A 178,375-nucleotide genomic window follows, 5' to 3' on the forward strand; every position below is an offset into this window, starting at 1 on the left:
AATTTGCCTTATGGTGATTACACCTTAAAGGTTAAAGCAAAATTTGGCTCAGGAGATGAAACTTTTAAAAAATTAAAAATAAGGGTCCTTCCGCCGTTTTGGAGGACACCTTGGGCATATATTGGTTATCTGGTTGTTTTAGTTGCTGCTATATATTGGTTTATGAAGTATTATACCGAGCGTTTAAAACTTATCAATTCATTATCCATAGAAAAGAAGGAGCGTCAATTAGAGCATAATTTTAATGAAGAACGCATGCGCTTTTTTACAAGTTTTTCGCATGAACTCAAGACGCCTTTAACTTTAATTTTAGCACCGTTGGAAGATTTGATTTCAGAGGTGAAATCTATCAAGCATAAAAACAGTTTAACCTTAATTCAAAAGAATGCGAAGCAGTTACTGCAAACCATTAATAAACTTTTAGAATTTAGAAAAGCTAACTTAGGATTGAGTAAATTAAGAATTGAAGAGCATAATTTGAATGCATGTTTGGAACAGTGGATTCTTAATTATTTTCCGCTGGCAAAAAAACGCAACATTGCTTTAAGTTACGATTTGCAGGAAGAACCTATACTGGCCTGGTTTGATTTGGAAAAAATTCATATTATTTTCAATAATCTGTTATCAAATGCTTTTAAATATACGCCTGAAGAGGGTGAAATTTATGTGTCTTTGGTATATGATGAGGATAGTTTTGAAATCAAGGTTAGAGATACGGGGTATGGCATAAGTAAAGCTGAATTAGAACATGTTTTTGAAAGGTATTATCAGTCAAATTCAGTTAAAAGCAAACAAGGTATAGGTATAGGTTTGGCACTTTCTAAAAGTTTTGCCGAGCTACACATGGGAAGCATTCAAATTGAGAGTGAAGAGAAAAAAGGAAGTACCTTTACGGTAGTTATTCCTCGTGATAAATCTTTATTTGTGAATGCGGTTTTGGATACTACTAATACAACTGATAAGGAGGAATATACCGAGATTGAAGAGTGGGTGCCGTTTACAGATCTAGACAAAACGACCAAAACAAAATCTAATTTAAATGTAAGTGAAAACAAGGAATTGGTGTTACTTATTGATGATAATCCTGATATTTTAAAGTATTTAGATGGATTATTAGAAGGAAAATACGATCTCATTTATGCCAATAACGGGGAAGAAGGTCTGGACAAGGCCAAGCGTTACATTCCGGATTTGATAGTATCTGATATTATGATGCCTAAAATGAATGGCATTGAGTTATGTAACACCCTGAAAGAAACTACAGAAACCACGCATATTCCAATTATATTACTCACAGCTAAAGGCAATACAGATAGTATTCAGGAAGGATATAAATATGGAGCGGACGATTATATTGTGAAACCGTTTAGTGGCCAAATTCTACAGGCCAGAATTCGAAATTTGTTAGATGTTAGAAAGCAATTGCGTCATTATTTTTTAAATAGAAATGAGGATAAACCTGAAGGTTTTGGAGATAAGAATTCCTTATTAGATCAGGAGAAAGGCTTTTTAAATAAATTGACGCAGGTTGTACTTGATAATCTCGACCAGGAAAAAATGGATGTCTGGGATGTTGCTCAACATATGGGTATGAGTCGAACATCATTGTTTAGAAAACTTAAGGCCGTCACAGGGTTAAACATTAATCAGTTTATAAGAAAGGTAAAATTAGATAAAGCAGCAGAATTAATAGAGAGTGGAAATTACACCATTGCACAGGCATCTTATGAAGTTGGTTTTAATAACGTCAAATATTTTAGAAAACTGTTTAAAGAACAGTTTGAAAAGTTGCCTTCAGATTTATCTAAAAATAAATAAACGATGTTTGTTATGCATCCGTTTTTTTTCCATTTCAATTCGAAATAAAATGACCATAGAATTTGTGTCAAATTTCATTTAAGCCTTTGAATAAGTACTTAAATCAGAATGTTCTGTTTTTTTATTGCGTTCTGGACATTTTGTATCCCTGTTTTCGTCATTTATTATCCGCTTTGAAAAGCATTTTTGATGCAATTTTGGATTACCTGTTTTTATAAGCACATGTGATGAGCTTATGGAGCAAAAACCAACGAAACTAAAACAGTCATTTTACAACCAAAATGAGAAAAATTATTTTTCTTAAGTTTAACTTTTTCATTATAGCAACTAGCTATTTTCTGTGTATTGTATCCTGTGCCCAAAGCGTTTCTTATAGTTATATCGGGGAAGGTTGGAGCAAGAATTCAGTAAATACAGTTAAGTTCAGGAAAAATGCAATTACAACACATTCAGGATTTCAATTTGTAGCTTATTACGATCAGGATAGCTTTTTGGTGCTGGGAAAGCGAAACGCAGGAACTTCAGTTTGGAATATTGTAAGAACCCAATATCAAGGTAATACTGAAGATGCACATAACGCCATTAGCCTGGCACTTGATGGCGATGGGTATTTGCACGTAAGCTGGGATCATCACAATACCAAACTAAGATATGCGAAAAGTAAATTCCCATTAAGTTTGGAATTAGGTGAAGAATTGTCAATGACCGGTTTACAGGAGGATCAGGTAACTTACCCTGAATTTTATAATTTACCTGATGGTAATATGTTGTTTTTATATCGTTCAGGAGAATCAGGACGCGGCAATTTGGTGATTAATTCTTATGATGTTATCACAAAAACCTGGACTCAAATACAAAGCAACCTAATTGATGGGGAAAACCGACGCAGTGCTTATTGGCAGGCAGCTATTGATGATAAAGGAGTCATTCATCTATCTTGGGTTTGGCGCGAAACTTGGGATGTTGAAACCAATCACGATTTATGCTATGCACGTTCTTTAGACGGTGGAAAAACCTGGGAGAAATCAACGTCAGAAGTTTATAATTTACCTATTACTTTGGCTTCAGCGGAGTGTGCCTGGAAAATTCCCTCAAACAGTAATCTTATTAATCAGACCGCTATAACAACAGATAAAACAGGTCATCCTTATATCGTGTCTTATTGGAATGTAGAAGAGATTCCACAATATCAAATCGTGTTCTTAAAAGATAATATCTGGGAGAAAGTAAATACCGGATTTAGAACAGCATCTTTTGTTTTAGGAGGAGGAGGTACCAAAAGTATACCTATTTCCCGACCTGATATTCTGATTAAAGATGATTTGGTGGCTGTGATTTTCAGAGAAGCGTCCAGAGGAAATAAAGTATCCTTAGCTTATTCTCAGAATTTACAAAGTAAAACCCCCTGGAAAGTGATTGATTTAATAGAGGCCTCAGTCGGTCAATGGGAACCCAATTACGACATCAACTTATGGAACCGTAAAAAGAGACTACATGTGTTTATTCAAAATGTAACACAAGTAGATGGTGAAGGGCTTGCAGACAGGATTTCATCACCTATAAAAACGTTAGAGATAAATAATTTAAAAAAGTTCATAAAGAGAAAAAATAAATAGGAAAATGGTTAAACAGATTTTAATAATAACGATACTTATCGGTTCGTTTATCTCGTGTAAAAAGACAGATCCATTACTGGATAAAATAGATGAGACTTTAAAAACAGCAGCAACTCAATATGAACATTTACTGGAAGTTTTACCTGAGGGTAGATACCCTAAAACATATCACGCCAATCAAGGTGAATTAGAAACAAGTCGTTCTGGCTGGTGGTGTAGCGGGTTTTATCCAGGTTCGTTATTGTATTTAAATGAAGATACAAGTAATCCGGTTTTTCAAGAGGAAATAAAACGTGTGCTAGAAGATTTGCAACGTGAACAATACAACACGACGACCCACGATTTAGGATTTATGATGTATTGTAGTTTTGGAAATGCAGAGCGTTTACATCCATCAGCAGCATATAAAAACATATTAATGAATAGTGCGAAATCTTTGGCCTCCAGATTTAATGATACTGTTGGTTGTATAAAATCCTGGGATTCTTCAAATGATGACTATTTGGTGATTATCGATAATATGATGAATTTGGAATTATTATTCTGGGCTTCTAAATACAGTAAAGACCCTACATATTATGACATTGCTGTAACGCATGCAAATACCACTATGCAAAATCATTTCAGGAATGATTATAGTTCTTACCATGTGTTAAACTACAGTAAGAATGATGGTTCTGTAAAAAGGAAACGCACGGCGCAAGGGTATTCTGATGCATCGGCTTGGGCTCGTGGGCAGGCTTGGGCATTATATGGTTATACGGTAATGTATCGAGAAACTAAAGATAAAAAATATCTGGCCCAGGCCAATGGTATTGCAGGGTTTATTCTTAATCACCCGAATATGCCAAAGGATATGGTGCCTTACTGGGATTTTGATGCACCTGATATTCCCAATGCTTTAAGAGATTCATCGGCGGGTGCTATTATGGCCTCTGCTTTATTAGAATTGGGATATTATGTTGAAGGCGATTTGGCAGAGAAATATATTACGGCAGCTAAAGTCATGATTAGTACATTAACATCTGAACATTATATAGCGCATGATAATAGTAACGGAGGGTTTCTTTTAAAACATGGCGTAGGGCATATTCCTGAGAAAACAGAAATAGATGTTCCCCTTACTTATGGTGATTACTATCTGATAGAAGCTATGATGAGGTATAAACATCACAGGATTTAGAGGTTTGATGGCAATAAGTTGATTCTGTGTTTTTTGCTGATATTGAGGCATAGGATGTAAATCGTCATTTGGACATTTATTACCCTCTTTTTAGTCAGTTTATCCCCTTCTCCTAAGTTTGAAATTTTTCAAATTTGTGATGTTGTTAAAAGTGTCTTTTAGACATTTTATAAATTATAACTAAATATAAAACAAACAAATTATACAATGCGTAAACTAGTTTTAGTTCCATTATGCTATCTATTAATTAATTTAGGTTTTGCCCAAAACAATAAAAACGAATGGGAAAATCCTTCTATTGTTGATAGAAATAAAGAAGAAGGTAGAGCGTCTTTTGTGCTTTATCAAGATGAAACTTCTGCTGTAAGCGGCTTAGTGGAAACATCTGAATATTATCAGAGCCTGAATGGTACATGGAAATTTAATATTGTTAAAAAGCCATCTGAAAGGCTTTTAGATTTTTACAGAACTGATTTAGACGATTCTAAATGGCGTTCAATTAAAGTGCCTTCAAACTGGGAAATTGAAGGTTATGATACACCTATATATACTAATGTAACGTATCCATTTCCAAAGAATCCACCTTTTATTGATGAAAATTATAATCCAGTTGGAAGTTACAGAACGACTTTTAAAGTGTCAAAAGATTGGGCTGATAAAGAAGTGATATTACATTTCGGCTCTATATCGGGTTATGCCAGAATCTTTTTAAATGGAGAGGAAGTAGGTATGACTAAGGCTTCTAAAACAGCTGCAGAGTTTGTTATTACTAAATATTTAAATGAAGGAAATAATGTTCTTGCAATACAAGTGTTTCGCTGGCATGACGGAAGCTATTTAGAAGATCAGGATTTCTGGCGTTTAAGCGGTATCGAGCGTGATGTGTATTTACAGGCAATGCCAAAAACCACCATTTGGGATTATTTTGCTCAGGCAAATTTAGATGATACTTATACAAACGGACTTTTTAACGCTGATATCGATTTAAGACAATTCGGAAAAAAAGCATCTAAACATCAAGTGGCTTCTATTGTATTACAGGATGCTAACGGCAATACGGTGTATTCTGAATCTAAGAATATTGATGCCTCAACCACTCAGGTTAATTTTTCAACTACAATAAAAAATGTAGAGAAATGGAGTGCCGAATCCCCGTATTTATATCGTTACATCATCAAGTTATCTGATAAGAAAAACACCCAGGTTATTTCTAAGAAAATTGGTTTCAGAAAAGTAGAGATAAAAGATGCTCAACTGATGGTAAACGGACAGTCTTTAATGGTTAATGGGGTAAATCTTCATGAACACGACGGAATTAAAGGGCACACTCCTGACAGGGAAACCATGCTCCTAGATATGAAAGTGATGAAGCAAAATAATATTAACTCTATTCGTATGAGTCATTATCCGCATGATCCTTATTTATATGAACTTGCTGATGAGTACGGCTTTTATATTGTCGATGAAGCTAATATTGAAACTCATGCTATGGGTGCTGAAAAACAGGGCTGGTTTGATAAAGAAAAACATCCGGCTTATCTACCTGAATGGGCACCGGCACATTTAGACCGCATGAAGCGTATGTTAGAGCAGGACAAAAATGCAACCTCTATTATTTTATGGTCTATGGGGAACGAATGTGGTAACGGGCCAGTATTCTACGAAGGTTATAAATGGCTAAAAGAGCGAGATAAAACCCGTTTTGTTCAGTTTGAGCAAGCCGATGAAAATGCCAATACCGATATTGTATGCCCGATGTATCCTGGAATTGATTACATGAAGGATTATGCGAACTCTGATAAGCAAAGACCTTTTATTATGTGTGAGTACTCACATGCTATGGGAAATAGTAATGGGAACTTTCAGGAATACCGAGACATTATGAACACCAGTAAAAAAATGCAAGGTGGCTTCATCTGGGATTGGGTAGACCAAGGATTAAAAACAGAAACCGAAGACGGCAGAATGTTCTGGGCTTACGGCGGTGATTTAGGTGGAGCAAATTTACAGCACGACCAAAATTTTTGTGCTAATGGATTGGTGTCGGCTGACAGAACACCGCATCCAGCACTAGAGGAAGTTAAGAAGGTTTTTCAAAGTATTGCTTTTAAGCTAAACGGAAATAATCTTCAAGTTACTAACGAATATAATTTCACCAATCTAGATCAATATACTTTTAAATGGGTACTGAAAGCTAATGGGGCCAAGATGGACGAAGGTGCTTTTGCGGTATCGGCGCTACCAAACGAATCTAAAGATGTGATTTTAAATCTACCGATGTTAGATGGTAATAAGGAATATTATTTAGATGTTTATGGTTATACTAAACATGAAGCACCATTAGTTCCTGCACATCATGAAGTTGCCAGAGAACAGTTTAAAATTGGAGAGCATTCCTATTTTGAGAATAGCCTAACATTTACTGGTGATTTAAAATATGTAGTTAACGATAAAGTATTGTTGTTCTCAAGTGGATCTGTTGAAGGTGCATTGGATTTAAATGCCGGTAAATTAATTCAGTATTCGTTTGCCGATAGTGATACAAAAACGATAACAAATTTCCCGGAACCCTATTTCTGGAGAGCCCCAACCGATAACGATTATGGTAACAAAATGCCAGAACGTTTGGGCGATTGGAAATCAGCACATCAAGATTTAGAAGTTAAGCATGTAGAAGTTGGTAAACAGAATGCACAAGGGCTTCCTGTAAAAGTAGAATTTACAATCAAGAAATTCAATATACCATATACTGTTGATTATCTTATTCAAAATGATGGTTCCATAAAAATCACGGCCAGTATTAACATGGAGGGTAAAGATTTACCGGAGTTACCAAGATTTGGTATGCGTATGGTAGTAGATGGAAGCTTCGATAATTTATCATATTACGGAAGAGGTCCCTGGGAAAATTACTCCGATAGAAATACATCGTCATTTTTAGGCCTATACAACGACAAGGTTGAGCATCAATACACCTGGGAGTATATCCGTCCACAAGAAGCAGGTTATAAAACCGATGTACGTTGGTTAAGCCTTGAAAATTCAGGAAATCAAGGTTTAAAAATAACAGGAATGCAACCTTTAGGCTTTAGTGCTTTGCATATATCTACAGAAAGTTTAGATGGGGGTAAATACAAAAGTCAAACTCATCCAACAGATATTAAAGTCGAAAACGACAAAGTTTATTTACATATCGATTTAAAACAACGAGGTGTTGGAGGCGATAATAGTTGGGGCGCTTATCCTCATAGACCATATCGATTACACGATAAACAGTATACATATAGTTACCAAATAAAACTATTCAGGGATTAAAGGAAAATTAGAGCTCCTGAAGCTCATTTAAAATAACTAAACTAAATAATTATGACATGAAAACTAAACCAAACCAAACCAAGATTTTTTTTGATATCAAGTTTCTTAATAGAAGCAATGAATATTAAAACCATTTAAACAAAAACTAATTAATATGATAAAACTAATTAAAATGAGAAAAGTCTTTTTTTCTTGTCCTGAATTTGATTTTAAGTTCAAATTGGTCGTACTCTTCTTATGTGTGACTGCTTATCAAGTTCAAGCAAACGAAGGAAAAACGGTAGATTTCAAGAATGAAATCCAGAAACGAACCATAACAGGGGTTGTTAAAGATGCTACCGGAATGGTGTTGCCTGGAGCTAATGTTTTAGTGAAGGGAACTACAAAAGGGGTTATGACAGATTTTGATGGAGAGTTTCAATTGGATATTGAAGATAGCGCCAAAATCTTAGTGGTTTCTTATGTGGGTTTCGAAACACAGGAAATAGTTATAGGAAGCAAATCGGTATTCACTATTGTACTTAATGAAAACAATGAGGCTTTAAAAGAAGTCGTTGTTGTTGGTTTTGGTACGCAAAAGAAAGCCAGTTTAGTAAGTTCAATTACTACAATATCACCTAAAGAGATTAAAGGGCCCACAAGTAACTTAACCACAATGATGGCGGGTCGTGTTTCAGGTATGATTGCGGTTCAAAGAAGTGGTGAACCGGGAGCTGATAACTCTGATTTCTTTATTCGAGGTTTAGGATCTTTCGGGTCAGGTAAGGTTAACCCGTTAATCTTAATTGATGGTATTGAGTCAAGCACGACAGATATGGCACGTTTACAGCCAGATGATATTGAAAGCTTTTCTGTATTAAAAGATGCTGCAGCTGCAGCAGTTTATGGTGCTCGTGGAGCGAACGGGGTCGTATTAATTACAACCAAAATGGGTAAAGCAGGAAAAACACAATTTCAGTTACGTAGTGAAACGAGAGTGTCTTCTAACACCAGAAACTTTAATTTTGCCGATAATATTACCTATATGCAATTGGCTAATGAGGCTGCTTTAACCAGGGATCCTCAGGCATCATTGCCCTATACTCAAAATAAAATATACAGAACATCTATAGGAGATGATCCATATTTATACCCAAGTAATAACTGGGTAGATGAGTTAATTAAAGATTATACCATTAACCAAGGATTAAATTTTAGTGCGCAAGGTGGTGGTGAGAAGGCTAAATATTACATTTCAGGGACTTATAATGTTGATAATGGGGTGTTAGATGTAGATCCTATTAACAATTTCAACAACAATATCAAATTACGAAACTATTCCGTTAGAAGTAACCTAGATGTAAATTTAACACCTACAACCAAAGGTATAGTTCGTGTTTACGGACAGTTTGATGATTATAACGGACCTGTAGGAGGCGGCGCTCGTATTTTTAACTTAACCTTATGGTCTAATCCGGTTAAGTTTCCAAAGGTGTATCCTTCTAGTTATTTACCTTTTATAGATCATCCTTTATTTGGAGGTGCACAGGCTACAAATAATAGTGGTTCTGCCATATTAATAAACCCATATGCTGAAATGGTAAGAGGATACCAAACAAATAAAGCTTCTACTATTCAAGCACAGGTTGAAATTAAACAAGATTTGGCAGGAATCACCGAAGGTTTATCGGCCCGTGCCATGGGGTATGTGCGACGTTATTCATATTATGAAGTTGCAAGACAGTATAATCCGTTCTTTTACCAAGGGTATATAAGTCCGTTTTCCGGAGAATTAGAACTGGATGTTTTAAATGATGGAGGACAAGGAAGTGTAGGGGTACCAGGAACCGAGTATTTGGATTATGCTGAAGGAAGGAAAGATTTAGATTCTCGAATTTATTTAGAAACGGCTATTAACTATAGTCGCGTATTCAATGAGAAGCATGCCGTTTCCGGGATGTTGGTTAACTTATTATCAAGTTACGAAACGGGTAATGCCGGAAATGTACAAAACTCATTACCAAACAGAAACCACAGTTTGTCAGGACGTTTTACTTACGGATATGACGATAGATACTTATTTGAATTTAACTTTGGGTACAATGGATCTGAGCGTTTTGCCAATGGAAGTCGTTACGGATACTTTCCGTCTTTAGGGTTTGCTTATCGCGTGTCTAAAGAAGATTACTGGGATGGATTAAGAGATGTGGTATCTGATTTTAAATTACGTTTTACTTACGGTCTTGTGGGGAACGATGCTATTGGAAATGTTAATGACCGTTTCTTTTACTTATCAAATGTAAATTTAAATGATGGAAATTATGGTGCTGTTTTTGGAGAGCAATATGGATATTACAGACCAGGGGTGTTTACCTCTCGTTATTCAAATCCTAATATTGGCTGGGAAAAGTCAAAGCAAACTAACGTAGGTTTCGATTTAGAATTATTTAATTCCTTAAACCTTATCGTTGATGTATTTAAGCAGAATCGTACTAACATTCTTCAGGAAAGATCCAATATTGGAGCTACCTTAGGTTTAACAGCTACACCTGCTACTAATTTTGGAGAAATGGAAAGTAAGGGTTTGGATGCTTCTTTAACTTACGACAAATCGTTTAATCAAGACTGGTATACACAGTTACGAGGTAATTTTACATTTGCTACCAATGAAATTCTAGTGTATGATGAAGTGTCTTATCCAGATGACCTAGCTTATCGTTCAAGAATAGGAAATAATGCAAATCAAGTTTATGGCTATATTGCCGAGCGTTTGTTTATTGATGATAAAGAGGTAGCAAACTCACCAACACAATTTGGTGAAGTTAGAGGAGGAGACATTAAGTATCGTGATGTTAATGGTGATGGAGTTATAACTTCTAACGATATGGTTCCAATTGGATATCCAACAACTCCAGAAATTGTTTATGGTTTTGGCGGTACATTAGGCTATAAGAATTTTGATTTCAGTATCTTTTTCCAAGGGGTAGCGAGAACATCTTTATTTATTAACCCACAGAATATTTCACCATTCGTTATCAATGGAAGTGCCCAAAACGGCTTGTTAAAGGTAATAGCCGATGATCACTGGTCTGAAGCAAATAGAGATTCCTATGCTTTCTGGCCAAGGTTAAGTGATGAGTTCATTGAAAATAATAACCAAACTTCTACCTGGTGGATGCGTGACGGATCATTTTTAAGATTAAAAACTATTGAAGCAGGATATAATTTCCCGGAGAAATTTGTGTCTAAAATAGGCATGCAATCGGCAAGACTTTACTTCAGTGGTAATAACCTTGCGGTTTGGAGTAAGTTTAGATTATGGGATCCTGAAATGGGGGGTAATGGTTTAGGTTACCCTATCCAATCGGTGTATAACTTAGGTTTAAAAGTAGATTTTTAAAAATAAAGGTATGAGAACTATAAAGAAAAATATAATAAAACAAGGGACACAAAAGCTATACAAGGCTTTAGGGTTGTCTGCCATGGTTTTGTGCCTAATTGGTTTAGAATCATGTGAAGAATCGTTTCTGGATGTAGTTCCAGATAACGTGGTAACAATAGATCAAGCATTTAAGTTGAGAAATGAGGCAGAGAAATATTTATTTACTTGCTATTCATATCTGCCTAAAAACGGGGATGCCATTTATAATATTGGATTTTTAGCAGGAAACGAAACCTGGATAGCACCTAATGATGCGGCTTTAAATAGTTATGCCTTTGATGTGGCTCGAGGCTTACAACGTGTTTCTGCTCCTTATATGGATGCATGGGAGGGGCGTTATCAAGCAGCTGGACCTAGTGATCTATATCCATTATTCGATGGGATCAGACATTGTAATGTGTTTATTGAAAACATGGAAGATAGGAGTAATGTTCCGGATATGGGAGAGGCAGAACGTTTAAGATGGATTGCTGAAGGTAAATTTTTAAAGGCCTACTATCATTATTATTTAATGAGAATGTACGGGCCAATTCCTATTATCCGTAATGTTATTCCTGTGGACGCGCCAGAAAGCGAAATTCAGGTAGCAAGAGAGCCTATTGATGAAAGTGTTGATTATCTGGTAACTTTACTTGACGAAGCTGCTGCAGGTCTTCCTCCTCAAATTGTTGATACACAAAATGAATTAGGTCGTGTTACAAGACAGGTCGCCTTAGGTATAAAAGGAGAACTTTTATTGATGGCTGCAAGTCCATTATTTAATGGAAATACAGATATGGCAGGGTATACAAATAATGATGGTACACCATTATTTAATACAACTTACGACCCTACGAAATGGCAAAGGGCTGCAACTGCGATTAAAGATGCAATTGATGTTGCTGAAGCTAACGGCCATAAAATTTATTATAAAAACGATTTTACTTTTGATATTTCCGAGACGTCAAAAACTAAAGTTCAAATTAGACAAGCTTTATGTGAGCCGTTCAATGAAGAGGTTATCTGGTCTAACACCAATAGCCGTACCTATTGGTTACAGCGTATCTGTATGATGCCGTTATCAAATGTAGTACCTGCAAGGGAGGCGAGAATGATTTTCTCACCAACCATAGGATCTGCCTCTAAATTCTATACTAAAAATGGTGTGCCAATTGAAGAAGATAAAACATTGGATTTTTCTGATATTACAAAATTAAGAGAAGCAGGAGCGGAAGATGCACTTAATATTTATCAAGGTTACAGAACATCAATCTTAAATTTTGACAGGGAGCCACGTTTTTATGCTGATTTAGGATTTGACGGCGCTATTTTCTACAAGCAGGATAGTAATGCCGATGAAACTAAATTTCACATAGAATCTAAATTCCAGGATTATGCAGGTAGTTTTGATGCTTTCGATTTTAATATTTCAGGGTACTTTATCAAGAAAGTAGTTAACTGGGAGTATAACTTTAATAGCGATGGTGGCGGATCATATAAAGAGTATGCCTGGCCTGAAATGAGGTTAGCAGACTTATATTTACAATATGCAGAGGCATTAAACGAGGTATCAGGTCCAACAGCAGAAGTTCTTGAGTATGTTGATGCTATCCGTGCACGTGCCGGATTAGAAGGTGTAGCAACCTCTTGGCAAAATTATTCTGTTAGCCCAAGCAAGTATACAACTAAAGAAGGTATGCGTGAAATTATTCATAGAGAACGTACAATCGAAATGGCTTACGAGGGTAAGAACTTCTGGGATATCAGACGATGGAAAAAGGCAACCAGAGAATATAATGCGCCTGTAAAAGGATGGAACGTTTTTGGAACAAGCGAAAGTTCTTATTACCAAGTGTTGACTTTATACCAACAACGTTTTGTGTCGCCAAGAGATTACTTCTGGCCAATTAATGAAAATACGCTAATTCAAAACCCTAATCTGGTTCAAAGTCCAGGTTGGTAAAAACATAACCATTATGAAACAAAATTTTATAAAATTCTCTTGGATCTTGATGTTGGCTGTAATTGTTGTTTTATCTGCATGTTCAGAGGAGCAAGGCCCATCACCATTAGAAAATAATACAACACCTCCGGGGATTGTGGAGAATGTTGTTGTTGAGAATTTACCGGGAAAGGTAAAATTAGAATATACACTACCAAGCGATAAAGATTTATTGTATGTTGTAGCACGCTATACATTAGAAAATGGAACGCCAATGGAAGTAAAGGCTTCATATTACCAAAATTCAATGGTTTTAGAAGGATTTACAGGGCTTTCTGAAGAAGAAGTTGAGATTTATGCCGTAAACAGAAGTGAAACCGAGTCTGCCCCAGTGACTGTAACTGTTGCTCCGCTAGAAGCTCCAATTTTTGACATTTTCAGATCACTTGAAACTAATGCCGATTTTGGAGGGGTTCGCATTAATGCCTTAAATCCAACAGAAGAAGATATTGCCGTATTGGTGATGCAAAAAAATGTTCAAGGAGACTGGGAACCTTTAGCAACAAGTATTTATACATCGGTTGATACCATTTCAAGAAGCATTAGAGGTTACGATCCAGTACCTCAGGATTTTGCTTTTGTAGTTAGAGACAGATGGTTAAATACAACAGACACCTTATTTACTGAAATTACTCCAATTTTCGAGATGCTAATGCCCAGAGAGGAGATGCTCCCTGTTACCCTACCAAACGATGCTGAGTTAATTGCATCCCATACCGAGGTAAGAGATTTATTTAATGGCGGAACTTTAGAATGGTTTGATAGTTATTTTACAAGTAGAACGATAGATGTAGGGAATCATTTAGTAACTTTTGATATTGGAAAACAAACCAAATTAAGTCGTTTACATATCTGGAATTTCTCCGAACCTATTGGAGGACAGAGATTGTACTACTATTTGGGAGCCATGAGAAAATTCAGAATTTGGGGGGCTAACGAGTTAAATGACGGTAATTTAGAAGATGGTACATGGACTTTAATGGGAGAATATGAAATTACTAAGCCTTCTGGTTTGCCTTATGGTCAAGAGGATAATAATGACCTGATAGCAGCGCAAGACGGTGCTGATTATGAAATAGACATAGAAAAACCTGCAGTACGTTTCCTTCGTATAGAATGTCAGCTAAACTGGGCAGGTGGTCAGTATATGGCAGTTTCAGAAGTTCAGGTATATGGTAACCCAAACCTTTAATTTAATAAGATGAAGACAATGAAAAAATTAAAGCATATCATCATAGCAATATTTGCTATAAGTATCGTTCTGGGTATCTATTCATGCACAGACGATACCGAGTACCTTAAATTTACCCAAGGCGGTGAGATTTCATATACGGGAGCTATAGATTCTTTACAAATTTATCCTGGTCAAAACCGCGTTAAGGTGGAAGGACTAATTATTGGTGACCCTAAAGTAAGCGAAGTGCGAGTATACTGGAATAATAACAGAGATTCAATATCAGTTCCGATAAATAGAACTCAAGGAGTTGATGAAGTTTCTATAATTATTGATGGTCTAGAAGAAAACGTCTATAATTTTGTTGTAAGAACCTTTGATGATGAAGGGAATAGTTCGATAGCTGTTTCTCAAACAGCTGAGGTTTATGGAGACCGTTATATAGCGTCATTATTTAACAGACCTTTAGAAAGAAATGTGCTCGTAGGAAGCGAATTGGTTATAGGATTGGCAGAAATGGATTTAAGTTCTGGAGTATTAGGGTCAGAATTTGAATATACATCCACATCCGGTGAGACAAAAACCATCTATGTAGATATTGCTGAAGAAAGTCTAACCATCTCAGATTTTGAAGGGGGCTCAACTTACCGTTACAGAACGGCTTTTATTCCAGATGACGCATCTATAGATAACTTTTTCACAGCTTACGATGAAGTAACTCCTATACCAACACCCGTTTTAGGGAATGCATCTGTACCATTTATTGCAGAAGCAACAGATGGTGGTCGTTGGGGAACCTTAGCAGGTCCTTGGATAACTAATGCCGCGGCTAAAAATCACGGTAGCTATGGTGGCTGGGATGAATGGAATGGGAATATATTTAACTTGGAGTCAGGATGGGGCTCACCATGGATTACCAATGGTAAAATTCATCAAGTAGTACACGCTGAAGCTGCAAGTTATATGTTAAGAGTACAGGTATTAAGTACTAATCACGATTCTAATCCTGATGGTGCGTATTTTGTTATTGCAAAAGGAAATACAGGATTGCCAAATGTTGAAGATGTAACTACAGCTCCTGAAGTAATAGGTTATAAAAGAATAGGTGCAGCCGGATCTTACACGGTTTCATTTACAGTTGACGAAGCTACAGATATTTCTGTAGGTGAGATTACAACTCAAAATGGGGACTTTTTCTGTAACATCACTTCTTGGGAAATACAGGTAGCTAATTAAATTAATGTTGTTTATATTTTAGTTTAAAGAGAAGAGGGTGATTTTTTTGTCTTCTTCTCTTTTTTATTAAAAACAAAGAATATGTTTTCAGTAAAGTTTCTTTTTATCGTCTTTTCATTGTTGACCATTGTTTCCAATGGGACACAAACATTTTCTATATCACCTATTAAATTCAATCAAACGAACATAAAATTTACAGATACAATCAAACCTATTGTTTTTCTGGATTCAACAAGTTTTAACAACAAAAAGGTATTTGAAAAGCACTGGAATATGTTGTACCCATGGGGGGCAGATCATAATGGTACAGCACGGATGTTTCCCGAAAACATAACACTTAAAAAAGGAGGAATTCTACAGATTAACGCAGTATGGAATCAGGGTAAAGATGAAGGTAAAAGCAAATCTGATCCGCATTTACCAATTGCTTTTCATTCCGGAGCAGTTCATTTAAAAAAGCATATTACTGTTACCGAGAAATTGGCTTATTGGGAAATTAGTGGTGATTTTCAGGCGCCTACCCATTTTGGTGCTTGGCCAGCGTTCTGGATTACCGGAGCTGAAACCTGGCCACCAGAAATCGACATGCTGGAGTTCAAAGGAAGTTCTACTTGCTGGCAAAATACAGTTACCGGAAAAGATTGGAGAAATACCATCTGGACAACGGAAAAAACAGTAATAGATGATGCTCCTAGTACTTGGCATCATTACAAGGTTACTTTAGAGTATTTGGATGAAGTGAATACTCGAGTAAAGATGTATATAGACGGAAGTTTAAAATCCGAAGAAATAAAGGACTATAGCCATAAGCCATTCTGGTTAATAATCAATTTACAAATGGAAGGTGCTAGTGGGCAAACTAAAGAATCAGCAACAGTAAAAAGAAAGTCAACGCGCTTTAGAGCAAAGAATATTTATGTTGCAGCTACACCTGATAAATCTAATTAAAATGAGTTTATATAAATGTAAAAATGAAATAGTAGCGTGTGTTTGGTGTTTATTAACCTTATTCTCTTGTTCTTCAGATGACCATCAAGGACAAAATAATACAAACGAACCTACAAAAGAGATTACACTTCCTGTTTTAGAAACCAGCACAATAGAGGCTGTTGAAGCCTTTAAGGCGACTTTATGGGGCAAAGTTATAAATAATGGAGGAAGTAGTATTTCAGAACGTGGTATTTGTTACAGCATAAATGAGAACCCCTCCTACAGTGATAACTATGAAAAAGCAGGTTTTGTAAAAGGTAGTGGTGAATTTCAGGTTAGTTTACAAAATTTGCAATCAGGAACTACCTATTATGCTAAAGCTTATGCTGTAAATGAAAAGGGCATAGGCTATGGTAATGAAGTAAGTTTTTCATCTCTCGATATTATTGCACCGACTTTAAAAGTGGGAGAAATCAAAGTTGCCGGGGCCCATGATATATGGCTTGATGTTAGTGTCCCTAATCAAGGAGATTTACAGATAGAAGAAATAGGATTGGTTTACGGAACTACAAATAACCCAACTATAGAAGATAATATAGTTACTAGAGAAGATGTTGTATTAGATTTTAAGGCGAGAATACCAAATTTAGAGCCTGAAACTTCATATTATATTAAAGCATATGCCAAGACTTTAAATGGCATTACCTATGGTGATGAAGTAACCATGGCTACAATAAAAAAAGGTAATTTTACCTGGGCTTTTTGGTGGGAAGATAAGAATGAACCAGCTTTCGGTAGACTTAGGGAGGCTTTTGACAAAGCCGCGTGGTATTATAATAATTTTACTTCTATAGAAAAGCATGTGAACGTAAATTATAATACCGGTACACCAACTGCTGATGCAAATTTTGATGGCTGGATTAATTTTGGGGCAAATCCAGATTACCAAAGAACAGGTACAGCCATGCATGAAATGGCACATACGGTTGGTGTAGGAACGCATGCGAAATATTGGGAACTTATGAAAGGAACTTGGCAGGGCAACAGAGCTAATGAAATACTACAAATGATGACTAATGACCCTAATGCAGAAATAAAAGGTGATAACACACATTTTTGGCCTTATGGGATAAATGGAGCACATGAAGATGATGGGTCAGAGATGTTATACATAATTCATGCTTTAGTTCTTCAGGGAATGAAAGCTGATGGTTTACCCAATAAATAGAAAAGAGATAAAAAAATATCATTTAATAGATCAATGAATACTTATAGATTACAATTTTTAAAAATCGTATTGATTAGTTTTTTTACGGTTAGTTTTTTTTCATGTAAAACACAGCAGACTTATACGTCATATTTATTCTCTTATTTTACAGGAAATAGCGGAAATGAAGAAGCTATACGCTATGCTTTAAGCAGCGATGGCTACAATTATTATGCACTTAATGGCAATCAACCTGTTATTGATTCGAAAGACATCAGTTCTACGGGAGGTGTGCGCGATCCGCATATTTTAAGAGGAGCAGACGGTAAGACCTTTTATATGGTTGTTACCGATATGGTTTCAGCCAAGGGTTGGAGTTCCAACAGAGCTATGGTGTTAATGAAATCTTCAGATTTAATTAACTGGACGTCTACCGTGGTTAATATTCCTCAAAGCTATCCAGAGGAATTTGGCGATGTCGTTCGTGTTTGGGCACCACAGACCATTTATGATGACAAAACAAATCAGTATATGATTTACTGGTCTATGTTGGGTGAAAAAGGTCCGGATATTATTTATTATGCTTATGCCAACAAAGATTTTACAGGTTTAGCGACAACGCCTAAGCAATTATTTTATAGTCCAACCAACAGTGCCTGTATAGATGGTGATATCATATATAAAGATGGTAAGTATAATTTATTCTTTAAGAATGAAAGCCATGGTGGAGGTATTCGAAAAGCGGTTTCTGATAAACTAACAGAAGGCTATGTGCAGCAGGATGGTTTTTACGATCAAACCGATGCGGCTGTAGAGGGATCCGGGATTTTTAAATTAATAGACTCCGATGAATATATTTTAATGTATGATATGTACACATCAGGAACCTATCAGTTTACCAAGTCGAGCGATTTAGAGCATTTTACTGTGGTTGATGACAATATATCCATGAATTTTCATCCGCGTCACGGAACGGTAATTCGAATCACAGATCATGAGAAAGAAGTATTATTAAACCAATGGGGAACTTTAGATAAAAGTGCTTTTGTAAGTTTTAATGGCGAAGGTATCAGACAAAATAATGTTGATATAAATGATGCAGATGGGACCATTTATATCCCGGTATTTTTAGGAACAGACATCAGTAATTTAGATTTAAAAATTGAAACCATTCCTTGGGTAAAAGTATTAACCACAGGCCCTCAGGATTTTTCAAGCGGCGCAGTACATTATACTATTGAAACTGCAGGAAAACAAAAAACATATAAAGTTTCAGTTCATGAGGATAATAATCCGGTGTTAAATGGTTTTTATGCCGATCCAGAGATTATTTATTCAGAAAAAACGAAGAAGTATTATATCTATCCAACAAGTGACGGATTTAATGGCTGGTCGGGAACGTATTTCAAAACCTTTTCTTCTCCTGATTTAGTTAACTGGACCGATGAAGGTGTTATTTTAGATCTCAAAAAAGATGTGAGTTGGGCTGATCGACATGCCTGGGCGCCATGTGCCATTGAGAAAAAAGTTAATGGGGAATACAAGTATTTCTATTATTTCACGGCTGCTCAAAAAATTGGTGTGGCTGTATCCGACAATCCGGAAGGCCCTTTTGTCGATTCAGGTCAGCCTATTATAGGTGAAAAACCAGAAGGTATTAATAGAGGTCAAGAGATTGACCCCGATATTTTTACCGATCCAGTTTCCGGGAAGAGTTATTTATACTGGGGTAATGGATATATGGGAGTCGTAGAATTAAACGACGATATGGTATCGGTTAAACCAAATAGTTTTAAACGCTTAAATCCAGGAGGAACTTTTAGAGAAGGTACTGAAGTGTTCTACAGAAATGGAACTTATTACTTCTTATGGTCTGAAGACGATACCAGAAGTCCGAATTACCGTGTTCGATATGCTACAGCCGATTCACCACTGGGGCCATTAAATATTCCAGACAACAATTTAATTTTAGAAAAAAGACCTGAAAAAGGGATTTATGGTACAGGCCACAATAGTGTTATTCAAACGCCGGAAACCGATATTTGGCATATTGTTTATCACCGATTTAATCGACCTAAAGGAATTACGATGGGTGATGCGGCTGGATTTAATCGTGAGGTATGTATCGATAAATTAGAGTTTAATGAAGACGGAAGTATTAAACCCGTAGAACCAACCATTTCAGGAATTACATCAATGGATTAAAAAAACAGATACCATGGGTAAACATATTTTCGGTTTAATTATAATCTTAGGTAGTTTTTACAGTTGTAAATTTGTAAACGGTGAAGCTCCAAAGGATAAGGATTTAAGCCCCTATTTGATGGTGTATTTTAAAGATGATGATCATAGTTTACACATGGCTTTAAGTACCGACGGTTATAGTTTTACCGATGTAAATCAAGGAAAAGCTATAGTTGCCGGAGATACCATTGCAAGTCAGAAAGGCATTCGTGATCCTCATATTTCCAGAGGCCCAGATGGTTCGTTTTATGTAGTGATGACTGATTTACATATTTTCGCAAAGGAACAAGGTTATAGAGAAACCCAATGGGAGCGTCCCGGAGAAAAATACGATTGGGGAAATAATCGAGGCTTCGTTCTCATGAAATCTTATGATTTAATTCATTGGACGCATAGCAACTTCCTTTTTGATCAGGCCTTCGAAGGGTATGAAAACATAGGTTGCGCCTGGGCACCTCAATCCATTTACGACTCTAAGGAGAAGAAAATGATGGTCTATTTTACCATGCGCATGTATCATGGGCTAACTAAAATGTATTATGCTTATGCCAATGAAGATTTTACAGCTTTAATTTCTGAACCCAAATTGTTGTTTGAATATCCAGATGAGAATATTCAGTTATTAGATGCCGATATTACGTTAATGCCAGACGGTCGCTTTTGTTTAACCTATGTGGCACAGGAACATCCTATTGGTATAAAAATGGCCTTTTCCGACCATATCAACGCAGGGTATGAATATCAAGACGCATGGATTGATCAGGAACCCGGTTCTTGTGAAGCACCAAATGTGTGGAAACGAAATGGAAGCGATACCTGGGTATTGATGTATGATATATACAGTATCAATCCGCATAATTTTGGTTTTATTGAAACCACTGATTTTAAAATGTTTAAAGATTTAGGGCATTTTAACGAAGGCGTAATGAAAACAACCAATTTCGCTTCACCTAAACACGGGGCTATTATTTCAATAACAAAAGACGAGGCTTTACGACTGGCAAAGCATTGGGGCATGTCTTTATCATTATAACAGGGAGAATGAACATTTTAAAATTAAAAACATTAATTGCCTTAGTTTTTAGTACATCTTTTTTAAATGCTCAAAGCAATACCTTGAAAGCTTATTTGTTTGCTTATTTTGAGGGAGCAGCAGAGCACAGAAAAAGTGAAGAACAGTTGCGTTTTGCAATAAGTGATGATGCTATAACCTGGAAGGCCTTGAATAATAATAAGCCTATTTTAAATTCGGATGTTATTTCGCAATCGGGAGGTATTAGGGATCCACATATTTTAAGAGGAGAAAAAGGAAACACTTATTTTATTGTTGCTACCGATATGTCTACTGCGTCAAACGGTTGGAAAGAAAACCCAGGAATTGTTTTGCTTAAATCTGATAACTTAGTAGATTGGCAACACAGCACCATTAATTTATCAAAAGATTATCCTGAAAAATTCGCTCAGGCTTATTGGGTTTGGGCTCCACAAACTATTTATGATGCAAAGGCTAAGAAGTATTTAATTTATTTCACAGTAAAGTTTAGAGATGATGATAAGCTGGATTTTTATAGTGCTTTTGCCAATAAAGATTTTACCGGATTTGAATCTGATCCAACATTAATGTTTAGTGCGAAAGACGGCGCTATTGATGGGGATATTATTTATAAAGATGGTATTTATCATTTGTTTTATAAAGGAAACACCAAAGATAAAGACGGAAAGGAATTTGAAAATGGTATTAAACAAGCAACCAGTACATCCTTGCAAGGGCCATGGACAGAAAGCTTTGAGTATATTGATTTTTATGCCGATAAAAAAACAACTGTAGAAGGCTCTTCTGTATTTAAATTGAATGATTCTGATGCGTATATTTTAATGTACGACCTGTATTCCAGTGGACGCTATGAGTTTCAACGAAGCAAAGATTTATATCATTTTACTCAAGAACCAGAATCGTTTACCAAAGATTTTCATCCGAGGCATGGAAGTGTGATTGGAATAACCGCTAACGAGTTAGAAAGACTTAAAAATAAATGGGGAGATATTAACGAAAATCCAAAGCAATATATAAATCAAGGAAACCCGATTTTCACCCATAAATATACAGCAGATCCAGCGGCTTTGGTTGTGAAAAACACCTTGTGGTTGTATACCGGTCATGACTTTGAAGGTGGTCAAAAAGGGTACAAGATGAAAGACTGGTGTGTGTTTTCTACCACCGATATGGAAACCTGGATGGAGCACCAAATACCTTTAAAAATAACAGATTTTTCATGGACTACAAGTGGTGATGCTTATGCGGGTCATGTGGCAGAAAGAAACGGGAAATATTATTGGTATATCAGTACCAACTGGACAGGAATTGGTGTAGCTGTTGCAGACAAGCCGGAAGGTCCGTTTAAAGATGCTTTAGGGAAACCTTTATTAACTAACAACGATTGTTTTGCTTCCACGCACTCCTGGGCCTGTATTGATCCTGCTATTTTTATTGATGACGAGAATCACCCCTGGATATTCTGGGGCAATGGTCAATGTTATTATGCCAGGCTGAAAGATAATATGATTGAGATTGAAGGAGACATAAAACAAGTTAATTTTGAAGGATTTGAGTTTACTGAAGCCCCATGGGTTCATAAACGAAAAGGGAAGTACTATTTAACCTATGCCACGGGTTTTCCAGAGAGAATAGCTTATGCCATGTCAGACAGTCTTGAAGGTCCTTATGAATACAAAGGTATTTTAAATGAAATAGCAGGAAACTCTAATACGAATCACCAAGCCATTATTGATTTTAAGGGAGAATCGTATTTTATCTATCATAATGGAGGCATTCAAACTGATGGCGGTAGTTATAGTCGTTCGGTTTGTATCGATAAACTGGAGTATAATGAAGATGGTACAATTAAGCCTATAGTGATGACTACAAAAGGGGTTAGTAACTAAAAGCATAAACTAAACAACCAAAATGAAATTAATTAACCTATTTAAAGTATTTACCATAGTGATGCTCCTAGTCGCATGCGGGAGTGACGAGAAACAGGAGAAAACAAATTTTAAAGACTGGGCAAAAACGCCCCCAATGGGTTGGAACAGCTGGGATTGTTTCGGGCCTTCGGTCGTTGAAGCAGAGGTGAGAGCCAATGCTGATTATATGGCTAAGTATCTTAAAGAGTATGGTTGGGAATATGTAGTTGTCGATATTCGTTGGTACGCAGATAATCAAACATCAGGACACTATAATAAATATGATGAAACCGATTTCATTATTGATGCATATGGACGGTATATGCCGTCTCCAAAGCGCTTCCCTTCTTCTGTAAACGGAGCGGGATTTAAACCTCTTGCCGATTATATTCATAGTTTAGGATTGAAATTTGGAATACACATTATGCGTGGCGTTCCAAAGGAAGCCGTATTCAATAAATTACCTATAAAAGGTACCGATATTACAGCAGATCAAATTTATTCCACAGAATATGAATGTACCTGGCTTCAGGATAACTATACTATAGAAAAGGATAAATCGGGAGGGCAGGAATACTATAATTCTATTTTCGATTTATATGCTTCCTGGGGGCTGGATTTTATTAAAGTAGACGATTTATCACGTCCGTATCATTCTGATGAGATTGAAATGATACGAAAAGCAATTGATCAAACCGGAAGACCTATTGTATTAAGCATGTCTCCGGGAGCAACACCAATTAACGAGCATGCTCATGCAACAGCCCATGCTAACATGTGGCGTACTATTGATGATTTCTGGGATAACTGGTCACAATTAAACTATTCCTTTGAAAAGTGTGCCGAATGGGCTCCTTATATTTCGCAAGGTGCCTGGCCAGATGCTGATATGTTGCCTTTGGGAAAATTTATTCGAGGCGAACGTGCTACCAATCGTTACACCAAGTTTACAAAAGATGAACAATATACCTTAATGACACTTTGGACCATGTTTAAATCGCCTTTAATGTTTGGAGGTAATTTGCCGGATAATGATGCCTTTACCAATATGTTGTTAACCAACAAAGAAGTCCTTGAGGTACACAGTAAATCGATAAATAATAAAGAATGGTTTAATGAGAATGATCTTATAGGCTGGACGGCTGATAATCCTGAAAGTGACGATAAGTTTGTTGCTCTTTTTAACAGTTCAGGAGACGGTTTTGTATCTACAAAGAACTTATTATACCGAAGTGGAACGGTATCTCATTTAACTGATGGTTTTGGTGAATATATTGATGTTGAGTTACCAAAAGGGAGTACAGATTTATATTTAATCGTTAATGATGGTGGCGATGGTTACACATACGATCATGCCAACTGGATTAACCCAATTGTTCATTTAGAACATGGAAATCAAGTTAAATTAACCGACTTATCTTGGGAAGAAGCCTTTGCTGGATGGGGAACAATAGGTCTCGATAAAAGTATATCTGGCGGTGAGCTTAATGTAAAGGGGACCGTTTACGACAACGGTATAGGGACCCATTCGCAGTCTATTATTCATTATAAATTGCCAGAAAACAGTATACGATTTACGGCTTTTGGAGGTTTGGATATTGTAGGAACCAGTACTAAGGCAGGATCGACGGTAGAGTTTATGATTTCAACTGAAGATCCTAAAATTATGCATGAAGAACCAACAGCCATTCCTATTGATTTGGAAGCGCTAGGGTTTTCGGGGGAGTGTAACATCAGAGATCTATGGAATCATAAAGATTTAGGAACTTATTCCGGTTTAGATTTTGTACCTACGATTAATTACCATGGAGCCGGGTTGTATCGTATTTCACCAAAAACCAAGTAAGACATGTTTCAAAAATTGAATTTAAACAAGACTGGTTTTACCTTTATGGTAGCAGGTCTTTTTATAGTTTTAAATAGTTATGCCCAAAGAAAAGTCAGGTATAATATACCTTTAGATTCCATACGATTAAGTGACCCTGCTATTTTAGCTGATAAAGCTTCTAAAACCTACTTTATGACAGGAACAGGGGGGATGTTGTGGAAGAGTAAGGATTTAAAATTTTGGGATGGGCCTTTTCATGTAGCAAAAACGAATCCAAATTCCTGGATGGGACCTAATCCCATGATTTGGGCAGCAGAACTGCATGAGTATAAGAATAAATACTATTATTTCGCCACGTTTACCAATCGCGATGTGAAAATTGATACCGTAGGTGGAAATGTAATTGAACGTCGAGCAAGTCATGTTTTAGTTAGTAATAAACCTGAAGGACCTTATCTGCCCATGGAAGATGAAACCTATTTGCCAGCTGATAAACCGACTTTAGACGGAACGTTTTGGGTAGACAGCGTTGGAAAACCTTATATGGTGTATTGTTACGAATGGTTACAAAATGGTAATGGAACTATGGAGAAAATTGAATTAAAACCAGATTTAAGTGGTTCAATTGGAGAAGGGCAATTATTATTTAAAGCCAGCGATTCGCCTTGGAGTCGCGAAAAAGATGAACACGGTAACGACAAGCCGAATAAAGTTACCGATGGTCCTTATTTATTTAAAACGGGAACAGGTCGTTTGGGAATGATTTGGACGAGCTGGATTTACGATGTCTATACCCAAGGTGTGGCCTATTCTGAAAGCGGAACTCTAGACGGACCATGGCTTCAGGAAACAGATCCCATAACACCATCAAATTTTGGACATGGCATGTTATTCAAAAGTTTCAACGGGAAGACTTTATTGTCTGTACATAGCCATAAAAAAGTTAATGACAGAACGGTACGAATTCCACATTTATTTGAAGTGGATTTAACCGGTAATAAACTCAAGGTAATAAAACCTTATATTCCTTAGAAAAGAATCCGAATGTGGATTTAGATATTTTCACCTTTCATACCTAAAAAAGATTAAGGAAGTATCCATCTTAATAGAGAACTTCTAAATGAGTATGAAGCAAATAGTTCTGTAAAAAAAATAAAGGTCGATATTTAGAATATATCGACCTTTAAAATAACTTGTTGAAGCTTTTATTATTTTATAAACTTAATGACTTGAGTTTTACCTTCTATTGTAGCTCTTAATATATAAGTTCCGCTGTTTAATGAAGATACATCAATAGATTTAGAGTCTCCAAGTGTAATATTAGGAATAACCGTTCTTCCAAGTAAATCGTAAACTGTTACTTTAGATATTTTTAAGTTAGTATTTATATTTAAAATATCAGTAACAGGGTTTGGGGACACTTTAAATGATAAATTATTTTTACCAGGAGTATTGGTGCTTAACGTAGACATATTATATAATTCAAGATTATCTAGATGTACTTCTGTTGCAAAAGTAGTGTTCGTTACAAGATCTGCACTATTAAAAGTAATCGCTAAATTGCCAACATTGGCACCTGTAGTAAATTGGTATGAACCGGTTACCCAAGTATCAGAAGTATTGATTTCTAATAAATTACTACTGTTGTCATCAAAGGTAGCGTCTCCATCAATTAGTTTTAATGCAACGTAACCTCCTACAGTTTTAATTTTGAATTGTATACCATATTGGGTATTAGGTTCATATGTGATGTTGTTGATGTCGAAAGCAGCGCCGCCATCGCCATATTTTCCAGTACTCGTTACTGTCATTAGAGCAGAAGTCGCTCCGCAAGCGCCATCTTGATTAATAGCAACAGCAACATTTCCCCAACCCCCATAATTAGATCTATCCATCATTGTAGGATCTGAAATTAAATTTAGGGTTGCATTTAAAGGGGTGAAACATCCTGAATCTATTGATGCAATTATATTAACTAGTTTTGATGTACTATCTGAGGTAATATTGATATTTTGATTAATGATGTTTGCATTGGTATCCCAAGTTGCAGTTATAGTTGTGGGTGTTGATGCCGTAGCATACGAAATGGTTGTAACGTCTAAAGTAATGCCGGTTGGAGGTGTTAAGGTGATGTTTTGATTTAAATTATTACCTGTAACCTCAAAAGTCAGTTGTGTGTTAGATTCATTAAATGATAATTTAGACTTAGAAACGGTAATGGTTGGCAAACTGGCATCTATATCATATATCTCTAAATTATCTAAGTATATAAAATCAGTTTCTGCGGAATTTACAAAACCGTCACAAGACATAAATAGAAACTGTACATTTCCTGAAGCATTAGAACCGGCCATAATAGTTTGGTCGAATGTAGTCCAGCCTGTAGTTTGTGGGATGCCAACAAGATAAGTCGCAGATGAATGATTGTTGGTGTCAGCTAAATCCCAAATATTAGAGGGTAAGTGAAAATTGAAAGCATTGCTAGCTGCTGTTTCATTTTTAATCGAGGCGATAATACGATATCTGTGTCCAGCTACTATAGGTATACCTGAGTTATACTCTAATACCCCTCCATTAGGGTAACAGTTGCCTTTTAAATATAAACTACCGGTAGTATCATCGATACAAGAGTTTTCGGTAGATTTTGGGTCAAAATTTGTCCAGCCTTTGGTCCATCCTGTTTGAGAAGCAAAATCTCCATCAAACGAAGGGTTTGCAACTTGGTTAGTGCCTCCAGAATATGTAGGAGAGTAGCATTGTGCATTAGCATGGAATGTAATGCCTAGTAATAAAAGCATTACTACTAAAAAAGATCTAGTAATTTTTTTCATTTTGAATTTAGTTTAAAATTAATATTTAGTTTATTGTTGGTAATAAATGTATTCTCGACATTTATTGTCTAAAATTAATCGAGAACTCTCTGATTACTGGGGTATAAATCAGCTAAATAACGGTTATTAAATGTCCAAAATGTTTTTGTCCTTGAATTTTATGGAGTATTTCTCTTTTTTAGTGAATTATGGTTTGATTACAATGTAATACTATTTTTAATGAACTATTAGTCCTTTATTTGTTTGAAAATTTTTCTTGTCTTGACAGTACCATTACTATAGATATCTTTAATAATGTAGAGTCCATTTTTTAAATTTGAAAAATCGTTTCCTAAATATTGTCCTGCAAGATTATAAATTCTTCGTTCAGCAAGTTTAAAATTATTCACATTTTCAACTTTTTCTGTGCTTAAGGCGTTTTTAACATGATCCAAAATTACAGGATCGATGCCCCTACGAGTTGGAGATACTTCATTTATACTACCATCTTCATTAAAATAAAGACGGTCAATACAAATTTCTCTATGAATACCAGGATCTGTATTTAGATAGTCGGCATTAATACGATGATAAACAATATACCATTCGTCTCTATCAGGAATTTGAAGGATTGAATTATGACCTGTACCGTAAATACGGTTTGAGGCATCCTGTCTTATAACAATTGGTTGTTCAGCAACTGTGATTGGACCAAGGGGAGAGGTTGATGTGCCATAAGCCACATGATAGTTAGCAGAGCCGGTATCATCAACAGACCATAAAAAATAATACAAGCCTTCTCTATAAAATACATAGGCGCCTTCACGATATGCATAAGTGGTCAGATTGCCTCCTACAGGAGTTATAACTTGAGAGGAATTTGGCTTGATAGACATCATATCCTCATTAAGTTCGGCAACAGCCATAAAACCATTTCCATAGTAGAAATAATTTTTTCCAGAAACAGGATCTTCAAAAACGTCACCATCTATTAGTTGTCCACTATTTACACCTGAAGGTAATGCAGATATTAATGGTGTTCCGGAATCAATAAAAGGTCCTAATGGGTCTTCTGCGACAGCCACTCCTATTTGTTTTGTACCCGCATTACCACTAAAATAATAGAAGTATTGATAGTTATTATTTATTTTCTTCTCAATAATGGCAGGAGCCCATGCATTTCCTGATGCCCAAGGTACCTGGTTGCTCTTTAAGTCAAGTATTTCTCCTTCATTGGTCCAGTTCACTAAATCTGGAGAAGAAAACACATTAAAAGTATGACTCCCCCAGCCAGGAGCGCCATCGTTGGTTGGATATATGTAAAATCGTCCTGTTTTTTCAGAAAATAATATTTCGGGGTCAGCGTGAAAGCTTGAGATTACCGGATTAACTTCTATGTCTGCTGAAACTGAATAGGTAGTTGTAGTTCCATTTTGGCTGAACAGGTAATTTACAGCACCATTGCTAAAGTCCTGAGGGCCTTCAGGTAAAATTTGGGTACCAGGTGAGGCGTACAGTTCAGGGTTGAAGCCAGAAAGATTTGTACCAAACTTAACGCCTAATTTTAATGTTTTAAGATTGTTATCTAAATAGAAACCATTCTCCTTAATGCTTTTATTTCTGGCACCTTCAGGAGTAGGTGTTAATGCTGAACTGGGCCATTTTTCTACTAACCTAGCAGCCTCCTCATTAGAGATTGAAATGGTTGTACCATGTCTGGCATTTATATTATAATTATCTTGTACAAACCTAAAATCTTTGAGGTTCGATGAGCTGCAGTATTGATAATGTCCACTAGTATAGCAATCGTACATGAGTATCCAGTTATTGGAATCAATTAATCTAAAAACACCTGAACCTTCAACAGCTTTGTTGGTTTGTTGTAATGAGGGAGAAGGTATACTCCATTGCGAACCCGGTTCCTGACCATTTGTTGCAGTAAGTGAAGATGAGGTTACCTGACTTATACCACCTAGGGCTTCATTTTTAAAAAACATATAATACAATTGGTCTTCTTCATTAAAAACAATGTCACCATCAATAGAAGAAGTGCCACGATCGAAAAGTAGCTTAGGTGTTCCAATTAAATCTGTAAAATCATCATTTGCGTAACAGTAGTATATTCTGTCGTAAGGACTTGTTGCGTCATTAGTCCATAATGAAAAGTATACCATATATTTTTCAGCTTCAGGATCATAAATAGTCTGGGGTGCCCAAACACGTAGTACATTGCTCCATTCGTCAGGCCACTTTGTAGGGAAATTAACTGTGGAATGTGTCCAGTTTATTAAATCGTTTGATTTCAGTAAAACAATACCTCTATTACTATTCCAACCTTCACTGGATTTCATGTCGGTAACTACCATATAAAAGGTGTTGCCATCTTCGCCTCTAAGAATGTGTGGATCGCGTACACCTTGTTTAATGGAAATAGTGTCGGAATTTATAATTGGTTTTCCATTATTTAAAGGGGTATAATTATAGCCGTCATTACTAATCGCAAAACGAATTTGTTCCCCATTAGTGTCATTTCCAGTGAAATAGGAAAATAAATAGGCTGAACGATTCTCTTTTTCAGCGATCCAAACTTCAAAAGTTTTGCTGGCTTTTTCTTCTCCCTTTATTAAAGTGGCGGTTAAAATAACACGTTTCTTACCTGAACCATAGGGTGATAATTGTTGTATTTGACCAATATTATTAAGATAATCAGGTGCGTCAGAACTCCAAATTACTAAGGATCCCTGTTTGGTTTTTATTGGAAGGCTTATACGTTCTCTGATGTTGTTTGTATTCCCCATAATTGTTAAAGCTTCTAGATCTTTTTGAACACTTTCAGCATCAGAATATGATGGTAGAACCGTAATAGCGAATTCTTTTATAATAGATGTATTGTTTAGCGTTAAGGTTGCCGTTAACGTTAGTGTTTCTTGATTAGAACCAATTGCTGGACGGGTTACAATACCAGTACTAGAAATGAGATTGGTGTTTGAAGACTGCCAAATTACTGTGATACCATTATTCAATAGTTTAGGTAAAACTAAATTGGATTGCACACTATCTGCTTCAGGAATTAATAAATTATCATAAGCTTCGGTAAGCAGCAAATTATCTAATGTATTGTTTAATGGCTTAATATTCTCAGAAAGACTGGTTACTTCCGTCTGGTTTAAAGCTCCACTATATATGATAAAATTGTCATAGAGAGCTGTTTTTAAAAATTGGTCTCCCACATAGCAAGAACGTCCTAAAAAGTTATAAGCTGTAGAACCAATTGAATCCGGATTGATAGGAATGGAGCCCTGTGCTTCTAAATTTCCATTGATATATATTTTACCAACGCCATCAAGCTGGGTATATGTGAGATTTATCCATCGGCCAGTTGTTAAAGGTTGATCAATAACTAAAGAAGATTCGCCGGTCCAATGGGTTTGTGATATGGTATAGCGAGAATTATTAGCTCCGAAAAATATATTTCCATTTTGAGAAGTAGCCATATTTGTGGAATTGGCAAAGGTCCAAACGAAATTACCTAAACCTGTAAGAGGATATGAACTCGAAATAAACAGATTTGTAGATATACTAAAGTTATCTAGTTGATTAATAATTGTTCCAAAAGAGGATCCAAAGTCAAAATACCCATTATTATCACCTAATGATAAAACGTAATTTGTACCGTATGGAATTAATTCAGCCCCGTTTTGCAGAGAGCCATTAAACACCCCTGATGAATCATGAACTGTGTTAAAATTATATTGTGCCAGAATACTTGTCTGCCCGCCAGAGTTTAGGAAATACAGAAATGGAAAACAAATAATTACCGAATTAAAAAATTTTAAGAATGAGTACTTCACGAGAATGTCTTTTTTATTGATAGTTTGTTGGTTTAGGCAATATAAAGGATAATTGTACACTTATGACACAGCATTTAAAGATTGGACATTTTATACCCTGTTAAATAACATTTTATACCCTGTTTTTTGTTAAGGCTGTAGCGAAATTTGTGTGTACCGTTATAAGTGTGTTTTATTCACTTATATAAACAAAATCCAATTAAAATATAACTAGATGTTAAAAAAATACCTGCTTTTAATAGTTTGCTTTCAATTATTTCCTTCTGTTTTTCTTGCTCAATCACCTTTAAATGTTTTTACAGAGGAAAATTATGGCGGAAATACTCAGTCTTACGAAATTTTTACTATTTACAAGGACTTAGGAACATTTGACAATAACATTAAATCGTTTAAGTTAAGGCAAGGTTATATGGCTACTTTCGCGACAAGTTCTGATGGTACTGGTTATAGTCGTGTGTTTAGAGCAGATGACTCTGATTTGGAAGTAGCGACTATGCCTGCTTATTTGCAGGGAACAGTTTCTTTTATAAGAGTTATGGCATTAAATGATTTTGTAACTAAAAAAGGCTGGGCCGGCTGGGTTGCTGACGAAGTTAGTGCAGTGAACGCAACTTGGCGTTATGATTGGTCTGCAGGAGGTGCAGGAAACGCAACATTAGAGTATGTGCCCATAAAACAAAATTTAAACTGGCCAAGTTTTGGTGAAATTGAAAGTAAGCCGAATGTTACTCATGTATTAGGTTACAATGAACCAGATCGACCAGATCAATCCAATATTTCTCTTGAAACGGTTATAGCTAACTGGAAATATTATATGCAATCTGGATTACGACTAGGAGCGCCTGCGTATTCTGATCCATATAATGGATTATGGGGCTTTATGGGTGAAGCAGAAGCTAATAATCTTCGGGTTGATTTTATTCCAATACATTCTTATTGGTCTAGAGATCAGCAAGATTGGTCATGGCGTTTAGATGATGTATGGAATGCATTTCACCGTCCAATATGGATTACAGAATGGAATAATGGAGCGAACTGGACTAATGAAGCCTGGCCTAGTGGAAATCGTCTAGCTACTGATGCCAATGTTCAAAAACAATTAACTGATATTACGTATATATTAAATATTCTAGAAAGTAAACCTTATGTAGAGCGTTATTCTATCTATAATTGGGTAGAAGATTGTCGTGCTATGATATTGATAATTAATGACTGCTGGAAGTCAAATAACCCTGATTGGCAGAATTATGAATGGTTAAAAACTGCTCCTGTAATTTCTACATGGGTTGATGATTGCGGAGAGAACACGAAAGTGTTAACGCCAGCAGGCGTATATTACCGAGATCATGCCTCAGCTAAAGCTTTTAACCCTAGTTCGGAATACGTACCAACATGGAATCCATTAAAAGAGAATTTAACATTTACTGTTTCTGAGGATTTTCAGAGTGTTACAATTAATTGGGATGGCAACAATGGTGAATTGGTAAATAAATACATTGTTCAGAGAAAATCAGGCTTCTCCTGGGTTACTATTTATGAATCTACCGATTATACAATTCTTAAAACAACTCCTCAGCCTATGCCTGCCCAAACAACAGAGTATCGCATACGGGTAATAGGGAAAGATAATACAGAAACTTCTCAAAATACTTTTTTTACTGTAAAATCAATAGCAGAGGCTCCAGATGATTTGTCAGGTCAGGCCATTTCTGCTAAAAAAATTAGCTTAAACTGGTCTGCTGTAACTAATGCTGATGCATACAATATAAAAAGATCTGCGACCTCAGGAGGAAGTTTTGAAACAGTAGCGGCATATGTTACAGATTTAAGTTATTTAGATACGGGCTTAGAGCCTGAAACAACTTATTACTATAAAATATCTTCTTTTAATACAGGGGGAGAAAGTCCGGATTCATCACCCGAAATAATGATAAAAACTATGACATTAACAGCTCCTGATGAAATCACAAACGTGTTGGTAGGCTCAGGAGACGCTCAGGTTAAAATGAAATGGGATGTAATTGAAGATTCTCAATATGAAATTCTAAGATCAGAATCTCAGGTGGGACCTTTTGAATCTGTTGTAATAACAAATTTTGAAGTACCTGAATATACAGATTTAACAGTAGTAAATGGGACAACGTACTATTATAAAGTAAGGGCTTTTAATGAAGCAGGCCAGACACCCGATTCAGAAGTTATGATATCAACACCAAATTTAGGTCAGCATACTTATTTCAATTTCAATGAAAATTCAGGAACCAATCCTTTTGATCAATGGGGGATTCATTCAGCAAACTTATTAGCAACAGCAGGGTGGAATGATGGAAAAGAAGGAAGTGGTATTTTGTTGAACGGTTCATCATCTTCATACGTAGATATAGAGGATGGAATTATTCAGGATCTAACCGATTTTACTATTTCTGTATGGGTACAACTTGGTGCTGCCTCAAATTGGTCCCGAATATTTGATTTTGGAACAGGTTCAAACGTTAATATGTTTTTAACCCCACAAAATGGGGGAACAGGAACATATCGTTTTGCAATAAAAAATGGAGGAGCAGAAGAACAAATTAATACCTCAGTATCCCCGGTAGTTGGGGCCTGGACTCATGTCGCGATTACAATGGAAGGATCGCTAGGAATCATGTATATAGACGGCGTTGAAGTTGGTAGAAAGGAAGATTTTAGCCTTAATCCTTCTTCCTTAGGACATACAACTCAAAATTACATTGGTAAATCACAATATCCCGATCCTTATTTAAATGCCACAGTTGATGAGTTCAGAATTTATAATAGAGCATTAAATCCTAGTGAAGTGGAAAGTTTGAAAAGCAAAACATTACATGTGGATTATGAGAATTTAAAGTCTCTTGGAGTTTATAAGTTTTATACTTCTAATCAATCCTTATTCGCTTTAAATTCGAGTCGTGTAAATGCAAATTATCAACTGTACTCTATTTCAGGTCAATTACTTTCTCAAGGTAAAATGAATGTAAACGAGACCGTTAATTTAGGTTATTATAGAGTAGGTATATATATTGTAAAGGTAATTGATAGTTTAGGAGAAGTTAGTACTGTTAAGGTTTTAGTCAAATAATTTAAGGTTTTGATTTTATATGTTTATGGACAATACGTACACCATTAAATAACAATTAATAACCTACCTCTTTTTCAAATAATTAAAACATTTGTATTAGCCATTTTAAGTGTCTGAAGGATGCTCAAAAAAACAAACTAAACTTAAATAAAATGAAAAAAGGTAATTTGTTGTTAATCTTTGTGTTACTGTGTGTTTTTAAATCAAAAATTAGTGTCGCTCAGATTGCAAGTACAAGCTATCATTTAAAGGCTCAACCTATTTATGATAGGTCGGTTATTTTTGATGTAAATGGTACGGGTGTATCGAAACCTATAATTTGGGGGCTGGATTTAGCCTGGCTTTCAGAAGGAAATATTCGAAGAGGTATTGCTTTTATGGATAAAGAAAATGTTGGAGTAATTCGTTCTTCATTTATGCCTACAAATCCATTGTTAAATGATCAAGAACTTCAAGGAGATGCTCTAACTAATACTAACTTAAGAATAAACATTATTAAAAAACATATTGGTTCGGGAGCAAATGTTGTACTCAATAGTGATCATCCCAGTGTTGATTCTTATTTTCAAGGTAATGCCTCGAATTGGGCTAAATTAATTGAAGTTACAGCTAAAATGCACGAATCTGAGGGCTTTAATATTGTAACTGTTTCTCCATTTAATGAGCCGGATTTAACAGAAACAGGGCAAGGAACCCTACAGGATTTTTATAACATTTGCGGCATTATTAAAAATAACAGTTATTTCGATAATATTCGTGTTTCAGGGGGTAATACACTCAATCCTGATGTAGCCTTGAACTGGTATGATTATTTGAAATCGAGATTAGATGAAGGTAATACACATCAGTTAGCAGGTAGTTTTGATAACTATGCCAGTTTTTATACAGCGGTAAGGGCTGACGGTAATCATGCAACTAATGATGAGTTACACAATGTCATGGAAGCTATGGTTGGTGTAGAATACGGTTTACAAACAGGTATTTGGTGGTATACGGCAGAGTATGCAAGAGGAGAGTTTTGTAAAGCAAGTAATGGAGTTCGCTTAGGGTATGCCGAGCATCGTCCCAATTGGACTTCAGCATCTGTTTACCGACATCCCAATGGTAAAGTGCAGGCTTTTGGAGGGACTTCAGAGCGACAAGCTATAACGACTAAATATTGTTATGTGTCTAAAAATCAGGCCGTTTTTTTTGATGGGTATGGTCCGCAACATGATTATGTCTTAGAATTACCAGGAGGGACAGGCTATCAACAAGGACAAACTAATGCGGAACGTGTTATCAACATTACATGGGGAGATGACATACAGCCTATTATTAATGGCAGATATAAGCTTATAAACAGAAATCAAACTAGTCAGGTGCTAGATGTTAATGGAGCTGGCAGTACAGACGGAACTAATGTTCAAATCAAGGAATATTTGGGACAGACCAGTCAGCAGTGGGACGTTATTCCTGTGAGTTCTCGAATAGGAGGAGATTTTAGTTATTTTTCTATTTCACCAGTTAATGCTCCAGATAAAACACTAGATGTAAATAACTGGTCTCTTGATAACGCAGGAAATATTCACTTATGGACCAATGCTTCAGGAGGTAATCAGCAGTGGTATTTAGAGTATCAAGATGACGGATGGTTTTTAATAAGAAGCAGGCACAGTGCTTTATGTCTCTCTGTAACTGGAGAAAACAATTTTGATGGAGCTAATGTTATTCAATATGAATATAACGGAAGTTTAGGACAGCAATGGCGTTTTTTACCTGTTGATGCTCCAATAGAATTTGATGCTCCAAGTGCTCCTGCTAACTTAGAAGCCAGTATAAATCCAGAATCTATTCAATTAAATTGGACCGCAAGCCCTGAATCTGATGTTGAAGAATATATTGTTTACAGATCAGAATCTTCAGGAGGACCTTATAATACCATTGCACAGCATATTACAGGAACCTCTTTTGTAGATAATACGGCTACAAGTGGAATTACTTATTATTATGTTGTAAAGTCTAAAGATTATTCTTTAAATCGTTCAGTTAATTATTCTAATGAAATCTCAGCAATGTCTAAAGGGAGCCATACTCTTGTCGCCCAGTATAAGTTTGAAGATAATTTAGAAGACAGCTCAATTAATTTGAACCATAGTGCTAGTTTTGAGACTGTAAACTACGTTGATGGACATAGCGGAGGAAAGGCTCTTTCTTTAAATGGGATGAGCAATTTTTTTCAATTGTCACCAAATGTAGCCAATTATAAGGAGATAACTATTGCAGCTTGGGTGTATTGGAAAGGAGGCAATTCCTGGCAGCGTATTTTTGATTTTGGAAATAGTCAATCAGAGTATATGTTTTTAACCCCAAGTTCAGGTGGAGGTCAATTACATTTTGGTATTCGAGCAGGAAGTGCCGAACAAATTTTAACGGCATCAGCATTACCAACCGGAGAATGGGTTCATGTAGCTGTAGTGCTATCTGATTCTAAATCATCTTTATATGTTAACGGAACAGTTGTGGCAGAATCAGCGAGTATTACCACAAGACCAATTCATTTTAAGCCAGTTTTAAACTACATAGGAAGAAGTCAGTGGCCAGACCCATTGCTTAATGGTAATATAGATGATTTTAGGATATACAATTATGCATTTGAACCAAGTCAAATATCAGCATTACATGATGGAACACTTGCAGTTGATGATGTTAAATTGCAAGACAAGGTCCTTATTTGGCCAATACCAGCAAGAGATGTTCTTTATGTAAAAATTAAATCTTCAGCTATAGCAAGACAAACTACTTTAACTGTTTACGATTTAAATGGCAGACCATTAATCAATGGAAGTATAAAAAATGGTTTGGAGGGAACTCTAGATGTTTCTAATTTAGCTCAGGGGGTGTATATTTTGAAATTGAATAATAATTCAAAATCTTATATAAAGAAATTTATAGTAAAACATTAGAAAAATCTATATGAATTTTAAGAAGGAAATAGTATTTGTAGTATTATTTATAACCATGAACTGGAGTTTGTTTTCACAGAGTAATACTGAAGTTTTTAAAATTAAAAATCCTGATTATGAATTAAGTCCATACACAGGCATGACTAAGCAGCATTGGAAAGATGCTGCTTTATTCTTGCTTGAGGGGGCGTTTAGTTATATAGATAATCTGGATGATTCAATGAAGTTTCCTAAGCAACCAGGTAAAAGCTATCCTCATGAAGAAAGCCGTGTGCCTACTGAAAAACTTGAAGGGCTTTGTAGAACGTTATTTGTTGCGGCACCTTTGTTAAAGGAAAGTCCAGATTTGGTTATTAATGGCATTCACGTTGCTGAGTATTACCGATATCAAATAGAAAAATTAATCGATTCTAGTAGTGAATCTTATATTATACCCAGATCAAAAAATGGAGGACCAAGTCAGAATTTGGTGGAGTTTGGTGCCTTAGCATTATCCATGTTTATTAGTCCTGATGTACTCTGGGAACCTTTACCTCAATCAACTAAGGACGACTTAGCCAATACAATGATAAGTTACGGCGATGGACCAACAGTAGATTCTAATTGGAAGTTTTTCAACATTTTTGTATTGAGTTTTTTTAAGGAACAAGGGTATCCGGTAAATGAAAATTTACTAGTTGAATATTTAGAAAAATCATTAACGCATTACCGTGGTCAAGGCTGGTATAATGACAGTCCGGCTTACGATTATTACAGCATGTGGGCGTTTCAAATGTACGGTATGATTTGGTCTGAATATTTTGGAAAGCAGTATTATCCGGAAATAGCAGATAAATTTATCAGCAATTTTAAAGATTTAAAATATCATTACCCATATCTGTTTAGTGAAGATGGTAAAATGATTATGTATGGTAGAAGTATTAGTTACCGCATAGGGTCTATTATTCCATTTTCATTAATGGGTTTATTAGAGGATAAGCAAGACATCAATTTTGGTTGGATGCGTCGTATTTCTTCAGGAGTGATAAAACAGTTTTTTACACATCCTGATTTTATGAAAGATCGCGTACCCACATTAGGTTTTTATGGAGCTTTCGAGCCTGCAGTACAAAATTACAGCTGTCGAGGTAGTGTGTATTGGATGGGCAAAGCCTTTTTAGGTCTGTTGATACCGGATGATAATCCTTTTTGGACGGAGACTGAAAACAACGGTGCCTGGGAAGAAGCATTTAAGTCAAATGAAGTTTACAATAAGTTTCAGGAAGGCTCAGAAATATTAATTACCGATTATTCAAATATTGGAGCTTCAGAAATACGTGCCTGGTGCCATGAAAAAGTGAAAGACGATTGGCAGAAATTCCGTTCTACAGAAAATTACAACCGACTGTCTTATAACAGCGCATTTCCCTGGCAAGCCGATGGAGCTCATGGTGAAGTGGCCATGAATTATGTGGTTAGAAACAAAAATAATGAATGGGAAGCCTTCCGATTATATAATTTTAAAAAGTTTGAAGATGGTGTGTATTATCGAGATGTAGTTTTAGAAACTGATAAAAATATAAAATTCAGTTTGGCAGATATTCCTTTAACCAATGGTATTTTAAGAGTGGATCGAAATGTAAGCGGTAAGCTAACTTCTTTACGATTGGGGCATTATGCATTACCAGATTTAGGTAAGGGCATAACAACAACGAAACGGCAGATTCAAGGTCGAATGGCAACTGTAATAGACAACGGAATTTATCAACTAGCTATGATTCCGGTAATGGGATGGGATGAAACCGAAGTAGTTTCCACCGAAGGTTTACATCCTGAAAGTAGACATAGTAAGGTTGTTAATGTTTTAAAAACTGAAAGTGTATCAAATACACTTAAGTCGAAAAATTATATTACCTTGATGCTTTGGAAAAGATCTGGAGAGAAATGGACCAAAAGCCAATTAACACCAATTAAGAATATTAAGCTTTTAGAAAATGGAGACATTGACATTAAAATTAAAGGCTCAGGAACAAAAACGATTAACTACTAAATCTATTTTTTATTTAAGTATTTGTTTTGTTTTTTGTTGCTTCTTCCGAATTAATGCCCAAACGTTTGACCGAATAGAGGCCTATGCAGGATTAGGTTCTGTGGAAAATAACAATGGAGCAGCCTTAGCTGATTATGATGCCGATGGCGATTTAGATATCTTCGTGGTTGCGAGAGCACAGGACCTTGCTGGAGATGAATCTACACAGAGTAAACTATTTCGTAATAACAACGATGGTACATTTACAAATGTTACTCTTAATTCTGGATTAGAGAATTTATTTCCTGAAGGAGAAACCGGTGAAACTTCAATAGCATTTACAGGTTTTAAATTTGGAGCCTTCTGGGGTGATTATGATAATGATGGGTATCCCGATTTATTTATGACGCATACCAATAAAATGCAATTATTTCATAATGACACTAACGGTAAATTTAAGGAGGTTACCGTTGAGGCCGGCTTCAAGAAATATAACGATTGTATAAATACAGGAGCCACCTGGTTTGATTATAATAAAGATGGTTTTTTAGATATTTTTATAGCCGACTGGGATAGCGATTGTGAAGGAAATAGACTTTATAAAAATAATGGCGATGGCACTTTTTCAAATGTCAGTAGTATTATCCAAGGCGTCAGTAGCAAGCATTCGTATCAAAGTATACCATTCGATTTTAATGGTGATGGCTGGCTGGATTTATATGTGGCTAACGATTTTAATCCGGGGCCTAACGATCTATTTATAAATAATAACGGCACGGGTTTTACAGAGCAAGCTACAGCTTATGGATTAGATACCTCCCGAGGAGACATGGGAATCACGATTGGAGATTATAATAATGATGGCGAATTCGACATTTACGTTACGACGATTGGGGATAATGCTCTATTTAAAAAAACATCAACAGGAAACTATGAAGATTTAGCAAGAGTATTTCAAATATATAATGGCGGCTGGGCCTGGGATGTTTCTTTTTCTGATTTCGATTTAGATCGCGATGAAGATCTTTTTATAGTAAATGGATTTGATTATCCGAATTCCGGAGATAGGCATAATGTGTATTTTGAAAACACATTGGAAACCGGTATAGAAGGTTTTACAAATAGTTCGGTAAAGACCAAGCTTAACGAAGAGGCTATTAGTGTTACCGAAGCTGTTTTTGATTATGATAACGATGGTGATTTAGACATCTTTGTAACCAATAATGATGGAGCGTCATTTTTATATGAAAATAAGCTAACCGATGTTAATCAACCGGCAGAAAGTTTACATTGGTTTAAAGTGAAACTAGAAGGAACAACCTCAAATCGGGATGCCATTGGAACAACCGTATCTGTAACAACAGCCAGTGGAACATTATATCGTTATTATTCCGGTAAAGGGTTTTTATCACAGCATTTAAAACCGGTGCATTTTGGTTTAGGAACTGATGCCAATATCATAGAACTTAAAATTACCTGGCCATCCGGATTGGTAGAAACTCATACGAATATTCCGGCTGATAATACTATTAAAGCTACTGAGGGTAATGGTTATCAAATTCTCGATATTCAGCCTAGTATAAAGCCTTATGGTTGCACCAATCCTAATTCGTGTAATTATAACCCCAATGCTACAATAAGCACAGGACTTTGCAGTTTTTTAGAAATAGGTAACATTACAGGTGTTATTAAAACACACAAAAATAGTATTGAATCTTATAGTGTTTCTGTAAGTTCAGATGTAACTTTAAATTGGCAAATAACAGGAGGAGAGATTGTAGAATCACCAAGTAAAGGTAATATTATCGTAAAGTGGGGAACGGAAAGTACAGGCACTATCCTTTTAACAGCCTTTAATGCAAAATGTATAAGTGAATCTCTAGAATTATCAGTGACGTTATTAAATGAAAGTGTTAATTTCCAGGAGCATTCGATCGCCCGCTTATGGAATGAGACGTTATTGTCTTTAATACGAAAAGATTATGCGCGTCCTACGGTTCATGCCCGAAACCTGTTTCATACCAGTGTGGTACTGTATGATTCCTGGGCATTATACGACGATAAAGCCTCAACCTATTTAATTGGGAATAATTTACATGGATTTCAAAGTGCATTTGAAGGGTTTAAAACTACCGAAAACCTTATTGAAGCCCGAAAGAAAACTATAAGTTATGCGGCCTACAGGTTGTTAAGTGAACGATTTGCTCATGCACCAAATCCGAGTTTGTCACAACGTATTTTAGATGAATTTATGGCTGGTTTAGGTTATGATATTTCCATTACCGATACAGATTATACCACTGGAAATCCTATAGCTTTAGGGAATTTTATTGCCAGTGAGATGATTGCTTATGGGCTTCAGGATGGCTCTAATGAAATTAATTTGTATGCGAACCAGTATTATCAACCGGTAAATGCGCCTTTAAGTTTAACTTATCCGGAGGGTATTGCAGAGATTAATCCAGACCGTTGGCAACCATTAAGTTTTAATAATTTTATCGATCAGAGCGGGAATGTAATCGGTGGTGTTACCCCAGGATTTTTAAGTCCGGAGTGGGGAAGCGTGCAGCCGTTTTCCATGGAAGAATCATATAAAACCACCTATTCACGAGATGGCCATGAGTATCAGGTGTATTACGACCCTGGTGCACCACCAGTAAGTACTTCCGAAGATTATAAATGGTGTTTTTCGATGGTTTCGAAATGGAGTTCGCATTTAGATCCCTATGATGGTGTGTTGTGGGATATCTCACCAAAATCGATGGGTAATGTCCCGGTAGACCATTTACCGCTTGAGTATGCCGATTACAAAAACTTTTACAAAGAATTTGAAGGTGGCGATATTGGTGTAGGTCGCTCTCGAAATCCAATAACGCAGCAGCCTTACCAAGAACAACTTGTGCCACGAGGCGATTACACACGCGTGCTGGCGGAATTCTGGGCCGATGGGCCAGATTCAGAAACGCCACCAGGACATTGGTTTACCATTTTAAATTATGTCAACGATCATGAGCTGTTTACCAAAAAGTTTGAAGGCGAAGGTAATATCTTAAGCGATTTAGAGTGGGATGTAAAAGCCTATTTTCTCATGGGTGGCGCGATGCACGACGCTGCTGTTGCGGCCTGGGGCGTGAAAGGTTGGTATGATTATATCAGGCCGATTTCAGCCATTCGCTATATGTGTGAAATTGGTCAGTGTACCGATACGAGTCAGCCCAATTACAACCCCGACGGTATCCATTTGCAGGAAGGACTAATTGAGATTGTAAAAGAAGGCGACCCTTTAGTGGGAATAAATAATGAACACCTTGGAAAAATAAAACTCTACGCCTGGAAGGGGCACGATTTTATAGTAGACCCTCAAGTAGACGAAGCAGGCGTGGGGTGGATCCTGGCTGAAACCTGGTGGCCTTATCAGCGTCCAACGTTTGTAACGCCACCGTTTGCAGGTTTTGTATCCGGTCATTCCACGTATTCCAGAGCGGCTGCCGAGGTGATGACCTTACTCACCGGTGATGAGTATTTTCCGGGAGGTATGGGAGAGTTTATAGCTAAAAAGAATGAATTTTTAGTGTTTGAAGAAGGACCTTCGGTAGATGTCACGCTGCAATGGGCCACCTACCGGGATGCCTCCGATCAGTGTAGTTTATCAAGAATCTGGGGCGGTATCCACCCACCAGCCGATGATATTCCAGGACGTTTTATGGGGATTAAAATCGGACAGAAAGCCTTTAGCTATGGTAAACGGTATTTTGAGGGATCGGCAATACCTGTTGAAGATTTATCTGGCGACTTGAAAGTGTATCCAAATCCGATAAGCACATCTGCCAATGCCATTTCGGTATCAAACACCACAGTAACAGATAACTTTCAACTGTTTGATATTAATGGTAGGTTTTTACAAAACTTAAGCCACATTTATAACGAAACGACTAAAACATCAGAAATACATTTTGCATCCACCTTATCTACAGGTGTATATGTTTTAAAAATCAATAATACTTCCAGGAAAATTGTGGTGATTAACAGGTAAAGTCCGTACCAGATACCATCAAAAAACGCCCGACAAATTGCCGGGCGCTTACTTTCATTAATTAACCTCTATTTTATCTCGTGGATAAATTCTTCTTTTTCTTTTCGGTATTTTTTTAGGTTGACGTTCCAATCGTTTTCAGCATCACGATACCCTAAAGCAAGAATCACGGCACTTTTTAACCCTTTTTCTCTTAAACCAAGAATTTCATCTAATTTTTCAGGTTCAAAACCTTCAATAGGCGTTGCGTCTACCTTTTGTTCAGCGGCCGCAGCAATTGCCATAGCAAACGAAATGTAAGCCTGTTTTGCAGCATGTTGCTGGTGCCAGGTTTCCCTTAGAGGCTCGTATAATCCCCAAAGGGTTTGTTTGTAATCATCCATAGTGCTGTGCGGTAGTTCTCTGGCATCCATCATCTCGTTAAATACGGTAGTGATTTTTTCATGAGAATAACCATCCCAAGAAGCAAATACTAAAAGATGAGAACACTCGGTGATTTGAGCCTGATTCCAGGCGATAGGTCTTATTTTTTCCAGTGTTTCCTGATTTGATACGACAAATATTTCATAAGGTTGTAAGCCCGAAGAAGAAGGTGCTAATCTGGCAGCCTCAAGAATATAGTCTAATTTATCCTGAGGAATCGTTTCACCAGTCATTCTCTTAGCAGCATATCTCCAATGTAATCCTTTTAATAATTCCATAATTCAAATTTTTTGTGCAAAGTTATTTTATAATGGTGACAATTAGTAACTTTGTAACATAAAGTAATAGTGACATAATAGTCACCAAGTAACATTCCATGGAAAATAATTTATCAAAAGCCGCTTGTTCTCATAAAATTCGTGCCATACACGACGTTATGTATTTAATAGGAGGGAAGTGGAAAATTTCAATTATAGCTTGTTTGTGCTACGGTAATAAACGCTATTCTGATATTCTTAATGAAGTAGAAGGCATTTCAGGTAAGATGCTGAGTCGGGAATTGAAAGAATTGGAAATGAACAAAATGATTGAGCGTACCATACTAGATACCAAGCCCGTTGGAGTTGAATATTCGCTCACTGATTTAGGGAAATCATTAAAATCGGTGATTGATATTTTAGCAGATTGGGGTATTGCTTATCGAGAAGAACGTAGGCTTATTGAAGAACAGGTATAAAATCAGATAAACCTATCATAAAATCTATTTTTAATAAAAATGAATTGCTTTTTTACAAATTGTATATTGCATCAAATTAAAATTGATAATGAAAAGGATTTGTTTTTTACTCATATTTGTGTTTTTACCGATATGGATTTTTTCTCAAAATAAACTCTTTGAGCATTTTACCACTGTAGAAGGAATTTCTCATAATGAGGTTCGGAAAATAGTAAAGGATACAGATGGATTTTTATGGTTTGGAACTCAAAACGGTTTAAATCGTTTTGATGGTTACCATTTCAAAATATTTAAACATAATTCCAATGATGAAGCGTCGATTGTAGATAATAGAATTTATGATATGACCGCTTCAAAAGATAAATTATGGGTAGGCACTGTTTCAGGAATTAGTGTTATTAATACAAAAACACAGCATGTAATAACTCCTAAGAGTTTAATGAAAGCTGTTGGTTACAAACAAATTTTAGATTTGTTTTACGATGGAGATACTTCAGTATGGTTGTCTACATTATCAGATAATTTTATAGTAAATACTACTACTTTTAAAGTAGAAAAAGTATTAGAAGATTATAATATTCAATGCATTTCTAAAGGAATTAATGGTAAACTTTGGATTGGAACGAATAAGGGGTTACTTTACTATGATAGTCAACAAAAATCAATTTTAAAAGTCTACAACATAGGGCGATTTAATGCCTACAGCTTAGATAACATTTACACGAATACTTTAGGTGAAGTATGGATTACTTTAGACAATGATGTCTACAGGTTTCAATCTGAGCGTAACAGGTTTGTAAAAGTTTATGAATCTAAATCCTTAAATGCAATTACAGAAAATAAAGAAGGAACATTGTTTTTTGGAAGTTATGGTCAAGGTGTGGTTAGTTATAATCGAGAAACAGGTGAGTTTTCTGCAATAAAAGCCAATCCTTTAATATCAACATCTTTAAGTAGTAATGATGTTTATGATGTATTTGTTGATGAGGGAAAAAATCTATGGGTAGGAACTCAGGAAGGACTTGACTATTACGATTTTTCTAAACATAAATTTAATAGTATTGTTCACATACCCGATAAAGACAATAGTTTACGCAGTAGTTTTGTTCAGTCTTTATCTGGAGATAATGAAGGAAATTTGTTAGTAGGTACACGTTCAGGGATAGATAAAATTTCATTTGAAAACGATAACAAAGATTTTAAAATTGAAGGTCACCTTAAAAGTACTTTTGATAACCAGTATATAAATGCTGTTTTTTTAGATTCAAGTAATCGATTATGGATAAGTTCAGGAGGAAAAGGTGTATACCTTTATGAAAACGAAAATAATAGATTACAGCAATTTATAAATATACCAGAAGATGTTAATAGTATTGTGTCCAATAATGTTAATTCAATAACCGAAGATCATTTAGGTAATCTTTGGTTTGGAACCAATTCGGGTGTTTCTGTATTACATTTAGAGCCAAACGGAAAATATAGTTTTGAGAATATTTATCAAGTTGGGAATAACATAAAGTTTGAAGCTGTTTATTCTATTTTGGAAGATCGCCAGCATAGAATATGGATAGGAATGAATAAAAGAGGAGTGGTTTTACTTGATACAATATCTGGAAAGAATCAATATATTAATTTCAAGCACGATCCTAAAAACGCTGAATCTTTAAGTAGTAATGAGGTTTTTGTGATTTACCAAGATTCTAAGGATCGAATTTGGTTTGGAACTTCTTCTGGAGGGGTGAATTTGTTACAGGAAAAACAAGATTCTACAGGAAAACAAACTTATTTTTTTAAGAGTTATACCGAAGCTAATGGACTCGGTGATAATGAAATAAATTCCATTCTAGAAGATGAATCTGGGAATTTATGGATATCTACTAATAAAGGGCTTTCAAAGTTTAATCCAGATTCAGAAACTTTTTTTAATTATTCAACTTATGACGGTGTTTTAAAGGGGAAATTCAGAAAAAATGCAAATTGGAAAGACCAGCAAGGCAATTTGTATTTTGGTGGCGCAGCTGGAATTAATTATTTCAATCCGAAGAATTTTAGGCAAAGTAAAGCGGTTTCTATACCATTTTTTTCTTCGCTTAAAATAGATGAAAAGGAGGTTTTAAAGGGTGATAAATTAGGAGGAGAAGTCGTGCTTTCAGAGGCTTTAGAATCAGGCTCAGAAGTTCGGCTTTCATTAGATTATAATAGATTTAGCTTGTACTTTACAACATTGTCATATACCTCTACTTATCGAAATCAATATATGTACAAAATGGAAGGTGTTGATAAGGAATGGAAGAAAGTGACAGGAGACAATCCACATGCAAACTATTCAAATATTCCTATCGGAAAACATCGATTGTATTTAAAAGCTTGTAATAATGAGGGGGTATGGAATACCAATCCCATTTATTTGGATGTTATAGTAAAGGGGCCTTTATGGGAAGGCAGGTCTTTTAAAATAGCCATAGGATTAGTACTAGTATTACTTTTTGTTTTTGTTTTCTTGATGATGAATAGGTTTAAATATCACCAAGGGAAGAATAATTCAGGAAAGGTAGTAGAAAAGAAGTTCTCAAAACCTATAACAGAAGAGATGGACGCTGAAAATAAGAAGTTAATAGAAGTTTTGCAGCATATAATGCAAACAGAACAATTGTATTTAGATTCTGAATTGAGTTTGAACGGCTTAGCTGAAAAACTAGAGATTAGTTCTAATCATCTTTCCATGTTACTAAATGATTATATAGGTAAAAACTTTTATGATTATGTAAACTGTTTTCGGGTAGAAGAAGTTAAAAAAAGACTTGTAGACAAAGCTTATGAAAAACAAACCATATCGTCGATAGGAGGAGACTGTGGTTTTAATTCAAAATCTACGTTTAATAGAATATTTAAAAATACTACAGGAATAACACCCAGCCAATATCAAAAACAAAACACATAAGTATAGTAGTTGATGTTTAAAATAAAACATTATTGACTATCTAAGTTTTTAAAAAAAATCGAGAACAAAAGTTCACGATTTTTTTTGCTTTTTTAATAATTAAGAACACTTAAACTTTATAAATGGTTGGGTGTTTTCTATATAGATATGTGTCATTTTTCGCACTTTATTAATTGTTTTAATCAAAATTTTAGACGGGTAATATATTAAAGATTTTAATCTTGTTTTTTCTGTTACTTTTTTGAAATTCTGTGTTTTAATTCAGGTGTCAATGCTCATTGATACTTTTTGATCACTTCAATTTTGTCGCAATACATACTTTAGGTCGATTAATTAGCTTTTTAAGACTAATATCGAATTCAACTTTTCAAAAGCAAGAAAATCTAAAACCATAAAATTTAGATTCATTAAAGACCAACTTAATTAAATAAAGACTTATGAAGCAGTGAAGACCATTAATGCAATTATTTTTTATGAGTATAAATTACTCAGAGCAAACAACAAACAACAAACCAATTTAAATTCTAACAAATGACAAAAACTTTTAGAAAGCCTAGAACATCACGGGTAGGACTTGTAGGGATGTTTTCTACGGTATTGTGGCTAAGTGCTATTGTACCACAAGAATCTGTAGCACTTTCTCCAAATATTACAAAAGAAGTACAACAAACAATTTCAGGAACTATAGTTGACGCCGATGGTTTACCTATGGGAGGAGTTAATATTAGTGTCCTGGGATCGCAAAAAGGAACCATGTCCGATTTTGATGGTAACTATACTATAGCAGCTAACGCGGGAGATGTATTGCGTTTTTCTTTCGTTGGTTTTAAAGATCAGGATGTTACGGTTGGTAATACGGCAGTTATAAATATAACAATGGAAACTGACGTAAGTAATCTTAATGAAGTCGTGGTCATGGGATATAACTCTGTAGAGAAACGAAAACTAACAGGTTCTGTAGCAACAGTTAATGCGGAGGAATTAAATGAAATACCTGCGACTTCTCTTGGTAATGCCGTGGCAGGTAGAATTGCCGGAGTCAATATTACGCAAACCGGAGGGCGTCCAGGAAGAACGTCTAATATTAATGTGCGGGGTGCAGTTATAGGAGAATTCGTAGGAAGTAATGCGCCTTTATATGTTATAGATGGAGTCGTTGGGTCAAAACAACTTTTTGATGCTTTAGATGTAAGTGAAGTAGCAACTGTAAGTGTTTTAAAAGATGCGGCGGCTACTGCTGTTTATGGAGCTAGAGCATCTAACGGCGTTATTTTAGTAACTACTAAAAAGGGTAAAGGGGCACCTAAGGTAAATTTCACTTCTACCATAGGTACGACAGAGCCAACTCAAAATCCGGAATTTAACTCAGCTTATGAGCATGCTTTACTTATGAATGCTAGATTGAAATGGCAGGGTGTAGATCCAAGTAATGCTAACTATATTAGTGATTCTGAGCTCGAGTATATTAAAACTTTGCCAAATTCAAGCTTTATCGATGAGTTTGCAAAATCACCAATTTTAAATAGAAATGCAGTAACTGTGAGCGGTAGTTCAGATAGAGTGAATTATTTCCTTGCGGGATCTATTGTAAAAGAGACTGCGGCGTTTGAAAATTTATCATTTAATAAAAATAATTTACGAGCCAAGGTTGGGGTGGATATCACTGATGATTTAAATGTAGGTTTGAATATTAGTACTTCTAAAAATCATGATGATGGTTTTTATTGGAGATACAATAATGGAGATGAAGATTACGGCGATTTTTACAGAACCGCCCTTAGGTCCGGCAAATGGGGGCCTTCAGTTAAAGATGGACTTTATGTAGCGAATTTCAATGGTTGGAATGCTGGTAATATTATTGATAAGGGGGCAGGGGTCACAGAACGCGATAATAATATCACTAATTCATTGATTACCGTGGATTATAAAGTACCATTTATAAAGGGCTTAACAGCTGGTTTGTCCTATAACAGAAATATAGTTAGAAGAGACAGCTATTTGTTTAGAAAACCCTTAGTAGACTATACATTTGCTACCGATCCGAATAACAGGTTTTTACTAACAGATGAGATTATAGGTACGCGAGTGCGTAATGATAGTGGAGCTGATTCAGATAGTGTTTATGAATTCACAGATGAAAATCAGAATTATCAATTAAATGCCAAGTTAAACTATAGTAATACTTTTGGAGTACATAGCGTAGGTGCCTTCGCTGTTTACGAACAAGCCGAATCTGAGTATGAACAGTTTAATGCCACAGGTAGAGAGGTCACTACCGAGTTAGTGCCTACTTTAAATGGTACTAATAGTGATGAAAGACGAGCAAGCGGTTATAAAACAGAAGGAGGTCGTTTATCTGCCATTGGAGGATTCTCATATGATTATGATGGTAAGTATCTTATAAGCTCTAACTTTAGATACGATGGGTCAACAAAGTTTGATGAAGGTAGAAGGTTTGGGTTCTTTCCGTCTCTATCAGTAGGATGGATTGCTTCTAAGGAAGCTTTTTTTCAAGAAACTTTTGATTTTATAGATTTTTTTAAGATTAGATATTCTATAGGACGTACTGGAGATGATAGTGTTTCAAATGGATTTCCTTATGTGCAGAGATATAACTTGTCAACAGGTGCTGTTTTAGGAACGAATAACAATATAACCTCAAGTACCGTTATTGGTACAGAAGCGACACCTTTAATAACATGGAACAACCAAACAACATACAATTTTGGGTTAAACTTTAGTGTTTTAGATAATCGATGGGAAACGTCTTTAGATATTTTTAAAAATAAGAAGCGAGATTTATTTGGTCCTCGTCAATTATTTATTCCAGAGTCATCAGGGTTAACATTGTCTCCAGATAATTATGGAGGAATTGACATCTCCGGGTATGAAATATTAAGTACGTTTAGAGATCGTATAAATAACGATATTTCTTATGAAGTAGGGTTCAATCTAGGGTATTCAAAAAGTAAATATGCTACTTTAGATGAACCAGAGTCTACATTACCTCATTTACTAAAGAACGGTCAAGCTATAGATAGAATTAGAACTTACGTTTCCGATGGTATTATTAGAACGCAAGAACAATTAGATGAAATAGTTGCGTCTGGTTTTACACAATTTGGTAGAGCGCCAAGAATAGGAGAATTGTTAATAAGAGATATTAGAGGTGATAGAAATACAGATCCAGAGCAAAACACTCCAGATGGGAAAGTTGATGCAAACGATTTAGAGTACATTAAAGGTGCACGTTCCACCGCTCCGGTAAATTATGGTATCCGTTTTGCTTTTAATTATAAGAATTTCCATTTACAGGCATTTGCTCAAGGTTTTGCAGGGCATCAACGATTTATGCCTCAGGCAGCAAGGTTTAACCTTGGTAGCGTAGGTAATGCAGATTGGTCTATTTGGAATGATTCGTGGACACCGGAAAATCCAGATGCTTCTTACCCTGTTTATGGAGGCGATGAAGGGTTCCAATATAAGCCTTCTACATTTTTCCTAAGAGATGCCGATTTTTTAAGACTTAAACAATTGAATTTAGCATATGATGTTCCTGAAGGTCTGTTAGAAAAAGTAGGGGCTAAGCGCCTTAGTATTTTTGTAAATAGTGATAATTTATTTATGATTTACAGAAAAATTAAGGAGTTCGACCCGGAAACGAGTGGGCGAGGAATTCCCGTAAATAGAAGCTTTAGTGTCGGACTTAATTTAACCTTTTAAAAAACAACTATGAAAAATAAAATAATAAAATTTAGCTTATCCATTTTATTTATGAGCTTTATTTGTTCGAGTTGCAGTGATGTGCTGGACAAGAAAGACCTTAATGCAATTAATGAAAAAGATGTTTGGAGTGATGAGGGGCTTAGTGAAGGCTTTATAAATGAAATATATGATAGATCATTACCAGGTTGGCCAATTAATGCGTCGGCTAATTCAGATGATGCTGTAGGTCCTACTCCTAGAATGTATGGGGAGTTAACTCCAGGTTCTGTTGGAATATATTCAAATACATACAGAATCATTAAGGATATTAATCTGCTTTTAGGTAAAGTGGAATCAGGAGGGTTGGAAACATCATTTGTAAATGAATTAAAAGGTCAAGCGCTTTTTTTTAGAGCATTGAACTATTTTAATTTAGTGCGCACCTATGGAGGTGTACCGTTAGTTTTAAAACTTAATAGTAAAGATGATGATCTTGAGGTGCCAAGAAATAGTACGTCAGATTGTATGGCGCAAATTTTATTAGATTTAGAAGATGCTATAAATATGTTACCAAGTGTTTATAGTGATGCTTCCTCTAATTACGGGCGTATTACAAAAGGGGCTGCAATGGCATTTAAGGGACGTGTTTTGTTACATTATGCAAGTGAACAGTTCGATCCAAGTCAAAGCCAAACAGGTCGCTGGCAAGATGCTTATGATGCAAATAAAGAAGCCTTAACAGAGTTAGTAGCGCAGGGTAAAGGCTTAAATGCAGATTACGCAAACTTATGGTTTGATGAGTCTGATTCTAATCCAGAGGCTATTATGGTTAGGCGTTATACCACCGATAAAACTACTAATAGAGATGTAGGTGTGCGTCCTTTTGTTGTAGGTACAAATGGAGAATCCTGGGATAAACCTACATTAAGCCTAATTGAAGCATTTCCTATGAAAGATGGTAAAGCGATCGATGATGCGACATCTATATATACATACGATTCAGATGCCTTTTGGGTCGATAGAGATCCGAGGTTTGCTACAACTATTGCTTTTAATGGAACGATTTGGCCTTTAAATGATCCGGAGCCAAATAAAACCAGTGATTTGTTTTGGACGTTTCAAGGTAGCCAGATAGAAGGTCAAGCAGATTCAAGAATTTCACCCTCATCGTTTTATTGTAAGAAAGCAGTTGATGTTAATTTAGCAGGAGGGGCTGGTTTATATCAGGGAACTACTGATTGGATAGAGATTAGATTTGCTGAAGTCTTATTGAATTATGCGGAGGCTGCTAATGAAATAGGTATGATTGACGAAGCTTATACAGAACTTAAAGAAATTAGAAAGCGTGCAGGAATTGATAGTGATGGAGGAATGTATGGTTTGAAATCCGGTATGACCAAGGATGAAATGCGAGAAGCAATACTATTAGAGCGTCGATTAGAATTTGCTTTTGAAGGTAAGCGATCTGATGATTTAAGAAGACGCAGAATGTATGATGATTTATTTGGAGCTTATAGAAAAGGATATGTTATTTCTACAACAGCAGCTTTTGATGCACTAGATCCTTTGTCTGAAGAAATTCTTGATGATAGAAAGGCTTTAGAAGCTATGGTTTTAGCAGGAACTATTGATTTAAGTAATCCAATGACGTATAAAACCTTTTTTGAAACAACAGAAATAAGTCTTGAGAGGGATGGGAATACTGTAGATGATGGTACACCTATTAATTTCTTAGAGGAGTATTACTTTTTTGATTTACCACAAAGTGCATTAGATAAAAATCCTGAGTTAGAACAAACCTTAGGTTGGCCGGGAGGAACATTTGATCCTTTACAATAATATTTTTTGAGTTAGTTTTTTGGAAAATGAGAGGCTTGCATTAGTAAAATGCAGCCTCTTTTTTATAAATTAAGTAGTATTTAAAAAATACATTTGCATTCTAGTAAAGAATATGTTTTTTAGTTTGAATTCGTATGTTTAGTGTGTAGTATATAATAGTTATTTAGAGTATATGTTAAAAGTTAAATTATATAAAGTTTTATTATCCTTTTCATTTTGCTTGTTCTTTGGAGCCTTATCCAAGGCTCAGGAACGCGTTTATGTTGAAGAATTGGATATTAGTTTGGGGCAACAACTGTATGGTGCTCCAGCAAAGAATACATCGGTAACCGGAGAATTGTTACAGGTTAAAGGCCAGGAATTTAATCGAGGTGTCGGGGTACATGCTCATGCTGTTATTAAGATAAATCTTAACGATGGGTATCTATTTCAAGCAAATATTGGAATTAACGATTCTGAAATAGATTATGCTTCAGGAAACATAAAAAGCATCCCTTTAACCGATGGTAAACGTATGTTTTATAAGGTTACACCAGAATCAAAACAATTCGTTGGAGTAGAAGGTGATTCGGGTACCATTGATTCGGGAAGTGTCGTTTTCAAGGTGTTTAATAATGCAGAAGAGGTTTATAACAGTGGCGTTATTAAGCAAGGTGAAGCTGCTAAAGATATATCAGTAAAAGTAAAAAAAGGTATTTTAGAGCTGGTAGTTGAAGATGCAGGTGATGGACCAAGTGGCGATCATGCTGTGTGGTTAAACCCGACTATTGACTATACCGAGATTCCTCCAGTTATCGTAAAACAAGATTTTATAGGTGAAGTTACAGAGCAATCTTCAGAAGTAAGACAAGCTTTAAGAGAAAGCATACAAGAGTTACCAGAAATGTCTATGCCTCTTTCTCAGCCAGATTACGATTGGTTAATTGATAATTCAAAAGTAAAGGCAGAGGTTTATAAAACAAGTTCAGGAAAAGATATCGTTATCAGTAACGGGTTAATTTCTAGAACATTTAGGGTTGTTCCAAACCTTGCGACAATTGATTATTTTAATCAAATGACAGGAGAAACTATGCTTCGAGCCGTTTCTAATGAGGGAATATTAACAATTGATGGCAAAGATTATACAATTGGAGGTTTAAGTAAGCAACCCGAATATGGATATACCTTAAACCATTGGGTAGATGAATTGAATGTGATTCCTGATGCGTTTATTGTAAAAAAGTTTGAAGTGAAACCTTTGTCAAGGCGATTGGAATGGAAACAGGTACGCTGGGCTGCAAACAAAGCCATGCCTACAGGAAAAGAGTTGATATTTACACTTACAAAAGATGCCATTACTTTAAAAGTGCATTTTGCAATGTATGATGGCATACCAACACTAAGCAAATGGATTGAGGTGGTTAATAAAGGAGACTTGTTAGTTCAGCTTAATGCTTTTAAACTGGAGCAATTAGCAATGGTTGAAGGAGAGAATCTTGTGGGAACACCAGACTATTGGGTAAAGCCTAATATTCATATTGAAAGTGATTATGCCTTTGGCGGTATGCAGCAAAAAAATTCTGAGCAAACGACCTATTGGGAAAAGGATCCTCGATATACCTCACAGACCAATTACCCTTTAAATGTTCCTTGTTTGTTAGAAGTAAAACCTCCTTTAGGACCTGATGTTGTAATTAAACCTGGAGATACATTAACGACATTCAGAGTTTGGGAAACACCTTTAGATACCAGAGAAGAAGAGCGTAAAGGGTTGTTTATTAGAAAAATGTACCGTACCATTTCGCCTTGGGTAACCGAGAATCCTATTTTTATGCATTTGGTGAATTCAAATGAAAAAGTAGTTAAAAACGCCATTGACCAATGTGCTGAAGTGGGCTATGAAATGATTATTCTAAGTTTTGGTAGCGGAGTGAATATGGAAGATGAATCTGAAGCCAATTATAGTAAATTTAAAAGATTAGTAGAATATGCTAAATCTAAGGGTATAGAACTGGGAGGATATTCGCTATTATCCAGCCGATGGATTAGTGATGAGGTGGATGTGATTAATCCCAAAACAGGTAAGCGAGGTGGGATGATATTTGGGTCTTCACCATGTTTGTCAAGTGAATGGGGGCATAATTATTTTAGAAAAATTAAAACCTTTTTTGAAAAGACAGGGATGACGGTTTTTGAGAATGACGGATCGTATCCGGGCAATGTATGTGCTTCAACCAATCATGCCCATCACAATGGATTAAACGACTCACAATGGAAACAGTATGCGCAAATTCAAGGGTTATACAAGTGGATGCGTGCTGAGGGCATTTATATGAATATTCCCGATTTTTATATTAATTCGGGAACAAACAAAGTAGGAATAGGATACCGAGAAGTCAACTGGTCTTTACCTCGCGATCGACAACTGGTATTAGGGCGAACCAATATTTATGATGGTTTGTGGGACAGGACACCTAGTATGTGTTGGACATTTACTCCATTAACACAGTATCATGGGGGTGGTGAAGCCGCTACCATCGAGCCTCTTAATGAGCATTTAATGGATTATAAAAATCAAATGATGCAAAATTATGGGGCAGGCGTACAGTCCTGCTATCGTGGACCCAGATTGTATGACACAGAAGAAACCAAGCAAGTGGTTGTCGAGGTAATTGACTGGTACAAAACTTATCGCGATATTCTGAATTCTGATTTAATTCATTTGAGACGTCCTTCAGGAAAAGATTGGGATGGTTTTATGCATGCGAATCCTAATTTAAAGGAAAAAGGATTGGTTATGTTATTTAATCCAACCGATAAAGATATTGGTAGAAAAGTTACCTTGCCATTGTATTACACAGGGTTATCAACTAAGGCTTTAGTTAGAGAAAAGGAAGGCAAAGCTAAAACATATAAATTAACCCGAGACTATAAAATTACAGTAGACGTTACCATACCGGCTAATGGGAATACTTGGTTGGTTATAGAATAATAATTAAAAAAAGATTATGACAAAAAGACTTTCAAATAATTGGAAGTCTTTTTTTTGTGTATAAACTTCTTTACTTCAGTGTGTTATTTTTTCAGCACGTTTTATTGTTTTCAAAAACTTGAAATTATGATAGAATATGCTATTTTTGCATCAATTTAAAATAAGTCTAAATAAATATAATATGAAACATTTACTATTTTGTATGTTTTTTATGAGCTTTTTAGGGCTTTATGCACAAGAAGCTTCAATACATGGTGTCATTACCGATGAAAAAAGTCAACCGGTTCCTTATGCTGCGGTAACCTTAAAAGGATTATCAAAGGGAGCGATGGCTGATGAAAACGGAATTTATAAAGTAATCAATGTAGAAGCAGGAAGTTACACGCTTCAATTTACAGGAGTAGGATATACCAAAGTAACGCGTCAGATTACGTTAGATGCAAATGAAATGTTAGAGGTTAATGTGTCTTTAGAAACCGATTTAGAATCATTAAGTGAGGTGGTTATCACATCAAATCGCGTTAGAGAAACTTTAGATGAAGTACCGTCTTCAGTCTCGGTAGTATCTGCACAACAAATAGAAAGTTTAGGTCAGACAAGTACTAATATAGCCGATGTTTTAATTGAAATCCCGGGAATTGCATTAAGTACCAACCAAACCAGTAATACCGGACAAACCTTGAGAGGTCGAAAAATGCTGGTGTTAATAGATGGTATTCCGCAGTCTACACCTTTACGTAATGGTAACCGCGATATTAATACGATAGATCCAAATAGTATTGAACGTATCGAGGTTATAAAAGGAGCAACCGCTATTTATGGAAATGGCGCCGATGGAGGTATTGTTAATTACATTACTAAAAAAACAAATTCTAATAAAAAGATAGAAAGTACTACTGTTTTAGGAAGTTCAGGGGCTTTAAAAACGATTGATAAAACTGTAGGAGCTAATATTTCTCAAACCTTTTCAGGGAAATTAAATAAACTTGGCTATGTGGTAAACGGAACGTTTAGACAAACCGGAGTAAATCGTGATGCTAATGGAGAAGTAGTGTCACCATATTATGGTATTGGAGAAACCGATCAGTACAGTTTATTCGGGAAATTAAACTATCAAATTGCCGAAAAGCATAAAGTTGAGTTCATGTACAACTACTTTAGTAGCAACCAGAATTCAGATTATGTAGCTCAGGTTGGTGAGTACGGCGTAACGCCTTCCATTGGAGTTTTAGGTGAAGATTTAGCCGTGGATCAAGGAAACCGTTACAATCACAATGCACAGTTAACTTACGATTTCATGAATATTTTCGGTGATACCGATTTCAAATTGAATTTGTATACACAAGATTTTAGAACGGTTTATGGTTATTCGGTAAGTTTTTATGACCCGGATTTAGGTTATGATGGTGGGCAGTCTTCTATCATTTCAACTAAAATGGGAGCACGTTTCAACTTCAATACACCCTATCAATATGGAGAGGTTTCAGGAAATGTTTTATATGGTTTGGATGTACTAAACGATGTAACGGCTCAGGAATTAATTGATGGAAGACCATGGGTGCCTGAAACCGATATGACGAACTTAGCACCTTATGCCCAGTTAAAAACCATGTATAAAGATTTCGTTTTAAAAGCAGGAATCCGTTTTGAAAATATACTGGTTGATATACCTGATTACACCACTTTAACACGTTACAATGCAGGAGCAACATCCCCGAGTAGTGGCGGTGTAGCAGTCGAAGGTGGCGAGTTAGAGTACAATGCAACGACGTTCAACGTCGGGTTGCGTTATAATAAATTTCAGATGTTTAAACCGTTTGTGAGTTTTTCTCAAAGTTTTTCTATTGCCGATTTAGGAAGAACATTACGTTCGGCAACGGAAAATACGGTTAGTCAGATTAACTCTGATGCTGTAATTGCAAATAACTATGAAATTGGATTTAACAGCCGTATTGGACAAACAAATTTTAGCGGAGCTTATTTCATTAGTACCTCTAAATTCGGGGCAACGTATAGTGAATTGCCAAGTGGTGTATTTGCAATCGATCGTCAGCCAGAACGTGTTTACGGATTTGAATTTGCTGCCGATACCAGGTTAACAAATACCCTTAATTTAGGAGGTTCGGTATCGTATACTGAAGGGAAATTAGATACCGAAAACAATGGTGATTATAATACCTACATGAATAGCGATCGTATTCCTCCGTTTAAAGGCGTAGCGTATTTAACTTACAACTGGGCGAATAAACTAAATGCGCGTCTGTCTTATATTTATTCAGGAAACAGAGATCATTTTGAAGCCAATACCAATGGCGATTATTCATACGGGCAAGGGCCTATCAATGCTTTTAGCTTGGTAAACGTTTCAACAAGTTACCAAATGACGCCAACCACGAAAATTGGGTTAGGAATAGAAAATTTGCTTAACGAAGATTATTATAACCTGTTATCGCAATTTGCAGCACGCGATAACGATTATATAAAAGCTAACGGAGCACGTTTCAACTTGTCGCTAACCGTTAAATTGTAAGAACAGCAAACAATTTTTTAACATCCTGTAATATATTTTACGGGATGTTTTTTTGTTAAGATTTATTTATTGCTAAAGTTTGCATTTTATTTAGACCGTGAATAACAGAACACTTTTAAAATATCATTCGTATCTGGGATTAATTGCTGGGCTTTTTCTATTGGTTATAGGATTAACAGGTGCTGTTTTAGCATTTAATGAAGCTATTGATGAGGCTATTTTTAAAGAATATCAAGTTGAAGTAAACCCTGAAAGTTTAGCTTTGGATAAAGCCATTGCCACGGTTCAAAGTAATTTTCCTGAATGGGAAACGCGAATTGTACATTTTAAAAAAGGAGAAAGTATCCTCTTTAATTTACGATTGCCCGATGCCAGACGTTTTGTTTTTATTCATCCTGAAACTGGGCAGATTATTGCTAATATTGATGCCAATGCTACAATTACCAAGTGGATTTTAAAATTGCACTATTCTTTTTTTGCAGGTGCTATAGGGCGTATTTTAGTATTAATTGTTGGTGTTTTATTCTTTTTATCCCTCATTACCGGGATTATTCTTTATCGAAAAGTTATTTTAAAAACGCTGCTTTTTCAAGTAAAAGTTAAACGCGGTCATGTACGTAATTTTTATTCGGCATTACATCGCTATATTGGTGTTTGGGCTTTATTGCTAAATTTAGTTCTGGTTATTACTGGTATTTTTTTAGCCTATAAAGTAGCTAAAGCAGGATTAGAAACGCCTAAAATGCCGGAACCTGAGAGGTTAATTATTTCTGTTGAAGAATGTTTAACGTCGATAAAAACAGCATATCCTGATTTTACGCCAACTTACATACGTTTACCAAAACAGGCAACAAGTACAATAACCGTCAATGGTATTTTTAATACTGATTCGTTTTACTACAGTCAGTATTATAATAAATTTCAATTAGACTTTAAAACAGGAGATATTATTAGCGTGACTAAAGTGGCCGATGCCAATTTAATGACACGCTTAGATAGTATGATATCTCCGCTTCATTTTGGTCAATACGGAGGCTTTTTTATTAAGTTGTTGTACTGTTTTATCGGTTTATCCGGGCCTTTTTTATCGGTTACCGGCTTTGTAATCTGGTACAAGAAAAAATCTAAATCAAGATAGTTAATCCAATGCTCTTTTCGTTACATACCAGCGCCAGCCAATAATCGCTAACTGCAGTTTTGTGGCTTTGCTAATATCTAATTTTCTCTTGGAATAACTTGGGAGTATTAGTTTATTAACCTTTGCTAAAATTTTGAAGACTTGTTTTTTCATTTGGTAAAAATAGTAAAACTTATTCTAGACTAAGTTTTACATTTTTTGGAATTTGCTTATATAATCGATAAAAGAATAACGATAATAAGCTTAACAAGTGTGATCATAATTTCGGTTTTAAAGGTTAGTTTGCTTTAGTTATATCAATGTTTTTTGAAGATATATAAAAGGAGATATATCGTACAAATAGTTTGATTAAAATCTGCAAATTTACATACTAATATGTAACTGAATAAATAATACTTATTTCAATATGAAATATGTTATGCTTGTAAGATGTTTCAATTTGTTGTTTAAAATTGCGTTTTATGTTTTAATTTGAAATAATTATAGGGGGTTTTTGAAGCTGTTTTTAAAAAGCAAGGCGCGTTTTATGTTTTTGAAGTCAGTTTTTGTAAGTTTTGTCTTTTCTTCAGGTTTTACTTTGTAACAATTAAGTTCTTTTAGAACATAAAAAAACCGAGCTGTTTAACTCGGTTTTTGATTTAATTGATGAATTTTAAGTTTATTTTTTTGAGGTGATTTCAACAACACCATTTTTGGCTTTTTCTCCGTATTTGTCTATGGCAGCCTTGTCTTTTAATACGTTAATACTTTCAATGTTTTCAGGAGAGATGTTTGATAATTTATCAGAAGGCATCTCTTTACCATCTAAAATATATATAGGTGGTTGTTGGTTAATAACAATGCTTCTGCTTTCTGATCGCGGGTTCATTTTTTTAGTAAAACGTTCCACAGCGCCATATTTTGCTTTCTCTCCATATTGTTCTATGGCTTCTTCCGGATTTAGACTATTATAAAACGATGTCCTGAATTCATCAGAATTATTAGATTCTGTATAGTTTTCGTATGAAACTATTTTTCCATTTAAAATAAATAGGGCATCTGTGGTCACAAAATTAGAATGATCTCTTTCCAAACTTTCATCAATAGTTAATTCTATAACTCCGTATTTAATGGCTAAACTTTTAAAGGCTTCAACAGGGTATGACAGTTTAGTTTTATTGGTATCGTTTGGTTTACCATTTATAAGAATTAACGATTTGTTATTACTTAAATCAATTGCAGTATGTTTAAAATCATAAGAAATTAATTTTAAATTTTCTATTGTGATTTGCCAGTCCGATCTATATTGGTATTGGGCATAGCTAAACGGTGTAATTGGTGTTTCAGTATCAATTATTAAGGTATTACTATTGCGGTTGTTTTTAAATGAGGCTTCTATGGCAGTAATTTCGTTGTTTTTATTTCGTTTAATGTTTTTAAACTCAAGAGTTGTACCTACAATTTTGGCTTGATTAATAAATTGCTCGAATTCTTTATCTGTGGTATTTTTAGATATCTTAGCCTCAAACGGATCTAAAAATTGATATAAAAGAAAATGGTTGTCATGGTCTTCAAAACTTATCGGACAAATAGGAAAACCGTTGTTACTCCAGATTTGTTTATGGCTATAATCTCCTGCTTTAAATGTTGTAGTTATGGCTGTTAATTCATTTTTATCATTATATGCAACATCAGAATATGACATTGAAAACCCTCGAGCTTTAAAATAGTTACTTATGGCCTCTAAATCTTTTTGCTGAGAGAATTTCGATATAAGTAATAAGGGGTGTACATCACTTTTACGGGAATTTGGGTTAGGAGATGCTAATCTTTCTGTTAAATATTGAATAGCAAATAACTCATTATTTTTACGTTGCCCGAAAAGTATACCAGGCAGCGTGTAAGTACCATTTCCAAAGGTTTCAGTTAGGTTAGATATATTATTCTTTAGATTTACAGTTATTTGTGACAACTGGCTGAAGTTATCGGAAATTAAATTGCTATAATTAATATCTATGCCTAATTTACTTAGTTTTAGCTTTTGATTATAAAAATGTATTGGTGTGCTTGGTATTATTAAGGGGGCAATAAATAATTGCTTATTAAACATAAGTTCATAATTATTTATTGAAGCGTAAGGATAAATACCAGTATGGTCGCGAGCCGTTTTTATTTGCATAGGGAATATAGGGTACCCATGATTGCAAAAAGTTCCCGTACTGTGCGATGTGTCGTTTTTTAAGCTAATGGTTATATTAGTTAATTCGTTTTTAGTATTATATTCCAGATCTTTAAATTGAAAATCAACGCCTTTATTACTCAAAATATTTTTAAAAGCAATTAAATCAGACTCAGTTGTGTTTTTTGTAATTGAGGTTAATATGTCTTCTTGCATGTTGGAGACCAATAGCTTGTTAGAATCGTCTAATCCAACACGTATAGAAGATATTAAGTCCAAGCCATTACCAGCTCTTAAAGAATGTACTTGACCTTTGTAGTTAGCTGTTACATCTATTTGTGTTATTTGCTCATAATCGTTTCTTTCTACGTTGTCAATTTTAAGGGTGACACCGTAATTTTTAAGATCATTTATAATATTGTTTAGATCTTCTTTGGTGTTGTAATCAGAAATATATCGTGTTCTGTAATTACTAAGTTGAGTGACATCGTACGCTTGAGTTTTTGAATTTTCAACGTAAATTGTTTTTGAATTACAACTTATTAAAAACAGTAACAACATGGGAATAATTAAAACATATTTAATGAGGTTAATGTTTTTCGATTTCGATTTTTGTAACATAAGGATTCGTTTTTTGATTAATGAATTGTAAAATGTATTGGTCAAAGCCATTTGATGAGATGGTACACAGGTTTTAAGTAAAGTATATTGATAACTTTTGTTCGATTCGCTTTTATGTTGCGCAACGCTATCGGCAATGTATTCCAGATTTTGTTTTATGGCTTTATTATATAACCAGATAAGTGGATTGAACCAGAAGGCAATAGAAATGATTTCTGATAATAAAATGTCTATGGAATGCATTTGGTTGGCATGAACTTTTTCGTGCGTAATAACTTGTCTAATTTCGGTTTCGTTAAACTGATTGGGGTTATAAATAATCCATTTAAAAAATGAAAAAGGGGCGGCATCATTGGTTAAACGGATAACCTTGTACGGACCGGCTTTTACCGATTTATGAGTTTTTATAACCCTAAAAACAGATGATAATCTAACACTAAATCTAATGGTGAAATATAACCCCCCAAGAACATATACCATAAGAATATAATCCCAAAGGTGTAAAGAAATATTAGATATAAAAGAATCTTGTACTGGTTCTGTTAAATTTGAATTTTGAATAGGTGTTGGATTTTGTTTTGGGATGGGGTGAGTGTTTTCCTTTTGAAAATTTTGTTCTGCTAAAGATGTTTTTATTTTATCATTTGATGAAAATTCAGATGTCGATTCTGTAATTTGGGGAGCGGTATATTCTATATAATTCGGAATAATAATAAACGGACCAACTAAAGCAAAAATTAATCCTAAAAATAAAAACCACCTGTTTACCTGAAAAAAGGTTTCACGTTGTAAAATTAGTTTGTAAAACGTGTAGAAAATGGCAATTATAGCGGTTGATTTAATTAGGTATTCCATGTTTATTTATTATTTTTTTCTATCAAATCAATAATATCCTTTAGCTCGTCTACGCTAATTTTTTCCTCTTTAGCAAAGAACGAAACCAAGTTTTTGTAAGAGTTGTTAAAATAATTATCAAGGGCAGAGCTTAAAAACTTAGCTCGGTAGGCTTCTTTGGTTACAATAGGGAAGTATTGGTGCGTTTTGCCAAAAGCATTATAGCCCACATAGCCTTTTTCTTCCAGATGTCTAATAATAGTAGATAGCGTATTGTAATGTGGTTTGTCTTCTTTTATTTCAGCCAGTACGTCTTTAACGAAGGCTTTTTCCAGTTTCCAAAGGATGTGCATAACTTCTTCTTCTTTGTTTGTTAGTTTTTCCATAATAACAATTATTGTTTCTTTAAAAAGTATGTTATTCAAAACTATAACTATTTTTATAGTTTTACAACTATTAATTTAGTTTTTGTAAGAATTTAACATAAAAAAGAGGCGTAAAGCCTCTGGTTTTAATATTGTATTTTAAGATGGAATTTACTTTGTTGTGGCTATTACGGCTCCGTCTTTGGCTTTGTCGCCATAAATACTCATGGCGGTTTTCGATTTTAAATGATCTACCGCTTTTAGTTTGTTTTCCTTAGCTAATTTATCAAGCGTATCGAAGTCGCTTTCCTTGCCATCAATAATGATGAGTTTATTGGTGTTGGGGTCGTCGATAAATTGAAATTGATTGGATTTTCCGTGTTCAGGATTAAAAAGCGAAGAAAAGGCTTCAGAGTCGAATTGTTCTTCCAGTTGTTTTCTTAGTTTGTCCATGTCGATATTTTGACCATTAAAAAAGAAACTTCCGTTTTCACTGTTAAAAAAGTCATTTAGGTTAAAGCCTCCAAAATTCTTTAGATTCATACCAGGAATGGAATCATTACCGAAACTAAACATGTGCATGTTTGGCCTGTTTGAAAACCCTAAAGTATTTTGGTTTAAACTGCCTTGTGAGATAAATAATGAGCCGTCTTTTCTTCCAAATGTAATTTCACTAATTGGAGAGCTACTGGAAAAGTTGCTGATAGCCGATTCGTTATTGCCTGTTTTTAATTCAATTTTAATACCCGTTATTTCGTTTATTTCATTTCGTTCAATATTTCTAAAATTAGCGGTTATGCCATTATCTTTAAGCATACTTTTAATATCCTCAAAATCCTTTTCGGATGTCGTTTTGTCAAGAGTTACAATAACATCAGATTGCTGATAGATTGATTTAGAAATGAGTTTAGAGGGTGTGGTTTTATGAGCAAAACTTTTTATAGAAACGAAGCATAAAATCACCGCAGCACAAAGGCTAAAAGCCATTTTTAAAGCATTTTTAGATCTCATAATTAGTAATTTTTAAGATTTTCTATTAAAGGTAAAACTTAATGTTTTTTGTTGAAAAAGTTTAACCAAATTTTATAGAGAAGTGTTAAGAAATGTAAATTTAACAGTCCATAGAAATTTGCGAAATACTATCTTCGCATAAAATTTAATTTATGAGTTTAGTATTAGTTCTGTTAGGATTGGCGCTTCTGGTTGTGGGTGGTGAGTTTTTAGTTCGTTCTTCGGTAGCTTTATCGTTTAAATTTAATATCTCTAAAATGGTTATCGGGATGACAGTGGTGTCGTTTGCAACCTCGGCTCCGGAATTATTGGTGAGTTTACAGGCGGCTTTATCCGGATCATCCGCGATTGCTATTAATAATGTAGTAGGTTCTAATATTGCGAATATTGGTTTAGTCCTTGGGTGTACAGCACTCGTGGGGTCTATTGCGGTCGATAAATCGTTTTATAAATTAAATTGGCCGGCCATGATGCTTTTTAGTATAGTTTTATATTATTTTTTAAGTCAGGATGGTTTGTTATCTGCTATTGAAGGCGGTATTCTTTTTGCCGGATTGTGGTTGTTTTTAATTGTATTAATTAAATATGCTGGTAAGGATACCGAAGTAGAAGAAGTAGACGATACTTTGGCTATAGTGTCTAATTTTAAAATAGGTATTTGGTTGCTTATAGGGGCTGTAACTTTATATTATGGAAGCGAGTGGCTGGTTGAAGGCGCTAAGGATATTGCTAAATCTATAGGTGTTAGCGAAGCTGTTATAGGAGTGTCTTTAATAGCTATAGGTACAAGTGTGCCAGAACTTGCAGCATCTATAATTGCGGCAGCAAAACAGGAAAAGGCCATTTCTTTAGGAAATTTAATTGGCTCTAATATTTTTAATATCGCTTCGGTTTTAGGTTTAACTGCTATGATAAAACCGATTGAAGTTACCGAACCTTTGATATTATCACGCGATATTTTCTGGATGTTAGGTTTCGCTTTTGTATTATTGCCATTGGTATTTCTGCCAAAACGTTTTGAAATTAATAAATTAAAAGGCATGCTTTTAGTGTTAGGTTATGGAGTCTTTATGTTCTTATTATTTACTAATGGAAAATAGCCAATAGAAAGAATTTTATAAATGGTTTGTTTTGTTTCATGTCATTTATTCTAAAATAGAAGAAATAAAAAAGGGTTTACAAATTGTAAACCCTTTTTTATTATGAACAAATTATAAACTTTATAATTAAATCTTTGCAGACTTAACCGTTTTGATAATTCTTGCAGCAATTTTGTATGGATCACCATTTGAAGCTGGACGTCTATCTTCTAACCATCCTTTGTATCCTCTTTCTACAGTTGCGATTGGAATACGGATTGAAGCCCCACGGTCTGATACTCCAAAAGAGAAATCGTTGATAGAAGCTGTCTCGTGCTTACCAGTTAAACGTTGATCGTTAAACTCACCGTAAACTTCAATGTGCTCTTTTACTACCGGACGGAAAGCCTCACAAATTTTATCGTAAGTCGCTTTATCTCCACAAGTTCTTAATGTTGTGTTAGAGAAGTTAGCGTGCATACCAGAACCATTCCAGTCCATATCTTTACCTAGTGGTTTTGGGTGGTACTCAATGTAGTATCCGTACTTTTCAGTTAAACGGTCTAATAAGTATCTAGCAACCCAGATTTCGTCACCAGCTTGTTTTGCTCCTTTAGCAAATAATTGGAATTCCCATTGTCCACAAGCAACCTCTTGGTTAATACCTTCGAAGTTTAATCCTGCTTCAATACATAAATCAGCATGCTCTTCTACTAAATCTCTACCGTGAGTGTTTAAACCACCAACAGAACAGTAGTACATACCTTGAGGTTTAGGGTAACCACCTACCGGGAATCCTAAAGGCAATTGAGTTTTAGTATCCATAATGAAATACTCTTGCTCAAAACCAAACCAGAAATCATCATCCTCATCATCAATTGTCGCTCTACCGTTAGATACGTGAGGAGTTCCATCAGGATTTAAAACTTCAGTCATTACTAAGTATCCGTTAATACGATCTGGATCTGGATAAATAGCAACTGGCTTTAAAATACAGTCAGAAGAACCACCTTCAGCTTGCTTCGTTGAAGACCCGTCGAAAGACCAGTTTCCAATTTCTTCAAGAGTTCCTTTAAAGTCCTCATGTTCTTCTACTTTAGTTTTACTTCTCATGTTTTGGGTAGGGAAATATCCATCTAACCAAATGTATTCTAGCTTAATTTTTGCCATAATAAATATTTTATAAAATGATAATATTGATATTTAACGCAAATATATATTTTTATTTTAGACTTTGTATTTTACAGGGGTGTTTTCCGAAAACTTAAACTTATTTTTATTTACACCCCATTTTTTTAAGGTATCCATTAAAAAAACTATATTATTTTATACTAAAACTGAAAAATTCTTAAATGTTAAATAACAGGAAATATTAAGGATATTCTTATTTTTGCGAAAAATAGTTTCAATTTAATTACATACATACAATGCCAACATTACGATTTCATGCTGTAAAAGAATCGCTGTCTAATAAACCGATTGTGGTCGAAGAGAAGGAACGTCGTTCCGTATTATTTGGTCAGAATGTTTTTAATGAAAACACCATGCGTCAATATTTAACTAAAGATGCGTTTAAAGGTGTTATGAATGCTGTAAAATACGGAAAGAAGATAGATCGAAGTATTGCAGATCAAGTATCGTCTTCAATGAAAGACTGGGCATTATCTAAAGGAGTAACACACTATACACACTGGTTTCAGCCCTTAACAGGAACAACAGCCGAAAAACATGATGCGTTTTTTGAAACCGTAGGCGATGGTATTGCTATTGAGAAATTCGGTGGCGACCAATTAGTACAACAAGAGCCAGATGCATCTAGTTTTCCGCACGGCGGCATTCGAAATACATTTGAAGCACGAGGGTATACTGCCTGGGATCCAACATCGCCAGCCTTTATATATGGTACTACTTTATGTATACCCACCATATTCGTGGCGTATACCGGTGAAGCCTTAGATTATAAAACACCGTTATTAAGAGCGTTACAAGCCGTTGATGCAGCGGCAACCGAAGTGTGTAAATACTTCGATAAAAACGTTAAAAAAGTAACATCGTCTTTAGGCTGGGAACAGGAATATTTTTTAATAGACAAGGCTTTAGCGACAAGCAGACCGGATATCACATTAACAGGAAGAACTTTATTGGGGCATTCTTCAGCAAAAGGGCAGCAGTTGGATGATCATTATTTTGGTTCCATTCCAACACGGGCATTTAATTTTATGCGTGAGTTGGAAACCGAATGTATGCTTTTAGGTATTCCGGTAAAAACCAGACATAATGAGGTGGCGCCTAATCAGTTTGAGGTAGCTCCTATATTTGAAGAAGCGAATTTAGCGGTAGATCACAACTCTTTATTAATGGATGTTATGGGGCGTGTGGCATCAAAGCATAATTTAAAAGTGTTGTTTCACGAAAAACCATTTGCGGGAATTAATGGTTCAGGTAAACATAATAACTGGTCTTTATCGACTGATACCGGAGTGAATTTATTAGCGCCAGGTAAGACACCTATGAGTAATCTTCAGTTTTTAACCTTCTTTATCAATACGATTAAGGCGGTACATGAACACGAGGAATTGTTACGCGCCTCTATTGCTTCGGCAAGTAACGATCACAGGTTAGGTGCAAACGAAGCACCGCCGGCTATTATTTCCGTGTTTATCGGTCAGCAGCTAACTAAGGTTTTGGAAGAGCTGGAAGGTGTGACTAAAGGGAAATTATCACCCGAGGAAAAAACCGAACTAAAATTAAATGTAGTTGGTAAAATTCCGGATGTATTATTAGATAATACAGATAGAAACCGAACCTCGCCATTCGCTTTTACTGGAAATAAATTCGAGTTCAGAGCAGTAGGTTCTTTGGCGAACTGTGGCAATCCAATGACAATTTTAAATACTATTGTAGCGAAACAACTTCAGGATTTTAAAATAGAGGTTGACAAGTTGATTGATAAAAAAGATTTAAAGAAAGATGAGGCCATTTTTAATGTCTTACGTGAATATATCAAATCGACTAAAGCTATTTTGTTTGAAGGAAACGGATATGGAAAAGAGTGGGAAACCGAAGCTAAAAAAAGAGGGTTAAGCAATAATAAAACCACTCCTGAAGCTTTAAAAGCTAAGATTTCAGAAAAAACAATTAAGTTGTTTGATGACATGAATGTCATGAGTCCTATTGAAACGAAAGCGCGCTATGAAATTGAAATGGAAGCTTATATTATGCATATTCAAATAGAAGGACGTGTGTTAGGTGATATTGCCCGTAATCATATTGTACCAACAGCTGTGAAATATCAGAATGTTTTAATTGAAAATGTCAAAGGCTTGAAGGAGATTTTTGATAAAAAGTTTGTGGCCGTTTCTAAAGAGCAAATTAATTTAATTGAAGAAATTTCAAGTCATATAGAAGGTATCAACTCTAATGTGACTAAAATGATTAATGAGCGTAAAAAAGCGAATACCATTGATGATATCGAAAAGAAAGCAATGGCGTATTGTAATGATGTAAAGCCGTTGTTTGATGACATTCGTTACCATTGTGATAAATTAGAATTACTTGTTGATGATGAAATATGGCCGTTAACCAAGTATCGCGAATTGTTATTTACGAGGTAGTAATTGCTTTGTGAATCATTATAACTGTAGGTGATACAAATTGATATAAACTTTAAGGTTGACATGGAAATGTTTCAATCTTGAACGTCGAGTAAAAAATCCCGTTTTAATACGGGATTTTTTATTTCAAAGAATTAAATTTGCAGCTCAATACAATACTATGAGTCAAGAAGTTTCTAAACGCTACGCACAACGCGGAGTATCGGCATCAAAAGAAGATGTACACAATGCAATTAAAAACATTGATAAAGGGCTGTTTCCTAAGGCTTTTTGTAAAATCGTTCCCGATTATTTAACAAACGACGAGGATTACTGCTTAATTATGCATGCCGATGGTGCGGGAACAAAATCATCTTTGGCTTATATGTATTGGAAAGAAACCGGAGATATTTCAGTTTGGAAAGGCATTGCCCAAGATGCTTTAATTATGAATATTGATGATTTATTATGTGTTGGAGCGACCGACAATATCATGTTGTCATCAACGATTGGTAGGAATAAAAACCTGATTCCAGGTGAAGTGCTTTCTGCAATTATTAATGGGACAGAGGAATTAATTGAAGAATTAAAGTCTTTTGGGGTAACCATTCATTCAACAGGGGGGGAAACAGCAGATGTTGGTGATTTAGTGCGTACCATTATAGTAGATTCTACAGTTACTGCGCGTATGAAGCGTAGTGATGTTATTGATAATGCAAATATTCAGGCTGGCGATGTTATTGTAGGTTTAGAAAGTTTTGGTCAGGCAACTTATGAGAAATCATATAACGGTGGTATGGGAAGTAACGGATTGACCTCGGCAAGACACGATGTGTTCCATAATTACCTGGCTAAAAAATATCCTGAAAGTTTTGATGCTTCAGTGCCTGAAGATTTAGTGTATTCGGGTAATGTAAAATTAACCGATGCAGTTGAAGATGCTCCAATCGACGCGGGTCAGTTGGTCTTGTCTCCAACACGTACGTATGCGCCAATCATCAAGAAAATTTTATCACAATATAATAGCGATAATGTTCATGGTATGGTGCATTGTTCGGGTGGAGCGCAAACTAAAATTCTTCATTTCGTAAATGAATTCCATATTGTAAAAGATAATATGTTCCCAGTACCTCCATTATTCAAGTTAATACAGGAGCAAAGTAAAACTGACTGGAAAGAAATGTATCAGGTGTTTAACTGTGGGCACAGAATGGAATTATACGTGTCTCCAGAAATTGCGGAGGATATCATTAACATATCGAAATCTTTTAATGTAAATGCACAAATAATTGGTCGAGTAGAGGCGTCCGAAACCAAAAAGCTTACAATAAAAAGTGCTTATGGTGAGTTTAACTACTAAACTTTTTATTCAATAGCATTGAAATGGAACGGTTATTGATATTAAGTGTATTTTTATTAAGTAAACTAACACAGCTAGTAAAATAAACAGCCATTGAGATTTCTTGATGTCAGTGGTATGTTGCTTTTTATGAGTATTATGTAATTGCACATGAAAAACATTGTATTAATAATTTTTTGTTTCTTTTTTCAGATTATTTCAGCGCAACCAGATTCTTTATTCTTAAAAGTAAAATCAGAAAAATACGAAGGTCCGCAATGGGTTCAAAAAAATAAAGCAACTGTCGATTTAAGTGAGGTGGCTTTTGTAAACTGGAATTCCGGGGGAACCAATTCTATTAGTGGCCTTTTAGGGTTTGAAACTTCGGCGAATTATACCGATAAGTATTTTAATTGGAAGAACAATGCCGTGCTTCGTATGGGGATGAATAAGCAGGAGTCTACCGAATTACGAAAGACTGATGATTTGTTCGAGATTAATTCTAATATAGGGTATCAGCCTGACGAAAATTCTAACTGGTTTTATTCTGCGCGACTTAATTTTAAAACGCAATTGTTTAACGGTTACAGATATCCTGATACGGATAATCCGATTTCGCGTTTTATGGCGCCGGGTTATTTGTTTTTTGGTGGAGGTATGGAATACGGAAAGAATATCGATAAAATGTCCTTTTATTTCTCTCCGGTGACTCTAAAAGCAACGTTTGTTTTAGATGAAACCTTAGCTAATGCAGGTAAATTTGGCGTAGAGCCAGCGGTTTATGACAGTGAGGGTAATTTATTGGTTAAAGGAGAACGTGTGCGTCGTGAGGTTGGGATTTTAATAACAAATAGCCGTGAGTTGAAAGTTGCTGAGAATGTAAATTTGAAACATCAGGTGAGTTTGTATTCAGATTATGTTCACAATTTTGGAAATGTAGATGTTGATTGGCAGTTGGATTTTGATTTTAAAGTAAATAATTTCATCAGAGCTACACTTGGCTCGCATATTCGTTACGACGACGATATTAAAACCTTAAAAGAAACCGATGTTGAAGGTGAATTTGATGAAGCTGGGGCTAAAATTCAATGGAAACAGTTCTTAGGTGTTGGTTTTGCTGTTGATTTTTAGGAAATACTTTTTTTAAAGTGAAGTTTCAAAAATTTGTTAACTTTTTTATGTTGATAAATATTTAAATATTTGAAAATCAGTATTTTGTGTTTTTTTATTGTAAACTTTATGATTTTTATCATGTTTTAGTTCAGGTATTTTTCACGTTCTTTGTGGTGTAGAAAACGTTAATTAATTCCAACTTTATGCCTGTAGAAACACAAACTCACCAAAAGCCAACGACTTACACTCAAGAAGAAGCATTTGAAGCTTCAAAAGTCTATTTTAAAGGGGACGACTTAGCGGCCCGTGTATGGATTAACAAATATGCCTTAAAGGATTCTGAAGGTCATTTATACGAGAAAACCCCTAACGATATGCACCGTCGTATCGCCAAGGAAATTGCAAGAATTGAAAGTAACTACGCAAATCCATTATCGGAGGAGGAGATTTTCGATTTAATCAAAGATTTTAAATATATCGTACCACAAGGGAGTCCTATGGCTGGTATCGGTAATCCGTATCAAACGGCATCGTTATCAAATTGTTTTGTAATTGGTAATTCTGGAGAGTCTGATTCTTACGGAGGGATTATGAAGATTGATCAGGAGCAGGTGCAGTTAATGAAGCGGCGTGGTGGTGTTGGTCACGATTTATCACACATCCGACCAAAAGGATCTCCGGTAAAAAATTCAGCGTTAACCTCTACGGGTATTGTGCCTTTTATGGAGCGTTATTCTAATTCTACAAGAGAGGTGGCCCAGGATGGACGTCGAGGTGCTTTAATGCTGTCGGTGTCTATTAATCATCCGGATTCAGAAGATTTTATCGATGCTAAATTGGAACAAGGAAAGGTGACAGGTGCAAACGTATCGGTACGAATTGATGATGCTTTTATGAAGGCGGTTAAGGCTGATGGGGAATATGTTCAGAAGTATCCTATTTTCAGTGAAAACCCAAAGTATACAAAAACCATCCAGGCAACAGATATCTGGAAGAAAATCGTGCATAATGCATGGAAGTCGGCTGAACCGGGAATCTTATTCTGGGATACGGTAATTAACGAATCGGTGCCGGATTGTTATGCCGATTTAGGTTATAAAACGGTGTCTACAAACCCATGTGGGGAAATACCGTTATGTCCTTACGATTCTTGTCGTTTACTAGCTATTAATTTGTTGTCTTATGTGGAAAATCCGTTTACAGCGCATGCTAAATTCAATTTCGATTTATTTAAACACCATGCAGCTGTAGCACAACGCATGATGGATGATATCATTGATTTAGAGTTAGAAAAAATCGATGTGGTTTTAGAGAAAATAGACAAGGATCCGGAATTAGACGAAGTAAAAGCGGTCGAACGTAATTTATGGTTAAATATTAAAAAGAAAGCAGAGGAAGGGCGTCGTACAGGTATTGGTATTACTGCCGAAGGTGATATGTTGGCGGCTTTAGGAATTCAGTATGGAAGTGAAGCAGGAAATGCCTTCTCTTTAGAAGTTCATAAAACTTTATGTTTAGAAGTGTATCGCGCATCAGTTTACACCGCTAAGGAACGTGGTGCTTTTGCGATTTATGATTCAGAACGCGAGAAAAACAATCCGTTAATTCAACGCATCAAGAAAGAAGATGAAAAACTGTATTTCGATATGCTGGAATACGGACGTCGTAATATTGCCTTATTAACTATTGCGCCAACAGGAACAACCAGTTTAATGACGCAAACCTCTTCTGGAATTGAACCTGTATTTATGCCGGTTTACAAACGTAGAAGAAAAGTAAATCCGAACGATAAAAACGTACGTGTCGATTTTGTTGATGAAGTTGGTGATTCCTGGGAAGAATATGTGGTATTCCATCACCGTTTCAAACAATGGATGGAGGTCAATGGTATTGATTCTTCTAAAAATTTCACTCAGGATGAATTAGATGAATTGGTGAAAAAATCACCGTATTACAAAGCTACGTCTAATGATGTGGATTGGTTGAGTAAAGTGAGTATGCAAGGAGCTATTCAAAAATGGGTGGATCACTCGATTAGTGTGACGATTAATTTACCAAATGATGTTTCTGAAGAGTTGGTAGGAGAGTTGTATCTTAAAGCCTGGGAAGTTGGTTGTAAAGGAGTGACGGTTTACCGTGATGGCTCGCGTTCTGGGGTTTTAATTTCTAATGAAGAGAAAAAAGAAACTGAAAATTCAGAGGTGTTAACGACGTTCCCGGTAAAGCGTCCGGAAGTCTTGGATGCCGATGTGGTTCGATTCCAGAATAATAAAGAAAAATGGATTGCTTTTATCGGTTTAATCGACGGAAAACCTTATGAAATTTTTACTGGTTTAGCCGATGATGAAGACGGAATTCTTATTCCGCGTTGGGTGAACGAAGGCTTAATTATTAAAGGTAAAAACGAAGACGGAAGCAAACGTTACGATTTTCAGTATAAAAACAAACGTGGCTACAAAACCACTATTGAAGGCTTGTCGTATAAGTTCAATCCGGAATTCTGGAACTATGCGAAGTTAATTTCAAGTACCTTACGTCATGGTATGCCAATTGAGAAAGTGGTCGATTTAATTAACAGTTTACAGTTGGATAATGCGTCTATTAATACCTGGAAAAACGGTGTGGTACGGGCTGTAAAGCGCTATGTGGAAGACGGAACTGAAGCTAAAGGACACGTTTGCGATAACTGTGAATCAAAGAATTTAATTTATCAGGAAGGTTGTTTAACCTGTAAAGATTGTGGGTCTTCGAAATGTGGATAAAACCATCTTTATATTATAAATTTAAAGGAAGTCGAAAGGCTTCCTTTTTCATGGGTTATGATATTTTGAGAAATTTAAAATTTATTATTTCAATTTTTGAACTCACGATTTTTCAATTGATAAATTATCGTATTTTTGCCACACAATTTAATTAGATGTTAGACAAATTACAAATAGTAAAGCAGCGTTTTGATGAGGTGAGTGATTTAATCATTCAGCCGGATGTGATTTCCGATCAAAAACGCTATATCGCTTTAAATAAAGAATATAAAGATCTTAAGGTTCTTATTGAGAAACGAGAAGAGTATATTGAGGCCACTAATAATTTAGCTGAAGCAGAAGAGATTCTTGCCGATGGTAGCGATGCCGAAATGGTGGAAATGGCTAAAATGCAGTTTGAAGAAGCAAAAGCAGCGATTCCTAAATTGGAAGATGAGATTAAGTTTCTTTTAATTCCGAAAGACCCTGAAGATGCTAAAAATGCCGTGGTAGAGTTACGTGCCGGAACCGGTGGTGACGAGGCGAGTATCTTTGCAGGAGATTTATTCAGAATGTACACCAAATATTGTGAAAGCAAAGGCTGGAAGGTAGATACTGTAGACTTTAGTGAAGGAACTAACGGTGGATTTAAAGAAATTCAGTTTGAAGTTTCTGGAGAAGATGTTTACGGAACTTTGAAGTTTGAAGCCGGGGTGCACCGTGTGCAACGTGTACCACAAACCGAAACTCAAGGTCGTGTGCATACCAGTGCCGCAACGGTTATGGTATTCCCGGAAGCAGAAGAGTTTGATGTAGAAATTAATCCTAAAGATGTACGTATCGATTTCTTCTGTTCGTCAGGTCCTGGAGGTCAATCGGTAAATACAACCTATTCAGCTGTGCGTTTAACACACATTCCTACCGGATTGGTAGCGCAGTGTCAGGATCAGAAATCGCAGCATAAGAATAAAGAGAAAGCGTTTAAAGTATTACGCTCGCGTTTGTACGATATGGAGCTTGCTAAAAAGCAGGAAGAAGATGCGGCGAAACGAGGCAGCATGGTGACTTCAGGAGATAGAAGTGCGAAGATTAGAACCTATAACTATCCGCAAGGCCGTGTAACCGATCACAGAATCGGATTAACACTTTACGATTTAAGTAATATTGTAAACGGCGATATCCAGAAAATTATAGATGAGTTACAATTGGCTGAAAACACCGAAAAGTTAAAAGCTAGCGATAACGTAATTTAAAAAATGAACAGCCTCTTTAAGAGGCTTTTTTATATATGACAACAGCACAACTTGTAGAACAAATTAAGAAGAAACAATCCTTTCTGTGTATTGGATTAGATGTCGATTTAAACAAAATCCCAGAGCACCTTTTAAATGAGGAAGACCCTATTTTTGCGTTCAATAAAGCTATTATCGATGCAACTCATCATTTATGTGTGGCCTACAAACCGAATACGGCTTTTTACGAAGCTTATGGAATAAAAGGCTGGAAAGCTTTAGAGAAGACCATTAATTACTTAAATGAGAATCACCCTGAAATTTTCACGATTGCAGATGCGAAGCGTGGAGATATCGGGAACACGAGTACCATGTATGCGAAAGCTTTTTTTGAGGACTTAGCTTTTGATTCGGTAACCGTGGCGCCTTATATGGGAAAAGATTCCGTGGAGCCGTTTTTAGCATTTCAGGACAAGCACACGATTATGTTGGGCTTAACATCTAATGCTGGTGCTTTCGATTTTCAGACGAAAATAGTCGATGGTAAAGAATTGTATAAACAGGTTTTAGAAACTTCTAAAACTTGGGAAAATGCACAGAATTTAATGTATGTGGTTGGTGCCACAAAGGCGGAGTATTTGGCAGATATTCGTCAAATTATCCCTGACAGTTTCTTGCTAGTGCCAGGAATAGGGGCGCAAGGTGGAAATTTACAAGACGTTTGTAAATACGGAATGAACGATACGGTTGGTCTGTTAATCAATTCTTCAAGAGGTATTATTTATGCGTCAAAAGATGAAGATTATGCAGAGGTAGCTGCCGAAAAAGCTAAAGAACTGCAATTGGAAATGGCTGAGATTCTTTCAGCTTAGTTTCAGTTAGATATTCAAAAATTAAACATAATTCGTTTTGGAGGTTTTAGATCAATTACACAGAACAATTGCTTTGAAAGACATTCCGAAGCGAATTATCTCTTTAGTGCCCAGCCAAACCGAATTGTTGTGCGATTTAGGATTGGAGGATTCTTTAGTTGGGGTGACTAAATTTTGTGTGCATCCGCATCATATCACTACTGATGTGACTGTGGTGGGGGGGACCAAAAATATTCATCTAGATAAAATAAAAGCCTTACAGCCCGATATTATTCTGTGTAATAAGGAGGAGAATACAAAGGAGATTGTTGATGCATGTGAGCGTATTTGTCCGGTTCATGTTTCCGATATTTATACTATGGCCGATAGTATGAAACTGATTGAACAGTATGGCGTGTTATTTAATAGAGTAAAGGAAGCAGAGCTTATGATTTCTCAAATGAAGTGTGAAATAGGGGGTTTTAAAAGCTTTTTAAAAGATAAAAAAGTGCTAACTGTGGCTTATTTTATCTGGAAGACTCCATGGATGGTAGCCGCCAATAATACGTTTATAAATCATCTTTTAGAGTTGAATAAATTTGCAAATGCATTTGAGGATAATACGCGTTATCCCGAGGTGCTTACAGAAGAATCTGTACATTTTGAAAATGTAGATGTAGTATTATTGTCCAGTGAACCGTATCCATTTAAAGAAATACATAAATACGAGGTGCAAGGCTATTTTCCAAAAGCTAAAATCGTTTTAGCCGATGGAGAAATGTTTTCCTGGTATGGTTCTAGACTGCTAAAAGCATTCGAGTATTTTAAAACGCTCCGTTTAAGTCTTGAGAATAATCTAGCTTGCTAGTATCTTCAACAAAATTTTCAATTTTACGTTCTAACTCTTTTAAGCTGATTAACTTATTTAAGTTTGGCTTAATTCTTCCTACTTTACAAAATTGCGTACTCATAACTTGTTTTTTTATAAAGTACGTGATTTTGTGCGATTTAGATGTAAGGTAATCGTTAAATAAATGATAAAAACGTTAAACTAAAGTTTTTTGCTGCTCTCTGGCTAAATATTTTAAACGGTTTAACTTATTAAGAAGTTTAATAGCCATATACTCAGAAATGTCGCTTTGTGCAGAATCCGTCTGGCGTAAATTATACGCCTGTTCAATGAGAAGCTTATATCGATTTTTAAGCTTTTCCTGATCGTTCTTTATGCGGTCAAGTCTGTCCATTGTTATCTGAATTACAGTAAGTTAAATATACATTTTTTATTCATTAAAAAAAAAAATCCGATAATTATTTTATTAACCATCGGATTTATATTGAAATTACTATTATTTTTTAGTCCTGTAAAGCGAAAACCTGTTTTAATAACGTGGTTGTTCTCGATGAAATATCGGTACGAATTTCTTTTTCTTCTACAGCAATCATGGTATAAACACCTTGTAATGCTTCACTTGTTACATAATCGGTTAAATCCGGATTTACATCATTGGTAAAAGGAATGCTGTTATATTTATTGATTAGGTTTGTCCATATTTTATCGGCGCCTACTTTTGCAAACGAACTATTAATTACCGGGTGAAACTTATCATACAGAGGTGTTTGAGTTTTTCCAGTTAGATATTGTGTAGCCGCATCATTGTTACCTAATAAAATATTCTTGGCATCGGTAAACGTGATTTGCTTTACGGCATCTACAAAAATAGGGGTCGCTTCTTTAACGGCATCTTCAGCAGCGCGGTTTAGGGCTTTAATTCCTTCATCTGCCAGACTTCCCAAGCCAATGCTTCTAAGACCTTTATCGACTTGTTGTAATTCTTCTGGTAGTAAAATTTTTACCAAATCATTTTTGTAAAATCCATCGGTTTGAGTAAGTTTCGATACTTGCTTTTCAATTCCAAAATTTAAAGCTTCCCTTAATCCTGAAGCAATCTGATCGTTACCTATAGTTGTTCCTGTCTGCGGAAGCTGATTGATAACTTGTTGTAGGTCGGCACAGGCAGTTAAAGAGAAAACCAGAGCTAGTGCAAAAATCTTTTTTATCATATTTGGGTGTTTTGTTTCTTGAACAAATATAGACTTTACTAACTATATTTTATGGAGAAATTCTTTTTTTGAAGGTTGTTAAGAGAAAATAACGGTTTTATTGTTGTACACCATAACTTTTCTATCGGCATGTAATTTTACAGCATTTGCCAATACAATTTTTTCTAAATCACGTCCTTTAGCGATAAGGTCAGGAATAGAGTGTGCATGGGTTACACGAGTAACATCCTGCTCAATAATTGGACCACCATCGAGTTCTTCGGTAACATAATGACTGGTAGCTCCAATAATCTTAACACCTCGTTTAAAAGCGGAATGGTAAGGTTTTGCACCAATAAATGCCGGTAAAAACGAATGGTGGATATTAATGATTTTATTCGGGTATTTATCAATCATGGTTTTTGGTATGATTTGCATATACCTTGCTAAAACAATAAAGTTGATGCGGTATTCTTCAAGAAGTGCCAATTGCTTTTTAGCGGCTTCTTCCTTATGGTCTTTAGTTACCGGAATGTGATAAAACGGAATTTTAAAACTATCTGCTATCGGTTTTAAATCCTTATGATTACTGATAATGAAAGGAATTTCTAAATTCAGCTCTCCCGAATTATAACGACCTAATAAATCGTAAAGACAGTGATCGTATTTTGAAATGAACAAAGCCATTTTCGGTTTGCTTTCCGAGGAGTAAATACGCCATTTCATTTTAAAAACTTTGGCCATTTCTGTTTTAAATGACGCTTTAAAGTTTTCGGTAGAAAAAGATTCCCTGGTAAATTCACTTTCCAATCGCATAAAAAATTCATTCTGTTCACGATCAACAAACTGGTCGATATAAACAATATTTCCTTCGTTTTTTGCTATGAAATTGGTTACTGAAGCAATGATATTAGGGCGATCTTTACAATGTATAAGGATGGTAATTTTATTCATAATGGTTTATAAGTCTCTCAAAATTAACTTAAAAATCAGATAACTAGAAAGCGGGAATATAAATTTTAGATAATCACCTGTAAATAGTTTCTTTTTTTGAATATTTCGTAAATTTGACCCATATATAATAGTTTTATTTAATTATCTGAAAAAGATGCATACAGCTCCCTATAAACCAAAACATAAAGTAAGAATTGTTACCGCTGCCTCGTTATTCGATGGTCATGATGCTGCGATAAATATTATGCGCCGTATTATTCAGTCGACCGGTGTAGAAGTGATTCATCTTGGGCACGATAGAAGTGTAGAAGAAGTGGTGAATACAGCCATCCAAGAAGATGCGAATGCCATCGCCATGACCTCTTATCAAGGCGGCCATAACGAGTATTTCAAGTACATGTACGATTTGTTAAAGGAAAAGGGGGCGTCGCATATCAAGATTTTTGGAGGCGGTGGTGGTGTTATTCTTCCGGAAGAAATTAAAGAATTAATGGATTATGGGATTACTCGAATTTATTCACCAGATGATGGAAGAGAACTTGGGCTGCAAGGTATGATTAACGATTTGGTAGAGCAATCGGACTTTGCTGTGGGCGATTCATTAAATGGTGAAGTAAAAGAGTTAGAAACAAAAAATCCTAAGTCAATAGCTCGAGTTATTTCTTCGGCAGAAAACTTTCCGGAAGTCGCAAAAGATACCTTAGCCATTATTCATGATAAAAATAAGACTTCTAAAACACCTGTTTTAGGAATTACCGGAACAGGAGGGGCTGGGAAGTCGTCCTTAGTGGATGAATTGGTGCGTCGCTTTTTAATAGATTTCCCTGAAAAAACATTAGGGATTATTTCTGTGGATCCTTCAAAACGTAAAACAGGAGGTGCTCTTTTAGGGGATCGCATTCGTATGAATGCTATTAACAACCCAAGAGTGTATATGCGTAGTTTGGCAACCCGTCAATCGAATCTGGCATTATCGAAACATGTGAATGAAGCCATTGAAGTGTTGAAGGCAGCCAATTACGATTTGATAATTTTAGAAACTTCAGGAATCGGACAATCCGATACCGAAATTGTCGAGCACAGTAATGTGTCTTTATATGTCATGACTCCTGAATTTGGAGCCGCAACCCAATTGGAGAAAATTGATATGTTAGATTTCGCAGATTTGGTAGCGATTAACAAATTTGATAAACGCGGTGCTTTAGATGCTTTACGTGATGTGAAAAAACAATACATGCGTAATCACGAATTATGGGAAGTAAACCAGGATGATTTACCGGTTTTCGGAACGATTGCTTCACAGTTTAACGACCCGGGAATGAACGCGCTGTATAAAGCGGTAATGGATACGATTTTTGAAAAAACAGGAGCTGATTTAAATTCAACTTTTGAAATTTCAAAAGAAATGAGCGAGAAGATTTTTGTGATTCCGCCAAGTAGAACGCGTTATTTATCCGAAATTGCTGAAACCAATCGTACTTATGATAAAATCGCTTTAGATCAGGTTGAGGTAGCTCAGAAATTATACGGTATTTACAAAACGATAGGTTCAGTATCTAATGTCACATCGCGCAAAGTCGAGATGTCATTTATAGGTAAACTTGGGTTGAATGAAGAAGAGATTCTCAAACACGTACAGAACGAAAATGATAAAGAGTTTTTGAAGTTATTATTGAAAGAATTCGATCGTGTAAAAATGAATCTCGATCCCTACAATTGGGAAGTAATTGCTGGTTGGGGTGAGAAAATCGATAAGTATAAAAATCCAATTTATACCTTTAAAGTCCGTGATAAAGAAATCAAGATTGAAACACACACTGAGTCGTTATCGCATACGCAAATTCCAAAAGTAGCTTTACCAAAGTATCAGGCTTGGGGTGATATTCTTCGTTGGACCTTACAAGAAAATGTGCCTGGAGAATTCCCATATACTTCGGGTCTATACCCATTCAAGCGTACAGGTGAAGACCCAACACGAATGTTTGCAGGTGAAGGAGGGCCAGAACGTACCAACCGTCGTTTCCATTACGTGAGTTTAGGAATGCCGGCAAAACGTTTGTCTACCGCTTTCGATAGTGTAACGTTATATGGTAACGACCCGGATTACCGTCCCGATATTTATGGGAAAATAGGGAACGCGGGAGTAAGTATCTGTTGTTTAGACGATGCTAAAAAACTGTATTCAGGATTTAATTTAGCCGATGCCATGACTTCGGTAAGTATGACCATTAACGGGCCGGCGCCTATGTTATTAGGTTTCTTTATGAATGCGGCTATCGATCAGCAATGCGAGTTATATATCAAGGCACAAGGTCTTGAAAAAGAGGTTGAGGCCAAGATACAAGCCATTTATAAAGAAAAAGGTGTCGAACGTCCTGAATATAATGGTGAGTTACCAGACGGAAATGATGGTTTAGGTTTAATGCTGTTAGGTGTTACAGGAGATCAGGTGTTATCAAAAGATGTTTATGATAAGATAAAAACAGAAACCATAGCCCAGGTAAGAGGAACGGTGCAAGCCGATATTTTGAAAGAAGATCAGGCGCAAAATACCTGTATTTTTTCAACGGAATTCGCACTTCGTTTAATGGGAGATGTTCAGGAGTATTTTATAGAAAATAACGTTAGAAACTTTTATTCGGTGTCTATTTCAGGGTACCATATTGCTGAAGCAGGAGCTAATCCTATTACACAGTTGGCACTGACTTTATCAAACGGGTTTACCTATGTGGAATACTACTTATCAAGAGGGATGGATATCAATAAGTTTGGTCCAAACTTATCTTTTTTCTTCTCTAATGGTATCGATCCGGAATATGCTGTAATTGGTCGTGTAGCGCGAAGAATCTGGGCGAAAGCCTTAAAACAAAAGTACGGTGCTAATCCAAGAGCACAAATGTTGAAATATCATATTCAAACTTCTGGACGAAGTTTACATGCTCAGGAAATCGATTTTAATGATATCCGTACCACGCTTCAGGCCTTATATGCGATTTACGATAACTGTAACTCCTTACACACGAATGCTTATGATGAGGCGATTACTACGCCAACCGAAGAATCGGTACGTCGTGCTATGGCTATTCAGTTGATTATTAATAAAGAATTAGGGTTGGCTCGAAATGAAAATCCGATTCAGGGGTCTTTCATTATTGAAGAATTAACCGATTTGGTAGAAGAAGCGGTGTTGGCTGAATTCGATAGAATTACGGAACGTGGTGGCGTATTGGGTGCTATGGAAACCATGTATCAGCGCAGTAAAATCCAGGAAGAAAGTCTGTATTACGAAACCTTGAAGCATAATGGCGAATTCCCAATTATAGGTGTAAATACCTTCTTAAGTAGTAAAGGATCCCCAACCATACAACCAAAAGAAGTGATTCGAGCGACAGAGGAAGAAAAACAATTTCAAATAAAAACCCTTGAAAACCTTCATAAAACCTACGAAGACAGAATTGAAGCTACATTAACCAAAGTTCAAGAAGCAGCTATTCAAAACCAAAATGTATTTGAAGTCTTGATGGAAGCCACCAAGGTATGTTCGTTAGGACAAATTACTGATGCGCTGTTTGAAGTTGGTGGGCAATACCGTAGAAATATGTAACAACTGACTTTATCTATAAATTAAAAATCCCGATCGAAAGGTTGGGATTTTTTTATCTTTAAAATTTTGATTGTGAGGAGTGTGTTTTATCGGTTATTTTTGTAAATCGTTTCAGATCAAAGAATTAAACAAGCAGGTTGCCTAATAATTTATGTTTCGGTGCTTTTCTTGGGTATCTTAAATATTCTCAAAAAAGTAAATAATATGTCTAATTTAAATAACATTATTATGGAAGCAACTTTAAATTACAATTTCAAAAGACAGTCTGAAAACCATATTGACTGGTTATTAAACATTATCAAATCTGAAAAATATTATGAAATTGATAGTTATATCGTAGACTTAGATCAAGCGAGCTAACCCTAAAAATCAAAACGCTTATAAAGCAATTTTACTTTTAATATTTTAAACTAAAAGCATCTGTTTTCCATATTACTATATATGAAAATAGAGCTTGTGCCTGTAACATTAAACCCAAGATAGCAGAATTAATTTCAGTACATTGATACTAGTACTAGAATTAATTCTGCTTTTTTATGCGAGTTTTATATGATGTTATTTTTTAAAAGTTTTCTGGTTGATTAGCTAAAAAGAAAAGATTGTAAAGAGGCTTATGATTTTAAAGTGTTAATAACCAAGTGCGTTGTAGTTGTTTGAATTTTTTTAATTCACTACGTAAGATTGGCAAAAAGTCTTTTCCGTTGCTGTTGGAACGCTCTAAACGGTATGAGTTTTTGTATAACTTATTGGTCAGGCGCTTTAATGTCGCGATGTGCTTGTAGCGTTTATCAGAATAGCGTTCCAGTTCCACACTAGCAATTTCAGGAGCTAAGGAAATAGACTGCTGAACGATGTCTCCAGAGAAGTAAATGTTACTATCTTCAGTACCATCTGGTTTTAATTGAGACAAATCGTGGGTTAAATATGTTGAAATACTTTGAGATAGAGCAAAAATCTCTATCGCCTTTTTATAAATCGGTAAATCCGATAGGTTTGATGGGGTATTGTGAGACATAATCTTTTTTCTTTAGCATTTTTATCAAAATTACAGACAAGATTTCATATTCTTCTTTAACTTTTAAAGTAAAATTGTATATTTACTTTAATATTTAATTTTTTAACCCAATATATCTTTATAATGGTTTTAGATGCGCTTAACTGGAAGATTTTGAAGTGTTTACAGCAAAATGCAAGGCTCTCGAATGCAGAAATCGGGCGTCAGGTTGGCATTAGTTCGCCGGCAGTTTCCGAACGTATTAAGAAGATGGAAGATGCAGGAATCATCTTAGGTTATAAGACCGTAGTTTCGCCTTTAGACATGGGGTATCAGCTTAAAGCGATAATTACTTTACGCGCCTTTATAGGGAAATTAAAGCCCTTTTTAGAAAAGGTGAAAACTTATGATGAGGTTTTAAACTGCTATAGAATTACTGGAAATGAAAATATCGTGATGGAAGTGGTGCTTAAAAATCAAAAGCATTTGGAAGCTTTTATCGATCAATTGATTATTTATGGGGAAACCAAAACGCAGATCGTTTTGTCTCATGTTACCCGATTTAAAGAAATAAAGCCTTTAAAGTAGAGAAAGGAAACCACCGAGGTGGATTCCTAGATTTTAAAATTGTATTTTGAGATTATTGTTCAATATTTTCATGCAAACTTTCTATATGTTCAGCGATACGTTTGGCGTGAATTCTTGAATTTTCAATAAACCACTTATGGGTTTCATTGCCGCCACAAATCACTCCCGCTAAATACAAGCCTTCGATGTTTGATTCCATAGTTTCCGGGTTGTAGCTTGGAATGTTTCTTCCGTCGTCAGATAATTCAATATGACTTTGTTTTAAAAATTTGAAATCAGGAACATAACCTGTAAGCGCTACCACATAGTCGTTTTCTAAAGTAAGAAAACCTTTTGGGGTTTTTATATCGACTGTTTCTTCATTAATTTTTGTAATTTCAGAATTGAAGTATGCTTTTATACTACCTTCATTAATACGGTTAATAATGTCTGGGCGAACCCAGTATTTTACGCGTTCACCAATGGTTTCACCTCTTACTACCATGGTGACGTCACCGCCTTTTCGCCATATTTCGAGTGCCGCATCTACTGAAGAATTACTAGCCCCAACCACAATGATTTTTTGTAACGAATAGTTATGCGCCTCTTTGTAATAGTGCGTCACTTTAGGTAAATCTTCTCCAGGAACATTGATAAGTTTCGGTATATCGTAAAAGCCGGTAGAGATAATCACTTTTCTAGCCAAATATTCAGTTTTTGAAGACGACACTTTGAAAATCGCTTTTTCTTTTTCTACCTGATTTACGGTTTCATATAAATGAATATTCAGTTTATTTGAAGTCACTACACGTCGATAATATTCTAAGGCTTCATCTCGATTTGGTTTTGGATTATTACTTATGAACGGAATCTCGTCGATTTCAAGTTTTTCTGAAGTCGAAAAGAAGGTCATATTTTTTGGGTAGTTGAAGAGGGAGTTGGTTAAAGCTCCCTTTTCAATTACCACATAATTCCAGTTTCGTTTTTTGCACTCTAAGGCGCAATTAATACCAATAGGTCCAGCGCCAATTATTAAAACATCTAGTGTGTTTTTCATTTACTTTTATACTTTTCTAGCGATTTAAATATCTATCTTTTTCAATTGTTCAATCGTCTGTTTAAACTAAATAATATCAAGGCACTAATAAGCGCCAGAGAGGCAATTATATACCAGGTGATTTCAAATCCTAAACCGGCGGTTAGCTGTAACCCGGCATTATGCCCAAAAATATGAGCTACCGAAAACGAGATGGAGTATAACGCCATATATTCACCTTGATTTCCTTTTTTAGCACGTTCTATAGCAAAGGCATTTGAGAACGGAAAGGCAATCATCTCACCAAAAGTTACCAGTAGCATACCAATAACCAATACGCCAGACCAGGAAGTAAGGTTTAAAATTAAAAAACTTATTCCTGTTAAAATAGCTCCGAAAAATACCAACCATAATTTGGTAAATGCTGTATGTTCCAGCCATTTGATTAAGGGCATTTCAAAGATAAAAATAACAAATCCATTTAAGCCTAAAATTAAGCCGATTTCAAATTCACTCAATAAATGAACATCTTTATAGTAAATGGTGATTGATGAGAAATATTGCAGGAACACAATACCAAATAGCACCATTGCTAAGAAAAACACCAGAAAAGCACTGTCTTTGTAGGCCGAAACCGGGTTCTCAATTTTAAAATCGTCGAGTACTTTGGCTTTTTTAGGGTTTAATACTTTGATCATGACCAAAGCAGCCATCAAGCAGGTAATGCCATCGACCCAGAACAAGCCACCGTAACCCAATCCGGAAATAATCATGCCTCCAATGGCCGGTCCTGCTGAAAAACCTAGGTTAATCGCCAAACGAATAAGTGTTAATGAACGGATTTTATTTTCCGGTTTGCTGTAGGCGTTAAGCGCAACAAATATGGCCGGTCTAAAGGCATCGGCAACCATCATAACTATAAAAATTCCGATGCATATTGATACAAATGTATTAAGCATTTGTAACGCAATAAATAAAACCCCAGTAGCCAGTAGGCTTCTTGCCATAACCTTGTAGTACCCAATAATATCGGTTAATTTTCCTCCGATCCATGATCCGACAACCGAGCCCAAACCAAAGGCGCTCATAATCCATCCAACCTGACTAATGGTAAATTGTAAATCTTCCTTGAGGTATAACGATAAAAAGGGAATTACCATAGTGCCGGCGCGATTTATAAAAGTAATAAGCGCCAGCCACCAGATTTCGTCCGATAGGCCTTTAAAAGTATCTATGTAGTTTTTTAAAAGTGCTTTCATAGGTTGGTTAGGTATTAAAAATAAAAAAGTCCGACGGTTAAGTCGGACTTTTAATACATTGAAATATGATTTTATAATGATATCACCACAATATATAGCAAGCCCGACCTCGTTCTCTCACAGAGGTATATTGCTTTTTACAAATTGTGATCATATAGCGCATTGTCTAATTTTTTGAATCACAAACTTATAGAAAATAATTGGAAGTTGTATTTTTGAAATCAAAATTTATTCAAATGAAGTATTTTTTAATGCTATTTGTACTTGTTTTTGGTACGGTAGGGTGTCAGGATAAAAAGCAGTATAACTTAGGGGAAACTGAATTTCAACGCGAGTTGAATGCCGAATATAAAGATGCGACAACATCGCCTTTAAAGGACGAAGATCGTAAGACTTTTGAAGGCTTGGAGTTCTTTAAAAACGATTCCACCTATGTGGTTACTGCGACTTTAGAGTTAACACCCGATTCTGAATTTGTACCGATGAAAACCACTACGAGTCGAATGTCTGAAAAACGCGTTTACGGTGTTTTGCGTTTCGAATTAAAAGGAAAATCATTCAAACTGAATATTTATCAGGATAAGGATTTAATGACTCGTGAAGGCTACGAGAATTATTTGTTTCTTCCTTTTTTCGATGAAACCAGTGGAGAAGATAGCTACGGTGGTGGCCGCTATATTGACGCTCGAATTCCAGAAGGCAATACTATGGTTATTGATTTCAATAAAGCTTATAATCCATATTGTGCGTATAACGATACATACTCATGTCCGATTGTGCCCAGAGAAAATTATTTAAAAACACGTATTGAAGCAGGAGTAAAAGTATTTAAAAAGCATTAAGCTGATTTTCTTTAATCGCGATATAAATTTCGGTAACCCAATTAGCAGGATTAGGAGTATTTTCGGAATCTGTTAAGTAAATTTCAAGCATGGGGCCGCTTTCAGTTAATTCTAAACCTGTATCTGGAATATATTTTAAAGCTGTTTCCCAGGCTTCTTTTAGGTTACTGTAATCTCCTTTAAGGGTGGTTTTTACGGCTCTAAAAGGTTCAATTACACCGATTTGAATGTTAGTGTTTTTAGGTTCGATTTCTTCAATTGTAGGCACACAACAAGAGAATTCGGCTATATTATTTATTTCGTCCCATGTTTTGTAGTTTACAAATGGAGCACCGGACAAGGCGATATTATGATTTTTAATGTACGTTATAATTTGCTTAAACATATCGTGCATTTTTTCTTCAGACTCATTTATTTTGCAAACAGTAGAATTATATAAAAAATGTTCGCCAGCATAACTGGTTATTCCATTAACTTTTATGCTGTATTTTTTCATATTGCTTACAACAATGCTATCTAATTTTTCAAGACTACGTTCGTAATGTGGGCCAATTTGCTCTTCCATGCTTCCGGTAAAGGCAGTATATGCTTTAAATCCAAAAGGAAGATCGTTTCCGGAGATACTCCAAGTTACATCGGTAGAGCCATCTTCATTAGGGGTAAAAGTCCAGTTAATGTTCGAAGACGGAAAGTCTGCAATCTGCATTTGTTGGTATATGGTCGCATTAGGAACTGTTTCTAGTGTAGTCATACTTCCTCTGCCATTTTCGTTTTCCCAAGAGTACGAACTATTAACACCTGAAGTTTGCTCAGGATAAATAAGTTTCATTTTAGGATCGGCTTCAACCCACGACGACCAGTCCTTCCAATTCTTAAAATCAATCACATTATCATAAATCACCGAAACCGGAGCTTGAATGGATCGCGTTCTGCTGACCTCAAAAGTATTGGGTTGTATGGCTACATAAATAGAGGTGCCAATCACGGCAATTAGCAACAGAAATAAGATGTATTTGAATGACTTCATGTCGATCGGATTTTCGAAGCAGTTACTCTATCAAAGATAATGAATTTATAATTCTTGTTAAGAAATTATTACATTTGTGGACTTAAAAATAAAAATTCAATAATGAGAACAAGTGAATTATCTTTAAATGTTAATTTAGATTGTTCTCATACTTAAAAATCCAAACAGATGAATTTAAAACAAATATTAGGTGTTGCTTTTGTTTCGGCTGCATTGTTTTCTTGCGGAAATGATAAAGCTAAAACAGTAACCGAGGAAACTACAGATGTTAAAATTGTAGATGCTGCGTTTAATTATAATGTTGAGCAGTTTGCAGATATTAAGGTTTTGCGATATCAGATTCCAGGTTGGGAAAATTTAACCCTGAAAGAGCAAAAATTAGTTTATTATTTAGCTCAGGCCGGACTTTCAGGTCGTGATATTATCTGGGATCAAAACTATAAGTACAATTTAAAAATCCGTGAAGCTTTAGAGCAGGTATATAGCAATTATGAAGGTGATAAAACGTCTGAAGATTGGAATGCTTTTGTAGTGTATTTAAAACGTGTATGGTTTAGTAATGGTATTCATCATCATTATTCAAATGATAAATTACAACCGGAGTTTTCATCAGAGTATTTAAAAATGCTTTTAGCTGAAACTGATACCGAGTTGGAAGGCGAAGCGTTTGAAGTAATTTTTAACGACAAAGATGCTAAAAAAGTAAACCAAGCCAAAGGGATTGACAATGTTTCGGCATCAGCGGTGAATTTTTACGGAGAAGGTGTAACTAATGCAGATGTGGAACGTTTTTATAAGACTATGAAATCACCAGATCCAGCAAAGCCACTGTCGTTTGGTCTAAATTCGAAGTTAGTTAAAGAAGATGGAATTTTAAAAGAATTAAAGTATAAGTCAGGCGGTTTATATGGTGAGGCTATTGATGAGATCATTAAATGGTTAGAATTAGCAAAAAGCGTTGCTGAAAATGAAGCTCAGGCGAATGCTTTAGGCTTATTGATTCAATATTACACGACTGGTGATTTACAAACCTGGGATGATTATAATGTTGCTTGGACGGCGGCTACCGAAGGTAATATAGATTACATAAACAGTTTTATAGAAGTCTATAATGATCCTTTAGGGTATAGAGGTTCTTATGAAAGTATTGTTCAGATTAAGGACTTCGACATGTCTAAAAAAATGGCTGTACTATCAGACAATGCACAGTGGTTCGAAGATCACTCGCCTTTAATGGAAGAACATAAAAAGAAGAATGTTGTCGGGGTAACTTACAAAGTGGTAAATGTGGCTGGAGAAGCTGGTGATGCCTCGCCAAGTACACCAATCGGGGTGAATTTACCAAATGCCAACTGGATTCGAGCTGCTGTAGGAAGTAAGTCGGTATCTTTAGGGAATATCGTGGCTTCTTATAACAATGCCGGTGGTTCTGAACGTTTAAAAGAGTTTGTTAACGACAAAGAAGAGTTAGAATTACAAGAAAAATACGGTCAGTTGGCTGATAAATTACATACCGCATTGCATGAGGTTGTTGGTCATGCTTCAGGGCAGTTAAATCCTGGTGTTGGTGAAACAAAAGAAACGCTTAAAAATTACGCGTCAACGTTGGAGGAAGGTCGTGCAGATTTAGTGGCACTTTACTATTTATACGATCCGAAGTTACAGGAATTAGGCTTAGTTGAAGATTGGCAAAAGGTTGGAAAAACGGCATACGACGGATACATTAGAAATGGTTTAATGACGCAATTAATTCGTTTGAATTTAGGAGATGATGTTGAGGAAGCACATATGCGTAACCGTCAGTGGGTTTCGGCTTGGGTCTTTGAAAAAGGTCAGGCTGAAAATGTAATAGAAAAAGTAACACGCGATGGCAAAACCTATTTCAATATTACTGATTACGAAAAGCTACATAAATTGTTTGGAGATTTATTACGAGAAACTCAACGTATAAAATCTGAAGGTGATTTTGCTGCTGTAGAAGCTTTAGTTGAAGGTTATGGTGTGAAAGTAGATCAGAAACTTCATGCTGAAGTTTTAGAACGTAATGCTCAGTTTAAATCAGCGCCTTATAGTGGATTTGTAAATCCAGTATTGGTCCCGTTAACCGATGAAACCGGTGAAATCACCGCTATTGAACTAACGCAACCGGCGACGTTTGACGAACAAATGTTGGATTACAGTAACCGTTACAACTTCTTGCCGGAAGATAACTAGAATAAATTCTAGAAGTAAAATTTTAAAAAAACAGAATGCTTTAATTGAAACGAGACCGAAAAAAATAAGTAGGTTAAGTTTAAAGAAAATTTTAGGGTTCTGTTTTTTTATTTACACTAAAAATAAGTAGAAAAGCATTAATTAAAATGAGACAACCAATTATAATTAGTACATCCATAAGTGTTTAGTTTTTGTGTTAGTTACCTATATGATGCGTAAAACGTAAAAAGGTTGCGTATTATTTTAAGAAAAATTTAATAGCCACAATAAAAAGTATAAATCCAATAAACGCGAATAGCATCCAGATGCTGCCTTTATAGAATTTTCGGTGTAGTTTTAAATCTTTTCGGTACATAAAGCCTATAATGATAGAGAAGACGATAAAAAATATAATTCCGAAAATGATTTGACCTTTACTAAACATATAATTAATTTTAGACAAAAATAGTAAAACAGATTTCAGAAATAATAGATATATGAAGAATAAAATTGATGCCGTTAAGGCATTTCACACAGCTTTTAAGATTGGTCATAAAGAAACACCAACAGCCGATTTAGGAGTGGAGAAAAATACCTTACGTTTTAACTTAATGAAGGAAGAAAATGAAGAGTATTTAGAAGCCGCAAATAATAATGATTTAGTTGAGGTTGCTGATGCTTTGGGTGATATGCTGTATATTTTATGTGGAACCATTATAGAGCATGGTATGCAATATAAAATTGAAGAGGTATTCGAGGAAATACAACGTAGTAATATGAGTAAGTTAGGTGAAGACGGTCAGCCTATATATCGTGAAGATGGTAAAGTGTTAAAAGGACCAAATTATTTTAAACCAGATATTGCATCCATTTTAGATAAATAAAAAAAAGAGAAGCTATTTAGCTTCTCTTTTTTTATCAATATTATCAAAAAGTAAATTAGTCTAGTTTGTATCTCCATCCAAAAGGATCTTCAACTTTATTGGTTTGAATATCAGTAATGCGTTTTTTCAAGAAGCTTGCAAATGTTTCTTCTAATTCCGGTAATTCGAAATCTTCATCTTTATATCCAAAACCAGAAATAGGTGAAATAACAGCCGCAGTTCCGGCTCCAAACATTTCTTTTAAAGATCCGTTTTTAGCAGCTTCAACAACTTCATGAACCGAAAGTTTTCTTACTTCTACATCAATACCTTCAGCTTTCGCTAATTCAACAATACTTTTACGCGTAATACCATCTAAAATTCTGTCACTCGTAGGTGCAGTAATTAAAGTATCGTTAATACGAACAAAAATGTTCATAGCACCAGCTTCTTCAATGTATTCATGACTTGTGTCGTCTGTCCAGATAACTTGCTGGTATCCTTTTTCAACCGCTAATTGTGTAGGGTAAAATTGTCCGGCATAGTTACCACCAGCTTTAGCAAAACCAACACCACCATTAGCAGAACGCGAATAGGTTTGTTCGATTAATACTTTTACTTTTCCCGAGAAATAAGAACCAGAAGGCGCTGTACAGATTAAGAATTTATATTCGTTAGCCGGTGATGCGTGGAACCCATTCCCTGAAGCGAAAATAAACGGACGAATATATAAAGAACTACCATCTTGTTTAGGAATCCATTCTTTATCAACTTCTAATAAAGCCTTTAAACCATCCATAAAATAGTTTTCGGGTAATTCAGGAATCGCTAAACGCTTAGCCGAAATATTTAAACGGTTAAAGTTGTCTAAAGGACGGAATAAATACACGTCTTCGTTAGCATCTTTATAAGCTTTCATGCCTTCAAAAACCGATTGTCCGTAGTGGAAAATTTTAGCTGAAGGATCTAAAGAAATGGCTTGATAAGGAACTACCTTTGGAGCTTGCCATTTTCCGTCTTTAAAATTGCATTCAAGCATATGGTCTGAAAAAACACTTCCAAAAGCCAAGTTATCAAAATCTACATCATGTATTTTTGTAGTTTCTGATTTTATAATCTCTATGTCGTTGATTATTGAGTTCATAAATAAGGTTTTTTTATGCTACAAATTTAAGTAAAAACGTTTTTAAAAAAGCAGTATATTTACAACTAATCAATAAAAATTGAATTTTAGCGTATGAAAAATATATTATTTTCATGGATTTGCGTTTTTATGTTGTTTTCTTGCAAAGAAAAGGTGTCTTATGAATCGTTTGGAAAGGAAATTAGTTCAATAAATGCTAACAACATAAATGATATGGCAGATGTCTACGCTAACATGCAGCTTGGAGAGCTTACAGATTATAAGTTAAAGGCTCAGGTTAAGGATGTTTGTAAAGCCAAAGGATGCTGGATGACGTTGCAATTGGAGGATGGAAATGAGGTGATGGTTAAATTTAAAGATTACGCCTTTTTTGTGCCTAAAAATATAGAAGGAAAAGAAGTGATTGTTAAAGGCAAAGCTTTTGTGAATGAAGTTCCGGTTGAGGAATTACAGCACTATGCGCAGGATGCTGGAAAATCAGAAGAAGAAATAGCAGCCATAACTTCTCCTAAAAGAACCTTGTCCTTCGAAGCCGTAGGTGTTTTAATTAAACAATAAATTTGAAAAGAGAAATTGTAATTACCGGAGACGGATCGTCCACCATACATTTACCACTATGGGATGAGCAATACCATTCTAAACATGGTGCTATACAAGAGGCGTATCATGTGTTTATAAAACATGGGTTACGTCATTATTTAGAAGTTTACCCTAAGTCTGAATCCGTTTCCATTTTAGAAATAGGTTTTGGTACTGGTTTAAATGCCTTTATAACGCTGATGGAAGCAGATAAATTAAAACCTTCAATTAATTATTGTGGTGTTGAAGGGTATCCCGTGGTGAAAGAAGAAATTATTCAGCTAAATTATCCAAAGCAATTAAATGTCGAAGCGCAAGAGAATCTTTTTTTGAATTTGCACGAGGTATCATGGGAAGAAAAGCATGTAATTACTCAGCAATTTTCATTAACAAAGCAAAATCGATTCTTTACTGAAATAAAAGATAAGGAAGTATACAATCTGATTTATTTTGATGCTTTTGGTGCTCGTGTACAACCTGAATTGTGGACTGAGGATATCTTTAAGAAAATGTATGATGCGCTTCAGTATAATGGCGTTTTAGTAACCTATGCAGCAAAGGGTAGCGTACGTCGTGCTATGCAAGCCGTGGGATTTAGTGTGGAAAAACTTCCTGGCCCACCAGGAAAACGTGAAATGCTCAGGGCTACAAAAAAGTCCTGAGCATTCGGCGAATACAAATACTAAGGGCAATGAAACATTCGGTGTAAGTTAAATGTAGAAGATTACTAAATCAGGATACATTTAAAATTATTTTTTTGTACTTTTTTAAAAGAACATTCAATATGTTAAACCTAACATAAATCTATAGTTTGTAGTATTTTCATTTCGTAATTTTAAGCAAAGATATTATCGTTCGATTCGAGAAATTTTTTGAGATAGTTCGATTCTGGATATGATATCGAACCATGCCATTACGATAATCAAGGAAATAGAATATGAGGGTTTTAATTACCGGCGCGACAGGATTAATAGGAAGAGAGATTGTGAAAGGCTGCCTTAAAAAGGGTATTCAGGTAAATTATTTAACGACCAGTAAATCTAAAATTAAAACAGACGAAAGTTATCAGGGGTTTTACTGGAATCCGAAATCTGGGGACATCGACACCAATTGTTTTAACGGGGTCGATGCCATTATTCATTTAGCGGGTGCAACTATTTCAAAGCGCTGGACATCGTGTTATAAAAAGGAAATATTATCGAGTAGAAAAGACTCCACACGATTATTAGTCAACAGTCTAAAAGGAGAAATGCATACCATAAAGCAGGTGATTTCGGCTAGTGCGATTGGTATTTATCCAGATTCTCAAACTAATTATTACGATGAGAATTATAAAATTAAAGATGACTCATTTTTAGGTAAAGTCACTTATATCTGGGAATCTGAAGTCGACGCATTTTCGAAGTTAGATATTTTGGTTTCCAAAATACGTATTGGTTTAGTGTTGTCAGAAAAAGGCGGAGCTCTAAAAGAAATGCTAAAGCCGATAAAACTAGGTTTAGGCGCAGCTTTTGGTAGTGGTAATCAATGGCAGTCCTGGATTCATATTAGTGATTTATCGGAGTTGTTTCTTTATGTGTTAAAACATCAGTTACCGGGCATTTACAATGCTGTAGCGCCAAATCCTGTGACGAATACTGAGTTGGTAAAATCGATAGCGCATACAGTTGATGCGCCGTTATTTATGCCTAATATTCCTAAACGTCTTATGAGTATTTTGTTAGGTGAAATGCATACCATTCTGTTCGACAGTCAACGGGTATGCTGTAAAAAAATAGAGGATAAAGGTTTTTATTTTAAACATCATCATTTACAACCCGCTTTAAACGATTTATTGGGGTAATCATTCGCTTTTCTGCAAATTCTTCAGTTTTATAAATTTCTTGTAAAATTATTTCGTGACATTATGACATTTTTACAATAATGGCAGTACTTTTGCCAACTAGTTTTAGTATTTGTATAAAAATTTAGTTACCGCGATGAGTAAAAAAGAACACGATATAGAAAAGGAGCAAGTAGAGGCTGTAGAAAACGAAACCGTTGAGGTTGAAGAGCAAGTAGAAGAAAAAACTGTTGAAGAGAAGCTTCAGGACGAGTTAAAACAAGAAAAAGATAAGTTTTTACGCTTATTTGCCGAGTTTGAAAACTACAAAAAAAGAACTTCTAAAGAGCGTATCGATTTGTTTAAAACAGCAAATCAAGACGTCATGGTGGCTTTGTTACCAGTATTAGACGATTTCGACAGAGCGTATGTTGAAATTTCTAAAACCGAGGAAAAAGAATTATTGAAAGGCGTTGAGCTTATCAGTAACAAACTAAAAACAACACTTCAGCAAAAAGGATTAGAGGTAATCGAAGCGGCACAGGGCGATGCATTTAATGCAGATGACCATGAAGCTATTACACAAATACCTGCACCTTCAGAAGATTTAAAAGGGAAAATTATCGATGTTATCGAAAAAGGATATAAGCTTGGAGATAAGGTAATTCGTTTCCCTAAAGTAGTAATAGGACAATAAAAAAGGAACATGGCTAAAAGAGATTATTACGAAGTATTAGGTGTAAGCAAAGGCGCCAGTGCTGCCGAAATTAAAAAGGCGTACCGAAAGAAGGCGATTGAATTTCACCCTGATAAAAATCCGGATAATAAAGAAGCAGAAGCAAAGTTTAAAGAAGCAGCAGAAGCTTACGAAATATTAAGCGATGCTGATAAAAAAGCACGTTATGACCAATTTGGTCATCAGGCATTTGAAAATGGCGGAGGCTTTGGCGGCGGAGGTATGAATATGGATGATATATTCAGCCAGTTCGGCGATATTTTCGGAGGCGGCTTTGGTGGTGGTTTCGGAGGTTTTGGCGGTGGCGGTGGACCACGCCGCACCAAGGGGAGCAACCTGCGTATCCGCGTTAAATTGACACTTGAAGAAGTTGCTAATGGCGTTGATAAAAAAATAAAAGTAAAACGTAAAGTTCAAGCTCCTGGTACAACCTATAAAACCTGTACAACATGTAACGGTTCTGGTCAAGTAACGCGCATTGCGAATACCATTCTAGGTAGAATGCAAACATCAGCACCTTGTAATGCCTGTGGAGGTTCTGGTCAAACCATTGATCAAAAACCAGCTGATGCCGATGCTCAAGGGTTAAAGGTGGCAGAGGAAACCGTTTCTATCAAAATTCCTGCAGGGGTTGTAGATGGTATGCAGCTTAAAGTTTCCGGCAAAGGGAATGAAGCACCAGGTAATGGTATTCCGGGAGACATCATTGTAGTGATTGAAGAAGAACAACATGAAAAGCTACAACGCGAAGGTGATAACCTGCACTACGATTTGTATGTAAGTTTTCCTGATGCTGTTTTAGGAACTTCTAAGGAAATAGATACAGTAACCGGAAAAGTGCGTATTAAAATTGAACCAGGTGTACAATCGGGTAAAATTTTACGCTTACGCGGAAAAGGAATTCCAAGTATAAACGGTTACGGAAAAGGTGATTTACTGGTACATGTAAATGTATGGACACCTAAAACATTAAATAAACAACAACGTGAATTTTTTGAATCGATGCAGGAAGACGAGCACTTCTCGCCAAAACCGGAAAGTTCAGATAAATCGTTTTTTGAAAAAGTAAAAGATATGTTTTCATAAAAAGTGGTAAGTTTTAGTTTTATAAACTAACCTGCTGTTTTTTAAAAAGTTCTTAATTCATTTTATTTGGAATTAAGAATAAAAAAACTATATTTGATTCATCACTAAAATTATTTTAGTGATAATTTTTCTTTTTCATAGCAATTTTTTCCCATCCTTAATCCTTTTTAAGGGTGGGTTTTGTTTTTACAAAAACAACAAAAAGCTATTTATTTTATAATTAATAAATTAGGCTTTTGGTATTAAATTGTAGAAACCGTTTAGCGGTCTATTAACATTTAATATCTTTACCAAGCATTAGTCAATATAAATTACACCAATGAGCAACTTATTAGAAGTTAATCAGGTTTCTAAACATTTTGGAGACTTCAGGGCGCTAAACAACGTGTCTATTTCTATTCCAAAGGGCAGTATATTTGGACTTTTAGGTCCGAATGGTGCCGGAAAAACTACCTTAATACGTATTATCAATCAAATTACCATGCCAGATTCTGGTACGGTGCATATAGATGGTGTTTTACTTAATGAGAATCACGTTAAAGATATCGGGTATTTGCCTGAAGAGCGTGGCTTGTATAAATCGATGAAAGTGGGCGATCAGGCGTTATACCTAGCTCAATTAAAAGGTCTTAGTAAAGCTGAAGCCAAAGAGCGTTTAAAATACTGGTTCGATCGTTTGGAAATTGGTGACTGGTGGAACAAAAAAATTCAGGAGCTTTCAAAAGGGATGGCACAGAAAATTCAGTTTGTGGTAACGGTGTTGCATCAACCAAAACTGTTAATTTTCGATGAGCCATTTTCAGGATTTGATCCTATTAATGCGAATTTAATTAAAGATGAAATTTTGCGTCTTCGTGAAGAAGGGGCAACAGTTATTTTTTCAACGCACCGTATGGAGTCTGTTGAGGAACTGTGCGACGACATCGCGTTAATCAATAAATCGAATAAACTACTGGACGGAAAGCTGATGGATATCAAACGTCAGTATAAAATAAACACGTTTGAAGTGGGTATTAAAACTGTCGATAATCTTATGTTACAAAATGAATTATCCGATAAGTTTTCGGTATCTCCGGCGAATTTCAAGACCTTGGATAATGAGTTAAAACTAAACATCAAGCTATCAAATGGCGAAAGCCCTAATGAGTTACTAAATTACTTAACATCTAAGGGCGAGGTGTCTCATTTTGTAGAATTAATTCCGAGTGTTAACGATATTTTTATTCAAACTGTAAAGAATAATCAATAGAACAATGAACCATTTACCACTTATCATAAAGCGAGAGTATTTAACAAAAGTTAGAAACAAATCGTTTATAGTCATGACGTTTTTAAGTCCGTTGGTTATGATTATTCTTGTTTCGGTTGTAGCCTACTTAACTCAGTTGAACAATGAAAAAGTTCGTACAATTTCGGTGTTGGATGAATCGGGACTGGTACAGGATGTTTTTAAAAGTGATGAGAAAACGACGTTTAATGTTTTAAACGATATGTCGCTTAATGAAGCCAAGGCTTTCGCCAAACAAACCGAAGCGTATGGCCTGCTTTATATTGGCGACTTTAAAGATGCCAGTGAGGCTTCAAAATACATTCAGTTTTATTCAGAAGAATCACCATCTCTAACGCTTATTTCGGATTTGGAAGGTCAGTTAGAAAAAAAACTGACCAATCTAAAATTATTAGATAACGGCGTAGATGTCGATATGATTAATGCTTCAAAAATTAACATCAATATTGCTCAGGAAAGTTTTGAAGGCGAGAAAACATCTAAAACCGATAGCGTGGTAAAACTTATTTTTGGAGGTGCTGCCGGTTATTTATTATTCATGTTCATCATTATTTATGGTAACATGATTATGCGCAGCGTCATCGAAGAAAAGACCAGTAGAATTATCGAAGTGATTATTTCTTCGGTAAAACCGGTTCAATTGATGTTTGGTAAAATTGTAGGGACCTCGTTAGCGGGAATTACGCAGTTCATCATTTGGTTGATAATAGGGAGTATTTTGTTAACCGTTATTTCTGTAGTGTTCGGAATTAATGTCATGCAAACCCAGCAACAGGAAATCATGAATCAGGCTATGACCAATCCAGAGGTTAATGCTCAAGTTCAAAATTTTGTAGCGTCCTTTTATAATTTACCATTAACGAATTTAATTTTCGCATTCATCTTATTTTTTATAGGAGGCTATTTATTATACAGTTCATTATATGCGGCAATTGGTGCGGCGGTAGATAACGAAACCGATACGCAACAGTTTATGTTGCCAATTATTACACCATTAATGCTGGCAGTTTATATAGGCTTATTTACAGTAATTGAAGATCCGCACGGAACGGTTTCAACCGTATTTTCATTTATCCCTTTAACCTCACCAGTAGTTATGTTAATGCGTATACCTTTTGGGGTACCGCTTTGGCAACAACTGGTTTCTTTTGTACTTTTAATAGCGACTTTTATGTTTACGGTATGGTTTGCTGCTAAAATTTATAGAGTAGGTATTTTAATGTATGGCAAAAAACCGAGTTATAAAGAGCTCATCAAGTGGATTAAATATTAGTATGATTCAGGAATTAGAAAAATTGGGAAAAATAGAAGATGCAGTATCTAAAAGTTCATGGTGGCATAACGTCAAGGATTTTTTAAATCTGCATGTCGAAATATCTGAAAAAATTCATATTTCGGTATTAGATGTTATCGCCGTTACAACGGCTATTTTTATTACCACTTTGGTATTACGAGTTCTTTTAAAACTTATCACCAAGAAGTTGCCAGATGAGGAAAAGGGGAAGTTTAATGTGGTTTTCGGGTATTTCAGATGGCTTGTTTATCTAATCATTCTTTTAATTACTTTGAATGCCGTTGGGGTTAATGTTACTGCGGTCTTTGCAGCTTCGGCAGCTTTAATGATCGGTGTTGGTTTGGCGCTTCAAACCTTATTTCAAGATATTATTTCTGGAATTTTTATATTAGTAGACCAGACGGTTCATGTTGGAGATATTATTGAATTAGAAGGTAAAGTGGGACGTGTAGAAGAAATTAAGCTACGAACCACTCGTGCTGTAACCATTGATAATAAAGTGCTAATCATTCCAAACCACTTGTATTTAGAAAACAGTTTGTATAACTGGACCCAAAACGGGACCACTACACGAGAAAGTGTTGCCGTGGGGGTGGCTTACGGAAGTGATGTACAGTTAGTGAAAAAGCTTTTAATTCAAGCAGCGAATTCCCATCCCGATGTGATGGCAACTTCCGAAACCGTTGTACGATTTGATAATTTCGGAGATAGCTCGTTAGATTTTAGAGTTATTTTTACACTTGAGGATAGTTTTAACGCAAATATGCCAAAGAGTGATATCCGTTTTGAAATCGATCGCTTGTTTAGAGAACATAATATAAGTATTCCGTTCCCGCAACGCGATATTCATATTATTCAGACCCCAAATCAAAGTGTCAACCTGAATTTAAAACCCTCAGGGAATATTCCTGAATTAGGTGACCAAAATGCATAAAACAGAATTTTAAAAGGAAAATATTATGCCCAAAATTTTAATTATAGAAGATGAAGCAGCTATTCGTCGTGTACTTGTTAAAATTCTCTCAGAAGAAAACGATACTTATGTTGTGGAAGAAGCCGAAGATGGTTTAGTTGGTATCGAAAAAATTAAAAATGACGATTACGACTTGATTCTATGCGATATTAAAATGCCAAAAATGGATGGTGTTGAAGTGTTGGAGGCTACTAAAAAAATAAAGCCTGAAATCCCCATTGTCATGATTTCCGGGCACGGCGATTTAGATACCGCCGTTAATACCATGCGTCTTGGTGCTTTCGATTATATATCGAAACCACCCGATTTAAACCGTTTGTTAAATACCGTTCGGAACGCTTTAGATCGAAAAGAACTGGTTGTAGAAAACAAACTACTTAAAAAGAAAGTCGGTAAGAATTTCGAAATGGTAGGTGACAGTGCTGCAATTTCACATATTAAAGATATGATTGAAAAAGTAGCACCAACCGATGCTCGAGTGTTGGTTACAGGGCCTAATGGAACAGGTAAGGAGTTGGTGGCACATTGGTTACATCAAAAGAGTGACCGTAGTAAAGGGCCAATGATTGAAGTGAATTGTGCAGCGATACCAAGTGAATTGATAGAAAGTGAATTGTTTGGTCACGTAAAAGGCGCATTTACCAGTGCTGTGAAAGATCGTGCCGGAAAGTTTGAAGCCGCTAATGGCGGAACCATTTTCTTAGATGAAATCGGGGATATGAGTTTACCGGCACAGGCGAAAGTACTACGAGCGCTACAGGAAAGTCGTATTCAGCGTGTTGGTAGTGATAAAGATATTAAAGTGAATGTTCGCGTTGTAGCGGCGACAAACAAAGATTTGAAAAAGGAAATCGCCGAAGGTAAATTTCGTGAGGATTTATATCACCGATTGGCTGTTATTTTAATTCAGGTACCGCCGTTAAATGACAGACGTGATGATATTCCGTTATTGGTTGATCATTTTGCTGAAAAAATTGCCAGTGAGCATGGTACAGCTAAAAAAGTGTTTTCAGATAAAGCCTTAAGCTTATTAAAAGCTTACGATTGGACGGGGAATATTCGTGAGCTTCGTAATGTTGTAGAACGCCTGATTATTTTGGGTGGTAAACAAGTGAGTGAAGAAGACGTCAAGTTATTTGCAAGTAAATAACCTGACGTTTCAAAATATATTTTACAGTTTACACGAATCTAATTCAGCCAAATATGCTTTAGCCAACGTTTTTAATTGATTGGTGTAATATTCTTTCAATGCTTCAGTAGACATGTCGGATGTGTTTGCTGAATCACTTGATTTAATGATGGTTTGATGACCGCAATTGCAACTTTTTAAAGTTTCGTTGTAGGTTTTTATATTTAAATCTATCACTTTTTCATAAGATACAACGAGCTGTTGCTTTTTTAGTAGCAGCTCTTTTTCTTTTTGTTCAGCCAGTTGTCTTTTAATTTCGGCTTCTTTACGTTTTAAAGCTTCCTGCTGTGCCAGTAAAGCGGCTTGCTCGTTTTTTAAGCTAGCCAAATCGTTACTGTCGGCCGTGTTTTCTTCTTCAACGACCTGCATACTATATGATGATGTAGCACATTTGTCCATTTCAATCACACTTTGCTGACAGAATTCTTTAGCACGTTTTACAAAATATCTGCCGTCTTCGTAAGTAGGTTGGTCATCCACTTTTGCCAAGACTTCCAACGCTTTATTGGCTTGCTCTAAAGCTTTACTACAATTGCAGTCTGCTAAAGTTTTTTTCGCTAGATTAATCGATTCTAACGATCGGTGAGCAGCATATTTTAGGTGACTGACATTGTTAGCCTCGTAAGATGTTTTTACATGAGAATAAGCACTCACCAAATAAGCATTGGCATTATCGCAATTGTTTTGCGCGTACAGATTTATTGTGCTAATTAAAAAGAGTAAGTAGTAAAAATTTTTCATTTGATTTGGGGTTATAACATAAATAGGTATAACGAAAATACCAAAAAACATTATACTTTTAGGGGTTTTCATCGAATTTGTGGAAATCACTATATTTAGAAGATATTATAAAGCTTTCTGAATTTAACGCCTAAATACAATTATATTCATGGAAAAATATAAAGTTACGTCAAACATATCACTTAAAAATTTAGAAACGAAAGTTGTTATTGATGATGCTAAAAAAGAATTGAAACAGGTTAGAAAAAAACTTGGGAAGATTCAGGATACCATGTACGCTCATGGTAAATATGCGGTTTTGGTTTGTTTACAGGGGATGGATACAGCAGGGAAGGACAGTTTAATTCGTGAGGTATTTAAAGATTTTAACACACGAGGTATTATTGTTCACAGTTTTAAAGTACCAACTAATTTAGAATTGAAGCATGATTACTTATGGCGACATTATATTGCATTACCGGCTCGTGGTAAATTCGGTATTTTTAATCGTACACATTATGAAAATGTATTAGTCACACGTGTACATCCGGAATATATTTTGGGGGAACATCTGCCAACGGTGACAGCAGTAGAAGATGTTAATGAAGCGTTTTGGGATAAAAGGTTTCAGCAAATTAATGAATTCGAACAGCACATTGCCGAAAACGGCACCATCATCTTTAAATTCTTTTTAAATCTGTCAAAAAATGAGCAAAAAGATCGATTATTAAGACGTTTAGAAAAGCAGGAAAAAAACTGGAAGTTTTCGCCCGGAGATTTAAAAGAGCGTGAAGAGTGGGATCTCTATCAGGAATGTTATGAAGATGCTATAAACCGAACATCTAAGCCCCATGCTCCCTGGTATACGATTCCGGCTGATGATAAGGAATCAGCACGTTATCTGGTCGCTAAAATTATGTATGATACCTTAAAAGAGTATAAAGATATTCAGGAACCGGAGTTGGATGATGATATTTTGGAAAATCTGCATTTGTACAAGGCGCAGCTGGAAAGTGAATAAAGATAATTTTTTATGATTTTATTTAGATAAGAAAAGTTAAAGAACTTCTATTTTTAACAAAAAAATAAACCATGCGATATATAATAGTTTTTCTTCTAAGTCTTCAGTGTTTTGCCCAAACTGTAAATGATTTACCGTATTACGAAATACCTGAAGCTCCTCAAGTGTATACTCCGGCAACGGCTGCAGCAAGAATGATTGATGGTTTAGGCTTTAGATATTACTGGGCAACCGAAGGGTTAAGAACAGAAGACTTAGCATATAAAATAGGACCGGATTCCAGAACATCGGGTGAAACGGTTGAGCATATTTATGGCTTATCGAAGTTTATTAGAAATAGTGTCCTTTCAGAAAATAAGGATGATAATAAAGGCGAGTTGTCTTTTGAGGCGAAGCGCAAACAAACACTTCTGAACTTGAAATTAGTTTCTGAGGCTTTAAAGAACAATCAAGGAACTTTTGATTTAGCGAGCACCGAAGTGCCTTTCTGGAATATCATTAACGGACCCATTGAAGATGCGGTTTGGCATTGCGGCCAAGTAGTGATGTTACGTCGTGCATCTGGGAATCCGTTTACTTCAAACGTTAGTTTGTTTTCAGGAAAGGTGAAAACAAATAACTAATCTAATGGTTTTTGGTCAGGGTTTAAAGGTTCTTTTAAAAGGATTTTACAGATTTGGTAGTTTCCTTGTCTGAAACCAGAAATAAGTAAGTTTATATCGTTTGGTGACCAGCAAGGTTGCATGTCTTCGACATCATTGTAAGTAATCTGTATTTTGTGGGTTCCGTCATCCCTCATGATAAAAATTTCGGAGTGTTTCATGTCGTCAACTTTCGCAGAATAGACAATGCGGCGACTCCCATTGGTGTTAGACCAGTCGGGATAGGTGCTTTCGTCTTTTAAATAGGTTAAGCGGTTTTTATCTTTGGTAAACAAATGCTGGCTATAAATAATATTACTTTCGCCTTGGGTGTTTTTATTGGAAAAATAGATGAGCACATCGCCTCGAGATGTTAAATTAGGATACACATTTTTAAATTTATTACTCACTACTTTTTTTAAGCGTTTGCCCTTGGTAGAGCAGGCGTAAATATCAAAAATATCTGCTCTTTCGGAATATGAAAACATGAGTTCCATGCCATTAGGGGCAAAATTAGCATAGTATTTATTACCACTCAGATTTATAGGAAACTGGTCTACTTTACCAGAGTCAAAATCATAACTGTAAATTTCACTGGTTCCTGTTCGGTCTGATTCAAACAGAATCATGTTTTTTGAAGGATGCCATTTTGGTCGTCGGTCGTTGTAATTTGTTGTCATCACCCTTTTTTGAGCACTTCCGTCTATATTCATAACATATATTTGCCAGATACCATCGCGATTCGATTCGAAAATAATTTTGGTGCCTTCTTTGTTGTAACTGGCGTATCGACTATCTCCATTGGAAAAGGTGAGCTGTTCTTCTTTGAAACCTTCTTTTGGTTCTTCTTCCTGAGCTATACCACATTTAGAAAAGCCGAATATTAAGAGGAAAACGAAGAATTTTAAAATGAAAGAAAGGCGCATAGTAATGGGTTAGTGTTCAGCTAATTTAAAAAAATATACCGAAGCAGGAAACCTAGTTACGGCTAACTTTCTCTTTAATCGATTAGTGTCTTTTTTTATTCCTGAAAAACTTGATAATCAAAAACACTAAGCTTAAAATAATAATTACGGCTATAGTACCTATAATTTCATTCAATGCCAGATTTGATAGAAAATAGAAAATGATAAGGATAGATAAAGCAGGTACTGTTAAACCACCCGGAATTTTAAATTCATCCGGTTGTGTTTTGCGCATTTGTCTAAGTTTAATAACCGAAATCGCGACACCTAGATAAAGCAAAAGCATAGAACTGGTAGCAATTATTACGGCTTGTTTGAAGCTTCCGAAAATGGTTAACGTGAAGCTGATAAGTACATAAACAATAATAGCTATATATGGGGTTGCATAGGTTTTATGAATTTTAGATAGCATTTTTATTGGGATAACGTTATCTCTTGAAAGGGCATAAACAATCCGCGGACTATTAAGGACGGAGCCGGTCATATTACCGAACATAGAAATTACAGCACCTACAGTTAATAATAAAAATCCGAAAGTACCCAAAACGACTTTCGCCGTTTCGGCTAAAGGAGCAGCTTCGTAGTTGGGAAATTCACTTCCCAAAACACCCTGACCTACAGTTTGTAATAAAATATAGAAGATGAGTACCGTCGTTATGCTTACCAAAACAGCTTTGGGTATGGTGCGTTTAGGGTTTGTAACTTCACCACCAACAATAATGCCGGTTTCGCAACCTTGAAAGGCAAAAAAGAGAATTAAAGAGGCTTGACCTAAAGTATTTAAGTCAGGTAAACTATCAATGGTTAAATTACTGAAAGTAATGTTGGGTAGCCCAAAAATAATGAGGATGGATAAAGGTAAAATTTTTAATAAGGTATTCAGTTTAACTAAACCAATGCCCTGTTTGATGCCGATGACATTAATAAAGCCGAGACCAAAAAATATAGTAAACAAAAAAATCAATCGAAACCAGGAATGATTTAAATTCGGGTAAGCAGAAGTAATGATATCTACTAAAGCATTAGATACAGCTGCATCGGCAAAAAGGTTACTGCTAACGGCAAAACATCCAGCTATAAATCCGGCATAATCGCCAAAGGCTGTTTCTATATACGTATACGGGCCTCCTGTGGTATTTACTTTACTGCCGGCTTCGGCAAAGCACAACATCACTAAAGCCATTAAAAGTCCACAAAATAAATAAGCAATAATACTGGAAGGCCCCATTAAGGCAGCTATGGTTGCAGGTAAAACAAAAATTCCAGAGCCAATTATGATATTTACGATATTAGCCGATAGTCCTATAACTCCGACTTCACGCTTTAAATGTTCGTTGTTTTTAATCATATGGTTTCTGGGTCTATAAATAGCTTAACCACCATTTATCTTTGTTTTTAGATTTGTACACCATGTATGATTTGCAAGGGAAATAGAGTAGCGTAATAACAAAAATCCATACCAGATAAACTGTAAAAAGGGAATAGCCATAATCTTTTAAGGAAGGATTGTTAAAACCGGCCTGAGTGATAATCATATTTTTCCAATCACCACCAAATATCAGAATACCAATGATTGCTAACATATGAATAACAAAAATGTGTAGGAAGTAGTAGAATAGGGGAACGCGACCAAAAACAATCATGAAATCGGTGATTTTATTTTTTACCGATTCAATGGCGTATAAAAACAACAAGGAAGGTCCTAAGGTGATCAAAATATAGGCTAAGGAAGGCGGATACTTAGTGATCTTAAAAAAGGAAAGTATGGTTTTGGTAGTTGTCTCCTGAACAGTCCAATGGACTAAATCGCCATAAATATTTATGCCTCTGATAATAAAAAATAAAATAGTTGCAGCTAATCCTATTTTCAATAACCATTGTTTTCTTTTTTCAGTATCGCAGTCAGGAAGGTAAAGTTGTCCTAAGCAATACCCAAGAATCATAACGCCAAGCCAAGGTAAAATAGGATAGGCAAAAACAACCACTTGTCCTCCAATAGTAGTACCGTTCTGTTGATGTAAAGCATACCAAAGTATAGATTCAACACTATTGCCTTGCATAACGATGTTATCTAAAGCATTATGTCCGGCAATGATAAGACTTCCAATCAGTAATAATAGTTTGGTGTTTAGAAATATTAAGAACGATAATATAACCATTGTTAAACCAATGGCCCAGATAACCTGAAGGATGACAACCGAGTACGTAATATCGAATTTCCAAAGCAGGTTGTTCAAAAATATTTCCAAAAAAATAAGCCAGATACCACGAGAAAACAGGAATTTAAATAATTCCTGTTTTTTTTTCTTACTACCGTATAAAAAGGCAGAAGTTCCTGCTAAAAGGATAAAAACAGGCGCACAATAATGCGTTATGAATCGCGTGAAAAATAATATTGGGGTTGTGGTTTCTAAATCGGTAGGGTCACTAAAAAAAGCTCCGTAATGAAAGTAGTCTCTGGTATGGTCTAAAGCCATAATAACCATAACTAATCCCCTTAAAATATCTATAGTTTCAATTCGATTGGATTTTATCATACGCTATATCTAAATAATAAGGTATTAATTTAGTGATAATATCTGTATGTTGTTGTTTATATATGTTTTATGGCTAACTATTGCTTGCCTAAACCAAGATATTGTTGAAATGCTGTTGTTTTTCCATTTTTTAATGTCCACAAATGCACTACAGTAGTTTTGTAAGATTCGCCGGTTTTCTTCAATTTTCCATCGTAATTAAGTGTCGCTAATACTTGGTTGTTCCCTAAAGGGGATAGTTTTATGTTTTCCAGTTTGAAATACTCGTTGTCTTCGCCAAGTCTTTTGAATACTCCATTTAATACAGCATCAGGGCTGGTATAAGGATTGCCATCTGAGTAAGAACTAGAACTTGATTCGTTCCAAACAATATTTGCGTCCATCATGCCTAAAACAGTTGGGATATCACCTTTCCCAAAAGCTTCATATATACTATTTATAGTAGCTATGTTTTCCTGATTGGGTAAAAGTCCTAATTGTTGCATAAATATCATATTGTCCATAAAGTCTTCTTCTTTGGCAATTTTCCCGTCTTTCATTTTTACTAGTGTAACACCATTAATATCAACTGATTTTCCTGTGGCGGGTATTCCGAAAAAGTCTCCGGTATGGTTTCCTTTAAAATTCCAGTGTTTTACAATATTGTCCTCCTGACCAAAAACCTGAACTACAGTGAATTTTATATCTGAAAATCCGGTTAGAAAATTTTGATAGTAGGCTTTGAAATTATCTATACCTACTATGTTTTCGGGACTTGCAATTAAGGTAATGTCTTCGGTGAAATTAGTGTTATTTATAAGATCTATATTACCGTCATTAATGATTTGATTCCATGTTTCTTCATACATGGTAATATTCTTTTCAAGTTTCGAATCGTTACAGGAAATTAGGCTAAAACTTATGGTTAACAGAAATAATGTGATTGAAGTTTTCATAGATTTAATATTTAATTGGTTGTTTTATTCAGTTAAAGTTTTTATTGTATTTAAATGTTTTTTGATATTAATGGTTTTGTAAATAAAAAATGCGATGAAGGGAATAGCAGCTCCACAAAAAAAGACTTGATTCCATCCTAATTCGTTTTGAATCAAGCCAAATAGCCACGGACCTATTATAATACCTAAATTATTACAGGTCATATATAAGGTAAACTGTGAAGCTGATATTTTATGCCATGAAATTTTCATTGCCATAGCTAAAAGGGACACCGTGAGTAAAGTGTTTAATAAATTAAAAAGAATAATAAAACCATAAACGATAGAAGTGTTTTGCCAACTGTTAGGAATTAATCCAAATGAGAAAATGATAAGTGCCAGTAATGATATAAGAATAAGTGCCATTTTCTTTGTGCCAATAAGATCAATAATAACACCACCGGCAACCATGCTAAAACCGCCACCAACCACGGAAGCTATAGAGTAAACTTGTGAATAATCCGTATTGGTCCAGTTTAATTCCTGAACTGTGAAAATGGGGAATAAGACTTCAATAAATCCAGTAGAAGCGCCCGTTATAATCATTCCGAGACTTAGAATGAGACTGGTTGGTAGTATGAGAACTTTTCTTAAGTTTTTAAATAAGGTCTTCCAGTTTGTAACCTGAGCTTTTTTTGAAGCTTCAGAGGCTTCACCTTTTGTCCAGGGCATTAATTTTTCGCCACGATGTTCCCTGAAAAAAATAGGAACTAGTATTAATAGGATTATTACAAGGGATAATGAACCAATGGCATTGGTAAACCCTACAATGTTAATTAGTGTGGTTCCTAACAGAAGTGAAAGTGACTGTCCAATAATTCTTGAGCCCCACATAATACCATTGGCTCTTGCCTGTTGGTGAATGGGTATAATATCGACTGCCATACCATCGATGGCAATATCCTGTGTAGAACCAAACAAGCTGATTAAAAAACCACAAATCATTAATCCATGAATATTACTTAAAGGTTCGTTTACAAAGCCAAAGGAAAGAAAGCTGACGATTAACCCAATTTGAGCCAGTATAATCCAAGGGCGTTTTCTACCCATTGCTATGGGGGTATACCGGTCGATAATAGGGGCGATAAAGAATTTAAAACTCCATGGGATGGAAATGACTGAAACGTATGCAGCAATAGTGCCTGCAGAAATCTCATTCATGGCTAGCCAGGCGGGAATAGCATAAAAGGTGATACCAATCGGGATACCTTCACAAATATATAATGCTGAAAATACTAAATACCGTAGGGTGGCACTTTCAGATAAATAAGCATTCTGTTTTAAATCAACTAATTCATACAATACGGCTTTTTGATTCATACTACTTGATTCTAAGGTTAAAAACGATGTGCTGTTAATTAGTTGGAATTAAACTATTTAAGGTTTAGGAGAGAGAATTGTAAAAGTGAATTAAGGGGGCTGTGTGTGATATGAATTAAGCATAGAAATTCTTTAAAATTTTGGTTATTTGAATGGGTAAATTAGAAATGAAGAAAAGCACAAGGAAAATTGTGCTTTTCTTATAAATTCATTCTGTTGATTATTTTTTATGAAAGAGATCTAATATGACAAATCTTCAATTAAACTGTACATATAGGACCAATCTTTAGAAACGGCACTTCTGAAATTTTCTTTAATAGCGTCGGCTTTAGATTTTCCTTTCTCGTTTTCATAAACCTTCCAAACACCGTCGCGGTCTTCATCAAGTGCAGCAAAATTTTTAAAGGGTACAACTACAAAGAAATCTGAAACTTCCGGAGCACCACCTATGACACTGTACCAAGTGCCGCGTGCGTCTCCTTCTGCTTTTTTAATGGTAGACTCTACTTCTTTTACGGTTTCCATAAAGCTATCATAATTGTCTACTTTTACATTGTATACCCAAACCAGTTTAGTGTCGCTTGATAGGTTTGAATTGGATTTGCTAACATCAGGCATTCGTTTGGCAATATTGTATTCCACGCTTTCAACATGAGGTAGAATTAAATCGACAACTTTCATTCTACATTTTTTACCAGCTTCATCATTGTTTTCGTCCATTTCAGCCCAATTATCCATACGGCTGGTCATGGTGTAAACTATTCCTTTACCTTGAACGCGTTTCCACATACTCCATTTAAATTCCCCTTCGTTATCTTTATAGCATTTTTTCCAGGACATTACCCCTTCCTTAAATGGCGAATTGTGCCCGGGTTTCACAGTGATTTCAGACATGTTTAACATGTAATTGTTAGTTTCCTGAGATACTCCCAATAGAGGAAGCACGAGTAGTAAATACAATAGTGTTCTCATAATTTTGATTTTGGTTAGAATTAATAATGGTTATATAGTATGGTTGTGTTAAAGGTTACTTTAGCACGATTAGTATTCTAAATAAAATCAATCCGGGACATTAAAATAATAGGTCAATTAAAGAGAGCTCGGGGAGAGATGTTGAATGTTTTTTGTTGTAAAAGCGTCATAAATATAGTGAATTTTAGTGAGTATTTATGTGTGGTGTTTGAATTGTTGATTAATAGTCAGTGTTTTATGTTTATGTTTTATATAAAAAAAGCCCAACCACAGGTTGAGCTTTTATAACTAAGATGTATAATTATTGGAATCGGTTATTTAGCCAATTCTTTTTCTTTTTTCTCTGAAAAATCGATTTCAATTTGATTTTTGATGATATCATCAAAAGTTTCTCTTTTTCTAATTAAGTGGGCTTCGTTGTTATACCATAACACTTCGGCTGGACGGAATCTAGAGTTGTAGTTGCTCGCCATAGAGAAACAGTAAGCTCCAGCATTTTTAAAGCATAATACATCACCTTCAGAGATTTCTTTAATACGTCTGTTGCTGCCAAAAGTATCGGTTTCACAAATATAACCAACAACAGTATAGAAACGCTCATTTCCATTAGGGTTAGAGATATTGATGATGTCATGGTGCGAACCGTAGAACATTGGGCGGATTAAATGGTTAAAACCAGAATCTACCTGAGCAAATACCGTTGAGGTAGTTTGTTTTACCGCATTTACTTTAGTTAAGAAGTAACCAGACTCACTTACTAAAAATTTACCAGGCTCGAAAGCTAGAGTTAAATCTTTACCGTATTCTTTACAGAATGCGTTAAATTTAGTGGTTAATTTTTTACCTAATTCTTCGATATTCGTTTCAATGTCACCTGCTTTGTAAGGAACTTTAAATCCAGAACCAAAATCGATGAAATCTAAGTTTTTGAATTGTTTCGCCGTATCGAATAAAATTTCACTCGCATATAAGAACACTTCAATATCTAAAATATCACTACCCGTATGCATATGAATACCGTTAATAGTCATTTTAGTATTCTCTACAATACGTAAGATGTGAGGAATCTGGTGAATTGAAATTCCGAATTTAGAATCGATGTGCCCTACAGAAATGTTTGCATTACCTCCCGCCATAATGTGCGGATTAATACGAATACAAACCGGAACATTTGGATGTTTTGTACCAAATTGCTCTAAAATAGACAGGTTATCAATATTAATTTCAACACCAAGTTTAGCAGCCTCTTCAATTTCAGCTAAAGAAACACCATTAGGCGTGAAAATAATTTGCTGCGGTTTAAAGCCAGCTTTTAAACCCAGTTCAATTTCTTGTAAAGACACCGTGTCAATACCCGAACCAAGCTTATTGAATAATTTTAGTATCGATATATTTGATAATGCTTTTACTGCATAATTAAGTTTTAACTTTTTTACACCACTAAAAGCATTGGTCAGTCTGTTGTACTGAGCCTCTATTTTTCCGGCATCGTAAACATAAACAGGGCTTCCGAAATCTTCTGCAATTTTAAGCAATTGATTCTCCAACATAATTTTCAAATTTTTGGCAAAGATATTTCTTTAAAGACAATAAAAAATAAATAAATAAAAAATTACACAAGTTGAACAATATGTTAATTATTTAACATAAGGTTATGAGTTTATTATTTATAAAGTTTTCACATTGAAATATTAGGGTAAGTTATCACGATTATTTACATTTGTGCCTCTTAAACTATTTAGCGAAATTATGAATTTACACGAATATCAAGGTAAAGAAATATTAAGCAGTTTTGGTGTACGTATCCAACGTGGTATTGTAGCGCAAAATGCAAAGGAAGCTGTTGCTGCAGCAAAACAATTAACTGAAGAAACAGGAACCGGTTGGCATGTTATTAAAGCACAGGTGCATGCAGGTGGTCGTGGAAAAGGTGGTGGAGTAAAACTTGCTAAAAACTTAGAGCAGGTTGAAGAGATTGCTGGACAAATTATCGGCATGAACTTAGTAACACCTCAAACATCAGCTGAAGGTAAAAAAGTACACCAAGTATTAGTTGCAGAAGATGTTTACTATCCTGGTGATAGTGAAACAGAAGAGTTCTATATGTCTGTTTTATTAAACAGAGGTACTGGTCGTAACATGGTTATGTATTCTACTGAAGGAGGTATGGATATCGAAACGGTAGCTGAAGAAACTCCTCATTTAATTTTTACAGAAGAAATCGATCCAACTGTTGGTTTAACGCCTTTCCAGGCAAGACGTATTGCTTTTAACTTAGGGTTATCTGGTAATGCATTTAAAGAAATGACAAAATTCGTTACTAATCTTTATACTGCATACGTAAAGTCGGATTCTTCTTTATTTGAAATCAACCCTGTATTAAAAACAAGTGATGATAAAATTTTAGCTGTTGATGCTAAAGTAACTATCGATGATAACGCACTTTACAGACATAAAGATTACGTAGATTTGCGCGATTTACGTGAAGAAAATCCAATTGAAGTAGAAGCTAAAGAAGTAGGATTAAACTATGTAGACCTTGATGGTAACGTAGGATGTATGGTAAACGGAGCTGGTTTAGCAATGGCTACTATGGATTTAATTAAGCAAGCAGGTGGTGAGCCAGCTAACTTCTTAGACGTTGGTGGTACTGCTGATGCTGCTCGTGTTGAGGCTGCTTTTAAAATCATCTTAAAAGATCCTAACGTAAAAGCTATTTTGATTAACATCTTTGGAGGGATCGTTCGTTGCGATCGTGTTGCTCAAGGGGTAATCGATGCTTACAAAAACATGGGAACTATTAACGTGCCAATTATTGTACGTTTACAAGGAACCAATGCAGACATCGCTAAAGAATTAATCGACAACTCTGGTTTAGCTGTATTAAGTGCAACTGAATTCCAGGAGGCTGCAGATAAAGTACAGGAAGTATTAGCATAGGCTTAACATAGCCGTAGTATTTGTTAATATTATCGTATAGTTTTAATAAGAGTAGTGTAAATCACTACTCTTTTTTTATGGCTAATTTTGACTTGTAAAACAAAAACAGTCAATAGTAAAAACTGTAAAAACTAAAACTATGAAAACAATTAAAGTATTATTAGTATTAGCCATTTTATTATGTACAAAAAACATTTTCGCCAGCAGTGGTGAGATGAATGACCTTCCAAAAACGGAAACCATTACTGTAGAAATACAAAAGATCTTAAGGGATTCTAATTTAGAGTTTAACGAAGAAGTTTCAGCTAATGTTTATTTTACTATTAATAATAAGAATGAAATTGTTGTGTTGTCGGTAGATTCCGATTCAGATGAATTAGAACAATTTTTAAAGTACAAACTTAATTATTGTAAAATTCAGGCAGAGGGTATGTCGCCGGGTAGGAAGTATTTAATACCTATTAAGTTGGTAGCATCAAGGTAACTTCATTTTTGAACTAATAAAAAAGCTCTTAATTTTAATTAAGAGCTTTTTTTGTTTTCTTGTTTCTTTGGAGGCATGGGGCCACGCATTTGAATTACCAGACCATTTAAAAAGTTTCTTAAAATCTGGTCACCACATTCCATGTATTTCGGATGGTCTTCTTTTCTGAAAAAAGCACCAAGTTCACTTTTAGTAATTCTGAAGTCAACCAAAGCTAAAATATTTACGATATCGTCGTCTCTAAGCTTTAAAGCAACTCTTAATTTTTTTAAAATATCATTATTCGTCATATCAATAATTTGAGTTTCAAAAGTACTATTCCTTTTTGTGAATTAAATAGTATCTCGATGCGTTTTCTCGCGTTTTTATAATTTTTGTAAAGATACCTTAAAAAATTGTGATTAAAATTTCAATTTTAAATTTCTAAAATAATTATTAAATAATTGATATTTAGTGTTTTATAATTTAATTGTTTGCGACTATTTGTTTTTTAATAGTTTACAAAATAAAAAGAAATGAGGCGCTATTGATTTGGATTTGAGATGAAATAATTAAAATAAACGACCAAATACACCACGGTTTTCGATAAGCTACAATATATCTACGATTATAAAATAAAGGTTGTTCGTATCTTTATAAGGTAATTAATTAATCCCTAACTATATGATTAATAGAGTCGAAAAACTAAGTCTCTTATCTGAAATGATTGCATTTGCAAAGCATGATAAAGATATTAAAGATATAGAATATAATTTTTTACTAGGTGTGGCAAAGCAGCTTGAAATTTCTCGAGAGGACTTCGACTATCTAATAGAACATCCTATTAACTATATCCATTTAAAATCCCATAGCGAAAGAATTGTACAATTTCATCGTTTGGTGTTGTTAATGAATATAGATAATGAACAAAGTGATTCTAAAAAAATTGTAAAGCTATATAACTTTGGATTACGCATGGGGTTAAGCCATGAGTCGATATCGAAGGTGCTATATTTAATGGAAAGTTTCCCGAATAAAATAGTACCTCCAGATGTGTTAATTGATATTTTTAAAACGCAGTATAACTAGAAAATAAGCTAGATATTTTGGGATGGGAAAGCTAAAAGCATTACACTTTTAGCTTTTCTAATTTTTCCTGATAACCTTTTATTTCATCACGAAGTTTCGCCGCCACAATAAAATCTAGTGCTTTAGCGGCTTCTTCCATAAGTTTACGCTTGTCTTTAATTTTCTTTTCTAATTCCGGTTTGGATAAATACAGACTTTCCGGTTCGGCAGCTTTAGCAGCTTCTAACTCATAACTATATGTACTAACCGAATTTTTCGCTAGCGCATTATTTAGGTTTTTATTTAATGCTTTTGGCGTAATGTTGAATTTGGTATTGTAGTTGATTTGTTTTTCACGACGATAATTGGTTTCGTCAATGGTCTGCTGCATGCTATTCGTAATTTTATCAGCATACATAATCGCTTTACCATTAAGGTTTCTCGCAGCTCTACCCACGGTTTGTGTAAGTGAACGTGCCGAACGTAAAAAGCCTTCTTTATCGGCGTCTAAAATGGCTACAAGAGATACTTCAGGTAAATCTAAACCTTCACGAAGTAAATTTACTCCAACAAGAACATCGAAAAGGCCTTTGCGTAAATCCTGCATAATTTCCACGCGTTCCAGAGTATCCACATCACTGTGAATATAACGACAGCGAATTTGAATGCGATCGAGATATTTGGTTAACTCTTCGGCCATTCGTTTAGTTAAGGTGGTCACCAGAGTGCGTTCATCTTTTTCAACACGCTGCTGAATTTCTTCAATCAAGTCGTCAATTTGATTTAAACTTGGACGCACTTCAATAATCGGATCTAATAATCCGGTTGGTCTGATGATTTGCTCCACGTAAACCCCGTCTGATTTTTTCAATTCGTAATCTGCAGGTGTAGCACTCACATAAATCACCTGATTTTGAATGGCCTCGAATTCTTCAAATTTTAGAGGACGGTTGTCCATGGCCGCAGGTAGTCTGAAACCGTACTCCACCAAGTTTTCTTTTCTGCTGCGGTCGCCACCATACATGGCGTGTACTTGCGAAATGGTCACGTGACTTTCATCAACAACCATTAAATAGTCATCGGGGAAATAATCCAGTAAACAGAACGGTCGCGTTCCCGGCTGCCTACCATCCAAATAGCGGGAATAATTCTCTATTCCTGAACAATAACCTAACTCTCGAATCATTTCCAAATCGAATTCGGTACGTTCCTTCAAACGTTTGGCTTCTAAATGCTTGCCAATATCTTTAAAATAATCATGCTGTTTTACTAAATCGTCCTGAATGTCCTTAATGGCATTCTGAAGGACATCGGGTGAAGTCACGAACATATTTGCCGGATAAATATTCAATCGGTCATATTTTTCAATCACCTGATTGGTTTGAATATCGAAGGCTTCAATCTCTTCAATTTCATCACCAAAAAAGTGAATTCTAAACGCGTAATCAGCATAGCTCGGGAATACATCCACGGTATCGCCTTTTATTCTGAAATTACCATGATTGAATTCAGCTTCAGTTCTGGAATATAAACTTTGCACTAAACGATGCAGTAATTTAGTTCGCGAAATTTCCTGATCGCGTTCTAATGAAATCACATTCTTTTGAAATTCCACAGGGTTCCCAATACCATATAAACACGAAACAGAAGCGACAACCAACACGTCTCGTCGTCCAGAAAGGAGAGAAGATGTTGCGCTTAAACGCATCTTTTCGATTTCATCGTTAATCGATAAATCCTTTTCGATATATACGCCGGAAACCGGAATGTAGGCTTCGGGTTGGTAATAGTCGTAATAGGATACGAAGTACTCTACCGCATTATTTGGAAAAAACTGTTTGAACTCAGAATACAATTGAGCGGCCAAGGTTTTGTTATGAGCTAATACCAAAGTAGGGCGTTGGACTTCCTGTATAACATTGGCAACGGTAAAGGTTTTACCCGAGCCAGTTACACCAAGCAGGGTTTGATATTTTTCGTCAGTATTAATGCCGGCTACCAATTGTTTAATAGCTTGAGGTTGATCGCCTGTAGGTCCGAATTCAGATTCAATTTTAAATCGCATGTTGCAAAATTACGTAAAATATAACTCTTATCGCTTTAAGGAAAAGTGTCCTGTAAAAGTTCTGCCGTCCGTTAATTGCACTTTAAACCAATAGTCATCTGTAGCGACTACTTCTCCATTAAAGGTGCCATCCCAGCCGTCTCCTAAAGGATTGAGCTGTTTGATTAATTTGCCATAGCGATTGTAGATGTATACCAGACTTGAAGCCTGAGTATTATTGAGACCTTGAATTTTCCAACGGTCGTTTTGTCCGTCACTATTAGGTGTAAAAAACTTGCGGTAACCAATAACAAATACATCAATTTCTGCGGTGCCGCAAATATCATCTTTAACATACAATGTATAATCTCCGGCTCTTACATTGGTAAAAACAGGGCTGTCCTGATATGGGAAATTGATTGAACCATCTTTCGCTTCTAAAGCAAACTGATAGGTTCCTGAACCCAGAGCTGATGGATTTTTAATAGTAACGCTGTTATCTTCTGAAATGTCTAATACGCTAACATCGTCATTTGTAATCGTAGCGAGTTCTGATGCTTTAACTGAAACAGTTTTAGTGGTTGCACAAAGTGTTGTTGGGTTTGTTAAAGTTACCGAGTAGTTTCCCGGAGAGGATACTTCTAAAGTTGTATTGCTTGAAATTTCAGTTCCGTTCTCAAATGTCCAGGAATAGTCGAATATTTCTGAAGGATTGGTTTGCATAGGAGCTAATGTTACTGTAAATGTTGGATCTGAGGTACAAACAATTTCTTCTTCATTAATTGTAAATTCCGGCATAGCATTAACAATTAACTCGATATTGGCTGAAGCTACACAATTCGTGTTCTCTGGATTTATAACTTCAACGGTAATAGTTTGAGAGGTTGAAATCAAAGGGTTTGGCAATGCTGTTGCATTAGCAACTGAAACTCCTTCCTGATTTATGTATGAAAAATAGATGCCCATATTGGTCTGATTTCCAAGAATGATGTTGGAAAAAGTGGAAGTATCAAAACGATGTAGACCATCATTTATATCTGTGCCATCTAAACCATCATCGCAAAATATTTGAGACGAAATGGCATTCGCTATGGGTTGTTCGTTGATAATAAATTTTAGCGTGGTTTCATCAAAACAGGCACCCTCAGGATCTTGTGTTGTGTTATTAGTCACCCGAATGGTGATGGTTTGATTTTCGGTTAAAAATGGATTAGGAAGCGGAACTGGCAAAGCATTACCTTGTTCATCGATATAGGAGATGGAAACATCAGAAGGATTTTGGTTTCCTAAAACAGTGGCTTCAATTTGAGAGGTGTCAAACGGATAGCTTAAAACATTATCAGTCGTATCGTAATCACATTGCGGATTCAAATTTACCGGATTTGCCGTTGGAAGGCTTTCTACAATCAGCAAATTTTGAAACTCTTTTAAACCAAGGCAGTCATTTCCCAAACTACTTTTTATGCGCACCCAAATATTTTGACTATTTGGGGAATTGGTATTTTGATGGGTGTTAATATTTATAATTTCATTTATTTCCAGTTCAGCATCGGTCTGACTTTCATAAAAATGTATTGTGGCAGGAACCGATGAAAATAGTGTATTCAAAATGTAATTTTTAATAGCTGTCATGTCGAAAGTCGAAATACCATCTCTAACATCTAAACCATCATCGCATTGATGGATAGAAGTAGGATTATATGCATCTAAAGCACTACTTGAAGGATTTACCTGTAATTCCAACGGAACAACTCTGTGGCATCCACTAGGATTTTCAACACGAATCCAAATAGTTTCATTTGTGAAAGCAAGTTGGTTTGTGTAGCTCTCAGGTGACGTTATATTTGAACCTTTATTTTCGGCCTCATTTTGATTATTGTAGTACGTGAATGTTAAGCTCCCAGTTATATAATTAGGATTTATTTCTTCTTTAATGTCATTCAGGGTTAAGTTGAAAAGCGCCAAGCCATCATTAGAAGCATCGTCACATTGGGAGTAAATACCCGGCATGTTGACTTCAGGAAGTTTCTGAATTTCAATTTGAAAACTGGTATCTGCATAACAATCCGAAAAATTATTGTTCCTCATTCGAACATAAATGGTTTGTCCGCCAGTAATGGTGTTTTCAAAAGTTTCCGGATTAAAAATTTGATTAGCATAGAGTGCATCTGTAAAATACGTAAGCGTGAAATCCGAATTTGACTGACCATTAAGAATTTCAGTTTCCCTTTGTGTGATATCCATAATTTTAAAACCATCGGTATCTGTTCCTGCGGAAGTATCATCACATTCCTGGATAGGAACGATGTTCACAGAATCTAAAGGAAAAGCAGAATTATAGACTTCTAGATTAAAGCTAGAAATCGCATAACAGTCGGAGTTAAAGTTGTTTTCTACTCTTGCGTAAATGGTTGTATTGCTGCTTTCAAATGCGTTTAGGAAGGTAATGGCTTGGGTACCTGACTCTGCTTCAGTCAAACTTGCATGATAGGTAATGGTAACATCCGATGAAGTATTGATAAGACTATGCTGTAGGGTTAAATCAAAGCGGGTAGAGCCATTATTATCTTCGTCGCATGATTGTAATGAAGGGGCTGTGTTAGCGTCAGTGAAATAATAGGTAACCGGATCGGTAAAGAAGTTACAGTTGGAGTTTAACAGATTATTGGCATTGTGAGCAAACTTTAGTCTGAAGCGATGGAAACTATTTGAATTTGCCGGAATGGTATAATTTAAAGTATTTGAGGTATTATATGGCATATCTGTCCAAACATCGGGAGTCTTAGATTCTTGCCAGATCATAACAAAAGTGTTTGGAATATCAGCAGACAAGTTTATTTGAGTATCAGAGGTTCCGCTGTAGCAAAAGGCCTCATTATTTAAAATCGTGTTTGAAGCATCTTTAATTTCTATTTCTGGACCGCATGGGCGAACTTCAATATCATCAATAGCTAAATCGTTACCCGCTTGCCCAGACACATTATTTTTAAGCATGAAATAGATGTTTTCTGCACCTGATGGTACAGTAAATACTAATGTTTTTCTATGCCAGCGGTTTTCACCTATTCCTGAAATTGGGCCTGTGTTAGCTTCTACTATATTTCCTAAGGGAATATCGTTAGCATCTGTAAAGCCAACAATTAATTTAATATCAGGGTCTATAAAGTAACCAGGTTCGTTTGATTTAGCAAACCAAGCCGAAAGTTCATATTGAATGTCATAACAAAGACCATCTATTTTTTGAGCATAAAACACGTTTAAATCTGTTCCTGCATCGCAATAATAAAGATAACCGTTAGGGTTTCCGGTGTGGTCGGTAAAACTATTGTTCCATCCAGCGCCACCGGGAGCAGCATCGTACGGATTCTTCATTAAACCATATTGGTCGTATCCAACAGTGCCATTTCCGCCAACATAGGTGTATAACTGTGCAGGTCTGAAATCAGGATGCACATCTGCATTTGAATCTTGATTTAGTGAAGGTCCAAGTCGAGCTGATCCTGAACCAAAATTTTCTGTAAAGACCGGATTACCTAATGAACAGGTTTGAGACATTCCGTTTAAAAAGAAGCTTAAAAAGCAAAAGGTAAAAAGGCTTAAATATTTAGTTTTGTTGGTTGAAGTTTTTATCATAACTAACAAATATATAAATATTTAGAATTGATTTTAACGCTTCAATGAAAAGTGTCCGGTATATTTTGTGCCGTCCTTTAAAACTACATGATACCAATAATCGTCATTAGCTAAAGGTTGTCCACGAAGTGTGCCATTCCAACCGGATTGCGACGGATTTATTTGTTTAATGAAATTGCCATAGCGGTTAAATATTTTAATATTAATATCGCTGTGAAATTCAGAAGTTACTCCGTAAGGTTTCCAGAAGTCGTTGATGCCGTCGCCATTCGGGGTGAAATATTTAGGAAAGCCTAAAACCGAAATCTGTTTTTGTATCATGCCACATCCGTTAATATCATTCACATAAACGGTATGAATACCAACCGTTACATTAATAAATGTGTTGCTGTCTTGAAATGAAGAATTATCTAAAGCAAATTGATATTTACCTTCACCAGATGTTGTTATGGTTATGGTATTATTTTCTGAAGCTTGTGTTATTGTGATATTTTCAATGGTAGCTAGGTTTGAAGATTTTACCTCGATTGAGTTGCTCTCAGAGCATCCATTATTAAATGTAACCGTTACCGTGTACCTTCCGGTTTCGTTAATGGCGATTGTTGAGGTGTTTTGTGGAATAACACTGTTGTTTAAATACCATTGATAGGTTGGATTGTTATTTATAGCATTTAAAAGACCGGAATCAATGGTTATGGTTTCTGGATAGCTATTTAAACAATAACCAACATTTTCTAAAGTTGAAAATTGCGGTGACTCTAATACGATCAGATCAACCGAAGAAACCACATAACAGTCAATACCATTTTCTATTTTAACCCAAATGGTTTCAGCATACGCACTTGTATTTTCATAGGCATCGGGAAGCGGATTCATTTCAGAAAATAAATTATCGGTAGTTTTATAAAAATTTATAGTGGCATTTGCAGGAGTATTAGGTTGAATTATCAATCTTAAATCATCGAGGTTAAAGGTTGTTAATCCATCAGGAGTAGTGTCGTCACAGGTTTCAAAGGGAGGAATAGTAATAGTGTCAGTGGAAATATCAAGTGCGATTTCAGCAATCGAAAAACATTGATTTTGATTTTCAATTCTAGCGTAAACAATTTGTTGCGGTATTACATTTTCAAAAGCCGAAGGCGTTTGAATGTCGTTTTGCTGATTTTCTGCATCAAGAAGCGATGTGTAGAAATTAGAAACAACTAATCTATCGTCACCATTAGTAATGGTTTGTTCGGTATCCAATAGGTTATAAATGGTTAGTCCGTCCTGATTGTCGTCACAAGCTATTAATGTTGTATTTGAAACGATTGGATTGGGAATGTATTCAATAGTAATTTCTCCATAAGATATGCAGTTATTTCCTAAGTCGATTTTAACGGTATACGTAGCAGATTCAGATGCGGTATACGAACTATTGGTTTCATTTTGAATTTCGATACCATCTTTAAACCATTTATAAGCACTGCCGTTTGATGCACTGGCATCAAGAAGCAGTGTTTCGTTTTCGCATAGCGGATTATCGGTAGTAAGAAGTCGGTTTTCTCCAATATCGGTATTGAGTTTAAAACTTCCGGCTTCCAAAAAAACGGCCGAGTCATAGCGGTAGTTTTGCGCATCTGCTATAACTAACTTAACGTGAAATGTTTCATTAGGAATGGTGTTAGCCGTTGCTGTTAAAACAGTGGTTTGTCCATTAAAATTGATAGGAGCCGTTGAATCATTCCAACTCCCAAAATAAGCCTCATTTTGCGCTGCACATCCTCCAGGGATTTCCGGATGAACAGTAGTTACTTTAACCGGAGTTTGTGTGTTAGGAATCAGCGCGATATTGGTGTATTGCTGTTCATTTGCATTACGGATTAAAAAGCCAAACAAATCGGAATACCTACAGGTATTCGAATTATTTTCCTGATATTCTTCTGAAGCAAACAAATAGCGAAAACTAATTTGTGATGCAGTAGCTGTAAATTCAAATTCTATAATGGTTGCGTTGGTTGTATTTCCTTCTTTAAGAATGAATTCAAGATCACTATCACCATCCCAGTTTATGGCATCATCATCACTCAACGAGGAGTTTGGCCCGGGAACATTAGATAGTTTTCCGGTACTTAAAACTACCCCACTTTGAAACGGAAAAGTACTGCCAGAAGCATCAAAATAACCGTAGCTTTGATCTGTACCGTTAAAGTTTCCGCCACGAACATTGGTGACTACGACATTAGAAATACAATTGCTACCTATTAAAATGTCTTCAATAAGTTGTTGCGCGGTGTAGGTTTGACTATCGACCTGAACATTTTGGCTAAAGGCAAGACTTGAAATAAATAGAAAGCTTAAAAATACTAGGTGCTTCATTATTAGTGAACTATACCTGTAAATATAAAAACTTAACTATAAATAGAAGCCGTTTTTAACGTTTAAGAGCAAAGTGTCCCATGAAATTTCTTCCGTCTACTAACAGTACTTTAAACCAATAATCATCTGTAGGCAGCGGGGTGCCATTACTTGTTCCGTCCCAACCTTCCTCTAATGGATTTAATTGCTTTAATAATTTTCCGTATCGATTGTAAATATAAATAGTACTTTTTGCTTGGGTGTTGTTAAGTCCTTGTATTTTCCAATAATCATTTTCTCCGTCTCCATTAGGAGTGAAAAATTTACGGTAACCAATAACAAATACGTCAATTTCAGCTGTACCACAAATGTCATCCTTTACAAAAAGGGTGTATTCTCCAGCTCTTACGTTGTTAAAATTAGGGCTATCCTGATATGGAAAAATAACAGTTTTGTCTTTAGATTCTAAGGCAAAAAGATAGGTGCCCGAGCCCAAGCTTTCAGGATTATTTATGGTCACACTATTATGTTCTGAAATGTCAACTACTGTGATATTATCATTAGTAATGTTAGCGAGTTCTGATGCCCTAACAGAAACGGTTTTAGTGGTTGAACATAATGTGGTAGGATTAGTTAATGTTATAGTGTAATTTCCCGGAAAAGATACATTTAAAGTTTTATTGTTTGAAATTTCAGAGCCGCCTTCTAACGACCAGGAGTAATTAAAAATCTCTGAAGCATTCGTTTGAACAGGAACAAGTGTTGTTGTGAATGTTGGATCTGAAGTACAGATGATTTCTTCTTCGTTTATCGCGAAATCAGGAATAGGGTTTACGATAAGTTCAATATTGGTGGAGGCAACACAATTCGTGTTCTCTGGATTTATAACTTCAACGGTAATAGTTTGAGAGGTTGAAATCAAAGGATTTGGCAATGCTGTTGCATTAGCAACTGAAATTCCTTCCTGATTTATGTATGAAAAATAGATGTCCATATTCGTTTGGTTTCCTAAGATGATATTAGAAAATGCAGAAGTATCAAAAGAGTGTAAACCATCATTAATGAAAGTTCCATCTAGACCATCGTCACAAAATATTTGATTGCTTACAGGGTTAGCAAAGGGGTGCTCATCTACAATGAATTCAAGGCTTGTTTCAATGTAACAAGGTCCATCAGGAGCAGAAGTTTTGGCATTCGAAACCTGAATAGTAATAATTTGTGATGAAGTTAAAAATGGATTAGGAAGGGGGCTAGGTAGTTGTTTTCCTGTTTCATCAGAATAAATAATATTGAATTCAATAGGGTTTTGATTACCTAATAAGTCATTTTCTATTTTAGAAGTATCAAACGGGTAATTAATAACATTATCTGTTGATTCATAATCACATTGACGCGGAATAGACACAGCATTTAGTTTGGGAAGTGGTTCAACATTTAAAAGGACATGAGGACCAAGACCTAAACAATCGTTAGAGATATTACTGTCTACCCGAACATAAATATATTGAGAATAAGGATAGCCAATATTTCTATAATTTGAAATATCTGTAATTTCATTTACTTCTGCTAAAGCATCTGACTCATTTCTATAGAATCTAGGAGGCAGCGGGTTTTGTCCGGCAGGAATATTGTTTAAAATATCATTAGCAACAGAGCTAAAGTCGAATGTTGCAATTCCATCAGTATTGTTATTGTTTATGGTGTTGTTGCCATTTATATCCAGAAAATCATCACATTGATTAAATGTGGCCAAAAATGAAGCAGGAATTGCTGTTGTAGATACTTTTAATGAAATTTGAGTGATAGATGAACATCCATTGCTGTTTTCTACACGAGCCCAAACCTGGTCGGTGTTTATTGTCCTATTTGTAAATGCCGTTGGGGTATCGATGTAATCGGTACTATTAATATCCCCTAAAATAGCAGAGGTTTCGGTTAGATAATAGGAGAATGTTTCATTTGAAGCATTATTTGAAATTTTAATGTTAGCTTCTGTTAAGTTAAATGAGCTAAAGCCTAACGTGTTAGGGTCGTCGTCATCACACTGTATCAATTCTACTGTTGAATTAATGATAGGTTGTGCATTAACCGATAATATTATTGAAGAAGAATACAAACCACAACTGTTTCCTGTTCTGTCAAGCTTAACTCTGTATTGATTGTTATTAAAGGTTAGGGGCACCGGCATTATGGTTAGATTAGCGGTTTGTGTGCCACTGTAAATTAAATCGTCATTTAAAGTCACCCAGTTTAAACCATCTGTACTGAGTTCCCACTGGTAGAATTCGGAGTCAGGAGAAGCAATTGAGATAGTGGAAGATGTATTTTCGCAGGCAATCGTATCTATTGGTTGTGTTGTTATATTTATTGGAGCAATAATTAAATAATCAGGGTTAGGAGTTGTATATCCATCAAGAGCATTGTTTACGACACCTTTTGTATCTACAACAGGGATGGTTCCTAGAAGAGCATTATTGTTAGCATCGGTAAACCCAGCTTCAATAACATCAGGGCATGAATCTCCATCACTATCTAAATCAGTGTAATTAAATATAGAATCAGAATCTGTATCATTTAATGTGTAGCCAATTGTATTACTGTCTGCACTTGTTTCTGCATTATTATCCCAACCATTGGTCCCAATGGTATTTAAAACATTATCTATTATACCGTCTAAATTAGAATCAGGAAGTCCACTCCCAGACTCTTCAAGGTCGTAAATACCATCGTTGTCACTATCTAAGTCATAAAAATCAGGTATTCCATCTGCATCAGAATCAGTAGGTCCGGCAGCCGTATTGAAAAGGCCATCATCGATACCATCGTTGTTATTGTCTGTGTTAGAAAGGGGAGGTGTAGTCGCCCGAGCTTCTATGATATCAGGAATACCATCGTTGTCACTATCAAGATCTAAAGCATTGTATATGCCATCTCCATCAGTATCCAGCTTAAAACAGGTTAGGGTAATATTGGCTGTAAATGACGATGCGTTATTTAAATTGGTTAAATTATGAATAAAGTTGAAACCGGTAATTTGATCGGCTACAAACTTGTAAGGAAAATTTCCTGCTGGGTTGGGGTTTATTTTGAAATGAATTTCTGTACTGGATATTTGTGTCACTCCAGTTTCAAAAATACCATCAAAATTGGTGTCAATTAGTAATCGATCATCAGGATCAACTAGAGTTATATTTTTATTAGATGGTAATATTTTTATGATGTAATACTCCCCATTCACTACGGTATGAGGTATAGAAGCGGTTTCTTCTAATTTAAAATTGATAGGTTCAGTAAAAGTTAAAGAGTAATTGTTTTCGTTATCAATGTCAGGTTGTAGCGTACTTGTGAAATTTCCAAAACTCGTTCCTGTTAAAGTATTGTTAGCAAGGCCAGAGCTATTATTTTGAGAAAATGAAGCAGAAACAATAGACGTGCTTGATGTACCATCCTGAAATTTTATTTCAGGTGTATTTATATTGGTAATATCAATTATAGCATCACCTTTTGATTCAATACAATTTAAAATGCCATCATTATCATTGTCTAAATCTAAGTTGTCTATAATGCCATCATTATCAATGTCATCTGGACAAAAACTTACTGGGATTTCTATAGATTCCAGAGTTAGTCCAGAACAGGCAATAATACCTTTTAGTTTATATTTTCCTGGAATAAGAGGTGTGTAGTTGGGTGTACTAATATTGGTGTTAGTAAAGCCAGCTCCAAAGCCATCGTCAAACCACCATTCGAAACTGTCAAAACTTTCAGTATTAGCTGCTGCAAGGGTAATATTTGGGATGCAATTTCCCAGTGTCGCAAATTCTGCATTAAAATTAATTTCTGGAGCAGATGGAAAACCGGAATAAAAACTTCCAGATGTAGCAGCCCCATTGTAATTGAAATAAGCACAATACAGCTCATCAGTACTTTGAACCGAAATGTTTCCGGAAAGGTTTAATACTTTATAAGTTACATAATTTGGGTTTCCTGTAACGGCATAGGGACCTGACGTAGAAAAATTATTTATAGGAGTGTTATTAATAGTAATCGTAGCATCGACTTTGGTTACAATCGAAATACCTCCTGAGTATGCTGTATTTCCTATTTTATTGATATTAGCAATATTATCGAGGTTACCTCTGGCTTCACAGCTAAGTGGAGGCACAAAAAACATACCTTGATTAGCTTCGCTATTGGTAGCTCCAATACCTTGGAAAGCAAAAACATCTTCAGATGTTTTTACATACATATTTCCGTTAGAATTATAATAATCCCCTTCAATTAGATAATATTCTCCGGCGTTTATAGTAGCAGTAGGCGAATTACCATTAATGCTAATACTAGTATTATTAGAATGTGCTACTATTAATATGTTTTCCCAGCCATTACCGCCAGCACCTTTTACAAAAATATATTCGTTACCTACTTTTGAAAGATCTACGATTTGGTCTATACCATAGTCTCTACTATTTCCGTTATGAAAACTCCCGTTAGTAGAACCACAATTCACCACAATGGATTTGCTGGAAGTTACTAATGTTCCTATAAGTCCATCTCTATTAACACTACTATCCGCACTATTTGTTGCTATGGTATAACTTTCTCCTTTGTTTAAGTTGATATTAATAGGAGTTGTGCCAGAGTAATTTTTTATAACTAGACCAGAAGGTAGATTGCTGAAATTTACATTGGTATCATCTTCAGTGGCCATTACAGAAACAAAATTCAAGTAATTGTTTTGCGGATTTTCATTGGTATAAGTGCCTACTCTAAAAGTTGTTCCTAAAGCAGAAAGTCCTTTGCTAACCAATGCTCCGGCTTGAGCTCCACCTCCGGCATTCATTCTAACAGAAACATAAATAACATCATCAGCTTCTATGATATAACCTTTATTATTTGTGATAACACTTGTTTGAGAAGAGGGAATAAAAAGTTGACCATAACCACTCGTTAAATAAATTTCTCTTGGGGTGTTATTTGAAACAACACCTGTTATGTAGTTTGCTACAGATTGACCTACAGGTTTTATGGTATAAGTAACATCTGTATTGTTGGGAGTGGACAGGTATATGTATTGATCTTCTGGATTTGCATTTCCAAATTCAGCATTGGTTAGTGGTGGAATAAAGTGTGTTTTACTCAATTGAGCAAAACTGAAAGAGCTTATAAAAAGTAAGATTATTACAAATAATCTTTTAATTATTAGGTTTAAGTATGTCATTACATTTATTTAAAAAAAATAAATTAAATTTTAGTTATAAATGACCTAAAGTAATCAATATTTTGGATTAAAAGCAGTAAAGTTTTTAAGCAGGTGTTATTGAATAAAAAAATGAATTTAATAGCATAATTAATGCTCTTTTAAGTAGTAGACTTCATTAAAAATGTTAACGTTTAAGTGCAAAATGCCCTTTAACTTCAAAAGGATTTCCATTTTGAATGATTTTAGCAACAAACCAATAATCGTTCGAAGGCATGTTTTCGCCATTAAAAGTGCCATCCCAACCTAGTGAATTATGGGTTAGTGTTTTTAATAGCTTTCCGTAACGATCGTAAATGTAAACTAAAGTTCCTGGTAATTGTTCTATACCGATAACATGCCAGGTATCAAAAGTGCCATCGTTATTCGGGGTAAAGAATTTAGGAATATCGAATACAAAAACTTCGGTAATCACGTCTTCACAACCGTTTAAATCGCGAATGGTGATTTGATGAAGTCCAAAGGAAACATTATTGAAAACGTTGGCGGTTTGAGGCTCGCCATTGTCTAAAATATAAACGTAATTACCAATGCCACTAACATCGACGGTAATACTGTTTGGGTCGGCAAAATCGACTTTAGTCGTGAAGTTGATGTCAGCTTCTTCCGATTCAATCAGGTTAAAATCTTTTCTATATGAACATCCATCAAGAGTGGTAACTTCTACCCAATGCGCACCTATGTCTGCAATACCTAATTCAATTTCAGGTGTGGTATCACCGGTATCCCAAAGATAGGTGTCACCCGCATTTCCGGTTTCGGCACTTACGGTTTGTGGCAAATCGTTAAGACAAAGGGGTTCTACATCTTGAACCGGAATAATAGGTAACGGATTCACATAAATGTTGAATTGTGTAAAGGCGTAACACTCGGTTAGATTGTTTTCAATTCGGGCATATACAATTTCACCATCAACAGCGGCGTGTATATCTCCTAAAGGATTTACGGCATTCATGGCGTTAGTAATGCTGTTGTAATAGGTGATGGTGTATTCTGAAGCGCTTTGTGGACCTAGAATATTAGTGTCGTTATCTCTTAAATTGAATTCTAAAAAGCCATCAAAATCATCGTCACAAGCTTCAAAATCCTGAGGTGTATTGGCAACGGGATTCGGGTTGATTTGTAACTGAAAGGCCTGCGTAACAAAACAGCCCGTGGTACTATTGGCTATTCTGGCGTAAATGGTAGGATTGCTCGTGTTGTAAGTGTAATTGGTGCTGATTGGAGAAGTGCCGTTTTCAGCATCCGTTTGAGAGTTGTGGTAGGTAATTGTAATGTTATTGGTGTTATCAACCAGCATAGTATTAACCTGAGATAAATCGTAAGTATTCGTGTCGTTGTCACAAAATACAATCGGGTCGATAGTGTTTACTGCTGGAGGCAAGTTGACTTGCAAATCCATAGCAATATAATCATAACACGACGTCGCTTCAATTTCAGCTTTTACATAAATGGTTTTGCTTGTGGTTATTTGGTAATCCGTGATGGTTGAGGTTGGTATTTCAACCAATAAATCTTCATCTTCGTAATATGAAATGGTTGTTTCACCAAATCTTACATTTTCAATATTAAAGGCAGTAGTCGATAGATCTATTGTGGTGCTGCCATCGTAATCCGTATCACAAACGGGAGCCACAGTGGCCGAAATAATATGAGGTGTTGGAAAGGTAATATATCTAATAGTTTCAACAAGTGCACAAGAGTTCCCTGCATTTTCAATACGTGCATAAAATTGTCCTTGTCGGTTTAGATCGTTAAAAATATAGGTGAATTGGTCTGGTAGCGGCGTTCCAGTATTGTTAACAGCATCGCTTTCATTTAAGAAAAACTGAATATTTAAATTATCGGTGCTGCCTTGGGCGATTTCCTGACGCTTTTCTTCAAAATTGAAAGTATAATCATTCGCAATACTTTGACAAACAGGAGGGAAGTCGCTGAAATTTGTATTGTAGGTTGGATAATGTGAAACTTCTAAAGAAAAGGAAGCGATACTGTTGCAACTGGCATCTGAAATGTTTTCAACGCGTACGTAAATGGTTTGTGCGCCATTACTTGAATAAGGCGCATATTTATCGATTGGGGTTGTGTAGTTGCTATCTTCAAAATAATATACTTCTTTACCGGTCTGACCATTCAAAATTTCAGCATCTTTATTCGAAAAAATAAAGTCAGCAGAGGTTGTTCCTTGATCCACACAAATTTGATAGGTTGAAATGGTTGGGATTACCGGTAAGGTATTAATAATAATGTTGATGGATTGAATAGAAGGACAGGTTGTTGTGGCTGAAGCATCGGCAACTCGGGCATATACGGTTTGCGAATTGGCATCGTAAGCCGATGAGTTTGTAATTGGAGCAATGTTAGCTTCTGCATTAGCCAGCGACGAGTGAAAACTAATGGTCAGGCCAGTAGGATCTGCAACTAATTCGTCAATAGTTGCATCTAAATTTACGATTGAAAATCCATCCTGATCATCATCACAAATTACAATGTCATTAGGTCGGGTGGTTGCCGGAGCAACTACAACGGCTATGTCAAACGCATTTTCGGTGTGGCATCCCGTGTTTGTATTAGTAATTCTGGCCCAAACCGTCGTCTGTTGATCTACAAGGTAAGGATTAGGAAGCTGAGATAAGTTTTGTGTGGCATCATCTTCAGTAGCGAAATAGCTAACTGTAAAATCGGAATTGCCATTTAGAATCTGTGCGTCGAAATCATGTAAATACACGTCTGCCATGCCATCGCTATCATCATCACAATACGGTAATGGATCAGGAGTTGTAAATAGCAGAATAGGATTAACCCGTAAGATAATGTCTTCTTCTTCGGTACAGCCTGTATCCGTATTAACTATTTTAATAAATAAAGTAGAAGGCTGGCTGGCGCTTACATTGTATAACACATTTTTATCAAGAGCGTTGTCATTGTCTAAATCGTTTTGTGTTTCATAAAACGACACTTCAATAGGGAAATATAAGGTTGGAATTTCTCCAATGACATAATTTTCAACGGCATACAAGTCAAAACCAATAACACCGTTACTTCCGGCTTCATCACATAAAGCGAATTCATTGGTGTCTGTTGCTGTAAGTAATAAATTGGTATGGATTTCTAAAGGAATAATTGCATAGCAACCGGTTGAGCTATCTTCCAGTCGAATATAGATGGTTTGCTCGTTGGCGATTGTATTCTGAAAACTAGTCGGATTTTGAATGGCGTTACTACCAGATTCGGCATCTTCCTGAGTTGTATGGTAGGTAGGGGAATTGAAACCGTTTTCACCATTTAAGATACGACTAATAACTTCAGTCAAATCAAATGTAGCAAAACCATCATGGTCTTGGTCACAGGCATCAAGATACTGACGATCTCTAAGGATTTGCGTGTTGCCGTTAGTAACATTAAGTGTTAGAGTTGCTGAGGTATTTGCGCAGCCTGTTTGAGTATCTTCAACTCTAACATAAAGCGTTTCGTTAGGATTGGTATTGATATAAGGTGAAATGATTGGGCTGAAATCATTATCAGCATCGGATTGAGAATAGTGGTAACTTACTGAAAGGTTTGTTTGACTGTTTGTAATGGTAGCATCCTGTTCTCTTAAATCTATTTCCGTACGATTGTCAGGCACGTTATCATTATCACAAATATCCCAAACATCAGGTTGAGTTACATTAGGAAGAGGATTTACCACTAAGTCGATTGTCCCAAAAAACAAACATCCGGCATCGGTGTCTTCAACACGCACATAAACGGTAGTCGAACCGGTAGTAAGGGAAGTTATATTGTTGTCTGGATTATTTCTAGCATCATTTTCGGTATTGTAATAGGCAATAGTATAGTTTGTTGGCAGTGCAGGGATGGCATAGGCGACATCACTATTTTTAGTCAATAAATTGAAAGTTTCCTGTCCATCTCCATTAGCATCACATAAGGTGTAAGGCGGAATTGGGTTGGTGGTTAACTCTGTGTCTATGGTTACGGTAATTTCATCGGTTATCACGCAGCTCACACCGCTAATCGTAATTTCAACACGGTATAAACCGCTTTCAGTAGTCGTTAAAGTAGGGTTAGTTTCGCCAGCAATAAGCATATTGTCTCGGTACCAGGCATAGGTTGCCAGTGGATTTTGTATTTCCCCATTTAAAGTAACGCTACTAGAACAGGTATTGATATCGTCGCCCAGTTCTAAATCGTTAAAGGTTGCCGATTCTATAAACACAGCAGAATCATAGCCTGGATCGTTGGCCTGATCAGCAACAATCAGTTTTACGTGATATTGCACATTGGGAGTCACATTACTGGCGGCCGTTAAAACAGTTGTGCTTCCATTAAAATTGGTGTTAGCCAGATTATATCCTGCAAAGTATTGTTCGTTTGCAGAATCACAAATACCTAAAATTTCACTGTGGATATTATTCACAGTAACCGGAGTATTGGTTCCTGGAATGACGGCAATATTTTCATAAGGCCCAGTACTGCTGCTTTCACGAATTAAGAAGGCAAAACCATCTGAAGAGTTACAAGGATAATTGGCATAATATTCTTCAGAGGCAAAAATGTAATTGAATTGAATGACATCGGAAAGTGCAATAAAGTCGAATTCAATAACTGTAGCGTTTATGGTATTGTTAGTGCCTAGAGCAGCATCAATATCCGGATCTGTTCCCCAGTTTAAATCGCCCTCACTTAAATCATCAGAAATAACTGTGTTTCCTGCTGAGGCCGCATTACCTGTCGATAATATGATACCCTGACTTAAAGGGAAATTGGTGTTACCACTTTCAAAGCTACCAAAACTTGAAAAGTTATTTGCACTGCCATTCAAAGACGTCGTTACATTAGAAATTTCCACACAATTGCTGGCTAAATTATTTTCAATTAAATCCTGAACGGTTATAGAATTATCAACAGTAATTTGTTGAGCGATTAACCGATGGCTTCCGAAAATGATTAGAAACAGGCTAAGACAGGTATATAGGTTTTTAGTCACGTGATTTCGCTTGGGTGTTGGGTTAATTAAAACTTGGTTTTAAACAAGCGAAAAGTAGCTATTATTTAGATGAAACGCAAAGAAAATACGATGAAATGCATTATTATTAGGTTAAATATTAGCGTTTTAGCGTAAAGTGATCTTTGAAGATTCTGCCGTCCTGTAAGGTTACAAAAAACCAATAATCGTCATTAGGTAATTGTTTTCCATTAAAGCTACCATCCCAGCCGCCATTTAAAGGCGTTAACTCTTTTAATAGTTTTCCGTAACGGTCGAAAATCTGAATTTTTGAATTGGGTTGAAACATATCTGAAGTTCCATAAACCTGCCATATGTCGTTGAATCCGTCGTTGTTTGGAGTGAACATTTTAGGGAAACCAATAACCGAAATAGTTTGGTAGACCATGCCACAGTCGTTTTTAACGTCTTTAATGTAAAGGTTGTAAATTCCTGGGCGAACGTTAGTAAATACGTTACTTTCCTGATAATCTTTAACCAAAACAAGGTTTTCATCGTATAATGCAAATTCGTAATAACCTTCGCCTGAAACTACTGCAGTTATGGTATTATTGACTGAAGCATCTTTAACCGAAATATTGTCTATAGTCGCAATATTTGAAGTTTCCACCGTAACCGTGCGCTCTTTACTACAGCCAACACTGTTGGAAATGCTAACCGTATAAATTCCGGGTTGGTTGATGTTGATATCGTGTGTGGTTTCACCAGTAGACCAAGTATAAGTGTAATTTTCTGGGTTATCGTTAATCATTCCGGCGTTGATGCTAATGGTCTGAGGAAAGTTGTTTAAACAGTAAAGTGCGTGACTTTCTGTTTCAATTTCAGGTAATTTGTTTACCGTAAGAAAGACTTTGTTGATACCGAAACAGCTGTTGTCATTTTCTATTCTGGAATAAATAGTTTGGTTATATGGGGTTGTATTTTTGTAATCGCTACTTAGAGGATTTTGTTCTAATAAGGCATCATCGTAATTGGGATAATAGGTAATGACTGACGCTGAAATATTATTTGTTGTTTGTATACTAGAAGTTATATCGTCAAGGTTAAAGGTGTTTAAACCGTCTTCAGAATTTAGCTCATCACAAAGCGGTGGTGCTGAAAAATCGTCTATTTGAGTCAGATTCACGTTTAAATTAAGCGTTGAAACATCAAAGCACCCTGAATTTATATGGTATACTTTGGCATATAACGGTTGCGGCGCATCCGCATTGAAACTATAATTTTCCGGATTAGGAATTAGCGTTGTAAGGGTTTCATCTTCATAAAATTCGACATCCAATCCTTCAATATTTCCTGATAAGTTAGATTTAGCTTCCTTCAGATTAAATCGGGTTATACCACCCGCGATACCATCTTCATCACATTGGGTTAGGGTGTAATCGTATGCTACGGGATTTGCATTATAAAAAACGTTGGCAACACCTTCAAAAGTTTTATCACATTCTCCGGTATTCGGGTCTATAAATACACTGTATACACCGCTTTTATCGACTTCCAAAAAATAATCGGTATTCGATATTTCCTTACGATTATATGACCAAACATAGGTAGCGCCCGGAATTTCAGGGGCTTTAAGCGTGTAGGTGTCGTTTTCGCATAATTGTAGTTCAATAGAGAAGGTGTCTTCATAACCGATAATATCAATTTTCTGTGAAAAAAACGAGGTAATGAAAGGCGGTAAACCTTGTCTGCCATCTCTACTTAGCTTAAGTGCGCTATGTGCATAGTTACAAGCGGTTCCTTTTAAATTCGGATTGTTTATAACTGACAAATAGGGTAAACCTTGGTTGTAACTTCTATTCATAGACCGGTAAATTTTACCATTCGGTCCCAACTGTAATGCTCCTCGGTAAGTTTGTCTATGGTCTAAAACCATTTCTGAACCACTGATGTTGGCAGCTGTTAAATCGTATTGCAGTAAAGCGCCATATTGATAGATGGGATTGAATCCTTCATCTTCGGTAGTTTCGTAATACGAGGAGATATAAAGTAATTCATTGTTTGGTGAAAATTCAGCGCCGTACGATACCTGAGGTTTGCTACCGTTTCGCGAAAAATTGATATTAATAGGTGTTTCGTTGCTCACAATTCCTGTGGTTTTATCGAAATCGTATAGAAAAAGACCAAAACTTCCGTTAGCACAAATCAGTTTTGTTCCGTCAGGCGATAGTTTTAAATAGCCTCTTTTATCTTGAATATTAGTGTTGAACGAAGACTTAACCGGTGTTGTATTTAAGCCACTTGTACTTACCTCATATGCGAAAAAGGTGTCAATAAACTGCGTTCTGTCAGGCGCAAAAGTAATTACCCAAATAGACTGACTGACACAGTCTTTAACTACGGCAGTTACTTTTTCTGAACAGAAAGATAATAATCTTGAATTTTTAGTTGTTACATTACCCAGTCCTGAATCCAAATTCATATCAACAACCGAATAGTTAAACCCATAATCGGGGTCATTTCGGCTAACTGCAGTATCTAGGGTGAAAATGTAATAGATGTTCGGATTTTCTGGTTGAGGTACCACAATAGCCGATTGCGTACTGGAAGCATCGCCAAAAAGACCATAGCCATTAGGCATGGGCATATGGTTTTTGTTCCAAACCGTAACACCATCTGTGTAAAATAATAGGTTTCCGTTGGCATCAGAAATGGTAGCACAACCTTCGGTAGTACTTAATTTGCTATTGGTTTGTTCGGTAATGGTACCATCTGGATTAAAACGAATGCCAGCATTATCACCAAAAAACCAGTTAGATGCTTCGCTTTGGCTAAAGCTCAGTAGGCTGTTAAAAATAAATAATAGAGTTGCTATTTTCTTTATCATATCATAACAAATCTATTAAAAGATTGTTATAAATCCCTTTTTTTTAACAGTCGGTACGATAAAAAGGTGAAAAGGGCTGTCCAAGCTAAAACGATAGCAATTTCATACCAGTGTACGGCATAGTCATACATGAGTTCGCCTTTATCAGGGAATTTGCTCATTGCAACCCTTTGAAATGGTTGGTCGATTAATTTGTACATCGATTTTAGAGGAAAGACATTCTGAATCTTTTCCGCAATATCCATATTGAATTTCCATGTAAGCAATCCGAAGGTAATCCATTCTACTATGTATAGAATAAAAACGAATGCCAACGCAAAAGCAGAGCGTTTGGCTAACATACCAAAGAATAAACACAAACTGAAGAAGCCAATCAATTTAACCAGATAAGCAAATAAAAAGTTGGTTTCTCTAATGACGATGTTGAATTCATTATAACTGGAATAGTATAATCCAATGCAAAGCGAAATGAGTCCGATTAATACTGTAGAAATGATAGAGAAGAATACAATGGCATAAAATTTAGATAAAATGAATTCTTTTTTACTTAGCCCGTCAATTAGGTTTTGTTTGATGGTTTTGTTACTGTATTCATTACCTATCATACTCACCACGACGATGGCGAAAAAGAATTTAAATTGCGAGGCGAAAAATGTCGTTAAATGCCAGATAACAGGAAAGTTGAATACGCCTAATTCACCTAATTCTAAAGTGAAAAACCCGAAAACATTGATTTTTAAGGACGATAGCAGGATTACGAAAAACGGTAATATGAAGGATATGAAGATTAAAATTTTACTCGTACGATTTAGTAACAGTTTTTGTAATTCTAAGTTTAATAATCGAAACATAATATTAGGTTTGGGCGGTTAGTTTTTGTCGGTTAATTGTAAAAATTGCTCTTCTAAGCTTTCTTTACGTTGTACTAAATGGGTTAGTACAATACCTTGATTAAAAAGGTATTGGTTAAACGTTCCGCTATCTATGGGTTCATTTAAGAATGCAGTGATTAAATTATCTTTTATTTTTATGTTGGAAACCGATTTGTGGTTTTCTAAAAGCGCGATTAAGGCTTCCTGGTTGTTAGATTTTAATTCAAAAAAACCATGACTGGAAATCATTTCATCAACACGACCCGAATATAATTTCACGCCTTTTCTAAGGACCACCACGTGTGAACATACTTTTTCTACTTCATCTAATAAATGCGATGCGAGAAGAATGGTTGTGCCTTTTTCTGCAATTTGCTTTATAATTTCACGTATTTGATGAATGCCTTGCGGATCCAAACCATTGGTAGGTTCGTCAAGAATTAAAATTTCAGGATCGTTAAGCAGGGCAGAAGCAATAGCCAGACGTTGTTTCATACCTAGGGAATAAGTGCTGAATTTGCTGTGCTTTCTTTCTAAAAGACCTACAACTTCAAGTTTTTCATCAATTTTACAGTAATCCACCCCTTTAATGTTGCAAACCAGTTTCAGGTTTTGAGTTGCTGTCATGTAAGGGTAAAAATTAGGGCGTTCGATTATGGCGCCAACTTTTTTAAGAGCGTCGTGTGTTGAGGTGTTTCCGTCGAACCATTTAAAATCGCCACTAGTTTTGTTAACTACATTTAAAACAATACCAAGCGTCGTGGATTTACCGCTGCCGTTTGGACCTAATATGCCATAAATATTGCCTTTGTTAATGGTGAATGAGAGGTCTTTTACTGCGGTTAAATGACCAAATTTTTTTGTGAGATTATTAAGCGTTAATATTGGTTCCAAATGGTTTCTTTTTTATGCCGAGGCACAGGTTAGTTTAAAAGTATGACGATACTCAGCGTATTTTGTTACAGGTTAAAAAAAAATAAGTAAATTATGAGCTCGATTTGACTGGAACAATATGCATATGGACGATTTAATTATTTCAAAGAAGAAACCTTCATACCCCATAACCGAACAACTTGATGCGTATTTAACCGAATACAACAGAAACATAAAATTACCCATTTTTTATGATGATTTGTTGCGTTTTCAAGGCTCTATTGTGGTTTACGATAAAGAAGATAACGATACCCTTTGGATTCGTGTTTACTATAATGATTATGAACGTGAAGAGATTGAATTTTCGTTGAAAAAGGTTTACACGATTTTACATTCCGATGGTAATGAGAATACCTTACCTTTTTTAAGTGTTGACGCCATAGACTATTGTACGTTTGGAAATTCGAAGCCATTCAGAATTAAAGTCCGAAATATTTTAAACGATAATTATACCTATTTCTACATTAAAAAAGCTGATGCTTCCAGAGTTTATGGTTTGGAATTGGAGCATATGCTATCCCCTTATAACTTAAACTTTCTAGTCTATAAAGACACCCTAATTGAAGAGCATATCGCTGGTATTCCAGGTGATGAGTTCATAAAGAAATTTTTACCAAAATGCGATAAATCGGAGAAATCACAGATTGCTAAAGAGTTTGTGAAGTTTAACGAGCGCTGTATGATTCGACTTTTAGGTGACATGCGTTCGTATAATTATGTGATAGTACCTACACATGATTTTGACCATGTGGTGTATAAAATCAGGGCGATTGATTTCGATCAGCAGTCTTACGAAGGCAAGTTTAATATTTACCGTCCGCAATTTTTTAAAGAGAATTTAAAAATGGTGGAGCTGGTGTCTGAAACCTTTCAGAAATTATCCATTGATCAGTACAAAATTGAAGAGCGTTCTATATTGGTAAAGCGCTTAAAAAGTTTTCATGATCGTATTGATGAGCTGCTGTTGTGTATGGAAAATGATGTGATTTCTAAGGAAGAAAACATCAATTTATTAAAGTCGAAAATATATGATTATACTTTAGATGTCAACTTTAAAAAGTGCAAATCAATGGGCAATATCCTAAAGAAGTCTTTAGAATATTTAACCCATAATTATGAAAATGTAAATCCTTTAAATTTTAAATAACAGGAATTAGTTCCAGTTTTCGTCGAAGTCTAGACCATCGTAATCATCAAAGTCAAAACCATCTTCGAATTCATCGTTAAAATCTTCAAAGTCATCATCGGCTTCAAAACTTTTCTCTGGAGCCGTATCAGGAATTTGTCCGTGAACGTACATCAGGTTCGGGTAGTCTACACCTTGTATTTCTTCAACTACTTCTGCTAGTTCTACAAAGAATGTCCACATACTTAAAAAGTCGTAAACATAAATCAGTTTAGTACGCGATTTATCTACAGCATCGTTAATAGAGGTTTCATGCATTAAACGTGCCGAATTGTCGTCGCTTAAATCGAATAACGAAATTTCTTCGCCTTGGTTCCATTCATCATCGCTTAAATAAAATGAAGCCATTTCGTTACCATCAAAACCAAAAGACTGGGTGATGATATTGTGTAAATCTTCAAGAGTATCGTCTTCACGAATTTCTAAATCACGAAATACGTTCTCTTCAACATCGTTATCAAGTATAACTCTAAATCTGTAAATCATTATAAAAAATTAAAGTGCAAAGGTAAGTTTTTTTTGTAATACTCGATAGTCGAGATTACATGTTACAAGGTTAAATTTCTCTTATGTTTTCTTAATCCTGGCGTACCTGTAAAATGTGTTATTTACTAAAACGATGCAAAGTAAATGTCATGGCACTTAGTAAGAAAAATGCCCCTATTTGATGTGCTATTCCCAACCATAAAGGCACTTGAAGCAGTATCGTGAAAACACCTAATACAAATTGAACGACCACTAAAAGTAGTAAACTGTTAATACCAGTTTTTTGTAAATCGGTTAAGCTGAACTTTTTAGATTTCCACCAGATAAGACCAATGCAGAATACAACTAGATAAGCTGTCGTTCTATGAGCAAATTGAATACCGCTTGGGTTTTCTATAAAATTTTTATAAAACGGCTCTAAAACGTAAGCACTAAAGTGAATAAACTGTCCTTCATTCATTAAAGGCCAGTGGTTGTGTAATAAACCTGCTTTAAGTCCGGCAACAAAAGCACCATAAATAATCTGGAAAATTAAGACCAGATAACCAATAATAATGATGTTTTTCATGGGTTTATTAGCAGGTTTTCTATCAGGATACATTAAATCTAAAGCCACCCAAAGCGTAGCCGCAAAAGTCATAAACGCCGTAATTAAATGGGCTGCCAGTCTAAAATGACTCACATCAGGCATATCGACTAATCCACTTTTAACCATGTACCAACCTAAAAAGCCTTGAAAAGCACCAAGTCCTAGTAGTACAATACATTTTTTTATGGTCGACTTTGTTAACTGTTTTCTTATTAAAAAATAGATGAAAGGAAAAATGAAAACCAAGCCAATAACTCGACCAATAAGGCGGTGCAGCCATTCCCAGAAGTAGATAGATTTAAAATCTTCAATGGTAAAATGGTTATTGAGCTTCTGGTATTCGGGATACTGCTTATACAAATCAAAAGCATCCTGCCATTCCTGATCGCCAACAGGAGGGATGGTTCCTGTAATTAGTTTGTAGTTAGAGATCGATAAACCCGAATCGGTAAGGCGGGTAATACCACCTACAATTACCATAATAAAAATGAGTAAACACCCTGATAATAACCAGTAGATTACGCTTTTATTGTCTTTTGTTTTCATAGCTTTTATATGCTGACAGGTTTGTTATTTATTTACAGCAACAAGACCTAGTTTTTGCCCTTTTTGGAGCATTAAATTGTAAGCAGCTTCATATTCGTTTGGAATATCACCCTCTAAAATCGCTTCTTTTATGGTCTCTTTAATAATGCCTATTTCTTTAGAAGGCTTTAAATTGAAGGTCTCCATAATTTCTTCACCTGAAATTGGAGGTTGGAAATTACGAACATGATCGCGCTCTTCAACTTCAACAATTTTCTGACGAACAATTTTGAAGTTGTTATGATATTTTTGAAATTTTTTCGGGTTTTTGGTCGTGATATCAGCCTCACAAAGCGTCATTAAATCCTCGACAAACTCACCGGCATCAAAAATTAAACGACGTACGGCAGAATCGGTAACGATATCCTGAGCCAAAACGATTGGGCGTGAACTCATAAATACCATTTTCTGAACAAATTTCATTTTGTCATTTAATGGCATTTTAAGTCTTTTAAACAGTCGGAATACCATCTTAGACCCTTCTAATTCATGCCCATGGAAGGTCCAACCGACTTTTTTGCTGAATCGCTTTGTTGGCGCTTTACCAATATCGTGCAATAAAGCCGCCCAGCGTAACCAAAGATTATCGGTGTTCTCGGCAATATTATCAACTACTTCTAAGGTGTGATAAAAATTATCTTTATGGCGTTGGCCTTCAACTTCATCAATGCCTTTTAAGGCTAAAAGTTCGGGTAAAATATATGGTAAAAGTCCTGTTTTATCCAGTAAAAGAAATCCTATTGATGGTTTTTTGCTTTCAAGAATTTTATTCAGTTCAACAACAATGCGCTCTTTGGTAATGATTTCAATACGATGACTGTTTCTTGTAATTGCATTTAAGGATTCATCTTCAATTCGAAATCCAAGTTGGGTTGCAAATCGAATGGCGCGCATCATACGTAGCGGATCGTCGCTATAAGTAATATCCGGATCTAAAGGTGTACGGATGATTTTGTTTTCTAAATCCTGAATGCCTCCAAAAGGATCTAAAAGATTCCCAAATTCAGCTTCACTTAGATTAAGTGCTAACGCATTAATGGTAAAATCACGACGGTTCTGGTCGTCTTTAAGCGTTCCGTTTTCTACTGCAGGGTTTCTGCTGTTTTCGTCGTAAGATTCCTTTCGGGCACCAACAAATTCAATTTCAATATCGTCGTAACGTAGCATGGCAGTGCCGTAGGTTTTAAAAACCTGTACTTTGGGTTTATTGGGTAAGTTTTTAGCAACCTGTTTAGCTAGCTTTATACCATCGCCTATGGCAACCACATCGATATCTTTCGCATTGCCTCGTTGTAAAATAAAATCGCGGACAAAGCCACCAATTACATAGCTCTCGAGATTTAATTCTTTGGCAGATTGAGAAATAATTTTAAATATGTTGTGCTCTAATGCTTGTTTATGATTCATAATCATCAAATTTCAAGCACCAATTTCCAAGAATTTATGTTGGATTTTGGAATTTGAAACTATGTGTTTTAAGGTCTTATTATTTTTACGACACCATTATTGCTCAGTTTAATGATAGACGATGGTTTGTCGCATTTTTTTTCGTGGTGCAAATTTACAACATAGTCTACACCTTTTAAAACCTCTGGGCTTATTTCTTTATACGATTTTGGCGTAGGTTCGCCACTAATATTGGCAGAAGTTGACACAATAGCGCCATTTAATCGTCGAGTAAGCTGATAGCAAAATTCGTCATCCGGAATACGAATGGCAATTGTACCGTCTTCAGCAACAAGATTGTCGGCTAAATTTTGTGCATCGTCGTATATGATAGTTGTAGGTTTATCGGTAACCTCAATAATATTTAGAGCAACTAGAGGTACTTGCTTTACGTACTTTTTAAGCATACGGTCGTCGGCAACTAAGCAAATAAGGGCTTTGCTGTCTTCACGTTTTTTAAGTTCGTAAACTTTTTTAACGGCTTCAGGGTTAGTAGCATCGCAACCAATACCCCAAACGGTATCGGTAGGATAAAGGATTAAACCGCCGGTTCTCAGGATTTCTAAAGCTTTGTTTATTTCGGCTTGCATCTATTTTGTTTTTGGTGCAAATTTAATATTACTTTTTCACATTCTTTAAATGTTTAGTAATATTGCGCCGTATTAAAAATGAGGTTGACATACCAGGTTTTAATATATAGATGTAATTATGATAAGGGAAAGTTCTGTTTTTATTAAAAGAAAGTTTAGGGAGAAGTTTAAAAGTGTTATTAATAAAAGGGATATTGCATTATTAAAGGATAAAAATTTTGTAATTATTTCTAATAATTGCTGGGGAGGTACGGCGTATCAGTGGTATGAGCGCCCTTATAATTCTCCATTTGTTGGTTTGTTTTTGTACGGTCCATGTTATCTGAAATTGTTGAATAATTTTGAATATTACATGACTCAAGAACTAGAGTTTGTAAGTTCATCATTTTATCCGGACAGGGAGTTAACTTATCCTTTGGCAAAGCTAGATGATGTTGAGATTCATTTTACCCATTACGAAACCGAGGAAGAAGCGAAGGAGAAATGGAAACGTCGAACAGAGCGTATGTTGCAAGAAACAAATTTAGATAATTACTATTTTAAAATTTGCGATAGAGAGCGAACTACCAAAGAGCATTTGTTGGAATTTCATCAGTTGCCATTTAAAAATAAGTTGTCCTTTAGTATTAAGGATCACAAAGAATTAAGAGGTAAAAGGCATATTAAGGTTTTAGAGTCGCATAAAAAGAATAAGAAATATGTGCCAAACGGAAAGAAAATGTTTAAACTTACTTTTTTATATTTTAATTTAAATAATTGGTTGTTAACTTAATGTGTAGATGAAGAAAGTATTTGTAGAGGCTTATAAGTCCAAAGAAAAGGAGGTTTTAGAGATTATTGATAATTTTGATTATCAAGGAAATGAGATTGGGAATCAGGATAGAAACACCATCAAAACATTTACTTTCTACAATGAAGTTTTAAATGTAAAGGCATTTAAAATACCTAACATCTTTAACCAAATAGCCTATAAGTTTTTAAGAAAGAGTAAGGCCCAACGCTCTTTTGAATATGCTAATAAACTCATTAGTTTAAGTGTTGGCACTCCGAAACCAATAGCCTATCTAGAGCAAACAACGTCTTTATTATTCAAAAGGAGCTTTTATATTAGTGAGCATTTAGAATGCGATTTAACCTATAGAGAACTAACGAAGCAATTTGATTATCCAAATTACGACCCTATTTTAAGAGCATTCACAAGATTCACGTATTCGCTACACGAGAAGGGTATTCATTTTTTAGATCATTCACCAGGTAATACTTTAATTCGTAAAGAAGGTGAAGAATACAAATTTTATCTAGTAGATTTAAACAGAATGAATTTTGGTAATTTAGATTTTGAAACCCGTATCAAAAATTTTTCACGTTTAACTATTCATAAATCTATGGTAGAAGTTATGAGTGATGAGTATGCTAAAGTTTCAGGTTACGATTATGCGAAAGTGTTTAATCTTATGTGGAAAGAGACTTGTGATTTTCAGGAACGTTTTCACCGTAAAAAACGATTAAAAAAGAAGCTTAAGTTCTGGAAGAAAAACTAATTCCTCTGTTTTTCTAATTCTCTAAGCTTAGTATATTTTAAAAAGGTAATATTAGCGGTTTGTACACAGATAACAAATCCGTTTAAACCATCAAGAAACCCTAATCTTAAAAAGTATGCTTTAAAAAATGCCCAGGTTGGATTGAATAATATTTTCCAAATCGAAGAGGTTTTTCCTAAATCAAAATAAGCTTTTGCTGAAATACTAGAGAAATGTTCGGTCTTTAAATTGAACTCAGAATAGGTTTGGTATGTATAGTGTAGAATATCACCTTTTAGGAACCCGATTTTTTTAGAATTAGTTAATTGAATAGTTTCATGGATGTCTTTGCCCTTCCATTCAGCTTTTCGCCTATCGAAAACGCGTAATTTTTTATTCGGATACCAGTCGGAATATTTAATCCATTGTCCGCAAAAATTATTGAATCGGTTGCTGTAATATCCGTTTAACGTCCAGTTATCCTTTAATTTAAGAATAGATTGTTGAAGCGTTTCAGATAAGGCTTCATCGCCGTCAAGGGAAACAATATAATCGTAACTAGCTTGGGTAAGTGCAAAGTTCTTTTGTTCGATATAACCTAAGAACTTTTGTTCAACAAACTTTACTTTATATCTAGTGCAAATAGCTTTAGTGTTATCGGTTGAGAATGAATCTACAACAACTATTTCATCAACGACATTTACTAAAGACTGTAAGCATTTTTCAATGTTACGTTCTTCGTTAAATGTGATAATAACCCCCGATAGTTTAATCATATTCTTTATTTAAGGTTCGTCAAAAATAGTTATTTTTGCGGCAATGAGCATACTAAAAGCATCAGTAATCATAAGTACTTATAACCAGCCGGAATGGTTAGAGAAAGTACTTTGGGGTTATGAAGTTCAAACCGAAACCAATTTTGAAATCGTAATAGCCGATGATGGCTCGGGTCAGTCTACAAAACAGCTTATCGACCGTTTTATTCAACATACTAAGCTTAAAATTATACACGTTTGGCAGGAAGATGATGGTTTTCAGAAGACTAAAATTCTTAATAAAGCCATTTTAAAAACGGCTTCAGATTATTTGATTTTTACCGATGGTGACTGTATTCCGCGAAACGATTTTGTAGAAACTCATTTAGCATTACGCAAACCCAATACGTTTTTGTCGGGCGGATATTTTAAACTTCCGCAGGGAATTTCAAAAGCGATTTCAAAAGAAGATATAGAAAATCAAAATTGTTTTCAATTGAAATGGTTATTGGAGCACGGATTAAAAAAGACATTTAAAACTAATAAATTGACTGCTTCAGGAATAAAGGCGAGGTTATTAAATACGTTTACACCAACCAAAGCGACTTTTGATGGGATGAATGTGTCTGGGTGGAAACAACATATAATAGATGTGAATGGATTTGATGAACGAATGCAGTATGGAGGCGAAGATCGAGAGATTGGCGAACGCTTAATGAATTGCGGAATTGCATTTAAACAAATAAGATATAGTGCGATTTGTGTACATTTGCATCACGATAGACCTTATAAAAACGAGGAAGCTTTAAATAAAAATCAAGCTATTCGAAAAGTCACAAAAACAAAGAAATCTAAGACAACAAAGTTTGGAATCACAAAGCACATATAAAACACCTGAAATATCAATAATAATAAGTACATATAATTCCGAGGCATGGTTAGAAAAAGTGCTGTGGAGTTATGAGGCACAAACCTTTAAAGATTTTGAAATTGTTATTGCTGATGATGGTTCGAAACAGCCGACGTTCGATTTAATTGAACGTATGCAAAAGGAAGTGCATTATCCCATTATTCATGTGTGGCATGAAGATAACGGATTTCAGAAATCACAAATATTAAACAAAGCCATTGTAAAATGTAATGCCGATTATATTTTAATGAGTGATGGCGATTGCCTTGCCAGAGCAGATTATGTTCAGGTGCATATTAAAAACAAAGAAAAGGGGTATTTCTTGTCTGGTGGGTATTTTATGTTACCCATGTCCATTTCCGAAACCATTACAAAAAAAGATATCTTATCTCAGGATTGTTTTAAGTTATCCTGGCTGAAATCTCAAGGGTTACAATCATCATTTAAGAACAACAAGTTAACGGCTTCCGGATTAAAAGAAAAATTATTAAATAAATTAACACCAACCAATGCAAGCTGGAATGGACATAATGCTTCGGGTTGGAAATCGGATATTCTTGCGGTGAATGGATTTGATGAACGGATGCAATATGGGGGACAGGATCGTGAGTTAGGTGAGCGTTTATTTAACTTAGGTATAAAATCAAAACAAATACGATACAGTGCGATTTGTTTGCATTTAGATCACCCTAGAGGTTATAAAAATCAGGAATCCATTAATAAAAATTTAGCCATTCGAGCGACTACTAAAGAGCAAAAACTTAGCTGGACAAATTTCGGAATTAAGAAAGACTAAATTGTCCATTCTAACGTACATAATTATATGTTCGATACACCAAAAGTATTGCTTACTAAAAGTTATATAGTAAATATTGAGATATGGATTTAGTTTTAGCTCTGTGTTAAGCTTTAAAAAAGGAAGTATTATCGAACTCCAATAGAGGTTGATAATAATTAAAACAAATAGAGGAATGGTATCATTAAAATTTGCAACTATTCGTTTTTCTTGGGTAAGATTAAAAGCAATCTTTTTGCATTTGGAATTTTTTATCAGGAGAAAAATTAACAAACACTTTAAAAATAAAGATGTAGCGTTATTGAAAAATACAGATTTTGTAATAATTGCCAATAATTGTTTTGCAGGTCAAGTTTATAAGAGTTTTGGACTTCCGTATAATACGCCTTTTGTAGGAATGTTTTTATATGGTCCCTGCTACTTAAAACTGCTTCAGGATTTTAAAAGGTATATGAATGAAGAATTGGTTTTTGTAGAAGAGTCGGTTTATAAGGATAGAGAAAAAACGTATCCAGTGGCAAAATTAGGTGATATTGAATTGCATTTTTCACATTATAATTCAGAAAAAGAAGCTTCAGAAAAATGGCATCGCAGAAGAAATAGAATGCTGGAAAATTTCGATTTAGATAATTTTTATTTTATTATTAGTGATAGGGAACGTGTTGATGATGAGGTGATTAAAGATTTTCATAAATTACCGTTTAAGAATAAACTTTCCTTTGGAGCAAAAACTATTGATAGTCTAGGAGCTTTTGAGCATGTTGCCCTTTTTCAGGCTTTTAAAAGAAAGCAAACTCAGGCCTTAGGAGGAACTAAATTATTTAAAATTTCACCTTTGTATTTTGACTTTGAAAATTGGATTAATGAAAAAGAAATTAGAAGAACTAGATTTAACTATTGATTAAATTAGTTGTTAAAGTTAAGTTTGAAATATTCGATGGTATTTTTTGTTCAAATTCTTAATTGGAGTATAAAAAAAGCGGGAATATAGTTATAAAAATTAGACAATAGCTACATAATAAGAAAGTACAGAAGCTAGCTTTACAAATTACGGAATTATAAAAACACAGAGTCAATGAAATTAAAGGAAATTCCAGTGTCTTTAATAAAGACAATTAAACTTGGTCTACTATCAGCTGAAAAAATAAAATCTAAAAAAGGTAATGAGTTTCCTGTGATTGTGTCGTTAACAACTATTCCATACCGTTTATCTAAGGTTCACTTGGTTATTAGAAGTGTTTTATCGCAAAGTGTTCGTCCAAGTCATATTGTTTTATGGATTAACGAAGATATGCAATCTCATATTCCAAATTCGTTAAAACAGCTTGAAGGAGATATTTTTCAAATTAAATTAACAAAACTTCATTGTTCACATAAAAAGCTTATTCATTCTTTGGAATTGTTTAAAGATTTGCCAGTTGTTACATGTGATGATGATGTTATTTATGATAAGAACTGGTTGAAATCGCTTGTTGAAACTCATCAAAAATACCCGGATTCTGTGGTTGCGCATCGCGTACGTTGCATAAAATATGATGATAAAGGGGCTCTTTTGCCATACAAACAATGGAAATGTGATGGAAAGGAAGATGAGAAATGGTTTTTACCGATTGGATCAGAAGGTATATTATATCCAGCCAATCAATTTTCAGAGTTAATTAGGAATGATAAATTATTTTTGGAGTTAGCACCTAAAGCGGACGATTTATGGTTCAAGGCTGTTGCTTTAGTAGAAGGAGTAGACTGTAAAAAAGTAGAGTCCCCAGTTAAGGATACAATACCTATTATGGGGACTCAAAAAGTTTCTTTGAAGAAAGAAAATGTATCGGAAGATAAAAATACTTCTCAGTGGCAAGCCTTAGAGAAGCATTTTAACTTGAAATAGTTTTTTATACCGCTACATCGTTATCACGAAGTGCATCGTTTAATGATGTTTTCTTATCTGTACTTTCTTTACGTTTACCAATAATTAAAGCACAAGGAACTTGGTATTCACCAGCAGCGAACTTTTTAGTGTAGCTTCCTGGAATTACAACGGAGCGAGCAGGAACGCGACCTTTCATTTCTATAGGTTCGTCACCGGTTACATCAATAATTTTAGTACTCATTGTTAATACCACGTTAGCCCCTAATACGGCTTCTTTTTCAACGTGAACACCTTCAACCACGATACAACGTGAACCAACGAATACGTTATCTTCAATAATTACCGGAGCAGCTTGTAATGGCTCTAAAACACCTCCAATACCAACACCACCAGATAAGTGTACATTTTTACCAATTTGTGCACAGCTACCAACCGTTGCCCAAGTATCAACCATAGTGCCTTCGTCAACATAAGCACCAATATTTACATAACTTGGCATTAAAATGGTACCCGGAGAAATATAAGCACCATGTCTTGCAACAGCGTGAGGTACTACACGAATACCTTTTTCGGCATAACCAGTTTTTAAGGGGATTTTATCGTGGAATTCTAACGGACCACATTCGATAGTTTCCATTTTTTGAATAGGGAAGTATAATACCACGGCTTTCTTTACCCATTCGTTTACTTGCCAACCGTTTTCTACAGGTTCAGCTACTCTTAATTCTCCCTTATCAACTAGGTCAACCACCTTTCTAATTGCAGATGTTGTGTTTTCATCTTTTAAAAGGTTTCTGTTTTCCCAAGCTTGTTCAATTATTTCTCTTAATTCTGTCATTCTTAATAAAATTTTGTACAAATATAAGATGTATAGCTTAAAAACGAGATACGAAATGATAATTAAAATCGATTCGTCGGAAGTGAAAATTGATGTCGTTTATCGGAGTTTTTTCATATGCTTTTTGGGGTTTTTATCTGATAAAGGAAAAGTAATAATCGATGAAATGCATTTTGCGTGTTTTTAGTCTTAAAAAACAGCTGTTTTGTCTGTTTGTCGATAAAAATATGTGTCTCTTCTAATAAACGAAAATACAGCGTTTTACAACTATTTTATTGTGTCAAGGCTTAAGTGTCAATATATCTTTGGAGTGTAATCAAAACCCAAATCGACATGAAAACAAATATCTACATACTAATCGTTTTTTTATTTTCAGTTTCTTTCGCAGGTGCTCAAAACACAGTAGAGGTGACTTCTAATGAAACTAACAGTACCGTTTTAGTGTCTAATGATGATAATGCAGTTGTGGCTTCTGAAGAAAATACTTCTAAAAACAAAGAGGTTTTATTTATCAAAGCTACTGAAGTTAAAGAGGTTATTGCAAAAACGACCAGCGATATTAGAAAGTACTTTAACAAGACTAGAAATGTAGATAATTTAAGTTTGCTATTTCCTAAAATAAATAAGGCTGAAAAAGCATAAGGATAAGGGACTCAATTTTGAGTGTTGATATTTTAAGATTAAGTTAGAGAAGACCACCTTTTTTTAGGTGGTTTTTTTATGAAATAAATTGAATTTCCTACAGTATATGCAGATAAAATATTATTTTTGTTTAAACACAAATTATGGCCCGAATTTTAGCAATCGATTATGGAATGAAACGCACAGGAATTGCTGTTACCGATGAGTTACAAATCATTGCCTCCGGATTAACGACGGTTAATACTAAAGAATTACTTCCCTTTTTAAAAGATTACACAGAAAAAGAAACTGTTGAGTTATTTGTGGTAGGTGAGCCTAAACAAATGGATAATACAGCTTCAGAAAGTGAAGTGCTAATTCAACCGTTTTTAGAAAAATTAAAAAAGCAGTTCCCAAATATACCAGTTTACAGAGTTGATGAACGTTTCACATCTAAAATGGCTTTTCAAACCATGATAGACAGTGGATTAAAGAAGAACCAACGAAAGAATAAAGCCCTGATTGATGAAATAAGTGCGACGCTTATCCTACAGAGCTATTTGTATTCTAAATGATGAAGATGTTATGGTTTAATGAAAAATAATTATATTTAATTATAACTAACACTAAACCATTAATTTATGAAACAAATTTACTTTTTATGCTTAGCTGCCTTTTTAGGTTTTAACATGGCGTATGCCGAACCTTGTCCTGCTGGAGGAGGAACTTTAATTAACGGAACAGTTATCGTATTTTATTACCCAGACGGAACTTCTTTTTGTAATAGCAGGCCACAAACCATTCAGGTAAAAGACAATACTACTGAGGTAATTTCTACGTTTACCTTAGGAAGTTGTACAGAAAATATTTCTAATTACAATCTTAATACGGGAGATTCTCCGCTTTCAGGAGCAGGATTTGAAGTAACTACAGGTTTTGACACTACTTGTTCCTATTCGAATGGAACTCTTCCTGTTGAGGCTTTTGTCGAGTTATCTAAAGATTTAAAAATATACCCGAGTCCGGTATTTGGAGGCAATGAAATTCAGCTAACCTTTGGTTTAAATACAACTGCAAAAATTGAAGTTTTCAATATCACCGGTAAAATGGTTCTAAGAGATAGTGTTGCTGATAGAACGTCTAAATCAATAAATATAGGAAGTCTGGTTAACGGATTATACATGGTAAAAATAGCAACCGATTATGGTTCAATTACGAGAAAAATTGTCATTTCAAAATAATAAGAAATCTTCATATCATATAAACTCCCTAAGTTTCAGGGAGTTTTTTTATGGATTTCTTTAACAGATTTTATTTTTTAGAATTGTATTTTTGCACCAAATATAACAGATAACAAAATATGATATTACCTATTGTAGCTTATGGCGACCCTGTTTTGAAAAAAGTAGGAGAAGATATAGATCAAAATTACCCGGATTTAAATGTGTTAATCGATAATATGTTTGAAACCATGTATAACGCCTATGGTGTAGGGTTAGCAGCGCCGCAAATAGGCTTACCAATACGTTTGTTTGTTATCGATGCGACACCGTTTTCTGAAGACGAAGATTTGACAAAAGAAGAACAAGAAGCTTTAAAAGGTTTTAAGCGCGTGTTTATAAATGCAACCATTGTTAAGGAAGAAGGCGAAGAGTGGGCATTTAACGAAGGTTGTTTAAGTATTCCAGATGTTCGTGAAGATGTATTCAGAAAACCAAAAGTTACTATTGAGTATTTAGATGAGAATTTCAATGAGAAAACTGAAGTTTTCGATGGTTTGGTTGCGCGTGTTATTCAACATGAGTACGACCATATCGAGGGTGTGTTGTTTACCGATAAATTATCGGCTTTAAAAAAGCGTTTAATTAAAGGACGTTTAAGTAACATCTCGAAAGGAAAAATAAATGTGGATTACAGAATGCGTTTTCCAGCCCAAAAAAAGAAACGATAATATTTGCAAGACATCAATAAACAGTTGATATTTGCGACTTTCAAAAAATAATTTATGAGTTTAGATAAAGTACTTTCAATAGCAGGAAAACCGGGTTTATACAAGTTAGTAGCTCAAACACGTGCTGGTTTTGTTGCAGAATCATTAGTAGATAACAAGCGTATATCGGTAGGTATTCAGCAAAATGTAAGTGTATTAAGCGAAATAGCTATTTATACATTAGAAGAAGAAGTGCCTTTAAGACAGGTTTTTGAAAATATTAAAGCTAAAGAAAACGGAGCCCAAACTTCGGTTTCTCCAAAGGATAGTAAAGATAAATTAGAAGAGTACTTCTTCGGGATTTTACCAAATTACGATGAAGACCGTGTGTATGCCAGCGATATCAAAAAAGTAATTCAGTGGTATAACTTATTACAAAAACATGATCTTTTAGACAGCCTAGCTGAAGAAGCCGAAGCTGAAACGGTTTCTGCGGAAGAAGAGAAATAATTTGACTTAAATATATTTGAAAACCTCCATTCATGGAGGTTTTTTTGTGCTTTAAATTTAACTCTTAAACGTTAATTTTTAGACAAATGGTCGGGGTTTCATAATCTTATTTTTTAGTTTTACAATTCAATTATATCCTATATTTATGGCTATTTCTAAAGAAAAGTTCAAAAACATTTTATTTTTTATCGTAATCGGACTTTTACTTATTCCGAAAACGCGTAAACCTATTCAGGTTTTTCTTCAAAAAGGAATCGCCATGTTTGGTCCGTCGTTAGAATCGACGGATGATTTAAAGACGATTTCGGATTATAATTGGATGTTGAAAGACGAGAATCAGGAAACTTATCATTTTCAATCAGCGCAAGGTAAGGTGGTTTTGATTAATTTTTGGGCGACTTGGTGTCCGCCATGTATTGCCGAAATGCCAAGCATGCAAAAGCTGTTTGATGATTACAAGGGTAAGGTGGAATTTTTGTTTGTTACCAGTGACGATTTCTCCGAGGTAAATACTTTTTTAAAGGATAATAATTATACGTTTAAAGTCTATCAACCCGCTACGCAATACCCTGAATATTTTGATGTGACGACCATTCCTAGAACATTTTTAATTGATCATTCCGGACAAATAATTATAGATGAAAGCCGAAGTGCCAATTGGAATAGTGATAAAGTTAGAACGACAATAGATAATTTGTTAAAAGCATCAGCAAATGAATAAGAAGATAGTTGTTTTAGATGGATATACTTTAAATCCGGGAGATTTAAGCTGGGAAGGGATTTCGCAATTCGGTGATTTAAAAGTGCATGATCGAACAGGATTTGATTCAAACACTATAATTGAAGCGATTGGCGATGCTGAAATTGTTTTTACAAACAAAACACCATTACCTGCCGAAGTTTTGAAACGAGGATCAAACATAAAATACATAGGTGTTTTGGCTACAGGTTATAATGTGGTTGATGTTGTTGCAGCTAAGGCATTAGGAATCACGGTAACTAATATTCCATCTTACGGAACAACAGCCGTGGCACAGTTCACTATGGCTTTGTTACTGGAATTATGTCATCATATAGGTGCGCATAATCAAGCCGTTCAGTCCGGAGAATGGACAAAGTCGGCCGATTTTTGCTTTTGGAATTCGCCTTTAATTGAGCTTGAAGGTAAAACCATGGGAATTGTGGGGTTTGGTCGTATTGGCCAGGCTGCAGCAAAAATGGCGCAAGTTTTCGGGTTAAATATTCTGGCTTATAGCCGAACTAAAAAGTCTGATTTAGAATCTAAAACCTGCAAGTTTGTGGACTTAGATGAATTATTGAAAAAATCTGATATAATAAGTTTACATTGTCCGTTATTTGAAGATACAGAAGGTATTATCAATAAAACGAATATTGCTAAAATGAAAGATGGCGTGATGTTAATTAATACCTCTCGAGGAGGCTTGGTAGTTGAAGCGGATTTAGCTGAAGCTTTGAATTCCGATAAAATTGCTGGAGCGGCGGTAGATGTGGTTTCTAAAGAACCTATTTCAGTCGATAACCCGTTGTTACATGCTAAAAATTGTATTATAACACCTCATATCGCCTGGGCAACCAAAGCAGCAAGAACGAGATTAATGACTACAGCTGTCAATAATTTAGGGTCTTATTTAAAGGGAAATCTTGTAAATGTGGTTAATTAGTTTTTCGGTTTTCAAATATTTTAATGATATATAAATTCAGAAGAATTAAAGAAAAGGCATAAATGCTATCCTCAACAGGGATGGTAAACATACGTATTCCCAGATTTTCACTGTCGTTGTACCAAACGACTTCATTGGGGATAAAACTTCCGGTTAAGATGCCATTCACAATGAAAAAGGGAATAAGCATTACTAAAAACGTTAAAAGATAACTTTGTAAAATTTCAGAAGATTTAGTTATTACAACACATGTTAAAATGGTTGCAACACCAAAATTAATGAGTGTGTACCATTTGTCTGTATTATAAATAGCAACTACAAAAAATAAAAAAATAAGCAAATAACTAACAAGCTTGGTTGTTTTATTCTTCAGTTTTAAATTCGGAAAATAGTATAGTAAAGCGTAGTGGGTAAACACACAGGCATAAGGAATACAAATAAAAAATAGCCATTCTTCAACTGGAAGTCCTAAAATGGTTTTGCCTAAATAATAAGTCGGGTTAAATCCCCAATATTGGTTAATAGTAAAAAACACATCCCAGGGAATAAATAGAAGCATTCCAGCAAGAATTCCTAAAGCTAATCCCTTCCAATGGGTATAAAATTTTAGCTTGGGGTGAAAGCTAAACAGAAAGGGAACAGAAAGTGACCCTAAGTTTAGTAATAAATATAGGTAATTCATGAAATTTATTGTTTGAAATACTTAAAAGGGACAAATAACATTCCGAAACATTCGCCATCTTCTTTACCTATATGTTTATGGTGCATTTTATGTGCTCTTCTGATACCTTTAGCATACCAGTTATTGGCATTTCTGAAGATTTTAAAACGCTGATGAATAAAAATGTCATGTACCATAAAATAACAGAACCCATAAGCAAAAATACCTAATCCTATAGGTAAGCCCGGCCAAAAGCTGGTGTATTTCCAAAGTAAAAAGAACCCAATACTAATTACGGCGTAAAATATGAAGAACGCATCGTTACGCTCAAACCAGTTATCATGGTCTTTTTTGTGGTGGTCTTTATGTAAACGCCATAAAAAACCATGCATGATGTATTTATGAGTAAACCACGCCATAAATTCCATAAAGCAAAACGTTGCTAAAAAAATAAGGATCCAATAGACTATTTGCATGACTTAAAGTTACATTAAATTTAATTGATACTTGACATAACTACGCATTAAGAGTTCTATTTTTTTAGGATTGGAAACACGTATTCTGGTATTTTTAATATGTAGCGCCGGAGTCTTTTGTAATTTTTTTAGCAATTGCTTATAGTAGCGGTATGCCATGAATACTCCAAATTTAGCTTCTATTGGAAGTTTTTTTATCCCATGTAAACCTCTTTCGAAATCGTATTCAATATCTTCAATAATTTGCTCTTTGGAGGTTTCGTCGAGTTCGTCTAAGTTGATATTTGGGAAATAACTACGATTTAAACCTTCTGTATCGGCTTTTAAATCTCTTAAGAAATTTACTTTTTGAAAGGCAGAGCCTAAAGACATTGCTGATGCTTTAAGCTCTTCAAACTTTCTGCTATCACCTTTTACAAATACTTTTAAACACATTAAGCCAACTACATCGGCAGAGCCGTAAATATAGTTTTTGTATTCTTCAACGGTATTGTAATCATTTTTATTCAAATCTAAGCGCATGCTTTGCATAAAAGCATCAACCATGTCTTTTGTGAGATTGTATTTGTAATACGTATGTTGAAATGCATTTAGGATAGGATTTAAACTAATGCGATTTTTCAAGGCATCGTTTAAATCATCTTCAAATTTATTGAATAAAGTTTCTTTGTCGTAATCGTTAAATGAATCGACAATTTCATCGGCAAATCTTACAAAGCCATAAATGTTATAAATATCGTCACGTATGGAATTCGATAACATTTTGGTAGCAAGAGAAAACGATGTACTGTAGGCATTGGTTACTATCTTACTGCAGTTGTAAGACACCGTGTCGAATAATGCTTTCATAGGCTATGGTGTTTGATTACTAAATCGGCTACTAATTTTCCTGAGATTAATGAAGGAGGAACGCCGGGGCCAGGAACCGTTAACTGGCCGGTGAAATACAAATTGTTTACTTCTTTACTTTTTAATTTGGGTCTTAAAAAAGCAGTTTGCATTAGTGTATTGGCCATGCCGTAGGCATTGCCTTTAAATGAATTATAATCGTTAATGAAATCGTTGATACAAAAGCTTTCTTTAAATATTATGTGTTGTTTAATGTTTTGTGAGGTTAAATCTTCTAAGCGATTTGTAATTTTATTGAAATATGTCTCTCTTAATTCTGGTGTGTCTGTCAATCCGGGAGCTAACGGAATTAAAAATATGCCAGCTTCTTTGCCTTCAGGGGCTGTGCTTTCATCTGTTTTACTTGGGAAACTAGCGTAGAATAATGGTTTTTCAGGCCATTCGGGAGTGTCGTAAATGGCTTTGGCATGAAGATCAAAATCTACATCAAAAAATAAGGTGTGATGATCAACATTCTCAACTTTTTTATCAAAACCAACATAAAATAGAAGTGAAGACGGCGCAAAGGTTTTTTTGTTCCAATAGTTTTCCGAGTACTGTCTGAAAGGTTTATCTAATAAGGTTTCTGTATGGTGATAATCGGCACCACTCACAATAATATCAGCTGAATATGTTTTTCCGTTTGAAATGATACCTGAAGCTTTTCTATTACTTACGATAATTTTTTCAACAGGGTTTTCAGTTTTGATTTTTACACCAAGTTCTTCCGCAAGACTTTTTAAGGCCAGAATAACTTGGTACATGCCTTTTTTGGGGTGAAATGTTCCAAGACCAAAATCGGCGTAGTTCATGAAATTGTAAAACGAAGGCGTATCACTTGGTTTGGCGCCCAAGAATAACACTGGAAATTCTAAAATTTGGGCCAGTCGTTTGTTTTTAAACGATTTTCTAACATCTTTTTTAATGTTGCTAAAAAACTGATTGAGTTTTTTTATTGTTTCAGGGGTTATTAACTCCAGAGGAGATACGCCCGGATTGTAAACTAAATCTTTTATGGCGATGTCGTAATTGCTCTTCGCTTTGTTTATAAAAGATTTGAGTTTAACTGAACTACCTGGTTCTTCCTTTTCAAAGGCTTTGCATATTTTATCTAAAGTGTCTTCGATGGTGATATAATCGTTTTTTCCAAAGTAAACACTGTAGGCAGGATTAAGCTTTTCTAGATTATAATAATCTGATGGTTTTTTATTGAAATCACAAAAAAAGCGTTCAAATACGTCGGGCATCCAATACCAGGTTGGACCTATGTCAAATGTAAAACCATCTTTTTTTAATTGACGTGCACGACCACCAATAGTAGTGTTTTTTTCAAAAATTGTGACCTCATATCCTGCTTTAGCCAAATAGCATGATGCAGCTAGAGAAGAAAAACCGGAACCTAAAATTATAATTGTTGTTTTCATTTTGTTGAACAAATATAGTAAAAAGTTAAACAAAATGAATTTCTATCACATTTCTTTAACTAAATTTTTTATGCTTTGATAAACTTTAACCTTTTCAGGTAATTGAGAATGGTTAAGGTTAATAGTTTTATTGCCTAGTAAATAAAGATAAGATTTGTTCTCTATTAATAATAATTCATTAAAATCTTTTATGTAAGTTTCAATTAAATCTTCTTCAGGGAAAATGGTGAAATAGGAGATAAACGTGATGTTGTCGAAAAATTCATAAAGTTCATAAAGGTTTGCGGTAGGTACGCTTGGACCCAGAAAAATGGTTTGGTAACCTTTGCTTTTTAAAAGGTAATTAATGAAAAGCAGACCAATATCATGAATTTCGTTGTCTGGCAGGAAAAGAACAAATGTTCTGGAATCAGAAGCATTTTCAAAGTCGCCTAATTTTTCGGTACTTAGCAATAGTTTCTGTTTGATAAGTACTGAAATAAAATGTTCGTGTACCGGTGTTATTGTGTTTGTTTGCCACAGTAACCCGATTTCGTTGAGTAGTGGAAGAAATACTGAGTAAAATACCTCCTCAAAGGACTGTTCCTTTAACAAGTTGTTATAGGTTTTGTCGAATAGAGACTGATCAAAATTAATCATAGCCATTTTAAACGCATTGATGGCGAAACTATCTTTGTTACTTTCTGCTACTATTTCTTTAACTTTTATTGCGATTTCATCTTCGTTTAAGTCGGCTATTTTTGAAACTTTAAAACCATTGTTGTTTAAGTATGCAATGTTTAATAGCTTTTGAAGGCTGGCTGTGTTATAAGTTCTTATGTTGGTATCAGTGCGGTTAGGCTCTAATAAATTATAGCGTTTTTCCCAGATTCTAATGGTATGTGCTTTGATGCCGGAGAGGTTTTCAAGATCTTTAATACTGAAATTGACACGAATCTTGTTCATTTTTTTTTGAATTTAGCTAAACAAAAATAATGAATAACTGTTTAAAATTGAACGTATTTCTTCAAAATCATTAAAAAATGTCTTTAAGTCCATAGAAATAAACGCTCGTCGAAAAAACTCCTTCAAATAATGTGTTAATTCTAATATTGTGTAAGTTATGTGTAATTGTATTTTGTTTATCATTTAAATTAATATTGATATAAAAATGAGTAATCATGAATGAAATGTGATTGTCCAATGATTTTGTTAAAAGAAAAGCTTTAGATATGAAAAAGATAATTTCAGCATTAATAGTGGTTTTGAGCTCATTCTATTTCGGATTTGCTCAAAAATATCCTTATCAGAATTCGAATTTGCCGGTAGAAGAACGTTTGTCTGATCTGTTAAGCCGTATGACTTTAGAAGAGAAAGTGCGTCAAATGGATATGTATAAAGGAGAATTTTTTAAAGAAGGTGAAGATTTTTCTAAATCGAAAACCAATGAGAAAATTGGCGATTTAGGCGTTGGAGCTATCCATGACATTTATCCTCGTTCAGCAAAGATGATTAACGATCTTCAAAAAAATGTTATAAAAAATAACCGTTGGGGGATTCCAGTGCTAATTATGTGTGAAATGTTGCATGGATATTTAGATGAAGGTAGCACCGCTTTTCCAATGAATATAGGACTTGGGGCTACCTGGGATAAAAACTTAATGGAAAAAGTAGGGGGTGTAATCGGATGTGAAGCTCGTGCTCACGGTGTACATTTTGGTTTAGGACCGGTTCTGGGAATTGGTCGTGAACCGCGTTGGGGGCGTGTTGCAGAGACCTTTGGGGAGGACACGTATTTGGCAGGAGAGCTTGGTTTGGCAATGGTTAGAGGAATGCAGGGAGATACCTTGGCTTCTGACCGATCAATAATTGCTGAGCCTAAGCATTTTGCGGTACACAGTTATCCTCAGGCAGGTGGTAATTCGTCACCAGTTATTGTAGGAGAACGAACTGCACGTGAAGATTTCTTGCCAACATTTGAAAAAGTTTATAAGCAAGGAGGTGCTTTAGGAGCGATGTGTGCCTATTCCGAGTTGGATGGTATTCCTTGTGCGGCGAATCATTGGTTGTTGACTGATGTTTTGAGAAAAGAATGGAATTTTAAAGGTATTGTTGTTTCTGATTTAGGAGCAATAAAATATATACAAACCACACATTATGTAGCCGATTCACCAAAAGAGAGTATTCGTCAGGCCGTTTCAGCGGGAGTTGATATGCAGTTCTATGATTTTTCAAATGAGTTTTGGCAGGAAACCTTGATAGAATTGGTAAACGAAGGAAAACTGTCAATGAAAGATATTGATCGCGCTGCTGGAGGGGTTTTAAGGCTTAAATTTTTATTAGGGTTATTTGAAAATCCATATACCGAAAAAGGATTGATTGAAACCCGTTTTCACTCTAAGGAAAATCAAGAAATTGCATTAGAGGCAGGTCGTAAATCAATTAGCTTACTTAAAAATCAAAACAAGTTATTGCCATTGAGTAAGGACATGAAAACTATTGCTGTTATTGGTCCAAATGCTGATGCATCTCGACTAGGTGGGTATTCAGTGAAAAATAAGGTGGCAACTACAGTTTTGGAAGGTATTAAATTAGTTGCCGGAAAGAATGTAAATGTACTTTATGAAGAAGGTGTACCACTAATTGTAAAGGGGCAAATTATTCCTTCTAAGTATTTATTTACGCCGGATGGAAAGCAGAATGGATTAAGGGGGGAGTATTTTAATAATAGAAAAGTAGAAGGCAAACCGGTTTTAACACGTATTGACAATGAATTACAATTCGATTGGCCTTGGAATCCAGGAGAAGGTGTTAATGATGATGATTTTTCAATTCGTTGGACAGGTTATATCCAATCGGATACGTCTTTTGATGGGTGGATTGGTTTAAGTTCAGATGACGGTATTAGAATGTGGATTGATGATCAATTGGTAATTGACAATTGGACTAAAGGAGCCACTAGTATTGTTACTACACCAAAAAATATTGAAGCAGGAAAGCGGTATAAAGTGCGTATAGAAATGTGGGAAGGCGGCTGGGGAGCCCGTGCACATTTACGTTGGAATTTGGAAAAAATAAATTTACAACCTGCAATTGACATTGCTAAACAAGCAGATGTAGCTGTAGTGGTTTTAGGAGAGTCGAGAGAGTTGGTGGAAGAAAATAGGGATGTCGCCACCTTAGATTTGCATGGCATGCAACAAGAGTTAATTGAAGTTATTAAAAATACAGGAACACCAGTGGTGTGTGTATTATTAAACGGGCGTCCGCTTTCAATAAACTGGATAAATGAACATGTACCAGCTATTTTAGAGGCTTGGTTTCCCGGTGAAGCCGGAGGGCGCGCGGTGGCAGACGTGTTGTTTGGAGATTATAATCCAGGAGGACGATTACCTATAACTTTTCCTAAGTCTGTAGGGCAATTACCTATTTACTATAATCAAAAACCATCAGCAATTCACAGATATGTAAGCGAAAGTGAGAATCCGTTGTACACCTTTGGTTATGGATTAAGCTATACGACTTTTGAATATTCAAATTTAAGATTAAGTTCGGAAGAAATAAATATTGAAGGTAAAGTTGTAGTTTCAGTAGATGTAAAAAATACGGGAGACTATGATGGAGATGAAGTCGTTCAGTTGTATTTAAATGATATATATAGTAGTGTGACTACACCTCATAAAGCATTAAAAGGTTTTGAGAGGGTTTTTATTAAAAAAGGAGAAACCAAACATGTTGAATTTGAATTATCTTCTGATGAATTAGCGATTTGGAATAGAGAAATGAAACGAGTTGTAGAACCAGGCGAATTTGAAGTTATGGTTGGAGGAAACTTTAAAGATGTTTTAAAAGCAAAGTTTATTGTGATAGAATAAAATAAATATCAATAAAAAAACCTCGAGAATAATTCTCGAGGTTTTTTTATTAATTAAGTGCGCACGAGAAGACTCGAACTTCCACATTCTAAGCGAATACCAGCCCCTCAAGCTGGCGCGTCTACCAATTCCGCCACGTGCGCTAAATATAATGAACAATCTCGAAGTTTGTATTCGAGAAGTTCCACTCATAATAAAAGTCTTGTGGTATGGGTGAAAATAGAAAAAGTTAAGCATTTGCTTAACTTTTTTCTTGTGACCAGGCTGGGGTTCGAACCCAGGACCCTAACATTAAAAGTGTTATGCTCTACCAGCTGAGCTACCTAGTCTTTTTTCTTTTTACAAACATTAAAACTTCGTGTTTGCGGGTGCAAATATAAAACCTATTTTTAAAAAAACAAGGAGTTTTTAGAAGAAATTTTCGTTTTTTTGCATAGTGAAAACTTAAGTTTTTAATAATCAATTTATAACCTGATCAATGATTTTTATTTTAGTGGGATATATGGCATCAGGAAAGTCTACTTTAGGTAGGGTTTTAGCCGAGAAATTAATTTATAACTTTTTAGATTTAGACGACTATATAGAGTCTCAGGAGCAGATGTCTATCAGCGAAATCTTTAAAACGAAAGGGGAAATTTATTTTAGAAAAGCTGAAACGAAATACTTAAAAGAATTGTTAGAAGGAAAAACTAATTTAATTTTATCATTAGGAGGGGGTACGCCATGTTATGGGAATAATATGCAGCTGATTTTGGACGCTACCAATGCTAAGAGCCTTTATCTTAAAGCATCAATACCAACATTGGTAAACCGCTTAAAAAATGAAAAAGGCAAACGTCCTTTAGTGGCACATATAAAAACAGATGAAGAGCTTAGCGAATTTATAGGGAAACATTTATTCGAACGTTCCCCTTTTTATAGTCAGGCAAATATTGTATTGCCTACCGATAATAAAACAACTTCAGAAATTATAGATGAGCTACTTTCGAAATTATTCTAAAGTAGCTTCGAATGTATCACCATCTAACACCACATTAACATGCTCGTGAAGCGATGTTGATAGAGAAATGCCTTTAAAATCAGCTTTAATAGGATATTTTTTATGGTTTCTGTTGATTAAAACTGCCGTTTTAAAACGTTTTAACGGGACATCTAAAAAGTGTTTCACACCATAAATTAGTGTAGTTCCAGAATTTAAAACATCGTCAACCAATACTAACGACTTGTTTTCGTATTCTTCAGGTGTTAATGAGGTTTTTATGTTGTTCTGAGGATGTTTTTTATCAATAGAGACTTTACATAAAACAGGATGAATCTCTGAAATGTCCTCAAGAATAGTTTTAAGTTTTTCAGCAAAAATATACCCGTTACGATCGATACCGGCTAAAATAACTTCCGTTTCATAGACATTGCTCTCGTAAATTTGAAACGCAATACGTCTAATTTTGTGGTTAATTTCATCATGGTTCAATATCACACTGCTTGTCGCATTCATAATTTCGAAGGGTATTAAATTGAGATGGTAAAATTACTCATTTTCGTTTGTAAAATCATCAATATCGCGTCGATCTTTTTTGGTTGGTCTACCAACACCTTTCTTCCTGTAGTAGTCTTTCGCGAATTTTAATAGTTCCTGAGCTTCAAACTGCTCTTTAGGTGTAATGTCGGTACGGTAAATGTCTACCAGCTTAGCGCCAACGCGACTTTCCGGCACATCATTCACCTTAAGTTTGTAGTTTATTTGATCTTTTCTGAGTTCAATAATGTCAGTGGCATAAACTTCTCGACTTGGTTTTACCACATCTCCGTTTACCTTTACCTGTCCTTTTTTACAAGCCGTTGTAGCAATACTTCGAGTTTTGTAATACCTCACACACCATAAATACTTATCTATACGCATATATTAATTCTAAAAACTACGTTAACCATATATGCAAGATTATATTAAAATTGTATCTTGCGACCTCAAAAATAAAGAATATTAAGACATTGGTGCAATAAAAAGCAATGCTTTTAACGATTAAAAAGCTAATGTTGAAGATACCCAAAGAAATAAAAAATATTGTTGCATGAAATTTAAAAGTTTAAGTGTGCTAGCCTTGTGTTTGGCTATAGGTTTTGTGTCTTGTAAAAAGGATGATGATGCAGATGTAACTGTGACACCTCCAAGAGACCGTGCAGAACAACAGTTAGCAGACATGGATTCTTTACAGAAGTATTTACAAAGTCATTACTATAACAAAGCTGAAGTTGAAGCTTTAGCAAATGTAGGGATCAATGATGTTAAAATTATTGAAATTACAGGAGATCAAACTGTACCAGAAGGATATGAATTGTTAGAAACTGCCGTAGGAGCTCCAATCGATACGACATATGCAGATACCGATTATCAATATTATGTATTAAAAATAAATCAAGGTGGCGGGTATAATTCACCAACGGTTGCCGATGATATTCAAGTGTTATATGAAGGATTTACTTTAAAGGATATTGTTTTTGATAGTAAGTACTACCCAGATAGCAACCCTTTAGATTTAATAAATTTAATCCCCGGATGGCGCTGTGTAATTCCTAAGTATAATACATCTGAAAGTTATAGTGATAACGGAGATGGCACGGTAAGTTATAATAATTCGGGAGTAGGTGTTATGTTTTTACCGTCTGGGTTAGCTTATTTTTCTAGTGCAACCGGAGGTATTGCAGCCTATTCGCCATTGGTGTTTAAGTTTGAATTATTAGATATGGCTCAAAACGATCATGACGCAGATGGAATTCCAACATATTTGGAAGGGTTAACGGAGAATACAGATGAAGATACTTATCGGGATACTTACGGATATTTGTATCAACGTTATGATTATATTGATACTGACGATGATGGCGATGGCGTGTTAACGAAAAACGAAATTTCAATTAGAACTGTAGAAGATGCAGATATTGCGCTGGTAAAAGGAACAGTTTTAGATGCCGACGAAGTACTTTTAAACTATATAGGAAAGAATAGTGAAGGTAAATATGTGGGAACTATCGTAAAATTTTACGATACCAACAATAATGATATTCCAGATTATTTAGAATCGGATATTAAAACAGATTATAGCTTGTAACTATAAAGCGGCAAACAACAAAAAGCCTCGCAAATTGCGAGGCTTTTTGTATTCTATAGAATTTTCAAATTAAATCAATAACGATAAACTCAAAATCAACTGATCTGGTCGAGTGTCAATTCGGTTGGTGTTAATACCGTTGTTATCCAGGAAGGTAGCTTCATTTTCACTAAAACCACGTTCGTATCTTAAGTCGATACCAATTTTATTGAAATTTATACCAACCCCAAAGTTTAGCCCAACACTTAAATCTTTGTCAACGTCGTCAATGGTAATGTTTTCAAATTCGGTATCTAAAATGTATTGAAAGGCAGGTCCAGCAAATACATTAAGGGGGCCAATAACTTTAATACCAACCAATAATGGTACGTCTAATTTTTGCATTTTAAAGCTATCGTCGTTGTAGTCACTTTTAGTGCTGGTATAAACCACTTCGGGTTTAAAATAAATTTGATTTCCAATTTTACCAAACAAACCAATGTGATATCCTACATTTCTGTCGGGATGTTGGTAATTGTCGCTTATCGATTCAAAATAATTGCCATTGGCATTGTAGTTTAATCCTCCTTTAATACCAAAACCTGGAATAGATTGCGCAAAAGAGGTGAAGGACATAAAAGTTAATAGTAATAAAAAAAACAGGTTCTTTTTCATAAATAGTTTTTTAGGGGTTCATAATAATTTAAAAACGAAAATACGTGTTTTATATTATCGCTTTGGTATCAATATACGAGCCAAAAGTGCATAAAAGTTTAAGAATTTTTAAATTAAATGCAAATATGGACTAGGTTTACAAGGAGTTTTTAGAGTAATGATTGCTTTTAGAGTGAGCTTTAAATAATATCTGGTAAATCATAAAAGCAAGTGAAAAGTACAATTTAAAACTAAAAAAATATGTAGGTTTGCCAACGGAAGAATAATTAGGCATATGCAATTCGAATTAAAAGCAAAAGATCCGCAAAGTCAAGCGAGAGCAGGTAAAATAACAACTGATCATGGGGTTATAGAAACTCCAATTTTCATGCCTGTGGGTACAGTAGCCTCGGTAAAAGGTGTGCATCAGCGTGAGTTGAAAAATGATATAAATCCTGATATTATTTTAGGAAACACTTACCATTTATACTTACGTCCGCAAACGCATATTTTAGAACAGGCTGGTGGCTTACATAAGTTTATGAATTGGGATCGAAATATTTTAACCGATTCTGGCGGGTATCAGGTGTACTCATTGTCTTCTAACAGAAAAATTAAAGAGGAAGGTGTGAAATTTAAATCGCATATCGACGGAAGTTATCATACGTTTACACCAGAAAATGTAATGGAAATTCAGCGTGCTATTGGAGCTGATATCATCATGGCTTTCGACGAGTGTACGCCGTATCCTTGTGATTACAACTATGCCAAACGCTCGATGCATATGACACACCGCTGGTTAGATCGTTGTATTAACCATTTAGAAAAAACACCATTAAAATACGGTTATGATCAGGCATTTTTCCCAATTGTTCAGGGAAGTACATATAAAGATTTACGTCGTCAATCAGCAGAATATATTGCGAATGCAGGAGCTGTTGGTAATGCCATTGGCGGACTTTCGGTAGGAGAACCTGCTGAAGAAATGTACGCGATGACCGAAGTTGTTACCGAAATCCTTCCGGAAGATAAACCACGTTATTTAATGGGAGTTGGTACACCAATCAATATTTTAGAAAATATAGCGTTAGGTATAGATATGTTCGACTGTGTGATGCCGACGCGTAATGCCAGAAACGGAATGTTGTTTACCGCTCATGGTACCATAAATATTAAAAACAAAAAATGGGAAGCCGATTTTTCACCAATCGATGAAATGGGTATAACATTTGTTGATACAGATTATTCTAAAGCTTATTTAAGGCACCTTTTTACGGTTAATGAAAGGCTTGGTGCACAAATAGCAACCATTCACAATTTAGGATTTTATTTATGGTTGGTGCGTGAAGCTAGAAAGCATATATTAGCAGGAGATTTTAGAACATGGAAAGACCAGATGGTTAAACAAATGGATAAGCGTTTGTAATAAAACAAGGCTTCTAAACATTAAAACCTGAAATACAGACTTAATAACTTAAGCGTGTGAAAATATTAGATTGGTACATTTTAAAACGTTATTTGTTTACTTTTTTTATGATGCTTTTGCTGTTTATACCCATTGGTATAACTGTGCATTTAGCTGAAAAAATTGGAAAAATTTTAGAGAATGAAGTGCCAATTGGAGAAGTGCTTTTGTACTTTTTAGATTTTACCATCTATTTTGCTCACTTGTTATTTCCACTGTTTTTATTCCTGTCTGTTATCTGGTTTACTTCAAAGCTGGCTAATAATACAGAGGTGATAGCCTTTTTAAGTTCAGGAGTATCGTTTTATAGATTTTTGCGTCCGTATATGATTGGCGCTACCATCGTAGGTGTTTTGTCTATTGTATTAGGATTATATTTAGCCCCAAAGGCGAGTCAGGGTTTTAACGACTTTTCATATAAATACTTTAAAAAAGGTAGAAGTGCTTATGAAGGCGCCAATGTTGATTTGTTTCGACAAATTAACGACAATGAAATCATCTATGTCAGTAGCTTCGATGTTAAAAATAAAAACGGAAGCAATTTTACCTTGGAGCATTTCGAAAATAATAAATTGACTTATAAAATAACGGCTAACAGCATCAGATATATTGAAGAAGATACGACTTACAGGTTGGTGAATTATGTAAAGCGTATTATTGGAGAAAATGATGATATATTAGAAGAGATTGAAAGAAAAAAGGATACCTTGTTTTCTTTCAAGGTGGAAGATTTAACTCCAGAGGTTTATGCAGCTGAAGTAAAACCTTATGGCGAATTAAAACGATTTATAGCGAAAGAAGAGGCGAGAGGTTCTTCAAATGTAGGGCGTTTTAAATTGGTGCTTTATAAAAAGTGGAGTCTACCGGTTTCAGTATTCATTTTAACTATTATTGCGGTCGCCGTATCTTCTATGAAACGTCGTGGAGGTATGGGTGTTAATCTAGCAATAGGTATTTGTATTGCGATGGTTTTCGTCTTTTTCGACAAGATTTTTGGAGTTATGGCAGAGCAATCCGATTTTTCACCAATTGTTGCCGCATGGTTCCCTAATGTGGTATTTGGAATTCTGTCGATTTTCTTATTGCAAAAGGCAAAACGTTAAGATTCTTTTTGGTTTCAAATCCTGTTTTTGTCTTAAAGTATTCAAGCTAAAGTGATAAAACTTTCGTAGTTTATTAGATATTGTCTAATTTTGCATTGTAATTAACGAGAACCAATAATTCATGTTTTTTCTTAGTTTAAAATGAAAAAATATGTAGGTTTGTAGGCTAAAATAAATAAACAGCCATAATAAAAAATTCTTATGGAATATTTAGAATTTGAACTCCCTATAAAAGAATTAGAAGAGCAACTTCAAAAATGTAGAATCATTGGAGAAGAAAGCGAAGTAGATGTTACAGAAACCTGTAAAAACATCGAAAGTAAATTAAAGGAAACTCAAAAAGAGATTTATAAAAACTTAACACCATGGCAGCGTGTTCAGTTATCACGTCACCCAAACAGACCATACACTTTAGATTATATTAAAGCCATTTGTGGTGATACGTTTTTAGAGCTTCACGGAGACAGAAGTTTTAAAGATGACAAAGCGATGATTGGTGGTCTAGGTAAAATTGGTGACCAGAGTTATATGTTCATTGGTCAGCAGAAAGGATACAACACTAAGACTCGTCAGTATAGAAACTTCGGAATGGCAAACCCTGAAGGTTACCGTAAAGCACTTCGTTTAATGAAGTCAGCCGAAAAATTCGGAATTCCTGTAGTAACCTTATTAGATACACCTGGAGCTTATCCTGGTTTAGAAGCCGAAGAACGTGGACAAGGAGAAGCAATAGCTAGAAATATTCTTGAAATGACGCGCTTAAAAGTGCCTGTAATTACAATTGTAATTGGTGAGGGTGCTTCTGGTGGAGCTTTAGGTATTGGTGTTGGAGATGTTGTTTTAATGTTGGAAAACACCTGGTATTCTGTAATATCGCCAGAATCCTGTTCGTCTATTTTATGGCGTAGCTGGGAATATAAGGAGCAAGCAGCCGAAGCCTTAAAGTTAACAGCTAGCGATATGAAGAAATTAAAGTTAGTTGATGAAATTATTAAAGAGCCTCTAGGTGGTGCTCACAGAGATAGAGAAAAGACTTTTACAACTGTTAGTAATACTATCGTTAAAGTTTACGAAGACCTTAAAAACTTATCACCAGAAGAATTAGTTTCTAAGCGTATGGATAAATATTCCAACATGGGAGTATTTAAAGATTAGACCTTGTAAAATCTACATAAATAAAAATCTGAAGTGTCAAACTTCAGATTTTTTTTGTGGTTATTGACAATTTTTATAAGTTATTAACAGTTAGATTGTTAACTAATGGTTAACAATCAGAATGGATTTTCTGTTCGATTAAAGATTCATTTTAGTTACATTCGTAGACATGAAACAACCCGACCAAATTAAAGGATATAGAGTAGACAAGAGTACGTTAATCAGCCTAGAAAAAGGAAAAATACCTCCTCAAGCTATTGATTTAGAAGAAGTTGTGTTGGGAGCAATGATGATTGATAAAAAAGGGGTTGACGAAGTTATTGATATTTTAAGTGCAGAAGCGTTCTACAAAGAATCTCATCAGCATATTTTTTCGGCGATATTTCAGTTGTTCGAAAACAGTGAGCCTATTGACTTATTAACCGTTTCAACACAGTTAAAGAAAAATGGAAAGTTAGAACAGGCAGGTGGTGATTTCTATTTAATTTCTTTAACTCAAAAGGTGTCTTCTTCGGCACATATCGAGTTCCATGCGCGTATTATTTTACAGAAATTTATTCAACGTAGTCTGATTAAAATTTCAAACGAAATTATAGAAGATTCATACGATGAAACGAAGGATGTTTTCGATTTATTAGATAATGCCGAAGCCAAATTATACGAAGTTACTCAAGGAAATATCAAGAAATCCAGTGAGTCTGCACAAGATTTAGTTATTCAGGCGAAGAAGAAAATTGAAGAGATTTCTAATAAAGAAGGGTTAAGTGGTATTCCAACCGGATTTACCAAGCTTGATAAATTAACCTCGGGTTGGCAACCATCGGATTTAATTATTGTTGCGGCACGTCCGGGTATGGGTAAAACGGCTTTAACCTTATCTATGGCGCGAAATATTGCTGTAGATCAAAATATTCCAGTAGCGTTTTTCTCTTTAGAGATGGCATCGGTGCAGTTAATTACGCGTCTTATTTCCAGTGAAACCGGATTGTCTTCTGAAAAATTAAGAACTGGTAAGTTAGAAAAACACGAGTGGGAACAGCTTAACGTAAAAGTAAAAGACTTAGAAAAAGCGCCACTTTATATAGACGACACACCATCGTTATCGATTTTTGATTTAAGAGCGAAAGCGCGTCGTTTATCGTCACAACATGGTATCAAATTAATCATGATCGATTACTTGCAATTAATGACAGGTGGTAGTGCTCATGCAGGAAACCGTGAGCAGGAGATTTCGATGATTTCCCGAAACTTAAAAGCCTTGGCAAAAGAGCTCATGGTACCTGTAATTGCGCTGTCTCAGTTATCACGTGCGGTAGAGACCCGTGGAGGAAGTAAGCGTCCGTTACTGTCCGATTTACGTGAGTCTGGTGCGATTGAGCAGGATGCCGATATTGTAAGTTTCATTTACCGTCCGGAATATTACAAAATTGACGAGTGGGATGATGAAGAACGTTCTCCAACCGAAGGACAGGCCGAGTTTATAATTGCAAAGCACCGTAATGGTGGTTTAGAGAATATTCGATTAAAGTTCTTAGGACACTTAGGTAAGTTCGATAATTTAGATGATTTTGACTCGCCTTTTGAATTTCATTCAAAAATGAATAATGGCGGATCAGGAGAAGATACATTTAGCTCAAGCAATTTTACAGCTAGTCCAGATCAGGCTTTTGGTAGTTCGTTTAATGACGACGATGATGACGAAGTGCCATTTTAATAGCTAATCTTCCGATGAAAACAGCCGTTCCAATAATTTTTTAAGTATCTTTAAGATTAAAATAAAGTGAAAATAAACACACGAATTTAATGTCTTGTGTTTATTTTCGTTGTTTAAATTTTAACTGACTTTTGAAAAAGATACTGTTTACATTTCTCTTTATTTGTCTGGGTTTACAAACCTATGCGTCATACATTCTTATTCCTATGGATGCAGAGGGCCAGAAAAACCATTTAAAGGCTTACGGTTTAACTTATTGGATTCTTACTAAAGAACAAAAAGTTAAGTGGTTACTTAATTACCGAGGAGGTTCATTTTTATTACCTGATACCGAGGCTATTCAGCGTGAATGTCAAATAAGAGGCATATCGTTTGAAGTGCTATCTGATGCTAAAACTGAAAGTATTTTGCAGGAAATTAGCAGTCCAAGCCAGAATATGGAAGCCGTAGTGTTAGAAAAAGCGCCTAAAGTTGCGGTGTATACACCTAAAGGTAAATTGCCTTGGGATGACGCGGTAACCATGGTATTACAGTATGCCGAAATCCCTTATGAAACCGTTTATGATGAAGAAGTTTTAAATGATGGTTTACTGGCATTTGATTGGTTACACCTGCATCATGAGGATTTTACCGGACAATATGGAAAGTTCTACGGAGCTTATAAATCGGCGTCTTGGTATATTGAAGAAAAGAAAGAAGCTGAAGCACTGGCTTCAAAACTTGGATACAATAAAGTTTCTGATGAAAAATTAGCTGTAGCCTTAAAAATCAGAGATTATGTTATTGGCGGCGGATTTATGTTTGCTATGTGTAGCGCAACAGATAGTTTTGATATTGCTTTAGCTGCCGAAGGCATTGATATTTGTGAGCCTATGTTTGATGGCGATGCCACCGATGCCGGTTATCAGAATAAAATTGACTATAATAAAACCTTTGCGTTTACCAATTTCGTTTTGGAGCGTAATCCTAATGTTTATGAATTTTCATCAATTGATATGACCAGAAAGCGCATGATTCATAAGACTACAGATTATTTTTCACTAATGGAATTTTCTGCAAAATGGGACCCGATTCCAACCATGTTATGTCAAAATCATACAGCTTTGGTAAAAGGATTTATGGGACAAACCACATCGTTTACTAGCGATGAAATCAAGTCAAATGTATTGGTTATGGGGGAAACGAAAACCAACGGTGAAGCCAAATATATTCATGGTATTAAAGGAAAGGGATTTTTTACCTTTTATGGAGGTCACGATCCTGAAGATTATCAACATCGTGTAGGTGATGCTAAAACCGAATTAGACCTGCATCCTAATTCACCAGGATATCGTTTGATTTTAAATAATATTTTATTTCCAGCGGCTCGGAAGAAAAAGCAAAAAACTTGATTGATAAGTCAGATTTTTGCTTTTATAAATATGGATGTTTATTTTATTCTTCATAAATAGTCATACGTTTGAAGGTGTAAATATAGCCGTCGTTGACTTTTCCACTAAGTGTGATGTTTTGGTCGATAACCATTTCGTTGTCGCTGCCGTTAATGATAAAGTTCCCAAATTCGTTATTATCAATAAAAATAAACTGGTATGAATCTTCCTCTTGGATACTAAAATTGTAAACGCAGCTATCCAAACCGTCTTCAATAATAGCATCATCGTTGGTATTGGTTATGGTCAAAGCTCCGAATTCTTCATCAAACACCCATATAATTTCATCGGGTTCAAAGGTGTTCGTGGTTCCTGATTTCCCTCCAAATACACTATTAAGGTGCCATTCAATACCAATTACGTTAGGTAATTTTGTTTCCGATTCGTTATGCTATTAAGCGTACAACTTGATAAGGAACGTATATGGTTGCGTCTTTATAAATAAAAAATAGTTTTTGTTCTAAATTAAAGATTTAATTTAGAGATTTATTAAAATGCCTTACAGATGAAAGTCTTTCAAAAAGAAATACGGTTGAAATCTTATCCAAGAGGATTTCATATAATAACAGATACAATATTAAAAGCCATACCTGAAATTAAAGAGATTAAAGGCGGACAATTACAGGTATTTATCAAACATACATCGGCAAGTTTAACGATTAATGAAAATGCCGATTATACGGTTCGAGGTGATTTTGAACGCCATTTCAATATCATGATTCCTGAAAATGCGCCATACTATAAACACACTTATGAAGGGGCCGACGATATGCCGGCACATATTAAAGCATCGGTATTAGGGGCGTCTGTTCAAATTCCTATTACTAATGGAAAATTGAATTTAGGAATCTGGCAGGGTATTTATTTATGCGAACACCGCGATTATGGCGGAGAGCGTCAATTGGTAATTACTGCCTTTGGGATATAAAAAAAATCCGATTCGTGAGAATCGGATTTTTTATTAAGCGAATATAATATGTTTTACAATAGGCGGAACGCCTTATTTTACTTTCTCTACTACAGCTTTAAAAGCCTCTGGGTTATTCATAGCTAAATCAGCTAAAACCTTACGGTTTAATTCGATATCGTTAGCTTTTAATTTTCCCATAAATTGAGAATAAGATAAACCATGTAATCTGGCTCCAGCGTTAATACGCGTAATCCATAATGCACGGAATGTTCTCTTTTTGTTTCTACGGTCTCTGTACGAGTATTGCATCGCTTTTTCAACCGCATTTTTAGCTACTGTCCAAACGTTTTTACGACGTCCGAAGTAACCTTTAGCTTGTTTTAGAACCTTTTTTCTTCTGGCTCTTTTTGCTACAGAATTTACTGATCTTGGCATAATTTTAAATGTTTTTTGTAGTAGGCGGTAGAATAGTCTACTCTTTTTAATTTTGGCCTAACTCCAGGGTTTATAATTTATTTAACCGGTTAAAACGGTAATTACTTTAAACGTAACATGGTTTTAACATTGTTCTCATCCGCTTTATCTACTAAAGTGTCATGAGTTAAAGCTAACTTACGCTTTTTAGACTTCTTAGTTAAGATGTGACTTTTAAAAGCGTGTTTTCTTTTAATCTTACCAGTACCAGTTAACTTGAAACGTTTTTTGGCACTAGATTTAGTTTTCATTTTAGGCATCTTCTTTTCCTAGGTTTTAATTATTTCGCTTAATTATTGTTTCGAACTAAAATTGCTTTTAGTGTCTTAGTGTTCTTTTGAAATTGCTCTAATTATTTTTTAGGAGCAATAAACATGGTCATACGCTTACCTTCTAATTTAGGCATTTGCTCTACTTTACCAAATTCTTCAAGGTCTTGTGCTAAACGAAGCAATAAAATCTGACCTTGTTCTTTGAAGATGATAGAACGTCCTTTAAAGAATACGAAGGCTTTTAATTTAGCTCCTTCTTTTAAGAACTTCTCGGCATGCTTTCTTTTAAACTCGTAATCGTGATCATCTGTTTGCGGACCAAAACGAATTTCTTTTATAACTACCTTAGTAGCCTTAGCTTTAATAGCTTTATCACGTTTCTTTTGCTCGTAAAGGAACTTCTTATAGTCCATGACCTTACAAACAGGAGGGTCAGCATTCGGAGAAATCTCTACTAAATCGAACTCTTGTTCTTCCGCTATTTTTAAAGCGTCTCTGGTAGAGTAAATTCCAACTTCAACGTTTTCACCAACAAGGCGAACGTTAGGCACGGTAATTCTAGAGTTAATTCTGTGTTTGTCCTCTTGAGAAACCCTTGGTTTGGGCTGTGATTTTCTTCTAATTGCTATGGCTCTTAAATTTTTAGTTAAACTTTATTTTTAAAACGGTTTTAGCGTTTTGCTTATTTCTTTTTTTATGATTTCAGAAAACTCTTCTATAGAGATCATTCCTAAATCTGCACCACCATGCTGACGCACAGTAATTTTGTTTTCTTTTTCTTCTTGCTCCCCAATAATAATCATATACGGGTGCTTTTGCATTTCGGCTTCCCGAATCTTTTTCCCGATAGTTTCATTCCTGTGGTCTACAAGGGCGCGAATTTCGTCATTTTCTAGCAAATTTAAAACTTTTTCGGCGTATTTTTCATATTTCTCACTAATTGACAGGATAATAGCCTGAGTAGGCATTAACCATAGCGGGAAATTTCCGGCCGTATGCTCTAATAAAATGGCGATAAAACGTTCCATACTACCAAAAGGCGCACGGTGAATCATGACCGGACGGTGTAATTCGTTATCACTGCCTTTATAGGTTAAGTTGAAACGCTCTGGTAAGTTGTAATCTACCTGAATCGTTCCTAACTGCCATTGGCGACCAAGGGCATCTTTTACCATAAAGTCAAGCTTAGGTCCGTAGAAGGCAGCTTCGCCGGTTTCGATAACGTAATTAAGACCTTTGTCTTGAGCTGCATTTATGATAGCTTGCTCTGCCTTTTCCCAGTTTTCAACGCTACCTATGTATTTGTCGGGATTTTCAGGATCCCTTACAGATACTTGTGCGGTAAAGTTTTCAAATCCTAAAGAACCGAATACATAAAGTACTAAATCGATAACATTTTTGAACTCGGCATCTAACTGGTCTGGTGTACAGAATAAGTGAGCATCATCCTGAGTAAATCCTCTTACACGTGTTAAACCGTGTAATTCGCCACTTTGCTCATAACGGTAAACCGTACCAAATTCAGCATAACGCTTAGGTAAATCTTTATAAGACCATTGGCTGTTGTTGTAAATCTCACAGTGGTGAGGACAGTTCATTGGTTTTAATAAAAATTCTTCACCTTCTTTAGGCGTGTGTATAGGTTGAAAACTATCGGCACCATATTTAGCATAGTGACCAGACGTTTCGTATAATTCTTTTTGACCGATATGTGGTGTAACTACCATTTCATATCCGGCTTTCTTTTGTGCTGTTTTAAGGAAATTCTCTAAGCGTTCACGTAAAGCAGCACCTTTTGGTAACCACAATGGCAAACCTTGACCAACGCGAGGAGAGAATGTGAACAATTCTAATTCTTTACCAAGTTTTCTATGGTCACGTTTTTTAGCTTCTTCTAATAATTCTAAATATTCAGTAAGTTCCTTTTGTTTTGGAAACGAAATACCATAAACGCGCGTTAGCTGTGGTTTGTTTTCGTCACCTCTCCAATAAGCACCAGCAACACTTAATATTTTTACAGCTTTTATAATGCCTGTATTCGGGATATGGCCTCCACGACATAAATCTGTAAATGTAGAATGGTTGCAGAAGGTAATAGTTCCGTCCTCAAGGTTTTCAATCAATTCTGTTTTAAACGGATTGTTTTCATATAAAGCCAAGGCTTCAGCTTTTGTTGCCGAACGCATTTTAAAATCGTGTTTTCCTCTGGCTATTTCAAGCATTTTGTTTTCGATAGATTTAAAATCCTTTTCCGAAACGGTATGCTCACCAAAATCAACATCGTAATAGAATCCATTATCAATAGCAGGACCTATAGTTAGTTTAGATCCTGGATATAATTCTTCAATCGCCTGTGCCAATACGTGAGCTGATGAATGCCAGAATGCCGTTTTACCAGCTTTATCATTCCATGTATATAACACTAGAGAGCCGTCGGAGGTTAAAGGGGTTACCGTTTCAACTGTTGTACCATTAAAACTAGCCGAAATTACGTTTCGGGCAAATCCTTCACTAATGCTTTTAGCGACTTCCATAGGTGTAATGTTCGCTTCAAACGATCTTACACTTCCGTCGGGCAATGTTATATGTATCATAAAATAATTTAAATTCGATTGCAAAGATAATAGGATAATAAAACACACACAATATATAAGTAGGTATAATTTTAATAAAATAGAACGGGACGTGCCCCTTCGGGTTGGGCTGTCCTCGGTGTCTTTTTATGCTACTATAGATAATTGTATAGTATGTAGTTTTTATTAATATCTAATTATAAAAGGGAAAGCATAGGATAATCATAAAATGATACCGTTACCATCCCTAACGCAGAGTCGCTATTGTATATTGTGATATACAATATAATAGTATTTGTTTAAGATATATTATATGATAGTATCATCTATGCATTGTATATATACCTAATATAATAAAGAGTATTATGATTAGCATCCATTATATATAGTAAAGTTCTGTTTTGGCATTAAAAACTCCCACAGGAGTACTCAATACCCATTCGTCATTTAACAAATTCAAAAATATTCTTCATGTAACTAATTGATATTTAGGATAGATTAAAAAAAGAATAAAAAAATGCGATAAAAAGTTTGTTTGGTAAAGGAAAAGGGGAGTATATTTGCAGCCCGTTAGCGGCGAAGCTGCTGAGGGAAGTTCTTATAAAGGTGATGATGCAGAGGTTTAAAAAATTGATTTTCAAGTCAAATAAAAAACTTCAAAAAAAACTTTAGAAACATGTTGTTAGAATCAAAAAAGGTTGTATGTTTGCAGCCGCAAAAATAGCGAGTGTTATGAGTAGCGAGGTTCTTGTAAAAGTGTTGATATAGTTGAAGAAAGCGAAGATTTAAAGCTTCGAAAATTTTTCAAAAAAAAGTATCAAAACAGTTGTGAGGTAAAAAAATGGGTTTTATATTTGCACCCGCTTAACGAGGAAACGAGTTAAGGATAGAAGAGAAATAAGTTCATAAACATATTGAATTGACAGCGTAAGATGCTAACTGGAAACGGTTAGTATTGACTAAGAGAATAAACCATTTTGAGTACTAGAGATTCCAATTAGTTGTTAAATAATATT

129 protein-coding genes and 2 tRNA genes (1 of these 131 only partly in view) are annotated in these 178,375 nt (G+C 35.3%); 77 read left to right on the plus strand and 54 right to left on the minus strand.

Annotation, left to right across the window (positions count from 1 at the left end; genetic code table 11):
- The 15 genes from ICJ84_RS05230 to ICJ84_RS05300 form a co-directional block, all read left to right on the plus strand.
- Nucleotides 1–1,818, plus strand: partial view of a two-component regulator propeller domain-containing protein gene (locus tag ICJ84_RS05230; protein WP_188215279.1) — the end only. It extends 2,286 nt beyond the left edge of the window; the window shows 1,818 of its 4,104 coding nt (coding positions 2,287–4,104); its start codon lies beyond the left edge, outside the window; it ends in the stop codon at nucleotides 1,816–1,818.
- Between the two features lie 281 nt (nucleotides 1,819–2,099).
- Nucleotides 2,100–3,434, plus strand: coding sequence for a BNR repeat-containing protein (locus ICJ84_RS05235; RefSeq protein ID WP_188215280.1), 1,335 nt, complete (start codon nucleotides 2,100–2,102; stop codon nucleotides 3,432–3,434).
- 4 nt (nucleotides 3,435–3,438) lie between these two features.
- A complete protein-coding gene (locus ICJ84_RS05240; protein ID WP_188215281.1) occupies nucleotides 3,439–4,617 on the plus strand; it encodes a glycoside hydrolase family 88 protein in 1,179 nt (392 codons plus the stop codon).
- 207 nt (nucleotides 4,618–4,824) lie between these two features.
- Nucleotides 4,825–7,932: a glycoside hydrolase family 2 TIM barrel-domain containing protein gene (locus ICJ84_RS05245; protein WP_188215282.1), complete on the plus strand. Its 3,108-nt coding sequence runs from the start codon at nucleotides 4,825–4,827 to the stop codon at nucleotides 7,930–7,932.
- A 172-nt stretch (nucleotides 7,933–8,104) separates the two neighbouring features.
- Nucleotides 8,105–11,311: a SusC/RagA family TonB-linked outer membrane protein gene (locus ICJ84_RS05250; protein ID WP_188215283.1), complete on the plus strand. Its 3,207-nt coding sequence runs from the start codon at nucleotides 8,105–8,107 to the stop codon at nucleotides 11,309–11,311.
- A 10-nt stretch (nucleotides 11,312–11,321) separates the two neighbouring features.
- Nucleotides 11,322–13,295 (plus strand): RagB/SusD family nutrient uptake outer membrane protein, encoded by a 1,974-nt coding sequence (locus tag ICJ84_RS05255; protein ID WP_188215284.1) that lies wholly within the window; start codon nucleotides 11,322–11,324, stop codon nucleotides 13,293–13,295.
- 13 nt (nucleotides 13,296–13,308) lie between these two features.
- Nucleotides 13,309–14,526 carry a DUF4959 domain-containing protein gene (locus ICJ84_RS05260; RefSeq protein ID WP_188215285.1) on the plus strand — a complete coding sequence of 406 codons (1,218 nt, stop codon included), beginning with the start codon at nucleotides 13,309–13,311 and terminating at the stop codon, nucleotides 14,524–14,526.
- Between the two features lie 18 nt (nucleotides 14,527–14,544).
- On the plus strand, nucleotides 14,545–15,744 hold the full coding sequence (locus ICJ84_RS05265) for a DUF4998 domain-containing protein (protein WP_241748689.1): 1,200 nt from the start codon (nucleotides 14,545–14,547) through the stop codon (nucleotides 15,742–15,744).
- 81 nt (nucleotides 15,745–15,825) lie between these two features.
- Nucleotides 15,826–16,692, plus strand: coding sequence for a family 16 glycosylhydrolase (locus ICJ84_RS05270; protein WP_188215286.1), 867 nt, complete (start codon nucleotides 15,826–15,828; stop codon nucleotides 16,690–16,692).
- A 1-nt stretch (nucleotide 16,693) separates the two neighbouring features.
- The gene (locus ICJ84_RS05275; protein WP_188215287.1) at nucleotides 16,694–17,902 is read left to right on the plus strand and encodes a hypothetical protein; all 1,209 of its coding nucleotides are present in this window, start codon (nucleotides 16,694–16,696) and stop codon (nucleotides 17,900–17,902) included.
- Nucleotides 17,903–17,935: 33 nt separating this feature from the next.
- Nucleotides 17,936–20,086, plus strand: a complete 2,151-nt coding sequence (locus ICJ84_RS05280) for a family 43 glycosylhydrolase (protein WP_188215288.1) — start codon at nucleotides 17,936–17,938, stop codon at nucleotides 20,084–20,086.
- A 13-nt stretch (nucleotides 20,087–20,099) separates the two neighbouring features.
- Complete coding sequence (locus tag ICJ84_RS05285) at nucleotides 20,100–21,158, plus strand: glycoside hydrolase family 43 protein (RefSeq protein ID WP_188215289.1); 1,059 nt, start codon at nucleotides 20,100–20,102, stop codon at nucleotides 21,156–21,158.
- A gap of 8 nt (nucleotides 21,159–21,166) precedes the next feature.
- Nucleotides 21,167–23,068 (plus strand): family 43 glycosylhydrolase, encoded by a 1,902-nt coding sequence (locus tag ICJ84_RS05290; protein ID WP_188215290.1) that lies wholly within the window; start codon nucleotides 21,167–21,169, stop codon nucleotides 23,066–23,068.
- A gap of 22 nt (nucleotides 23,069–23,090) precedes the next feature.
- Nucleotides 23,091–24,935, plus strand: a complete 1,845-nt coding sequence (locus tag ICJ84_RS05295; RefSeq protein WP_188215291.1) for an NPCBM/NEW2 domain-containing protein — start codon at nucleotides 23,091–23,093, stop codon at nucleotides 24,933–24,935.
- 3 nt (nucleotides 24,936–24,938) lie between these two features.
- Nucleotides 24,939–25,949, plus strand: coding sequence for a glycoside hydrolase family 43 protein (locus ICJ84_RS05300; protein WP_241748690.1), 1,011 nt, complete (start codon nucleotides 24,939–24,941; stop codon nucleotides 25,947–25,949).
- Nucleotides 25,950–26,125: 176 nt separating this feature from the next.
- Here the strand turns inward: ICJ84_RS05300 and ICJ84_RS05305 are convergent, their stop codons facing one another.
- Together ICJ84_RS05305 and ICJ84_RS05310 are read right to left on the minus strand one after the other, a co-directional pair.
- A complete protein-coding gene (locus ICJ84_RS05305; RefSeq protein WP_188215292.1) occupies nucleotides 26,126–27,748 on the minus strand; it encodes a T9SS type A sorting domain-containing protein in 1,623 nt (540 codons plus the stop codon).
- A gap of 227 nt (nucleotides 27,749–27,975) precedes the next feature.
- A complete protein-coding gene (locus ICJ84_RS05310; RefSeq protein WP_188215293.1) occupies nucleotides 27,976–31,578 on the minus strand; it encodes a family 43 glycosylhydrolase in 3,603 nt (1,200 codons plus the stop codon).
- A 214-nt stretch (nucleotides 31,579–31,792) separates the two neighbouring features.
- Here ICJ84_RS05310 and ICJ84_RS05315 point away from each other — a divergent pair, with 214 nt between their 5' ends.
- From ICJ84_RS05315 to ICJ84_RS05330, 4 genes are all read left to right on the plus strand, one after another.
- The gene (locus ICJ84_RS05315) at nucleotides 31,793–34,678 is read left to right on the plus strand and encodes a LamG-like jellyroll fold domain-containing protein (protein WP_188215294.1); all 2,886 of its coding nucleotides are present in this window, start codon (nucleotides 31,793–31,795) and stop codon (nucleotides 34,676–34,678) included.
- Between the two features lie 152 nt (nucleotides 34,679–34,830).
- The gene (locus tag ICJ84_RS05320; protein WP_188215295.1) at nucleotides 34,831–37,623 is read left to right on the plus strand and encodes a LamG-like jellyroll fold domain-containing protein; all 2,793 of its coding nucleotides are present in this window, start codon (nucleotides 34,831–34,833) and stop codon (nucleotides 37,621–37,623) included.
- Between the two features lie 10 nt (nucleotides 37,624–37,633).
- Nucleotides 37,634–39,652 carry a DUF2264 domain-containing protein gene (locus ICJ84_RS05325; RefSeq protein ID WP_188215296.1) on the plus strand — a complete coding sequence of 673 codons (2,019 nt, stop codon included), beginning with the start codon at nucleotides 37,634–37,636 and terminating at the stop codon, nucleotides 39,650–39,652.
- Nucleotides 39,597–43,664: an FG-GAP-like repeat-containing protein gene (locus ICJ84_RS05330; protein WP_188215297.1), complete on the plus strand. Its 4,068-nt coding sequence runs from the start codon at nucleotides 39,597–39,599 to the stop codon at nucleotides 43,662–43,664. Before ICJ84_RS05325 ends, ICJ84_RS05330 begins: the two co-directional genes overlap by 56 nt.
- A gap of 68 nt (nucleotides 43,665–43,732) precedes the next feature.
- Here ICJ84_RS05330 and ICJ84_RS05335 read toward each other — a convergent pair whose 3' ends face one another.
- Entirely contained in the window at nucleotides 43,733–44,365 is a 633-nt protein-coding gene (locus tag ICJ84_RS05335) for an NAD(P)H-dependent oxidoreductase (protein ID WP_188215298.1), read from the minus strand.
- Nucleotides 44,366–44,463: 98 nt separating this feature from the next.
- Here ICJ84_RS05335 and ICJ84_RS05340 point away from each other — a divergent pair, with 98 nt between their 5' ends.
- From ICJ84_RS05340 to ICJ84_RS05370, 7 genes are all read left to right on the plus strand, one after another.
- A complete protein-coding gene (locus ICJ84_RS05340; protein WP_188215299.1) occupies nucleotides 44,464–44,823 on the plus strand; it encodes a winged helix-turn-helix transcriptional regulator in 360 nt (119 codons plus the stop codon).
- 88 nt (nucleotides 44,824–44,911) lie between these two features.
- A complete protein-coding gene (locus tag ICJ84_RS05345) occupies nucleotides 44,912–47,764 on the plus strand; it encodes a two-component regulator propeller domain-containing protein (RefSeq protein ID WP_188215300.1) in 2,853 nt (950 codons plus the stop codon).
- A 531-nt stretch (nucleotides 47,765–48,295) separates the two neighbouring features.
- Nucleotides 48,296–51,487, plus strand: coding sequence for a SusC/RagA family TonB-linked outer membrane protein (locus tag ICJ84_RS05350; protein ID WP_188215301.1), 3,192 nt, complete (start codon nucleotides 48,296–48,298; stop codon nucleotides 51,485–51,487).
- A gap of 9 nt (nucleotides 51,488–51,496) precedes the next feature.
- Nucleotides 51,497–53,308, plus strand: coding sequence for a RagB/SusD family nutrient uptake outer membrane protein (locus ICJ84_RS05355; RefSeq protein ID WP_188215302.1), 1,812 nt, complete (start codon nucleotides 51,497–51,499; stop codon nucleotides 53,306–53,308).
- Between the two features lie 172 nt (nucleotides 53,309–53,480).
- On the plus strand, nucleotides 53,481–56,279 hold the full coding sequence (locus ICJ84_RS05360; protein WP_188215303.1) for an NPCBM/NEW2 domain-containing protein: 2,799 nt from the start codon (nucleotides 53,481–53,483) through the stop codon (nucleotides 56,277–56,279).
- Between the two features lie 181 nt (nucleotides 56,280–56,460).
- Complete coding sequence (locus tag ICJ84_RS17055; RefSeq protein WP_188215304.1) at nucleotides 56,461–58,809, plus strand: TonB-dependent receptor; 2,349 nt, start codon at nucleotides 56,461–56,463, stop codon at nucleotides 58,807–58,809.
- Between the two features lie 97 nt (nucleotides 58,810–58,906).
- Complete coding sequence (locus ICJ84_RS05370; RefSeq protein ID WP_188215305.1) at nucleotides 58,907–59,947, plus strand: PepSY-associated TM helix domain-containing protein; 1,041 nt, start codon at nucleotides 58,907–58,909, stop codon at nucleotides 59,945–59,947.
- On the opposite strand, the gene ICJ84_RS16970 is transcribed toward ICJ84_RS05370, so the two are convergent.
- From ICJ84_RS16970 to ICJ84_RS05385, 4 genes are all read right to left on the minus strand, one after another.
- Nucleotides 59,948–60,100, minus strand: coding sequence for an SsrA-binding protein (locus ICJ84_RS16970; RefSeq protein WP_188223307.1), 153 nt, complete (start codon nucleotides 60,098–60,100; stop codon nucleotides 59,948–59,950).
- Between the two features lie 505 nt (nucleotides 60,101–60,605).
- Nucleotides 60,606–63,581: a M56 family metallopeptidase gene (locus ICJ84_RS05375; protein ID WP_188215306.1), complete on the minus strand. Its 2,976-nt coding sequence runs from the start codon at nucleotides 63,579–63,581 to the stop codon at nucleotides 60,606–60,608.
- A 2-nt stretch (nucleotides 63,582–63,583) separates the two neighbouring features.
- Nucleotides 63,584–63,946, minus strand: coding sequence for a BlaI/MecI/CopY family transcriptional regulator (locus tag ICJ84_RS05380; RefSeq protein ID WP_188215307.1), 363 nt, complete (start codon nucleotides 63,944–63,946; stop codon nucleotides 63,584–63,586).
- 150 nt (nucleotides 63,947–64,096) lie between these two features.
- Complete coding sequence (locus ICJ84_RS05385) at nucleotides 64,097–64,936, minus strand: hypothetical protein (RefSeq protein WP_188215308.1); 840 nt, start codon at nucleotides 64,934–64,936, stop codon at nucleotides 64,097–64,099.
- Between the two features lie 152 nt (nucleotides 64,937–65,088).
- Here ICJ84_RS05385 and ICJ84_RS05390 point away from each other — a divergent pair, with 152 nt between their 5' ends.
- Nucleotides 65,089–66,036 carry a calcium/sodium antiporter gene (locus ICJ84_RS05390; protein ID WP_188215309.1) on the plus strand — a complete coding sequence of 316 codons (948 nt, stop codon included), beginning with the start codon at nucleotides 65,089–65,091 and terminating at the stop codon, nucleotides 66,034–66,036.
- A 126-nt stretch (nucleotides 66,037–66,162) separates the two neighbouring features.
- On the opposite strand, the gene ICJ84_RS05395 is transcribed toward ICJ84_RS05390, so the two are convergent.
- A complete protein-coding gene (locus ICJ84_RS05395; protein WP_188215310.1) occupies nucleotides 66,163–67,185 on the minus strand; it encodes a glutamine synthetase beta-grasp domain-containing protein in 1,023 nt (340 codons plus the stop codon).
- 257 nt (nucleotides 67,186–67,442) lie between these two features.
- Between ICJ84_RS05395 and ICJ84_RS05400 the strand changes: the two genes are divergently transcribed.
- The 7 genes from ICJ84_RS05400 (at nucleotide 67,443) to ICJ84_RS05430 (ending at nucleotide 77,752) form a co-directional block, all read left to right on the plus strand.
- Nucleotides 67,443–69,629, plus strand: a complete 2,187-nt coding sequence (locus ICJ84_RS05400) for a glutamine synthetase III family protein (protein WP_188215311.1) — start codon at nucleotides 67,443–67,445, stop codon at nucleotides 69,627–69,629.
- Between the two features lie 160 nt (nucleotides 69,630–69,789).
- Complete coding sequence (locus ICJ84_RS05405) at nucleotides 69,790–70,968, plus strand: AIR synthase related protein (protein ID WP_188215312.1); 1,179 nt, start codon at nucleotides 69,790–69,792, stop codon at nucleotides 70,966–70,968.
- A gap of 150 nt (nucleotides 70,969–71,118) precedes the next feature.
- A complete protein-coding gene (locus ICJ84_RS05410) occupies nucleotides 71,119–72,078 on the plus strand; it encodes a DUF3078 domain-containing protein (protein ID WP_188215313.1) in 960 nt (319 codons plus the stop codon).
- A gap of 185 nt (nucleotides 72,079–72,263) precedes the next feature.
- The gene (locus tag ICJ84_RS05415) at nucleotides 72,264–74,822 is read left to right on the plus strand and encodes an adenosylcobalamin-dependent ribonucleoside-diphosphate reductase (RefSeq protein ID WP_188215314.1); all 2,559 of its coding nucleotides are present in this window, start codon (nucleotides 72,264–72,266) and stop codon (nucleotides 74,820–74,822) included.
- Between the two features lie 155 nt (nucleotides 74,823–74,977).
- On the plus strand, nucleotides 74,978–76,054 hold the full coding sequence (gene prfA, locus ICJ84_RS05420; RefSeq protein ID WP_188215315.1) for a peptide chain release factor 1: 1,077 nt from the start codon (nucleotides 74,978–74,980) through the stop codon (nucleotides 76,052–76,054).
- 35 nt (nucleotides 76,055–76,089) lie between these two features.
- Entirely contained in the window at nucleotides 76,090–76,905 is an 816-nt protein-coding gene (gene pyrF / locus ICJ84_RS05425) for an orotidine-5'-phosphate decarboxylase (protein WP_188215316.1), read from the plus strand.
- 37 nt (nucleotides 76,906–76,942) lie between these two features.
- A complete protein-coding gene (locus tag ICJ84_RS05430; RefSeq protein ID WP_188215317.1) occupies nucleotides 76,943–77,752 on the plus strand; it encodes an ABC transporter substrate-binding protein in 810 nt (269 codons plus the stop codon).
- Nucleotides 77,753–77,930: 178 nt separating this feature from the next.
- Here ICJ84_RS05430 and ICJ84_RS05435 read toward each other — a convergent pair whose 3' ends face one another.
- The 3 genes from ICJ84_RS05435 to purU all read right to left on the minus strand — a co-directional run bounded on the left by ICJ84_RS05435 (nucleotide 77,931) and on the right by purU (nucleotide 79,878).
- Nucleotides 77,931–78,128, minus strand: a complete 198-nt coding sequence (locus ICJ84_RS05435; RefSeq protein ID WP_188215318.1) for a Lacal_2735 family protein — start codon at nucleotides 78,126–78,128, stop codon at nucleotides 77,931–77,933.
- A 109-nt stretch (nucleotides 78,129–78,237) separates the two neighbouring features.
- Nucleotides 78,238–78,945, minus strand: a complete 708-nt coding sequence (locus ICJ84_RS05440) for a DUF4197 domain-containing protein (RefSeq protein ID WP_188215319.1) — start codon at nucleotides 78,943–78,945, stop codon at nucleotides 78,238–78,240.
- Nucleotides 78,946–79,023: 78 nt separating this feature from the next.
- Nucleotides 79,024–79,878, minus strand: coding sequence for a formyltetrahydrofolate deformylase (purU, locus tag ICJ84_RS05445; RefSeq protein WP_188215320.1), 855 nt, complete (start codon nucleotides 79,876–79,878; stop codon nucleotides 79,024–79,026).
- Nucleotides 79,879–80,032: 154 nt separating this feature from the next.
- On the opposite strand from purU, the gene ICJ84_RS05450 reads away from it, so the two are divergent.
- Both ICJ84_RS05450 and ICJ84_RS05455 read left to right on the plus strand, forming a co-directional pair.
- Nucleotides 80,033–83,482: a methylmalonyl-CoA mutase family protein gene (locus ICJ84_RS05450; RefSeq protein WP_188215321.1), complete on the plus strand. Its 3,450-nt coding sequence runs from the start codon at nucleotides 80,033–80,035 to the stop codon at nucleotides 83,480–83,482.
- A 204-nt stretch (nucleotides 83,483–83,686) separates the two neighbouring features.
- Nucleotides 83,687–83,842: a hypothetical protein gene (locus tag ICJ84_RS05455; RefSeq protein WP_188215322.1), complete on the plus strand. Its 156-nt coding sequence runs from the start codon at nucleotides 83,687–83,689 to the stop codon at nucleotides 83,840–83,842.
- Nucleotides 83,843–84,101: 259 nt separating this feature from the next.
- Here the strand turns inward: ICJ84_RS05455 and ICJ84_RS05460 are convergent, their stop codons facing one another.
- On the minus strand, nucleotides 84,102–84,497 hold the full coding sequence (locus tag ICJ84_RS05460) for a hypothetical protein (RefSeq protein WP_188215323.1): 396 nt from the start codon (nucleotides 84,495–84,497) through the stop codon (nucleotides 84,102–84,104).
- Between the two features lie 123 nt (nucleotides 84,498–84,620).
- On the opposite strand from ICJ84_RS05460, the gene ICJ84_RS05465 reads away from it, so the two are divergent.
- Nucleotides 84,621–85,064, plus strand: a complete 444-nt coding sequence (locus ICJ84_RS05465; RefSeq protein WP_188215324.1) for an Lrp/AsnC family transcriptional regulator — start codon at nucleotides 84,621–84,623, stop codon at nucleotides 85,062–85,064.
- 52 nt (nucleotides 85,065–85,116) lie between these two features.
- Here the strand turns inward: ICJ84_RS05465 and ICJ84_RS05470 are convergent, their stop codons facing one another.
- Together ICJ84_RS05470 and ICJ84_RS05475 are read right to left on the minus strand one after the other, a co-directional pair.
- The gene (locus ICJ84_RS05470; RefSeq protein WP_188215325.1) at nucleotides 85,117–86,100 is read right to left on the minus strand and encodes a YpdA family putative bacillithiol disulfide reductase; all 984 of its coding nucleotides are present in this window, start codon (nucleotides 86,098–86,100) and stop codon (nucleotides 85,117–85,119) included.
- 41 nt (nucleotides 86,101–86,141) lie between these two features.
- Nucleotides 86,142–87,338 (minus strand): MFS transporter, encoded by a 1,197-nt coding sequence (locus tag ICJ84_RS05475; protein ID WP_188215326.1) that lies wholly within the window; start codon nucleotides 87,336–87,338, stop codon nucleotides 86,142–86,144.
- Between the two features lie 236 nt (nucleotides 87,339–87,574).
- Here ICJ84_RS05475 and ICJ84_RS05480 point away from each other — a divergent pair, with 236 nt between their 5' ends.
- Nucleotides 87,575–88,180: a DUF1684 domain-containing protein gene (locus ICJ84_RS05480; protein WP_188215327.1), complete on the plus strand. Its 606-nt coding sequence runs from the start codon at nucleotides 87,575–87,577 to the stop codon at nucleotides 88,178–88,180.
- Here the strand turns inward: ICJ84_RS05480 and ICJ84_RS05485 are convergent.
- Nucleotides 88,167–89,207, minus strand: coding sequence for an SRPBCC family protein (locus tag ICJ84_RS05485; protein ID WP_188215328.1), 1,041 nt, complete (start codon nucleotides 89,205–89,207; stop codon nucleotides 88,167–88,169). The two genes, ICJ84_RS05480 and ICJ84_RS05485, sit on opposite strands and share 14 nt — an antisense overlap.
- 168 nt (nucleotides 89,208–89,375) lie before the next feature.
- Between ICJ84_RS05485 and ICJ84_RS05490 the strand changes: the two genes are divergently transcribed.
- The gene (locus ICJ84_RS05490; RefSeq protein ID WP_188215329.1) at nucleotides 89,376–91,421 is read left to right on the plus strand and encodes a dipeptidyl-peptidase 3 family protein; all 2,046 of its coding nucleotides are present in this window, start codon (nucleotides 89,376–89,378) and stop codon (nucleotides 91,419–91,421) included.
- Nucleotides 91,422–91,897: 476 nt separating this feature from the next.
- Nucleotides 91,898–92,284 carry a pyrophosphohydrolase domain-containing protein gene (locus tag ICJ84_RS05495; protein ID WP_188215330.1) on the plus strand — a complete coding sequence of 129 codons (387 nt, stop codon included), beginning with the start codon at nucleotides 91,898–91,900 and terminating at the stop codon, nucleotides 92,282–92,284.
- 55 nt (nucleotides 92,285–92,339) lie between these two features.
- Here the strand turns inward: ICJ84_RS05495 and ICJ84_RS05500 are convergent, their stop codons facing one another.
- On the minus strand, nucleotides 92,340–93,407 hold the full coding sequence (locus ICJ84_RS05500; protein ID WP_188215331.1) for a branched-chain amino acid aminotransferase: 1,068 nt from the start codon (nucleotides 93,405–93,407) through the stop codon (nucleotides 92,340–92,342).
- Between the two features lie 93 nt (nucleotides 93,408–93,500).
- Between ICJ84_RS05500 and ICJ84_RS05505 the strand changes: the two genes are divergently transcribed.
- From ICJ84_RS05505 to ICJ84_RS05545, 9 genes are all read left to right on the plus strand, one after another.
- A complete protein-coding gene (locus ICJ84_RS05505) occupies nucleotides 93,501–93,965 on the plus strand; it encodes a DUF4920 domain-containing protein (protein ID WP_188215332.1) in 465 nt (154 codons plus the stop codon).
- Between the two features lie 2 nt (nucleotides 93,966–93,967).
- Nucleotides 93,968–94,648: a tRNA (5-methylaminomethyl-2-thiouridine)(34)-methyltransferase MnmD gene (gene mnmD / locus ICJ84_RS05510; RefSeq protein ID WP_188215333.1), complete on the plus strand. Its 681-nt coding sequence runs from the start codon at nucleotides 93,968–93,970 to the stop codon at nucleotides 94,646–94,648.
- Nucleotides 94,649–94,923: 275 nt separating this feature from the next.
- Nucleotides 94,924–95,829, plus strand: a complete 906-nt coding sequence (locus tag ICJ84_RS05515; RefSeq protein WP_188215334.1) for a TIGR01777 family oxidoreductase — start codon at nucleotides 94,924–94,926, stop codon at nucleotides 95,827–95,829.
- A gap of 136 nt (nucleotides 95,830–95,965) precedes the next feature.
- Nucleotides 95,966–96,505 carry a nucleotide exchange factor GrpE gene (locus ICJ84_RS05520; RefSeq protein WP_188215335.1) on the plus strand — a complete coding sequence of 180 codons (540 nt, stop codon included), beginning with the start codon at nucleotides 95,966–95,968 and terminating at the stop codon, nucleotides 96,503–96,505.
- 9 nt (nucleotides 96,506–96,514) lie between these two features.
- Nucleotides 96,515–97,630 (plus strand): molecular chaperone DnaJ, encoded by a 1,116-nt coding sequence (dnaJ, locus tag ICJ84_RS05525; protein WP_188215336.1) that lies wholly within the window; start codon nucleotides 96,515–96,517, stop codon nucleotides 97,628–97,630.
- A gap of 319 nt (nucleotides 97,631–97,949) precedes the next feature.
- A complete protein-coding gene (locus ICJ84_RS05530; protein WP_188215337.1) occupies nucleotides 97,950–98,879 on the plus strand; it encodes an ABC transporter ATP-binding protein in 930 nt (309 codons plus the stop codon).
- A gap of 4 nt (nucleotides 98,880–98,883) precedes the next feature.
- Nucleotides 98,884–100,191: an ABC transporter permease gene (locus ICJ84_RS05535; protein WP_188215338.1), complete on the plus strand. Its 1,308-nt coding sequence runs from the start codon at nucleotides 98,884–98,886 to the stop codon at nucleotides 100,189–100,191.
- Nucleotides 100,142–101,146, plus strand: a complete 1,005-nt coding sequence (locus ICJ84_RS05540) for a mechanosensitive ion channel family protein (protein ID WP_188215339.1) — start codon at nucleotides 100,142–100,144, stop codon at nucleotides 101,144–101,146. Before ICJ84_RS05535 ends, ICJ84_RS05540 begins: the two co-directional genes overlap by 50 nt.
- Before the next feature lie 25 nt (nucleotides 101,147–101,171).
- Nucleotides 101,172–102,335 carry a sigma-54-dependent transcriptional regulator gene (locus ICJ84_RS05545; protein WP_188215340.1) on the plus strand — a complete coding sequence of 388 codons (1,164 nt, stop codon included), beginning with the start codon at nucleotides 101,172–101,174 and terminating at the stop codon, nucleotides 102,333–102,335.
- 21 nt (nucleotides 102,336–102,356) lie between these two features.
- Here ICJ84_RS05545 and ICJ84_RS05550 read toward each other — a convergent pair whose 3' ends face one another.
- Complete coding sequence (locus ICJ84_RS05550; protein ID WP_188215341.1) at nucleotides 102,357–103,115, minus strand: hypothetical protein; 759 nt, start codon at nucleotides 103,113–103,115, stop codon at nucleotides 102,357–102,359.
- Nucleotides 103,116–103,263: 148 nt separating this feature from the next.
- Here ICJ84_RS05550 and ICJ84_RS05555 point away from each other — a divergent pair, with 148 nt between their 5' ends.
- Both ICJ84_RS05555 and ICJ84_RS05560 read left to right on the plus strand, forming a co-directional pair.
- Nucleotides 103,264–104,115, plus strand: a complete 852-nt coding sequence (locus ICJ84_RS05555; RefSeq protein WP_188215342.1) for a PPK2 family polyphosphate kinase — start codon at nucleotides 103,264–103,266, stop codon at nucleotides 104,113–104,115.
- A gap of 71 nt (nucleotides 104,116–104,186) precedes the next feature.
- Nucleotides 104,187–104,738, plus strand: a complete 552-nt coding sequence (locus ICJ84_RS05560; RefSeq protein ID WP_188215343.1) for a hypothetical protein — start codon at nucleotides 104,187–104,189, stop codon at nucleotides 104,736–104,738.
- On the opposite strand, the gene ICJ84_RS05565 is transcribed toward ICJ84_RS05560, so the two are convergent.
- The 7 genes from ICJ84_RS05565 to lysA all read right to left on the minus strand — a co-directional run bounded on the left by ICJ84_RS05565 (nucleotide 104,735) and on the right by lysA (nucleotide 113,074).
- The gene (locus tag ICJ84_RS05565; protein ID WP_188215344.1) at nucleotides 104,735–105,682 is read right to left on the minus strand and encodes a TolB family protein; all 948 of its coding nucleotides are present in this window, start codon (nucleotides 105,680–105,682) and stop codon (nucleotides 104,735–104,737) included. The two genes, ICJ84_RS05560 and ICJ84_RS05565, sit on opposite strands and share 4 nt — an antisense overlap.
- An 82-nt stretch (nucleotides 105,683–105,764) precedes the next feature.
- Nucleotides 105,765–107,069, minus strand: a complete 1,305-nt coding sequence (locus ICJ84_RS05570; protein WP_188215345.1) for an APC family permease — start codon at nucleotides 107,067–107,069, stop codon at nucleotides 105,765–105,767.
- Nucleotides 107,070–107,082: 13 nt separating this feature from the next.
- Nucleotides 107,083–108,258: a DUF1624 domain-containing protein gene (locus ICJ84_RS05575; RefSeq protein WP_188215346.1), complete on the minus strand. Its 1,176-nt coding sequence runs from the start codon at nucleotides 108,256–108,258 to the stop codon at nucleotides 107,083–107,085.
- A gap of 77 nt (nucleotides 108,259–108,335) precedes the next feature.
- The gene (locus ICJ84_RS05580; RefSeq protein ID WP_188215347.1) at nucleotides 108,336–109,193 is read right to left on the minus strand and encodes an ester cyclase; all 858 of its coding nucleotides are present in this window, start codon (nucleotides 109,191–109,193) and stop codon (nucleotides 108,336–108,338) included.
- A gap of 24 nt (nucleotides 109,194–109,217) precedes the next feature.
- Nucleotides 109,218–110,552: an MFS transporter gene (locus ICJ84_RS05585; protein WP_188215348.1), complete on the minus strand. Its 1,335-nt coding sequence runs from the start codon at nucleotides 110,550–110,552 to the stop codon at nucleotides 109,218–109,220.
- A gap of 240 nt (nucleotides 110,553–110,792) precedes the next feature.
- A complete protein-coding gene (locus tag ICJ84_RS05590; RefSeq protein ID WP_188215349.1) occupies nucleotides 110,793–111,524 on the minus strand; it encodes a hypothetical protein in 732 nt (243 codons plus the stop codon).
- A 314-nt stretch (nucleotides 111,525–111,838) separates the two neighbouring features.
- Nucleotides 111,839–113,074: a diaminopimelate decarboxylase gene (gene lysA / locus ICJ84_RS05595; RefSeq protein WP_188215350.1), complete on the minus strand. Its 1,236-nt coding sequence runs from the start codon at nucleotides 113,072–113,074 to the stop codon at nucleotides 111,839–111,841.
- Between the two features lie 199 nt (nucleotides 113,075–113,273).
- Between lysA and sucC the strand changes: the two genes are divergently transcribed.
- Together sucC and ICJ84_RS05605 are read left to right on the plus strand one after the other, a co-directional pair.
- Nucleotides 113,274–114,464 carry an ADP-forming succinate--CoA ligase subunit beta gene (gene sucC, locus ICJ84_RS05600; protein ID WP_188215351.1) on the plus strand — a complete coding sequence of 397 codons (1,191 nt, stop codon included), beginning with the start codon at nucleotides 113,274–113,276 and terminating at the stop codon, nucleotides 114,462–114,464.
- A 139-nt stretch (nucleotides 114,465–114,603) separates the two neighbouring features.
- The gene (locus ICJ84_RS05605; RefSeq protein ID WP_188215352.1) at nucleotides 114,604–114,948 is read left to right on the plus strand and encodes a hypothetical protein; all 345 of its coding nucleotides are present in this window, start codon (nucleotides 114,604–114,606) and stop codon (nucleotides 114,946–114,948) included.
- A 38-nt stretch (nucleotides 114,949–114,986) separates the two neighbouring features.
- Here ICJ84_RS05605 and ICJ84_RS05610 read toward each other — a convergent pair whose 3' ends face one another.
- Complete coding sequence (locus ICJ84_RS05610; protein ID WP_188215353.1) at nucleotides 114,987–115,238, minus strand: DUF1456 family protein; 252 nt, start codon at nucleotides 115,236–115,238, stop codon at nucleotides 114,987–114,989.
- A 373-nt stretch (nucleotides 115,239–115,611) separates the two neighbouring features.
- On the opposite strand from ICJ84_RS05610, the gene ICJ84_RS05615 reads away from it, so the two are divergent.
- On the plus strand, nucleotides 115,612–116,016 hold the full coding sequence (locus tag ICJ84_RS05615; RefSeq protein WP_188215354.1) for a TerB family tellurite resistance protein: 405 nt from the start codon (nucleotides 115,612–115,614) through the stop codon (nucleotides 116,014–116,016).
- Between the two features lie 40 nt (nucleotides 116,017–116,056).
- Here ICJ84_RS05615 and uvrB read toward each other — a convergent pair whose 3' ends face one another.
- The 8 genes from uvrB to ICJ84_RS05655 form a co-directional block, all read right to left on the minus strand.
- On the minus strand, nucleotides 116,057–118,060 hold the full coding sequence (gene uvrB, locus ICJ84_RS05620) for an excinuclease ABC subunit UvrB (protein WP_188215355.1): 2,004 nt from the start codon (nucleotides 118,058–118,060) through the stop codon (nucleotides 116,057–116,059).
- 27 nt (nucleotides 118,061–118,087) lie between these two features.
- Nucleotides 118,088–121,672 carry a T9SS type B sorting domain-containing protein gene (locus ICJ84_RS05625; protein ID WP_188215356.1) on the minus strand — a complete coding sequence of 1,195 codons (3,585 nt, stop codon included), beginning with the start codon at nucleotides 121,670–121,672 and terminating at the stop codon, nucleotides 118,088–118,090.
- 33 nt (nucleotides 121,673–121,705) lie between these two features.
- On the minus strand, nucleotides 121,706–124,030 hold the full coding sequence (locus ICJ84_RS05630) for a T9SS type B sorting domain-containing protein (RefSeq protein ID WP_188215357.1): 2,325 nt from the start codon (nucleotides 124,028–124,030) through the stop codon (nucleotides 121,706–121,708).
- A gap of 55 nt (nucleotides 124,031–124,085) precedes the next feature.
- Nucleotides 124,086–129,152: a T9SS type B sorting domain-containing protein gene (locus ICJ84_RS05635; protein ID WP_188215358.1), complete on the minus strand. Its 5,067-nt coding sequence runs from the start codon at nucleotides 129,150–129,152 to the stop codon at nucleotides 124,086–124,088.
- Between the two features lie 244 nt (nucleotides 129,153–129,396).
- On the minus strand, nucleotides 129,397–134,259 hold the full coding sequence (locus ICJ84_RS05640; protein WP_188215359.1) for a T9SS type B sorting domain-containing protein: 4,863 nt from the start codon (nucleotides 134,257–134,259) through the stop codon (nucleotides 129,397–129,399).
- 118 nt (nucleotides 134,260–134,377) lie between these two features.
- Nucleotides 134,378–137,104, minus strand: a complete 2,727-nt coding sequence (locus tag ICJ84_RS05645; RefSeq protein ID WP_188215360.1) for a T9SS type B sorting domain-containing protein — start codon at nucleotides 137,102–137,104, stop codon at nucleotides 134,378–134,380.
- Between the two features lie 26 nt (nucleotides 137,105–137,130).
- A complete protein-coding gene (locus ICJ84_RS05650) occupies nucleotides 137,131–137,955 on the minus strand; it encodes an ABC transporter permease (RefSeq protein WP_188215361.1) in 825 nt (274 codons plus the stop codon).
- Nucleotides 137,956–137,973: 18 nt separating this feature from the next.
- Complete coding sequence (locus ICJ84_RS05655; protein WP_188215362.1) at nucleotides 137,974–138,870, minus strand: ABC transporter ATP-binding protein; 897 nt, start codon at nucleotides 138,868–138,870, stop codon at nucleotides 137,974–137,976.
- A gap of 124 nt (nucleotides 138,871–138,994) precedes the next feature.
- On the opposite strand from ICJ84_RS05655, the gene ICJ84_RS05660 reads away from it, so the two are divergent.
- Nucleotides 138,995–140,056 (plus strand): hypothetical protein, encoded by a 1,062-nt coding sequence (locus ICJ84_RS05660; RefSeq protein WP_188215363.1) that lies wholly within the window; start codon nucleotides 138,995–138,997, stop codon nucleotides 140,054–140,056.
- A gap of 6 nt (nucleotides 140,057–140,062) precedes the next feature.
- Here the strand turns inward: ICJ84_RS05660 and ICJ84_RS05665 are convergent, their stop codons facing one another.
- The 4 genes from ICJ84_RS05665 to ICJ84_RS05680 form a co-directional block, all read right to left on the minus strand.
- On the minus strand, nucleotides 140,063–140,581 hold the full coding sequence (locus ICJ84_RS05665; protein WP_188215364.1) for an IS1096 element passenger TnpR family protein: 519 nt from the start codon (nucleotides 140,579–140,581) through the stop codon (nucleotides 140,063–140,065).
- Nucleotides 140,582–140,699: 118 nt separating this feature from the next.
- Nucleotides 140,700–141,716, minus strand: a complete 1,017-nt coding sequence (locus ICJ84_RS05670; RefSeq protein ID WP_188215365.1) for a COX15/CtaA family protein — start codon at nucleotides 141,714–141,716, stop codon at nucleotides 140,700–140,702.
- A gap of 24 nt (nucleotides 141,717–141,740) precedes the next feature.
- Nucleotides 141,741–143,162: a CCA tRNA nucleotidyltransferase gene (locus ICJ84_RS05675; protein ID WP_188215366.1), complete on the minus strand. Its 1,422-nt coding sequence runs from the start codon at nucleotides 143,160–143,162 to the stop codon at nucleotides 141,741–141,743.
- Nucleotides 143,163–143,230: 68 nt separating this feature from the next.
- Nucleotides 143,231–143,791 (minus strand): L-threonylcarbamoyladenylate synthase, encoded by a 561-nt coding sequence (locus tag ICJ84_RS05680; RefSeq protein WP_188215367.1) that lies wholly within the window; start codon nucleotides 143,789–143,791, stop codon nucleotides 143,231–143,233.
- 118 nt (nucleotides 143,792–143,909) lie between these two features.
- Here ICJ84_RS05680 and ICJ84_RS05685 point away from each other — a divergent pair, with 118 nt between their 5' ends.
- Together ICJ84_RS05685 and ICJ84_RS05690 are read left to right on the plus strand one after the other, a co-directional pair.
- Nucleotides 143,910–144,563, plus strand: coding sequence for a DUF1919 domain-containing protein (locus ICJ84_RS05685; RefSeq protein ID WP_188215368.1), 654 nt, complete (start codon nucleotides 143,910–143,912; stop codon nucleotides 144,561–144,563).
- A gap of 7 nt (nucleotides 144,564–144,570) precedes the next feature.
- Nucleotides 144,571–145,332 carry a lipopolysaccharide kinase InaA family protein gene (locus tag ICJ84_RS05690; protein WP_188215369.1) on the plus strand — a complete coding sequence of 254 codons (762 nt, stop codon included), beginning with the start codon at nucleotides 144,571–144,573 and terminating at the stop codon, nucleotides 145,330–145,332.
- Here the strand turns inward: ICJ84_RS05690 and ICJ84_RS05695 are convergent.
- Nucleotides 145,329–146,087, minus strand: a complete 759-nt coding sequence (locus tag ICJ84_RS05695) for a glycosyltransferase family 2 protein (protein WP_188215370.1) — start codon at nucleotides 146,085–146,087, stop codon at nucleotides 145,329–145,331. The genes ICJ84_RS05690 and ICJ84_RS05695 overlap by 4 nt on opposite strands.
- Before the next feature lie 43 nt (nucleotides 146,088–146,130).
- Here ICJ84_RS05695 and ICJ84_RS05700 point away from each other — a divergent pair, with 43 nt between their 5' ends.
- The 4 genes from ICJ84_RS05700 to ICJ84_RS05715 all read left to right on the plus strand — a co-directional run bounded on the left by ICJ84_RS05700 (nucleotide 146,131) and on the right by ICJ84_RS05715 (nucleotide 149,657).
- A complete protein-coding gene (locus ICJ84_RS05700; RefSeq protein ID WP_188215371.1) occupies nucleotides 146,131–146,955 on the plus strand; it encodes a glycosyltransferase family 2 protein in 825 nt (274 codons plus the stop codon).
- Nucleotides 146,933–147,772 (plus strand): glycosyltransferase family 2 protein, encoded by an 840-nt coding sequence (locus tag ICJ84_RS05705; RefSeq protein ID WP_188215372.1) that lies wholly within the window; start codon nucleotides 146,933–146,935, stop codon nucleotides 147,770–147,772. Before ICJ84_RS05700 ends, ICJ84_RS05705 begins: the two co-directional genes overlap by 23 nt.
- A 175-nt stretch (nucleotides 147,773–147,947) precedes the next feature.
- Complete coding sequence (locus ICJ84_RS05710) at nucleotides 147,948–148,673, plus strand: DUF1919 domain-containing protein (RefSeq protein ID WP_188215373.1); 726 nt, start codon at nucleotides 147,948–147,950, stop codon at nucleotides 148,671–148,673.
- A 174-nt stretch (nucleotides 148,674–148,847) separates the two neighbouring features.
- Entirely contained in the window at nucleotides 148,848–149,657 is an 810-nt protein-coding gene (locus ICJ84_RS05715) for a glycosyltransferase family protein (protein ID WP_188215374.1), read from the plus strand.
- A 4-nt stretch (nucleotides 149,658–149,661) separates the two neighbouring features.
- Here the strand turns inward: ICJ84_RS05715 and ICJ84_RS05720 are convergent, their stop codons facing one another.
- Nucleotides 149,662–150,477, minus strand: coding sequence for a 2,3,4,5-tetrahydropyridine-2,6-dicarboxylate N-succinyltransferase (locus tag ICJ84_RS05720; protein ID WP_188215375.1), 816 nt, complete (start codon nucleotides 150,475–150,477; stop codon nucleotides 149,662–149,664).
- 333 nt (nucleotides 150,478–150,810) lie between these two features.
- Between ICJ84_RS05720 and ICJ84_RS05725 the strand changes: the two genes are divergently transcribed.
- The 7 genes from ICJ84_RS05725 (at nucleotide 150,811) to ICJ84_RS05755 (ending at nucleotide 155,220) form a co-directional block, all read left to right on the plus strand.
- Nucleotides 150,811–151,119: a hypothetical protein gene (locus tag ICJ84_RS05725; protein WP_188215376.1), complete on the plus strand. Its 309-nt coding sequence runs from the start codon at nucleotides 150,811–150,813 to the stop codon at nucleotides 151,117–151,119.
- A gap of 143 nt (nucleotides 151,120–151,262) precedes the next feature.
- Entirely contained in the window at nucleotides 151,263–151,673 is a 411-nt protein-coding gene (gene ruvX / locus ICJ84_RS05730; protein ID WP_188215377.1) for a Holliday junction resolvase RuvX, read from the plus strand.
- A gap of 66 nt (nucleotides 151,674–151,739) precedes the next feature.
- A complete protein-coding gene (locus tag ICJ84_RS05735) occupies nucleotides 151,740–152,339 on the plus strand; it encodes a T9SS type A sorting domain-containing protein (RefSeq protein WP_188215378.1) in 600 nt (199 codons plus the stop codon).
- A gap of 119 nt (nucleotides 152,340–152,458) precedes the next feature.
- Nucleotides 152,459–153,049, plus strand: a complete 591-nt coding sequence (gene def, locus ICJ84_RS05740; RefSeq protein ID WP_188215379.1) for a peptide deformylase — start codon at nucleotides 152,459–152,461, stop codon at nucleotides 153,047–153,049.
- Between the two features lie 54 nt (nucleotides 153,050–153,103).
- Complete coding sequence (locus tag ICJ84_RS05745; protein WP_188215380.1) at nucleotides 153,104–153,538, plus strand: DUF5606 family protein; 435 nt, start codon at nucleotides 153,104–153,106, stop codon at nucleotides 153,536–153,538.
- Between the two features lie 145 nt (nucleotides 153,539–153,683).
- Complete coding sequence (locus ICJ84_RS05750; protein WP_188215381.1) at nucleotides 153,684–154,259, plus strand: TlpA family protein disulfide reductase; 576 nt, start codon at nucleotides 153,684–153,686, stop codon at nucleotides 154,257–154,259.
- Nucleotides 154,252–155,220 (plus strand): D-2-hydroxyacid dehydrogenase, encoded by a 969-nt coding sequence (locus ICJ84_RS05755; protein WP_188215382.1) that lies wholly within the window; start codon nucleotides 154,252–154,254, stop codon nucleotides 155,218–155,220. The genes ICJ84_RS05750 and ICJ84_RS05755 overlap by 8 nt, the downstream gene beginning before the upstream one ends.
- Here ICJ84_RS05755 and ICJ84_RS05760 read toward each other — a convergent pair.
- From ICJ84_RS05760 to ICJ84_RS05780, 5 genes are read right to left on the minus strand one after another with little or no spacing between them, the layout of a single operon-like run.
- A complete protein-coding gene (locus ICJ84_RS05760; protein WP_188215383.1) occupies nucleotides 155,213–155,902 on the minus strand; it encodes a lycopene cyclase domain-containing protein in 690 nt (229 codons plus the stop codon). The genes ICJ84_RS05755 and ICJ84_RS05760 overlap by 8 nt on opposite strands.
- Nucleotides 155,903–155,907: 5 nt before the next feature.
- Nucleotides 155,908–156,357, minus strand: coding sequence for a sterol desaturase family protein (locus ICJ84_RS05765; protein ID WP_188215384.1), 450 nt, complete (start codon nucleotides 156,355–156,357; stop codon nucleotides 155,908–155,910).
- Between the two features lie 9 nt (nucleotides 156,358–156,366).
- Nucleotides 156,367–157,206 (minus strand): phytoene/squalene synthase family protein, encoded by an 840-nt coding sequence (locus tag ICJ84_RS05770; RefSeq protein ID WP_188215385.1) that lies wholly within the window; start codon nucleotides 157,204–157,206, stop codon nucleotides 156,367–156,369.
- On the minus strand, nucleotides 157,203–158,669 hold the full coding sequence (locus ICJ84_RS05775; RefSeq protein ID WP_188215386.1) for a phytoene desaturase family protein: 1,467 nt from the start codon (nucleotides 158,667–158,669) through the stop codon (nucleotides 157,203–157,205). The genes ICJ84_RS05770 and ICJ84_RS05775 overlap by 4 nt, the downstream gene beginning before the upstream one ends.
- A 45-nt stretch (nucleotides 158,670–158,714) precedes the next feature.
- Complete coding sequence (locus tag ICJ84_RS05780) at nucleotides 158,715–159,614, minus strand: MerR family transcriptional regulator (RefSeq protein ID WP_188215387.1); 900 nt, start codon at nucleotides 159,612–159,614, stop codon at nucleotides 158,715–158,717.
- A gap of 266 nt (nucleotides 159,615–159,880) precedes the next feature.
- Between ICJ84_RS05780 and ICJ84_RS05785 the strand changes: the two genes are divergently transcribed.
- Nucleotides 159,881–162,523 (plus strand): glycoside hydrolase family 3 protein, encoded by a 2,643-nt coding sequence (locus ICJ84_RS05785; RefSeq protein WP_188215388.1) that lies wholly within the window; start codon nucleotides 159,881–159,883, stop codon nucleotides 162,521–162,523.
- A 58-nt stretch (nucleotides 162,524–162,581) separates the two neighbouring features.
- Here ICJ84_RS05785 and ICJ84_RS05790 read toward each other — a convergent pair.
- Nucleotides 162,582–162,666, minus strand: a tRNA-Leu gene (locus ICJ84_RS05790).
- Between the two features lie 113 nt (nucleotides 162,667–162,779).
- A tRNA-Lys gene (locus ICJ84_RS05795) sits at nucleotides 162,780–162,852 on the minus strand.
- A gap of 149 nt (nucleotides 162,853–163,001) precedes the next feature.
- Here ICJ84_RS05795 and ICJ84_RS05800 point away from each other — a divergent pair.
- Nucleotides 163,002–163,523 (plus strand): shikimate kinase, encoded by a 522-nt coding sequence (locus tag ICJ84_RS05800; protein ID WP_188215389.1) that lies wholly within the window; start codon nucleotides 163,002–163,004, stop codon nucleotides 163,521–163,523.
- Here the strand turns inward: ICJ84_RS05800 and ICJ84_RS05805 are convergent.
- Both ICJ84_RS05805 and ICJ84_RS05810 read right to left on the minus strand, forming a co-directional pair.
- Complete coding sequence (locus ICJ84_RS05805) at nucleotides 163,515–164,018, minus strand: phosphoribosyltransferase family protein (RefSeq protein WP_188215390.1); 504 nt, start codon at nucleotides 164,016–164,018, stop codon at nucleotides 163,515–163,517. The two genes, ICJ84_RS05800 and ICJ84_RS05805, sit on opposite strands and share 9 nt — an antisense overlap.
- A 33-nt stretch (nucleotides 164,019–164,051) precedes the next feature.
- A complete protein-coding gene (locus ICJ84_RS05810; RefSeq protein WP_188215391.1) occupies nucleotides 164,052–164,423 on the minus strand; it encodes an RNA-binding S4 domain-containing protein in 372 nt (123 codons plus the stop codon).
- Nucleotides 164,424–164,592: 169 nt separating this feature from the next.
- On the opposite strand from ICJ84_RS05810, the gene ICJ84_RS05815 reads away from it, so the two are divergent.
- Nucleotides 164,593–165,630: an FKBP-type peptidyl-prolyl cis-trans isomerase gene (locus ICJ84_RS05815; protein WP_188215392.1), complete on the plus strand. Its 1,038-nt coding sequence runs from the start codon at nucleotides 164,593–164,595 to the stop codon at nucleotides 165,628–165,630.
- A 69-nt stretch (nucleotides 165,631–165,699) separates the two neighbouring features.
- On the opposite strand, the gene ICJ84_RS05820 is transcribed toward ICJ84_RS05815, so the two are convergent.
- Nucleotides 165,700–166,284 (minus strand): outer membrane beta-barrel protein, encoded by a 585-nt coding sequence (locus tag ICJ84_RS05820; protein WP_188215393.1) that lies wholly within the window; start codon nucleotides 166,282–166,284, stop codon nucleotides 165,700–165,702.
- A gap of 274 nt (nucleotides 166,285–166,558) precedes the next feature.
- On the opposite strand from ICJ84_RS05820, the gene tgt reads away from it, so the two are divergent.
- From tgt to ICJ84_RS05845, 5 genes are all read left to right on the plus strand, one after another.
- Nucleotides 166,559–167,689, plus strand: coding sequence for a tRNA guanosine(34) transglycosylase Tgt (tgt, locus tag ICJ84_RS05825; protein WP_188215394.1), 1,131 nt, complete (start codon nucleotides 166,559–166,561; stop codon nucleotides 167,687–167,689).
- Nucleotides 167,690–167,745: 56 nt separating this feature from the next.
- The gene (locus tag ICJ84_RS05830; protein ID WP_188215395.1) at nucleotides 167,746–168,831 is read left to right on the plus strand and encodes an LptF/LptG family permease; all 1,086 of its coding nucleotides are present in this window, start codon (nucleotides 167,746–167,748) and stop codon (nucleotides 168,829–168,831) included.
- Between the two features lie 201 nt (nucleotides 168,832–169,032).
- Nucleotides 169,033–169,986: an acetyl-CoA carboxylase carboxyltransferase subunit alpha gene (locus ICJ84_RS05835; RefSeq protein ID WP_188215396.1), complete on the plus strand. Its 954-nt coding sequence runs from the start codon at nucleotides 169,033–169,035 to the stop codon at nucleotides 169,984–169,986.
- Nucleotides 169,987–170,155: 169 nt separating this feature from the next.
- On the plus strand, nucleotides 170,156–171,700 hold the full coding sequence (gene dnaB, locus ICJ84_RS05840) for a replicative DNA helicase (RefSeq protein WP_188215397.1): 1,545 nt from the start codon (nucleotides 170,156–170,158) through the stop codon (nucleotides 171,698–171,700).
- 206 nt (nucleotides 171,701–171,906) lie between these two features.
- Nucleotides 171,907–173,091, plus strand: coding sequence for an asparagine synthetase B (locus ICJ84_RS05845; protein ID WP_188215451.1), 1,185 nt, complete (start codon nucleotides 171,907–171,909; stop codon nucleotides 173,089–173,091).
- 43 nt (nucleotides 173,092–173,134) lie between these two features.
- On the opposite strand, the gene ICJ84_RS05850 is transcribed toward ICJ84_RS05845, so the two are convergent.
- On the minus strand, nucleotides 173,135–173,404 hold the full coding sequence (locus tag ICJ84_RS05850; RefSeq protein ID WP_188215398.1) for a hypothetical protein: 270 nt from the start codon (nucleotides 173,402–173,404) through the stop codon (nucleotides 173,135–173,137).
- Between the two features lie 231 nt (nucleotides 173,405–173,635).
- Here ICJ84_RS05850 and ICJ84_RS05855 point away from each other — a divergent pair, with 231 nt between their 5' ends.
- A complete protein-coding gene (locus ICJ84_RS05855; protein WP_188215399.1) occupies nucleotides 173,636–174,058 on the plus strand; it encodes a secondary thiamine-phosphate synthase enzyme YjbQ in 423 nt (140 codons plus the stop codon).
- Between the two features lie 72 nt (nucleotides 174,059–174,130).
- Here ICJ84_RS05855 and rplT read toward each other — a convergent pair whose 3' ends face one another.
- The 4 genes from rplT to thrS all read right to left on the minus strand — a co-directional run bounded on the left by rplT (nucleotide 174,131) and on the right by thrS (nucleotide 177,380).
- Complete coding sequence (gene rplT, locus ICJ84_RS05860) at nucleotides 174,131–174,475, minus strand: 50S ribosomal protein L20 (RefSeq protein ID WP_188215400.1); 345 nt, start codon at nucleotides 174,473–174,475, stop codon at nucleotides 174,131–174,133.
- Between the two features lie 101 nt (nucleotides 174,476–174,576).
- Nucleotides 174,577–174,774: a 50S ribosomal protein L35 gene (gene rpmI, locus ICJ84_RS05865; protein ID WP_027138918.1), complete on the minus strand. Its 198-nt coding sequence runs from the start codon at nucleotides 174,772–174,774 to the stop codon at nucleotides 174,577–174,579.
- 92 nt (nucleotides 174,775–174,866) lie between these two features.
- Nucleotides 174,867–175,415 carry a translation initiation factor IF-3 gene (gene infC / locus ICJ84_RS05870; protein WP_394367619.1) on the minus strand — a complete coding sequence of 183 codons (549 nt, stop codon included), beginning with the start codon at nucleotides 175,413–175,415 and terminating at the stop codon, nucleotides 174,867–174,869.
- Between the two features lie 30 nt (nucleotides 175,416–175,445).
- Nucleotides 175,446–177,380, minus strand: a complete 1,935-nt coding sequence (gene thrS, locus ICJ84_RS05875) for a threonine--tRNA ligase (RefSeq protein ID WP_188215401.1) — start codon at nucleotides 177,378–177,380, stop codon at nucleotides 175,446–175,448.
- Nucleotides 177,381–178,375: the final 995 nt, after the last annotated feature.

This window comes from Aestuariibaculum suncheonense, assembly GCF_014596935.1.
GTDB classification, from domain to species: domain Bacteria; phylum Bacteroidota; class Bacteroidia; order Flavobacteriales; family Flavobacteriaceae; genus Aestuariibaculum; species Aestuariibaculum suncheonense.

Coding starts and splice junctions, on each gene's coding strand:
- ICJ84_RS05235 (WP_188215280.1), top strand. CDS start 2,100: ATGAGAAAAATTATTTTTCTTAAGTTTAACTTTTTCATTATAGCAACT.
- ICJ84_RS05240 (WP_188215281.1), top strand. CDS start 3,439: ATGGTTAAACAGATTTTAATAATAACGATACTTATCGGTTCGTTTATC.
- ICJ84_RS05245 (WP_188215282.1), top strand. CDS start 4,825: ATGCGTAAACTAGTTTTAGTTCCATTATGCTATCTATTAATTAATTTA.
- ICJ84_RS05250 (WP_188215283.1), top strand. CDS start 8,105: ATGAGAAAAGTCTTTTTTTCTTGTCCTGAATTTGATTTTAAGTTCAAA.
- ICJ84_RS05255 (WP_188215284.1), top strand. CDS start 11,322: ATGAGAACTATAAAGAAAAATATAATAAAACAAGGGACACAAAAGCTA.
- ICJ84_RS05260 (WP_188215285.1), top strand. CDS start 13,309: ATGAAACAAAATTTTATAAAATTCTCTTGGATCTTGATGTTGGCTGTA.
- ICJ84_RS05265 (WP_241748689.1), top strand. CDS start 14,545: ATGAAAAAATTAAAGCATATCATCATAGCAATATTTGCTATAAGTATC.
- ICJ84_RS05270 (WP_188215286.1), top strand. CDS start 15,826: ATGTTTTCAGTAAAGTTTCTTTTTATCGTCTTTTCATTGTTGACCATT.
- ICJ84_RS05275 (WP_188215287.1), top strand. CDS start 16,694: ATGAGTTTATATAAATGTAAAAATGAAATAGTAGCGTGTGTTTGGTGT.
- ICJ84_RS05280 (WP_188215288.1), top strand. CDS start 17,936: ATGAATACTTATAGATTACAATTTTTAAAAATCGTATTGATTAGTTTT.
- ICJ84_RS05285 (WP_188215289.1), top strand. CDS start 20,100: ATGGGTAAACATATTTTCGGTTTAATTATAATCTTAGGTAGTTTTTAC.
- ICJ84_RS05290 (WP_188215290.1), top strand. CDS start 21,167: ATGAACATTTTAAAATTAAAAACATTAATTGCCTTAGTTTTTAGTACA.
- ICJ84_RS05295 (WP_188215291.1), top strand. CDS start 23,091: ATGAAATTAATTAACCTATTTAAAGTATTTACCATAGTGATGCTCCTA.
- ICJ84_RS05300 (WP_241748690.1), top strand. CDS start 24,939: ATGTTTCAAAAATTGAATTTAAACAAGACTGGTTTTACCTTTATGGTA.
- ICJ84_RS05305 (WP_188215292.1), bottom strand. CDS start 27,748: ATGAAAAAAATTACTAGATCTTTTTTAGTAGTAATGCTTTTATTACTA.
- ICJ84_RS05315 (WP_188215294.1), top strand. CDS start 31,793: ATGTTAAAAAAATACCTGCTTTTAATAGTTTGCTTTCAATTATTTCCT.
- ICJ84_RS05320 (WP_188215295.1), top strand. CDS start 34,831: ATGAAAAAAGGTAATTTGTTGTTAATCTTTGTGTTACTGTGTGTTTTT.
- ICJ84_RS05325 (WP_188215296.1), top strand. CDS start 37,634: ATGAATTTTAAGAAGGAAATAGTATTTGTAGTATTATTTATAACCATG.
- ICJ84_RS05330 (WP_188215297.1), top strand. CDS start 39,597: ATGGAGACATTGACATTAAAATTAAAGGCTCAGGAACAAAAACGATTA.
- ICJ84_RS05335 (WP_188215298.1), bottom strand. CDS start 44,365: ATGGAATTATTAAAAGGATTACATTGGAGATATGCTGCTAAGAGAATG.
- ICJ84_RS05340 (WP_188215299.1), top strand. CDS start 44,464: ATGGAAAATAATTTATCAAAAGCCGCTTGTTCTCATAAAATTCGTGCC.
- ICJ84_RS05345 (WP_188215300.1), top strand. CDS start 44,912: ATGAAAAGGATTTGTTTTTTACTCATATTTGTGTTTTTACCGATATGG.
- ICJ84_RS05350 (WP_188215301.1), top strand. CDS start 48,296: ATGACAAAAACTTTTAGAAAGCCTAGAACATCACGGGTAGGACTTGTA.
- ICJ84_RS05355 (WP_188215302.1), top strand. CDS start 51,497: ATGAAAAATAAAATAATAAAATTTAGCTTATCCATTTTATTTATGAGC.
- ICJ84_RS05360 (WP_188215303.1), top strand. CDS start 53,481: ATGTTAAAAGTTAAATTATATAAAGTTTTATTATCCTTTTCATTTTGC.
- ICJ84_RS17055 (WP_188215304.1), top strand. CDS start 56,461: ATGAAACATTTACTATTTTGTATGTTTTTTATGAGCTTTTTAGGGCTT.
- ICJ84_RS16970 (WP_188223307.1), bottom strand. CDS start 60,100: ATGAAAAAACAAGTCTTCAAAATTTTAGCAAAGGTTAATAAACTAATA.
- ICJ84_RS05375 (WP_188215306.1), bottom strand. CDS start 63,581: ATGGAATACCTAATTAAATCAACCGCTATAATTGCCATTTTCTACACG.
- ICJ84_RS05380 (WP_188215307.1), bottom strand. CDS start 63,946: ATGGAAAAACTAACAAACAAAGAAGAAGAAGTTATGCACATCCTTTGG.
- ICJ84_RS05385 (WP_188215308.1), bottom strand. CDS start 64,936: ATGAGATCTAAAAATGCTTTAAAAATGGCTTTTAGCCTTTGTGCTGCG.
- ICJ84_RS05390 (WP_188215309.1), top strand. CDS start 65,089: ATGAGTTTAGTATTAGTTCTGTTAGGATTGGCGCTTCTGGTTGTGGGT.
- ICJ84_RS05395 (WP_188215310.1), bottom strand. CDS start 67,185: ATGGCAAAAATTAAGCTAGAATACATTTGGTTAGATGGATATTTCCCT.
- ICJ84_RS05400 (WP_188215311.1), top strand. CDS start 67,443: ATGCCAACATTACGATTTCATGCTGTAAAAGAATCGCTGTCTAATAAA.
- ICJ84_RS05405 (WP_188215312.1), top strand. CDS start 69,790: ATGAGTCAAGAAGTTTCTAAACGCTACGCACAACGCGGAGTATCGGCA.
- ICJ84_RS05410 (WP_188215313.1), top strand. CDS start 71,119: ATGAAAAACATTGTATTAATAATTTTTTGTTTCTTTTTTCAGATTATT.
- ICJ84_RS05415 (WP_188215314.1), top strand. CDS start 72,264: ATGCCTGTAGAAACACAAACTCACCAAAAGCCAACGACTTACACTCAA.
- prfA (WP_188215315.1), top strand. CDS start 74,978: ATGTTAGACAAATTACAAATAGTAAAGCAGCGTTTTGATGAGGTGAGT.
- pyrF (WP_188215316.1), top strand. CDS start 76,090: ATGACAACAGCACAACTTGTAGAACAAATTAAGAAGAAACAATCCTTT.
- ICJ84_RS05435 (WP_188215318.1), bottom strand. CDS start 78,128: ATGGACAGACTTGACCGCATAAAGAACGATCAGGAAAAGCTTAAAAAT.
- ICJ84_RS05440 (WP_188215319.1), bottom strand. CDS start 78,945: ATGATAAAAAAGATTTTTGCACTAGCTCTGGTTTTCTCTTTAACTGCC.
- purU (WP_188215320.1), bottom strand. CDS start 79,878: ATGAATAAAATTACCATCCTTATACATTGTAAAGATCGCCCTAATATC.
- ICJ84_RS05450 (WP_188215321.1), top strand. CDS start 80,033: ATGCATACAGCTCCCTATAAACCAAAACATAAAGTAAGAATTGTTACC.
- ICJ84_RS05455 (WP_188215322.1), top strand. CDS start 83,687: ATGTCTAATTTAAATAACATTATTATGGAAGCAACTTTAAATTACAAT.
- ICJ84_RS05460 (WP_188215323.1), bottom strand. CDS start 84,497: ATGTCTCACAATACCCCATCAAACCTATCGGATTTACCGATTTATAAA.
- ICJ84_RS05465 (WP_188215324.1), top strand. CDS start 84,621: ATGGTTTTAGATGCGCTTAACTGGAAGATTTTGAAGTGTTTACAGCAA.
- ICJ84_RS05470 (WP_188215325.1), bottom strand. CDS start 86,100: ATGAAAAACACACTAGATGTTTTAATAATTGGCGCTGGACCTATTGGT.
- ICJ84_RS05475 (WP_188215326.1), bottom strand. CDS start 87,338: ATGAAAGCACTTTTAAAAAACTACATAGATACTTTTAAAGGCCTATCG.
- ICJ84_RS05480 (WP_188215327.1), top strand. CDS start 87,575: ATGAAGTATTTTTTAATGCTATTTGTACTTGTTTTTGGTACGGTAGGG.
- ICJ84_RS05485 (WP_188215328.1), bottom strand. CDS start 89,207: ATGAAGTCATTCAAATACATCTTATTTCTGTTGCTAATTGCCGTGATT.
- ICJ84_RS05490 (WP_188215329.1), top strand. CDS start 89,376: ATGAATTTAAAACAAATATTAGGTGTTGCTTTTGTTTCGGCTGCATTG.
- ICJ84_RS05495 (WP_188215330.1), top strand. CDS start 91,898: ATGAAGAATAAAATTGATGCCGTTAAGGCATTTCACACAGCTTTTAAG.
- ICJ84_RS05500 (WP_188215331.1), bottom strand. CDS start 93,407: ATGAACTCAATAATCAACGACATAGAGATTATAAAATCAGAAACTACA.
- ICJ84_RS05505 (WP_188215332.1), top strand. CDS start 93,501: ATGAAAAATATATTATTTTCATGGATTTGCGTTTTTATGTTGTTTTCT.
- ICJ84_RS05515 (WP_188215334.1), top strand. CDS start 94,924: ATGAGGGTTTTAATTACCGGCGCGACAGGATTAATAGGAAGAGAGATT.
- ICJ84_RS05520 (WP_188215335.1), top strand. CDS start 95,966: ATGAGTAAAAAAGAACACGATATAGAAAAGGAGCAAGTAGAGGCTGTA.
- dnaJ (WP_188215336.1), top strand. CDS start 96,515: ATGGCTAAAAGAGATTATTACGAAGTATTAGGTGTAAGCAAAGGCGCC.
- ICJ84_RS05530 (WP_188215337.1), top strand. CDS start 97,950: ATGAGCAACTTATTAGAAGTTAATCAGGTTTCTAAACATTTTGGAGAC.
- ICJ84_RS05535 (WP_188215338.1), top strand. CDS start 98,884: ATGAACCATTTACCACTTATCATAAAGCGAGAGTATTTAACAAAAGTT.
- ICJ84_RS05540 (WP_188215339.1), top strand. CDS start 100,142: ATGGCAAAAAACCGAGTTATAAAGAGCTCATCAAGTGGATTAAATATT.
- ICJ84_RS05545 (WP_188215340.1), top strand. CDS start 101,172: ATGCCCAAAATTTTAATTATAGAAGATGAAGCAGCTATTCGTCGTGTA.
- ICJ84_RS05550 (WP_188215341.1), bottom strand. CDS start 103,115: ATGAAAAATTTTTACTACTTACTCTTTTTAATTAGCACAATAAATCTG.
- ICJ84_RS05555 (WP_188215342.1), top strand. CDS start 103,264: ATGGAAAAATATAAAGTTACGTCAAACATATCACTTAAAAATTTAGAA.
- ICJ84_RS05560 (WP_188215343.1), top strand. CDS start 104,187: ATGCGATATATAATAGTTTTTCTTCTAAGTCTTCAGTGTTTTGCCCAA.
- ICJ84_RS05565 (WP_188215344.1), bottom strand. CDS start 105,682: ATGCGCCTTTCTTTCATTTTAAAATTCTTCGTTTTCCTCTTAATATTC.
- ICJ84_RS05570 (WP_188215345.1), bottom strand. CDS start 107,069: ATGATTAAAAACAACGAACATTTAAAGCGTGAAGTCGGAGTTATAGGA.
- ICJ84_RS05575 (WP_188215346.1), bottom strand. CDS start 108,258: ATGATAAAATCCAATCGAATTGAAACTATAGATATTTTAAGGGGATTA.
- ICJ84_RS05580 (WP_188215347.1), bottom strand. CDS start 109,193: ATGAAAACTTCAATCACATTATTTCTGTTAACCATAAGTTTTAGCCTA.
- ICJ84_RS05585 (WP_188215348.1), bottom strand. CDS start 110,552: ATGAATCAAAAAGCCGTATTGTATGAATTAGTTGATTTAAAACAGAAT.
- ICJ84_RS05590 (WP_188215349.1), bottom strand. CDS start 111,524: ATGAGAACACTATTGTATTTACTACTCGTGCTTCCTCTATTGGGAGTA.
- lysA (WP_188215350.1), bottom strand. CDS start 113,074: ATGTTGGAGAATCAATTGCTTAAAATTGCAGAAGATTTCGGAAGCCCT.
- sucC (WP_188215351.1), top strand. CDS start 113,274: ATGAATTTACACGAATATCAAGGTAAAGAAATATTAAGCAGTTTTGGT.
- ICJ84_RS05605 (WP_188215352.1), top strand. CDS start 114,604: ATGAAAACAATTAAAGTATTATTAGTATTAGCCATTTTATTATGTACA.
- ICJ84_RS05610 (WP_188215353.1), bottom strand. CDS start 115,238: ATGACGAATAATGATATTTTAAAAAAATTAAGAGTTGCTTTAAAGCTT.
- ICJ84_RS05615 (WP_188215354.1), top strand. CDS start 115,612: ATGATTAATAGAGTCGAAAAACTAAGTCTCTTATCTGAAATGATTGCA.
- uvrB (WP_188215355.1), bottom strand. CDS start 118,060: ATGCGATTTAAAATTGAATCTGAATTCGGACCTACAGGCGATCAACCT.
- ICJ84_RS05625 (WP_188215356.1), bottom strand. CDS start 121,672: ATGATAAAAACTTCAACCAACAAAACTAAATATTTAAGCCTTTTTACC.
- ICJ84_RS05630 (WP_188215357.1), bottom strand. CDS start 124,030: ATGAAGCACCTAGTATTTTTAAGCTTTCTATTTATTTCAAGTCTTGCC.
- ICJ84_RS05645 (WP_188215360.1), bottom strand. CDS start 137,104: ATGATAAAGAAAATAGCAACTCTATTATTTATTTTTAACAGCCTACTG.
- ICJ84_RS05650 (WP_188215361.1), bottom strand. CDS start 137,955: ATGTTTCGATTATTAAACTTAGAATTACAAAAACTGTTACTAAATCGT.
- ICJ84_RS05660 (WP_188215363.1), top strand. CDS start 138,995: ATGGACGATTTAATTATTTCAAAGAAGAAACCTTCATACCCCATAACC.
- ICJ84_RS05665 (WP_188215364.1), bottom strand. CDS start 140,581: ATGATTTACAGATTTAGAGTTATACTTGATAACGATGTTGAAGAGAAC.
- ICJ84_RS05670 (WP_188215365.1), bottom strand. CDS start 141,716: ATGAAAACAAAAGACAATAAAAGCGTAATCTACTGGTTATTATCAGGG.
- ICJ84_RS05675 (WP_188215366.1), bottom strand. CDS start 143,162: ATGAATCATAAACAAGCATTAGAGCACAACATATTTAAAATTATTTCT.
- ICJ84_RS05680 (WP_188215367.1), bottom strand. CDS start 143,791: ATGCAAGCCGAAATAAACAAAGCTTTAGAAATCCTGAGAACCGGCGGT.
- ICJ84_RS05685 (WP_188215368.1), top strand. CDS start 143,910: ATGATAAGGGAAAGTTCTGTTTTTATTAAAAGAAAGTTTAGGGAGAAG.
- ICJ84_RS05690 (WP_188215369.1), top strand. CDS start 144,571: ATGAAGAAAGTATTTGTAGAGGCTTATAAGTCCAAAGAAAAGGAGGTT.
- ICJ84_RS05695 (WP_188215370.1), bottom strand. CDS start 146,087: ATGATTAAACTATCGGGGGTTATTATCACATTTAACGAAGAACGTAAC.
- ICJ84_RS05700 (WP_188215371.1), top strand. CDS start 146,131: ATGAGCATACTAAAAGCATCAGTAATCATAAGTACTTATAACCAGCCG.
- ICJ84_RS05710 (WP_188215373.1), top strand. CDS start 147,948: ATGGTATCATTAAAATTTGCAACTATTCGTTTTTCTTGGGTAAGATTA.
- ICJ84_RS05715 (WP_188215374.1), top strand. CDS start 148,848: ATGAAATTAAAGGAAATTCCAGTGTCTTTAATAAAGACAATTAAACTT.
- ICJ84_RS05720 (WP_188215375.1), bottom strand. CDS start 150,477: ATGACAGAATTAAGAGAAATAATTGAACAAGCTTGGGAAAACAGAAAC.
- ICJ84_RS05725 (WP_188215376.1), top strand. CDS start 150,811: ATGAAAACAAATATCTACATACTAATCGTTTTTTTATTTTCAGTTTCT.
- ruvX (WP_188215377.1), top strand. CDS start 151,263: ATGGCCCGAATTTTAGCAATCGATTATGGAATGAAACGCACAGGAATT.
- ICJ84_RS05735 (WP_188215378.1), top strand. CDS start 151,740: ATGAAACAAATTTACTTTTTATGCTTAGCTGCCTTTTTAGGTTTTAAC.
- def (WP_188215379.1), top strand. CDS start 152,459: ATGATATTACCTATTGTAGCTTATGGCGACCCTGTTTTGAAAAAAGTA.
- ICJ84_RS05745 (WP_188215380.1), top strand. CDS start 153,104: ATGAGTTTAGATAAAGTACTTTCAATAGCAGGAAAACCGGGTTTATAC.
- ICJ84_RS05750 (WP_188215381.1), top strand. CDS start 153,684: ATGGCTATTTCTAAAGAAAAGTTCAAAAACATTTTATTTTTTATCGTA.
- ICJ84_RS05755 (WP_188215382.1), top strand. CDS start 154,252: ATGAATAAGAAGATAGTTGTTTTAGATGGATATACTTTAAATCCGGGA.
- ICJ84_RS05760 (WP_188215383.1), bottom strand. CDS start 155,902: ATGAATTACCTATATTTATTACTAAACTTAGGGTCACTTTCTGTTCCC.
- ICJ84_RS05765 (WP_188215384.1), bottom strand. CDS start 156,357: ATGCAAATAGTCTATTGGATCCTTATTTTTTTAGCAACGTTTTGCTTT.
- ICJ84_RS05770 (WP_188215385.1), bottom strand. CDS start 157,206: ATGAAAGCATTATTCGACACGGTGTCTTACAACTGCAGTAAGATAGTA.
- ICJ84_RS05775 (WP_188215386.1), bottom strand. CDS start 158,669: ATGAAAACAACAATTATAATTTTAGGTTCCGGTTTTTCTTCTCTAGCT.
- ICJ84_RS05780 (WP_188215387.1), bottom strand. CDS start 159,614: ATGAACAAGATTCGTGTCAATTTCAGTATTAAAGATCTTGAAAACCTC.
- ICJ84_RS05785 (WP_188215388.1), top strand. CDS start 159,881: ATGAAAAAGATAATTTCAGCATTAATAGTGGTTTTGAGCTCATTCTAT.
- ICJ84_RS05800 (WP_188215389.1), top strand. CDS start 163,002: ATGATTTTTATTTTAGTGGGATATATGGCATCAGGAAAGTCTACTTTA.
- ICJ84_RS05805 (WP_188215390.1), bottom strand. CDS start 164,018: ATGAATGCGACAAGCAGTGTGATATTGAACCATGATGAAATTAACCAC.
- ICJ84_RS05810 (WP_188215391.1), bottom strand. CDS start 164,423: ATGCGTATAGATAAGTATTTATGGTGTGTGAGGTATTACAAAACTCGA.
- ICJ84_RS05815 (WP_188215392.1), top strand. CDS start 164,593: ATGAAATTTAAAAGTTTAAGTGTGCTAGCCTTGTGTTTGGCTATAGGT.
- ICJ84_RS05820 (WP_188215393.1), bottom strand. CDS start 166,284: ATGAAAAAGAACCTGTTTTTTTTATTACTATTAACTTTTATGTCCTTC.
- tgt (WP_188215394.1), top strand. CDS start 166,559: ATGCAATTCGAATTAAAAGCAAAAGATCCGCAAAGTCAAGCGAGAGCA.
- ICJ84_RS05835 (WP_188215396.1), top strand. CDS start 169,033: ATGGAATATTTAGAATTTGAACTCCCTATAAAAGAATTAGAAGAGCAA.
- dnaB (WP_188215397.1), top strand. CDS start 170,156: ATGAAACAACCCGACCAAATTAAAGGATATAGAGTAGACAAGAGTACG.
- ICJ84_RS05845 (WP_188215451.1), top strand. CDS start 171,907: ATGGATGCAGAGGGCCAGAAAAACCATTTAAAGGCTTACGGTTTAACT.
- ICJ84_RS05855 (WP_188215399.1), top strand. CDS start 173,636: ATGAAAGTCTTTCAAAAAGAAATACGGTTGAAATCTTATCCAAGAGGA.
- rplT (WP_188215400.1), bottom strand. CDS start 174,475: ATGCCAAGATCAGTAAATTCTGTAGCAAAAAGAGCCAGAAGAAAAAAG.
- rpmI (WP_027138918.1), bottom strand. CDS start 174,774: ATGCCTAAAATGAAAACTAAATCTAGTGCCAAAAAACGTTTCAAGTTA.
- thrS (WP_188215401.1), bottom strand. CDS start 177,380: ATGATACATATAACATTGCCCGACGGAAGTGTAAGATCGTTTGAAGCG.